Here is a 226,612-nt window from a genome sequence, read left to right on the forward strand (position 1 = left end):
GATCGGCCAGGCGGGTCTCGGTGCAGGTTTCGCTTTTCAGATAGAGCAGCGACAGCTCCTCGCGCTCCAGCGTCTCGATCACGGTGTCCAGCGTTTGCTCGTAGACGTATTCGTCGTCGCCCAGTATCCAGCCGTAGACGCTGTCTACGCGCTCGAAGGACTGGATCACATTGGCGTCCGGGCCGAGATTGCGGTCGTTGCATTGATAGCGCAGCGGCTTGCCGGCCTGGATATAGGCCTGGCAGAGCGCGGCGGTGCCGTCGCTGGACGCGTTGTCCAGGACCAGCAGGCTGACCTTGCTGCGGTGGCGCTCCACCGCGGGCAGCAGAGTGTCCAGCAGCCTTCTTAGATAGGCTTCCCGATTGAAGGTCGGAATGCAGATGGACAGCAGCGTTTCACTCATCCCAGTCTCGCCTCGATGGCTACGTTGCCGGAGACGGGCCGCGCGCATTCGCTCATCGCCTCTATCATGCGGCCGAAGCCGTGTTCGGGGCCGATGCGGGCCTTCCAGCCCAGGCTTTCCAGCCTTTGCACGTCGGGTATCAGGCAATCGAATGCGCTGCTGAGGTAGGACCCGTTCTTGGCCGGATTCTTGTATTCGAGCGACAGGCCTTTTTCCGGATACAGATTGACCAGCAGCTCGGCGAGCTCCCTTATCGTCAGCCGCGCCTGCGGATTGGCGACATTATAGGGTTTGCCGGGCTGTCCCTTCAGCAGCGCGGTAAAGATGCCGGAGATGGCGTCCGAGGCATAGCAGAAGGCCCGCGTGGCCGCGCCGTCGCCATTGATGACGATGTTCTCGTTCCGGATGACGTTGTAGCTGAAGTCGGCGTAGCTGCGTCCATCCTCGGCCCGCAGTCCCGGTCCATAGGTATGGAAGGGGCGGACGATGAAGGCGGGAAGCCTGTACTGCTGATGCCAGGCGACGCACAGGGTCTCGCCCAGCCGTTTGCTTTCCGCGTAGCAGGCGCGCACCGTCGCCGGGTCCTGCGTGCCGTAGTCCAGCTCGCTGAGCGGGCGATTGTGCGTGGAGGAGCCGTATACCTCGCTGCTGCTGATGAAAAGAAAGCCGCGCGGGTCGTCGCAGCTTTGCAGTGCCTGCAGCAGGCCGGCCGTGCCTACGGCATTGGGCAGCAGTGTGCCGACTGGATCGACGCCATAGAAACGCGGGCTGGCCTGGCTGGCGGCGTGCAGCACGTAATGACAATGGCCCAAGGGCGGGATGGCGATGCGGTTCAGATCCCACTCCATCCACTGTAGCCGTCTGTGATTGGCCAGCTTCGGTGGAAGGCGAGACCGGGTGCGGGCGATGTCCCGGACCAGCGCGCGCACGGTCAATGGCCGGGACAGCCGGCCGGAGTCGTTCAGTGCCAGTAGGGTGCGCAGCAGGTAGCCGCCGAGAAAGCCTCCGGCGCCTGTCACGGCGATGGTCATGCCGTCGAATGCCTGCCATGGCAGGTCGTGCGCAAGTATGGCCTGGACATCTTCGGCATAAATGCGTTCCAGCGCGGATGGCGGCATCAGCAACTTTCTCCGATGGTGATTCGAATTTGTCGACGACATGGCCGGGCATGCCGCGCGCGGCAGGCCGACGCTCGCCTTGCATTCATTCAGGCGTCAGGAAGGGGCGGGATGGTTCGGGAAAGAATAATGAATTCGCCTGGGAATTGCAAGCGCCAGTCGAAATATGGGATTTATCTTGCAGCGCCGGCCGATGAGGGGGCGTCGGCTTGCAAAAGGGCCGGCCAGTCGCTGCCGCTGGACTGGCCGGCCCGGGAGCGCTTAGCGGTCCAGCCCGCCCAGCAGCACGTACTTGATCTCCAGATAATCCTCGATGCCGTACTTCGAGCCCTCGCGACCGAGACCGGACTGCTTGACGCCGCCGAACGGCGCCGCCTCGTTGGACAACAGGCCGCTGTTGACGGCCACCATGCCGTATTCCAGGCCTTCGGCGACGCGGAAGATGCGGCCGACGTCGCGGGCGTAGAAGTAGCTGGCCAGGCCGAACTCGGTGTCATTGGCCAGGCGGATCGCCTCGTCCTCGGTCTTGAAGCGGAACAGCGGCGCCAGCGGGCCGAAGGTTTCCTCGCGCGCGACCTTCATGTCGCTGCTGACGTCGGCGATCAGCGTCGGCTCGAAGAAGGTGTGGCCCAGCGCGTGGCGCTTGCCGCCGGCGATCAGGCGGCCGCCCTTGGCCAGCGCGTCGGCGATGTGCTCTTCCACCTTGGCCACCGCGTTCTGGTCGATCAGCGGCCCTTGAGTGGTGCCGGCTTCCAGGCCGTTGCCGACCTTCAGCGTGGCGACGGCGGCGGCGAACTTGTCGGCGAAGGCGTCGTAGACGCCGTCCTGCACGTAGATGCGGTTGGCGCAGACGCAGGTCTGGCCGGCGTTGCGGTATTTGGAGATCAGCGCGCCCTCGACGGCGGCGTCGAGGTCGGCGTCGTCGAAGACGATGAAGGGCGCGTTGCCGCCCAGCTCCATCGATACCTTCTTCACGGTGCCGGCGCATTGGGCGATCAGCTTGCGGCCGACCTCGGTGGAGCCGGTGAACGAGAATTTCTTCACGGTGTCGCTGCCGGTCAGCACCGCGCCGATCTCGCTGGAGCCGCCGGTGATGACGGAGAACACGCCCGGCGGAATGCCGGCGCGCTCGGCCAGTTCGGCCAGCGCCAGCGCCGACAGCGGCGTCTGGCTGGCCGGGCGGACCACCATGGTGCAACCGGCGGCCAGCGCCGGCGCGGCCTTGCGGGTGATCATCGCGCTGGGGAAGTTCCACGGCGTGATGGCGGCGGTGACGCCTATCGGCTCCTTGCTCACCAGCACGCGGCGGTCGCCTGCCGGGCCGGGCACGATGTCGCCGTAGACGCGCTTGGCTTCTTCGGCGTACCACTCGATATAACTGGCGCCGTAGGCGATCTCGCCCTTGGCCTCGGCCAGCGGCTTGCCTTGCTCGGTGGTCAGGATCACCGCCAGGTCCTGCTGGTGGGCCATGATCAGGTCGAACCAGCGGCGCAGGATGACGGCGCGCTCCTTGGCGCTCTTGGCCTTCCAGGCCGGGAAGGCGCGGGCGGCGGCGGCCACCGCGCGTTCGGCTTCGGCGGCGCCCATCTTCGGCACCCGGCCTATGGTCTCGCCAGTGGCCGGGTTGTGCACGGCGATGTGCTGCTCGTTGTCGGCTTCCAGCCATTGGCCGTCCAGATAGCACTGCTGGCGCAGCAGCTTGGGGTCTTGCAGATTCAGCATTGGTTTGGTGTCCTTTGGCGGGTGTGGGCGGCGTCGCCCCCTCTCCCCAACCCCTCTCCCGCGAGGGGAGAGGGGTTGGTAATCAGGCCTTCAGCGCCGCGTCCAGCTTGCCCAGCGCCTCGGCGAAGACGTCGTCTTCGATGGTCAACGGGAACAGGAAGCGGACGACATTGGCGTAGACGCCGCAGGTCAGCAGGATCAGGCCGTTCTCCAGCGCGTGCTGCTGCACTTTTTTGGCGAAGTCGGGATCCGGAGTGTGGCTGCCGGGCTGATTGAATTCGACTGCGATCATCGCGCCGAGGCCGCGGACTTCGGCGATTTGCGGCACGGCCGATTTCAGGCCGTTCAGCTTTTCCTTCAGCGCGTCGCCGAGGCGCACCGCGCGCTCGGACAGCTTTTCGCTGTCGATGATGTCCAGCACCGCGTGGGCTGCGGCCAGCGCCAGCGGGTTGCCGGCGTAGGTGCCGCCGAGGCCGCCCGGCGCCGGCGCGTCCATCACTTCGGCGCGGCCGGTGACGGCGGACAGCGGGAAGCCGCCGGCCAGAGACTTGGCCATGGTGATCAGATCCGGCACCGCGTCGAAATGCTCGCTGGCCAGCAGCTTGCCGGTGCGGGCGAAGCCGGTTTGCACCTCGTCGGCGATCAGCAGGATGCCGTGGCGGTCGCACAGCTCGCGCAGCGCCTTCACCCACTCGGCCGGGGCGGCGTAGAAGCCGCCTTCGCCCTGTACCGGTTCGTAGATGATGGCGGCGACGCGGGCCGGGTCGATGTCGTACTTGAACAGTCTTTCCAGGCCGGCCAGCGAATCCTGCACCGTCACGCCGTGCAGCGCGTTCGGATACGGCGCGTGGTAGACGTCGGACGGGAAGGGGCCGAAGCCCAGCTTGTACGGCGCCACCTTGCCGGTCAGCGCCATGCCCATCAGCGTGCGGCCGTGGAAGGCGCCGCCGAAGGCGATGACGCCGGGGCGGCCGGTGGCGGCGCGGGCGATCTTGACCGCGTTTTCCACCGCTTCGGCGCCGGTGGTGAACAGGGCGGTTTTCTTGGCGTGTTTGCCGGGCGTCAGCCGGTTCAGTTTCTCGGCCAGGCTGATGTAGGATTCGTACGGCACCACCTGGTAGCAGGTGTGGCTGAAGCGGGATAGTTGCTCCGCCACCGCGGTCTCCACTTTCGGGTGCAGGTGGCCGGTGTTGAGCACGCCTATGCCGCCGGCGAAGTCGATATAGCGTCGGCCCTCGGTATCCCAAACCTCGGCGTTCTTCGCGCGTTCGGCGAAGAAGCCGCACATGACACCGACACCGCGGGGGGTGGCGTCGGCCTTGCGTTGCAACAGTTGCTGCTGGCTCATGGAATTCTCCTGGGGCCGGGCGATCGTGGCGCCGCCGCGGCATGGTCGATACGGCGCCGGCGGGAAGCCGGCGCGTCTGCGGATCATTCTATGAGCGTGTTTAGCAAAAAGCTACACGTGCAATAAAAAATTAAACACCTGTGGCGCGACGGGTACAGCGGCGTCAGCGGGCGATCAGCTGGTTGACGTCGCCGAGCACCTGCGGCTCCAGCTGGCCGGCCGATTGCGCCAGCGACAGCCGCGCGGTCAGATAGCTGTACTTGGCGTTGGCCAGCGTGGTCAGCGTGCTGTAATAGGCCTGTTCGGCCTGCAGCAGGTCTATGCTGGTCCGTATGCCGACTTCCTTGCCCAGCCGGGTCGATTCCACCTTGCTCTTCGCCGAGACCAGCAGCTGTTGCTGGGCGCGCACCAGCGCCGCGCCGTTGGTGACGCCGAGAAACGCCTTGCGCACGTCTTCGCGGACCTGGCGGCGGGACGATTCCAGCTGCTCGCGCGCGGCTTCCTCCTGGGCGACCGCTTCGCGCACCTGGGAGCTGATGCCGCCGCCGGAGAACAGCGGCACATTGACGGTGACGCCGATATTACTGCCGCGGGTATGCGGATAGCCGCCGAACTGGTTGCTGACGGTATCGGCGTAGCCGGTGTTGAGGGTGACGGTGGGCAGGTGGTTGCCCTTTTTTTCTATCACCGTCTGGTGCGCCAGATCCAGGTTCTGCCGCGCGCTCTTGATCTTCAGGCTGTTCTGCAGCGCCATGTCGACCCAGGCATCGAGGCCGGCCGGTTTCGGCGCCTCCAGCGGCAGTTGCTCGCGCACCGTCTGGATGCCGGCCGGGTCCAGGCCGGTCAGCCGCTGCAGATTGTGCTGCGCCAGCTCCAGATTGTTGGCGTCGCTGATTTCCTGCGCGACGGCGCCGTCGTAGCCGGCCTGCGCCTCGTTGGTGTCGGTGATGGTGGCGGTGCCGACTTCGAAGGCGGTCTTGGCCTGCAGCAGCAGGTTCTGATAGGTCTTCTTGCTGGCGCGGGTGGCGGCCAGCGTGTCCTGGGCGCGCAACACGTCGAAATAGGCCTGGGAGATGTCGAGGATCAGCTGCTGCTCGGCGGCGTCGAAGGTGGTGTCGGCCAGTTCGGTGCCGAGCTTGCCCTTCTTGTAGCCGGTGTATTTGCCAACGTCGAACAGTGGCTGCTGCAGGTTCAGATTGTAGCCATGGGTCTGGTAGGCGGAGTTGGTGACGACATTGCCGTAGGCGTCCACCGCCTGCGATGGCTGCAGCGGATTGTTGTAAGTGTAGTTGCCGGTGGCGCTGATCTGCGGCAGCAGCTGGCTGCGGCCCTGCACCAACTTTTCCTGGCCGGCGTCGCGCTGGGCGCGCGAGACGGCGAAATCGGCGTTGTAGTTGCGGGCGGCTTGCCAGGCGCCGACGAGGTCGAAGGCGTGGCCGGGCGCGGACAGGCCCAGCATCAGCATGGCGGCGGGCAGGGCGAGGCGAGTGTTCTTCATGTGTTGCTCGTTATTCTTGCTGTTGAATCGGGCGCCGCTGTTCGCCGCGCGCCACGCCGAACCATTGGGCGTACAGCGCGGGCAGGAATAGCAGGGTCAATACGGTGGCCACCAGCAGGCCCCCCATGATGGCCACCGCCATCGGTCCCCAGAAGGTGCTGCGGGTCAGCGGGATCATCGCCAGGATGGCGGCCAATGCCGTCAGCATTATGGGCCTAAAGCGTCGCACAGTGGAACCGATGATGGCCTCGAAGCGGTCTATGCCCTCGCCGATGTCCTGTTCTATCTGGTCCACCAGAATCACCGAATTGCGCATGATCATGCCGGACAGCGCGATCACCCCCAGCATCGCGACGAAGCCGAATGGGGCCTGGAAGGCAATCAGCGTAAGGGTCACGCCTATCATGCCCAGGGGCGCGGTCAGCACCACCATCAACGTGCGCTGGAAGCTGTGCAGCTGCAACATCAGGAGTGTCAGAACTACAACAATCATCAACGGCGCCACCGCGGCGATCGCCCGTTGGGACTTGCCGCTGGATTCCAGCGTGCCGCCGGTTTCGATGTGGTAGCCCAGCGGCAGCGTCTTCTCCAGCGCCTGCATCTGCGGCGCCAGCTGGCTGGAAACGTCGGCGCCCTGGACGCCGTCGGCGACGTCGGCGTTGACGGTGATCGTCGGCAGCCGGTTGCGGCGCCAGATGATGCCTTCCTCCGGCTGGTAGCGGATATGGCCGATCTGCGACACCGGCACGAAGCGGCCGCTGCCGGTCTGTATCATCAGATTGCCGAGGCCGGCGACGTTCTTCTGCTCGGCCGGGTTCAAGCGCGCGACGATGGCGATGCTCTGGTTGTCTTCGCGGTAGGCGCTGACGGCGGAGCCGGAAATCAGCATCTGCAATTGCTGCGACAGTTGCTGCGAGCTGAGGCCCAGCACGCCGGCCTTGTCCTGGTCGATGTCTATCCGCAGCGCCTTCACCTGCTCGCCCCAGTTCTGGTTGACGTGCTGCGTGGCCGGATGCTTGCGCATCAGCGCCTCCACCCGGTCGGCGATCGCGCGCACCTGGCCGTGGTCCGGGCCCATCACGCGGAACTGCACCGGGTAACCGACCGGCGGGCCGTTTTCCAGCCGGGTGACGCGGCCGCGCACCAGCGGGAAGTCGTTGTCGAACAATTTCTCCAGCCGGGCCTTCACTTTCTCGCGCACGTGCTCGTCGCCGGTCATCACCATCAGCTGGGCGTAGTTGATGTGCTGTTGCTGCTGGTCCAGCGGCAGATAGAAGCGCGGACTGCCGCTGCCGACATAGCTGGTGACGCTGACGACGTCGGAATCGGCGCGGGCCAGCCTCTCCATCTTTTCCACCTGTTCCAGCGTGGCGTGGTAGCTGGCGCCGCGCGGCAGCCACATGTCCACCATCAGTTCAGGCCGGTTGGACGAGGGGAAGAACTGCTGGGCGACGAATAGCTTGAACGCCAGCAGCGACAGGACGAAGGCGGCCAGCGTGGCGGCGATCACCGTCTTGCGGCGGTCCAGGCACCATTCCACTGTCCGGCGGAAACGCTGGTAGAACGGCCGCTGGTAGACGTCGTGGTGCTCGCCCTGATGCGCGTGCGCCGGCAGCAGCTTGTAGCCCAGATACGGGGTGAACACCACGGCGACGATCCACGACAGCACCAGCGCGATGCCGACGACGGCGAACAGGCTGAACACGTATTCGCCGGCCATCGACTTGGCCAGTCCCACCGGCAGGAAGGTGGCGGCGGTGATCAGCGTGCCGGTCAGCATCGGGAAGGCGGTGCTGGTATAGGCGTAGGTGGCGGCCTGGAACTTGTTCCAGCCCTGTTCCAGCTTCAGCGCCATCATTTCCACCGCGATGATGGCGTCGTCGACCAACAGGCCCAGCGCGATGATCAGCGAGCCCAGCGAGATGCGCTGCAGATCGATGTTGAAGAAGTACATGGCGAGGAAGGTCATCGCCAGCACCAGCGGGATGGACAGCGCCACCACGATGCCGGTGCGCAGGCCCAGGCTGAAGAAGCTGACGGCGAGCACGATGACCACCGCCTCCACCAGCGAGCGCATGAATTCGCCGACCGCGTCGTGCACCACCTTGGGCTGGTCCGACACCGCGTGGATCTCGACGCCTATCGGCAGCTTGCTCTTGATGGCGGCGATGGAGACGTCCAGATTGGCGCCCAGCTTCAGCACGTCGCCGCCGCTCTTCATGCTGATGGCCAGCGCCAGCACCGGCTTGCCGTTGTAGCGCACGCTGGTCGTCGGCGGGTCGATGTAGCCGCGCGAGACGGCGGCGATGTCGCCGAGGCGGAAGGTCTTGCCGCCGACGGTTACCGGCGTCGCGGCCACCGCCGCCACCGAATCGTATTTGCCGGTGGGCCGCACCCAGATGCGGTCGCTGGCGGTTTCGAAGGTGCCGGCCGGCGTCATCGCGTTCTGTTGTTGCAGCGCCTGCCAGATCGCGCGGCTGTCCAGGCCCAGGCTGGCCAGCTTCGCGCTGGACAGGTCGACGTGTATCTGCTGTTCCTGCCGGCCCAGCACCTGGACCTTGGCCACGTCCGGCACCCGCAGCAGTTCCTGCTTGGCGGCCTCGACGTAGCGGCGCAGCGCTTCGTAGCCGAAGCCGTCGCCGCTGAAGGCGTAGATATTGCCGAAGGTGTCGCCGAACTCGTCGTTGAAGAACGGGCCCTGCGCGCCGGACGGCAGCGTGTAGGCGATGTCGCCGAGCTTCTTGCGCACCTGGTACCACAGCTGCGGCACGTTTTTCGGCGGCACGTCTTCGCGCAGCGACACCACCAGCAGGCTCTCGCCCGGCTTGGTATAGCTTTGCACGTTGTCGATCTCGCCCATCTCCTGCAGCTTCTCTTCCAGCTTGTCGGTGACCTGCCGCTCCATTTCGACGGTGCTGGCGCCGGGCCAGTTGGCCTGCACCAGCATAGACTTGAAGGTGAACTCCGGGTCTTCCTTCTGACCCAGCTGGGTGTAGGCCCAGGTGCCGGCCAGCATCAGCATCACCATCAGGTAGCGCACCAGCGGCTGGTGGCGCAGCGCCCATTCGGACAGATTGAGTTTTTTCATCGTCCGTTCCTCACTGGCCCAGCAGCTTGACGCGCTGGCCCTCGCGCAGCAGATGCACGCCGGCGGTGACCACCTTGTCGCCCGGGCGGATGCCGGAGGCGATGACGGCGCCGTTGTCGTCTATCGACGCCACTTGCACCGGCTTGCGGCTGACGCGCAGGGTTTGGCTGTCTATCGTCCACAGGTATTGCCGGCCCTGCAGGTCCAGCAGGGCGGTAAGCGGCAGCTTGAGCTCGCCGCTGGCGCGGGCGGGAAGGCTGGCGGTGGCGGTCATGCCTAGTTGCAGCGCGCGGCTGTCGCCGCTCAGCGCGATGCGCGCCGGATAGGTGCGGGTGGCCGGATCGGCGTCGGCGGCCAGCTCGCGCAGCCGGCCCTCCAGCGGCGCGCCGCCCTTCCACAGCGTCACCCGGAAGGCGCCGGCCTTGCGCACCGCGTCCAGCGCGTTCTCCGGCACCTGGACGGCGACTTCGCGCGCGCCGTCCTGAGACAGCCGGGCCACCGGCTGGCCGGCGGCGACGACCAGGCCCGGTTCGGCCTGCATCTGGCCGATGACGCCGTCGGCGTCGGCCGTCAGCGTCGCGTAGCCGGTCTGGTTGCGGCTGGACGACAGCGCGGCGCGGGCCTGGTTGACCTTGGCCTGGGCGGCGTTGACGCCGTTCTGCTGCGAGTCCACCTGGGCCTGGCTGACGAATTGCTTGGCCAGCAACTCGCGGTAGCGCTTCAGATTCAGCTGCTGCTGGGCGAGGTCGGAGTCGGCCGCCGCCAGTTGCGCCTGCTTGGCGGCCAGGTCCAGCTGGTAGTCGCCGGGGTCCAGCCGCGCCAGCGCCTGTCCTTTCTTCACGTGCTCGCCGCTGTTGACGAGCTTGGCCACCACCTTGCCGGCCACGCGGAAGGCGAGCTGGGTCTCGTGGCGGGCGCGGATTTCGCCGGCGTAGCTGTCGCCGGCCTGCGTGGCGTCGGCGCCGGCGACGGCGTAGCGCACCGGGCGAATGTCTTCGGGCGCGGCGGCCTTGTCCTGGCAGGCCGACAGGCCAAGGGCGCCGGCGAGCGCGAGGCCGGAGAAAAGGAGGCGTTTCATCATTGCGGGTCCTGGGGAGCGGTCTGGTGCATGCCTTGCAGCATCAGTTGCAGCGAGGTCTTGAGGAATTGCAGCGGGTTCTGGGCGATGCTGTCGCAGCAGCCGGGAACCAGCGCGAACGAGTGGCTGAGTATCATCGTCATCATCATCGGCGAGGTCAGCGTGTCGATCGCGTAATCGAGATGGAGCGGGCGGAATTCGCCGTTGTCCATGCCGCGCTGGATGATGTGGCCCAGCAGCTGGCGCGCCGGCAGGATGGCCTCGTCGTAGTAGAAGCGCGTCAGATCCGGGAAGTTGGTGGCCTCGGCCGCCATCAGCTTGCACAGGCCGGCGGCGCGGGTGGAGCCGATGTGGGTCCACCAGTCCTCCAGCGCCAGCATCAGCAACTGGCTGCTGCTGAAGCCGTGCAGCTGTTCCAGCTGCGCGCTCATCGCATGGACGCGGGCGACGATGGTTTCGCGCACCACCGCCTTGAAGATCTCTTCCTTGTTCTGGAAATACAGATAGGGCGTGCCCTTGGTGACGCCGGCGGCGCGGGCGATGTCTTCCATCTTGGTCGCCAGATAGCCCTTGTCGACGAACAGCGTCAGCGCGGCGTCGAGTATCTCGCCCGGGCGGGCGTCCTTCTTGCGCTGCCAGCGGCTGGAGCCGGTTTCTCCCATGTCGATCTTTCTGAATGCTTGTTCAGTAATGTCGGCACTGTAGGCCTTTGGGCCAGTATCCGGCAATTAATAAATCACAGTTCAGCAACTGCAGTGATTAAAATGCAACACGTAATCCGAAATCGCCGACCAGCCGTTAAGCGTTGGAGAGCCCGCTACAAGGAGAGAAGAAAGTGGCAACAGACGCAGCCGAGAAGGCGAACATCCTGGCCGAGGCGCTGCCTTACATCCGCCAGTTCGCCGGCAAGACCATCGTGATCAAGTACGGCGGCAACGCGATGACCGACGAGGCGCTGAAGGAAGGCTTCGCCAAGGACGTGGTGCTGCTGAAGCTGGTGGGCATGAATCCGGTGGTGGTGCACGGCGGCGGCCCGCAGATCAACGACTTGCTGGCGCGCGTCGGCAAGCAGGGCGAGTTCGTCCAGGGCATGCGCGTCACCGACGCCGAGACCATGGAAGTGGTGGAAATGGTGTTGGGCGGCCTGGTCAACAAGGAGATCGTGTCGCTGATCAACAAGCACGGCGGCAAGGCGGTGGGCCTGACCGGCAAGGACGGCCACTTCATCCGCGCCCGCAAGCTGTTCCTGAAGACCGACGGCGACGAGGCGGTCGATATCGGCCAGGTCGGCGAGATCGAGACGATAGACCCGTCGCTGGTGTCGCTGCTGGACAGCCAGGACTTCATCCCGGTGGTGGCGCCGATCGGCGTCGGCATCGACGGCGAGGCCTACAACATCAACGCCGACCTGGTGGCCGGCAAGCTGGCCGAGACGCTGAAGGCGGAGAAGCTGGTGCTGATGACCAATACGCCGGGCGTGCTGGACAAGCAGGGCCAGCTGCTGACCGGCCTGACCGCGCAGCGCATCGACGAACTGTTCGCCGACGGCACGATTTCCGGCGGCATGCTGCCGAAGATCAGTTCGGCGCTGGACGCCGCGAAGAACGGCGTCAGCTCGGTCCACATCATAGACGGCCGCGTCAAGCACGCGCTGCTGCTGGAAATCCTGACCGCCACCGGCGTCGGCACGATGATACGGGCCTGACCTGGCCCGGCGGCCCCTCTCCCGGCGGCGGCCGTTGTTCTATAGTAACGGCATACCGCGACGGCGGCGCGATGCGCCGCGGTCGCGGTGTCATAGAGCGAAAAAGGGGAGAGGCAGCATGCAGACCGTAAGACAATTGATGGATGGCAAGTCCAACCGCGCGCTGGTGTACGTGACGCCGGACAGCACGGTGTTCCAGGCGCTGCAGGTGATGGCCGAGAACGATATCGGCGCGGTGCTGGTGATGGAGTCCGGCGACATCGTCGGCATCTTCTCCGAACGCGACTACGCGCGCCGCATCGTGCTGCAGGGCCGGACCTCGGCCGGGACCAAGGTGCGCGACATCATGACCAGCCGCGTCGTCTACGTGACGCCGCAGCAGACGCTGGACGAATGCATGTCGCTGATGACCGAGAAGCGCATCCGCCACCTGCCGGTGATGGAGGGGCAGACCGTGCTCGGCATCCTGTCCATCGGCGACCTGGTGCGCGCGACGATAGACGAGCAGGCGCAGGTGATCAATCACCTGGTGCACTACATCCAGTCGGCCTGAGCCGCCGGGTCCAGCGGCCCGCCTTGCGCGGGCCGTCGCGTTGGCGGCGCTAGGCCGGCATCGGCACGATGCGCAGCCGCAGCGCCCGCAAGGCCGGTGCCACCGCCTCCCGCATCGCCGTCTGGTCGAAGGCGAAGGCCGGTCCGCTGGCGTTCAGCGCCATCGCCGGCTGGCCGGGCAGCAGCGCCGGCAGATGGATGCCGACCGCCATCACGTCCGGTTCGTATTCGCCGAACGACGCCGTGTAGCCGCGCAGCCGGTAGTCGGCGCAGGCCTGGCGCAGCCGCGTCTCCAAGGCCGGCCAGTCGGCGCCGTGGCGCGCGGCCAGCAGCGGCAGCAGCGCCTCGCGCTCGGCCTGCGGCAGGCCGGCGAAATAGGCGCGGCCTATCGCCGTGGTGGCCAGCGGCACCCGCGAGCCGGTGCTCAGCTGCACCGACACCCGCGCCTGGCTGCGGCAGGTTTCCAGATACACCATGTCGCTGCCGTCGCATAGCGCCAGGCTGACCGACACATTGTTGGCCAGCGCGAATTCCCGCATCAGCGGCGCCGCTGATGCGCGCACGTCGTAGCCGGCCAGCGCCGCCGTCCCCAGCGCCAGCAGCGCCAGTCCCAGCCGGTATTGGCCGCCGTCCCCGTCCTGCTGCAGATAACCGAGCCGGGTCAGCGTATGGCTCAAGCGGGACACCGTCGATTTCGGCAGGCCGGTGCGTCGCGCCAGTTCCTGATTGGACAGCGTGCCTTCCCCGGGGCGAAACGCCGCCAGCACCTCCAGGCCGCGCGCCAGCGCCGTGATGAATTGCCGATCTTCCTGTTGCATCTCTGTCCTCATTACGGCAACGGTTTTGCCACATGACAGGTAAATCGCTTTACAAGCCGGTGGCAGAGTGTTTAGTCTATTTTGCATAGTGAAATCCAATTCCGCAATGCGGAACTGATTGGGAGAAGGCAAATGGCAGCAAACTCGCAGCGCGCCCGGTTCGCTTGGGAAGATCCGTTGTTGTTGGACGAGGAGTTGACCGAGGAGGAGCGACTGGTGCGGCAGAGCGCGCACGAGTACTGCCAGCAGCGGCTGATGCCGCGGGTGCTGACGGCCAACCGCGAGGAGCGCTTCGATCGCGAGATCATCAGCGAGATGGGCGAGCTGGGCCTGCTCGGCTGCACGATAGAAGGCTACGGCTGCGCCGGCCTGTCCCACGTCGCCTACGGCCTGGTGGCGCGCGAGGTCGAGCGGGTCGATTCCGGCTACCGTTCGGCGATGAGCGTGCAGTCCAGCCTGGTGATGTACCCGATCTGGGCCTATGGCTCCGACGCGCAAAAGGACAAATACCTGCCCAAGCTCGCCAGCGGCGAGTGGCTGGGCTGCTTCGGCCTGACCGAACCGGATTCCGGTTCCGATCCGGCCAGCATGAAGACCCGCGCCCGCAAGGTCGACGGCGGCTATCTGCTGTCCGGCAGCAAGATGTGGATCACCAATAGTCCGGCCGCCGACGTGTTCGTGGTCTGGGCCAAGGACGACGACGACGAGATTCGCGGCTTCGTGCTGGAGAAGGGCATGAAGGGCCTGTCGGCGCCGGCGATACACGGCAAGTTCTCGTTGCGCGCGTCCATCACCGGCGAAATCGTCATGGACGACGTGCTGGTGCCGGAAGAGCAGCTGCTGCCCGGCGTCAAAGGCCTGAAGGGACCATTCGGCTGCCTGAACAAGGCGCGCTACGGCATCGCCTGGGGCGCGATGGGCGCCGCCGAGTTCTGCTGGCACGCCGCGCGCCAGTACACGCTGGACCGCCAGCAGTTCGGCCGGCCGCTGGCCGCCAATCAGCTGATCCAGCTGAAGCTGGCGAATATGCAGACCGAGATCGCGCTGGGCCTGTCGGCCGCGCTGCGCGTCGGCCGGCTGATGGACGAGGGCCGCGCCGCGCCGGAAATGATCTCGCTGATCAAGCGCAACAACTGCGGCAAGGCGTTGGATATCGCCCGCGTCGCCCGCGACATGCATGGCGGCAACGGCATCAGCGACGAATTCCATGTGATCCGCCACGTGATGAATCTGGAGGCGGTCAACACTTATGAGGGCACGCACGATGTGCATGCTCTGATTCTGGGCCGAGCCCAGACCGGTATTCAGGCGTTTGCCTGATAAGCCGGCGCGGCCGGAGGGCCGGTCGCGCCGTTGATTCCTGTCTGTCCTTTGTTGGCCCGGCTTGCCGGGCCGTTTTTTTTATCGCGGCTGAGCCGGGGACGGCTAGGCGGCGACGGGGTCCGCGGCGCGGGAGTCTCGCGCCGGCGGGCGGCATCATCACGGTGGGCTGTGAAGGAGAGCGCGATGGCGGGGGCTTTGGCGGGCATCAAGGTGGTGGATCTGAGCCGGGTGTTGGCGGGGCCGTGGGCTGGCCAGCTGCTGGCCGATCTGGGGGCGGACGTGGTCAAGATAGAAAAGCCCGGCAGCGGCGACGATACCCGGCAATGGGCGCCGCCCAGCCTGCCGGACGGCCGCTCGGCCTACTATCTGTGCGCCAACCGCGGCAAGCGCTCGCTGACGGTGGACATCGCCCAGCCGGCCGGCCAGGAGATCGTCCGCCGGCTGGTGGCCGACGCCGACGTGGTGCTGGAGAACTACAAGGTCGGCGGCCTGAAGAAATACGGCTTGGACTACGACAGCCTGAAGGCCGTCAATCCCCGGCTGGTGTATTGCTCGATCACCGGTTTCGGCCACAGCGGCCCCTATGCCGATTCCGCCGGCTACGACTACATCGTGCAGGGCATGTCCGGGCTGATGAGCATCACCGGCCCGACCGACGGCGAGCCGCACAAGGTCGGCGTCGCGGTGTCCGACCTGTTCACCGGCCTCTACGCCGCCAACGCGGTGCAGGCGGCGCTGATCGCCCGCGAGCGCAGCGGCGTCGGCCAGCATGTCGACATGGCCTTGTTCGACTGCTCGCTGGCGATGCTGGCCAACGTCGCGTCCAACTGGCTGGTCGGGCATAATGTGCCGCCTCGACTGGGCAACGCCCACGCCAATATCGTGCCCTACCAGGTGTTCGCCGCATCGGACGGCCATTTCATCCTGGCCTGCGGCAACGACAAGCAGTTCGCCGAGGTGTGCCGGCTGGTCGGCCAGCCGCAATGGGCGCGCGATCCGCGCTACGCGACCAATCCGCAGCGCGTCGCCCACCGCGTGCAACTGGTGCCGCTGCTGGCCCAGGCCTTCCGCCATCACGGCCGCGACCACTGGTTGGAGACGCTGGACAAGGCCGGCGTGCCCTGCGGACCGATCCACACCGTGGACGAGGCTTTCGCCGATCCGCAAGCGCAGGCCCGCGGCATGGAGATGGTGATCGAGGACGCCGCCGGCCGCCAAGTGCCGATGATAGGGTGTCCGATCAAACTTTCCGGCACGCCGGTCGAGTACAATCTAGCCCCTCCCGATCTGGGAGAACATACTGAGCAGATCTTGCGCGCGTTGGGTTACGTGGATTCGGACATTGTCGCATTGCGCAACAATGGCACCGTTTAAACGCTTGTTTGATTTTGACGACGTGACATCTTCATAGCATGATGTCCGGAAAATCAAACCCGTCCCAGCGGGCGCAAAGGAGAAACGGTGCAACGCGAATACATGGAATACGACGTGGTGATCGTCGGCGGCGGCCCTTCCGGCCTGGCCGCGGCGATTCGTCTGAAACAGCTGGCGGCCGAGCAGGGCCGCGACATCGGCGTCTGTCTGCTGGAGAAGGGGTCCGAGATCGGCGCCCACATCCTGTCCGGCGCGGTGATCGAAACCGGCGCGCTGGCCGAGCTGCTGCCGAACTGGAAGGAGCTGGACGCGCCGTTGAACACGCCGGCGCTGTCGGACCGTTTCCTCTATCTGACCGAGACCGAGTCCATCCAGCTGCCGACGCCGCCGCAGATGCACAACAAGGGCAACTACATCGTCAGCCTGGGCAATTTCTGCCGCTGGCTGGCGCAGCAGGCGGAGAGTCTCGGCGTCGAGATCTATCCGGGCTTCGCGGCCGCCGAAGTGCTGTACCACGAGGACGGCTCGGTCAAGGGCGTGGCCACCGGCAATGTCGGCACCGGCCGGAACGGCGAGCTGGAAGGCGAGCCGGGCATGGAGTTGTGGGCGAAGCAGACCATCTTCGCCGAAGGCTGTAGGGGCTCGCTGACCAAGACGCTGCTGTCGCGCTTCAATCTGACCGACGGCGCCGATCCGCAGACCTTCGGCATCGGCATCAAGGAATTGTGGGAGGTGAAGCCGGAAAATCATCAGCCCGGCCACATCACCCATACCGTCGGCTGGCCGATGGACACCTCCACCTACGGCGGCTCCTTCCTCTACCATCTGGAGGACAATCTGGTCGCGGTCGGCTTCGTCGTCGGCCTCGATTACCAGAATCCCTATCTGTCGCCGTTCGAGGAATTCCAGCGCTTCAAGACCCACCCGGCGATCAAGGGCGTGTTCGACGGCGGCCGCCGCGTGTCCTACGGCGCGCGCGCGCTGAACGAGGGCGGCCTACAGAGCCTGCCCAAGCTGACCTTCCCCGGCGGCGTGCTGGTCGGCGACACCGCCGGCTTCCTCAACGTGCCGAAGATCAAGGGCACCCACACCGCGATGAAGTCGGCGATGCTGGCGGCGGAGGCGGTGTTCGAGTTGCTGGGCGACGAGGCGAGCGCCCAGGGCGGCGAGGCCAAGGCCTACTCGGCCAAGTTCAAGCAGAGCTGGGTCCACGACGAATTGCACAAGGTGCGCAACATCCGCCCGTCGTTCCGCTGGGGCCTGTGGCCGGCGATGATCTATTCGGCGCTGGACACCTTCGTGTTCCGCGGCCGCGCGCCGTGGACGCTGCATCACAAGCATGCCGACAACGAGGCCTTGCGCCCGGCCGACGAGTTCAGTCCGATCGCCTATCCGAAGCCGGACGGCGTGCTGACCTTCGACCGCCTGTCGTCGGTGTTCATCTCCAACGCCAACCACAGCGAAGACCAGCCGGCGCATCTGAAGCTGAAGGACGCGTCGGTGCCGGTCGCCGTCAATCTGGCCAAGTACGACGCGCCGGAGCAGCGCTACTGCCCGGCCGGCGTGTACGAGATCGTCGGCCGCGACGAAGGCCAGCCGCGGCTGCAGATCAACGCGCAGAACTGTGTGCACTGCAAGACCTGCGACATCAAGGATCCGACCCAGAACATCAACTGGGTGACGCCGGAGGGCGGCGGCGGCCCGAATTACCCGAATATGTGATCGGGCGTTCCGCGTCGTCAGGCCGGGTTTTCCGTCGGGAAACCCGGCTTTTTCGTTTTGATCGCCGTCAGGGCTTGCGAAACAATGACTTGACGGCGGCGGCCATCGTTGGCAGCATTGACGGCATGCTCGAACGCACCGTGTTTTTCGCCCATGCCTATTATTGGTACCGCCCTTCCCGGCGGCGCCAGGGATAGGCTCGGCAGCGAGATACGCGAAGCCATCGAGTCATTCCCGACCATGCCGCCGGATTCCGGCGGCATTTGTCTTTTCAGCGTCAAGCAACAAATGATCTCCGGAGAGGCGGCAAGCTTCCATCCAGGAGACAGTGCCATGAACGAAGTCAGCGACGTCCTTATCCTCGCCACCAGCCGCAGCCTGCCGCAAGCGGCGCTGCCGCTGTACCCGGTCGCCCTGGCGACCGACGGCGAGGCGCTGGCTTATCGTCCGGGACCGCCGTCGGCGCTGCCGGACGGCGCCTGCCTGTCGGAGGCGCTGTTGCCGGAAATCCGCCTGCTGGCCTTGCGACTGGCGCTGGCCCGGGGCTGGCCGGAAGGGGCCACGCCGGACCGCGTCGCCGAGGCGGCCGACTGGCTGGCGGCGCGCATCCTGCTGCTGGAGTGGCGGCAGGTGGAACTGGCGCTGGGCGAGCTGGCGCTGCTGGACGAGGCCAACCGCCGCGCGCGGGCGCTGGCCGACGCGCGCGGCCTGGCCTTCGCGCCGGCGCTGCCGGTATTGCTGCCGGCCGGACGCGAGGCGGGAACATGGCGCGGCTGGCGCGCGCATCCGCTGCCGCGAGGCGGCGTGGCCGAGGCCAGCCGGCGCTGTCGTGAACGATTGACGGCGCGTTTTGCCGAACTGTCTGGACAATGAACAGGAGAACCGGCCCATGGAGCTGGAGTTGCACGACGAGAACGAGCGCAAGCTGAACAATCTGACGCTGGTGGTCTACATCCTGCAGGCGGTGAGCCTGCTGGTCGGCGTCACCGCGCTGATCGGCGTCATCATCAACTACGTCAAGCGCGACGATGTGCGCGGCACCTGGTACGAAAGCCATTTCGAGTGGCAGATCCGCACCTTCTGGCTGGCGCTGCTCGGCTATGTCGTCGGTTTCGCCACGCTGTGGCTGCTGGTCGGCGGCGTGGTGCTGTTCGCGGTGTGGGTGTGGTACATCTACCGCGTGGTGAAGGGCTTCCTGTACTTCAACGACCGCAAGACTATGCCGGCGCGCTAGGACGCGCCCCGGGCCGGGGGTTTTGCTGGCGGCCCGACTTTGGCACAATGCCCAACCTCTATCTATACCTGCCATCATGCAAGCTGAAGACCTGCAGTCCCTGACCACCCGCGTGATGCCCTTCGGCAAGCACAAGGGCACGCTGATCTGCGAGTTGCCGGGCAATTATCTGAACTGGTTCGCCCGCGAGGGCTTTCCGCCCGGCGAGATCGGTCGGCTGCTGCAATTGATGCAGGAACTGGACCACAACGGTCTGACTTACCTGCTGGACCCGATTAGAAAGCGTTGAACAATGGCAATCCAATGGTTCCCCGGCCATATGAACAAGGCGCGCAAGGATGTCGCCGAGCGCCTGAAGGATATCGATGTCGTCATCGAGATGCTGGACGCCCGCCTGCCGGCATCCAGCGCCAATCCGATGCTGGCGCGCATGGCCAAGGGCAAGCCCAGGCTGATGCTGCTGAACAAGCAGGACCTGGCCGATCCGGTCGTCACCGAGCAATGGCTGGCTTGGTACCGCGCCCAGAAGCAGACCGAGGCGCTGGGCATGGACGCCGGCGAGCGGGCGCCGGCCCAGCGGCTGATCGCCGCCTGCCGCGCGCTGGCGCCTAATCGCAGCGGGCTGGAAAAGCCGCTGCGCGTGTTGATCTGCGGCATTCCCAATGTCGGCAAATCGACGCTGATCAACAGCATGTCCAGCCGCAAGATCGCCAAGACCGGCAATATGCCGGGCGTCACCAAGAACGAGCAACGCATCATCCTGGCCGACGATTTCGAGCTGTACGACACCCCCGGCATGCTGTGGCCGAAGATCGAGGTGGAGGAGGGCGGCTACAATCTGGCCGCCAGCGGCGCCGTCGGCCGCAACGCGATGGACGAGGAGGAGGTGGCGCTGGAGCTGCTGAAATACCTGCTGGTCCATTACCACGCCGATCTGGCCGCCCGTTACAAGTTGGACGTCGAGGCGCTGGACGGCGCACAGGACTGGCAGGCGCTGGAAATGATAGGCAAGCGGCGCGGCGCGGTGTTGTCCGGCGGCCGCATCAATATGCAGAAGGCCGCCGAGATCGTGCTGACCGATTTTCGCGACGGCCAGGTCGGCCGCATCACGCTGGAACGGCCGGAACAATGGCAGGCGTGGGAGAAGCGCGCCAAGATTCTCGCCGCCGAGCGGGCCATCCTGCGGGAAGAGAAGCTGAAAGAGAAAGAGGGCCGCAAGCAAGGCGGCCGCTGATGTCAAAAAGCCCGGAGCATCCGGGCTTTTTTTATTGGCGGCGGAACAGGCTCCTTGGCGCCGCTAACAAAACCTCGCAGAGAACCTGAGCCAAGGCGCGCCGACGCAGGCAGTACCAGTCGTACGACAAGGAGGCGCAACGCAGGATCAGGGGTTTTGTTAGTGGGTCTTAGGCCATGGTGTCGACGATGCTGCCGTTGGTGCTGTCGGCCACAGCCTCGCCGGCCAGCGCCGGATTGCTCTGCAAGATCGTCGCCCAGTTGCCGTTCAGGCTGGAAGCGGCGCCGCTGCTGCTGGCGCCCAGCATCTGCGACACGATCTGCTGGTCGGTGCTGTCCTGGGCCGACTCGCCGCCGCTGGGGCTCAGCGCGCTGCCTTGCAGCGTGCCGGCGGTGGCGAAGCCGTTCAACAGGCCGGCGGCGTCGTAGGTGCCGACGTCGCTGCCGCTGTCTCCGCCCAAGAGCACGATGGCGCTGGAGTCCTGGGCGAGCTGGGCGGCCTCGCTGGCGAGGGCCGGGGTGGCGTTGCCGTTCTGCACCACCGGCGACGGCACGGTGCCGCCGTTCAGCAGCGCGGCGCTGGCCAGCGAAATCTGCGCGGTTTGGCTGATGCTCATGATGGGCCCTCCGGTGAAACTGCCTTCGATAATCAGTATCGGCAGTTTGCCCTCGGGACTCAATAGCGCTTAATAGCTGCTAACAAAACAAGGACTTAGTCTGGGCTTTATCCGCGCAGAAACAGCGCGACGCCGGCGGCGGCGAACAGCAGCATCAGCAGCTGGCCGGCCCGCACGCTCCAGTGCACGCCGGTTTCCAGGCAGGCCTGAGCGGGTTTGGCGGGATGGTAATGGACCTGCACCGCCGAGCCGGCCGGGTAGCGGCCGACGGTGTCGGCGGCCAGCGTCTGGCTGCCGCCGAAGCCGGCGTCGGGAATGCGAACGTTGCCGGCGCGGTAGGTCTGGCCGTTCGCCTGGTAGCGGTAGACGATGTCGGCGCGGTATTCGCGCTGATCGCCGTTGTCGCCGCCGCGGCGCAGCCGCCATTCGACGGCGCTGCGCTCGACGGTGCCGACGGCGACCGGCCAGTCCTGGGCGGCGTTGGCCAACTGCGCCTGGCGCCACAGCCAGCAGAAGCCGGCGACGCTGGCGGAGATCAGCAGCAAGGCGACGAGTCTGGCCGACATCAGACGGCGGTGCCGGGCTGCTCGAACCAGCCGGCCAGAATGGCCTGGGCGGCGACCTGGTCCAGCGCCGGTTTCTGCTTGCGGCCCTTCTTGACGCCGGCTTCCTCCAGCAGCTGCTCGGCGATCACCGAGGTGTAGCGCTCGTCGACCAGCCATACCGGCAGGCCGAAGCGGCCCTTCAGCCGGTTGGCGAAGCGGCGAGACAGCGCGGACAGCTCATGCTCCTCGCCGTCCGGATGCATGGGCAGGCCGACGACCAGCTGGGCGGGCCGCCATTCCGCTATCAGTTTGGCGATGGCGGCGAAGCGCTCGTCGGTGATCGGCGTGTCTATCGTCGCCAGCGGGTGGGGAATGCCGAGCATGGTGTCGCCGACGGCGACGCCGATGCGGCGCTCGCCGAAATCGAAAGCCAGTGCGCAACCTTCAGGCATGGCCGACATCCGACGACAGCAGCGAGGGGTCGAAGCCCAGCAGCGCCATCGCGGCGTCGTAGCGCGCCTCGCACTGCAGTCCGAAGATGATGGCGGGATCGGCCGGCACCGTCAGCCAGCCGTTTTCGGCGATCTCCTTCTCCAGCTGGCCGGCCGACCAGCCGGCATAGCCGAGCGAGATCAGCAGCTTCTCGGGCTTCTTGCCTTCGGACACCGCCACCAGCACGTCCTTGGACGTGGTCAGCGCGATGTCGTCGGTGACCATCAGGCTGGACTGCCAGCTGCCGGCCGGCTGGTGCAGCACGAAGCCGCGGTCCGGCTGCACCGGGCCGCCGAAGTAGACCAGGCCGGTGCGGGTGTCTTCGTCGTCCAGCGGCAGGTCGATCTGATCGAACAGCTGGGCCATCGCGATGCCGGACGGCTTGTTGATGATCAGGCCCATTGCGCCATGTTCGCCGTGCTCGCACAGATAGACCAGCGATTTGGCGAACAGCGGATCGCCCATGCCCGGCATGGCGATCAGGAAGTGATTGCACAGCGATAAGGATTCCATACGGCCATTATGGCACAACTGCCATGCCGGCTGGCTAGGGCATTTTTCCGCCGGAACGCGACGCCACCGCTGCCGGCGGCGGCCTGATAAAATGAACGATTGCCCCCCCTTCGCAGCGAGGATGTTTTGCGCCTGACCCATATCAAGCTTGCCGGCTTCAAGTCCTTCGTCGATCCGACCAGCATCGCGGTGCCGGGCCAACTGGTGGCGGTGATCGGTCCCAACGGCTGCGGCAAGTCCAATGTGATCGACGCCGTGCGTTGGGTATTGGGCGAGTCGTCCGCCAAGCAGCTGCGCGGCGAATCGATGCAGGACGTGATCTTCAACGGCTCGTCCAGCCGCAAGCCGGTGTCGCGGGCCTCGGTGGAGCTGGTGTTCGACAACGCCGACGGCCAGCTGACCGGCCCGTGGGGCCAGTACGCCGAAGTGGCGATCAAGCGGGTGCTGACGCGGCAGGGCGAATCCAGCTACTACATCAACAGCCAGCAGGTCCGGCGGCGCGACATCACCGACCTGTTCCTCGGCACCGGCGTCGGCGCGCGCGGCTACGCGGTGATCGAGCAGGGCATGATCTCGCGCATCATCGAGGCGCGGCCGGAAGAGCTGCGCGCCTATCTGGAAGAGGCGGCCGGCGTGTCCAAGTACAAGGAGCGCCGTCGCGAGACCGAAAATCGCCTGTCCGACACCCGCGCCAATCTGGAGCGCATCGCCGATTTGCGGCAGGAGCTGGAGCGGCAGGTGGAGCGGCTGTCCGAGCAGGCCGAGGTGGCCGCGCAATACCACGACATGCGCGGCGCGCTGAACCACAAGCAGAACCTGCTGGCGCTGGCGCGGCGCGAGGAGGCCGCCCGCAACGAGGCGCACGCCCGCGGCGAGCTGGCGCGCATCGAGACCGAGGAGGCCGCCTTCGAGGCGGCGGTCACCCATCTGGAAACCGAGCAGGAGACGGTGCGCGAGCAGCACTTCGCCGCCAGCGACGGGGTGCACGAGGCGCAGCAGCGGCTGTTCGAGGCCAACGCCCAGCTGGCCAGGCTGGAGGAGGCGCAACGCCATCGCGAACAGAGCCGGCAGCGGCTGGAGCGCGATCTGGCCGCCGCCGGCAGCGAACGCCAGCAATTGGCCGACAGCCGCCGCCAGGCGGAATCGGAACTGGACGACTGGCTGCCCAGGTTGGAAGAGGCGCAGCTGAGGCAGGAAGAGGCGCAGATGGCGCTGGAGGACGGCGCCGACGAGCTGCCGGGCGCCGAGGCGGCCTTCCGCCAGCTGGACCAGCAGCAATCGCAGCTGATCGCGCAGCAGGCCAATCTGACCCGCGAGCGCGATCTGTCGCGGCAGAAGATAGAGCATTGGCAGCGGGGGGCGCAGCAGCTGGACGGCCGCGACGCGGCGCTGACGCGCGAGTTGTCGGACCTGAACCTGCCCGAGCACCAGGCGCTGGAGGCGGCGCAGCAGGAGGCCGCCAAGGCCAAGGCCGCGCTGGACACGGTGCGGGCGCGGCTGGTGGCCGACGAGGCCAAGCAGGCCGACCTGGCCGCCGAACGGGAAAAACTGGATCAGCAGTTGGCCGGCCTGCGCACCGAGATGGCGCGCGCCGAGGCCGAGGCCGCCGCGCTGGCGGCGCTGCTGCAGCGCGAGGCGGCCGGCGAGCAGCTGGCCGGCTGGCTGGAGGCGCACCAGCTGGCCGACGCGCCGCAGCTGTGGCAATCGCTGCGGATGGACGCGCGCTGGCAGACGGCGCTGGAGGCGGTGCTGGGCGAGCGCCTGTCCGCCCGCGCGGCCGGCCTGCCCGGCGCGCAGCCGCCGGCGGCGCTGGCGGTGGTGGACGGCGCGAACCGCGCCGTCGCCGGCTCGCCGCCAAGAAGCTGGCCGACGCTGTTGGCGCAAGCCCGGGCCGACGCCCCGTTCGACGCCGCGCTGGCCGACTGGCTGGCCGGCGTCTATCTGGCCGATACCCTGGACGAGGCGCTGGCCCGCCGCGGCGAGCTGGCCGCCGGCGAATGCTGGCTGACGCCTGAAGGCCACCGCGTCGACGCCGCCAGCGTGCGCTACCACGCCGAGGCCAGCGGCGACGGCCTGATGGCGCGCAAGCTGCTGCTGGACCAGGCCCGCGCCCGCGCCGAGACGCTGGGGCCGGACATCGAGGCCTTGCAGCGAAAGCGCGACGGCCTGCTGAGCATGGGCAATATGCTGGCCGAGGCGGTGCGCGGCCAGAAGGGTTCGCTGACCCGGCTGGAGGCGGAGCTGAACGCGGCGACGCTGGAGCACGTCAAGCTGGACCAGGCGGCGCGTCAGGGCGCGGCGCGCTTGTCGGCGATCGAGGCCGAGCGCGGCCGCATCGCCGAGGAGAGGCGGCACGCGGCCGAAGGCATTGCCGAGGCCGAGCTGATGGGCGAGGAGGCGGCGCTGACGCTGGAGGAGCTGGCCTTGCAGCTGGAAGAGGTCCGCTTGGCGAGGCTGAACGCCGAGACCCGGCTGGAGCTGGCGCGCAACAAGGCGCGCGACGCCGAGCGCGTGCTGCACGAGATCCGGCTGACCCTGCACAGCGCCGAGCAAAAGGTGGCCGAGCTGTCGCGCCGCGGCCGCGAGTTGGCCGACCGCGACGAGCAGTTGCAGGAAAGGCTGGAAACGCTGGCCGGCGAGGCGGAGACGGTGGACGAGGCGGTGCCGGAGGAGGCGCTGCAGCTGTCGCTGGCCGAACGCGAGACGCGAGAGGGCGAGCTGTCCGCCGCGCGCGACCGGCTGAATCAGCTGACCGAACGGATGCGCGAGATCAGCCAGCGCCAGCACGAGGCCAACGCCGCGCTGCCGGCGCTGCGCGAGGCGCGTTCCGACTGGCTGCTGAAGCACCAGGAGGCCAGGCTGGCGATGGAGCGCTTCGCCGAGGAGCTGGCGCAGGCCGGCGCCGACGAGGCGGTTTTGCTGGCCGATCTGAATGAGGGGGTGAAGCCGAACGCGCTGGCGGCCGAGATCGCCCGGCTGGCGCGCGCGCTGGAGGGGCTGGGCGCGGTCAATCTGGCGGCGTTGCAGGAACTGGACGAGGCGAAGCAGCGCGGCGAGTATCTGCAAAGCCAGTCCGACGACCTGAACCAGGCGATGGCGACGCTGGAGGAGGCCATCGCCAAGATAGACGGCGAGACCCGCGACATGCTGCAAGTGACCTACGACGCGGTCAACGCCAAGATGCGCGAATTCTTCCCGACGCTGTTCGGCGGCGGCCGCGCCGAGCTGGTGCTGACCGGAGAGGACCTGCTGAACGCCGGCGTGCAGATCATCGCCCAGCCGCCGGGCAAGAAGAACAGCACCATCCACCTGCTGTCCGGCGGCGAGAAGGCGCTGACGGCGATGAGCCTGGTGTTCTCGCTGTTCTCGCTGAACCCGGCGCCGTTCTGCCTGCTGGACGAGGTGGACGCGCCGCTGGACGACGCCAATACCAGCCGCTTCTGCGACCTGGTCAAGCAGATGTCGGAGCGCACCCAGTTCCTCTATATTTCACACAACCGGCTGACGATGGAAATGGCCGAGCAACTGGTCGGGGTGACGATGCAGGAGCAGGGCGTCAGCCGCATCGTCGCGGTCGACATCGTCGAGGCGCTGAAGATGCGGGAGACGGCCTGAGAGCCTGTGCGCGATCTTTTTCCGGCATCGGCCGTTTTCTGCCGCTTTCGCCTTCAGCCGTTTTCTCCTTGCCTCGCGAGACTTTGAACAGGCTCCGAGTCCGGTCTTGATCCGGAGCAAACCCCGCTGAACGGCGCGATGGCATACTGCGCCGCCGGCCTGTCGGACTGGAGAGGACAGTCCGGCGGCGCCGTTTCGTCATTGTGGAAACTAGAGTCATGACCGTAAGCATCAAGCGCTGGGAGCCGGAAAATCCCATTTTCTGGCTGAGCCGCGGCCGCGGCATCGCCCGGCGCAATCTGTGGCTGTCGATCTTCTCCCTGCACCTGAACTTCAACATCTGGATGATGTGGAGCATGGTGGTGGTCAATCTGCCGGCGGTCGGCTTCCTGATTTCCAGCCAGCAACAGTTTCTGCTGGTGTCGATTCCGCCGCTGGTCGGCGCGCTGATGCGGCTGATCTATTCCTGGATCTGGAGCTGGGTCGGCGGCGGCCTGTGGCTGGGGCTGTCGACGCTGCTGTTGCTGCTGCCGGCCTGGGGCGTCGGCGCGGTGGTGACCGACATTTCGTCGCCGTTCTGGCAATTGCTGTTGGTCGCCGGGCTTTGCGGCATAGGCGGCGGCGCCAGCGCCTCGCATCTGTCCAATACCAGCTTCTTTTTCCCCAGTTCGGAAAAAGGCCTGGCGATGGGGCTGAACGCCGGCTTCGGCAATCTCGGCGCGTCGGTCGCCCAGCTGCTGATTCCGCTGTGCATCCTGTTCCCCTTGTTCGGCGGCTGGGCCGGCGAGCCGCAGGTGTGGGGCCGCGGCGGCGACGTGCATTTCGTCTGGCTGCAGAACGCCGCTTATCTCTGGCTGCCGGCCATCCTGCTGATCGCGCTGGCCTGCCTGTTGTACGCGCACGACCTGCCCAAGCTGCGGATCACGCCGCGCGACCAGCTGGACGCGATGAAGGATGCGCACACCTGGTATATCTGCCTGCTGTACATGGGCAGCTACGGCACCTTCCTCGGTTTCGCCGCCGCCTTCCCGCTATTGGCGCGCAGCATGTTCCCGCTGGTGGACGCCAGCCCCTATCTGTTCGTCGGGCCGATGGTCTGCGCCTTGTCGCGGCCTCTGGGCGGCTGGATGGGCGATCGCGTCGGCGGCGGCATCGCCACCGTCATCAGCAATCTGGCGATGGCCCTGGGCACCGTCGGGGCGTATCTCAGCCTGCCGGCCTCGGGCGACGGCGGTTCGTTCTGGCTGTTTCTGGCGATGTTCCAGCTGATCTTCTTCGCCGCCGGCGTCGGCAACGGTTCGTCCTACCAGCTGGCGCCCAAGGTATTTCTGATCCTGGCCGGGCGCGAGGCGCAACGGCTGGGCACCGACCCGCGGCTGGCCTATCTGCGCGGCGGCAGGCGCGGCGCGTCGGCGATGAATGTCAGCTCAGTGCTGGCGGCTTTCGGCGGCTTCGTCATCCCGAAGGCCTTCGGTTCTTCATTGAACTGGTTCGGCGGCGTGCTGCCGGCGTTCGCGATGTTCTTCGCCTTCTACCTGCTGTGCACGGCGGTGGCATGGTGGCAATACAGCCGGCCGCAGGCGGCGCTGCGCTGTTAGAACCTGTTCACGATCTTTTGGCAGCGGCCGCTTTCTGCCGGATGCAGGGCGCGAAAAGCGGCCCGCCGCAGTGTCATTCACTGCAAGGGGCGTTTGACAAAGCCAGGTTCTTAGCGCCCGGATAAAATTAAGCCCTCCGTTCCGGCGCCAGTCTCGGGGCCGGTACGGAGGGCGGCGGCGCGGCGGGAGCCGCGCCGGCCCGGGCGGCCTGGGCCGCCCGGCGTTACCGGATCACGCCGGCTCGTTCTCCTGCTGCTCCAGCGCCTGGCTGAAGCTTTGGCGCAGGCGGCCCAGCTCGTTGCAGAAGCCGGACAGGTCCTGTTCGCCGAACTGCTGGAAGGCGTTGTGCATGTAATCCAGATGGGCCGGAAACGCTTGATTGAACAACTGCTGGCCATATGGAGTCAAAGCGACGAAGACGCTGCGGCGGTCGTTGGGTTGCATGCTGCGTGTAACGATGCCCTTGTCTTCGAGGCGGTCGAGCACGCCGGTCAGCGTGCCTTTGGTGATCAGCGTGTGATCGGACAGTTCCTTGCAGTTCATTCCCTGACTGTTACCCAGTGTCGTCACCACGTCGAACTGTGGTGGCGTCAGCCCCAGCCGGCGGATATTGTAGCTGGCGAACTGTTCAAAGGCCTGGTAAGTGCGCGACAATTCGCGTACGACAGGCAGGAAACTGGCTTGATCGGATTTTTTCATCGAAAGAGTCCCCGTGCTGTTCTAAGCAGTGTTGTACAGACTAGTACGGCCCTGTAACAGAGTTATCTCCAATTCTGGCACGCGATTGGGATAAATTCGCCTGTCTGAAATGTCATGTTCATCTTGACGAACTTTCCCGGCTCGGCCAGTCCTGATTGCGCCGAATTTCCCGGGCGACGCGCCGTAAACGCTTGGACCGCATGACGTCTGCTTGGCAGGCGGTTTTGTCAAGCGTTTTTGTATTGCCAAATGGTGCGCGGCAGCGGGCTTTCGTTATAATGAGCGTGGAATGCCCGTGCCGGATGCGGGTTGGCCGCTGGCAGACTGCAGCCGGCCGGCGACAGGATAATAGCGGGAAGCCGCCGCATGATATGGCCCTACCGGACAGGGCGGCTTCGATTATTCGCCTTAATGCGGACTGGCTGATGAGCGAATTGCAGATTGGTGTTTTGATATTGGGCGGCGGCGTGATCGCCCTGGTGGTCGGTTTCAACATGTTTCAGGAATGGCGCTTCCGCAAGCGGACGCACCAAGCCTTCGCGCGTCCGCACGGCGACGTGCTGCTGGACGTGCCGAAGAACAACGTCCGCGACGGCATGCGCGCCGACCGGATGGAGCCGGTGTTGCTGGACGACGAGCCGGACGACGCCGACATGGAGCCGTTCGAGCCGCAGTTGCCGGACGAGCCGCCGCCGGCGCGCCCGTCGCAGGACTTCGCCGCGGTCGCGGCGGCCGGCGTCGAGGTGCCGGTGATGGATGACGAGGAGGAGGCCGAGTTGGCGCTGGACTCCGCCGATCACCAGGCGCTGGTGGTGGCGATGCTCGATCCGTCGCTGGATTTCATCGCCGAGGTGCTGTTCCACGAGCCGCACGAGCTGGCGGCGATGCCGCGCTTCAACGTCGGCAAGCGCACGCAGCTGATAGGCCGCACCGAGCGCGGGCTGTGGAAGGTGGCCGAAGCGCTGCCCGGCACCCGCTACAAGCAGATCAACGTCAGCATGCAGATGGTCGATCGTTCCGGCGCGGTCAGCGAACAGGAACTGGCTGCCTTCTGCCAGCAAGTGTCGCGATTCGCCGAGGATCACGACGCCGCGGTCAGCTTCCCGCAGCGTCAGCAGAAGCTGGTGGCGGCGCGCGAACTGGACCGTTTCTGCGCCGACGTCGACGTGCTGATCGGCATCAACATCGTGCCGAAGTCGTCGATAGAGGGCGCGCGTCTGCGCAGCTTCGCCGAGGCCGCCGGCCTGCAGCTGGAGCCGGACGGCGCCTTCCATTACCTGGCCGATTCCGGCAACACCCTGTATTCGCTGGTGGCGGCCGACCAGATGCCGTTCACCTTCCACACGCTGCTGGACAAGTCCTTCCCGGCTCTGACCTTGCTGTTCGATGTGCCGCGCGTCGCCGGCGGGGTCGACGTGTTCGACCGCGCCGTGTACTTCGCCCACCAACTGGCGCAGGAGTTCGACGCCCAGCTGGTCGACGACAACCGCCGCGCGCTGAGCGATGCCGGCCTGGCCCGCATCCGCGACCAGCTGCTGCACATCTACGGCAGCATGGACGACCGCGGCATCGCCCCGGGCAGCGTGGCCGCCTTGCGATTGTTCGCCTGAGCGATAAATTTATGACTACGGGGCCGGCCTTGCCGGCCCTTTTGCCGTTCGAGAGTTTCCGATGACTGCAAACGAACTGCGCGCAGCCGAGCTGCGCGCGCTGCTGAACCGCTACGGCCACGAATACTACGTGCTGGACGCGCCGACGGTGCCAGACGCCGAATACGACCGCTTGTTCCGCGAATTGCAGGCGCTGGAGGAGGCCGATCCCGGACTGGCCGGCGCCGACTCGCCGACCCGCCGCGTCGGCGGCGCGCCGCTGGCCGAATTCGACGGCGTCGTCCACGCGGTGCCGATGCTGTCGCTGGCCAACGCCTTTTCCGACATGCAGCTGGCCGATCCGGCCGAGCGCCACGCCGAGCTGATCCAGTTCGACGAGCGGGTGCGCAAGGGCCTGGACGCGGCCGAGATCGAGTACGCCACCGAGCCGAAGTTCGACGGCCTGGCCATCTCGCTGCTGTACGAGAACGGCGTGCTGAGCCGCGCCGCCACCCGCGGCGACGGCGTGACCGGCGAGCAGGTGACCGAGAACGTCCGCACGATACGCGCGATCCCGCTGCGGCTGGACGGCGCGAACCCGCCGGCCTTGCTGGAGGTGCGCGGCGAGGTGCTGATGCTGAAGCGCGATTTCGAGCGCCTGAACGCCGAGCAGCTCGAGCGCGGCGACAAGACTTTCGCCAATCCGCGCAACGCCGCCGCCGGCAGCCTGCGCCAGCTCGATTCGCGCATCACCGCGCAGCGGCGGCTGTCCTTTTTCGCCTACGCCATCGCCCGCGTCGACGGCGCCGACTGGCCCGCGACCCACGCCGGCGAGATGAGCTGGCTGGCGGCGCTGGGCTTCCCGGTCGTCGATCAGAGCCTGCGGCCGGTGGTGCGCGGCGTCGACGGCCTGGCCGGCTACTACCAGGACGTGCTGGCGCGCCGCGGCGGCCTGCCGTTCGAGATAGACGGCGTGGTGTACAAGGTGAACCGCCGCGACCAGCAGGACGCGCTGGGCTTCGTGTCGCGCGCGCCGCGCTGGGCCATCGCCCACAAATTCCCGGCCGAGGAGGCGCTGACCGTCGTCGAGGCGATCGAGGAGCAGGTGGGCCGCACCGGCGCCATCACGCCGGTGGCGCGGCTGAAGCCGGTCTTCGTCGGCGGCGTCACCGTCACCAACGCGACGCTGCACAATGAGGACGAGGTCAGGCGCAAGGACGTGCGCGTCGGCGACACCGTCGTCGTGCGCCGCGCCGGCGACGTGATTCCCGAGGTGGTGTCGGTGGTGCTGGCGCAGCGGCCGATGAAGCCGGCCGAAGGCGGCGACCTGTTCAGCGCCGGCGAGGAGCCGCAATATCCGGCCTACAGCCTGCCCGCCGCCTGCCCGGTCTGCGGCAGCCATGTGGTGCGTGAAGAAGGCGAAGCCATCGCCCGCTGTTCCGGCGGCCTGTCCTGCCGCGCCCAGCGCAGCCAGGCGATACAGCATTTCGCCGGCCGGCGGATGATGGACATCGACGGCCTGGGCGAGCGCTATATCGACAAGCTGGTCGAGTACGGCTACGTCAAGAGCGTCGCCGACCTGTACCGGCTGAAGCTGGAGGACCTGCTGGAGATGAAGCGCCGCGCCGACGAGGACGAGGGCGTGACACCGGAGACGGTCAAGGCCGGCAAGGTGGCCAGCAAGTGGGCGGAAAACCTGATCGCGGCGATAGACGCCAGCCGCGCCCCGCCGCTGGCGCGGCTCTTGTTCGCGCTGGGCATACGCCACGTCGGCGAATCGACGGCGAAGACGCTGGCCGACTGGCTGGGGACGATGGCGCTGATACGCCGCAGCCCGGCCGCGCTGTTCGCCGCGCTGCCCGATATCGGCGGCGTGGTGGCGGATTCGCTGGCCGATTTCTTCGCCGAGGACAACAATGAAAAGGCGCTGGACGCGCTGCTTGCCGAGCTGAGCCCGGCCGACGAGCGGGCACCGTCGCCGAGGCTGCGCGAGCGGCTGGACGACGCGGCGCTGTTGGCGCGGCTGGCGATTCCGCGGCTGACCGAGGTGCGCAGCCAGCAGCTGGCGGCGCAGCGCAGCCTGTCCTGGCTGGCGGCGAGCGAGCGGCGCGCGCTGCTGGAGCTGGAGCTGCCGGCCGAGGTGATCAACGCGCTGGCCGACTGGCTGGACGATCCGGCGCGGCGGGCGCTGCTGGCGGCGCTGGCGGCCTTGCGGGACGAGTTGCTGGCCGGCCTGTCGGCCGAGTCCGAGGCGGCGGCGAGGCCGCTGGACGGCAAGACGCTGGTGTTGACCGGCACGCTGCCGACGCTGAGCCGCGACCAGGCCAAGGCGCTGATCGAGGCCGCCGGCGGCAAGGTGTCCGGCAGCGTGTCGAAGAAGACGCATTACGTGGTGGCCGGCGAGGAGGCGGGCAGCAAGCTCGTCAAGGCGCAGGAGCTGGGCGTGGCGGTACTGGACGAGGCCGGCCTGCAGTCGCTGCTGGCCGCAAATTGACGGAGGCCGCATGGCGTTGAAGGCAGTGGTGACGGCGGATTTCGATGAAGGCAACCGCCGGGTGGCGGCCGGGGACTGGCAGGGCGCGATCGCGGCGTTCGACCGCTGCCTGGCGGTCAATCCTAAAGACTGGCAGGCGCTGGCCAACCGGGCGGGCGCCCGGCTGCAGGCGGGCGACAGCGCGCGCGCGCTGGACGATTACATGGCGGCGGCGGCGCTGAATCCGGCCTCGGCCAATATCAAGAGCAATCTGGCGGTGCTGCTGAAGGAGCTCGGCGAGCTGGAGCTGGCCGGCAAGCTGCTGGAGGAGGCGCTGGCGGCGGAGCCCGGCCACGCGGACGCCTGGAGCAATCTGGGCGTGGTGCGCCAGCATCAATTGCGCTACCAGGACGCCATCGCCTGCTTCCTGAAGGCGATAGAGCTGGACGGCCTGACGCCGGCCCGCTGCAACAATCTGGGCAATGTCTGCACCAGCGCCTTGCTGCTGGACGACGCCATCGCGGTGCTGCAGGGCGGACTGGGGCTGGCGCCCGACGACGCCAATCTGCAGTTCAGCCTGTCCATCGCGCTGTTGCTGGCCGGCCGCTACGCCGAAGCCTGGCCGCTGTACGAGGCGCGCTGGCGCAGCATACTCGAACCGCGCCATTCCGGCCGTCTCTGGAACGGCGGGCCGCTGGGCAAGCGCGCGCTGCTGTTGTGGGCCGAGCAGGGCCTGGGCGACAGCCTGCAGATGGCGCGCTTCCTGCCGCGCCTCCGCGCCGAGCATCCGGACGCCAGACTGCTGCTGGCCTGCCCGGAACCGTTTCACCGGCTGTTCGCGCAGTTCGACGGCGTCGAGCTGCTGCCGCCGGACGCGGCCCCGGCCCACGATTGCCAGCTGCCGCTGATGTCGCTGCCGGGCGCGCTGGGCGTGACGCTGGACAATCTGCCGTCGACGCCGTACCTGCGGGCGGTGGCGACCCAGACGCCGCCGTTGCCGGATAGCGGACGGTTGAAGGTGGGCGTGGTGTGGGAAAGCGGCCGCTGGGGCGTCGGCATCGCCGACGCCTGGCGCCAGCACAAGTCTGTGCCGCCGGCGCTGTTCGCCGGCATCTGCCGCGTGCCGGGCATCGATTTCGTCGCGCTGCAGCCGGGCGCGCTGCCGGCCGAGCTGCAAGGCCTGGTCGCGCAGCCGGCCATCGCCGATTTCGCCGACACCGCCGCACTGGTGGCGCAGCTGGATCTGGTGATCTGCGTCGACACCGCCATCCTGCATCTGGCCGGCGCGATGGGCAAGCCGGTCTGGGCGCTGCTGCGCGCCGAGAGCGCGCCGTTCTTCCTCGCGGACGCCGACGTCGCGCCGTGGTATCCGTCAGTGCGGCTGTGGCGGCAGGCGCGGCCGGGCGACTGGCCGCCGGTGCTGGTCGACGTGGCCGCGGCGCTGTCGACTCCACAGACATTTTGAGCGCGGGCGAAGAAGGGCTAGAATGCGGCGCTGTCTATATCGCAAAACACTTTTGTGGCAGAACCAAGATGAAGAAGATCACTAAAGCCGTGTTTCCGGTTGCCGGTCTGGGCACCCGTTTTCTGCCGGCCACCAAGGCCAGTCCGAAGGAAATGCTGCCCATCGTCGACAAGCCGCTGATCCAGTACGCGGTGGAGGAGGCGATCGCGGCCGGCATGACCGAGCTGATCTTCATCACCGGCCGCAACAAGCGCTCGATCGAAGACCATTTCGACAAGGCCTACGAGCTGGAGACCGAGCTCGAGTACAAGAACAAGCAGAAGCTGCTGCAACTGGTGCAGGAAATCATTCCGCCCGGCGTCAGCTGCATCTACATCCGCCAGACCGAGGCGCTGGGCCTGGGCCATGCGGTGCTGTGCGCGCGGCCGGTGGTCGGCGACGAGCCGTTCGCGGTGATTCTGGCCGACGATCTGATCGAGGGCGCGCCGGGCGCGATGGAGCAGATGGTGAAGCTGTTCGACGAGACGCACACCTCGGTGCTCGGCGTCGAGACGGTGGCGCCGGAGGAGACCGGCTCCTACGGCATCGTCAAGACGGCCGGCGACGCCCAGGGCCATCAGCGCGTCGAGCACATCGTCGAGAAGCCGAGGCCGGAAGAGGCGCCGTCGAATTTGGCGGTGGTCGGGCGCTATATCCTGACGCCGCGCATCTTCGACAAGTTGGTCAATACCGCGGCCGGCGCCGGCGGCGAAATCCAGCTGACCGACGGCATCGCCGCGCTGATGAAGAGCGAGGCGGTGCTGGCGCTGCCGTTCAACGGCACCCGCTACGACTGCGGCTCCAAGCTCGGTTATTTGAAGGCCACGGTCAACTATGGCCTGAAGCATCACGAGGTGGCGGACGAATTCGCCGCTTTTCTGCGAGAGCTGAAAATCAGCTGACCGTTTTTTCGATCGCGTCGCCGCTGGCGGCGCAACCTGTTCTGCAAGGAGTCATCATGCCTAGTATTTCCGAAGCCCGCGGCCTGATCAACAGCGCCGACGTGCTGTTCACCGCCGAAGAAGTCAGTGCCGCCGTCGACCGCATGGCGGTGGAGATCACCGAGAAGCTGGGCGAGGAATACCCGCTGGTGCTGTCGGTGATGGGCGGCGCGGTGGTGTTCACCGGCCAGCTGCTGCCGCGTCTGGCATTCCCGCTGGACTTCGACTACGTCCACGTATCCCGCTACGGCGACAAGACCCACGGCGGCGAGCTGGTGTGGAAGCAGGCGCCGAAGGAAGACGTGCGCGACCGCGTGGTGCTGGTGCTGGACGACATCCTGGACGAGGGCCATACGATGGCCGCGATCCGCGACAAGGTGATGGCCATGGGCGCCACGGCCTGCTACAGCGGCGTGTTCGCCAACAAGCTGATCAGCAAGGCCAAGCCGCTGAGCGCCGATTTCGTCGGCCTGGACGTGCCGGACCGCTACGTGTTCGGCTACGGCATGGACGTGCGCGGCGCCTGGCGCAATCTGCCGGCGATCTACGCGCTGAAGTAAGCCGCCGCCAGCGCCTATCCGGCCGCGCCAGGGCTTTGCCCGGCGCGGCTTTTTCATGGTTCAGCCGGGCTGGGCCTGCATCAGCTCGCGCAGCCGCTGCAGCGTGTTCTGCAACTGCCGGTCGGTGCCGGTCTGCATCAGGTCCAGATTGCGTATGGTGTTGCCGAACTGGCTGACCGCCTGGTCCAGCTTGTACTCCTGCTCGTCGGTCAGGCCGAAGCCTATCGCCAGCTGCTGGACGTGGGCGCAGAACTCCAGCATCCGCTCGCTGATTTCGGCGTTGGCGCGGGCATGCTGTGATTCCAGCGCCGCCAGCGCCTCGCTCATTTCGCGGACGCTGACACCCAGCACCTGGGTCTGGCGCTGCAGCAGCACCTCGTTGCGTATGTTCTGCAGGCGGCGCTCGGCGGCGTCGGCGATCAGTGCCAGGTGGTCGCGCAGCCGGCCGATGCGGTCCGGATCGTCCTCCGGCATATTGTGCAGCAGCAGCGTCAGGTTCGGGTAGTTGATGCACATGCGGTTGCGGAAGGTGAAAATGCGCTCCATCGCCTGCATATTGTCGAGGACCGAGCTGGCCAGCGGCGAACAAACCTCGCCGTCGGCGTCGAGGTCCAGCACGCTGTAGTCGGGCCGGCGCAGCCGCAGGCTGCCTATCAGGTCGTAGCCGCCGCGTATGCTTTCCAGCACCTGGCGCGCCAGCATGGCCTCGCTGGCGCAGTCCTGGGTGCGGCGCATGAATTCCAGCACGGTGCCGAGCTCGCCGGCATTGGCCATGATGTCGAAGGCCAGCGTGCGGGCGCTGGCGATCTCGGCGCTCAGCTGCTGTTTCTGCCGGCGCGCGCGCTGGGCCAGCTGCACCTTGTAGCGCAGCACCTCGCCGTCTATCGGCTTGTCGAGGAAATCGTCGCAGCCGGCGTCCAGTCCGGTCAGCTTGGCCTCGTTGCCGGTGTTGGACGACAGGAAGACGATCTGCATCTGGCTGTCGGCTGCGCGCAGTTCGCGGCAGACCGAGAAGCCGTCCATGCCGGGCATGATCACGTCGCACAGCGCCATCTCGGGGCCGCCGCCGTCGTTCAGCGCGGCCAGCGCCTCTTCGCCGGACGCGAACAGCCGCAACGGCCAGTCGCCGCCCAGCTCGTCCTGGATGAACATCCGTTGCAGCGGGTCGTCGTCTATCGCCCAGATGGTGAAATCCGCGTTTTCCATTGCTGTCCCCGTGTCCGGCGGCCGCGCGGGCCGCCCCTTTCAATCTATAGCCCGTTCGCCGGCCGGCAGCCCGACCGCCTGGCCTATCTGCCGCAGGGCCAGCCGCAGCCTGCGCTGCACTTCCTGCTGCAGCTCGGCGGCCTCCGGCGCGCCCGGCCGCTCGCAGGCCTGCTCCAGCAGGCTGGCCGCGTCCGCCAGCGACTCGGCGCCGACGGTGCGGGCGCCGCCCTTCAGCGTGTGGGCATGGCGCAGCAGCGTTCCCCAGTCCTGCCGGCCAAGGCAGGTTTCCAGCGCGGCGCCTTCGCGTTGCCAGTGTTCGGCGAAGTGGCGCAGCATCCGGCCATAACGCTCGCGGTTGTCGCGCATCCGGTCCAGCGCGCCGGCGGTGTCGAATTGCGTCAGCGCCGCCAGGCTGAGTCCGTCGTCGTCGGGCGCGTCGGCAGCGGGCGCGACCGTCGCGGCTTCGGCCGGCGGGCACCATCTGGCCAGCGTCTGCCAGAAGGCGTCCAGGTCGATGGGCTTGCTCAGATAGTCGTCCATGCCGGCGTCCAGCGCCTGCCGCCGGTCCTCGGAGCGGGCGCTGGCGGTCATCGCGACGATGGGCAGGCGCTGGCGGCCGGGCAGCGCGCGGATGCGCCGCGTCGCCTCCAGTCCGTCCATCACCGGCATCTGCATGTCCATCAGCACCAGGTCGTAGTCGCGGCCGGCTGCGGCGTCCAGCGCCTGCTGGCCGTCGGCGGCCTCGTCGATGTCGGCGCCGGCCTCGCTCAGCAGCTCGCGGGCGTATTCGCGGTTGAAGGCGTTGTCCTCCACCAACAGCACGCGGCGGCCGCGCAGCGAGATGTCGCCGACCGCCAGCTGGGGAGGCGGACAGTCCTGCTCCTCGGCCCTGGGCAGCGGCAGGTCTATGGTGAAGACCGAACCCTGGCCGACCTGGCTCTCCACCCGGATGACGCCGCGCATCGCCTCCACCAGCTGGCGGCTGATGGCCAGGCCCAGCCCGGTGCCGCCGAAGCGGCGGGTGGTGGAGGCGTCGGCCTGCATGAACTGGTTGAACAGATTGACCTGGGTCTCCTGGTCCATGCCTATGCCGCTGTCGCGGATGATGAAGCGGCAGACGACGGCCTGTTCCGCGTCCTCCAGGAAACCGGCCTCCAGGCCGACGTAGCCGTTTTCGGTGAACTTCACCGCATTGGACAGCAGATTGGTCAGCACCTGCTTCAGCCGCAGCGCGTCGCCGAGGAAGGCGCCGTGAAAGCCGGATGGCCAGTCTGCGCGCAGTTGCAGCCGCTTTTGCTCGGCCAGCGGCTCGATCAGCGACAGCGTCTGGCGGCAGATGTCGTCGAGGCGGAACGGGTGGACGTCCAGCGTGAAGCGGCCCGAGCGGTATTTGGAGAAGTCCAGGATGTCGTTGATGATGCCGAGCAGCGACCTGGCCGCCTCGTGCACCTTCTGCAGGTAGTCGCGCTGCTGCTCGTCGAGTCCGGTGTGCAGCGCCAGGTCGGCGAAGCCGATGATGGCGTTCATCGGCGTGCGGATCTCATGGCTCATATTGGCGATGAACTCGTCCTTCAGCCGGTCGGCGGAATGGGCCTCGTGCAGCGCGCGCTCCAGGTCGTTGGTCCGCTCGGCCACCAGCTGCGACAGCCGCGCCTGCTGGTCGACCAGGAAGGCCTCGGCCTCTTTCTGCAGGCTGATGTCGGACAGGGTGCCGCGCACTCGGCGGGGCTGTCCGGCGGCGTCGCGCTCTATCACCGCGCTCTTGTTCAGCACCCAGCAGTACAGGCCGTTGCGCTTGCGCACCCGGTAGCGGGTTTCGACGAAGGGCGCCTGATCGGCCAGCAGCGCGCGCAGGCCCTGATTGCGCGAGGCCATGTCGTCGGGGTGGATCAGCGCGTTCCACTGGCTGGCGGAGCCGTTGACCGCCTCGGGCAGATAGCCCAATTGGGCCAGCCAGCCGGGGGAGAGCTGCATCGCGCCGCTTTGCACATCGTATTCGAACACGCCCATGCCGGTCGATTCCAGCGCCTCGCGCCAGCTTTGCTCATTGCTCCGCACCGACTCGGACGCCTCGACCTGGGCGCTGATGTCGTGTTGCTCGGCGACGAAGTGGGTCAGTAGGCCGTGGTGGTCGAATATCGGCGTCAGCGCCAGATTGTTCCAGAAGCGGCTGCCGTCCTTGCGCTGATTGCACAGCAGCGCCGACACCGGCACGGCGTTGGCGATCGCGTGGTCCAGCCGGGCCAGCGTGGCCGCGTCGTTGCCGTCGTCGCTCCAGAAGCGCAGGCCGCGGCGGCGGATCTCTTCCTTGTCGTAGCCGCTGATCCGGCAGAGTCCGTCGTTGACGAAGACGGTGGACAGCTGCCGGTCGCGGGCGTCGGCGATCAGGATGCCGGTCGACATCGACTCGATGCCGCGCAGCAGCAGGCGGACCTGCTCGTCGGCCTCGCGCATCCGGGTGATGTCGTTGAAGATCAGCGCCGTGCAATCGCGGTCGGGGCCTTTCTGCTGCAAGGGCACGCTGGCCAGCTTCAGCCAGATCCGCGCGCCGCCGCGGTGCACCGCCAGCACCACGCCGTCGCGCGCCAGCCTGAGGCGGCCGCTCTGCCTCTCCGGCGCGAACGGCGTGCCGTCCTCCAGCGTGCCGTCCTGCCACAGCGTGGCCACGTCGCGCCCCTCCAGCTCGGCCTGCGGTGTGCCGAGTATCCGCGCCGCCGATGGATTGCAGGCCAGCACCCGGCCGGCGCCGTCATGGATCAGCACGCCCTCGTCCAGCGCGTCGACCACCGAACGGTAGCGCTGCTCGCCGGCGCGCAAGGCCATTTCCATCCGCTGTTGCTCGCTGTTGTCGACGATGACGCCGACGAATTGTCGCTGGCCGTTGGCCTGGAACTCGCTGGTCGACAGGTGCAGCGGAAAGATGTCGCCGTTCTTGCGCAGGCCCTGGGCATGGACTTCGAAACGCTCGGCCGGCGGGCCGCCGCGCCGAAGATAGGCGGCGAGATAGTGTTCGTGCCGGCTGTGGTAAGGCTCGGGCATCAGCACCGCGACCGGCTGGTTCTGCAGCTCGGCGGCGGCGTAGCCGAACATCCGCTCGGCGGCATGGTTGAACAGGCTGATGCGGCCGCGGATGTCGATGGTGATGAAGGCTTCGCCGGCGTTGTCGATGATGCTGGACAGATAGGCCTGCTGCTGGCGCAGCAGGCGCAATTGCCGGCGCTGCTGGACGAGATGCGATGACGCCAGGCCGAGCGCGGCCAGGCCGGTGGCCAGCGTCAGCCACAGCCCGGCGGGAGCGGCCGCGGGGAAGGCCAGATGCAGCGCGGGCAGCGCCAGCGCGGGCGGCAGCGCCGCCGGCAGCAACCAGCGATGTAGAAAAGGCTTCAGCAAGACCCACCTCATGACGAACGGGGAAAATGAGTAGCATGCTGATCTAGTTGTAGTACGAGACAGGCCGCAGGAGGAGGGCGGCGGACTTCCCTCTGGGACAGGCCGGGCCTTGGCGCCTGTTCACGATCTGTCGCCGGCGGAAAACGGCGGCTGCAGGAGAACGACCGTGAGCAGGCTGTCAGGCGGCCAGCGGCGCGTGGTGCTGCAGCCGGACCGGCCAGCGGTAGACCGACAGCAGGCGCTCCGGCGTCAGCGTCTGGCGCGGAGAGCCGCAGGCGATGAGCCGGCCGTCCTGCAGCAGCGCCGCCTGGTCGGCGTATTCGGCCGCCAGCGTCAGATCGTGCAGCACCTGGACCACGGTCTTGCCCTGGGCCGCCAGTTCGCGCAGCAGCAGCTGCAGCTTGTGCTGGTGGCGCAGGTCCAGGTGGTTGGTCGGCTCGTCCAGCAGGATGATGGGCGCCTGCTGCGCCAGCGCGCGGGCGATGGCGGCCCGCTGCCGTTCGCCGCCGGACAGCGAGTCCAGCCGGGAGCGGGCGTGGCCGTCCATTTCCACGACGGCGATGGCGGCTTCCACCGCCTCGCGGTCGCGCGGCGCCGGCCGGCCGAAGGCGCCCAGATACGGCACCCGGCCCAGCGCGACGAACTCGGCCACCGTCAGCGGCAGGTCGGCCGGCAGGTGCTGCGGCACCCAGCCTATCCGCCGGGCGCGTTCGCGCGGCGCCATCCGGCTGACGCACTGTCCGCCCAGGCGCACCGCGCCGGCGCTGGGCGAGGCCAGCCCGGCCAGCAGCCTGAGCAGCGTGGTCTTGCCGGCGCCGTTCGGGCCCAGCAGCGCGCTGACCTGGCCGGCTTCGAGGTCCAGCCGGATGTCCTGCAGCAGCGGCCGGTCGCCGATGCGGTAGCCCAGTTCGCGGACTTTCAGGGTGTGGGATTCAGCCATTGCTCGCGCTCCGTTGTTGGCGGCGGAAAAGCCAGATGAAGAAAGGCGGGCCGGCGAAGGCGGCCATCAGGCCCACCGGCAGGTCCAGCGGCCAGGCGATGTTGCGCGCCAGCGTGTCCACCGCCAGCAGGAACAGCGCGCCGGCCCAGGCCGACAGCAGGATCAGCCGGCGGCGGCAGCCGCCGACCAGCAGCGACAGCGCGTTCGGGATCATCATGCCGACGAAGCCGATGACGCCGGACAGCGCCACGGCGCCGCCGGTGGCCAGCGCGGCGCCTATCGCGGCCAGCCGGCGGGTGCGACGGGTGTCTATGCCCAGCGAGCGCGCGGTCTCCTCGCCCAAGAGCAGGCAGTCGAGATCGCGGCCTATCGCGCACAGCAGCGCGACGCCGAGCCCGGCGACCAGCAGGCAGACCGACAGCCGGCCCGGCAGCGCCGAGCCGAGATTGCCGGCCAGCCAGCTGCTGGCCGAGCGCAGCGTCAGGTCGTCGGACATGAACAGGATCAGGCTGGACACCGCGCCGCAGAAGGCGCCGACGACCAGACCCATCAGCAGCAGGCCGGCCAGCCCGCCGCGGGCCAGCCGCGCCAGCGCGAGGATCAGCCAGGTGGCGACCAGGCCGCCGCCGAAGGCCGCCAGCGGCAGCGACAGGCCGGTCAGGCCCAGCGCCAGCACGGCGATCACCGCCAGCGCGGCGCCGCCCGAGGTGCCGATCAGGCCGGGGTCGGCCAGCGGATTGCGAAACAGCGCCTGCAGCGCGGCGCCGCTGGCGGCCAGCGCCGCGCCGACGCCCAGCGCCGCCGCCACCCGGGGCAGCCTCAGCTCGCTGACCAGCGGATCGGCGAAATCCGGCCAGGCCAGATGGCCGGCCGAGCTGGACAGCGCCAGCAGCGGCAGCGCGACGCTGGCGACGACGAGGATCGGCCACAGCCAGCGGTGGGCGCCGCTCACATCTTCACCATCTGTTCCACGACGGCCGGACTGCCCAGGCCGATCAGCATGCCCTGCTGCGGCGGCAGCTGGTAGACGCGGCCCTGCTTGCCGGCCGGCGTCGCGGCGATTTCCGGCCGGCGCGTGAACGCCTCCTTGCCGCCGTAGACGGCCGAGGTGTGGCTGCCCAGGATGATGACGTCGGGTTTCAAGGCTTGCCAGGCGTCGCGGCCCAGCGGCTTGAAGCCGCTGAGGCCGGCCGCGGCGTTGACGCCGCCGGCGGCGCGGATCAGCGTGTCCGGCGCGGTGTCGCGGCCGGCCACCAGGCTGCCGTCGTAGCTGACCAGGTAGCGGACGGCACGCGTCGGGCGCGGCTGCATGCCCCGCTGCCAGTCGCCGGCCAGCTTGGCGGCGGCGGCGTCGCGGCCCAGCAGGCCGCCTATCTTGCGTATCGCCTCGGCGAAGTCGCGGCCGTCCTCGCGCGCGCTGACCTCCTCGGCGCGCAGCCGCAATTGCTTCAGTTGCGGCCACAGCGTCGGCGGCTGGGCGGCGGCGCTGCCGAGCACCAGGGTCGGCTTCAGCTTGGCGATGGCCTCGGCGTTCAGCGCGCGCGAGAAGCCGACGACCTGGGCGTGGGCCAGCTCGGGTTCGCGGCTGCTGCGGTCGCGGCCGACCACCTCGCCGGCGGCGCCGAGCGCGACGACGATCTCGGCGATGTCCGGCGTCACCACCACCAGCCGTTCGGCGGCGGAGGCGGCCAGCGGCAGCGCGGCCAGCAGCAGGCCGACCAGCAGGGATTTACGCGACATCGGCCTGCTCCAGCGGCGGCAGCTCGCCCAGCAGCTTCACCCATTCGGCGCGTTCCGGACGGCCGGGCTTGCGCTCGCCGAAGAAGGTGGCCAGCGATTCGCCGGCCTCGTCGAACAGTTCCAGCGAGGTGACCACGCCGTTGTCGCCGGGCTTGCGGGTGATCCAGGCCTCGGCGATCAGGTCGGTGCGCAGGTGCAGGTTGAAGTCGGGATCAAGCACGTTCAGCCAGTCGCCGACCACCTGCACATTGCGTACCGGGCCGGTGTGGATCTGGACCATGCCGCGGTTGCCGGCGAACACCATGATGGGCGTTTCGGTGGCGGCGGCGCGGCGCAGCAGTTGCTCGATCGCGTCTTCGCGGACGCGCCAGGCCTGGCCCGCCGGCGCCAGCCGGAAGCCCTGGCGGCGCGACACCTGCCAGCGGCGCAGGAAGGGATGGAAGGCGTGCACGTCGGCGAGGCTCTGCCACTCGGCCTGGAAGGCGTCGCGATCTATGGCCTCGTCCGGCTGCTCGGCCGCCGCGGCGGCGACCGGTTCCAGCGTCAGCGCGGCGGCCGGCGCGGCGAAGCGCGCGACCAGCTCGTCGAAGGCGGCGACGTCGCTGTCGGCGGTCAGGTAGACCTTGTGCACCGCCTCGCCGTGGCGGTCGAAGAATTGCAGGCTGCGCTGGACGCCGCGCGGCGTCTCGCTCCGCAGCGCGAAGCCGTGGCGCCAGTGGAACAGGAAGATGCGCAGGTCGATGACGGGGTTGATGGCGAGGCCGACCTTGCCGTCGATCTCGACATTGGCGTAGTCGCCCTTGGTCTCATGGACGCAGGCGTGGTTGCGCGTCAGCGCCATCACCCGGCCCAACGGGGCCAGCGACGCGAGGATTTCGGGCCACTCGGCCTTGAGCGGCAGGGCGGCCGGATCGGCGGCGAGCAATTCGCATTCGCTGACATCCAGCAGCTCGGCGGCGTCGCGCGCGCGCAGTTTGGGTTGGCTGGCTTTGAGCGTCAGATAGCGGTCCCATAGCTGGCTCATGGTTTTCTCCTGTTGTTGCGGGGGGCGGCACGGCCGCCCGCCCGGGATCGATGATCAGAACTGGTATTCGACGCTGGCGCTGACATTGCGGCCGGGCTGGGTGTAGCGGTCCAGCGTCGGGTCGTTAGCGGCCATGCCGCGCACGTCGGCGGCCTTCCAGTACTTGCGGTCGAAGAGGTTGAACACGCCGGCGCGCACCGTGGTGCCCTTGGCCGGCTTCCAGTAGGCGGTCAGGTCCAGCGTCGCATAGCCCGGCGCGGCGAAGCCGGCGGTCTGCGCGGTGGACGGCGGCGGCAACGCCACCGACGGCGCGCGGTTGTTGCGGGCGGCCGCGCGCAGCAGCGCCTCGCCGCCGAAGCGGGCCTGGTCGTAGCGCAGGCCCAGCACCGCCGACAGCGGCGCGATAGAGTCCAGCGGCGTGTTGCTGTCCAGGTCCTGGCCGTGGGCGTAGGCGACGGAGGCCTGGGTCTGCCAGCCCGGCGCGAAGCGCCAGGCGGCGCGGGCCTCGGCGCCCTTGATGTCGACGCGGCCGATGTTCTGGTACTGATAGGTCAAGAGGCCGCCGACCACGCCCAGGCTCTGCTGCTCGATGAAGTCGCGGTAGCGGTTCTGGTAGGCGGTCAGGCCGAAGTCGAAGCTGTCCCACTGGCCCTTCAGACCCAGTTCGAAGCCGCGGCTGGTTTCCGACTTCAGATTCGGGTTGGAGATCACCTGGTAGCCGTAACCGCGGTTGACGAAGGCCATGTTGGCGTCGTCGAACGGCGGCGCGCGGAAGCCGGACGACAGCTGGGCGAAGCCGGTGTAATGGCTGGCGAACGGGATGCTCAGGCCCAGCTTGGGCGAGAAGGCGCCGTCGCTGAACGACGGCACCGTCTGGCCGCCGCTGTTGGCGTAGGCCTGGTCGGGCTGGGTGTTCATCTTGTAGTGGTCCCAGCGCAGCGACGGCGACAGCGCGATGCCGTTGGCGAACTTCATCTCGTCCTGCACGAACAGGCCGACGCGGTCCGAGGTGCTGTCGGGGAAGGTCTTGCTGGGGAAGGTCTCGCCGCCGACGGTGTTGGTGGTGCTGCCGTTGGCGTTGTACTGCGTCTTCATCCGCGGCCGGCTGGTGTCGGTGCGGGACAGGTCCACGCCCCACAACAGCTGGTGTTCGGCCGACAGCGCGGCGAAGCGCTGCTCGGCGTCCAGGCTCAGGCCGACGATCTTCTGGTAGAAGTTGTAATTGGACTGGACCTGGCTGCGGTCGCTGAACAGGCTGTAGCTGTCGTCGGCATTGTTCAGCTTCTGTTGGTAGAGCTTGACCGCCAACCGGTCCAGCGGGCCCAGCTGGCGCGCTTCCCAGGCCAGCGACACGCGATTGCGCAAGGTGCGGTCGGCGGCGGTCTGGCTCAGCTGCCCCGGCACCGGGCGGCCGCGGGAGACATAGGCCGGATACAGGGTGTTCAGCAGATTGGTGTCGGTGTCGCGGCGATAGTGCTCCAGCGTCAGTTCCAGCCGCTGCTGCTCGGTCAGCTTGTAGCCGAGCTTGGCCAGCACGCTGTCGCTGTTCCAGTCCTGCGGGTTCGGCGTGGTGCGCGAGGTCGTGCTGCTGTCGTTGCCGCCCTGATTGTCGGTCTGGTGGCCGTTGCGGTGGGTATAGATCAGCATCGCGTCGGCGCGCTCGCCCTTGACGCCGAAGCCGGCGCTGCCGCCCCAGCTGTTGTCGGCGCTGGCGCCGAAGCCCTTGACGCTGCCACCGACGCTGTTGTCCTCGGGCACGAAGTCGTCGACGGTCTTGGTGCGGTAGCCGATCACGCCGCCGATGGCGTCCGAGCCGTACAGGCTGGAGGTCGGCCCCTTGACGATGTCGATCGCGCGCAGCGTTTCCAACTCGACGAAGTCGCGGCCTGAGATGGCGCCGTTGCCGTTGCCGCCACCGGCGTAGGCTTCCGGCAGCCGCTCGCCGTCTATCAGCATCAGGATGCGGTTGCCGTCTATGCCGCGTATGGTCCAGCCGGCGTTGCCGCGGCGATTCGGATCGGCCGCCACTTCGACGCCGGGCTCGTATTTGGCCGCGTCGGCGATGTCGCGGACCAGACGGTCGTCCAGCTTGTGGCGCGACACCACGGTGGCGTTGGGCGCGGTCTCCGCCAGCGGCTTCTCCCTGCGATGGGCGGTGACCTGGACCGTGTCCAGCGTCGGCGGTGCGGTGTCGGCGAAGGCCGGCCAGGCGGCGGCCAGGCTCAGCATCAGGGGGGTGGCGCGGAACAGTGCCATGGAAACTCCATTGTCGTTGTCGTTTCCGCTGGCTGGCTGTCGGCTGGCTTGCGGGGTCTTTCTTGTTTGCGAGGGCTACTTAATGCGAGGGCTACTTAATCAGTATCAATTTGCCGTTGCGGGTCAGCTGCAGACGGTACAGCTCTCCCTGGTGCTCGATCAGGATCTCGCGTCCGGCGCCGAACAGCTGGCGGCTGTGCAGCAGCGGAGGGGCGACAGGCTTGTTCGCGACGGGTGGCTTGGTATTCATTTGTTAATGATAACCATTATCATTGACATTCATCAAGAGAATTTCATGCCAATGTATTTGGCATTGCCGGCAGGTGGCATCCACCCCATATGCAACTTCAAGAAAATTAGCCAAGCATGGCTGGCGCGAGGCTGATTTCTTGTCCGCAGCCGCGCGGATTCGGACATAATTCAGAGCGAAAGCGGCGGAATGGTCCAGGCCATCGTCTCGCAATGAGGCCGCGCATAACGACAAGTGGGGGAGACGGACATGTTGGCAATCATCGGGGGGAGCGGACTCGCTCGGCTGTCGGTATTGGAAGTGACCCATCGCCAAGTGGTGCGCACGCCGTACGGCGATCCGTCCTGCGCGCTGACCTTCGGCAAGATCGCCGGTCAGAACGTGGTGTTCATCGCCCGCCACGGCTACGGCCATTCGCTGGCGCCGCATGAAATCAACTACCGGGCCAATCTGTGGGCGCTGCACGACCAGGGCGTCAAGGGCGTGATCGCCATCGGCACCGTCGGCGGCATCCGGCCGGACATGGCGCCGGGCCGGCTGGTCGTGCCACACGACATCATCGACTACAGCTGGGGCCGCAAGCATACCTATTTCGAAGGGCCGGAACGGCCCGTCGTGCACGCCGAATTCTCCAGCCCCTACGACGAGGTCCTGCGCGACAGGCTGATGGCGGCGATCAAGGCCACCGGCATCAGCGGCGTCGACGGCGGCGTCTACGGCTGCACGCAGGGACCGAGGCTGGAGAGCGCCGCCGAGATCGCCAGGATGGAGCGCGACGGCACCGACATCGTCGGCATGACCGGCATGCCGGAGGCCGGACTGGCGCGCGAGCTGGAACTGCCTTACGCCCACCTGTGCCTGGTCAGCAACTGGGCCGCCGGCAAGGGCCATCAGCGCAGCGTCGAGTTCGATCCGGCGGTGGCGGCGAAGAGCGTGCAGGATTTGATGGGCACGCTGCAGGCCGTTTTCAACGACTGAGGGCGCGGGCCGCGCGCGCAAGCGCCGGCGCAACGGCCGGCGCATCGGCGCGGCGGCGGTCCCGCGCTCAAGCTCCCCGCATTTCAGGTCGATAGATAGCGGGCAGGCCGCGGCTTTTGCCCGACGGCCCGCATGCGGGGCAGCCGCCGCCTCGTCCGGCTCGGCCGGCGCGGCGCGAAACCGGCGGCGCGACGTCCAGGCGGGCGCGGCCGGAAGTGGATGAAGTCAATGCTTAGGCCCGGTCGGTGCGGCCGGGCGCGATGAGAAAGAAGATGTATGAAAGCTGTGATTTTGGCCGGAGGCCTTGGCACGCGCATCAGCGAAGAATCCCACCTTCGTCCGAAGCCGATGATAGAGATAGGCGGCAAGCCTATCATATGGCATATCCTGAAGATCTACTCCGCCCACGGCATCAACGATTTCATCATCTGCCTCGGCTACAAGGGCTACGTGATCAAAGAGTATTTCGCCAATTACTTCCTGCACAGTTCCGATGTGACGCTGGACTTGAGCAATAACCAGATGTTCGTCCACGAGCGCCATGCCGAGCCCTGGCGCGTGACCCTGGTCGACACCGGCGAGGACACCCAGACCGGCGGCCGGCTGGGCCGGGTGCGCCGGCATCTGGAAAACGAGCGCGACTTCTGCTTCACCTACGGCGACGGCGTCAGCGATATCGACATCGGCGCCGTCATCGCCCATCACCGCGAGCAGCAGGCCGAGGCGACGGTGACGGCGGTATACCCGCCGGGCCGTTTCGGCGCGCTGGAAATCCGCAATCAGCGCGTCGAGTTTTTCAAGGAAAAGCCGCGCGGCGACGGCGGCATGATCAACGGCGGCTTCTTCGTGCTGAATCCGTCGGTCTTCGACCTGATAGACGGCGACGGCTGCGTGTGGGAGGCCGATCCGCTGGAGGCGCTGGCGCACCGTGGCCAGCTGGCCGCCTATGAGCACCGCGGCTTCTGGCAGCCTATGGACACGCTGCGCGACAAGAATCTGCTGGAAGAGCTGTGGACCAGCGGGGAGGCGCCATGGAAGCAGTGGTGAACGCCGGCTTCTGGCGCGGCCGCCGGGTGTTCCTGACCGGGCACACCGGCTTCAAGGGCGGTTGGCTGAGCCTGTGGCTGCACAGCCTGGGCGCCCGCGTCCACGGCTATTCGCTGCCGCCCGAGGCCGGACCGTCGCTGTTTTGCGCGGCCGACGTCGGCGGCCGGACGGCGACGACGCTGGCCGACGTGCGCGACGCCGCGGCGCTATCGGCGGCGCTGCGCGACTGCGAGCCGTCCATCGTCTTCCATCTGGCGGCGCAGCCGCTGGTCAAGCGCGGCTACGCCGACCCGCTGGAAACCTTCTCGACCAATGTGATGGGCACCGCCAATCTGCTGGAGGCCGTGCGGCAGTGTCCGGGCGTCGAGGCGGTGGTGGCGGTGACCACCGACAAATGCTACGAAAATCATGAATGGCCGTGGGCCTACCGCGAGAGCGACGCGCTCGGCGGCCACGACCCGTACAGCAGCAGCAAGGCCTGCGCCGAGCTGGTGTGCGCCTCCTACCGCCGCTCCTTCCCCGACGCTTGCGCCGCCGTCGCCACCGCGCGCGCCGGCAATGTCATCGGCGGCGGCGACTGGGCGGCCGACCGGCTGGTGCCGGACCTGCTGCGGGCCTTCGACGACGACCGTTCGCTGGCGATACGCAGCCCGGACGCGGTCCGGCCCTGGCAACACGTGCTGGAGCCGCTGGCCGGCTATCTGCGGCTGGCCGAGCGGCTGGCGCAGGGCCGCGGCGCCGCCGCGGCGTGGAATTTCGGCCCCGGCGACGGCAGCGACCGGCCGGTGTCCTGGGTGGCGGACACGCTGGCCCGCCAGTACGGCGCCGGCGCCGGCTGGCACCGGGACGGCGGCGGCCACCCGCACGAGGCCGGCCTGCTGAGGCTGGACAGCGCCAAGGCGCGGACCGAGCTGGGCTGGGCGCCGCGCTGGGATCTGGAGGCGGCGTTGGCGGCGACGCTGGCCTGGCACCAGGCTTGGCGGCGCGGCGAGGACATGCAAGACTTCACCCTCGGCCAGATCGCGGCCTATGCGGGCGTTTAATCGGAGAATCAAGGAATGACAGATACCACCCGCGAGGCCATCCTCGCCCTGGTGCGGGAATACGCCGAAGAGCGCTTCGCCCAGGCCCCGTTCACGCCAGGCCAGACGGCGGTGCCGCCGTCCGGCAAGGTGATAGGCGCCGCCGAAGTGGCCAATATGGTCGACGCGGCTCTGGACGGCTGGTTGACCACCGGGCGCTTCAACGCCGATTTCGAGTCTAGGCTGGCCGCATTCATCGGCCTGCCTCACGTGTTGACCGTCAACTCCGGCTCGTCGGCCAATCTGGTGGCCTTCACCGCGCTGACCTCGCCCAAGCTGGGCGACCGGGCGATCCGGCCGGGCGACGAGGTGATCACCGTGGCGGCGGGTTTCCCGACCACGGTCAATCCCATCATCCAGAACGGCGCGGTGCCGGTCTTCGTCGACGTCCAGCTGCCGACCTACAATATCGACGCCGACCTGTTGGAGGCGGCGCTGTCGCCGCGCACCAAGGCCATCATGATCGCCCACACGCTGGGCAACCCGTTCGATCTGGAGCGCGTCGCGGCCTTCGCCCGCCAGCACGGCCTGTGGCTGATCGAGGACTGCTGCGACGCGCTGGGCGCCACCTTCGGCGGTCGCAAGGTCGGCACTTTCGGCGACATCGGCACGCTGAGCTTCTACCCGGCCCATCACATCACGATGGGCGAGGGCGGCGCGGTGTTCACCCGCGATCCGCAACTGAGGCTGATCATGGAGTCGGTGCGCGACTGGGGCCGCGACTGCTATTGCGCGCCGGGCCGCGACAATACCTGCGGCAAGCGTTTCGGCTGGCAATTGGGTCAGCTGCCCTGTGGCTACGACCACAAGTACACCTATTCCCACATGGGGTACAACCTCAAGATCAGCGATATGCAGGCGGCCTGTGGCCTGGCCCAGATGGACCGGCTGGACGGCTTCATCGCCGCGCGCAAGCGCAACTTCGCCTATCTGAGCGAGCGGCTGCAAAGCTGCGCCGAATTCCTGCTGCTGCCGGAAGCGACGCCGGGTTCCGATCCGTCGTGGTTCGGCTTCCCGCTGACGCTGAGGCCCGAGGCCCAGGTCGGCCGCGTCGAGTTGCTGAACTATCTGGATCAATATCGCATCGGCACCCGGCTGCTGTTCGCCGGCAACCTGACCCGACAGCCGTATATGCAGGGCCGGAACTACCGCTGCGCGACGCCGCTGCCGGTCACCGACCGCATCATGAACGACACCTTCTGGATCGGCCTGTATCCGGGCCTGTCCCAGCAGATGCTGGATTTCACCGCCGGGAAGCTGGAAACCTTCCTCGGCGCCAATTTCGACTGAAAGAGAGGCCCATCATGCGAAAGCCGTTATTCATCTTCGAGATGGCCAACAACCACATGGGCAATGTCGATCACGGCATTGCGCTGATCCGCGCGATACGCGAATCCTGCCAGGGCTTCGATTTCGACTTCGGCTTCAAGCTGCAGTACCGCCATCTGGACACCTTCATCCACTCCAGCTTCCGCGGCCGCGACGACGTCAAATACGTCAAGCGCTTCGAGGAGACCCGGCTGCAGCCGGAACAGATGTTGCGGCTGGTGAGCGAAATGAAGGCGCAGGGCTTCAAGACCGTCTGCACGCCGTTCGACGAGGCCTCGGTGGACCTGATCGAGGAACACGGCATCGAGATCATCAAGATCGCCAGCTGCTCGTTCACCGACTGGCCGCTGCTTGAGCGCATCGCGCGCAGCGACAAGCCGGTGGTGGCCTCCACCGCCGGCGCGCGGCGCGAGGACATCGACAATGTCGTCAGCTTCATGCTGCACCGGGACAAGGACCTGACCGTCATGCACTGCGTGGCCGAGTATCCGACCCCGGACGAGAACCTGCACCTGGCGCGGATCAAGCAGCTGCGCGAGCAGTACGCCGGCGTGCGCATCGGTTATTCGACGCACGAGGACCCGGAGTTGATGGAGCCGGTGATGCTGGCCGTCGCCCAGGGCGCGACGGTGTTCGAAAAGCACGTGGCGCTGCCGACCGAGCAGTACGCCGCCAATAATTACTCGGCGACGCCGGAGCAGATCCGCCGCTGGATACAGGCCGCCGCCCGCGCCTTCGCGATGCTGGGCGACGGCACGTGCGACCCGGCGTCGGCGACCGAGCAGGCCAGCCTGCGCTCCCTGCGCCGCGGCGTGTTCGCCACCCGGCCGATCAAGGCCGGAGAGAGCCTTTCCGCCGACAACGTCACTTTCGCCTTCCCGCCGGTGGAAGGACAGCTGACCGCCAACGAATGGTCGAAGTACACCCATTACACCGCCACCGCCGACATCGCCGTCGACGCGCCGGTGATGGGCGCGCAACTGCAGCCGCAGCATCTGCGCGACAAGGTGATGAAGACGGTGGACGCCGTCAAGGCGCTGTTCAAGACCGCCAACATCGTCGTGCCGGGCCGCTCGGATCTGGAGATATCGCACCATTACGGCCTGGAGCGCTTCGACGAGTTCGGTCTGTCGATGCTGACGGTGATCAACCGCGAGTACTGCAAGAAGCTGATCGTGATGCTGCCGGGCCAGACCCATCCAGAGCAGTACCACCTGAAGAAGGAAGAGACCTTCATCGTGCTGTACGGCGACATCGCCATCTGGCTGGACGGCGAGGAGCGCCAGGCGCGGGCCGGCGACGTGATCACCGTGCAGCGCGGCGTGCGCCACCGCTTCCACACCGCCGGCGGCGTGGTGTTCGAGGAGATTTCGTCCACCCACTTCAAGGACGACTCCTACTACACCGACGAGGCGATCAGCGCCAACAAGGACCGCAAGACCCATTTGACTTACTGGATGTGACGATGACCGCCAAGCTTGTCCGCTTATCGGACTATGTGATGGATTTCCTGGCCGCGCGCGGCGTGCGCCATGTGTTTCTGCTGCCCGGCGGCGGCGCGATGCATCTGAACGATGCCATCGCGCTGCAGCCCGATCTGACCCCCGTTCACTGTCACCACGAGCAGGCCTGCGGCATCGCCGCCGAGGCCTACGGCCGGCAGACCGGCCGGGCCGGCGTCGCGATGGTGACCACCGGTCCCGGCGCCACCAACATCCTGACGCCGGTGGCCGGCGCCTGGATAGAATCGCTGCCGCTGCTGGTGATCTCCGGCCAGGTGAAGCGCGCCGACCTGCTGCAGGGCAGCGGCTTGCGCCAGAAGGGCGTGCAGGAGGTCGACATCGTCGCGATGGCCAGGCCGGTCACCAAGTACGCCGTCACCGTCACCGACCCGCAAGCGATACGCCGGCATCTGGAGGAGGCGCTGCATCTGGCGCATGACGGCCGTCCCGGCCCGGTGTGGCTGGACATCCCGCTGGACGTGCAGGCCGCGACGATAGATCCCGCCGGCCTGGCGGGCTATCAGCCGGAGGCGGAAGCCGCGCCGACCGGTCAAGACTATGTCGCCGCCATCGCCGAGATGCTGCGGCAGGCCGAGCGGCCGCTGATCCTGGCCGGCCACGGCGTGCGCATCGCCGGCGGCGCCGACGCGCTGCGTCGCCTCAGCGAAACGCTGCAAGTGCCGGTGGCCGCCACCTGGAACGCGATGGACCTGGTGCCGTGGGACAGCCCGCTGTGCGCCGGCCGTCCCGGCGTCGTTGCGCTGCGGCCCGGCAATTTCGCGGTGCAGAACTGCGACCTGCTGATCGCCATCGGCAGCCGCCTCGACAACATCCTCACCGCCTACAACCCGAAAGGCTTCGCCCGCGCGGCGCGCAAGGTCGTCGTCGACGTCGACGCCGCCGAGATCGCCAAGCTGGACATGGAGATCGAGCTGCCGCTGGTGATGGACGCCAAACAGTGCCTGGACGGCCTGTTGGCCGCCGCCGACAGCCTGCCGCAGGCGCGGTGGCAGCCGTGGCTGGACCGCTGCGCCGACTGGAAGCGCCGCTATCCGGTGCAGGACGGCGCGCCGTTCCCGACGCGCGGCGAGATCAACCACTACCATTTCGTCGACGCGCTGTCCGACGCCGCGCCGGAGAACACGCTGATCTCCACCGGCAGCTCCGGCCTGGCGGTCGAGGTGTTCTACACCGCCTTCCGCAACAAGCCGGGCCAGCGCGTGTTCCTGACCTCGGGCCTCGGTTCGATGGGCTACGGCCTGCCGGCGGCGATAGGCGCCTGCCTCGGCAACGGTTCCAAGCCGATGATCGCCGTCGAGAGCGACGGCAGCCTGCAGCTGAACCTGCAGGAGCTGGCGACGCTGGCGGCGCTGCGGCTGCCTATCCGGCTGTTCATCATGAACAACAACGGCTACGCGTCGATACGCAATACCCAGCGCAACTACTTCCAGAGCCGCTACGTCGGCACCGGGCCGGAAGCCGGCGTGGTGATCCCCGACGTGCTGGAGCTGGCCGAAGCCTACGGCCTGCCGGCGATGCGCATAGCGGGCGTCGAGGAGCTGGCCGACGGCCTGGCCGCGGCGCTGGCCCACCCGGGCCCGATACTGTGCGACGTCAGGCTGAACGAGAGCGAGACGCTGCAGCCGAAGGCCGCCGCCCTGCCGCAGCCGGACGGCAGCATGCTGTCGATGCCGCTGGAGGACATGTCGCCGTTGCTGCCGCTGGAGACGCTGCGCGCCGAAATGCTGATCCCGTTGTTACCGGCGTCCGAAGCCGCCAAGCGGGGCGCCTGAGCGATGGCCGCCATCGAGCACTGCCGCCTCTGCGCGCAGCCGCTGTTTGCCCGGCCGTTGCTGGTGCAGGACGACATGCCGGCCGCCGCCCAGGGCCTGCCGACCGCCGAGGGGCTGGACGCCGACCGCGGCGTGAGGCTGGCCCTGCGCCAGTGCGGCGGCTGCGGCCTGGCGCAGCTGGACGCCGAACCGGTGCCGTACTGGCGCGACGTGATTCGCGCCGCCGGCATCTCGCCGGAGATGCGCGATTTCCGTCTGCGGCAGTTCCGCGCCTGGCTGGACGGGCACGGCCTGGCCGGCCGCAAGGTGCTGGAGGTCGGCTGCGGCCGCGGCGAATACCTGTCGCTGCTGGCCGAGGCCGGCGCCGACGCCCACGGCGTCGAGCATCTCGAGGCCTCGGTCGACGCCTGTTCCGCGGCCGGGCTGTCGGTGGAGCGCGGCTTCGTCGACGGTCCCGAGACGCGGCTGGCCGCCGGGCCGTTCGACGGCTTCATGATCCTGAACTTCCTCGAGCACATCCCGACCGCCCACCTGACGCTGCAAGGCATCGCCGCCAATCTGGCCGACGGCGCCGTCGGCATGGTGGAAGTGCCCAATTTCGACATGATCGTCGACAAGGGCCTGTTCGCCGAATTCATCCCGGACCATCTGTTCTACTTCACCGAAGGCACGCTGAGGCGTCTGCTGGAGGCCAACGGTTTCGAGGTGCTGGATTGCCGCGCCGAATGGCACGACTACGTGCTGTCGGCCATTGTCAGGAAGCGCGCGCCGCAGGACCTGTCCGGCCTGATCGGCTGCGAGGCGGCGCTGCGCGCGTCCTTCGACGATTTCCTCGGCCGCTTCGAGCCGGGCCGGGTGGCGATCTGGGGCGCCGGCCATCAGGCGCTGGCGCTGATCAGCCTGATGGGCATCGCCGACCGCGTCCGCTATGTGCTCGATTCGGCGCCGTTCAAGCAGGGGCGCTACACGCCGGCCACCCACCTGCCCATCGTGGCGCCGGAGCGGCTGCTGGACGGCGAGGTGGACGCGGTCATCGTTCTGGCGGCAAGCTATTCGGCCGAGGTGGTGCGCCAGATCCAGGCCCGGCACGGCGAGCGCTTCGCCATCGCCAGGCTGGACGACAACCGCCTGCAGACCGTTTCCCCGGAGGCCCGGCCATGTTGAACCATTCGATAGACCGGCAACAGGCCGTGCTCGACGCGATAGACACCTTGCGCCAGGCGGTCGGCTCGGCGCGCGAAGGCCTGCCGGAGGACATCTTCCTGTTCGTCAGCAGCCTGACGCCGCTGATCAACGTCGACCTACTGATACGCGACGAGCAGGGCAGGACGCTGCTGACCTGGCGCGACGACCGCTATTGCGGTCCCGGCTGGCACATACCGGGCGGCATCATCCGTTTCAAGGAGCGTTCGGCCGACCGCATCGCCGCCGTCGCCGCCGACGAGCTGGGCGCCAGCGTCAGTTTCGACACCCGTCCGTTGTGCCGGCACGAGATGCTGACGCCGACGCGCGACGTCCGCGGCCATTTCATCTCGCTGCTGCACGCCTGCCGCCTCAACACGCTGCCCGATCCCGCGCGCCGCTTCGACCCGGCGGCGCCGCGCGCCGGCGACTGGGCATGGCATTCGCATTGCCCGGACAATCTGGTGCCGGTGCAGCGGGTCTACCGCGACTACATCGATGGCGATCCCGGCGCGCAGCAGGCGCCGACGATTCAAGTTTCGGGCGGAAATGCCGAAGACCATTAGTAGAAATGCGCAAACGAATAAGCAGACAGAATCGATATTCTGCACAGCCTCTCTGATACACTCGAAACAGCTGACTGCCATCGCGAACGGCTTGCGGCCATTGTGCCGCCGCGATGGTTAGGAGACACCATAATGAACGCTCCTCTGGAAACCACCAATCTGGCCCTGAGCCAGGCAGAGCAGGCCAAGCGCAACGATCTGGCGCAGCGCAAGCCCTATGTCGCGGCCAAGCTGGCGCGCATCGCCGAAATGGAAGAGCGGGGCGAGATCAGCCCCATCATCCGGCTGGAAAAGAGCTATCTGTGCAATTTCAAATGCACGCACTGCTCGGCCGAATACTATATGGACCGCCACCTGAAGAATGTGATCAAGGTGGTCGATACCCGCAGCAAGATGGAGTACGACGACATCCGCAACCTGTCGCGCCAGGCCGACGAGCTGGGTCTGGCCCGCTTCGTGATCACCGGCGGCGAGCCGCTGGTGATGAAGGACTTCGACCAGGTGATCGAGGCGCTGGATCCGGACAAGCACTACATCATCACCGACAGCAACGGCTGGTTCCTGGACCTGGAGCGCGCCAAGCACCTGAAGGCCATCGGCGTCGAGAAGGTGCAGATCTCGCTGGACAGCTTCGTCGAGAAGGACCATGACAACTTCCGCAACAAGCCCGGCTCGTACAAGCGGGTGCTGCGCGCGGTGGATGCCTGCATGGAAGCCGGCTTGAACCTGATCCTGTCGACGGTGCTGGTCAAGGGCCGGGCCAGGACCGAGGAATTCCGCCAGATGTGCGAATACGTCACCGCGCGCGGCATCGGCCTGTACGTGTCCTACGCCAAGCCGACCGGCTCGTGCACCGAACACCCGGAATTCGTCATCGAGAAAGAGGACGCCGACATCCTGCGCCAGCTGGAGAAGGAGTACAACGTCTTCTCTCACATGACGCCGTCCTATGGTTCGCACAAGGGCTGCATCACCGTCAAGGGCATCATCACCGTGACCTCGACGATGGAAGTGACGCCGTGCCCGTACATCGACTTCTCGATAGGCAATCTGCGCGAGACCTCGTTGAAGGAAGTCTTGGCGCGCGGCATGCGCAATCCGTGGCTGGGGCCCCATCGCCCCGACTGCCTGATCGGCGAAGACCCGAAATTCATCAAGATCCACACGGAAAAGACCGCCGGCGCCAAGTTGCTGCCGCTGCCGTGGGGACAGGGCTTCTCCGACAACGACTCGCTGTACGATTGACGACGGCACGACCTACGGAACCACGGTAAAGGCTTTACCCATGAACGCACCAGACATGATCCAGCCCGGCTCCGCCGCCGCGGGCGACCGCGCGCCGCGCTTCGACCAACACGGCCGATGCCTGCCCCGCGCCGACACCCAGGCCGCCTGTCACAGCCGGACCCGGCGCTACTTTCTGCCGGCGCAGCCGAAGATGGACTACGCGGCGATACACCGCCGCATCGCCGGCCAGCTGGACGGCGCCGCGCCGGACGCCGCCGAATTCGAGCGGTTGGCCCGCGGCGTGCTCGCCGGCCTCGAGGCCGACCCGGCCACCCGCAATCTGCTGAACGGCGTCCACGTGCCCTTCTTCCTGCCGCAAGCCAGCCACGACGACATCGGCGAGGCGCTGGAAAGCCGCTATCTGCCGGCCTTGGAGCGGGTCTACGTCGAGGCCTTGCCGGAATACGGCTTCGTCAACCACCACAAGGCCGGCTTGTCCGGCATGCTGACGCCGGCCGACGGCTCCCGCCATCGGGATCTGATCGCGGCGATGGCCCGCGGCCCGGTCGTCGGCGTCTATTTCCCCTGCCTGCTGGAATACTCGCTGCCGGCGGCGCTCGAACAGATGGCCGACCTGCCCGGCCATTTCCTGCTGGCCGGCGGCTACGACACCGCGGCGGCCTTCATCGGCTCGCCGGACCTGCTGCTGCGCAAGGACGGCTATCCGCCGCTGATGTGGCTGTCCGGGCTGGACAGCGAGAAGGAGGGCGTCGGCTATCACTTCGAAGCCTACGGCTACGACCTGACCTTCAACCGCCGCGTCCACCAGGGCATGGCGGCCGAGTACTGGGCCAGCGGCCTGGTGGTGCTGGCCCAGTAGCCGCGGCATGCCAGCCGTTTGTGACGTTCGCGGCCGGCTGGGCGCGGATCTCGACGCCATCCTGGTCCGCAAGCCCGAGGTATGGGAGGCGTTGCGCGGCGCCTCCCTGTTCGTCAGCGGCGGAACCGGATGGTTCGGCCGCTGGTTGCTGGAGGCCGTCGCCCACGCCAATGCCGCGCTGGGCGCCGATATCACGGTGCTGGCGCTGAGTCGCGATCCCGACGCCTTCGCGCGCCGGGCGCCGCATCTGGCCGCCAATCCGGCGATACGCTTCCATGCCGGCGATGTGCGCGACTTCACGTTTCCCAAGCAACGCTTCAGCCACTTCATCCACGCGGCCACGACATCGGCGCACGAAACCTTCAACGGCGAAGACCCGCTGAACAAGTTCGACACTCTGGTCGCCGGCACCCGGCGCGTGCTCGAGTTCGCCGCCGAGGCCGGCGCCGGGCATTTCCTGTTCACCAGTTCAGGCGCCGCCTACGGTCCGTCGCCGCAGGGCCTGCCGTTGCGGGAGGACGACCCGCTGGCGCCGGACACGATGGACCCGGCCAGCGCGCTGGGCCAGGCCAAGCGGGCGGCGGAATTCCTGTGCGCCGCCTATGCGCAGCGGCACGGCTGGCATCTGAGCGTCGCCCGCTGCTTTTCCTTCGTCGGCCCGTTCATGCCGCTGGACATTCACTATGCCATCGGCAATTTCATGCTGAGCGCGATGCGCAAAGAGCCTATCATCATCAAAGGGGACGGCAGTCCGTTCCGCTCCTACCTGTATATGGGGGATCTGGTGGTCTGGCTGCTGGCGCTGTTGCAGCGGCGGGGCGAGCCGCAGATGTTCAATGTGGGATCGGACGAGGCCGTGACGATAGCCGAGCTGGCGCATCTGGTCCGGGACCGGGTCCATCCGGCGGGCGAGGTCAGGATACTGGGGCGGGCGGAGACCAGCGTCGGCAATCCGGTGCGCAATCTGTACGTGCCGGATATCGGCCGCGCCCGCGAGAGGCTGGGCCTGGCGCCGTGGACGCCGCTCGGCGACGCCGTGCAGTTTTCAGTCGAGGCGTTTCGCGGCGCGTGACGCGGTTTCGCCGGATGGCCAGCCGGCGTCGCGATAGCGGCGCCGGTTTCTCATGCTTGAGAATCAAGAAAGCAAGAAAATATGCAGATCGAAAAAAAATTCTACAATGAGAACCACCAGCCTTATTACATCTGCGCGCCGGGCTATGCCCGGGTCTCCAACGGCATCCGCGCGATGCACCTGCTGTGCCACTACCTGAACAAGCTGGGGGAAGAGGCCTATGTCTTCTCTCCGGAAACCCATCCCGCGCTGCGCACCCCCTATCTGACCCAGGACATCGTCGACCGCCACAAGGCGAGCAAGCGATCGCCCATCGTCGTCTATCCGGAAGTGGTGCACGGCAATCCGCTGAACGGCGGGGCGGTGGTGCGCTACATTCTGAACCACCCCGGCCTGCTCGGCGGCCCGAAGGACTATCCGGCATCGGACATGCTGGTGTTCTGGCAGCACGACTACGTCGACTTCGCCAAATACCCGGACCCGTCCTATATCTTCATCCCGTCGATAGACACGGCGATCTTCAATAACGACGACAATCCGGACGACGGCAAGCGCCATCGGACGCTGATTTATCCGGGGCGCTACAAACAGGCGCAGCAAGATTTCCCCGAGCTGTTCCACGACGCCACCGTCATCACCTACGACTGGCCGGAAAGCCACGAGGCGCTGGCGGCGCTGCTGCGGGAGGGCAAGGTGCTGTACACCTTCGCCAATTCGGCGATCATCTCGGAGGCGCTGCTGTGCGGCTGCCCGGTGGTGATCAAGGAAACCCAGTTCACCAAGAAGCCGGAGGAGCGGGCCGGCGACATGAAGGCGCTGGCGCTGCCGGGCGTCAGCTTCGTCGACGAGCCGGACGCCATCGCCGCCGCGCTGGCGAAAACGCAGGATTACCAGCAGGTCTATCACCAGTACCAGCTCGAGCTGCTGCAACAGCTGGAAGGCTTCATCGCCGCATCGCAGAAGCTGCCGCAGAACGGGCCGAACGAGATCGTCTTCCCGTCGCTGCGGCCGCCGGAGGCGCCGGTCGATCCGGTGCAGGCCGCCTACGACGTCTGGACCAGCCGCCACGAGCTGAAGCCCTTCCATGCGCAGATCCACGCCGAGCGGATGGTGCGCGGCTGGGGCGGGCAGCCGCACTTCATCATCCTGATGCCGCTGAGCGCGGACCAGCAGCCACTGGCGGTGAAGTCGATCAACGCGCTGACGCAGCAGCTGTACAAGCAGTGGCAGCTGATCTTCGTCGCCGATTTCGACGCGCCGAGCGCGGCCTTCATGGGGTCGGACACGCTGGGCTGGCTGCGTATCGACGACGCGAGCGATCCCGGCCAGCTGACGCAGGCCTACGCCGCCGTGCTTGGCGCGCTGCCCTGCGACTGGATCGGCATCCTGCCGGCCGGCGCCGAGCTCGCGGGGCACGCGCTGTTGTCGCTGGGCGACTACGCCGCGCTGCACCCTGAGTGGCTGGCCATCTACAGCGACTGCGATACGCTGGGGCCGGACGGCAAGCGCAGCCGGCCGGCGTTCAAGCCGGACTTCAATCTCGATCATCTGCGCGGCGCCGACTACATCGGCCCGGCGATCTGGTTCAAACGCGACGCGCTGCAGGAGACGGGCGCCTTCGCCGAGGCGCCCGGCGCCGACGGCTACGACGCGGTGTGGCGCTTGCACGACGCCTATGGCGCCGGCGTCGTCGGCCATGTCGCCGACGTGCTGGCGCACCTGCCGGCCGGCGCGCCGTCGCTGGACGACGCCGCCCGCGGCCAGGCGCTGGCCGCGCATCTGGCGCGCCAGCGCTGCGACGCCGAGATCGCGCCGGGACCGGTCGCCGGCAGCCATCGCGTCCGCTATCCGGCGGCGATGGACGCCAAGGTGTCCGTCGTTGTCGTCGATGCCGATGACGGCGTCTGCCTGGCGCCCTGCATCGCGGCCTTGCTGGCCGACGGCGGCGACGCCGTCGTCGAGATACTGGCGGTGGCGTCGGAGGAGGTGGAGTTGCCAGCCGGGACGCGGCTGCTGCGCTGCGACCCGGCATTGAGCCTGCCGGGCCGTTACCAGCTGGGCGCGGAGGCGGCCAGCGGCGACTATCTGCTACTGCTGGACAGTCGCGTTGAAATCGTCGGATCGGACTGGCTGCAGACCTTGCTGGGTCTGGCGTCGCGCGCCGGGGTCGGCGCGGTCGCGCCGCGCTTGCTGCGGCCGGACGGCAAGGCGATCTGGCGCGGACCGCTGCTGCTGGGCGCCGACGACGGCGCCGGCTCGGTCTTCGACGACGCCGACGCGTCGGCGGCCGGCCATCTGGGCCGGCAGCTGGTCGAACACAATCCGGGCGCCGTGCTGCTCGACTACCTGTTGCTGCCGGCCGAGCTGTATCGGCAGGTCGGCGGCATCGACGCCGGGCTGGCCGGTTCGCTGAGCGCCGCCGTCGACCTGAGCCTGAAGATCCGGGCGGCCGGCGGCCTGCTGGTCTGGACGCCGTTCGCCTCGGCGCTGCGGCACCAGGGCGCCGGGGCCGGCGACGCGGACGGTTTCGACGATCAGGCGCTGTACCCGCGCTGGTACGGCCAGCTGTCGCACGACGCGGCCCATAACCGCCATCTCAGCCTCGACAGTCGCCGGGCTTTCGAGATCGAGAACGTGTTCTCGGCCGAATGGGACGGCAGCTTCCACGAGCGCAGCCGGATTCTGGCGCTGCCGGCGTCCGACGTCGGCGCCGCGCGGCTGCGGGCGCCGTTGACGCGGCTGATCGACGACGGCCAGTGTCTGGGCACGCTGCTGCCGTCCGGCGAACGCCTGCCCGGCATCGGCGAGCTCGAGCGGCTCGCGCCCGACGTGCTGGTGCAGGCGGTGCGTTTCGACCCGGCCTTCCTGGCCTGGCAGCGGCGGCACCGCCAACGGCGGCCCGACATCCTGTCGGTGCTGATGCTGGACGCGCTGGACGCCGGTGACGGCGTCAGCCCGGCTTACATGACGGCCCAGCTGCGGGCGTTGGCCCGCGAGGCCGACCGAATCGTCGTGCCGACCGAACCCTTGCGCGAACTCGTCGCGCCGTTCGCGGCCGACGTCCGCCTGGTGCCGGACGCGCTCGACGACGCGCGCTGGGACAATCTGACGGCCTTGCGGCGCATAGGCAAGAAGCCCAGGGTCGGCTGGGTCGGGTCGCGGCAGGAAGCCGGCGATCTGCTGTTGTTGTCCGGACTGATCCTGGCCACCGCCGGCGAGATCGAATGGGTGGTGCTCGGCGATTGTCCGGAGGCGATCCAGCCGTATCTGGAGGAATACCATCCGTTCGACCTGGACGGCGAGCGCTATCCGATCAAACTGGCTAGTCTGTGCCTTGATCTGGCGGTGATGCCCAAGGCCGTCCATTTCGGCAATCAGACGGCGAGTCCGCTGCGGGTGTTCGAATACGGCGCGATCGGCGTGCCGGTGATCTGCACCGCGCTCGACGCCGTGCGCGGCTCGCAGGCGCCGGTGGCGCTGGTCGACAACGATATGGCCAGCTGGGGCCAGGCGCTGATGGCGCGGGCCGGAGATCTGGACGCGACGGGCCGCGAAGGCGACGCGCTGCGTGCCTGGGTCAGGGAAAATTGCATGCTCAGCCAACGCTTGCCCTTATGGCAGGAGGTGTTTGGCCGATAATGTGGTAGACGGCGCGGCGTTCCTGACGGGGCGCCGCGCGGGCGGGTGTCGCTAAGAGCCTGTTTACGATCTTTTTCCGAGCAGCGCAGCCCAGCCAGCAGGCCAGATGCAAGGCGGAGGGCGTAGGCCTTGGTGATTCCAAGGCCTAGCCTGACAACGCGGCAGATGGCCTGCTGGCTGGGCTGCCCTTCGGGGCGGTGTTCTGCCGGCGCATGGCTTTGTCAAACGTCCCTGGCAGTGAACGACACTGCGGCGGGCCGTTTTCCGCGCCCTGCATCCGGCAGAAAACCGCCGATGCCGCAAAAGATCGTAAACAGGCTCTAACAGACCGCCGGCGGGCAGTAGACGCAGACTTTATTCTGGTATTCAAACGATTGCGGATCGCGGACGGCCCGAAGGCGCTGGGCTGGTCGTTGATCGGGGAGGGATGAATGAAGAAAGTGCTGTTTGTCGTACCGATGCATATTTCCTGGGATTCGTTCACCAAGCCCGAGTTCTACAATGTGCAGCTGGCCAAGAGCGATGGCAAGGTCTACAACATCCCGCGCACCGACCTGCCGCTGGGACCGTTGTCGATCTCGGCCTATCTGAAGAAATTCCTGCCGCTGGACGTCAAGCTGATCGACTTCAACGCCGAGGTCAACGCGCTGGACGCGGTGCCCTTCGACTGCTTCGAGGCGCTGTGCCGGCATTTCTTCGAGCAGATCCGGGATTTCCAGCCCGACTTCGTCGGCATTTCCTCGCTGTTCAGTCCGTCCTTCGCCAACTTCATGGACTGTGGGCGGATGGCGCGCGAGGTTTGGCCAAATAGTCTGGTGATAGGCGGCGGCAATATCCCGACCAACAGCTATGAGCAGATCTACCGCGAAATGGGCTGCACCTTCTTCGACGGCCTGTGCTTCGGCGAGGGCGAGAAGCCGATGCTGCACCTGCTGCAGGCCGAGGACCCGCGCGCCTTCCTGGAAACCTCCGACACCTGGATCACGCGCGCCAAGGTGATGGGCGAGATGCTGTTCGCGCCCAAGCACGACTTCATCGACGATCTGGACGAGATTCCGTTCTTCGATTACGACCTGTGCGATATCGACAAGCACGAGATCAACCAGGTCGTCGCCTCCTACCATAATCTGGACAAGACCCGCGGTTTCCACGTGATGACCTCGCGCGGCTGCCCGTTCCTGTGCACCTTTTGCGCCTCGCACCGGACCCACGGCCGTTCGATGCGCTACCATTCGCTGACGCGGGTGAAGGAGGACTTCACCCGCCTGGTCGAGAAGTACAAGGCGGAAACGGTGATCTTCCAGGACGACCACCTGATGGCCGACTCGGACCGGGTGTACAAGATCCTGGACATCGTCAAATCGCTGAATCTGCATTCGGTCTACCAGAACGGCCTGACGCTTTACGCGCTGGACCGTCCGATGCTGGAGGCCTTCTGGGACGCCGGCGTCCGCCACCTGGTGCTGCCGGTCGAGAGCGGCAGCGAGAAGGTGTTGAAGAAGCAGATGAAAAAGCCGCTGAAGATGAAGATCTCCGAGCGGGTGGCCAGGGATTGCCGCGATCTCGGCATCTACACCAATACCAATATCCTGATCGGCATGCCGGGCGAAACCAAGGCCGATCTGGAGGAGGCGCGGCATAATCTGCGCGAGATCGCGTCGAACTGGTTCAACATCGCCTGCGCCAGCCCCATCGTCGGCAGCGAGATCCACGAAATCTCCCGGGACAAGGGCTACATCAAGATCAACGCGCTGGGCTCGGACTACCGCACCGCCGTCATCAACACCGAGGACTTCAGCTCCGACTTCATCCAGGAATACCAGTACTTCATGAACTTGGACCTGAACTTCGTCCACAACTACGACATACGCTGCGGCAATTACGCCTGGGCCGAACGCGGTTTGAAAAACGTGCTGCGCCTGAAGAGCGATCACGCGCTGGCCCATTACTATCTGGCGGTGTGCTATCGGGAGACCGGCAAGCCGGAGTTGGCCGCTCAGCACCACGACAGCTATCTCGAGTCGGTGAAAAATCCGTTCTGGGGGCGCTGGGCCTGGATTTTCGGCCTGGAGGGCGTCAATCCCGACGACTGGTCCGCCGCCGACTACGGCCTGTTGGGCGAGGTTCTGCAGCCGCCGGCCGACGAATATCCGCTGCCGATGGCGGCGCAGGCCTGAGCCGCCGGTCCGGCGCGCGCCCGCTCGCCGGACCGGGCAGAAAATTCGGTTAATAATATCGGCGCCGTCATGGCGGCGGGCTTTCTGTTGTACGCTTACGGAATTGAGGACGGCCCCCCGCCGGCGACAAGCCCGCAGGCCGCCGCCGTCCGCTACACCCGCTCTATTGGCCGCTGCGCCGCCGACTCGCGCGCAGCGGCTTCGATTCATTCATGACCCAGCGAGCCGCAGCCATGAACTCTCAGGAAAACAATGTGGAACCACAAGAAACTCGCAAGCCGCGCATAGGGGTGCTGACCCGCGACCTGCAGGACGCCGCCTGCTACAAGCTCAGGCTGGGCGATCCGCTTGGCCTGATGTCGCCGGTGGTGGACGCCTATCTGTTCCGCAACCAGGCCGAGTTCAGTTTCGAGGCCGTCTACCCGTTCAAGGACGATCGCGAGTTTGTCGACGCGATGGACATGTTCGTCGTGCAGCGGCTGTTCCCGTATCCAGAGTTCCGGCCGGTGCTGGAAATGATAGTCGAGTCCGGCAAGCCCATCGTCTACGAGCTGGATGACTGGCTGCTGAACGTGTCGGAACAGCACGTGATGTACGATCTGTGCTGGCCGGCCTTCGACGGCATAGAGTGGCTGCTGCCGAAATGCTCGCTGGTCACCGTGTCGACCGATGTGCTGGCCGACAAGGTCAGGCCGTACAACGACAAGATATTCGTGTTTCCGAACCAGCTGGCGAAAGAGCGCTTGGTGGAGCCGCTGCCGCACAGCGGCCAGATCACCATAGGCTTCGCCGGCACCAGCACCCACGGCAAGGACGTGGAAATGGTGTCCTCGGCGCTGAAGCGCATCTACAACGAGTACGCCGGCCAGGTGAAGTTCGTGTTCTGGGGCGATGTGCCGCCGGACTTCGTCGGCATCAAGGATGTGCGCAAGGTGCCGGAATTCGTCACCTACAACGAATACCTGGCCGAGCTGGCCAAGCTGAAGATAGACATCGGCATCGCCCCGCTGGTGCGCAGCGACTTCAATGATTACAAGTCCGACCTGAAATGGCTGGAGTACGCGGTGGTCGGCGCGGCGGCGGTGGTGTCCGACGTGCTGCCGTACGCCGAGCTGAAGGACAGCGAGCTGGCGGTGATGGCGGAAAACACCGAGGACGGCTGGGTGACGGCGATCAGCAAGCTGATCGACGATCCCGAGCTGCGGGCCAGCCAGGCCGAGAAGGCGCGGCGCCATGTGCTGGACCATAGGCTGCTGGAGCGGCACATCGGCGATCTGCTGGCCGAATACGCCAAGCTGCTGCCGGCGGCGCTGCGGCCGCAGCCGCTGACCGAGCCCGGCCCTATCATCCCGTACACGCTGGGCGAGAACGACATCGACGGCTCCAAGGCCTATCGCAAGTGGGTGAGGCGCCATCAGCTGCGCGAGGTGCACGCCGAGCAGCTGGCCGAGCGGATGATGCTGGCCTGGAAGCAGGTGCCGCTGTTCAACCTGATCCTGCTGGCGCCGTCAGCCAAGCTGGCGCGGTTGTCGGAGAGCTTCACCGCGATGGAGGACCTGCTGTATCGGAACTGGCGGCTGATCGTGATTTCCGACGCCTCGGAACCGGATCCGGTATTCAGCAGCAGCCCGCAGCTCGGCTGGGTGCAGCTGGACAGCATGGACGACGACTCCCAGGTCGCCACGGTGGTCAACGGCATCATCGCCGACGTGCCGTCCGACTGGGTGATGCTGCTGCCGGCCGGCGCGCGGCTGCAGCCTAACGCGCTGGCGCGGCTGGGCGAGGAAATCCATGCACATCCGGAATACGGCGCCATCTATTGCGACCACGACGTGGTCTCGCCGATGGGCAGGCGCTTCCGTCCGGCCTTCCTGCCCGACTTCTCGCCGGAATACCTGCGCTCGATGGACTACGTCAGCTACGCGGTGGCCTTCAGCCGGGAGACGCTGGCCAAGATAGGCGGCATCCAGCCGTATCCGCGCGCCCATTGCTACGACGCGCTGCTGCGCGTCTACGAGGCCGGAGACCGCGGCGCGATCGGCCACATCGACGACATGCTGGTGTCCCTGCCCTGGGTCGATCCCAAGACCGACAGCCTCGGCAACGCCTCGCGCCGGGTGGCGCTGGAGAGCCATATCGCCCGCTGCGGCCTGCCGGTGACGCTGCTCGACGGCCTGGTGCCCGGCACCTTCTGCTACCAGTACCAGCTGCTGGCTTCGCCGCTGGTGTCGGTGATCATCCCGAACAAGGACAAGCTGGAGTGCCTGGCGCCTTGCCTGAACAGCCTGTTCGGCATCACCGGCTACCAGAATTTCGAGGTGCTGATCGTCGACAACGCCTCCGAGGACCCGGAAACCTTCGAATACTACGAGCAGGTCCAGGCCAGCTATCCGGGCCGGGTGCAGGTGCTCAGCTACGACGCGCCGTTCAATTTCTCGGCCCAGTGCAATATCGGCGCCCGCGCGGCGCGCGGCGAGTATCTGCTGCTGCTGAACAACGACACCGAGGTGGTGTTCCCGCACTGGCTGGAGCGGATGCTGGCGACGGCGCAGCAACCCGGCGTCGGCGCCGTCGGCGCCCGCCTGCTGTATCCGGAGATCGGCCAGGTGCAGCATGCCGGCATCGTGCTGGGCATGCCCGGCGGCATGTATTCGGTGGCCGACCACGTGTTCGAGAGCCTGGACTATCTGTACGCCGGCTATCTGAACCGCAGCTTGACGATGCAGAACTACTCGGCGGTCACCGCCGCCTGCCTGCTGGTGGAGAAGCAGATCTACGACGCGGTCGGTGGCATGGACGAGGAAGCGCTCCAGGTCTGCTTCAACGATGTCGATTTCTGCCTGAAGATACAGGCGGGCGGCCTGCGCAACGTCTACAACCCCTTCGTCGTGCTTTACCACCACCACGCCAAGAGCATAGGCCGGGTGACCACCGACCCGCGGCCGGCGCTGAAGGCGGCGGTGCGCGAGCGGGAAGAGATGGAGGTGATGCTGGAGCGCTGGCTGCCGGTGATCGCCAACGACCCCGGCTTCAACCGCCATCTGTCGCTGCGCACGCGGCGGGTGACGATAGAGTCCGACCGCCTGGTCGCCTGGGACGCCAAGCTGCCCGGACGCAAGCGGGTGCTCGGCATCCCGGTGCCGGGCGGCAGCGGCGAGTACCGGCTGAGCCAGCCGCTGTCGATGCTGCAGGAAAAGGGCAAGCTGGACGGCGAGATCCACCAGCCGTCGGCCGGCATCGCGACCGTGGTCGAGCTGGCGCGCCAGGCGCCGGACACCGTGCTGCTGCACACCGGCATCAGCGATTACATCTACGAGACCGTCGCGGCCTACCGCCGCTACCTGCCCGACCTGCGCATCGTGTTCGGCCTCGACGACCTGGTCGGCGGCGTGCCGGAGAAGAGCAGCTTGTACGACCACTGGTCGCGGCACTATCCGGACGCCAAGCAGCGGCTGCGCCGCGTGCTGAAGCTGTGCGACGCCGCCGTGGTGTCGACGCAGCCTCTGGCCGACTTCATCGAGAAGATGGTCGGCGAGGTGGTGATCGCGCCGAACCGGCTGCGTCGAAGCATCTGGAGCGGCCTGAAGTCGCAGCGGCGCGCCGGCGACAAGCCGCGCGTCGGCTGGGTCGGCGCCGGCCAGCACCGCGGCGACCTGGAGCTGATACACGAGGTGATCCTGGCCACCTACAAGGAGGTGGACTGGGTGTTCATGGGCATGTGCCTGCCGCAATTCCGGCCGTATGTGAAGGAAATGCACCACGCGGTGCGGTTCGACGAGTACGCCGCCAAGGTGGCCAGCCTGAATCTGGACCTGGCGGTGGCGCCGCTGGAGCTCAACCCGTTCAACGAGGCCAAGAGCAATCTGCGGCTGCTGGAATACGGCGTGCTGGGCTGGCCGGTGGTGTGCACCGACATCTACCCGTACCAGACCAACGACGCGCCGGTATGCCGCGTGCCGAACCGGGCCGATGCCTGGATAGAGGCGATACGCGCCCGAGTCAACGATCTGGACGCGCTGGAGAAGGAGGGCGACGCGCTGAGGGCCTGGTTCGACCGCGATTACTGGCTGGAGGACCATTACGAGGACTGGTTCCGCGTTTTGCACGGCTAAGCCGCGCAAACGCCCGCTCACGGCCCCTTCGGGGGCCGTTTTCGTTCAATTCGCGCTGATTTGGCGCGGATTTTTGGTAATAGTGCCATTTTCATAAGTATTCCCCGGCCGCGGCCGATCTTGCTGTCAACAGGCAAGAACTTTCGATGGTCCTCTGGGCCGATAAGGGGAATGAAATGGCAATCACCGTCAATACCAACCTGGCCTCGTTGCAGGCCCAGATCAACCTGAACGGCTCCAGCAACTCGCTGAGCCAATCGCTGCAACGCCTGTCCTCCGGCCTGCGCGTCAACAGCGCCAAGGACGACGCCGCCGGCCTGGCGATTTCCCAGACCCTGACTTCGGCCATCCGCGGCAACAACCAGGCGATCAAGAACGCCAACGACGGCATCTCCGTCGGTCAGACGGCCGAAGGCGCGCTGGGCCAGATCGCCAACAACCTGCAGCGCATCCGCGAAATCGCGGTGCAGGCGTCGAACGGCTCGGTCAGCAACAACAACCGCTCGCAGCTGCAGAACGAAGTCGACCAGCTGACCCAGGAAATCTCGCGTATCGTCCAGACCACCGAGTTCAACGGCACCAAGCTGCTGTCCGGCGGCGCGACGCTGACTTTCCAGGTCGGTTCGTCCGGCTCCACCGACAACCAGGTTTCGGTGTCCTCCACCGACCTGACTTCCGGCAGCACGCTGAAGTCGTACAACTCGGCGCTGACCGCGACCAAGACCATCGACGTCACCACCCAGGGCGGCGCCTCCGGCATCCTGTCCTCGCTGGACGCCGACATCTCGCAGATCTCCAATGTGCGCTCGACCTTCGGCGCGGTGCAGAACCGCTTCGACGCGGTGGTGTCGAACTTGCAGAACTACACCTCCAACCTGACCGCCGCCAACAGCCGCATCATGGATGTCGACTTCGCGTCGGAAACCGCCAACCTGACCAAGAACCAGATTCTGCAACAGGCCGGCAGCTCGATCCTGAAGCAGGCGAACTCGCTGCCGCAGTCGGCGCTGACCCTGCTGCAATAATTCTGGCAAGCGGCCCGGCCGCCGCCGTAGACGGCGGCGCCGGGCCAGGCGGAGCAACGGTTTTGACGATGGAGACGACGATGGGCTGAGGCGTAGCGCGCAAGGAGTGGCGAAAGAAAATGTGAAAATTCACGTTTTCGCCGTAAAGTTCGGAATGTGCCGGCCGATATGCAGTGTAAGCAAGCCTCTTTGCCCACACTGAGTATCAGGAGAGTCATCATGGCCATTACCGTCAATACCAATATTTCGTCGCTGCAAGCGCAGCTGAACCTGAACAATTCGCAGATGTCGCTGTCCCAATCGCTGGCCCGTCTGTCTTCCGGCCTGCGCGTGAACAGCGCCAAGGACGATGCTGCCGGTCTGGCCATTTCGCAGACCCTGACCTCGGCCATCCGCGGTAACAACCAGGCGATCAGTAACGCCAACGACGGTATCTCCGTCGGGCAGACCGCTGAAGGCGCGCTGGGTCAGATCGCGAACAACCTGCAGCGTATCCGTGAAATCGCGGTGCAGTCCGCCAACGCCTCCGTCAGCAACACTAACCGTTCGCAGCTGCAGAACGAAGTGGACCAGCTGACCCAGGAAATCTCGCGTATCGTGCAGACCACCCAGTTCAACGGCACCCAGCTGTTGTCGGGTAGCGCGGTGCTGACTTTCCAGGTCGGTTCGTCCGGCGCCAGCAGCAACCAGGTTTCGATTTCGTCGGTGGACATGACCTCCGCCGGCACGCTGTGTAGCTACAACTCGGCGCTGACCGCGACCGGTACGATCAACATCACCTCCCAGTCCGGCGCCTCGGCCATCCTGTCGTCGCTCGATGCCGACATCGCGGAAATCTCCACGGTGCGTTCGACCTGGGGTTCGGTGCAGAACCGGTTTGACGCCGTAGTCGCCAACCTGCAAAACTACGTGCAAAACCTGACTGCGGCCAATAGCCGGATCGTGGATGTGGACTTTGCTTCGGAAACGGCTAACCTGACTAAGAACCAGATTCTGCAACAGGCCGGCGCGTCGATTCTGAAACAGGCCAATACTCTGCCTCAAGCAGCCTTGACGCTGCTGCAATAGGTGTAAACTGATGGTATAGCCAGTCTGCAGCTCCGGTTGGGCAGCCGGAGCTGTAGCCATTAGGAGCGTGATCATGCAAATCCCTTCCATTTTGTCGCCAGCAACAACCGCTGCAGCCGCTCCTGTGCCTCGTCAGCAGCTGGTTGAATTGGCGCAAGCGCCTTCTAATGACCCGAATCAGCCGGTATTGGCCGATTCGAGCCAGGCTGTCGCCGCGGCTGGGCAGAGCCAGCAGCAACAGTCATCTGCCGATGCGCAGCAAAAGCAGCAAACCGATCCCAAGCAGTTGCAGGACTCGGTCAACCAGCTCAACAGTATGGCGGAGGAACTGAACAACAGCTCCTTGCAGTTTTCCGTCGACAAGGACACCGGGTCCACCGTGGTCAAGGTCGTCGACAAGGACAACAACAAGGTGATCCGCCAGATTCCGTCCGAGGAGGCGTTACGCATCGCGAAGGCGATCGGCGACTTCAAGGGACTCCTGCTGAAGGACAAAGCCTGATCTGATTGTCCCGATGCGGCTAGAAACATGGGGATAACATGACAGCCATTACCAGTTCCGTGGGTGCATTGGATGTACAGGGCATCGTCAGCCAGCTGATGATGATTGAAAGACAACCGCTCAGCGCCAGCATGAAGCGCTCCGACCAGTACAACACGCAGCTCAGTACGGTCGGCAAGCTCAGTTCGTCGTTGTCGGCCTTGCAGACGGCGATGACCTCGCTGGCGTCCGGGCGCTTCTTGCAGGTGTTCAAGGCTTCGGTCAGCGATACGTCGATGGCCGGCGTCTCGACCAGCAGCGGCGGTAATTCGGGCACCTTCCAGGTTTCGGTCGGCAACCTCGCCACCAACCGGCAGCTGGTGTTCGACCAGGTCGGCGGCCAGAACATCACCGATCCGAAGGCTGTGATCAGCGGCGCGCCCGACCAGTTGACCTTCCAGATCAACGGCAAGACGCAGACTGTCAAACTGCGCGACAAGCCGGGCGACCAAGTGACGCTGCAGACGATCAACGACAAGATCAACAGCGCCGGCGTCGGTCTGAACGCGTCCGTGGTCCAGAACGGCAGCCAGTACAAGCTGGTGCTCGCCTCCAGCGAATCGGGCACCGACAACCAGTTCACCATCACTGGCGGCGGAAGCGATTCCGATACCGCCGGATCGACGCTGGCCGGCCTGTCGCAGAGCGCCACCGGCGTTCAGGAGTCGCAGAAGGCGAAGAACGCCAGCCTGACGGTGAACGGCGTCGCGATCTCCGCCGGCAGCAACAAGATCACCAGCGCGGTGCCGGGCGTCGAGCTGGACCTGTACAAGACGGGCAGCTTCACGGTGACGCTGGCGCCGGACAATGTCGGCATCGGCAAGGGCCTGCAAGCCTTCGTCGACGCCTACAACCAGGTGATCAGCGACGTCAAGGACGCGCGCAGCGGCACGATGAAGGGCAACGCGTCGGTGCTGGACATCCAGAGCCGGCTGCAACAGGTGCTGGCGACCGGCATTCCCGGCGCCGATCCGGTCAATTCTGTGGCCTTCCTGTCGCAGGCGGGCATCTCGCTGCAGAAGGACGGCACGTTGAAGCTGGATCAGACCGCGTTCAACGACGCGCTGAAGCGGGACAAGCAGGCGGTGAGCAATCTGTTCGGCAACCCGGCCAATACCGGTTTCGCCCAACGTTTCAACCAGGAGATCAACTCGATGCTGGGGCCCAACGGCGTGATCGAAACCAGCAAGGCTTCGATCAAGAGCCGCGTCAATACCGAAACCCAGCTGCAAAGTTCGCTGCAGGCGCGATTGGACTCCAAACAGACCCAGCTGATTCAGCAATATACCGCGCTGAACAAGACGCTGGCGCAGATGCAGTCCGGCTCCAACAGCCTGTTCAATATGATTTCCAAGTAGAATCGGACGCCGGGCGGCGTGTGCCGCCCGACGGTTCGAGAAAGTGACCCATGCTGAATTCACGAATGCTCAAGCAGTTCAATCAGGCGTACTCCAACGATGCCCTGAAGACTGCGGTTTACGGCGCCAGCCCGGTTGGCATCGTCGTCATGCTGTACGAGGGCGCGGTCAAGGCCTTGAATTCGGCGAGTCTGGCCATCGACGCCGGTCGTTTCGACGAGAAGGCGCGGATGATTTCCAAGACGGTCGATATCCTGGAGGGCCTGCGGGTTTCGCTGGATTTGGACATGGCCTCCGAGGCGGCCGTCAATCTGAACGATCTCTACATCTACATGAAGTTGCGGCTGGCCAAGGCCAGCCTGAAGAACGACAAGGAAATCCTGGCCGAAGTGCGGACGCTGCTGGAGACCATCCTGCCGGCCTGGCAGCAGGTGGACAAGGGCAATGCCGCCAAGCAGGAAGCTGCGGGTGCGCAGCCGGGAGCTTGAGCGCGTATATGGAGCGGCAATTTGCGATGACGACGGCCGGGTTGGCCGAATTGATAGATGCGCTGGAACCGCTGGCGACGCAGTTGCTGGAGGCCGCGCACAAGCAGGAGCGGTCCAGCTTCATCGAGCTGTACCGCCGCCACGAAGGCTATACCCAGCAGTTGCTGAGGCGGCTGGAGGCCGGAGAGCGTCAGCGCTTGAGCGAGCCGCAGCGCGAGACGCTGCGGCGCGTGCTGGCCTTGCGCGGACAGATCCAGCAGCGGATAGCCGGCTGGGCCGAGCAGGTGAAGGGCGAGTTGCGCGCCCTGAGCCAAAGCTCGAAGCTGAATCGCGAGTATAAATGAGCGTTCGGCGGCCGCCGCCCGGCGCCCGCCGGGCCGCGGCCGGAACGCAGGGTTTCAACTTGGGTTGCGCCGTGTTTCGCCATACACTTAAAGTCAATGCGGATGCTCACCCGAGGGGAATTCTCCATGTCCGGCGCCTTCTTCCCTTACCTGATGGCTGTGCTGTGGCTCGCTCTGGCGGCGGCCGGCGTCTACCTGTTCGGCAGGATGCGTCGGCTGGAGGGCAAGCGCGACAGTCTGACGGCGCTCTATCTGGATCAGCAGCAGCAGCAGATCAGCGCCTTGCAGCGCGACATCGCCCGGCTGCAGTCCCGCTTCGAGCATCAGGCGCACGGCGAGCCAGGTCTCAGCCCGTACAATCAGGCCATCGAGATGATACGCCAGGGGCTGACCGCCTCGGAGGTGGCGTCGCGTTGCGGCATTTCCCGCAGCGAGGCCGAATTGATCGTTTCCCTTTACCGTAATAGTCCGACTTCATGATTCCGTCGTTGCCCAATGCCATCGCCGCGTCCACGCAAGGATCGGCGCAGAGCCTCCCCCAGCTTCGAACCGCGATAGACGGCGTCAAGCTGCTGGAGGCGCTCACCCAGCCGGGCAAGATGCCGTCGCTGATGGTGGGAGAATTGCTGACCGCCAAGGTGGCCGATCAGCTCGGCAACAACCAACTGGCGGTCTTGATCAAGAACGCGCTGTTCACGCTGAGCCTGCCCCAGGGCATGACGCTGTCCGGCGATACGCTAAACCTGAAAGTGGCGTCGTTGACGCCGGCGCTGACCTTCGTGTTGCAGGACGGCGGCAAGGACGCGGCGCCGCCGCCGCAGGACGGCTCGGTGGCGGTGAAGCTCAGCCAGGCTTCGCGCTATCTGACGACCTTGCTTGGCTCCGGCGAGCCGGAGGCCGCCAGCAAGCCGCTGCAGCTGGACGCGGCGCAGCAGCCGCCGGTGCAGATCGCCAAGCAGTTGCAGCAGGACGTCAAGCAGAGCGGCCTGTTCTACGAGTCCCATCTGAAGGACTTCAGCAACGGCCTGCATCCGCTGGAGCAGTTGAAACAGGAACCGCAGGCCAAGCTGACGCTGACCTTGCAGGCATTGGACAGCGAGCAGAAGGCCGGCGCGGCGACGACGACGACGGCCGCCAAACCGCAGTCGCAGGCGCAGCTGCAGGAACTGGGCGGCCTGGTCCAGCGCCAGCTGGATGGTCTGGAAAACCGCGCGGTGCAGTTCCAGGGCATGGCCTGGCCGGGCCAGCCGATGCAACTGGTGATCGAGCAGGAAAAGCTGGAAAACGAGCGGCGCGGCAGCGCCGACGAGGACATTCCGACGTGGAACACCAGTCTGGCGCTGGAATTGCCGGCCCTCGGCGGCATGGCGGTCCGGGTGCGCCTGGTCGGGCAGTCGGTGCAGGTGTCGTTCAAGGCCGACGAGGACGACACCGGGCAGATGATACGCCAGCATGCCGCCCGGCTGCAGAGCGGCATGGCGGCCGCCGGCCTGACCTTGGCCGGCCTGACGGTGAGCCAGCATGAGTAGCGCCGGGCAGGACGACGACAAGCGCCGTTCGGCGGTGGCGCTGTCCTATCAGGACGGACAGCGTTCGCCGCGGGTGGTGGCCAAGGGCTATGGCCAGATGGCGCAGCGCATCATCGAGTGCGCGCAGGAGGCCGGCGTCTTCGTTCACGATTCGCCGGAGCTGGTGTCGCTGCTGATGCAGGTCGATCTCGACAAGCATATCCCGCCGGAGCTCTACCGCGCGGTGGCCGAAATCCTGGCCTTCGTCTACTACCTGGAGCGCCGCGCCGGCTCCGAGGACGCCGAATTCGAAGACTGGCTGGCCGGTCGTCAGACCCCGGTCGGCAATCCCTGATCGCTTCCCCCTGGCGCCGCCCGGCGCAATCGCCTATGCTCAGCCGATTGTCGATTGAGGAGGGATGACATGCATATCGGATATATCGGCTTGGGCATCATGGGGCGTCCCTGCGTGCTCAATCTGCTGAAGGCCGGCCATCAGGTCAGCGTGTGGGCGCGGCGGCGGGAAAGCGCCGCCCCGCTGCTGGAAGCGGGCGCCTGCTGGGCGGACAGCCCGGCCGCGCTGGCGGCCGAGGTGGAAGTGCTGGTGAGCAATGTGTCCGACACCGCCGACGTCGAGGCGGTATTGCTGGGCGAGAACGGCGCGGCGCACGGCGCGCGGCCGGGACTGGTCTGCGTCGACATGAGCACCATCGCGCCGAACGGCGCGCGGCGCATCGCCGCCGCGCTGGCCGAGCGCGGCATAGACTTTCTCGATTGTCCGGTGTCCGGCGGCGAAGTCGGCGCCGTCAACGGCACGCTGACCATCATGGTCGGCGGCAGGGCCGAGGCGCTGGAAAAGGCGATGCCGGCGCTGCAGGCGATGGGACAGACCATCACCCGCATCGGCGATAGCGGCGCCGGTCAGGTGGCCAAGGCCTGCAACCAGATCGCGGTGGCGGTCGGGGTGGCGGCGGTGGCGGAAATCGTCAAGCTGGCCCGCGCCTGCGACGTCGATCCGGCGCCGGTGCGCGCCGCGTTGCTGGGCGGCTTCGGCCAGAGCCGGGTGTTGGACGTGCACGGCCAGCGGATGATAGACGACAACTACGCGCCGGGCTTCAAGGCCAAGCTGCACGCCAAGGACATGCATATCGTGCTCGACACCGCGCGCGAGCAGGGCGTCAGCCTGCCGGCGGCCGAGCGCACGATGCGCTTGATAGACCAGCTGGTGGAGCAGGGCGACGGCGAGCTGGACTCGTCGGCCATCGCCAGGCTGATCTGGCAGCAGAACTGAAAGTCGCGCCGCAAAAAACGGGCCGCATTCGATGCGGCCCGTTTTTCATATTCATTGCTTGCGCCGAAATCAGGCGATGCGGTCTTTCAGCTGTTTGCTGGCGACGAAAGCGACTTTGCGCTTGGCGGCGATCTGGATGGTTTCGCCGGTTTTCGGATTGCGGCCGGTACGGGCGGCGCTTTCCTTCACCTTGAATTTGCCGGCCATGATGCTGATCTCGCCGTTGCCGGCCAGCGTGTCCAGCAGCACTTCGTCGAAAGCGCCCAGCACGCGCAATACGTCGGCTTTGTTCAGGCCGGACTTGTCGGAGAGGAGGGCAATCAGTTCGGCTTTGGTCATGTGTGCGTCTTTCGCTTAGGGTAAAACCCCATTTTCTGCGATTTCCTCGCCCGGATAAAGGTAAAAAAGCATAGTTCGCTTATAAATGGTCGGCGAGGTGTTGCGGAGCGGCCGCGCCGGACGGGCCTCGCCGTATTTTCACGGTAGCGAGCGCCGATGCCGCGGCGCTGTCCAGCGGGACCGCGGGCGGCCTAAAATGCCCGTTTGCGCAATTCGAAGGAGAAAACCATGCGTGCAATCGCGATGATGGCGGGCGCCGCCGCCGCGCTGCTGCTGGCGCTGTCCGCGCCGCCGGCCCAGGCTCAACGGGTGACCGGATCGACCAATCTGGTGACCGGCGACGGCGCCGCCGGCCACGGCGACCGGACGGTCCGTGCCAGATCCAAGCCGGCTGGCGCCACGGCGCGCTGCCGGGACGGCAGCTATAGCCATAGCCGCCGCGGCGCTTGCGTCGGCCACCGCGGCGTCGCCAAGCGTTATCGCTAGCGCCATGCAAAAGGCCCGCCGGGAGGCGGGCCGAGGCGCGAGCGTCGCCGGCTCAGGCGCTGGTGTCCAGCAGCGAGCCGACGCTGCCGACGGCGTCCGAGGTGCTGGCCGATGTATTGTCGGCGCCGCCCTGCTGTTCGCCGCCGCCGTGGCGGTGGTGGTGACCGGCATGCTGGCTCTGCATGGTCTGGAACGCCTGCTGGGCGCCTTGCAGATTGCCGCTTTGCAGGGCCTGGCCCAGTTGCGCGAACGGGTTGTTCGAATTGGACGAGGCATTGCCGCCGGGGCTGTTGGCGGTCAGGCTGGCGTAGGCGCTTTGCGCCTGGCTGAGATTGCCGGACTGCAGGGCCGACGCCAGCTGTTGGAAGTTTTGCTGGTTTTGCTGCCGATTGGCGGCGTTGGCGCTGTTTTGCGGTTGCCAAGCGGAGACGCTGCCGCCGAAGCTGCTGATGCTCATGATGATTCCTTTCCTGATGCCCGATCCTGGGGCGATAGCCATCGACTTCGATTGCGAAACCGTTCCGGCGTCTTTGACTGCGACGGTAGGATTTCAGCCTGACTGCATCACGGCTTGAATAGCTTATCGACGGCGGCGGCGGCGTCTGAAGTCACAAACCTTGGTCCCATTGTTAAGCTTTGTCTAAATAATTTTACGTCATATGTTAACAGTCGGCGGCAGGGGGAAGCGCCCGGGCCGCCGGGGATGACTTATTCACAGGAGGGGGGATTTGCCGTAGTTGTCCACAGTTTCCACGCAAGCGCGGTCATCGCGGCGGGGCCGGCGCGCTGGCGGGATGTTGCGGACTGACAAAGCGGCCATGACGGGGCGGAAATCCGCGAGATGGCCTTGGCGCGGGGCAATATCGCTAGATAAGATGCTTTTGGCATTTTAAAAAGGAAAACCATATGCGCCTCGCCATTGTCGCCCTTGCCGCGTTGCTGGCCGTTCAGCCGGTCTTCGCGAAAACTCCAAGCCAGACCGATAACGACACGCCGAACGAGTCCCAGCTGGTCGAGCACGGCAGCTACAGGAATTCGGACGGTCAGGAAGTGCACAGTCCGGCGCACTCCAAGACCGGCAAGGCGCCGGCGGGCGCCTCGGCCAAGTGCCGGGACGGCACCTACAGCTTCAGCACCCACAGGCGCGGCACCTGCTCGCATCACGGCGGCGTGGCCGCCTGGCTGTAGAGATGGCAAAAGCCCCGCCGGCGGGGCTTTTGCGGCTTCGTCGACGAGGCCTCTCCTGCATCGAGAGGGGATGACGCCGACGAGGACTTACCCGGTTTCCGTCGCTCAGGCGCCGCTCACAGCTTGAAGCGGGAGGTGACGTGCTGCAGGCTTTGCGACAGCGAGTTCAACTCGCCGGAGGTGGTGGCCAGCTCTTCCACCGTGGCGCTGTTGGATTCCGCCATCTGCGACACCTGCTCCATGCTTTGCGCCAGGGTCAGGCTGGCGGCGCGTTGCTCCGACAGGCTGGAGGTGATGCTGGCTATCGTGCCGACGATGGACTGGGTGTTGTTCTCGATTTCATGCATCGACATGCTGGCCTCGTTGGCGCTGCCCGACACCGCTTCCACGCTGGTCAGGCTGCCGGCCATGCTGTCCACCACCCGATGGGCGTTCTGTTGGATGGAGCCTATCATCTGGGTGATTTCCTGGGCCGAGCTGGTGGTGCGCTCGGCGAGTTTTCTGACTTCGTCGGCCACCACGGCGAAGCCGCGGCCCATTTCGCCGGCGCGCGCCGCCTCGATCGCCGCGTTCAAGGCCAATAGATTGGTCTGGTCGGCCACATCGCGGATCACGGTGATGATGTTGCCGATGCGCTGAACCTCGTCGGTCAGAGACTGCATCTGTTCCGAGGTGCTGGCGACCGACTGCGACACGGTGCCGATCTGGCCCACCGAGGCCTGCACATTGTGGCCGCCGCGGCTGGCCATCTCTCCGGCGGCGCGGGCCTGGTCGGAAGCCTGGTCGGCGTTGTCGGCCACATGGTTGATGCTGACGGTCAATTGCTCGATGGTGGCGGCGGCCGAGGTGGTGGCCTCGGACTGGCGTTGCGCGCCGTTGGCGACCTCTTTCGACATGCTGGACAACTCGCGCGCGGCGCTGGATACATTGTGCGCGTTCTGCTGGATGCTGGACACCACTTCGCGCAGTCCCTTGCGCATCTCCTGGATGTCGCGGGCGATGATGATGGCCTCGTCGCGGGCGAGCGGCAGCGTCTCGTCGACGCCGGACAGATCCCCCTGCTTGATCTGATGCACCAGTTCCACCGAGTGCTGCAGCGGCGTGGTGATCATCCGGGAGATCAGCCAGGCGGCCATCGCGCCCAGCGCCAGCGCCAGCAGCGTGATCGTGATCATCAGATTGCGGGCCTGGTCATAGCTGTTCTGGCCGTCCTGCACCGCCTCCAGCATCCGGTCGCCCTGGTATTTGGCCAGATCCTTCAGCGCCGTCATGAAGGCGTTGTTGGCCACCGCGAAGTGCTGCTTCAGAAACGCATAGGCGGGCGCGCCCTTGCCGGTGCGGGCCAGTTTGTACATCGGTTCGTATTGCTGCTTGAGCACGGCGCGGGTCTCTTTGACCTTGTCCATCAGCACGCGGCCCTGCGGCGTCGCGATCAGCTTCTCCAGCGCCGCCATGTCCTCTGAGTTGAGCGCGCGCAGTTTTTCGACCTTGTCGATCTCCGCCTCTATCATCTGCGGCTCCGGCGCGATGATGGCGTTGCGCACGCCGCGGCCGATATCCAGCGTGGTCGTCGTGATGCGGTTGACCAGCACCACCTTCGGGTAGCGGTTGCCGGTGATGTCGCGGGTTTTCTGCTGCAGGCTTTCCATCTTGAACATCGCCACGCAGACGACGATCAGCAGCATCGCCAGCAATGCGCCGAATCCGATAAAGAGTTTCTGCCTGACCGTCAGCTGATAAAACATCGCGCGCCTCCACCGTTGTCCTATGGACAAGCTAAATGAATATCCATATTCATATTAGAGCCTGTTTGCGATCTTTCTCGGCGATTGCGCGTTTTTTGCCGCAGATGTTCGATCGCAGGCCGGACGGCGCCCCTCCTGGCCGTGGAAGGTGGCCGAAATACCGGGGGAGGGGGCAGCGTTCCTCTTCACGTTGCGCGCTGTTGGCCGGCGCATTGCCCGATGAAGTGCCAGCGGGTGTAGTCCGCGGTGCCGGCCAGATTGGAGACGCGCCAGGGCCGGTAGCGGGCGCCGCACAGCCCGACGGTGGCATTGCCGCGGTGCGGCGTGCGCAGCCCGACCATCTGGGCCGCGCGCTGGCGCGCGTCGGGCACGGTGGTTTCGCCGCGCCAGTGGCGGCAGCCGATGCAATCGTTGACTCGGCCGGCGCGGCGCTCGGCCTCGGCGCGCGGCAGGCCGCCGTCGTATTCGATGATGGCGGCACGCTCCTCTATGGCCTCCCGGTCGTCGAGGCCGCCGTGGTGGCGGGCGAGATGGGCATCGAGGGCAGCCGCCAGCTCTGCCGCCGGCACGCCGTCGCGCGCGATCTGCGCGCTCAGCATCGCCCGCCACTCGGCGTGGTCGGCGCTGGACCAGCGCTCCAGCCGGCAGATCAGATAGACCCGTTGCCCAAGGTCGGCCGGCAGCGCGGCCGACGCGGGGCCGGCCTCTCCGCGAGGGCAGGGCCGTAGCGTTTTTCGGGGTGCTTGTTTTCCGGTGCCAAGCTGTTGCTGCCTATTCATTTTCTCCCTCCAGTATCGCGCTGCCCGGCACGGCTTGCGGCATCTCGCGTCTTGGTCCGGGTCTTGCGGGCGTGCTGCAGCGTGCGCCGTTCGTTGGGGAAGATGAAGCCGACACTGTTCAGGCAATGGATTCGCGCTTCCGGCGCCGGGGCCTGCGTCGGCGTCTCGGGAGGGAGGATCGATTCCGGCAAATGGCCGGGCCGGAAATGAATAAAGCCCCGACTGGCGGGGCTTTGCGCTTGCGTTGATACGCGGTGGAAGCTTACTCGATGTTCTGGATCTGCTCGCGCATCTGCTCGATCAGCACCTTCAGTTCCACCGAGGCCTGGGTGGTGTCGGTGGAGACCGATTTGGAACCCAGCGTGTTGGCTTCGCGGTTCAGCTCCTGCATCAGGAAGTCCAGCCGCTTGCCGGACTGGCCGCCCGACTTCAGGATGCGGCGCACTTCGGACAGGTGGGTGGTCAGCCGCGACAGTTCCTCGTCGACGTCTATCTTCTGCGCGAACAGCGCGAATTCCTGCTTCAGCCTGTCCTCGTCGACGCTGCCCAGTGCCTCTTGCAGCCGGCCGGACAGCTTGGCCATATAGTTGTCGAGGATTTGCGGCAGCTTGGGCTTGATCGCGGCGACGATGGCTTCCATCGCCTCTATCTTTTCGATCAGCACCGCTTTCAGCTTCTCGCCTTCGCGGCCGCGCGAGGCGTTGAAGTCGGCCAGCGCGGTCTGCAGCGCGTCCAGGCACAGCTGGTGCAGGACCTCGGGCGCCAGTTCGTTGCTTTTCAGCACGCCGGGCCAGCGCATCAGTTCGCCGACCGACAGGCCCTTGCCGTCGCCGCAGCGCTGCTGCACGTCGCGGGAGACTTCCAGCAGACGGTCGAGAAGGGCGTGGTTCAATTCCAGCGTCGGGGCGGCGCTGTCCACCTGATTGAGGCCGACGCGGCATTCCAGTTTGCCGCGGGTGACGCGGGCGGCGATCTGCTCGCGCAGCTGCGGTTCGATGATGCGCAACTCTTCCGGCAGGCGCATCTGCACGTCGAGGTAGCGGTGATTGACCGCTCGGACCTCCAGGCTCAACATGCCACCAGGGAATTCCCGGGTGGCGGCGGCAAAGCCGGTCATGCTCAGTATCATGCGGGGCTCCTATTGCGAATCCAATTTCAAAATGCCGGGCCCGAATTGCTTTGCTAAGCTCAATTCAGGGCCAGTGGACACTATAACAACTGCCATCCGATGACTCAATCCAGCAAGCAGACCGCGCTATCGCCTGGCTATCGCCTGGCGGAGTACACCATTGTGCGCCAGTTGTCGGTTGGCGGCTTCAGCGTCGTCTATCTGGCGCTGGACGATGCCGACCGCAAGTTCGCGATCAAGGAGTACCTGCCGCGCAATCTGGCCGACCGCAATCGCGAGGGCGAGGTGACGGTGCCGCACGAGATGGACCGCGACGCCTTCAATCTGGGGCTGAAGTGTTTTTTCGAGGAGGGGCGGGTGTTGTCCGGGATTGCCCATCCGACCGTGGTGCGGGTCAGCAATTTCTTCCGCGCCAACCAGACGGTGTACATGGTGATGGAGTATGCCGACGGCCGTTCGCTGGGGCGGGAGCTGGAGCTGGCCGGCGGCCGGATGGAGGAGCGGCTGATCCGCAAATGGTTCGCCGCGTTGCTGTCGGGCTTGCGCGAGGTGCACAGCCAGCGGCTGCTGCATCTGGACATCAAGCCGGCCAATATCTATCTGCGCCGCAGCGGCGTGCCGCTGCTGCTGGATTTCGGCGCGGCGCGGCAGACCTTGTCGCGCCGCGACAAGCATTTCGCCGCGATGTACACGCCGGGTTTCGCGGCCCCGGAGCAGTACGAGCGCGATCAGCCGCTGGGACCGTGGACCGACATTTACGGGATAGGCGCCTGCCTGTACGTGTGCATGGGCGGCGCGACGCCGCAAAACGCCAAGGCGCGCCGGGAGAACGACGCGCTGGTGCCGGCGGCCAAGGCTTTCGGCCATTTGTACTCGCGAGAGCTGGTCGAGTTGTGCGACCGTTGCCTGGCGCTGTCGCCGGACGACAGGCCGGCGACGGTGCTGGAAGTCCAGAAGTGCCTGCAGCAGACCGAATACAGCAAGCCGGAGAAGCCGGCGGCGGAAGGCAATCGGCTGGTGGGATGGATCCGCGGCCTGGCTGGTGGCCGGCATCGAGAGGGGACGGAATGAAACTGTCTATTTTCCAGGAAAGCCGGATCGGCGGCCGCAGCTACAATCAGGACCGGCTGACTGTCGCCCATTCGACCGAAACGGTGATGCTGGTGGTGGCCGACGGCATGGGTGGCCACATGCGCGGCGAGGTGGCCGCCCAGATCACCGTCGACCTGCTCAGCGAGTTGTTCTACCAGCAGGCGACGCCGACGCTCAGCTACCCGAACCGTTTTCTGGTCAACGCGATCAGCTCGGTGCACCAGGTGATCCTGGAGTACGCCGCCGATCACCGGCTGCCGGACGTGCCGAGCACCACGGTGGTGGCGGCGATTCTGCAGCATGGGCAGCTGTACTGGTGCCATGTCGGCGATTCGCGGCTGTATCTGCTCGATCAGCGGGGCCTGCGGCTGCGCTCGCGCGATCATTCCCAGGTCCAGCGGATGATAGACCAGGGCACGCTGACCGAGGAGGCGGCCAAGACCCACCCGGAACGCAACAAGATCTACAACTGTCTGGGCGCGTCCAGCGATCCGGACATCGATATCGGCGAGCGCCAGAGCATCGCCGCCGGCAGCACGATTCTGCTGTGCACCGACGGCCTGTGGTCGCAGGTGCAGGACGCCGAGATGGAGAAGGTCTTCGCCGGACGCAACGTCAATCAGGTGCTGCCGGCCTTGATCAATGTCGCCGAACGCCGGGCCGGCGCCGGCGGCGACAATCTGTCGGCGCTGGCGGTGACGCTGCTGGACGACGCGCTGGAGCTGGGCGAGCGCGCCGATGTGCTGGACACCGAGAAGACGCCGCCGCAGAAGGGCGGACGGCTGATCCTGGAGTCGAATCTCGCGACCATGCACCAGGAGATACTGGCCAGCCAGGTGGACAAGGACAGCTGAGTGCGGCGACCCGGCGCAGGCGGAGTATAATCGCCGTCGTTCCCACTTTCCGTCCAAGGCCATTGATGCGACCTTCCCAACGTAATGCCGACGCGCTGCGCGTCGTCCGTCTGACCCGTGGCTACACCCGGCATGCCGAAGGCTCGGTGCTGGTGGAGTTCGGCGACACCAAGGTGATCTGCACCGCCAGCGTCGAGGAGACCGTGCCGTCGTTCCTGAAGGGCAAGGGCCAGGGCTGGGTGACGGCGGAATACGGCATGCTGCCGCGCTCCACCGGCAGCCGGATGCGGCGCGAGGCCGCCAGCGGCAAGCAGTCCGGCCGCACCCAGGAAATCCAGCGCCTGATCGGCCGCTCGCTGCGCGCCGTCACCGACCTCGCCAAACTGGGCGAGCGCCAGATCGTCATCGATTGCGACGTGATCCAGGCAGACGGCGGCACCCGCACCGCCAGCATCACCGGCGCCTATGTGGCGCTGGCCGACGCGATCCAGGGCTTGATGGCCGCCGGCAAGTTGAACGCCAGCCCGCTGCGCGACCAGGTGGCGGCGGTGTCGGTCGGCGTCTACCAGGGCATGCCGGTGCTGGATCTCGATTATCCGGAAGATTCGGCCTGCGAGACCGATATGAATGTGGTGATGACCGGCAGCGGCCGCTTCGTCGAGGTGCAGGGCACCGCCGAGGGCGAGCCGTTCAGCGAGGAGGAGATGAACGCGATGCTGGCGCTGGCGCGCAAGGGCATCGCCGAGTTGCTGGTGCTTCAGCGCGAGGCGCTGGCCGGCTGACGGTCGGTCCGCCGGATGCGAAAGCCGCCCTCGGGCGGCTTTTTCATTTCTTGGCCGGTTTGGCCGATTTGGCGATGAAGACGCGCAGGGCCTGTTCGAACATCGGCGCCGACACGCTCATATTGTCTTCCAGCTTGCGGCGCGAGGCCGGCGGCGCAGAGCTCTGCACCGCGACGATGGTGGCCTGGCCCTTGGCGTCGATGGCGAAGATCGGCGAGCCGCTATTGCCTTCCAGCGTGTCGCAGCGGTGGGTCAGCCGGCCGTCTTCGCGCAAGGCGGTGGCCTTGCAACCGTGGTGGGCGCGCAGATGGCGCTGGTCGTCGACCGGGTAGCCGCCCTGGGTGACGGTCCATTGGCTGCCGGCCAACAGCGTCTTCAGCGCCTTGGCGTCGCCGGAAAACACCGGCACCGTGCCCTGGCTGTTGCCCAGCGGCGTGGCCAGCCGCACGAAGGCGAAGTCGCGCGGCGCGATGCGCGGCGGGATGTACAGGCCGTCGCGCTTGCGGATCAGCCCTTTCAGAAAGGCCTTGTCCACCTGCACTTCCTTGATCCGGCTCCGCGCGGTGTATTCGTCGCCCCACAGGCCGACGGTGAAGCTGACTGCGGGGTCGAAGCGGCCCTTCTCGTCGACGAAGCAGTGGCCGGCGGTCAGCACCACGTCGGGCGCCACCAGCGTGCCGGTGCAGATGGTGCGGGAGCGGGTTTCCAGCTGGCCCACGGTCTGCCAGGGCATGCGGTCGGGTTTCTCCAGCACGCGGTCGTCGCGGCCGAAGAACAGGATCTTGTGCTCCTTGCTGAGCGGAGCGGCGTGTAGAAGAGGGGACAGCAGGGCGAGGCAGAGGGCGAGGCGCTTCATCGGGCGGAGTCCTGAAATGACAACGGGGCGCAGAGCGCCCCGTGAAAGCGATGCCGCGAGCTTTAGGCCGCGGCGCCGATGCCGGAATTACTTGGCAGCGGAAGCGGCTTTCTTGCCAGCGTGCTTGGCGGCCTTCTTAGCCGGAGCGGACGCGTCCTTCTTGGCAGCTTGAGCCTTTTGAGCGGCGGAAGCTTCCTTCTTGGCAGCGTGGTGCTTCTTGGCGTGGTGCTTGTGAGCCTTCTTGGCTACCGGAGCGGAAGCGTCGGCCTTGGCAGCTTGAGCCTTTTGAGCGGCGGAAGCTTCCTTCTTGGCAGCGTGGTGCTTCTTAGCGTGGTGCTTGTGAGCCTTCTTGGCTACCGGAGCGGAAGCGTCGGCCTTAGCAGCTTGAGCCTTTTGAGCGGCGGAAGCTTCTTTCTTGGCGGCGTGGTGCTTCTTGGCGTGGTGCTTGTGAGCCTTCTTGGCTACCGGAGCGGAAGCGTCGGCCTTGGCGGCTTGGGCTTTCTGAGCGGAAGCTTCTTTCTTGGCGGCGTGCTTCTTGGCCTTCTTGGCCTTCGGAGCGGACGCGTCAGCCTTGGCGGCTTGAGCCTTCTGAGCGGAGGCTTCCTTCTTGGCTACGTGCTTCTTGGCCTTCTTGGCCTTCGGAGCGGAAGCGTCGGCCTTGGCGGCTTGAGCTTTTTGAGCAGCGGAAGCTTCCTTCTTGGCGGCGTGCTTCTTGGCTACGTGCTTGTGAGCCTTCTTGGCCTTCGGAGCGGAAGCGTCGGCCTTAGCGGCTTGGGCTTTCTGAGCGGAGGCTTCTTTCTTGCCAGCGTGCTTGTGAGCCTTTTTGGCTTTCGGAGCGGAGGCGTCGGACTTGGCGGCTTGCGCTTTTTGAGCGGAAGCTACTTTTTTCTTTTCAGCTTTCTTGGCCTTGTGGATGGCCGGAGCGGAAGCAGCAGCTTTTTCAGCGGCGAAGCCGTTGGCGGACACCAGGCTGAAAGCAGCGGTCAGGGCGAGCAGAGCCAGCTTTTTCATTTACGAAACTCCTAAGTTTCTTTCGATTGGGGTGAAACGGACCCGTAAAAGTCCTAATTCAGGGCGAGATGCTATCCGTGGCAAGGGGGAGCGTCTAGGGGAGGCGTGTATCTCAATGTTACAAAATGTACATCAGGCTGTCGGCCAACGCAGCAGGAAGCGGGCGCCGCCCATGGGCGAACTCTCCACCTTGATGCTGCCGCGGTGGGCGCGGGCGATGCCGGCGACGATGGCGAGACCCAGGCCGTGGCCGCCGGTCTTGCGGCCGCGGCTCTCGTCCAGCCGGACGAAGGGGTCGAACACCCGTTCGCGGTCCTCCTCGGCGATGCCGGGGCCGTCGTCGTCGACGATGATGCAGCAGTGCTGCTGGTCTATCAGGATGTGGGTGGCGACGACAGCGTTGGCGTGCCGGCGGGCATTGGACAGCAGATTGTCCAGCGCGCGGGTGATCAGGTGCTCGTCGGCGGTGATCTCCAGCGTCTCGCCTACCGGTTCGATCCAGTGGATTTCCTGCGCCAGCGCCGCCTGGCCGGCGATGCGTTCGCGCGCCCACGGCAGCGCGTTGAAGCTGCTCAGCTGCAGCGGCGCCTCGGGCCGGTCCAGCCGGGCGTGGAACAGCAGCTCCTCAACCAGCTTGTCGATGGCGGTCAGATCGCGCTCTATCGCCTGGCGCTCCTTGGACTCCTCGTCGCCTTCCAGCAAGGCCAGCCGGTAGCGCAGCCGCGCTAGCGGCGTGCGCAGCTCGTGGGCGACGGCATTGGTCAGCGTCTTCTTGCTGTTGATCAGCGCGCCGATATTGTCGGCCATGTGGTTGAAGGCGACGCCCAGGTGGTGGACGCCGGAGTGCGGCGGCAGTTCGACGCGGGCCGACAGGTCGCCGTTGGCCAGCTGGCCGGCGGTGCGCTCCAGCGCCACCAGGTCGCGCCAGTGCGGCCGCATCCACAGGAAGACCGGAATCGCCAGCGACAGGCCCAGCAGCCCCAGCAGCGCGTAGTCGAACCATTTGAGCCGGTGCAGGAAGAACAGGTAGCGCAGCGGGCCGGCCACCAATAGATAGTTGCTGTCCTGCAGCTTCTGCAGGAACAGGTATTTGTCCTCCAGCATCACGATCTCGCCGCGGTCGAGCGCCTCCCTCGATTCGTCGTCGAGAATGTAGTTGCTCATTTTCTCGACTTTGACGCGGAAGGTGAAGCCGTAATCGGCGTTGGCCAGCGTCTCGCTCCAGCGGTCTTCCGGCACGCCGCGCAGATCGGCCTCGATCAACGACAGCGTGGTGCGCAGCAGGTCGGCCAGATAGCGTTCGCCGACGTCGTCGACGGCTTGCTTGTACACGACGCCGACCATGACCACCGCGACCAGGAAGCAGGCCATTAGCAGCAGGTAGAACTGGATGAACAGGCGGCGCATCCGCGCTTACTCCCAGCCGGACAGCGAGAACAGATAACCGCGGTTGCGCACGGTCTTGATGCGGAACGGCTCGCTGGGGTTGTCGCCCAGCTTCTTGCGCAGCCGCGAGATGGCCACGTCTATGCTGCGGTCCAGGCCGTCGTAGCTGACGCCGCGCATCTCCTTCAGCAGGATGTCGCGGTTCAGCGTTTCGCCGGCGTGGCTGGCCAACAGCCACAAGAGGTCGAAGTCCGACGTCGACAGCGGGATCTTCTCGCCGGCCAGGATCACGTCGCGGCTGACCGGATCGATGGACAACTGGCCGAACACCGCCTTGCGCGAGCCTTTGGCCGGCTGGGCCTCGGTCGCCGGCTGCGCCGGGCGCAGATTGCGCAGTTGGGCGCGCAGCCGCGCCACCAGCACCGACGGCGGCGTGGTCTTCAGGATGTAGTCGTTGGCGCCCAGCTCCAGGCCGAGGATCTGGTTCATATCGCTGTCCAGCGAGGTCAGCATGATGATGGGGCCGTCGAACTTGGGCCGCAGCTCGCGGCAGATCGACAGGCCGTCCTTGCCCGGCAGCATGATGTCCAGCAATACCATGTCCGGCTTTTCGCGGGCGATGGTGTCCAGCGCGGCGTCGCCGCGCGGCTCGACGGTGACGGCCATCTCGTGGCGGGACAGGAAATCGCCGATCAGTTCGGCCAGGTCGGCGTCGTCCTCGACGAATACGATGCGGTGGGTCATGCGGGGGTCCATAGCATTGATGAGCGGATTGCCGGCAAGTATCGCGCGCCGGGCCCGGCCGCTCAAGTGCGGCGGGGCCCTGTCTGTCGCTTCAGTGCCCGTCCTGCCAGCCGCCGCCCAGCGCTTTGAGCAGGCCGACGCTGGCCGTCTGCTGGCCGCCGCGCAGCTGGACCAGCGCCCGCTGCGCCGCCAACTGGCTCTGTCGGGCGGCCGCCAGCGTCAGCGCGCTGTCCAGGCCTTCGCGGTAGCGCAGCTGGCTGATCGCGTAGGCCCGGTCCTGATGGCGCACCGCCTCGTCCTGCAGGCGGCGAGCCTGCTCCAGCCCGTGCAGCGCGCCCAGCGCGTCCTGGGCTTCCTGCACGGCCTGAAGCACGCTCTGGCGGTAGCTGGCCAGCGCGGCGCGGTAGCCGGCCTCGGCGTAGGCGACGCCGGCGGCGGTCTTGCCGTTGTCGAACAGCGTCTGGGTCGCCTGCAGGCCGATGCCCCAGATCAGCGCCGGCGTGGAGAACAGATTGGCCAGGCCGGTCGATTCGCTGCCCAGATAGGTGGGAGCCAGCGTCAGTTGCGGGAAATAAGCGGCCTTGGCGACGCCGATCTGGGCGTTGGCGGCGGCCATCGCCCGTTCGGCCGACGCGATGTCGGGGCGGCGTTGCAGCAGCGCGCTGGGGGCGCCGGCCGGCACCGCCGGCAGCGCGTCGGGCAACTTGCCCGGCGCCAGTCGGAACGCGGCGGCCGGCGCGCCGCTGAGCGTGGCCAGCAGGTCTTCGCCGGCGCGGCGCTGATTGAGCAGCAGCTCGCGCTGGGCGCGGCTGGCGGCGACGGCCGCGGCCTGCTGCGCCTCGTCGCCGGCCGAGGCGAGGCCCGCCTGGTGGCGGATGCGGGTCAGCTCCAGCACGCGCTGCTGCGCGGCCAGCATGTCGTCCAGCAGTCGGATCTCCTCGTCCTGTTGGCGCAGCTGCAGATAGGCGCCGGCCAGCTGGGCGGTCAGCAGCAGCTCGACATTGGCGCGGTCGGCGGCGGCCTGCTCGGCGCCGGCGCGCGCGCTTTCGATGTCGCGCCGCACCCGGCCCAGCCAGTCTATCTCGTAGCTGACGCTGAGCATCGGCTTCAGATCGCTTTGCACGGTGCTGCTGCCGGCGGTGCCGTAGGCGGACTGCGGCCGGTCGGCCGACAGGCGGCTGCGCGCGGCGGCGGCGCCGACGGAGACCGCCGGCAGCGCGGCGGCGCCGTGGACGCGGCTTTGCGCCTGGGCCTGGTCCAGCCTGGCCAGCGCCAGTTGCAGCGTCGGGCTGCGGGCCAGCGCGTCGGCCTCCAGCCGGTTCAGGTCGGCGTCGCCGAATTGCCGCCACCATTCGCGCTTGGGCTGGGCGTCGGCGGGCGCGGCCGGCAGCCAGCCGGCGTCGCTCTTCCATTGCGCCGGCAGCTCGCTGGCCGGACGCTGGTAATCGGGGCCGACGGCGCAGCCGCTCAGCGCGGCGGCGATCAGCAGGGGAAGCGCGCGCATGGCCTCATTCCCCCTTGGCCGGGGCGACGACGCTGACCGGCTGGCCTTCGTTGATCGAGTCCGGCGGATTGATGATCACCCGGTCGTCCGGCTTCAGGCCGGCGCGGATTTCCACTTCGTGGCCGAAGTCGGTGCCGACGGAGACCGGCTGCAGATGGACCTTGCCGTCGGCGCCGGCCAGCGCGACGCGGCTGCCCTTGGCGCCGAACTGCAGCGTATTGGTCGGCAGCGTCAGGCGCTGGCCGCCGGACAGCTTGAACGAGACGTCGACGTACTGGCCCGGCATCAGGCCGTGGTCGGCGTTGGCCACCGCCACTTCCACCTGCAGCGTGCGGGTCGCGGCGTCGAGCGCGCCGGCGGTGCGCACCACCTTGCCGGCGGCCGGACGGTCCGGCGCTTCCTGGCGCGCGATGCGCACCGTCTCGCCGACGCGGACGTCGGCGGCGCGCGCTTGCGGCACGTAGGCGTACAGGTGCAGCTTGTCGATCTGGGCGGTGGCGAACAGCGCCTGGGCGCTGCCGCCGTTGCCGGCGTTGACCAGGCTGCCGGTGTCGATGTTGCGGCGGGTGACGATGCCGTCGAACGGCGCTACGACGCGGGCGAAGTCCTGCTGGTCGCGCAGCCGCTTCAGCTCGGCCTCGGTCTGCAGGTAGGCGGCCTGCTTTTCGTCGAACTCCTGTTGCGACACCGCGTCCTGCGCGCGCAGCGTCTTCCAGCGCAGGTAGGCGGTCTTGGCCAGCGCGAAATTGGCCTGGGCCTCCTGCACTTGCTTGTCGATGTCGGGGATGTCCAGCTCTGCCAGCAGCTCGCCCTTCTTCACCGGCTGGCCGATATCCTTGTACCAGCGCTTGATGTAGCCGTTGGTGCGGGCGTAGATCTGCGCCTCGGCCATGCCCTGCAGCGTGGCCGGCAGCGTCAGCGAGGCTTCGCCGTGTCCCTGGCGCGGCGTCACCACGCTGACGACGAGCACCGCGCTGCGGGCGGCCTCGCGGCTCAGCGCCTCGGCTTCGGCGTGGCGCACCAGCAGCGTGCGGCCGAGACCGGCCAGCAGCAGCGCGACGGCGACGATGGCGGCGATGCGCGCCTTGCGCACCACCGCGCCGCGGCGGGTGTGGTGCAGATGGAGTTCGGGCAGGCCCTGGCGGGCGTGTCGTGGGTCAGTCATTGCTGGAGTCCTGTGCGGGAGCCGCGGGCGCATCGGCCGCGTCTGTCGCGTGTTGTTTGCGTTGTGCCAGGTAGCGGTGGAAGCTGGCGAACACCACCGGTACGAACAGCAGGGTGGAGACGGTGGCGAACAAGAGGCCGCCGATCACGGCGCGGCCGAGCGGAGCGTTCTGCTCCGAGCCCTCGCCTATGCCTATCGCCATCGGGATCATGCCGATGATCATCGCCAGCGCCGTCATCAAGACCGGCCGCAGCCGGGTGGCGCCGGCTTCCAGCGCTGCCGACAGCGGCGGCAGGCCATCCTGCAGCCTGTGCCGCGCGAACGACACCACCAGGATGCTGTTGGCGGTAGCCACGCCCATGGTCATGATGGCGCCGGTCAGCGCTGGCACCGACAGGTCGGTGGCGGTGACGATCAGCATCCAGGCGATGCCGGCCAGCGCCGCCGGCAGCGCGCTGATGATGATGAACGGGTCCAGCCAGGACTGGAAATTCACCACGATCAGCAGATAGACCAGCACGATGGCGCCGAGAATGCCGACGCCGAGGCCGATGTAGGACGAGCGCATCGTCTCCACCTGGCCGCGCAGGGCGACATGGCTGCCCTTGGGCAGATGGGCCTCTTCCTCGTTGATCACTTTCTGGATGGCGGAGGCCACCGAGCCCAGATCGCGGCCGCGCGCGCTGGCGTAGACGTCTATCGACGGCAGGATGTTGTAGCGGGTGACGATGGCGGCTTCGCGGCCGGGCGCGGTGCTGACCAGATTGCCCAGCGTCTGCTCGCCGGCGCCGCGGCTGCCAGGCGCGTTGACCGGCAGCTGCAGCAACTGGTCTAGCGAGCCGATCTGGTACTGCGGCGTTTGCGCCTGCAGGTTGTAGACGATGCTGTTGGCGGGGTTCAGCCAGAAGGCCGGCTGGGTCTGCTGGCTGCCGGACAGAGGCAACAGCAGGTTCTGCGCGACGTCCAGCGGCGCGATGCCCATGCCCTGCAAGCGGGCGCGGTCCATGTTCAGCTTGATCGCCGGCGCGTCCAGACGCTGGTGGATGTGGACGTCGGCGGCGCCGGGAATCGCCTTGATCCGGGCCTGAAGGCGGCCGGCGAAGGCGGCGTTGCCGGCGGAGTTCTTGCCGAAGATCTGCACGTCGATGGCGGCCGGCGAACCGAAGTTCAGAATCTGGGTGATGATGTCGGCCGGCTGGAAGAAGAATTCCACGCCGGGGAAGCGGCGCTCCAGTCTGGACGGCAGCGCGGCGATGTAATCGGCGCTCGGCTTGTGGCCGGGCTTCAGCGAGATCAGCACATCGGTGTCCAGCGTGCCTATGGTGCCGGAGTTGCTGTACGACAGGTTGATGCCGCTGTACGGCAGGCCGATGTTGTCGATGATGGAGTCCAGGTCCTGCGGCGGGATCACCTTGCGGATCTCGGCGTCCACCTGGTCGGCCAGGATGGCGGTGTTCTCGATGCGGATGCCGGTGGGGGCGCGCACGTGCAGCTTGATCTGGCCGGTGTCGACTTCGGGAAAGAGGTCGCGGCCCAGCAGCAGGTACAGGCCGCAGGAGGCCAGGCAGAAGCCGAGGAAGGCGGCGATGAAGCCCCTGCGGTGCGTCAGCAGGTGGCTGAGCAGGTGCACATACCATTCGCGCAGGCGCTCGAAGCGGGTATTGAAGCCTTCGTGCACGCGGTATATCCAGGCTTCGATGCGGCCGGCCCGATGGCGGTGTCCCATCAGCAGCAGCGCCAGCGTCGGCACCAGCGTCCGCGACAGCACGTAGGAGGCCAGCATCGCGAACACCACCGCCTCGGCCATCGGTACGAACAGATAGCGCGCCACGCCCTCTAGGAAGAACATCGGCACGAAGACGATGCAGATGCACAGCGTGGAGACGAAGGCGGGAACGGCGATTTCGCCGGCGCCGTCCAGGATGGCGGTGTACAGCGGCGAGCCCATGTGCAGGTGGCGCTCGATGTTCTCGATGGTCACCGTCGCGTCGTCCACCAGGATGCCCACTGCCAGCGCCAGGCCGCCCAGCGTCATCACATTGATGGTCTCGCCGACCATGTGCAGCGCGACGATGGACGAGAAGATGGACAGCGGAATCGAGACGGCGATGATGGAGGTGGTGCGCCAGTTGCCGAGGAAGAGCAGCAGCATCACCGCGGTCAGCACCGCGGCCACCAGCGCCTCGTGGATCACGCCCTCCACCGCCGTCTTGACGAAGATGGACTGGTCGGCCAGCAGGCTGACGTGCAGGTCCTTCGGCAGTTGCGGCAGCAGGCCGGGCAGTTTTTCCTTCAGGTGGCCCACCACGTCCAGCGTCGACGCGCCGCCGTTCTTGTAGATGGACATCATCAGGCCGCGCTGGCCGTTCTGCTTGACGATATTGGTCTGCGGCGAGAAGCCGTCGCGCACGTGGGCCACCTCGCGCAGGAAGACGGTAGCGCCGTTGGCGGTCCGCACCGGGATGTTGTTCAGCCCGGCGATGGAGTCCGGCGAGCCGTTCAGCTCGACGTTGTATTCGCTGTCGCCGATCTTGGCGGTGCCGGACGGCAGCGCCAGGTTCTGGCTGTTGACCGCGTTGATCACGTCGGTCGGCGTCAGCCCCTTGGCGGCGATCGCGCGGGTGTCCAGGTCCACCGACAGCAGCCTGACCTTGCCGCCGTAGGGGTAGGGGATGGCGATGCCGGGTATCGTCACCAACTGCGGCCTCAGCGTGTTGATGGCGACGTCGAACACGTCCTGCTCCGACATGGACTTGCTGGCCATGCCTATCTGTATCACCGGCACGCTGGACGCGGTGTACTTGATCACCAGGGGCGGCGTGGCCCCGGGCGGCATCTGCTTGACCACCGCCTGCGACACCGACACCACCTGGGCGATGGCGGTCTGGATGTTGACGTCGGGCTGGAAGAAGATCTTGATGATGGAAATACCGGCCAGCGACTGCGACTCGATGTGTTCGATGTCGTTGACGGTGGTGGTCAGCACCCGCTCGTGGGTCTGCGTGATGCGGTCGGCCATCTGCTGCGGCGCCAGGCCGCCGTAGCCCCAGATCACGCTGATCACCGGAATGTCGATTTCCGGCAGCACGTCGACCGGCGTGCGCATGATCGCCAGCGGGGTGGCCAGCAGGATGATGATGGCCATCACGATGAAGGTATAGGGCCGTTTCAGGGCCGTTTCGACAATCCACATATTGTACGGCTTGCCTCTCTAGCGATTGCGGCGCGCGGGTCTGGGATATCCGGTGGATGTCCGTCGCCCCGGCGATCCGGTGGCGCGCTTATTGCGGTCCGCGCGGCGCCTTGTTGCAGCTTATGCCAGCGGCGGGGCGTTTTGCGGACCGATTGTGCTTGGCGCGGCCGGAGTTTTTGTTAATGAGTGATGCGGCGTCGCCATGGCAGCGCGCTGGCATATCCGCTGGCGTTCAAGCGGGATTAACTGGTCAAGCGGCCATGGCGTTGACACTTTTCGGCGGGGTAATGAAAAAATAATCTACTTTATTATATTCGACAGTAGAAACCCCGCCGCGCACGAGGCGGGGCGGGGTTGGGGACGGCGGCGCGAGCGGATCAGGAAAGTTTGCGCGCGTAGTGGTTCAGCGAGACGACGCGGGTCTTGCCGATGCGGTGGCGATAGATCTCGCGCAGGTAGCACACCGCTTTCTGCACGTGCTCGCGGGTCAGCCGGATGTCGTTGATCGACACGAATTTCTTGCTGTCGCGTATCAGCTCGCGGTATTTCTTCTCGTACATCGGTTTGATCGCGAACCAGTTGGTGTCGAGGATCTTGGCCGGGTTCTCGTTCTCGTTCAGCAGCCGCTCCAGCACCGTCTCGTCGAAATGCTCGGCGGTGATCAGGTCGAGGATGGCCTTGTCCAGGCTGTCGTCGAAACGGTGGTTGCCGTGGGCGAAGCAGCGCTTGATGTAGGCGACGATCAGCGTCAGGAAGTCGTCGCTCAGGCAGGGGCTCTTCGCCACCAGCGTCGTCAGCGACAGATTGGCCGACGCGCCTATCACCAGCGCGTAGCGTTTCAGCGTGGTGCTGGGGAACAGGTCGTTCAGGTGGCGCTTCAGCCGGTTCAGGTCCAGATAGGACAGCTTGTAGCCCTTGGGTAGCGACAGGATGGCCACCACCGACGAGCAGTTCTGGAAGAAGAACAGCTGGTTCAGCTTTTCGGCCGAGTAGCCGGACTGCTTGTAGTCCGCCAGCGCCGCGCGGTAGCTGGCCGATTCTATCGGCAGCAGGCTGATGCCCTCGATCGACTGGGTCTGCTGGTTGAAGTGCGGCAGGTCTATCGAGCGGAAGAACAGGTCGTCGATGTCCAGCTTGTTGACGAAGCCGTCCGAACCCAGCGGATCGGTCACCACCGATTCGGCGTAGGCCACCGCCACCGGACCGGCCAGGCTCATGAACAGATCGTTGGCGTCCAGCCGTATCGTCTCGCCCATGTCGATGCCGGCGCGCAGGAAGTAGTTCTCGTCGTAATCGCTGGTGACGGCCTGGGCGGTCAGGATGTTGAAGATCTGCTGCGAGATGTACTGGTTGGCGTGGCGCTCCATCGCGTTGACGTCCAGATGCTCGATATCGCCGCCCTCGCTTTCCTCGGCGTAGCGCATGATGTCGTTGGAGATCAGCATCATCGCGTTCCACGGCCGGATGCGGCGCATCACGCTTTCGGCGCCGGCCTCCTCGTTGTCGAAGTTGTAGGAGAAGTCCCACTCCTCGGACAGGTATTTGCACAGCAGCCGGCCGGCGTTGATGTGCAGCGCTTCCGAGCCCTCGGCGTGCTGGCCGGAGATATTGGGCAGGATGCAGATGCCGCTGGTGAAGATAGGCTCGAACACGAAGCCGTAGTCGTCCTGGTCGGCCTTGCCGCCTTCGCCGCGGGTCTCGAAGGTCTTGCTCATGTACGCGTACTGCTGCGCCAGACCGAATTCCGACGCCATGCCGGAGCCGGTGCCGCCGCCGGCGCTGAAAATGTAGAAATACAGCCGCGACTGGTTGGCCTTGATGCCGCAGGAGTCGACCAGATAGGAGTGGATCAGCGTCCAGTCCGGATCGGAGAAGCTCAGCGTGTCCTTGTTGAGGATGATCTTGGCCAGGTATTGGCCCAGTATCGGCGCGTTGCCGGCGCCGCCGGCGTGGATCTCAGCCAGATCCATGATCTTCAGCTTGTTGTAGTTGTTGATGAAGTCGCCCTGCTCGCCGCGGCGGGAGAAGCGGATGCGGCCCTTGATGTCTTTGTCCAGGTCGCCCAGCATCACCATCGGCTCGATCAGGAAGGCCGGCTTCGCCGTCTTGTGCTGCGACAGCAGGTTGCGCCGCAACCAGCGTCGCGGCCGCGGTTCCTGTTCCGGCGCGCTCTTGTCGTCCTGGTTGAATTCGTTCAGGTAGAACTTGCGGGCGTTGTAGACCAGCGTCGCCACGTCCAGCGCGATATTGGAACCGCAGCGTCCCAGGCCGATCAGGCAGACCGACGGGAACGGCCGCTCCATGTCTATGCCCTGTCCCTCCTCGGCCTCGCCGGCGAAGGCCATGCCGCGCAGCGTGTCCAGGTGTTGCAGGATGCGGTTGGTGTCGTGCTCGATGAAGTATTGGTACAGGCTGGCCTGGCCGCGCTCGTTCAGCTGGAGCAGATGACGGGGAGAGGGCGGCTGCGGGGAGGCGGCGGCGGTTTCGTCATCGGTGGCAGGGGGATTCGAGGACTGGTCGTACATAGATTGCATGATCATCCATTCTCTCTTCGGGTTGCCCATTGTCGCGGGTGGTTGCGCCTGAACGGGCCTGGCGGTCCGCGGGGGGCGCAGTGCGAGTTTTTTTGGTGTTATTCACACTCCATTGTCAGGCGCAATCCGCTTTTTGACCACTAAATTCTGTACGGGACGTCATGTGTCAACCTTAGATGGCGGACGAGCAGCTAAAAAAAACGCCGCCTGCGGCGGCAGGCGGCGTTTGGGGCGGGGAGGGGGCGCTCAGATGCGGCGCGCCAGCTCCTCGGCCTTGCCCAGATAGTTGGACGGGGTCAACTCCAGCAGGCTGGCCTTGACCGCCTCCGGCAGTTCCAGACTGCGGATGAAGGCGTGCAGCGTCTCGCGGGTGATGCCACCCTTGCCGCGGGTCAGCTCTTTCAGCTGCTCGTACGGATTGGCCACGCCGTAGCGGCGCATCACGGTCTGCACCGGCTCGGCCAGCAGCTCCCAGGCATTGTCCAGTTCGGTGGCGATCAGCTGCGGGTTGATCTCCAGCTTGTTCAGGCCCTTCAGGCAGGATTTCAGGCCCAGGATGGTGTAGCCGAAGCCGACGCCCATATTGCGCAGCACGGTGGAATCGGTCAGGTCGCGCTGCCAGCGGGAGATCGGCAGCTTCTCCGCCAGATGGCCCATGATGGCGTTGGCCATGCCGAGGTTGCCTTCGGCGTTCTCGAAATCGATCGGATTGACCTTGTGCGGCATCGTCGAGCTGCCCACTTCGTCCTTCTTCACCTTCTGCTTGAAGTAGCCCAGCGAGATATAGCCCCAGACGTCGCGGTTCAGGTCGATCAGTATCGTGTTGACGCGCATCGCCACCTGGTACAGCTCGGCCATGTAATCATGCGGCTCGATCTGTATCGTGTACGGATTGAAGGTCAGGCCGAGGCCGGTGACGAAGCGGCCGCACAGGCTTTCCCAGTCGATGTCCGGGTAGGCGGCGAGGTGGGCGTTGTAATTGCCGACGGCGCCGTTGATCTTGCCGAGGATTTCCTGGTGCACCAGCTGCTCGCGCTGGCGTTTCAGCCGGTAGACGGTGTTGGCCAACTCCTTGCCCATCGTCGACGGCGTGGCCGGCTGGCCGTGGGTGCGGCACATCATCGGCACGCTGGCCAGCTCGTGCGACAGCTTCTGCAGCTTGTGGATCACCTCGTCCAGCATCGGCAGCAGCACGGTGTTGCGCGCGGTTTTCAGCATCAGCGCGTGGCTGAGGTTGTTGATGTCTTCGGAGGTGCAGGCGAAGTGGATGAACTCGCTGGCCGCCATCACTTCCGGATTGCCGGACAGGCGTTCCTTCAACCAGTACTCGATCGCCTTGACGTCGTGGTTGGTGCGCACCTCGATCGCCTTGACCTCCTCGCCGTGCTCGACGCTGAAGTTGGCGATCACGTCGTCGATCTCGCGGATGGTGGCGTCGGAGAACGGCCTGACCTCCTCGATGCCGGGCTCGGCGGCCAGCATCTTCAGCCATTCCAGTTCCACCTTGACGCGGCACTTCATCAGACCGAATTCGGAGAACAGGTTGCGCAGGCCTTCCACCTGGGCGGCATAGCGGCCATCCAGCGGGGAGAGGGCGGTCAACGTAGTCAGATTCATGCTGAGTATTTCCAAACGTGATTTGCCAAACTGCGGCGGGTTGCTAGTACAAATTCGTTTCAGACCGCGCTGTCCGTCAGCCGGCGCTTGAGGCCGGCGGCCAGCTGGCCGGCCGCCTCGGGGCGAAAGCGGAAGAACAGCTCGGGCTCTATCATTTCCAGCTCCATGATGGCGAGCCGGCCCGCGTTGTCGCGGATCAGGTCGACGCGCGCGTACAGCACGTCGAACGGCACCGCGCGCACGGCCGCCTCGGCGAAGGCGATCTCCTCGCCGCTGGCCGCGTGCGGATGCACGCTGCCGCCGTAATCGTCCTGCACGCGGAAGTCGCCGGACTTCGGCGTCTTGCGGATCGCGTGGCTGTAGCGGCCGTCGATCACCATCAGCGACAGCTCGCCGTCGTCCAGCACCTGGCGCTGGAACGGCTGCAGCAGCATCGATTCGTTCTGTATCAGTTCGCCGAACACGCATTCCAGGCGGCCGCAGTCGTCGGCGTCGAAACGGTAGGTGTGGCGAGCGTTGCCGGATACCGCCGGCTTCAGGATCCATTCTTTCCAGCCGGCGGCGTCCGTCAGCTGCGCCAGGGTCCGTCGCTCGCCCTTTTCAATGTAGCGGGTGGGTACGCAGGCCACGCCCTTATTTTGCAGTTCGACGAGGTAGCGCTTGTCCAGATTCCAGCGTATCAGTTCGGCGGCGTTGAACAGCCGGCACTGCCGGGACGCGCGCGCCAGCCAGGGCGCGAATTCGCCGAAGCGCTCGAAATAATCCCAGGTGGTGCGAAACAGCAGCGAGCGGGCCTGGCCCCAGTCGAAGCCGGCGTCGTCCCAGGAGAGGCGGCAGACCGTCAGGCCGGCGTCGCGCAGCGCGTCCAGCACCAGACCGTCCTCGTGATGCACCTGGCGGCTGTACCAGTCGTCCGCCCGGAAGGCCAGCTGCCGGCTGTCGGTCAGTACCGCGACGTCAAACAACATGTCTTGATCTCAAAAGAAACGGGCGACTGGCGCCCGTTGTTTCCGCTTACATGCCGGGCATCATGCCCTTCATGCCGCGCATCATCTTCATCATCCCGCCCTTGGACGAGAACTGCTTCATCATCTTCTGCATCTGCTCGAACTGGGCCAGCAGGCGGTTCACCTCCTGAACGGTGACGCCGGAGCCGGTGGCGATGCGGCGCTTGCGGCTGGCCTTGATCAGCTCGGGCTTGCGGCGCTCCTCCATCGTCATCGAATTGATGATGCCTTCGATGCGGCGCATCGATTTTTCCGCTTCGGCGCCCTGTATGCCCTTGGCCATCTGGCCGATCTGGCCCGGCATCTTCTCCAGCAGATTGGACATGCCGCCCATCTTCTTCATCTGCTGCATCTGGGCCTTGAAGTCCTCGAGGTCGAAGCCCTTGCCGGACTTCAGCTTCTTGGCCATTGCCTCGGCTTCTTTGTGGTCTATGCCCTTCTGGACTTCCTCGATCAGCGACAGCACGTCGCCCATGCCGAGGATGCGGCTGGCGATGCGGTCCGGATGGAAGGGCTCGAGGCCGGAAACCTTTTCGCCGACGCCGATGAACTTGATCGGCTTGCCGGTGACGTGGCGCACCGACAGCGCGGCGCCGCCGCGCGAGTCGCCGTCCATCTTGGTCAGCACGACGCCGGTCAGCGGCAGCGCGTCGTTGAAGGCCTTGGCGGTGTTGACCGCGTCCTGGCCCTGCATCGCGTCGACGACGAACAGCGTCTCCACCGGATTGACCGCCGCGTGCAGCGCCTTGATCTCGTCCATCATCGCTTCGTCGATGGCGAGGCGGCCGGCGGTGTCGACCAGCAGCACGTCGAAGAAGTGGCGGCGCGCGTGATCGATCGCGGCGCGAGCGATGTCGACCGGCTTCTGCTTCTCGTCGGACGGGAACCATTCGACGCCGACCTGGGCGGCCAGCAGCTTCAGCTGCTCGATGGCGGCCGGGCGGTATACGTCGGCCGACACCACCAGCACCTTCTTCTTGTGGCCTTCCTTCAGCCGCTTCGCCAGCTTGCCGACGGTGGTGGTCTTGCCGGCGCCCTGCAGGCCGGCCATCAGCACGATGGCAGGCGGCACGGCGGCCAGGTTGAGCTCGTCGTTCTTGTCACCCATCAGCTTGACGAGCTCTTCGTTGACGACGCCGACCAGAGCCTGGCCCGGGGTCAGGCTGCCCATCACGTCCTGGCCCAGCGCGCGTTCCTTCACCTCGGCGATGAAGGTCTTGACGACGGGCAGCGCTACGTCGGCTTCCAATAGCGCCATGCGCACTTCGCGCATCGCGTCCTGGATATTGGATTCGGTCAACCGCGCGTTGCCGCGCAGGGTTTTCATCACGCCGGACAGGCGGTTGGTCAGGTTGTCTAGCATGGTGCTGTCCTTACTCTCTGCCAACGAGCGGCAGCTTGGTGTAGACTCTCAAACTGTCGATTTTACCACGAGCCGCCCGGGCCGCGCCCGGATTTGATCACATACCTTTATATGACCAACCTCCTGCTCGTTCTGTCCCTGTTCCTGATCCTGTCCTACGGGGCCTTTACCTGGCATTACCTGGCCAACTGGAAGGGCGTCGCGCGCTGGCCGCGCAATCCCAGGCTGGAGCACAGCCTGCTGGGGGCGCTGCTGTTGCTGCAGGCGGTGGTGGTGGTGGTGCCGCTGAGCGCCAGCGGCGGCTTGTCGCTGGGCGTCGGCCACGCGCTGGGCGTGATGGTGTGGATCATGCTGCTGATCTACTGGACCTGCAGCTTCTTCTACAAGGTGGAGGGGCTGCAGCTGTTCATGATGCCGCTGGCGATGGCGGCGCTGGCCTTCGCCATCGTCTTCCCGGGGCGCCACATGGTCAGCGACCTGTCCAATCCGGCCTTCGTCATGCATATTCTGGTGTCGATGCTGGCCTACAGCCTGTTCGCGATCGGCGCGCTGATCGCGCTGTTGATGCTGTTGCTGGAGCGGGCGCTGCACCACCGGCGGGTGTCGATGCTGGCCCAGCAGCTGCCGCCGCTTCTGACTTTGGAAAAAATGATGTTCCAGGTGATCGCCGTCGGCTTCCTGCTGCTGACGCTGGCCTTGGTCAGCGGGGTGGCGTTCTCGGAGGAGGTGTTCGGCAAGGCCGCGGCGCTGACCCACAAGACGGTGTTCAGCGTGATTTCCTGGCTGCTGTTCGCCGCGCTGCTGCTGGGACGGCGCTTGAAGGGCTGGCGCGGGCGGGTGGCGATACGCTGGACGCTGGCCGGTTTCCTGTCATTGATGCTGGCATACGTCGGTAGCAAGGTGGTTTTAGAATTGATCCTGCAGCGCGGCTGACCGCGCGCCGCACCGAGCAACCGAATCTTCGCACCCGCCACAAGGAGCTTGCCATGAAGAAGCTGTTCGCCATCCTCGCCGTTCTGCTGCTGTCGTGCAATCTGGCCTGGGCCGCCGTCAATCTGAACACCGCCACTGCCCAGCAACTGGAGTCGCTGAACGGCATCGGGCCGGTCAAGGCCAAGGCCATCGTCGATTACCGCACCAAGAACGGTCCGTTCAAGACCGTCGACGATTTGAAGAAAGTGCCCGGCATCGGGGACAAGACGCTGGACAAGCTGCGCAAGGAGCTGACCGTCGGCGGCGCCGCGCCGGCGGCCAAGCCTCTGGCCAAACCGGCGAAACCGACGGAGAAGCCGGCGCCCGCCGCCAAGTGACGCGCCGCGCCGCCGCGTTCGAAACCGCCATCCGCTAGTCGGCTGGCGGTTTTTTCATGCCCGAAGGATTTTTCGCGTGGTCGGATCGGCGATGGGAGCGCGGCTTTGTTGTTGGCAAAAAGAAACACAATGATGAATGTGTTGTTTTTTGCGCAGTCCAGCCAAGCAGGGGTGGGCGGCTCAATGGCTTTCCAAACAAGGGGATGGCGGTTTTTTGTTGTTTTTTTGAGAATTTCATGCCGCCGGCACGGGCTGATCTTTGTTTTTTTGCAACGCCGGTCTTATATTGCTTTCAGCGATCGACGGAATATACCGTCGGCACATAAATGTCCGGGCTGTCGGGCGACCGGCAAGTCAACAGGACAAAATCAACTGACTTGAAAGGATCTGCAATGAACAAGAAGCTCATCGCTTTGGCGCTGGCCGCCCTGCCTGCAGCAGCCATGGCGGACGTCACCATCTACGGCACGATCAAAGGCGGTATCGAGAGCAACAAGACTTACAGCTCTTCTCTCGGCTTCGACAGCAACGGCAACCCGCGCAGCGGCGTCCAGGTCAACGACTGGATCTCCAGCATCGGCTTCAAGGGCACTGAAGATCTGGGCAGCGGCCTGAAGGCGATCTGGCAAGTGGAAAGCCGCCTGCACATCGACGGCACCAACGGCGCGGCCAACAAGGCCTCGTCCGATGGCTTCGCCACCCGCGACAGCTTCCTCGGCCTGGCCGGCGACAGCTGGGGTAAGTTCCGCTTCGGCCGTCTGTCGAACTACGCCAACTCCGACATGGAGCAAGTGGACCCGGGTAGCTACTTCGGCGGCTACAGCGACGAGAGCGTCGCCGGCCTGGGCATGTTCACCCGCCTGGACGGCCGCGTGAACAACGCGCTGCGCTACGACAGCCCGAACTGGGCAGGCTTCAGCTTCGCCCTGTTGTACGGCACCGACGAGAGCCGCGTGACCGGCACCAATGGTTCCCGCACCAACAACCAGACCTGGAACCTGGGTCTGAGCTACGAGAACTCCGGCTTCTTCGGCAAGTACAACTACGAAAACTGGGGCGACGCCGACCAGCTGGCCAGCACCAAGAGCTGGCACCGCCTGGAAGGCGGCTACAACGCCAACAATCTGTACGTCGCCCTGGGCTACCAGCAGGTTGAAGGCTACGGCTTCGGCTCGTACTACAACAGCGTGCTCGGCGCCGTGGCGAATCTGGCAGTTCTGAATGCCGGCGCGACCCAGGCTCAGATCAACGCTGCCAAGCTGAAGACCAAGGAAGCCGCGTTCACCGTTGGCTACAGCTTCGGTCCGCTGACCCCGTACTTCACCTATGCCAAGGGCTACAACGCCAGCTTGAACGGCACCGACATCAGCAACTCCGGTTACGACCAGTACCTGCTGTCGCTGAACTACGCCATGTCCAAGCGCACCAGCGTCTACACCTCCGCCGGCACCGTGAAGTGGAAGGGCGGCATCTCTTCGGAGAACTCCTTCGGCCTGGGTCTGATTCACAGCTTCTGATCGACGGACCGGATTATTCCGATCGAAAAGGACTGCTTCGGCAGTCCTTTTTTTATTGTCCGCCAGCGCCGGGCACGGTTTAAGTGGCGAAATTCCGGTCAAAACGCTTGCCGAACGGGATTTGTGTCGGATCGGCGGCGGTATTTTGCATATAATATCGTCACAGCCTGTGCCTGATCGCGATTAGAAAGTTCAAAACGGGATCGATTTCGTCTATGGAAGCTTCGGCAGGAATTTCCGGCCTGGGAAGGGCCCTGGTTCAGCACAATATGCTGTTGCAGCAGGACGCCGACGCGATTCAGCGCCAGGCGACCGCGTCCCATATCAGCTTCGTCGAGCAGCTGATTCTCAGCAAGAAGATGAGCGCCCGCGACGTCGCGGTCTTCGCTTCGCGCATTTTCGGCTACCCCTTGCTGGACATGGGGACGCTGGATACCGAGCAACTGCCCAAGGGCCTGGTCGACGAGGATCTGATCGGCAGCCGCCGGCTGTTGCCGCTGCTGAAGCGCGGCAACAAGCTGTATATCGGCACGTCGGATCCGACCCAGACCTCGGCCTATCACGCGATCACCTTCAAGACCGGCCTGACGGTGGAGATCGTCGTGGTCGAGGACGACAAGCTGTCGAAAACGCTGGGGCGCTATCAGGACAATTCCACGTCGGCGCTGAAGGAGCTGGAGAACGAGGATTTCGGCGATCTGGAATTCGCCGATCCGGACGCGCAGATAGATTCCGGCCCGCAGGTCGAGGTCGACGACGCGCCGGTGGTCAAATTCATCCACAAGATGCTGCTGGACGCGATAGGCGGCGGGGCCTCCGACATCCACTTCGAGCCGTACGAAAAGTATTACCGCATCCGCTACCGCGTCGACGGCATGTTGAAGGAGGTGGCGCAGCCGCCCTTGCTGCTGAAGGAAAAGATCGCCTCCCGCATCAAGGTGATCTCCAAGCTCGACATCTCGGAAAAACGCGTGCCGCAGGACGGCCGGATGAAGCTGGTGATTTCGAAGAGCCGGGCGATAGATTTTCGCGTCAGCACGCTGCCGACCTTGTACGGCGAGAAGATCGTGATGCGGATACTGGATTCGTCGGCGGCGTCGCTGGACATCGAGCAGCTCGGCTTCGAGCCGGAGCAGAAGAAATTGCTGCTGAACGCGATCGCCCGGCCGTACGGCATGGTGCTGGTCACCGGGCCGACCGGCAGCGGCAAGACGGTGTCGCTGTACACCTGTCTGAGCATTTTGAACAAGTCCGACACCAATATCTCCACCGCCGAGGATCCGGTGGAAATCAATTTGCCCGGCATCAATCAGGTCAATGTCAACGAGCGGGCCGGCCTCAGCTTCGCTTCGGCGCTGAAGGCTTTTCTGCGGCAGGACCCGGACGTGATCATGGTCGGCGAGATCCGCGACTTCGAAACCGCCGACATCGCGATCAAGGCGGCGCAGACCGGCCACATGGTGTTTTCGACACTGCATACCAATAACGCGCCGGCCACGCTGACGCGGATGCTCAATATGGGGGTGGCGCCGTTCAATATCGCCAGCTCGGTATTGTTGATCATGGCGCAGCGGTTGGCGCGCAAACTGTGCAGCCACTGCAAGCAGCCGGTGGACATTCCGGAAGAGGCGCTGCTGCGGGCCGGCTTCGCCAAGGAGCAGCTGGACGGCAGCTGGCAGGCCTATGGTCCGGTCGGCTGCGAAGAATGCCGCAACACCGGTTACAGGGGGCGTACCGGCCTGTACGAGGTGATGCCGATCAGCGACGCGATGACGCGGCTGATCATGAAGAATGGCACCGCGGTCGACATCGCCGACCTGGCGAAGGAAGAGGGCATGGTCGATCTGCGCCACGCCGGCCTGATGAAGGTCAGGCAGGGTGTCACCTCGCTGGCGGAAATCGAGGCGGTGACCAACGACTGAGCCGGCGGACGGCCGGCAACGGACAGAGAAGGATGGACCGATGGCGACAGCGACGGCGAAAAAGGCAAGTCCCGGTTACATCTGGGAATGGGAAGGCAAGGACAAGTCCGGCAAGATGATACGCGGCGAGTTGCGCGCCGAGTCGGAGACGGTGGCCAAGACCCAGCTGCGGCGGCAGGGCATCAATGTGGTCAAGATCCGCAAGCGCCGCGCCGGTTTCGGCAAGCGGATCACCGAGAAGGACATCGCGCTGTTCACCCGGCAGCTGTCGACAATGATGCGCGCCGGCGTGCCCTTGCTGCAGGCTTTCGACATCGCCGCCAAGGGCCACAGCAATCCGGCGGTGACGCGGATGCTGCTGGAGGTGCGCGCCGACGTCGAAACCGGCCTGTCGCTGGCCGAGGCCTTCCGCAAGCGGCCGCTGTACTTCGACAAGCTGTTCTGCAACATCATCGCCGCCGGCGAGACCGGCGGCGTGCTGGACACGCTGCTGGACAAGCTGGCCACCTACAAGGAAAAGGTGATGGCGATCAAGGCCAAGATCAAGTCGGCGATGATCTATCCGTCGGCCATCGTCGGCACCGCCTTCATCATCACCGCGGTCATCATGATCTACGTGATCCCGGCGTTCAAGGACCTGTTTTCCGGCTTCGGCGCCAACCTGCCGGCGCCGACGCTGTTCGTGATCTGGCTGTCGGACCAGTTCGTCCATTTCTGGTGGCTGATCTTCGGCGTCATCTTCGGCGGCCTGTTCGCGTTTTTCTACGCCTTCAAGCGCACGCCGAAGATGCAGGAGCAGATGGATCGCATCCTGCTGAAGCTGCCGGTGATCGGCGACATCATACGCAAGGCGACCATCGCCCGCTGGGCGCGCACGCTGTCGACGCTGTTCGCCGCCGGCGTGCCGCTGGTGGAGGCGCTGGACTCGGTCGGCGGCGCCGCCGGCAATCAGGTCTACGCCGAGGCCACCCGCCGCATCCAGATGGACGTCAGCACCGGCTCCAGCCTCAACTTCTCGATGCAGCGCACCGATCTGTTCCCGAACATGGTGCTGCAGATGACCTCGATAGGCGAGGAATCGGGTTCGCTGGACCAGATGCTCGACAAAGTGGCCGACTTTTACGAGGAAGAAGTGGATAATGCGGTGGCCGCGCTGTCCAGCCTGCTGGAGCCGGCGATCATGGTGATTCTGGGGGTATTGATCGGCGGTCTGGTGATCGCGATGTATATGCCTATCTTCAAAATGGGTCAGGTGGTGGGGTGATGCTGCAGGACATTTCCTGGTTGCTGGCCACGCATCCGCTGTATCTGGCGGGCGTGTCGCTATTGTTTGGCTTGATGGTGGGCAGCTTTCTGAATGTGGTGATCCACCGCTTGCCCATCATGCTGGAAACCGGTTTCCTGGCCGACAGCGTCGGCTATCTGGTAGACAACGGCCGCTTTCCCGAGCTGAGGCTGGCGGCGCAGGGGGCGGCGACCGCGCTGGAGGGCGACGGCGGCTACAATCTGTGGCGGCCGGGTTCGCACTGTCCGGCCTGCCAGGCGCCGGTCCGGCCCTGGCACAATGTGCCCTTGCTGAGCTTTCTGCTGCTGCGCGGCCGCTGCGGCAGTTGCGGCGTCCGCATCAGCCGGCGCTACCCGCTGGTGGAACTGCTGTGCGGCGCGATGTTCGGCTTCCTGGCCTGGCGCTTCGGCTGGGGCTGGCCGCTGGCCGGCGCGATGCTGCTGTCGGCGACGCTGCTGGCCTTGAGCTTCATCGACCTGGACACCCAGTTGCTGCCGGACAGCGTGACGCTGCCGCTGTTGTGGGCCGGGCTGCTGTTCAATCTTTATACCGGCCTGGTGCCGCTGTCGTCGGCTGTGCTGGGCGCGGTTTGCGGCTATCTGGCGTTGTGGCTGGTGTTTCACGTTTTCAAGCTGGCCACCGGCAAGGACGGGATGGGGCAGGGCGATTTCAAGCTGCTGGCGGCGCTGGGCGCCTGGCTGGGCTGGAGCATGCTGCCGCTGGTGATCCTGCTGTCGTCGCTGGTCGGCGCGGTCGCAGGCTTGTCGCTGATGGCGCTGTCCAGGCTGAGCCGCGGACAGGAAATCCCGTTCGGTCCGTATCTGGCGATGGCCGGATGGATCGCGCTGGTCTGGGGGCCGCAACTGGTGGATGGGTATCTGGCATGGCTGTCCCGGTAGTCGGATTGACCGGCGGCATCGGCTCCGGCAAGAGCGCCGCCGCCGACCGCTTCGCCGAGCTGGGCGCCGAGGTGGTCGACACCGACCGCATCGCCCATCAGCTGACCGGGCCTGGCGGGGCGGCGATGGGCGCCATCGTCGACGCCTTCGGCGCCGGAGTGGCGACCGCCGACGGCGCGCTGGACCGGGCGGCGATGCGGCGGCTGGTATTCGCCGATCCGGGACTGCGCGCGCGGCTGGAGTCCATCCTGCATCCGGCCATCCATGCGGAAAGCGTGCGCAGGCTGCAGGCGGCGCGCGGCGATTACGCTATTCTAGTGGTGCCGCTGCTGTTCGAGAGCGATCGCTACGCGCCGTTGTTGGCGCGCAGCCTGGTGATCGATTGCAGCGAGGCGGTGCAGCGGGAACGGGTGATGCTGCGCAGCGGTCTGAGCGAGAACGAGGTGCGCGCCATCATGGCCGCGCAGTTGCCGCGGGAAGAGCGGCTGCGTCGTGCCGACGATGTCATCGACAATAGCGGCGGCATGGCAGAATTGAGACTTCAAGTTGATGCCAAACACGGTTATTATCTGGCAAATCTTGTCAATGCATTGTTATAAGGCTTGCTGCAAGCCGTGGAGAAGGGCAGATCTGCTGTGATCAGTTTCGAATTCCCTGTCACCGAGCGCACTCGCATTCTGCTTCGCCTGGAGTATCTGTACGGGCGGCTGGCCTACTTCGTCGGCAAGGAGCACGCCTATGACCACCATGCCGCGCTGCTGGTGCTGTTCGAGTTGATGGAAACGGCGTCGCGCGCCGACCTGAAGGCCGATCTGCTGCAGGAGCTGGAACGGCAGAAACAGATGCTGGAAGCGCTGCGCGAGAACCCGAACGTCGCCGAAGAGACGCTGGAGGGCGTGCTGGAGGAGATGGAGCGCGCCTCGGGCAAGCTGTTGGCGTTGACCGGCAAGTACGGGCAGAACCTGCGCGAGAACGAGTGGCTGATGGCGATCAAGCAGCGCGCCGGCATTCCCGGCGGCACCTGCCAGTTCGACCTGCCGTCCTACCATCTGTGGCAGCAGCGCTCGGCCGAGGTCAGGCGCCAGGACCTGCTGCGCTGGGCCGCCCCGCTGATGCCGACCGCCGAGGCGTCCAACATCCTGCTGAGGCTGCTGCGCGACGGCGGCAAGACCCACCATTACGTGGCGCGCCGCGGCGCCTTCCAGCAAATGTCCGGCGGCAAGGTGGTGCAACTGATCCGCGTCGCCTACGACGACAATCTGGAATTGCTGCCGGAGCTGTCCGCCAACAAGTACGCGCTCAACATCCGCTTCATCGGCGCCGTGACCGGCGAGGCCCGTCCGCGCCAGGCCGAGCACGATGTCGAGTTCTATCTGACCAACTGTAAATTCTGATCCATGTCCGAGTCCGTCCGCATTGTCGCCTGTCCGACCTGCCGCGCCGAAGTGCGCTGGGAGCCGCAAAGCCGCTACCGTCCATTCTGCAGCGAGCGCTGCCGCCTGATCGACCTGGGACAGTGGGCCAGCGAGAGCTACCGGGTGCCGGCCGCCGAGGAGTCGCCGCCGGGCGACGAGCCGTCGCAGCACTGAGCATGAAAAAACCGCCGGGCGACCGGCGGTTTTTGCTTGGCGAAGACCGATCGATCTAGACGCGCGCGGCCAGCGCGGCGCCCGAGGCGAAGTAGCGCTTGACGCCGCTGAAGATGGCGTTGGCCATTTGCTGCTGGAATTCGGCGGTGATCAGCCGCTGTTCCTCGTCCGGATTGGAGATGAAGGCGGTCTCCACCAGGATGGACGGGATGTCCGGCGCCTTCAGCACGGCGAAGCCGGCCTGCTCGACCGCGTTCTTGTGCAGCTTGTTCAGGCCGCCCAGCTGGCCGAGCACCGTCTTGCCGAGCTTCAGGCTGTCGTTGATGGTGGCGGTCTGGGTCAGGTCCAGCAGCGTGTGCGCCAGATACTTGTCCTTGCTGCCTATCTTGACGCCGCCGACCAGGTCGGAGTTGTTCTCGGTCTGCGCCAGCGCCTTGGCGAAGGCGCTGGTCGCGCCCTTTTCGGACAGCGCGAACACCGAGGAGCCGCGCGCGGCGCGGTTGGGCGCGGCGTCGGCGTGTATCGAGACGAACAGATCGGCATTCAGCTTGCGCGCCTTGGCCACCCGAACGCCCAGCGGGATGAACACGTCGTCGCTGCGCGTCATGTAGGCGCGCATATTCGGCTCGGCGTCTATCAGCTGCTTCAACTGATGCCCTATCTTCAGCACCACGTCCTTCTCGCGATTGCCCTGCATGCCGATGGCGCCCGGGTCCTCGCCGCCGTGGCCGGGGTCCAGCATCACGATGATCGGGCGATCGGCGTTCTTGGCCTTGGGCTTGACCTGGGCCGGCGGTTGTTCGAGCTTGCCCTTGTTGTAGTCCTGCAAGAGCGCCAGCAGCGGATCGTCGTGCTGGCCGCTGGCCGGATACAGGTCCACAACCAGTCTATTCTTGTATTCTGCCACCGGCGCCAGCGTGAAGGCCTGCGGCTTGACGTCGGTCTTCAGTTCCAGCACCAGCCGCACGGTGTCCGGGTCGAACTGGCCGGCGCGGGCGGTGGCGATATACGGGTCGGCGGCGGCGATCTGGCCGCTGATGTCCTTCAGCACGCCGTTCAGCTGCACGCCGGACAAGTCGATCACCAGCCGGTTCGGATTGGCCAGCGTGAACTGCTTGTACTGGATCGGCTCGCCGGATTCCAGCGTGATGCGGGTATAGGTGGACGAAGGCCAGACGCGCAGGGCGACGATCTGGCTGCCTGCCGCCAGGCCGGTGCGGCTGACGGCGAGCAGGAAGGTGGCGGCGGCCGCGCCTAGCAGCGCGCGGCGGGTCGGGTCGAAAGTCGAAGCAGGCATGACTGTCCGGTTTGGGTCTGAGCGTGAAAGTGATAAGTGCGACCGTCGCCGGCGACGGCGAGTTCCAGCACGATGTCGGCCATCGGCAGCAGGCCGTCGGCCTTGTCGGGCCATTCCACCAGGCACAGGCTGGCGTCGCCGAAATATTCGCTGAAGCCGGCATCGTTCCATTCTTCCGGATCGGCGAAACGGTACAGGTCAAAATGGTGGACACTATATTCCGGCAGCGGGTAGCTTTCCACCAGCGTGTAGGTGGGGCTCTTCACCTTGCCGCGGTGGCCGAGCGCCGCCAGCAGGCCGCGGGTGAACGTGGTCTTGCCGGCGCCGAGGTCGCCGAGCAGATGGACGGTCAGGCCCGGCCGCGCGGCGGCGGCGAAGGCCGCGCCCAGCGCCAGGGTCGCGCTCTCGTCGGGCAGGCTGCCGCTGTGAACGCTGGTATCATCCGTCGCCATGAATGAGACTCCTCCTCAAAAACCGGATTATCCCGAATTGTCGCGCCAAATCAAAGCCTGGGCGCGAGAAGCCGGTTTCGCCGACGCGCGCATCGGCCGCGCGGCGCTGCCGCCTGAGGCGGAACAGCGGCTGCAAGCCTGGCTGGCCGCCGGCCACCACGGCGAGATGGACTATATGGCGCGCCACGGCGCGCTGCGCGTCCGTCCGTCCGAACTGGTGCCGGGCACGCTGTCTGTGATCTCGTTGCGGATGAACTACTGGCCGGCGTCAACGCCGGCCGAGCGGGTGCTGGCCGACCCGTCGCGGGCCTATCTGTCGCGCTACGCGCTGGGGCGCGACTACCACAAAGTGCTGCGCAACCGACTGCAGAGGCTGGCCGAACGCATCGAATCCGCGGTCGGGCCGTTCGGCTACCGGGTGTTCACCGACAGCGCGCCGCTGGCCGAGGTGGCGCTGGCGTCGCAGGCCGGCCTGGGCTGGCGCGGCAAGCATACGCTGCTGCTGACCCGCGGCCAGGGCTCGCTGTTCTTTCTCGGAGAAATCCTGACCGACCTGCCGCTGCCCCCCGACGACGCCGAGGACGGCCACTGCGGTCGTTGCCGTAAATGCCTGGACGTCTGTCCGACCGGGGCCATCATCGAGCCGTATACCGTCGACGCGCGGCGCTGCATTTCCTATCTGACTATAGAATTGAAGGGGCCGATTCCACAGCCGCTGCGGCCGCTGATCGGCAACCGGGTCTACGGTTGCGACGACTGCCAGCTGTTCTGTCCGTGGAACCGCTTCGCCGTCGAGACCGGCGAGACCGACTTTGCGGTACGTCATGGTCTCGACGACGTCAGCCTGGTACAACTGTTCGGCTGGAGCGCCGACGAATTCCGCGAACGGATGGCCGGCAGCCCGATCTACCGCATCGGCTACCACAAATGGCTGTCCAATCTGGCGGTCGGGCTCGGCAACGCGCCGACGTCGGCCGAGGTGGTGGCGGCGCTTTGCGCGCGGCTCGATTTTCCCGACGAACTGGTGGCCGAGCCGGTGCGCTGGGCGCTGGCGCGGCACGGCGTGTCCTGTTGATTCAGCGGCGGGATCGCGTGTTCGCCGGACTCATCCGCGCGACGGCGCGATCACCAGCGATTCGCCCTCGAGCACCACTTTCTCGCCGACGCGGCATTCGGTGGCCAGGCGCACCCGTTTCTTTTCCGGGATCAGCTCTGTCACGGTGACGCGGGCGGTGACGGTCTCGCCTATCCGCACCGGCGACTTGAAACGGGTCGATTGCGACAGGTAGACGGTGCCGTGGCCCGGTAGCTGGCAGCCGATGACGCCGGACAGCAGGCTGGCGGTCAGCATGCCGTGGGCGATGCGGGTTTCGAACGGCGTGGTGGCGGCGTAGGCCTGGTTCAGATGCACCGGATTGTGGTCGCCGCTGACGGCGGAGAACAGCAGCAGATCGGCCTCGGTGATGGTTTTTCCGGTTTCGGCCGTGGTGCCGATGGCGAGGTCTTCGAAGTACACGGTCATGACAGCCTCAATGATTATGACAAGGAAATGCTGCGGTGCACCGTCGCATTGTGACAGCTTCGCCCTGAAATGCAAACCACCGGGAAATGACGTACTATCGACGCCGAGTTGCATTTTCACCACGCGCCATGCGCTGGCGCACAAACCAAACGCTCGTTTGAAATTTGCTTGGGGCATAATCGGGCTTTGCTGGCCGTCGTTGCCTTCCACGTTACGATTAACCCACTGGAAGTTTGCTGGAGGAATATGAAAGTTCTAGTCGCAGTGAAGCGCGTTGTCGATTACAACGTGAAAGTCCGCGTCAAAGCCGACGGCAGCGACGTTGATATCGCCAACGTCAAGATGTCGATGAACCCCTTCGACGAGATCGCCGTGGAAGAAGCCGTGCGCCTGAAGGAAGCCGGCAAGGCCAGCGAGATCGTCGTGGTGTCGATGGGCGTCAAGCAATGCGAGGAAACGCTGCGCACCGCGCTGGCGATGGGCGCCGACCGCGCCATCCACGTCGAGACCGACGTCGAGCTGCAGCCGCTGGCGGTGGCCAAGCTGCTGAAGGCGGTCGCCGACAAGGAGCAGCCGCAACTGCTGATCCTGGGCAAGCAGGCGATCGACGACGATGCGAACCAGACCGGCCAGATGGCCGCCGCGCTGTTGGGCTGGGCCCAGGGCACCTTCGCGTCCAAGGTGGATCTGGCGGCCGAGACCGTCGACGTGGTCCGCGAGATCGACGGCGGTCTGGAAACCGTCAAGCTGCGCCTGCCGGCGGTGGTGACCTCGGACCTGCGCCTGAACGAGCCGCGCTTCATCAAGCTGCCCAACATCATGGCCGCGAAGAAGAAGCCGCTGGACAAGACCACGCCGGCCGAGCTCTCCGTCGACGCCGCGCCGCGCCTGAAGACGCTGAAAGTGGCCGAGCCGGCCAAGCGCTCCGCCGGCATCAAGGTGGCCAACGCCGCCGAACTGGTCGCCAAACTGAAAAACGAAGCAAAGGTGCTGTAAGACATGGCTATTCTCGTTATCGCTGAACACGACAACCAGAGCCTGAAGACAGGCACCCTGAACACCGTCACCGCCGCCGCCAAGCTCGGCGAAGTGCATCTGCTGGTGGCCGGCCACAACGCCGCCGCCGCCGCCGAGGCCGCCAAGGGCGTCGCCGGCGTCGCCAAGGTGCTGCTGGCGGACGCCGCCCATTACGCCCACGGTCTGGCCGAGAGCCTGTCCGCGCTGGTCGTCGGCCTGGCTGGCGGCTACAGCCACGTGCTGGCGCCGGCCTCGTCCTTCGGCAAGAACCTGCTGCCGCGCGTCGCCGCGCTGCTGGATGTCGCCCAGATCTCCGAAATCGTCGCCATCGAGTCGGCCGACACCTTCGTCCGTCCGATCTACGCCGGCAACGTGCTGGCCACCGTGCAGTCGGCCGACCCGGTCAAGGTGATCACCGTGCGCACCACCGCCTTCGACGCGGCGGGCCAGGGCGGTTCCGCCGCGGTGGAAACCATCGCCGCCGGCGCCGACAGCCAGCTGTCCGCCTTCGTCGGCCAGGAGCTGACCAAGTCCGACCGCCCGGAACTGGGCTCGGCCAAGGTCATCGTGTCCGGCGGCCGCGCGCTGGGTTCCGAAGAGCAGTTCAAGGCGGTGATCGAGCCGCTGGCCGACAAGCTGTCCGCCGCCGTCGGCGCCTCGCGCGCCGCCGTGGACGCCGGCTATGCGCCGAACGACTACCAGGTCGGCCAGACCGGCAAGGTGGTGGCGCCGCAGCTGTACTTCGCCGTCGGCATCTCCGGCGCGATCCAGCACCTGGCCGGCATGAAGGACTCCAAGGTGATCGTCGCGATCAACAAGGACGAAGAGGCGCCGATCTTCCAGGTGGCCGACTACGGCATCGTCGGCGACCTGTTCGCCGTGGTGCCGGAGCTGATCGCCGAGCTGTCGAAGTAAGCGGCGAGCGGGAGCGGCCGCAAGCGTTCCCGACCGAGCAGGCAATATAGCCGCCGGAACAAAGCAAAAGCAGCCGGCGCCCCGCATGCGAGCGCCGGCTTTTTCACGGTCCGGTCCGTACCGGCCGACGCGAGGAAAAAACAGAGGAGAAGGCGATGATCTATCACGCACCCGTCAAAGACATCCGTTTTGCATTGAACGAGCTGGCCGATCTGCCGGCGATCTGCGGGCTGCCGGGCTACGGCGAATGCTCGGTGGAGCTGACCGACGCGGTTCTGGAGGAAGGCGCCAAATTCGCCGAGGGCGTGCTGGCGCCGATCAACAAGCAGGGCGACCAGGGCGCCAAGTGGAAGGGCGGCGACGTGACCGCCGCGCCGGGCTTCAAGGACGCCTGGCAGCAGTACGTCGAATCGGGCTGGGTCGGCCTGCGTGCGCCGGAAGCGTTCGGCGGCCAGGGCATGCCGGCGCTGGTGGCGGCGGCGGTCGAGGAAATGTGGTGTTCGTCCAATCTGGCCTTTTCCTTGGCGCCGCTGCTGACCTTGGGCGCCGTCGAGGCCATCCATCATCACGCCTCGGACGAGTTGAAGAACATCTATCTGCCGATGATGGCCGGCGGCCAGTGGACCGGCACGATGAATCTGACCGAGCCGCAGGCCGGCTCCGATCTGGCCCAGGTCCGTTCGCGCGCGGTGCCGGCCGCCGACGGCAGCTACCGCATCAGCGGCCAGAAGATCTTCATCACCTGGGGCGAGCACGACATGGCCGACAATATCGTCCATCTGGTGCTGGCCCGCCTGCCGGACGCGCCGGCCGGGGTCAAGGGCATCTCGCTGTTCATCGTGCCCAAATTCCTGGTGGGCGCCGACGGCTCGCTCGGCGCGCGCAACGACGTGCGCTGCGTGTCGCTGGAGCACAAGCTGGGCATACACGGCAGCCCGACCGCGGTGATGAGCTTCGGCGACAACGACGGAGCGGTCGGTTACCTGGTCGGCGAGCCCAACAAGGGCCTGAACTATATGTTCACCATGATGAACCACGCCCGTCTGGGCGTCGGCATCGAGGGCATGGCGGTGTCCGAGCGCGCCTACCAGAAGGCGGTCGAATACGCCCGCGAGCGGGTGCAGAGCCGCGCGGTCGGTTCGCCCGACGCCGCCGGCGTGCCCATCATCCAGCACCCGGACGTGCGCCGCATGCTGATGACGATGCGCGCCCAGATCGAGGCGCAGCGCGCGCTGACCTTCTACGCCGCCGCCGCGCTGGATCGCGCCGCCCGCCATCCGGTGCCGGCCGAGGCCGCGCGCAACCAGGCGTTGCTGAACTTCCTGATCCCCATCGTCAAGGGCTGGAACACCGAACAGGCCAACGAGATCACCAGCCTGGCGATCCAGGTGCACGGCGGCATGGGCTTCATCGAGGAGACCGGCGTCGCCCAGTACTACCGCGACGCCCGGATCACCGCGATTTACGAAGGCACCACCGGCATCCAGGCGCTGGACCTGATAGGCCGGAAGACGGCTATGGAGGGCGGCGCCACCGCGCGCGCGCTGCTGGCCGAGGCGCAATCGACGGCGAACAAGCTGCAGGCGGCCGGTTTCGATTCCATCGCCGACAGGCTGGCGTCGGCCATCGCCGACGCCGAGCGCTGCGTCGCCTTCGTCGTCGACAGCTTCGGCGAGCGGCCGCGGCAGGCCGCCGCCGGCTCGGTGCCGTTCCTGAAACTGATGGGCATCGTGTTGGGCGGCTGGCAGCTGGGCCGCGCCGCGCTGATCACGAAGGACAAGCTGCAGGACGCCGACGCCGACCACGCCTTCCTGGAGGCCAAGATCGTTACCGCGCGCTTCTTCGCCGAGCATCTGCTGCCGCAGGTCTCCGGTCTCGCCGCCGCCATCGTCGGCGGCGCCGACAGCGCGTTGGCGCTGGACGAGGCCCAGTTCTGAGCGACTGAGCCAGATCAGTCTTTCATGGCGCCACGGCCTTGCCGTGGCGTTTTTTATGCGAAAATGCCAAAAAAATCGTTTTTGGCGATGCCTGAGCCGCGGAAAACGTGCCGGCGGAGCAAGCAGATGGTCGGTCAGCCGTAAATATTAACGATGACTAAAGTTCAGACTGTCATCAAAACTGGCGGTAAGCTATTGCAAAATCGCCCTTTTGCTGCTTAATCTAGCGTGCCTGCAAGGTAATTTGTTCAGCATAATTTTGATAACGAGATGCCGATGGGTTCTGGGGATAAGACAAGATTTGGCCGCCGGCCGGATTTTCGCGGCTGGCAGCGGGCATCCGGCGGGCAATGGCACAAGGCTCTGCCGCTGCTGGCCTTGGGCCTGGCCGCCTTCTGGGGCGGCCGGCAATTGACGGCGCTGTTGTCGCCGTCGGCCCAGGTCTATCGCACCCTGGCGCCGGCCCAGCCGCAGGCCGCGGCCGCCGCGACCGCCCAGGGGCACTGGTTCGGCGAGGCGCCGCTGCAGCAAGTCGCGGCGCCGCCGCCTATCCGGCTGCTGGGCGTGTACGCGCCGAATATGCCGGGCGTGCAAGGTTTCGCGATCGTCGACAGCAACGGCCATCCGCAACCGTTGCTGCAAGGCAAGCAGACCGCCGACGGCTGGGAGCTGGTCAAGATCGCTCCCAACGGCGTCACCGTCCGCTCCGGCGGCAGCGAGCAATTCGTTCCCTTGCAGCCGCGCGGTCCCGGCGGCGCGGCGGGCGATGCCGGCGACGCGCCGCAGGGCGCTCAGCCCCCGATCCAGCCTCAGCCGCCTCAAATGACGCCCGGAGCGGTTCCGGTGCCCGTTCCGGGCCAGAACGCCGTACCCGATGCCCAGCCTCAACCCGCGGTGGATCCCGCCGCGATGATTCGCCAATGAGAGAATGCAATGCGAATTTCCAGACTCGTCGCCGTCCTGGCCCTGGTGTATAGCTGTCAACTGCAGGCCGCGCCTCAGAACGACACGGTGATGCTCAACTTCGTCAACGCGGACATCGAGACCGTGGTCAAGGCGATAGGCGAAATCAGCGGCAAGAACTTCATCATCGACCCGCGCGTCAAGGGCACCGTCAACATCGTTTCCAGCCGGCCGGTGCCGCGCTCGCTGTCCTACCAGGTCTTGCTGTCTTCGTTGCGGTTGCAGGGTTTCGCCGCGGTCGAGGGCAACGGCGTGATCAAGATCGTGCCGGAGGCGGACGCCAAGCTGCACGCCAAGGCCAGCAAGGGCATTCCGCGCGGCGACGGCGACAGGCTGATCACCAAGGTCTTCACGCTGCGCAACAGCAACGCCAACCAGCTGGTGCCGGTGATCCGGCCCATCGTGTCGCCGAACAATACCGTGGCCGCCTATCCGCAGGCCAACGCGCTGATCGTCACCGACTACGCCGACAATATCCAGCGCATCGAATCCATCATCGAATCGGTCGAGTCGGCCGCTTCCGGCGACACCGTGATCATCCCGGTGTTGTTCGGCTCGGCGGTGGAATTGGCCAACACGCTGAACAAGCTGATGCAGGAAGGCGGCGCCGACGGCGGCAAGACCACGATATTGTCCGATCCGCGCTCCAATGTGCTGATGGTGCGCGCCGACACCCCGGGCAAGATAGGCAAGATCAAGAGCCTGCTGAAGGTGCTGGACCAGCCGAGCCAGGCCGGCTCCAATGTGCGCGTCGTCTATCTGAAGAACGCCGAGGCCGGCAAGGTGGCGCAGACGCTGCGCGGCCTGTTGACCGGCGATCCGGGACCGCTGCAGGGCCGAACCGCGGTCACCACCAGCGGCAGCAGCTCGTCCGGTTCCAGCCTGCTGGGTTCCAGCAGCGGCTCGGGCTCCTCGTCTTCCGGCAGCAGCCTGGGCTCGTCCAATGCCGGTTCGGCGGCGGCCGCGGGCGCCAGCAATCCGGTGACGTCCGACGGCGGCTCCTCGTCGTCCTCGTCCGGCGCCGGCGGCGGCGGTTCGATGATACAGGCCGATCCGACCAATAACGCGCTGATCCTCAATGTGCCGGACACGATGTACCAGAACCTGCGCAATGTGATCGATTTGCTGGACAAGCGCCGCGCCCAGGTGCTGGTCGAGGCGCTGGTGGTCGAGGTGTCGGCGCAGCGCGCGCAGGAGCTGGGCGTCCAGTGGCAGGCGCTGGGTGGTTTCAACGGCAACGGCGCCGGCGTGGTCGGCGGCACCAATTTCACCAACGGCAGCGGCGGAACGGGCATCCTGGGCATGGCCCTGCCGTCGACGCCGGGCTCCAATGCGGCCGGCGTCGCCGCGCTGAGCGGCTCGGCCGGTCTCAATATCGGCTGGGTCAAGGGCACGGTCAACATTCCAGGCATAGGCAATGTGCTGAACATGGGCGCGCTGGCCAAGGCGCTGGAGACCCAGGTCGGCGGCAATATCGTGTCCAGCCCGTCGTTGCTGGCGATGGACAACGAGAAGGCGCACATACTGATCGGCCAGGAAGTGCCGATCCTGACCGGCCAGTACGCCAGCACGCCGACCAGCGGCAGCACCACCAATCCGCAGCCGTTCTCCACCTACGACCGCAAGACCATAGGCTTCAATCTGGAGATCACGCCGCAGATTTCAGAAGGCGGCAGCATACGGATGAAGATCGTGCAGGAGGCGTCCAGCATCGCGCCGGGCACCGAGAGCAACGTTCAGGGCCCGACAACCAATCGCCGGCTGCTGGAAACCATCGCCAATGTCGACGACGGCGGCATCCTGGCCATTGGCGGCCTGCTGCAGGACCAGGTCAGCGACAATGAGCAGAAAGTGCCGTTGCTCGGCGATATCCCCTGGCTGGGCGGCCTGTTCCGCTACACCGTCAAGTCGCACAACAAGACCAATCTGATGATCTTCATCAAGCCGACGATATTGCACGACGCCGTCGGCGCGCGGGCCATTGCCGGCGAGCGTTACAAGTACATCCTCGGCGACATCCAGAAGGACCAGCAGGGCAACAAGCTGAAGTTCGACCTGGAGTCCGCGCTGCAATCACTGCCGGAAGGCGGCATCAAATCCAATCTCGAGCAGGATTTGAAGGGCTTGCAAAAATGAACAAGCCGACGCTGACCCCGCTGCTGCCGTTTCCGTTCGCGCGCGCCAACGGCGTGATCCTGCTGGACGGCGAGAGCGGCCGCCAGCTGCTGCTGCGCGAGGGCGGCAGGCCGGCGGCCTGGACCGAGGCGCTGCGGCTGCACGGCGGCCCGCTGTCCGGCGTGGAGACGCTGAGCGGCGCCCAGTTCGAGAAGCGGCTGTCCGAGCACTACGCCAGCCGCGACGGCGCGGCGGCGGAGATGGTGGACGGCATCGGCCAGGACATGGACCTGAACCAGATGGTGGAGTCGCTGCCGACGGTCGAGGACCTGCTAGAAAGCGAGGGCGACGCGCCCATCATCCGGATGATCAACGCGCTGCTGACCCAGGCGCTGCGCGACGGCGCGTCCGACATCCACATCGAGGCCTTCGAGGACCGTTCGGTGGTGCGCTTCCGCCTGGACGGCACGCTGCGCGACGTGGTCAGCCCGCATCGCGCGCTGCACGCGGCGATGGTATCGCGGATCAAGATCATGTCCGGCATGGACATCGCCGAGAAGCGGATACCGCAGGACGGCCGCATCTCGCTGCGGCTCGGCGGCCGGCCGGTCGACGTGCGGGTGTCGACGCTGCCGACCAGCCACGGCGAACGCGTCGTGCTGCGGTTGCTGGACAAGGAGAACGCGCGGCTGGACCTGGCGACGCTGGGCATGGCCGCCGACACGCTGGCCTCGGTCGACAAGCTGATCAATCAGCCGCACGGCATCCTGCTGGTCACCGGCCCGACCGGCTCCGGCAAGACCACGACGCTGTACGCGGCGCTGTCCCGTCTCGATGCCAGCCACACCAATATCATGACGGTGGAAGATCCGGTCGAGTACCACCTGGACGGCGTCGGCCAGACCCAGGTCAACCCGAAGATAGACATGAGCTTCGCCAAGGCGCTGCGCGCGATCCTGCGCCAGGACCCGGACGTGGTGATGATAGGGGAGATCCGCGACCTGGAAACGGCGCAGATCGCCGTGCAGGCGTCGCTGACCGGCCACCTGGTGCTGGCGACGCTGCACACCAACGACGCGGCCAGCGCGGTGACCCGCTTGACCGATATGGGCGTCGAACCGTTCCTGCTGGCCTCGTCGCTGCTGGGCGTGATGGCGCAGCGGCTGGTGCGCCGCGTCTGCCCGCAGTGCAAGGCGCCGCATCCGGTGCCGCTGGACGACGCGCCGGAGGCGGTCCACTACCGTCCGGTCGGCTGCCCGGCCTGCGGCAACTCCGGCTACAAGGGCCGTTACGGCGTCTATGAACTGATGCTGGTCGACGATGCGATGCAGCGGCTGATCCACGACCGCGCGTCCGAGCAGCGGCTGCGCGACCACGCCGCCCGCCACGGCATGCGCAGCCTGCGCGACGACGGCCTGCGCTGGGTCAAGGCCGGCGAGACCAGCGTGGAAGAAATCCTGCGGGTGACGAGAAGCTGATGGCGGCGTTCAAGTACACCGCCTACGACGGCGCGGGCAAGGAACAGAACGGACTGCTGGAGGCCGATTCGGTCCGCGCCGCGCGGGCGCAGCTGCGCGAGCGCGGCCTGCTGCCGGTGGCGGTGGACGGCGTCAACGCCAAGACCGGCGGCGCCGGCAGCAATGTGCTGCGCCGCGGCCTGCCGCGCGCCGAGCTGGTGATGATCACCGAGCAGCTGTCTACGCTGCTGAACGCCGGCCTGACCTTGGAGAAGGCGCTGACCGCCGTCACCGAGCAGTCTGAAAACGCCCGCAGCCGCACCGTGCTGGCTGCGCTCAGAAGCGACATCCTGGAGGGCAAGGGCTTCGCCCAGGCGCTGTCGTCGGCGCCCGGCGTGTTCTCTCCGCTGTACCGTTCGCTGGTACAGGCCGGCGAGCAGTCCGGCCATCTGGACATGGTGATGTCGCGGCTAGCCGAATATCTGGACAAGCGGCAGAACACCCAGCAGAAAGTGACGCTGGCGCTGGCCTATCCGGCGGTGGTCACGCTGGTGGCCATCCTGGTGGTGGGCGGCTTGATGAGTTATGTGGTGCCGCAGGTGGTCAGCGTGTTCGCCCAGACCAAGCAGACGCTACCGTTCCTGACCCGCGCGCTGGTGGCCTGCAGCGACTTCCTGCGCCAATGGGGCGTGGTCCTGCTGATCTCCATCGTCGCCGCCGTCGTCCTGATCATCCGGGCGCTGCGCGCGCCGGCGTTGAAGCGGCGCTTCCACGCCCGGGTGCTGAAGCTGCCGGTGTTCGGCCGGCTGTTCCGCGCGCTGAACACCGCGCGGATGGCCAGCACGATGTCGATCCTGGTCGGCTCCGGCGTGCCGTTGCTGACGGCGCTGGAGACGGCGCGCGGCCTGATGACGATGCTGCCGATGCAGGACGCGGTGGCCGACGCGATGGCCAAGGTGCGCGAGGGCGTGTCGCTGTCGCGGGCGCTGAACGCCACCCGCCAGTTTCCGCCGGTGCTGATACACCTGATTTCCAGCGGCGAGGCCAGCGGCACGCTGTCCCACATGCTGGACCGCGCCGCCCAGCAGCAGGAGCAGGAGGTCGAGCGCAAGCTGGCCACCTTCACCACGCTGATGGAGCCGCTGCTGATCCTGGTGATGGGCGGCATGGTGCTGCTGATCGTGCTGGCCATCATGATGCCGATCATAGATATGAACCAGATGGTGCATTGAGCGTCCGTAATGGACGGGCCCGCCGCGGCGGGCGAGATGATTTGAAAGAAACGCCGGGAAAGATCCGCGGCATGCATTCGGGAGAAAACATGAAAGCTGTTCGTCACGCCGCTCAACGCGGCTTCACCCTGATCGAGATCATGGTTGTGATCGTCATCCTCGGCGTGCTGGCCGCGCTGGTGGTGCCCAAGGTGATGAGCCGGCCGGACGAGGCGCGCATCGTCGCCGCCAAGCAGGACATCGGGGCCATCAGCCAGGCGTTGAAACTGTACCGGCTGGACAACGGCCGCTACCCGAACACCGAGCAGGGTCTGCTGGCGCTGGTGCAGAAGCCGACCGCCGCGCCGGAGCCTAAGAACTGGAAGCCGGGCGGCTACCTGGAGCGCCTGCCGAAAGACCCGTGGGGCAATGCCTACCAGTACGCCAATCCGGGCACCCACGGCGAGATCGACATCTGGAGTTTCGGCGCCGACGGCGAGCCGGGCGGCGAGAACAACGACGCCGACATCGGCAACTGGGACAGCGGCAAGTAAGCGCGGTCCGGGGCGGCAACGGTGCTTTTCGCGGCGCGCGCGCGCGGCTTCACGCTGATCGAGGTGATGGTGGTGATGCTGATCATCGGCGTCCTCGCGACCACCGTCACGCTCAGCCTGCGGCCGGACACCCACAGACAGTTGGGCGACGAGGCCTATCGCTTCGCCCGAGTGCTGGAACAGGCGGGCGACGCCGCGGAGATGGGCGACACGCTGGCGCTCAGCTGGAACGGCAAGGGTTACGCCTTCAGCCGGCTGGACGACGAGGGCCAGTGGCAGCCGGTGACCGAGGAGCTGCTGGCCGCCCACGAGTGGCCGGACGGCATAGCGGGCCAGGGCGCGCTAGAGGACGGCAAGCCGTGGAAGGGCGACCGGCCGCTGCTGTTGTGGCAGGACGGCCGCGCCGCCGCGCTGGCGCTGCGGCTGGACGGCGCGGGCCGCAAGCTGACGGTTTTGCAATCGCCGCTGGGGCGGGTGACGGTGGCGGACGGCTCATGAGGCGGCAGCAAGGTTTCACCCTGTTCGAGGTGCTGGTGGCGCTGGCCATCATCGCGGTGGCGCTGGGCGCGCTGCTGCGCGCCACCGGCCTGGCCGCCGACAACGCCGAAGGCATGGAGCGGCGGATGCAGGCCAATTGGGAGGCGCAGAACCAGATCGCGGTGCTGCAGGCGCTGCGGCAGTTTCCCGAGCCCGGCACGCAGGCCGGCGAAAGCAAGGAGGACGGCGTCGAATGGCGCTGGGAGCGCGAGATCACCGCGACGCCCAATCCCAATTTCCGCAAGGTGGCGGTGCGCATCCTCGCGCCGGGCGCCGGGCGCTACGTCTTGGCCGAAGTCACCGGCTATCTGAGGCTGGTGCCGGGAGGCGGCGGGTGAGCGCGCGCGCCCAGGGCGGCATGACGCTGCTGGAGATTCTGGTGGCGATGAGCCTGCTGGCCATCCTGTCGGTGATGGGCTACAAGGCCTTCGGCTCGCTGCTGATCGCGCGCGAGCGGCTGATGCAGACCGGCGCTCAGTGGGTGGATTCGGCGCGCGCCTTCCGCCGGCTGGAGAGCGATCTGACCGGCCTGCAGCCGCAGCCGTCGGCCGGCGACCAGCAGCAGGGCCTGGTGCTCGGCGCCAGCACGCTGACCTTGCTGCAGGACGGCAACGGCCAGACCCTGGTGTTGGAAATGGTGTCCACCCGCTATCCGGGCGGCATGGAGCGTGTCGTCTACCACTCGGGCGGGGGCGGCACCAGCTGGTCGGCCGGCGATGCCGGCGCCGGCGCGCCGATCGCCTACTCGCTGCTGGGCCAGGACATGCCGGTCGGCTGGCGGATCATGCTCAACGACGGCAGCTGGCAGGATGCCTGGCCGATGGGCGACACCGCCCAGGGGCGGGTGCCGCGCGCGCTGGAAATGCGGATCAAGATGCCCGGCGGCCGGACGGTGCGGCGGATATGGGGCTTGCCATGAGGAAACGCCAGTCGGGCATGGCGGTGATCATGGCGCTGCTGATCGTCGCGCTGGCCACCACGGCGGCCAGTCTGGTGCTGTGGCAGCAGGGCCTGTGGTGGCACCAGCTGGAGAACGACCACAGCCGGGCCCAGTTGCGGCTGGTGGCCGACGCCGGCCTCGGTTGGTCGATGGAGATTCTGCGCTTCAACAACGGCGCGGCCGGCAACGGCGTCGTCGCCTTGTCGCAGCTGTGGGCGCAACCGCTGCCGCAGACCGAGGCGCAGGGCGTCAAGGTCAGCGGCGCGCTGACCGATCTGCAGGGGCGCTTCAACATCAATTCGCTGGTGCTCAACGGCCAGACCAATGCCCGCCAGCTGAAGTTCTACCGGGCGCTGCTGAAGACGCTGGGCCTGCCGACCCGATTGTCCGAGCCGCTGCTGAAGTCGCTGCGCGGCGGCCGCGACGAAGACGACAAGCCGGCGAACGACGCCAACGGCGCGGCGGCGCCGCAGCCCAACCATCCGCTGACGCGGGTGGAAATGCTGCGCTGGCTGCCCGGCTATACGCCGGAAGTGATGGAAAAGCTGGCGCCGCACGTCGCGGCCTTGCCGCCGACGGTGACGCAGATCAACGTCAATACCGCCACCGACATGGTGATGAAGACGCTGCTGCCCGGCATAGGCGACGGCAATCTGCTGGTGCTGATGAAGCAGCGGCAGAACAATTATTTCAAGGACGCGGCCGATTTCAAGGCGCGGCAGCCGCCGCCGGGCATCGTCGCCGACACCGACATCGGCGCCGCGTCCAACTACTTCCTGCTCGACAGCCGGGCCAGCTACGGCAAGGCCAGGCTGTCGATGCGGGCGATGATTTACAGCAATCAGAACGTCGTCAAGATGATGTGGCGACAAGACGGCAACGACGGACGCGGCCTGCTGGCGCGGTCCGCTGGAGACAAACATGACGACGCTGCGACTCTATCTGCGGGCGGGCTGGCCCGATAGCGAGCCGGGGCTGCCCTGGGCGCTGCTGGGCGCCCGCGGCGAGCTGTCGGCCCAGGGCGACAGCGCGCCCGGCGGCTGGCCCAAGGCCGACCAGTGCGAACTGGTGCTGCCGCTCGGCCGCACGCTGTTCACCGACGTGAAGCTGCCGGACGCGGTCAAGCAGCCGGCGCCGGCCATCGTCGGCTTCGCGCTGGAGGAGGGGCTGGCCAACGACCCCGGCGCCAATCTGTACGCGCTGGGCGCGGCCGCCGACGGCCGCCGCGCGGTGGCGGCCACCGAGGCGGTCGGCCTGAGGCGCGCGGTGGCGATGCTGAAGAGCCTGGGCCGCTTGTGCGACCGCATTGTGCCGGAGGAGTGCCTGCTGGCCGAGCCGCCGGCCGCCGGCTGGAGCGTGACGCGCCTGGCGGACCGCTGGCTGGTGCGCGCGGCCTCGCCGTACGCCGCCAGCCTGCCGCGCGGCGGCAGCCAGGTGGAGCAGGCCTTGTTCGCCTCGCTGCTGGCGGTGGCGCCGCCGGAGCGTCTGCTGCTGTGCGGCGTCGACAGCGTCGACGAGGCGCTGAGCCGGCTGCCAGGCTGGTCCGGCGAGACCGTGCGCGGCGAGGCCTATGACTGGCGCAGCGGCCGCCGCCACGGCGGCTTCGATTTCGCCCAGGGCGAGCTGGCGGCCAACCGCCGCTGGCGCGACTGGGGGCCGTCGCTGAAAAAAGCCGCCTGGCTGCTGGGCGGCCTGCTGGCGGCGCAGATCCTGCTGACGCTGGGGCAGTCCGGCTGGTATGCGTGGCAGAAGCACAGTCTGTCGCAGCAGATCCGCGGCGCCGCGACGCCGTTGATAGGCGGACAGGCGCTGCCCGGCAGCAGCGGCTTGCCGATGCTGCGCGCGGTCGACAAGCTCAGGCTGAGCCACGGTCTGCCGGCGCGCGACGACATGGTGGAGCTGATGGGCGCGCTGGCCGCGGTGGCCGGGCGCGAATTGCAGGTGCGCACGCTGGAATACGACGCCGGCCGGTTGAAGCTGCAGGTGGCCGAAGTGCCGGCGGACAGCCTGGCGCGCTGGCGCAAGCAGCTGGCGGCGAAGCAGATCTTGCTGGACGCCGCGAGCAGCCAGCCGGGCAGCAAGCAACTGGTAGTGACGCGGGAGCCGTGACGATGACAGCGTACAAGCAACAGTTTCTCGAATACTGGACGCAGCGCAGCCCGCGCGAGCAGAGGCTGCTGGCGGCGATGGCCGCGGTGCTGGGCGCCACGCTGCTGTATCTGGCGGTGTGGGAGCCGGCGAATGCGTCGCTGCAGCGCAACCGGGCCTCGGTCGCGCGGCTGCAGGCCGAGCTCGGCATGGTGAAGGCGCTGGCGGCGGAGGCCGACAAGCTGAAGCGCCAGCCGGCGCAGACGCCGCTGCCGGCCAAGGAATTGATCCCGCTGCTGCAGCAGACGGCCAAGAGCCAGGGTCTGTCCGTCGCGGCGCTGCAGTTCAACGCCGACGGCGAGTCCGGCGTGGCTATGGAGGGGGTGGTCGGCTTCGACGACTGGGTGCGCTTCGCCGGCGCGCTGTCGCAGCAGCAGCAGGTCCGGGTGGTCAACGTCAAGGCCGAGGCGCAGCCGGTGCCGGGCCAGGTCAAGATCAAGGCGCTGCTGGCGCACGCGGGAGCGGCGGCATGAGGGGGCGCATAGGCGGATACCTGTCGCTGGCGCTGCTGTTGCTCGCCGGCGCGCTGTCGGCGCTGCCGGCCAGCTGGCTGTCGGTGCCGGTCGGGCGCTTGAGCGAGCAGCATTGGGGCGTCAGCGACGCGCGAGGCACCTTGTGGGACGGCAGCGCGCAACTGGTCTACCTGGGGCCGGCCGGCGAGGTTCAGGGCATGAGCCCGCTGGCGTGGCAGTGGCAGCCGAAGGCCTTGCTGTCCGGCCTGCTGGTCTGGCATCTGGACAGCGCCGGCCAGCCCGGCATGCTGCAACTGGCCCTGGGCAAGCAGGAAGTCAGGGGCCTGGCCTTGTCGCTGCCGGTGGCGGCGCTGGCCAATCTGTCCAAGACCTGGCAGGCGGCCAGGCTGGGCGGCGAGCTGCAGCTGAACATTCCGCAGCTGGCGCGCCAGGGCAAGGACATCAGCGGCAGCGCGCAACTGGCCTGGCGCGGCGCGGCCTCGCCGCTGACGACGGTGCTGCCGTTCGGCAGCTACCAGCTGGACGTGGCCGGCACGCCGCAGGGCCTGAACCTGAACCTGAGCACGCTGGAAGGGCCGTTGATGTTGAACGGCCAGGGCGGCTGGCCGGCCGGCGGCGCGTTCACGATGGCCGGCACCGCCGACAGCCCGCCGGACAAGTACGACGCGCTGAAGCCGCTGATGCTGATGCTGGGCCAGCCTGCCGGACCGACCGGCGTCAGCTGGCAGGTGAAGCCGGGAGCGTGATCGATTTTGGCTTAATTTTCGCCGGCCGTATTGTGCAACTGCAATATCCGCGATATTATAGAAAGGTTTAACCAAACGGGACTGGCGCGCGGCGCCTAGTCCCGTTATTCACATAAGAATTTTGAAAATCTCAGGGTGGGCAACGGAACCGGCATAGCCGGTTTTTGTATAAGCGCCCGAGCAATGCAATAGGAGCCAGCCAGTGTCAAACCTCCCCGCAATCCTTGTCTTGGCTGACGGCACGCTTTTCAGAGGTAGTGCTATCGGTGCCGCCGGCCACACGGTCGGCGAGGTGGTGTTCAATACCGCCATCACCGGTTATCAGGAGATCCTGACGGATCCCTCGTACACCAGGCAGATCGTCACACTCACTTATCCGCACATCGGCAATGTCGGCGCGAATTCGGAAGACACCGAATCCCGCGCCGTTTTTGCATCGGGACTGATCATTCGCGATCTGCCGCTGCTGCATAGCAACTTCCGCGCCGAAGACTCGCTGTCCGACTACCTGAAGAAGCACAATGTGGTGGCGATCGCCGACATCGACACCCGCAAGCTGACCCGCATCCTGCGCGAGAAGGGCGCCCAGGCCGGCTGCATCATGGCCGGCGACATCGACGAGGCCCGCGCGCTGGAGTTGGCGCGCGGCTTCGGCAGCATGGCCGGTCAGGATCTGGCAAAGGTCGTCAGCTGCCAGCGGCCCTACGCCTGGACCGAGAAGCAATGGAAGCTGGGCGCCGGCTACCAGGTTCAGGCTTCGACCCGTTTCCACGTCGTCGCCTACGATTTCGGCGTCAAGCACAACATCCTGCGCATGCTGGCCGAGCGCGGCTGTCAGTTGACCATCGTTCCGGCGCAGACGCCGGCCCGTGACGTGCTGGCGCTGAATCCGCACGGCGTCTTCCTGTCCAACGGCCCTGGCGATCCGGAGCCGTGCGACTACGCGATTTCGGCGATCCGCGACATCCTGGAGACCAGGCTGCCGGTGTTCGGCATCTGTCTGGGCCATCAGTTGCTGGGCCTGGCCACCGGCGCCGCCACTTCCAAGATGAAGTTCGGCCACCACGGCGCCAACCACCCGGTGCAGGACCTCGATAGCGGCCGCGTGATGATCACCAGCCAGAACCACGGCTTCCAGGTCGACGAAACCAGCCTGCCGGCCCATGTCCGCGTCACCCACCGTTCGCTGTTCGACGGCACGGTGCAGGGCATCGCGCTGACCGACCGCCCGGCCTTCTCCTTCCAGGGCCACCCGGAAGCGAGCCCGGGACCGGAAGACGTCGCCTACCTGTTCGACCGCTTCATCGCGGCGATGTCGGAACGGCAGTAGGGCGGGGTCGAATCATGTTGGGCATCACCGACCTCACCACCTATCTGATCGGCACGCTGATCGTCATCCTGCTGCCGGGACCGAACGCCATGTACGTGCTGTCGGTGGCGGCGCAGCGCGGCAAGCGCGCCGGCTTCGCGGCCGCCGGCGGCGTGGTCAGCGGCGACTTCATCCTGATGACGCTGGCGGCCACCGGCGCGGCCGGCCTGCTGCAGGCCAACCCGGCGCTGTTCGCGGTGGTCAAGTATATAGGCGGCGGTTATCTGGCCTGGCTGGGCGTCAATATGCTGAAGTCCGGCATCGTCGCCTGGCTCCGTTCGCGCCGGGGCGAGGCGCCGGCCGCGGCGGCGTCGCCGCTGTCCGGCGGTCACCCGTACCGCAAGGCCTTGCTGATCAGCCTGATGAACCCGAAGGCCATATTGTTCTTCGTTTCGTTCTTCGTGCAGTTCGTCGATCCGGCCTACCCGCATCCGGCCGTCACCTTCGCCGCGCTGGGCGCCATCGTCCAGTGTTGCAGCATCGCCAACCTGTCGATGTTGATCTTGCTGGGCGACAAGCTGGCCGCGGCCTTCCGCCGCCGCCGCAAGCTGACGGCGGCGCTGGGCGGCTCGGTCGGCGCGCTCTTCGTCGGATTCGGCGCCAAGCTGGCGGTGGCCAGCCTGTAGGGTCGAGAGTAAACATGCCGCGCCGCCGGGGAGGGGGCGCGGCCGGAAAAATACAAGTCATCAAAGAGTAGAAGCCATGCCAAAGCGTACCGACATCAAAAGCATTCTGATCATTGGCGCCGGCCCGATCGTCATCGGTCAGGCCTGCGAGTTCGACTACTCCGGCGCCCAGGCCTGCAAGGCGCTGCGCGAGGAAGGCTACAAGGTCATCCTGGTCAACTCCAATCCGGCCACCATCATGACCGATCCGGAGATGGCCGACGTCACCTATATCGAGCCGATCAGCTGGCCGGTGGTGGAAAAAATCATCGCCAAGGAGCGCCCGGACGCCATCCTGCCGACGATGGGCGGCCAGACCGCGCTGAACTGCGCGCTGGATCTGGCCCGCAACGGCGTCCTCGAAAAATATAAAGTCGAGCTGATCGGCGCTACCGAAGACGCGATCGACAAGGCTGAGGACCGCGGCCGCTTCAAGGAGGCGATGGCCAAGATCGGCCTGTCCTGCCCGCTGTCCTTCGTCTGCCACACGATGGAGGAATCGCTGGACGCGCAGGCCAAGGTCGGCTTCCCGACGCTGATCCGCCCGTCGTTCACCATGGGCGGCTCCGGCGGCGGCATCGCCTACAACCGGGAAGAATTCCTGGCGATTTGCGAGCGCGGCTTCGAGGCCTCCCCGACGCATGAGCTGCTGATCGAGCAGTCGGTGCTGGGCTGGAAGGAATACGAGATGGAGGTCGTTCGCGACAAGAGCGACAACTGCATCATCATCTGCTCGATCGAGAACTTCGACCCGATGGGCGTACACACTGGCGATTCCATCACCGTCGCGCCGGCCCAGACGCTGACCGACAAGGAATACCAGATCATGCGCAACGCCTCCTTGGCGGTGCTGCGCGAGATCGGCGTCGACACCGGCGGCTCCAATGTGCAGTTCGCCACCAATCCGGCCACCGGCGAGATGATCGTCATCGAGATGAACCCGCGCGTGTCGCGTTCGTCGGCGCTGGCGTCCAAGGCCACCGGCTTCCCGATCGCCAAGATCGCCGCCAAGCTGGCCGTCGGCTTCACGCTGGACGAGTTGAAGAACGACATCACCGGCGGCGCCACCCCGGCTTCGTTCGAGCCGTCCATCGACTACGTGGTCACCAAGATTCCGCGCTTCGCCTTCGAGAAATTCCCGCAGGCCGACGATCGCCTGACCACCCAGATGAAGTCGGTGGGCGAGGTGATGGCGATGGGCCGCACCCTGCAGGAGTCGATGCAGAAGGCTTTGCGCGGCCTGGAAACCGGCCTGGCCGGCTTCGATCCGGTGACCGCCGACGAGGCCGCGATCCGCCACGAGCTGGGCGCGCCGGGACCGGAACGCATCCTCTACGTCGCCGACGGCTTCCGCATCGGCATGAGCCGCGACGATATCCACGCGGTCAGCAAGATCGATCCGTGGTTCCTGGCCCAGATCGAGGACATCGTCGGCGAGGAGCAGGCGCTGGCCGGCCGCAAGATCGAGGACATGGACTACGCCGAACTGCGCCGCCTGAAGCGCAAGGGCTTCTCCGACCGTCGCCTCGGCGAGCTGCTGGGCTCCGATCAGGCCGCCGTGCGCGCCAAGCGCTGGGCGCTGGGCCTGCACCCGGTGTACAAGCGCGTCGACACCTGCGCCGCCGAATTCGCCACCGACACCGCCTATATGTACTCGACTTACGAGGAAGAGTGCGAGTCCAATCCGTCCGACCGCAAGAAGGTGATGGTGCTGGGCGGCGGGCCGAACCGCATCGGCCAGGGCATCGAGTTCGACTACTGCTGCGTGCACGCGGCGCTGAGCCTGCGCGAGTCCGGCTTCGAGACCATCATGGTCAACTGCAACCCGGAAACCGTGTCCACCGACTACGACACCTCCGACCGCCTGTATTTCGAGCCGCTGACGCTGGAGGACGTGCTGGAGATCTGCCGCGTCGAGAAGCCGTTCGGCGTCATCGTCCAGTACGGCGGTCAGACGCCGTTGAAGCTGGCCCGCGCGCTGGAGGCCAACGGCGTGCCCATCATCGGCACCACGCCGGACATGATAGACGCCGCAGAGGACCGCGAGCGCTTCCAGAAACTGCTGAACGAGCTGGGCCTGAAGCAGCCGCCCAACCGCACCGCCCGCGCGCCGGCCGAGGCGATGAAGCTGGCCGAGGAAATCGGCTATCCGCTGGTGGTGCGCCCGTCCTACGTGCTGGGCGGCCGCGCGATGGAAATCGTCCACGAACCGGCCGATCTCGAGCGCTATATGCGCGAGGCGGTCAAGGTGTCGAATGACAGCCCGGTGCTGTTGGACCGCTTCCTCAACGACGCCATCGAGGTCGACGTCGACTGCGTGTCCGACGGTGAGACCGTGGTCATCGGCGGCATCATGCAGCACGTCGAGCAGGCCGGCGTCCACTCCGGCGACTCCGCCTGCTCGTTGCCGGCCTACAGCCTGTTCCCGGCGATGCAGGACGAGATTCGCCGCCAGACCGAGGCGATGGCCCGCGCGCTGAACGTGGTCGGCCTGATGAACGTGCAGTTCGCGATCCAGGGCGAGACCATCTATGTGCTGGAGGTGAATCCGCGCGCATCGCGCACCGTGCCTTTCGTGTCCAAGGTGACCTCGGCGCCGCTGGCCAAGATCGCCGCCCGCGCGATGGCCGGCATCAGCCTCGTCGAGCAAGGCTTCACCAAGGAGGTGATCCCGCCGTTCTACGCGGTGAAGGAGGCGGTGTTCCCCTTCATCAAGTTCCCCGGCGTCGATACCATCCTGGGGCCGGAAATGAAGTCCACCGGCGAGGTGATGGGCGTCGGCAAGACCTTCGCCGAAGCCTACGTCAAGGCGCAGCTGGGCGCCGGCGACCGCCTGCCGAAGACCGGCAAGGTGTTCCTGTCGGTGCGCGACTCTGACAAGAATGGCGTCGTCGATGTGGCGCGCGAGCTGCAGCGGCTGGGCTTCGGCGTCTGCGCGACGCGCGGCACCGCCAAGCATCTGATCGAAGCCGGCCTGATCGTGCAGGTGGTCAACAAGGTCAATGAAGGCCGCCCGCACATCGTCGACATGATCAAGAACGGCGAGGTCGATCTGGTGATCAACACGGTGGACGAGAAACGCACCGCGATCCAGGACAGCCATTCGATCCGCCGCTCCGCGCTGCAGGCGCGCGTGCCGCAGTACACCACGCTGTCCGCCGCCAAGGCGGTGTGTGTGGGCCTGAAGCACGCCGAATCATTCGACGTCTACAGCGTGCAGCAGCTGCACGCGCAGATCGCCGGCTGAGGAGGCATGGCCGCCGGTAGGCTTTGATGCGGAAGCGATTTGCCGTTACAATTCCGCTCAAACCCGCTTGCGCAAGCCGCCGTCCCGTACGGCGGCTTGTGCTTTTGATGAAGGCGGACAACCGCCTGTGGAGAATACTGTAATGATCAAAGTCCCGTTGACTGTACGCGGCGCCGAGCTTCTGAAGGAAGAACTGCAACGCCTGAAGAGCGTGGAGCGTCCGTCGGTGATCGAGGCGATCGCCGAGGCGCGCTCCCACGGCGACCTGTCGGAAAACGCCGAGTACGACGCGGCCAAGGAACGCCAGGCCTTCGTCGAAGGCCGCATCGCCGAGCTGGAAGGCAAGCTGTCCAACGCCGTGATCATCAATCCGGCCGAGCTGGACGCCGACGGCCGCGTGGTGTTCGGCGCGACCGTCGACCTGATGGACCTGGAGACCGAAGAGAACGTCACCTACCAGATCGTCGGCGACGACGAGGCCGACATCAAGGTGTGCAAGGTATCGGTGAACTCGCCGATCTCGCGCGCGCTGATCGGCAAGGAAGCCGGCGACGTGGCCGAGGTGGTGGCGCCGAGCGGCATCCGCGAGTACGAAGTACTCGACGTCAAATACATCTGATCCGGATCGCGCGCGGCCATGGCCGCGCGTTTTTCATCGGCCGCACCTGCTGCCGAGCATGGGGGAGAGAATGGACGGCTTGCGAGCTATTGCCAAGACCTTGTGGATTGGCGGTTTGTGGGTGACGGGCCTGATCGTCGCGCCGGTGCTGTTCAAGTCGCTGGACGCGGTCACCGCCGGCATGGTGGCCGGACGGCTGTTCGCCGCCATCGCCTGGATCGGGCTGGTGTGCGGGGTGATTCTGCTGGTCGATCAGGTATGGCGCAACGGCGTAGCGGGCCTGAAGCAGGGCGCGTTCTGGCTGATCGTCGGCATGCTGGCCTGCACGCTGATCAATCAGTTCGGCGTCGCGCCCATCATCGTCACGCTGAAGCAGCAGATGAACCACGCGGCCGAGGGCTTGTTCGGCGGTGGCTTCGCCACCTGGCACGCGATCTCCAGCCTGATCTACCTGGTGCAGAGCCTGCTGGGCCTCGCATATATCCTGCGCAGCGATTCATGAGGCAATGAAAAAGCGGTGGCCGGGCCACCGCTTTCAGGCTGCGGGCAGCGGGCATTGGGATCGTTTTACAGGACCCGGCGCAGCCGGGCCTCTCCACCGAGGTATTGGATCTGGCAGCCTGTTTGTTGATTCCCAATCCCCCGCCTTGCCCTGCAAGGAGCCTCGCTGCGCTCGAAATAACAAAGCGGTGGCCGGGCCACCGCTTTCAGGCTGCGGGCAGCGGGCATTGGGATCGTTTTACAGGACCCGGCGCAGCCGGGCCTCTCCACCGGGGTGTTGGATTTGGCAGCCTGTTTGTTGATTCCGAATCCCCCGCCTTGCCCTGCAAGGAGCCTCGCTGCGCTCGAAGTAAAAAAGCGGTGGCAAGGCCACCGCTTTTTTTGTCTGCCGGGCGGGAGGACTCAGCCCTTCATCGCCTGCTTGTTCTTCGGCAGCGTGATGCGCGCCTTGTCGCTGGGGCGCCACAGCACCAAGAGCTTGCCGATGTGCTGTACCGGGGCGCAGCCCAGTTCCTCGCAGATCCGCTCGAACATGGCGACGCGGGCGTCGCGGTCGTCGCCCTGCACGCGCACCTTGATCAGTTCGTGGGCGTCCAGGCTGATGGCGATTTCGCGCACGACGGCCTCGGTCAGACCGTGGTTGCCGACCATCACGACCGGGTCGATGCCGTGCGCCAGGCCCTGCAGGTATTTGCGCTGAAACGGCTTGATGTCAATTTTCATGGAAACATGGAATTCTGAAGCAAAACGTGATTCTACTAGAATTTGGCCCCGCATCCCAAGGTCGGGGCCGAAATAACCGAAAAACAACAGGATAGCGCGTTGCCCAGCGCGCGCATCGACTATCCTGACGACTGAGACGACAGAAAGCATCGCCGAGTATGGCAAGAAGCAAGAGCAGCAACGGCTGGTTGCAGGAACATGTCAACGACACTTACGTGCAGATGGCGCAGAAGGACGGTTACCGCGCCCGCGCAGCCTACAAGCTGCTGGAGATCAACGACAAGGACAAACTGATTCGGCCGGGCACCGTGCTGGCGGACCTCGGCTCGACGCCGGGCAGCTGGTCGCAGGTGGCGGCGCGCATCGTCGGCGATGCCGGCAAGGTATTCGCCCTGGATATACTGCCGATGGATCCGGTGCCGGGAGTCGACTTCATTCAGGGCGACTTTCGCGAGGAGGAAGTGCTCAGACAGTTCGAGGCCTTGCTGGACGGCCGCGCGCTCGACCTTGTAATTTCCGATATGGCGCCCAATATGTCAGGCATGAGCGCCATCGATCAGGCCAGGAGCTTCCTGCTGTGCGAGCTGGCGCTGGATTTTGCGCGCGATCATTTGAAACCCGGCGGCCACTTTCTCGTCAAAGTGTTCCAGGGCAGCGATTTCCAGGACTACCTCAAGGCCATGCGCGAGCTGTTCGGCGAGGTGGTCACCCGCAAGCCCAAGGCGTCGCGCGACCGTTCCAGCGAAATCTATCTGCTGGGCAAGGGTCGCCGCTGACATAAAAGGGCGCGGGGCGTTACAATCGTAGCCGTATTAAACAAGCAACCAAAAAGTCAGGGCACAGAGGAGTCCGCTACTCGTGAACAATATCGGCAAAAACATCGCCATCTGGGTGATCATCGGCTTGGTACTGATGACCGTCTTCAATCAGTTCAACAAGCGCCAGGACACCCAGAACCAGCTCGAATATTCGCAGTTCGTCAGCGATGTCGAGTCGGGCAAGGTGCAATCCCTGACCATAGAGGGGCATCCGCTGCGCGGCCAGTGGCTTAAGGGCAAGCTGACCGACGGCACCGCCTTCTCCACCTTCGCGCCGTATGATCCGCAACTGGTCGACGACCTGATCAAGAACAATGTGCGCTTCTCGGCCAAGCCGGAGGAAGAGCCGTCCATGCTGATGAGCATCTTCATCAGCTGGTTCCCGATGCTGCTCTTGATCGGCGTGTGGGTGTTCTTCATGCGCCAGATGCAGGGCGGCGGCAAGGGCGGCGCGTTCTCGTTCGGCAAGAGCAAGGCCCGGATGCTGGACCAGGACGCCAATACCGTGGTGTTCGCCGACGTCGCCGGCTGCGACGAGGCCAAGGAGGAGGTGAAGGAGATCGTCGACTATCTGCGCGACCCTTCCCGCTACCAGAGCCTGGGCGGCCGCATCCCGCGCGGCATCCTGCTGGCAGGCAGCCCGGGTACCGGTAAGACGCTGTTGGCCAAGGCCATCGCCGGCGAGGCCAAGGTGCCGTTCTTCAGCATTTCCGGTTCCGACTTCGTCGAGATGTTTGTCGGCGTCGGCGCGGCCCGCGTGCGCGACATGTTCGAGCAAGCGAAGAAGAATTCCCCGTGCATCATCTTCATCGATGAAATCGACGCGGTCGGCCGCCAGCGCGGCGCCGGTCTCGGCGGCGGCAACGACGAGCGCGAGCAGACGCTGAACCAGTTGCTGGTGGAGATGGACGGTTTCGACACCAACTCCACCGTGATCGTCATCGCCGCGACCAACCGTCCGGACGTGCTGGACCCGGCGCTGCAGCGTCCGGGCCGCTTCGACCGCCAGGTGGTCGTGCCCTTGCCGGACATCCGCGGCCGCGAGCAGATCCTGAACGTGCACATGCGCAAGGTGCCGATCGCCGCCGACGTCAACGCCGAAGTGATCGCGCGTGGCACGCCGGGCTTCTCCGGCGCCGACCTCGCCAACCTGATCAACGAGGCGGCGTTGTTCGCCGCCCGTCGCAACAAGCGGCTGGTCGACATGGAAGATCTGGAATCCGCTAAGGACAAGATCATGATGGGTGCCGAGCGCCGCAGCATGGTGATGACCGAGGAGGAGAAGAAGAACACCGCCTACCACGAGTCCGGCCATGCCGTCGTCGCCAAGCTGCTGCCGAAGTCCGACCCGGTGCACAAGGTCACCATCATCCCGCGCGGCCGCGCGCTGGGCGTGACGATGCAGTTGCCGGAACAGGACCGCTTCGCCTACGACCGCGGCTACCTGATGGACAGGCTGGCCATTCTGTTCGGCGGCCGCATCGCCGAAGAGCTGTTCATGAACCAGATGACCACCGGCGCCAGCAACGACTTCGAGCGTGCGACGCAGATGGCGCGCGACATGGTGACCCGCTACGGCATGTCCGACAAGCTGGGTCCGATGGTGTACGGCGAGAACGAGGGCGAGGTCTTCCTCGGCCGTTCGATCACCACGCACAAGAACCTGTCGGAAGCGACGCTGCAGCAGGTCGACGCCGAAATCCGCCGCATCATCGACGAGCAGTACGCGCTGGCGCGCCGCCTGCTGGAAGAGAACCGCGACAAGGTGGAGGCGATGACCGCTGCGCTGCTGGAGTACGAAACCATCGACGCCGAGCAGATCAACGACATCATGGACGGCAAGCCGCCGCGTCCGCCGAAGCCGGGTTCCGGTTTCGCCGCCAAGGCGGAAGACAAGCCGGCCGAGCCGGAAGAGCCGGCGGCCGCCTCTTCAGCCACGTCCGATCCGGCCCAGGAAATCTGACAGCCGCGCTTCGTTCAACCGGGCAAGCCTTCGCGGGCTTGCCCGGTTTTGCATTCGGCTCCGGCCGTCTAGGCACGGGGCGCCGGGAACGAGAATCAAGATGAAAACCTTGCAATGCGGGCGCTTCGCGCTCGATCTGTCCCGTCCGCTGCTGATGGGCATACTGAACGTCACCCCGGATTCCTTCTCCGACGGCGGCCGCTTCAACCGGCTGGACGACGCGCTTTCGCGCGCCGAGGCAATGCTGGCCGAGGGAGCCGACATCCTGGACATTGGCGGCGAATCGACGCGGCCGGGCGCGCCCTTCGTCAGTCCGGACGAGGAAATGGCGCGGGTGCTGCCGGTGTTGGAGAGACTGCGCGACATCGGCGCGCCGCTGTCGCTGGACACCCGTCGCGCGGCGGTGATGCGCGAGGCGATCCGGCTGGGCGCGGTGGACCTGATCAACGACGTGTCGGCGCTGGAGGACGAGGGCGCTTTGCCGCTGGCCGCCGAGAGCCGCGCGGCGGTCTGTCTGATGCACAAGCAGGGCAATCCGGACACGATGCAGGACAGGCCGGCATACGGCGACGTCGTGGCCGAGGTGGCCGATTATCTGCAGCGCCGAGTCCAGCTGTGCCTGGACGCCGGCATCGTCCGCGAGCGCTTGCTGGTCGATCCCGGCTTCGGTTTCGGCAAGACGCTGGAGCACAATCTGGCGCTGCTCGCGCGGCTGGACGAGGTGGAGCGCATCGCCGGCGTGCCGCAGCTGGTGGGCCTGTCGCGCAAATCGATGCTGGGCGCGATCACCGGCGAAGCGGAGCCGTCCGAGCGATTGGGCGCCAGCGTCGCCGCGGCGCTGGAGTCGGCGCGGCGCGGCGCGGCGGTGATACGCGTCCACGACGTCAAGGCGACGCGGCAGGCGCTGCAATTGTGGCAGGCCTTGCGGAATTGTTGATTTGAAGCTGGTTTTCCACCGCCCGGCGGTGGCAAAATGGCGGGCATTGCGCCTGGCAAGGCATTGAACCGATACAGAGAATATTGAATGAGTCGCAAATATTTCGGCACCGACGGCGTGCGAGGCGAAGTGGGCAAGTTTCCGATCAATCCGGAATTCGTGATGAGGCTGGGCTATGCCGCCGGCCGCGTGCTGGTCAACCACGACAAGGACAGCCGTCCGACCGTGCTGATCGGCAAGGACACCCGGATCTCCGGCTATATGCTGGAGGCCGCGTTGCAGGCCGGCTTCACCGCCGCCGGCGTCAATGTGCTGCTGACCGGTCCGCTGCCGACGCCCGGCATCGCCTATCTGACCCGCGCGCTCAGGCTGGAGGCCGGCGTGGTGATCTCGGCCTCGCACAATCCGTTCCAGGATAACGGCATCAAGTTCTTCGCCGAAGGCGGCAACAAGCTGGACGACGCGCTGGAGCTGGAGATCGAGGCGATGCTGGAGCAGCCGATGGCCACCAATCCGTCGGCCGAGCTCGGGCGCGCCCGCCGCATAGACGGCGCCGCCGAGCGTTATATCGAGTTCTGCAAGAGCACCTTTCCGAACGAGCTGAGCCTGAAGGGTTTGAGGCTGGTCGTCGATTGCGCCAACGGCGCCACCTACCATATCGCGCCCAAGGTCTTTCACGAGCTGGGCGCGGAGCTGGTGCAGATCGGCTGCGAGCCCAACGGCTACAACATCAACGACAAGGTCGGCGCGACCTATCCGAAGACCTTGCAGCAGGAAGTGCTGCGGCATCGCGCCGATTTTGGCATCGCGCTGGACGGCGACGGCGACCGCCTGATCATGGTGGACGCCGATGGCCGCATTTACGACGGCGACCAGCTGATCTACGTGATCGCCAAGGCGCGCGCCGCGCGCGGCGAGCTGAAGGGCGGCGTCGTCGGCACCGTGATGACCAATATGGCGATGGAGCTGGCGCTGCAGCAGCAGGGCGTGCCCTTCGGCCGCGCCAAGGTCGGCGACCGCTATGTGCTGGAAATGCTGAATGCCGACGGCTGGCAGGTCGGCGGCGAGGCGTCCGGCCATATCCTGTGCCTGGACAAGCACAGCACCGGCGACGGCATCATCTCCAGCCTGCAGGTGTTGGCCGCGGTGCAGCAGCTGGAGCAGCCGATGGCGCAGATCTGCGCCGATTGGCAGCCGTTTCCGCAGACGCTGATCAATGTCCGTCACAACGGTTGCGACTGGAAGGCCGCCGCCGCCGCGCCGCTGGCCGAGGCCGAGGCGGCGCTGAACGGCCGCGGGCGCGTGGTATTGCGCCCGTCCGGCACCGAGCCGGTAGTGCGGGTGATGGTGGAGGCCGACGACGAGGCGCTGGCCGAGTCCTGGGCGCGGGCCATCGCCGCGGCGATAGAGAAGATCGTCCGCTGACCGTCGAGGGTCCCCAAGCAAACGATGCCAACCTGTTCGGGTTGGCATTTTTTGTATCAAAAACCACATTTGAAACAATAATAAACTTTTATGTCATCTTGTTGAGGATAGAATCGCCTCACCTCTACTCAGGATGACAAAAAGATGAGAACAATACCCGTATCGACCCTCTCCCGCGCGGTCGCCGCCGCGTCGCTGGCGCTGGCCGGCTTGCAGGCCCACGCCGCCTGCAGCCTGCCCGACACGCGCATCCACCAGATCCAGGGTAACGGCCCGCAGAGCCCGATGCAGGGCAAGACCGTGACGGTGCAGGGCGTGGTCAGCGGCCTGCTGTACGGCAAGGACGGCCCGGCAGGATTTTTCATCCAGGAAGCGCAGCAGAACCAGGATGCCGACCCCGCCACTTCCGAGGGCATCTACGTCTACACCGGCAAGCTGGCGCTGCCGCCGTTGAAGGCCGGCGACGTGGTCGGCGTACGCGGCAAGGTGCTGGAGTTCGGCCGCAAGGGCGACGCCAGCAGCGAGACCCAGCTGCAACCATCGGCGGCCGCCGACGTGCAAGCCTGCGGCTACCAGGGCGAACTCGCGCCGGTGACGCTGCGCCTGCCGCTGAGCGACGCCGCCGCCGCGCAACTGGAGTCGCTGACCGGTATGGCGGTGAAGTTCGAGCAGCCGCTCTTCGTCGTCGACAGCTACAACTATGGCCGCTATGGTGAGCTGACCTTGTCCAGCCAGCCGCGGCAATGGGTGCCGACCCAGCAGCACCGTCCCGGCAGCGCCGAGGCCCAGGCGCTGCGCGCGTCCAATACGCGCGATCGCCTGCTGCTGGACGACGGCAAGACCTGGCAGAACGCCGACGCCTGGCTGCCCGGTCCGGGCGGCCTGTCCGCGGCCAACACGCTGCGGGTCGGAGACCGTCTGGATGGTCTCGTCGGCGTGGTGTCGTTCAGCAACGGCGCCTACCGCGTGCAGCCGCTGTCGCAGCCGCAGGTTGCCGCGTCCAATCCGCGCGCGGCGGCGCCGGCGCGCAAGGCCGGCCAGCTCAGGGTGGCCAGTTTCAACGTGCTCAACTTCTTCAACGGCGACGGCAAGGGCGGCGGCTTTCCGACCGAGCGCGGCGCCAGGACCCGCGACGACTTCCTGCGCCAGAAGGCCAAGATCGTCAGCGCGATCCGTCAGCTGGACGCCGACGTACTGGGTCTGATGGAGCTGGAGAACGACGGCTTCGGCCCGCAATCGGCGGTCAAGGAGCTGGTCGACGCGCTGAACGCCGGCGTGGAGGCCGACAAGCAGTACCGCTTCGTCGATCCGGGCCTGCCCAAGATAGGCACCGATGCCATCACCACCGGCATGTTGTACCGCCCGTCGCGCGTGAAGCCCGACGGCGCCGCCCAGGCGCTGGCGATAGGTGATCCGGGCAAGAACCGTCTCAGCCTGGCGCAGACCTTTGACATCGACGGCAAGAAGCTGACGCTGGTGGTCAACCATCTGAAGTCCAAGGGCAGCAGTTGCGCGCAGGACAAGGTCGGCGGCGTGCCCGATGTCGATACCGGCGACGGCCAGGGCAACTGCAATCTGACCCGGGTGCAGGCCGCGCGGGATCTCGTGAGCTGGGCGAAGCAGCGCGGCGCATCGGCCAAGGAGGGCCTGCTGGTGATCGGCGACATGAACGCCTACGCCAAGGAGGATCCGATCCGGGCCTTCGAGGACGGCGGCCTGTCCAATCTGCTGGCGCGCTTCCGCAAGGACGCTTATTCCTATGTCTACCAGGGCGAGTCCGGTAATCTGGATCACGCGCTGGCCGACGCCACGCTGACGAAGTGGGTGGCCGGCGCCGGCGAGTGGCACATCAACGCCGACGAGCCGACCGCGCTGGAGTACGGCAGCGAGTTCAAGTCGGCCTCGCAGCGGGATAACTACTACGCGCCCGACGCCTACCGCTCGTCCGATCACGACCCGCTGTACGTGGATCTGCAGCCGGTACCGGTGGCCGGCGTCGACGAAGCCGCGCTGGCGATGCTGGGGCTGGCGGGACTGCTGGCCTGGCGTCGCCGCCGTTGAGGCCGCCGCTGGCCAGCCTGCTGCCGGCGTTGCTGCCGCTGTTGACGCCCTGGGGCGAGGCGGCGCGGCGCTGGCGTTTCGATCCCGGCATGGACGGGGAATGGTGGCGGGACTTCACCGGCAGCTGGGTGCACGCCGACTGGCGGCACGCGGCGCTGAACGGCGCGGGCCTGCTGTTGCTGGCCTGGCTGGGCGGTCAGCGCGCGGTCGGGCCGCTGTGCGGGCTGGCGCTGCTGCTGCCGTGGCTGCTGGCCTGGCAGCAGCGTCTGCTGCCGGAACCGCAGCCTTTTCTCGGCGCCTCGGGCATCGTGTACGGCTGGTGGGCGGCGGTCGCCTGGCTGGAGCGGCGGGAGGCCGCCGGCCGCTGGCTGGCGGCCCTGCTGCTGCTGAGGCTGGTCTGGCAGGGCCTGTGGCCGAACCTGGGGTCGGGCGGCGAGCCTGTGCTCTGGTCGGCCCATGTCGGCGGCGCCTTGTCGGCGCCGCTATTGTTGCTGGCGTTCAGCCATGCACGACGCGCGGCACGCGCGGCGCTGCCGCGCACATCAGCTCATAGCCTATGGTGCCGGCCGCGGCGGCCACCCGCTCGATAGGCGCGTTCGGCCCCCATAGCTCGACCCGGCTGCCGACGCCGGCCTGCGGCAGATCGCTGATGTCCACCGTCAGCATGTCCATCGATACCCGGCCGACCAGCGAGCACGGCCTGCCGTCCACCGCCGCCGGCGCGCCGTTGGCGGCGATGCGCGGGTAGCCGTCGGCGTAGCCGCAGGCGACCACGCCTATGCGCATGGACCGGTCGGCGACGAAGCGGCGGCCGTAGCCGACCGCGTCGCCGGCCTGCAGCGTCTGCACGGCGATGATGTCGGCCGACAGCGTCATCGCCGGCGCGAGGCCGAGGTCGGCGCCGGTTTCGTTCTCGAACGGCGAGGCGCCGTACAGCACGATGCCGGGCCGGCCGATGTCGCCGTGGGTGTGCGGATGGCGAAGCAGCGCGGCCGAGTTGGCGGCGCTGACCGGCAGTCCGCTGGCGGCGGCCAGCGGCGCGAAGCGGCCCCATTGTTCGGCGACGCCGTAGTCTTCGTCGGCGGTGGCGAAGTGGGTCATGACGGCGGCCAGCCTCGCCTGCGGCATCGCCTGCAGCCGGGCCTGCGCGGCGGCGGCCTGGTCCGGGCGGAAGCCCAGCCGGTTCATGCCGCTGTTGATCTTCAGCCAGACGTCGACCGGCCGCTGGGCGGAACCTTTGGCCAGCCAGTCCATCTGTTGTTCTGAGTGGACGGCGCCACCGAGCCGGTAGTCGGCCATCGCGGCGGCCTCGGTCGCGTCGAATGGTCCCTCCAGCAGCGCGATGGGCCGGTCTATGCCGGCCTCGCGCAGCAGCACCGCGTCTTCGATATTGAGCAGGGCGAAACCGTCGGCCAGATCGGCCAGGGTCTTTGCCGTGTCCAATACGCCGTGGCCGTAGGCATTGGCCTTGATCACGGCGAACAGGCCGCGGGCTTGCGAACGCTGGCGGATGGACAGGAAATTGTGGCGGATGGCAGGGAGGGAAATCTCCAGCCGGATCGGGCGTGTCATGTCAAGAAAGCGTGTACGTGAGGTGTGCTATTATACACCTCCGTGCATGGACATTAGCCGCCCGGCCGCTTGATTGCGACGATTTGGAACCAAGCCGGCGGACGGAATATTAGATGGATACTCTGCAGATACTTCTCGATTTCTTCACTGGCTACGGATATGTGGCCGTGTTCGCGGTGTTGCTGATTTGCGGTTTCGGGGTGCCGATTCCCGAGGACATCACCCTGGTGGCCGGCGGCGTGATTTCCGGCCTCGGTTACGCCAATGTGCACTATATGTTCGTCGTCGGCATGGCCGGCGTGCTGGTCGGCGACGGCATCATGTTCCTGGCCGGACGCATTTTCGGCCACAAGGTCCTGCGCTTCAAGCCGATCGCCCGCATCCTGACCCAGGAGCGTTTCGAGGCGGTGCAGGAGAAATTCGAGAAATACGGCAATTGGGTGCTGTTCGTTGCCCGCTTTCTGCCCGGCCTGCGCTCGCCGATCTTCATCACCGCCGGCATGACGCGCCGGGTGCCTTATTGGCGCTTCCTGCTGATGGACGGCTTCGCCGCGCTGATCTCGGTGCCGGTCTGGGTTTATCTCGGCTATTACGGCGCCGCCAACCGCGACTGGCTGATGACGATGGTGCATCGCGGCCAGGCGGGGATTCTCGCCGTGGTGGCGGTGTTGCTGCTGGCGGTAGCCTGCGTCTGGCTGAAGCGCCGCCGCGTGTCCTGCGTCAAGAAGTGAGCGTCGCCGGGCGCGAGAAAAAGGCCATCCGTCCGGATGGCCTTTTTGCTGGCGGGAATCAACCTACCTGCAGCAGCTCCACTTCGAACACCAGCGTCGCGTGCGGCGGAATCACGCCGCCGGCGCCGCGCGCGCCGTAGCCCAGCTCCGCCGGAATGGTCAGCTTGCGCTTGCCGCCGACCTTCATCCCCTGCACGCCCTGGTCCCAGCCCTTGATCACGTAGCCGGCGCCCAGCGGGAAGCTGAACGGCTGCATGCGATCCTTGCTGGAGTCGAATTTGCTGCCGTCGGTCAGCCAGCCGGTGTAGTGCACGGTGACTTCCTGGCCGACGACGGCTTCCGCGCCTTCGCCGATGGCCAGTTCTTCAATGATCAGTTCGCTCATGCGTTTTCCTTTCGCCAGTATCGGTTTCCACCGCGCGATTGTAGCAGCCGGACCGCCGCTTTGTGTTTTCCCCTGCGTGGCATATAACTGAATTCAGGACGCTATGTCTTCGATTTTCATGTGAGTCAAGGGGGTGTGCCATGGATGTGACCGATCGCGAAGCGCCGCCGGTACGGCCGGTGGCGCGCAAGGTGGAACTGCTGCAGCCGCTGCAATGGCTGAAAAAGGGTTTCCGCGACTTCCAGAAAGTGCCGGCCGACTGTCTGTTCTATGGCGCGATCTTCGTGCTGATGGGCTATCTGCTCGGCGCCTATGTCGAGCAGGCGCCGGAGCTGGTGATCACTTTCGCCACCGTCTTCCTGCTGGCCGGCCCCTTCCTGGCCATCGGCCTGTACGACATCGCCAAGCAGATGGAGGCCTTCGATGGCCACGGCCGCGTCAAGCTGCTGCACAGCATGGCGGCCTGGCGCGTCAACATGCCCGGCTTCAGCCTGTACGCGGTGTTGCTGGCTGTGCTGGTGTTCGGCTGGTTCCGCGTGTCGCTGCTGATGTTCGCGCTGTTCTACGACACCGCGGCGCTGCCGAATCTGAACGAGATCGTCGCCGACGCGTTCAAGGCCGACAATATCGAGTTCCTGATCGCCTATTTCGCCGTCGGTTTCCTGTTCGCCCAGATGGTGTTCTCGGTCAGCGTGGTGTCTATCCCGATGCTGCTGGACAAGGAAGTGGACACCATCACCGCGATGATCGCCAGCGTGCAGGCGGTGTACCGCAATGTGCTGACGATGGGCTTGTGGGCCGTTATCATTGTGGTGCTGTCGGTGGTCGGATTCGCCACCTACTACCTGGGCCTGATCATCATCATGCCGGTGCTGGCCCTGGCCAGCTGGCATGCCTATCGGGATCTGATCACCTTCGAGAGATGACCGCCGCGCAATGACTCATCACGTCGTATTCCTCGACCGGGACAGCCTGCCTGTCCCGGTTCCCGTTTTTGGCTTCCCCGTTCGTTACCGCGAATATCCGGCGACCGCCGCCGACCAGGTCGTCGCGCACGTGGCCGAGGCCGACATCGTGATCAGCAACAAGGTGCCGCTGTCGCGCGAGACGATCGCGCGGCTCCCGGCGCTCAAGCTGGTCGCCATCGCCGCCACCGGCTACAACCATGTCGACATCGATGCCTGCCGCGAGCGCGGCGTCGCCGTCTGCAACGTCCGCCACTACGGCGACCATACGGTGGCCGAACACGCGCTGACGCTGATGCTGGCGCTGATGAAGAATATGCCGGCCTATCAGCGCGACGTCGCCGCCGGCGTTTGGAGCCAGTCCCGGCAGTTCTGCCATTTCGGCGCGCCGATACGCGAGATGCGCGGCGCGACGCTGGGCATCGTCGGCGGGGGCGGCATAGGCGGTCAGCTGGCCGAAATGGCGAGGGCCTTCGGCATGGAGGTGCTGTTCGCCGAGCGCAAGGGCGAGTCACGGACCCGGGAAGGGCGGCTGCCGTTCGCCGAGGTGCTGGCGCGCGCCGACGTGTTGTCGCTGCATTGTCCGCTGACCGACGGGACGCGCGGCATGATCGCCCAGCCGGAGCTGATGGCGATGAAGCCGGGCGCGATCCTGATCAATACCGCGCGCGGCGGCCTGGTCGACGAGGCCGACCTGGTCGCGGCGTTGAAGTACGGGCAGCTGGGCGGGGCGGGTTTCGACGTGTTGAGCGTCGAGCCGCCGCCGGCGGACAATCCCTTGTTGAAGGCGCGGCTGCCGAACCTGATCGTCACGCCGCATGTCGGCTGGGCCAGCGCGGAGGCGATGAACCGGCTGGCGGCGCAGCTGGCCGCCAATATCGAAGCGCATGTCCGCGGCGAGAGTCTGAATCGATTGATTTAAGCAGAAGCAAGCCATTCAATTGAAAAGCCGGGTCCACAATAGGGGATTCCGGCTTTTTTCTGGGCGATTATGGCGATTTTATCGAAACTATTTAAATAGATTTGCATCTCTTTGATGAATGGACTAACTTGAAATGGCTCGTACGGCTATCGCCGCATCGAGTTGCCCCGCTTGTTCCACCGTGGCCGGTTCTCCGCCACGGTGCTTTTTTTCAGTCGTCCAGATCGTTGGGATTGGCGCGCGGCGCCTCTTCCTCGCCCATGCCCAGCTTGCCGCGGATGCAGGAAATGTAGCGGTTGACGTCCGGACCGCCGCCATAACGCTGCGCGTGCCAGATCATCTCGCCGAGGCATTCCATGATTTCGTGCTGGGCGCGGTGCTCGTCGCCGTGGCGCAGCGCCAGTTGCGCGTACAGCGCGCGGATGCCGAACGGTTGGTCTATCGAGCGCTGTTCGGCGATCGCCACGTGCAGGCCCAGGTGCAGGAAGGGATTGGTCTCGCCCATGTCCGGCGTCCACTCCTGTTCCAGGAAGGCCTGCGGATTTTCCAGGATGGGATGGTACTCAGGGTGGTCTATAAGAATGGATAGGACGATTTGTTCCAGGTCGGACATGGGCTGACCGGACTTGGACTTGCTCCAGGTGTCGAAAAAGAAGCGACGGGCGTCCTGGCGGCTGGGGTTGAACAGCATCGGTATAGACCTCGGCGATAACGGGCGGGACTCGGCGCGGACACGCCGTCCGCATCATCCAACAGCAAGGGGTCAGGGTCGCAGGCGGCTGCCATTCCGGGCTGCGGCATTATACGGGACGGAGCTTGTCATGACCACGCTCTACGATTTTAGCGCGCAGCGGGCCGACGGGGCCTTGCAGGCGTTTTCGGCCTACGAGGGCACGGTGGCGCTGCTGGTGAACACCGCCAGCGAGTGCGGCTATACGCGGCAATATGCCGGCCTGCAGGAGCTGCAGGATTATTTCGCCGGCCAGGCCTTCGCGGTGCTCGGCTTTCCGTGCAATCAGTTCGGCGGCCAGGAACCGGGCAGCGAGCAGGAGATCCTGGCTTTCTGCCAGGGACGCTTCGGCGTGTCCTTCCCGCTGTTCGCCAAGCTGGAGGTCAACGGCGCCGGCGCCGATCCGCTATGGCGCTGGCTGACCCAGGCCGATTCGCCGCATCCGCACCCGGTGAAGTGGAACTTCACCAAATTCCTGATCGACGCGCGCGGCCGGGTGGTGAAGCGCTACGAGCCGGCGGTCGAGCCGCACGAGTTGGTCGAAGACATCAAGGCGCTGCTGGCCGGGTGAGGGCTTGGCTTCCGGTGCGTCGCCCCCGATGGGGGTGACGCACCCTACGGGGCCACCGGGAAGGTGAGGGGGCGAGCGTTATTAATGTGTCGCCGTTGCGGTGCGTCGCCCCTTCGGGGTGACGCACCATACGGGGCTGCTGGGAGGGCGAGGGGGCGAGCGTTGTCGGCGCGGCGCCCGACGGTACATCGCCCAACGGTGCGTCGCCCCGTTGGGGTGACGCACCCTACCGCCGGCGGAAGACCAGGTCCCAGACGCCGTGGCCCAGCTTGATGCCGCGGGCTTCGAACTTGGTCAGCGGGCGGTAGTCAGGGCGCGGCGCGTAGTCGGCGGCGGTGTTTTCCAGATCGGGATCGCCGCTGAGCACTTCCAGGATCTGGATCGCGTAGTCTTCCCAGTCGGTGGCGGCGTGGAAATAGCCGCCCGGCTTCAGTTTCTTGGCCAGCTTGGCCACCAGCGGCGCCTGGATCAGCCGGCGCTTGTTGTGGCGCTTCTTGTGCCAGGGATCGGGGAAGAAGATGTGCACGCCGTCCAGGCTGCCGTCCGGCAGCATATTGTCCAGCACTTCCACCGCGTCGTGGCGCATCAGCCGCAGATTGCTCAATTCCTTCTCGGCGATCAGCTTGCACAGATTGCCGACGCCGGGGCCGTGCACCTCGATGCCCAGATAGTCCTTGTCCGGATTGGCGGCCGCGATTTCGGCGGTGGCGCCGCCCATGCCGAAGCCGATTTCCAGAATCTTGGGCGCGGCGCGGCCGAAGGCCTGCTCAAGGTCGACCGGCTCGGGGCGATAGTCTATGCCCCAGCGCGGCATGCCTTCGTCCATCGCACGCTGTTGACCCGACGACAGATGACCCTGTCGCAGCACAAAGCTTCTGATCGCTCGTTTGAAAGCCGGATTTTCCATTTTGCTGGCCTGCTGAAAACTCAAAAAAACCGCGATGTTACCGAATCTCGGCGTAGCTTGCGAGTATTGCCGCCTTGCGCGCCGGATCGGCGCCGAGCGCCGCCAGGTAGTGCAAGACGTTGGGCCAGAGCAGCGGCATGGCCAGTTCGCGGCGGATGCGCCGATTGTCCAGACGGCGGGATTCGGCCAGGAAGGACCAGCGTTGCGGCGACATCCGCCGGCGGGCCTCGTCGCGCGGCAGCCGCGGCGGGCAGGGCAGGCCCAGCGTGTCGGCGAGCCGCTGATACCATTCGCCGACCGGCAGCGGCCGGTCGTCGCAGGCGTTGTAGACGCGAATGCCGCCGCTTCGACGGGCAAGGGCGGCCACGCACAATCGCGCCAGGTCGTCGGCATGAATATGGTTGCTCCAGCTGTCCTCGGCCGCGTCGATCAGCGGTTCGCCGGAGGCGAAGCGCGCCAGCGGCAGCCGCTCGTCGGCGTAGATGCCGGGCGCGCGGAGTATCGTCAGTGCCGCGCCGCGGGCGGCGGCGAAGCGGCGCAGCGTCGCCTCGGCGTCGACTCGGCGCAGCGCGCGCTCGCTCTGTGGCTTCAGCGCCGCGGTTTCGTCGAGCAGCATGCTACTTGCATCTCCATAGACCCCGCTGCTGCTGATATAGACCAGTTGCTGTGGTATGCTGTGACCTTTTGCCAGCGCGTACAATAACTTGCGCATCCTGGGGTCGTTCCGGCCCTGTCCGGGCGGCGGCGCGGTGAGCAGCACGGCATCGGCCAGGCCGGCCAGCCGTTCCAGGCTGTCGGGGCGGTCCAGGTCGGCCGGCACCGGCGTGGCGCCGAGCGCGCGCCAGCGCGAGGCGGCCTGATCGGAACGGCACAGCGCCAGCACTCGCCAGCGGGATTGCAGCAACGGCAATGCACGGCGGGCGACATCGCCGGCGCCGACAACAAGTAGGGTACGCATGGTGTGCATTTTAGCCAGAATTCGGGATTGAGAAACGACATGACTTGCCAGGTGAAGGTGCTCCCCAGTGGGCATGCATTCGGTGTGGAAGCGCACGAAACCATTCTTGAAGCCGCGCTGCGTCAGGGCATAGGCCTGCCCTACGGTTGCCGCGACGGCGCCTGCGGCGCCTGCAAGGGCAAGGTGGTGGACGGCGAAGTCAGCCAGGACGGTTTCCAGGAAAAGGCGTTGACGCCGGCCGAGCAGGCGCAGGGCATGGCCCTGTTCTGCTGTGCGCGGCCGCAGGGCGATGTCAGCATCGAGGTGCGCGAAGTCACCGGCGCCGGCGACATGCAGATCAAGACGCTGCCGTGCCGCGTCGAAAAGATCGAGAAGATTCACGATGTGGCGGTGCTGAAGTTGAAGCTGCCGGTGTCGGAGCGGCTGCAGTTCCGCTCCGGCCAGTATATCGACATCCTGATGAAGGACGGCAAGAAGCGCAGCTTCTCGATCGCCAACGCGCCGCATGACGACGCCTTCCTGGAGTTACACATCCGCCATCAGCCGGGCGGCTCCTTCTCCGAATACGTGTTCCAGCAGATGAAGGAGCGCGAAATCATGCGCTTCAAGGGGCCGCTCGGCTCCTTCTTCCTGCGGGAGGACTCGGACAAGCCCATCATTCTGATCGCCAGCGGCACCGGCTTCGCGCCGGTGAAGGGCATCATCGAGCACGCCATCCATCACGGCATCACCCGGCCGATGGTCTTCTATTGGGGCGCCCGCAGCAAGGCCGACCTGTATATGGCCGACCTGGCCGAAGGCTGGGCCGCCGTGCATCCGCACATCCGCTATGTTCCGGTGTTGTCCGAGGCGCTGCCGGAGGACGGCTGGACCGGCCGCGCCGGCTTTGTGCACCAGGCGGTGCTGGAGGATTTCGCCGACCTGTCCGGCCATCAGGTCTACGCCTGCGGCGCGCCGGTGATGGTCGAGGCGGCGCACGGCACCTTCACCCGCGAGCGGGGCTTGCCGAACGATGAATTCTTCTCCGACGCCTTCTTCCTGGCCAAGGACATGAACAGCGGCGCCAAGTAGACAAGGTTCTGATTTGTATACATAAAGCCCCCGGCTAGCAGCCGGGGGCTTTTTATTTGCGCAGCATCAAACGGGGCGGGGCCGCGGTTTGACATGGGTCAATATCATTAATGGCGGGATGGTTATTATGTCATCGGCAATCAAACGGGCCACAGGCCCAAAAGGAGGAGACCATGGAGTTGTTGACCCTGCTGTTGTCCGACGACGTGGGCCGCCTGAGCCTATTGACGATCGTGGTGACCACTGTGGTGGTGCTGGGTGCGTTGTGGGTGATCTTCAGGAATATCAACCGGCCCGGCAAGTGACAGTCGTCGTTTGAGTTTTCGCATTTCCTCTTGATGTGTGTGTTGGCGGGTACGGTGGTGGGCCGTATCCGCCTCTTTTTTTGCCGCGCCGGCGGCGAACTTCCACGGTGTTCGTCGGGTCCCTCAATAATGCCATTGAACTGGGCAATGCCAAGCAACTTTGTCCCTGTACTGGCCGATGCGCATCGTCATCTTGTTAAGCCTTTGATTCTAATATTCATTTAATCCTTTCTTGCCGTAAGTCATGGTGTCGCCGATGCCACCGGTCGGTTGACGCTATAGCACCTATGCTGAACCTGGCGCCGAGGCCGACGCCACGGTATGACGCCTTGCTGCAAGCCTTGGTCGCATTTCCCGCTAGTGGGCGTTTTGTCCCGCTTGCCCGCTTGACGCAAATCAATCTCGCCCGCGACAGCTGTGGAACGGCCGTTTTAATCGCGTATACCATTATTTCAGATGATAAGAATTTAATAATAAACAGAGAAAAAGCACGGTTCACATCCCTCGATTGGAGAATGAAAATGTCCACTGAAACTGCAAGCCAGGCCGGCCTAGTAGAAGGCGCCGCGCCCAGGCTGAAGCTGGGCGCGCTGACGGCGCTGGTCGTCGGCTCGATGATAGGCGGCGGCATCTTTTCGCTGCCGCAGAACATGGCGGCCGGCGCCAGCGCCGGCGCCATCCTGATCGGCTGGGCCATCACCTTCGTCGGCATGCTGGCGCTGGCCTTCGTGTTCCAGATGCTGGCCTCGCGAAAGCCGGAAGTCTCCGGCGGCGTCTATGGCTACGCCAGGGCCGGCTTCGGCGACTATATGGGCTTCAACTCGGCCTGGGGCTACTGGATTTCAGCCTGGATCGGCAACGTCTCCTACTTTGTGGTGATGTTCTCGGCGCTGGCCTTCTGGGTGCCGGCCTTCGGCGACGGCAACACGCCGATCGCCATCGCCTGCGCCTCGGTGCTGCTGTGGAGCCTGCACTTCCTGGTGCTGCGAGGCGTGCATGGCGCGGCCTTCATCAACACCATCACCACCGTCGCCAAGCTGGTGCCGCTGGCGCTGTTCATCGGCCTGATCGTGTTCGCCTTCAAGGTCGATACCTTCAGCCTGGACTTCTGGGGCAACGCCAAGCTCGGCTCCGTCGTCGACCAGGTCAAGAGCACGATGCTGGTGACGGTCTGGGTCTTCATCGGCATCGAGGGCGCCTCGATGTTCTCCGGCCGCGCCGAGAGCATGCGGGATGTCGGCAAGGCGACGGTGATCGGCTTCCTGCTGACCATCGCGCTGTTGGTCGCCGTGTCGGTGCTGTCGCTGGGCGTGATGAGCCAGGCGGAACTGGCCGCGCTGAAGAACCCGTCCACCGCCTATGTGCTGCAAAAGGCCTTCGGCCCGGTTGGCGCCAACCTGATGAACGCCGGTCTGGTGATCTCGGTCGGCGGCGCGCTCTTGGCCTGGACGCTGCTGGCCGCCGAGGCGCCCTACCTCGCAGGCAAGGACGGCGTGATGCCCAAGGTGTTCGGCACCGTCAACGCCAACGACACGCCGGCGGCCTCGCTGTGGCTGACCAACGGCCTGATCCAGCTGTTCCTGCTGATCACGCTGAAGAGTTCGGCCGGCTACCTGGCGCTGCTGTCGCTGGCCACCTCGATGATCTTGATCCCCTACCTGTTGTGCGCCGGCTACTCCTGGCTGGTGGCCAGCCGAGGCGAGGGCTATGCCGCCGGCGAGAGCCGGGCCAAGGAGTTCTGGACCGCGGTGCTGGCCACCGTCTACGGCGGTTGGCTGATCTACGCCGCCGGTCCCAAATACCTGTTCCTGTCCATGGTGCTGTACGCCCCGGGCCTGTTGTTCTACCTGTGGGCCAAGAAAGAGCAGGGCCAGAAGCCGTTCAATTTGATCGAGGCCGTGCTGGCCGCCATCGTGGTGGTGCTGGCGCTGATCGCGGTCTACATGCTGAGCGCCGGCCAGATCGGCCTGTAGGCGAAAGATTTCGAATCCAGTCATGGGGGCGGTTCGCCCGCCCCTGCAGTCCAACAAGAATCAAGGAGTATCGTCATGACCAAATTTGGTGTCCATTCCGAATGCGGCAAGCTGCGAACCGTGATGGTGTGCCGTCCCGGCCTCGCCCACAAGCGGCTGACCCCCGACAACTGCCACGATCTGCTGTTCGACGACGTGATCTGGGTGGAGCGCGCGCAGAAGGACCATGCCTATATGGTCGAGCAGATGCGCGCCCGCGGCATCGAAGTGATCGAGGTGCACGAAGCCCTGGCCAAGGTGCTGGACGACAAGGCCGCCCGCGACTGGGTGCTGGACCGCAAGGTCAAGGCCGACAACGTCGGCATCGGCATGCTGCAGGACCTGCGCAGCTGGCTGAAGGAAATGCCGTCGACCCAGCTGGCCGAGCACCTGGTCGGCGGCATCGCCAAGTTCGAGCTGCCCTTCGACCCGAAAGGCCTGTTCGGCGGCTATCTGGACCGTTCCGACTTCGTGCTGCCGCCGGTGCCCAACAGCCTGTTCCAGCGCGATCCGTCGTGCTGGATTTACGAGGGCGTGACGCTGAACCCGATGTATTGGCCGGCGCGCCGTCAGGAAACGCTGCTGCTGCAGGCGATCTACCAGTTCCATCCCTACTTCGCCGGCAAGGTCAACATCTGGTGGGGCGGCTGCGATTCCGATCACGGCCCGGCCACGCTGGAGGGCGGCGACGTGATGCCGATAGGCAACGGCGTCGTGCTGATCGGCATGGGCGAGCGCACCAGCCCGCAGGCGGTGGTGCAGGTGGCCAAGCGCGTATTGCACCGCGAAGGCGGCGCCCGTCGCGTCATCGCCTGCCAGATGCCGAAATCGCGCGCGGCGATGCATCTGGACACCGTGTTCAGCTTCCTCGACATCGATCTGCTGTCGGTGTTCCCGGATGTGGTCGACGACATCAGCTGCACCAGCATGTACGCCGGCGACCGCGAGGGCGAGGTGCGTTTCGAGCGCCACGAGGGCATGAAGCTGGTGGACGTGGTGCGCGAGGCGCTGGGCCTTCGCGAGATCCGCGTGATCCAGACCGGCGGCGACGCCTATCAGCGCGAACGCGAGCAGTGGGACGACGGCAACAACGTGGTGGCGCTGGATCGCCGCGTGGTGGTGGCCTACGACCGCAACACCTACACCAACCGCCTGATGCGCGAGCACGGCGTCGAAGTGATCGAGATTCCGGCCTCCGAGCTGGGCCGCGGTCGCGGCGGCGGCCACTGCATGACCTGCCCGATCATCCGCGACGAAGTGAAGCTGTAAGGCTGTTTCGCCCGGCCGGCGCGACCGGCCGGGATACAAGAACCGTTTCATCCAGGACTGGGCCGCCGGCTCCCGCGGGAGCGACGGCGAGCCTGCCCGGACACACATCAGGAGCAATACCATGGCTTTCAATCTGCGCAACCGCAACTTCCTGAAAATGCTGGATTTCACCCCGCGCGAAATCCGCTACCTGCTGGACCTGTCGCGCGACCTGAAGCGCGCCAAGTACACCGGCACCGAGCAGCAGCACCTGAAGGGCAAGAATGTCGCCCTGATCTTCGAAAAGACCTCGACCCGCACCCGCTGCGCCTTCGAAGTGGCTTGCTTCGACCAGGGCGCCAATGTGTCCTATCTCGGGCCGTCCGGCTCGCAGATCGGCCACAAGGAGTCGATGAAGGACACCGCCCGCGTGCTGGGCCGGATGTACGACGCGATCGAATACCGCGGCTACAGCCAGGACATGGTCGAGCACGAGCTGGCCGCCTACGCCGGCGTGCCGGTATACAACGGCCTGACCGACGAATACCACCCGACCCAGATGCTGGCCGACGTGCTGACGATGTGGGAGCACAGCGACAAGCCGATCTCGCAGATCCGCTACACCTATCTCGGCGACGCCCGCAACAATATGGGTAATTCGCTGCTGGTGATCGGCTCCAAACTGGGCATGGACGTGCGCATCGGCGCGCCCAAGCATCTGTGGCCGACCGACGAACTGGTGGCCGAGTGCCGCGAGATCGCCAAGCGCACCGGTGCCCGCATCACCCTGACCGAGGACCCGAAGGAAGCAGTCAAGGGCACTGATTTCGTCCATACCGACGTCTGGGTGTCGATGGGCGAGCCGGCCGAGGTCTGGGCCGAGCGCATCAAGCTGCTGAAACCCTATCAGGTCAACCGCGAGCTGATGGCCGCCTCCGGCAATCCGCGCGTGATGTTCATGCACTGCCTGCCGGCCTTCCACAACAGCGAGACCAAGGTCGGCAAGGAAATCGCCGCCCAGTATCCGGAGTTGGCGAACGGCATCGAAGTGACCGAGGAAGTGTTCGAGTCCGAGGCCTGCATCGCCTTCGAGCAGGCGGAGAACCGCATGCACACCATCAAGGCCATCCTGGTGTCCACGCTGGGCGATTGACGGTTCAGACCGGTCGGCGGCCGGCGCGAGCCGGCCGCATCGAGCATCGACCGGCCGAGGCCTGCCGACTGGAAGCCTTGGCCGGTGTCGTTGGAAGAATGAGGAAGGAAGAATGATGAGAGTCGTCGTAGCTTTGGGCGGCAACGCCCTGCAACGCCGTGGCGAGGCCATGACCGCCGACAACCAGCGCGCCAACGTCAAGGTGGCCGCCGAGCAGTTGGCCGCCGTGACCCGGCTCGGCCACAATTTGGTGATGTGCCACGGCAACGGGCCGCAGGTCGGCCTGTTGGGTCTGCAGAACGACGCCTACGCGCGCCATGTCGACGGCAAGGTGACGCCGTATCCGCTGGACGTGCTCGGCGCGCAGACCGAGGGCATGATCGGCTACATGATCGAGCAGGAGCTCGGCAATGTGCTGCCGTTCGAGGTGCCGCTCGCCACCATCCTGACCCAGACCGAAGTCGACGCCGGCGATCCGGCGTTCAAGAATCCGACCAAGTTCGTCGGTCCGGTGTACGCCAGGGAGGAGGCCGAGACGCTGGCCGCCGCCAACGGCTGGACGGTCAAGGCCGACGGCGAGTACTACCGTCGCGTGGTGCCGAGTCCGAAGCCGAAGCGCATCTTCGAGATGCGGCCGATCAAGTGGCTGATCGAGAAGGGCGCGGTGGTGATCGCCGCCGGCGGCGGCGGCATTCCGACGATGTATCAGGGCGACAAGCTGGTCGGCGTCGAGGCGGTGATAGACAAGGACCTGGCCTCGGCGCTGCTGGCGCGCGAGGTCGAGGCCGACTATTTCGTCATCGCCACCGACGTCAAGACCGTGTTTGTCGGCTGGGGCACGCCGGAGGCCAGGGCGATACGCCGCGCCCACCCGGACGAGATGGACAAGCTCGGCTTCGCCGCCGGTTCGATGGGGCCCAAGGTCGAGGCCGCCTGCGAGTTCGCCCGCCTGACCGGCAAGAAGGCGGTGATAGGCGCGCTGGAGGATATCGAGCGCATCGTCAAGGGCGAGGCCGGCACGGTGATCTCCACCGAGCAGCCGGGCATAGACTGGTATTGATCGCGTCGGTTTCAAACGCAAAAGGGCTGTCCTGGGACAGCCCTTTTTTGCGGCCGGGGCTATTCCGATTTCAGCGGGCGGATCAGCATCCCCAGTTCGGCCGAATCGCGCTTGGCCAGGATGCCGGCCGCCGGCGTGTTCAGCCCGGTGCCGTACAGTTGCATCACGCCCTGATTGCTCGCGGCCTGGGCCAGCGCGTCCTGCCGTTGCTGGGCGGCGACGGCGTTCTCGAACAGTATGCCGGTGGAGTGGGTCATGGTCTGGTAGATCGATCCCATCGCCATCGCGGGCGACTCGCCTATCACCTTGACATTGCTCTGGGTGACGGCGTCGGTGATCTGGTTGTTCACTGCGGTGGGGAAGGCCATGGCGTTCTCCTGAGGACGGCGGACGATATCCAGCGTAGTCGCAGGTGGGGCCTGCGCATATCGTTGCAACTACGCAGTCCGGGCCGGCGCCAGTCCCAGCTCGCGCGCGTGGCGGCGGCAGAAGTCGACGCCGGACTGATGGCCGGCCTGATACAGCCGCGCCAGATTCGAATACGACCAGTCCAGTTCGTTGAGGCGTTCGGCCTGGCCGAGGTGGGCGTCGAAATCGATCTTCAACACCTCGGTGCGCGGCCGGCCTTGCTCGTCGCGGTTGTGCAGCGCCTCGAACAGCCGCAGGTCGTCGCGGGCGACGGCCGTCAGCGGCGCGATGATGGATTGCACCCAGGCGTCGTACAGATCGCGCGGCGGATGCAGCAGCTGGCCGCTGCCCAGCACGTCGAACACCACGGTGTAGTCGATGCGCGGGTGCAGCTCGAACAGGCGCTTGAAATTGAGGGTGTCTATCGCGGCGCCCTCGATGTATTCGCCGTCGTCCAGCGGATACGGCGGATAGATGAAGGGAAAGGACAGCGCGGCCAGGAAGTGCTGGTGGGTGATCTCGCGCTTGTCCCAGCAACGCATGCTGCCGGCGGTGAGGTTGTAGGCGTTCAGGTAGAACTCGGGGCGGATGTCGGGCAAGCGGCCGAAATCGACGATCTCCTCGATGAAGGGCACGTGGGCGCACAAGCCCTGGCTGGCGCTGCCGAGGCTGCTGGGGCATAGCGTCGCCAGCATCAGCGCGGTCCAGTCCGCCAGCAGCCGCTGGGCCGGGCCGGCGTCGGCCTGCTGCTGTATCGCCTGCAACAGCGGATTGCGCGCCGCCATCGCGCGCCAGGCGTCGGCCAGCGCGCCGGGCTTGTTGAACACCTTGTAGTTGACCGGGAACAGCTGGTAGATCGCGTCGGACACGCCCATGTCGGCGAGCTGCGATAGCGCCGAGACAGCGTCCCCATGCCGCGGCACGGCATACAGCAGGCCGACGATGGCTCCGGCGCCGGAGGCGGAGATGATGTCGAATTCGACGCCGGCCTCGGCCAGCGCCACCAGCGCGCCGGCCATCAGCGTGGCATTGGGGGCGCCGCCGCCCAGCACCAGCGCGATCGACGGTTTTGCGGATCGGGCCATATCGAGCCTCCGTGCTTGCGTTGCCGGCGCAAGGTCAATGGCATGGCTGAAGTATGACTTCGGCGTCCGCTTTTGCAATAGCACGAGAGGGCAGTGCGCTGTGGCGGAAAAACCGCAGTTTCGCCGCCGGTCTCCTCCGCAATGAAAGATACCTTGCGATACAAGGTATCTTGCCATACAGTTCAGTCAGACATCCGGATGCAGCAGTCCAACGATGTTCCTTGTAATGCAAGGTATCGTGCATTGCCAGTCGGTGAGGAAAGTAAACAATGAAGACGCAATTGAAAAAAGGCACGCTGGACATGTGCGTGTTGGCGGTGCTGGCGCAGGCCGACAGCTACGCCTACGAACTGGTCAGCAAATTGTCGCAGGGCATGGATATCAGCGAAGGCACCATCTATCCGCTGATGCGCAGGCTGCAAAACGAATCGTGGGTCAGCACCTATCTGGTCGAGTCGTCGTCCGGTCCGTCGCGCAAGTACTACAAGCTGACCGACGCCGGCCGCCGCGAGCTGGAGACGATGCGCCGGGAGTGGCAGGAATTCGTGGTGGAAGTGGAAAACGTGCTGCGGGGCAGCCCCGAGGAGACAGGACAATGACACGCAAGGATTTTTTACGGCAGCTGGAGCAGGGCCTGTCCGGGCTGAAGCCGGAGATGGTGCGCGAGATACTCGCCGACTACGACGAGTATTTCAACGACGCGCAGGCCGACGGCCGCGACGAGGCCGAGGTGGTGGCCGCGCTGGGCAGCCCGCAGAAGCTGGCGCGCGAACTGAAGGCGCAGAGCCACTACCGCCAATGGCAGGAGCACCGCTCCTTCGCCAATCTGTCGCGGGTGGTGGCGTCGATCGCCGGCCTCGGCGTGCTGAACTTCTTCCTGGCCATTCCGTTCCTGGCCTATCTGCTGCTGCTGACCACCGGCTACATCGTCTCGGTCAGCTTCCTGATCGCCGGCCTGGTGGTGGTGGCGAGCTGGGGCAGCCACAGTCTGTTCGGCTGGCCGCAGTTCACCAGCGACGGCTCGGGCTGGTATATCGGCCGCTACGGCGACAACGGCGCCGAAATGGCCTGGCGCAGCGAGGCGGGCGACCACGCCGGGCAGGTGTGGATAAACGACGGCTTGCTGATGCTGAGTCCGGACGACGGCGACCGTTTCGAGTTGAAGACCCGGCAAGGGCAGTCGCTGCTGGTGTCCAAGTCGGACGACAAGCTGCTGGTGGACGCCAGCCAGCCGGCGGTGCGTCAGCTGGTCAGCATCCGCGACGGCGAAGTCAGTATCCGCGGCGAAGCGATCCGGGAGCTGAAGCTGAAAGAAGAGAGCGGCGACGTGTTCACCGCCAGGATAGACGACGGCGACCGTCTGGTGCGGATGGACGCGTCCTCCGCCGGCGGGACCGTGCTGAAGCTGGTGGCCAGCGGCCCGAACGGCAATATCTCGCTGAAGGACGGCGACAGCACGCTGGAGATTTCCGAACGCAGCATCGCGCTGAAGGACGGCATGGATCATATCCAGATCGATGCGCTGCCGGGCCTGTCGGTCGGCATGAGCGCGCTGGTGGTCGGTTTGCTGCTGCTGCTCGGCGGCGCGCTGGGGCTGGTGTTCTCCGTCTGGCTGACGCGGCTGACCTGGCGCGCGCTGGTGGCTTACGTGAAGTATCAGATCGAACTGGTATCCGGCAACAGCGGCGACAGCGCCGCGGCCTGACCCTAAATCTGCGATGGGAGTATGGATCATGAAGAACGATGCCTGCCTGCAACAACTGCAACTGACCCTGGTCGAACTGCCTGAGGCCGAACTGCGCAAGATTCTCCGCGATTACCGCGGCTATATCCGCGGCGCGGTGGCCGACCGCGCCAGCGAAAGCCGCCTGCTGGCGGTCCTGGCCGATACCCGCCAGCTGGCCGCCGGCCTTTCCCGTCGACCCAGCCCGGCCCGGCTGGCCGCCCATGGCCTGGCGCTGGCCGCCGCGCTGGCGGCCACCTTGGCCGGCTACTGGCTGTTCCTGAACTGAGACGGATGAAAGGAGAACCGCGAATGAATATCGTCAAGATGGCCTGCGGCCTGCTGTTGCTGGCCACGGCGGCCGCGCGGGCCGAGGACGTGGGCGGCATCGACAGGCTGAACTTCAACGGCGACGCGCTGACGCTGGAATTGAAAACCGACGCCGCCAAGCCTTACAAGCTGAATTTGGAGAAGCGCAACTGGTCGGACGCCGATTGCAAGCTGACGGTCACCCGCCGCGGGCGGGACCTGGCCTTCCAGGTGGATCTGAACAAGCCGGCCGGCGATCGTTGCAAGCTGGTGGTCAGCGGCAACGTCAAGCCCGGCAAGCAGGTGGGCGTCAACGTCAAGGCTTTCGACGGCGATCTGAACGGACGATTCGCCGCGGTGCAGATGCGCGGGCAGGCCTTGAAGGTCGAGTTGAAGGGCGCCTACGGCGCGGTGACGCTGGATGGCGACGCGATCAAGGCCGAGTTGAACGCCAGCGTCGACGAATTGAAGGCGAGAGGCCAGGCGCTGAACCTGGAATTCGACGGCAGCGCCCGAGGCGTGGCGCTGGACGGGCAGGCGGTGAAGGCCGAGCTCAGGCTGCGCGGCGCCCAGCCGGTGGCCAGCGTCGATGTCAAGGGGCAGATGGTGAACCTCGATCTGCGCGCCGCCTCCCAGGCCAAGCTGGATTATCAGGTGAATGGCGACGCCCGCAAGGTCAGCGGCGACTGGATCAGCACGCCGGGCGCGCCGCTGAAGCTCAGGGTCAATGGCTCGGCGGTGAAGGTGTCGCTGGACCGCGATTGAGTATGGTATGACTCCGTGTCCCTTGCCCGGCTGCTAGCCGGGCTTTTTTTCGTCGCGGCATGAAAAAACGGAGCCGGGGCTCCGTTTTTGGCATGGCGGGCCGCGAAGTCCTCGCTCAATGGCCTTCGTAGCTGCAGACGGTGAACAGATCGAGGCCGCCGTTGCGCACCAGCTGGCCGCCGCCCAGTTCCGGCAGTTCGATGATGGCCGCCGCTTCCAGCACGTCGGCGCCCATGCGCTTCAACAGTTTGTAGCCGGCCATCATCGTGCCGCCGGTGGCCACCAGGTCGTCGATCAGGATCACGCGGTCGCCAGGCTTGCAGGCGTCGGTATGCATTTCCACCGCGGCGTTGCCGTATTCCAGCTCGTATTCTTCCTCTACCGTGGTGAACGGCAGCTTGCCCTTCTTGCGGATCGGCACGAAGCCGACGTTCAGCTCGTAGGCCAGCACCGAGCCGATGATGAAGCCGCGCGCGTCCAGGCCGGCCACCAGGTCGACCTTCTCCATCATGTAGCGATGGACATAGATGTCGATCAGCATGCGGAAGGTCTTCGGGTTCTGCAGCAGCGGCGTGATGTCGCGGAACATCACCCCCTGTTGCGGCCAGTTCGGCACGGTGCGGATCCAGCCCTTCAGATAGCTGGAGTAGTCGAGATTGCTGAGGTTTTCCATGGCGCTATTGTACTTCGAAATCAAGAGACTGTGCCGACTGGCGTCGTTCAGGAAAAACGGCCCGCCGCAAGCGGCAGGCCGTCGGATGAGCCGATTATTGTGCGTTCAGTGGAAGAAAGCCAGCTTGAAGATCCACAGCGCCGCGATCACCAGCACCGCCGGTTTCAGGTCGGCGAAGCGGCCGGCCAGGATCTTGATCACGGCGTAGCTGATGAAGCCGAAGGCGATGCCGTCGGCGATCGAGAAGGTGAACGGCATCGCCAGCGCGGTCATCACCGCCGGCGCCGACTCGGTCAGGTCGTTCCACTCGATCTCGGCCAGGCCGCGCGCCATCAGCACCGCGACGTAGCACAGCGCCGGCGCGGTGGCGTAGGCCGGCACGGTGGCGGCCAGCGGCGACAGCCACAGCGCGGCCAGGAACAGCAGCGCCACCACCACGGCGGTCAGGCCGGTGCGGCCGCCGACGGCGGTGCCGGCCGCCGATTCGATATAGGCGGTGGTCGACGAGGTGCCCATCACCGCGCCGGCGGTGATGGCGATGGAGTCGGCCATCAACGCGCGCTTCAGCCTGGGCAGCTTGCCGTCCTTGTCCAACAGGCCGGCGCGGTGAGACACGCCGACCAGGGTGCCGGTGGTGTCGAACAGGTCGACGAAGAAGAACACGAAGATCACGCCTATCAGGCCGGCGTTGAGCGCGCCCTGTATGTCCATCGCCATGAAGGTCGGCGCCATGCTGGGCACCGGGGCGACGATGCCCTTGAACGGCGACAGGCCGAGCGCGATCGACAGCACCGTCACCACCAGGATGCCGATGATGATGGAGCCGGGCACCTTGCGGTATTCCAGCGCGACGATCAGGAAGAAGCCGAAGATGGCCAGCAGCGCCGTCGGCTTGTGGATGTCGCCCAGCGTCAGATAGGTTTCCGGATGCGGCGCGATCACGCCGGCGTTCTTCAGCGCGATGATGGCGAGGAACATGCCGACGCCGGCCGAGATGGCGAATTTCAGCGACTGCGGAATCGCGTTGACGATGGCTTCGCGCACCTTGAACAGGCTGACCACCAGGAAGACGATGCCGGAGATGAACACCGCGCCGAGCGCGGTTTCCCACGACAGGCCCATGCCCTTGACCACGCTGAAGGTGAAGTAGGCGTTCAGGCCCATGCCGGGCGCCAGCGCGATCGGGTAATTGGCCACCAGGCCCATGATGGCGGTGCCGAGCGCGGCGGCCAGGCAGGTGGCGACGAAGACCGCGTTCAGGTCCATGCCGGTCGACGACAGGATCAGCGGGTTGACCAGCACGATATAGGCCATGGTCAGGAAGGTGGTGAATCCGGCGATGACTTCGGTCCGGACCGTCGTGCCGTGTTCCTTGAGCTTGAACAAGCTTTCCAGCAGTTGCATGAAGGAGCGCTCCAGGCGGTTACATTGATGAAAACCGCGGCATTATCGGCCCACGGGTGTCCAAACGCCTAAATCTTGACGTGAAAATATGTCATCGCTTAACAATGGCAGCCCCGCTGTGCTATCCTGAAAAATTACTCTTTGGCAAACGTTTGTTCTATGAGCCAGCCCATCGGTAATATCTACATCGTGGTGGCGCCGTCAGGCGCCGGCAAGACTTCGCTGGTGGCGGCGCTGTTGCAGGCCGAGCCCAGCGTCGAGTTGTCGGTCTCGTACAGCACCCGCGCGGCGCGCAAGGGCGAGGTCGACGGCCAGCATTATCATTTCGTCGAGCGCGCCGTCTTCGACGAGATGGTCGCTCGTGGCGATTTTCTCGAGCACGCCGAGGTGTACGGCAATTGCTACGGCACCAGCGCGCCGTGGATACAAGGCCGGCTGGACGCCGGTCGCGACATCCTGCTGGAAATCGACTGGCAGGGCGCCGAGCAGGTGCGCGAGGTGTTTCCGGACGCCATCGGCATCTTCATCGCGCCGCCGTCGATCGAGGAGTTGGAGCGCCGCCTGCGCGGCCGCGACACCGACACCGAAGACGTGATCCTGCGCCGGCTGGCTTCGGCGCGCGCCGAGATCGACAAGGTGGCCGAGTACGATTACATCGTCGTCAATGACGACTTCGAGCGCGCCCGGCTGGACCTGATCAGCATCGTCCGCGCCCAGCGTCTGAAGAGCGGCCCGCAGTGCCGCCGCCTGGTCGACATGTTCCGCCGCATGGGCACGTCCGGCGCGCAGTAAAAATAGTTCCGCCCCGGCTGTCTTGCCAAGGCGAAAATTCGATATAGTGAACGCTGTAACCGTCATTTAGCAGAGGAAACCATGGCCCGCATTACCGTTGACGACTGCCTGGATCGCATCCAGAACCGTTTTGACCTGACTCTGGCCGCCGCCTACCGCGCGCGCCAAGTGGCATCCGGCGCCAGCTCCTTTGTCGAGCCGGGCCGCCACAAGCCGACCGTGGTCGCCTTGCGTGAAATCGCCGCCGGCCATGTCGGCAAGGAAATCCTCAACCGCGGCAAGGCCTGATTGCCGGACGGAGCAAGACGATGGGCACCGGCATTGAGACAGGCATAGACTACAACGCCCTGATCGAGTCCGAGGCGGCTGCGTTTTTCGACAGCGCCGCGCGCTACCTCAAGCCGGAAGACATCGAAATGCTTAGGCTGGCCTTTCAGGTCAGCCGCGAGGCGCACGAAGGCCAGACCCGAAAGAGCGGCGAGCCCTACATCACGCACCCGTTGTCGGTGGCGACGATGTTGTGCGAATGGCGGCTGGACGTGCAGGGCCTGGCCGCCGCGCTGCTGCACGACGTGCTGGAGGACACCGGCGTCACCAAGCCGACGCTGATGGAGAAGTTCGGCAAGATCGTCGCCGATCTGGTCGACGGCCTGTCCAAGCTGGAACGTCTGGAATACCAGACCAAGGAAGCGGCCCAGGCCGAGAGCTTCCGCAAGATGGTGCTGGCGATGGCGCGCGACATCCGCGTCATCATCGTCAAGCTGGCCGACCGGCTGCACAATATGCGCACGCTGGACTCGATGCGCGAGGACAAGCGCCGCCGCATCGCGCTGGAAACGCTGGAAATCTACGCGCCGATCGCCAATCGCATCGGCCTGAACAAGGTCTACCGCGAACTGCAGGACCTGGCGTTCAAGCATCTGCATCCGCATCGATACGGCGTGCTGTCCAAGGCGGTGCGCGCCGCGCGCGGCAACCGCCGCGAAGTGGTCAACAAGATATTGCAGGCGGTCAGCCAGCGGCTGGTGCAGAGCAATATCGAGGCCACGATCAAGGGCCGCGAGAAGAATCTCTACAGCATCTACAAGAAGATGCAGGAAAAGCACCTGTCCTTCTCCGAGGTGCTGGACATCTACGGCTTCCGCGTCGTCGTCAACGACATCCCGGCCTGCTATCTGGCGCTGGGCGCGCTGCACAGCCTGTACAAGCCGATTCCCGGCAAATTCAAGGATTACATCGCCATTCCCAAGGGCAATGGCTACCAGAGTCTGCACACCACGCTGTTCGGCCCTTACGGCACGCCGGTGGAGATGCAGATCCGCACCCGCGAGATGCACAATGTCGCCGAGGCCGGCGTCGCCTCGCACTGGATGTACAAGAGCGGCGAGGGCGTCAACACCGCGCAGCAGCGCACCCACCAGTGGTTGCAGAAACTGTTGGACATGCAGGAGGAGAGCGACGACGCCGTCGAGTTCCTCGAGCACATCAAGATCGACCTGTTCCCGGACGAGGTCTATGTGTTCACGCCGAAGGGCAAGATCATGGTGATGCCGCAGGGCGCGACCCCGGTCGACTTCGCCTACGCGGTGCACACCGACATCGGCCATCGCTGCATCGCCGCCCGCGTCAACCACGCGCTGGTGCCGTTGCGCACCGTGCTGCGCAATGGCGACACGGTGGAGATCATCACGTCGACCCAGGCCAAGCCCAATCCGTCGTGGCTGGCCTTCGTGCAGAGCGGCCGCGCCCGTTCCGGCATACGCAACTATCTGAAGAGCCTGCAGCGCGAGGAGGCGGTGGCGCTGGGTGAGAAGCTGCTCAGGCAGGCGGTCGGCGCGCTGGCGTCGACGCCGCTGGCGGTCAGCGACGAATTGCGCGCCGAGTACTTGTCCAGCTACGGCGAGAAGCTGTCCGGCTTCGACGACGTGCTGGCCGAGATCGGCACCGGCAAGCTGCTGCCCATCGTCGTCGCGCGGCGGATGCTGGAGCTGGCCGGCGAGCGGCTGGGCGAGGGCGTGCGCGTCGGTCCGATCACGATACGCGGCAACGAGACCGGCATGGTGCAGCTGTCCAGCTGCTGCAATCCGCTGCCCGGCGACGACATACTCGGCGTCATCACAAAGGGCCAGGGCCTGGTGATACACCGCGTCGACTGTCCGAACGCCCGCCGCGCCGACCACGACAAGCTGCTGGAAGTGAACTGGGAGGCGCAGCGCGACCGGATGTTCGGCGTCACCGTCGGCGTGCTGTCGCGCAACGAGCGCGGCGCGCTGGCCGACATCGCCACCGCGATCTCGCAGGCCTCGGCCAATATCGAGAGCGCCGACACCCAGGACAGCAGCCGCGACGGCGACAGTCTGTTCAATATCCACTTCCGCCTGCAGGTGGAGGGCGTGGAACACCTGGAACGCGTGCTCGCCGCCGTCCGCCAGTTGGCGGTGGTGCAGCGCGTGGAGAGAAGATGAGCCAACTGAATCTGCGTATCAACGGCGAGGACAGAAGCTTCGCCGGCATCGTCACGTTCGCCGAGCTGGTCGAGGCCTTGCAGCTGGGCGGCAAGCGCATCGCGATCGAGCGCAACGGCGAGATCGTGTCGCGCAGCCGCTACGCCGAGGCGAAGCTGGCCGACGGCGATCAACTGGAAATCGTGGTGGCCGTCGGCGGCGGTTAGCGCGCCGCCCGGGTCACGCAGGGAACGGATCAAGCAAGGGGAGCGCAGGTGAACGATCAATTGGTGATAGCCGGCAGGGCGTACGACTCGCGACTGCTGGTGGGGACCGGGAAGTACCGGGATTTCGAGCAGACCGCGGCGGCGCTGGACGCCTCCGGCGCGCAAATCGTCACGGCGGCGATACGTCGGATCAATCTGGGTCAGAACGCTAAGGAACCGAATTTACTGGACTTTTTGCCGAAAGACCGGTATAAACTCCTCCCCAATACGGCGGGATGCTATTCCGCCGACGATGCGATCCGCACGCTGCGGCTCGCGCGGGAGCTTCTGGACGACCATCGTTTCGTGAAGCTGGAAGTGCTCGGAGACCCGAACAGCCTGTATCCCAATGTCAGGGAAACGCTGAAGGCCGCCGAGGTGCTGGTGGCCGAGGGCTTCGAAGTCCTGGTCTACACCTCGGACGATCCCATCGTCGCGCGCGAGCTGGAGCAGATAGGCTGCTGCGCGATCATGCCGCTGGCCAGCCTGATAGGCTCCGGCATGGGCATCCTGAATCCGTGGAACCTGCAACTGATCATCGAGCAGTCCAATGTTCCGGTGATCGTCGACGCCGGCGTGGGCACGGCGTCCGACGCCGCCATCGCGATGGAGTTGGGTTGCGACGGTGTATTGATGAATACCGCGATCGCCGCCGCCCGTGAACCGGTGCGGATGGCGCACGCAATGAAACTGGCCGTGGAAGCTGGCCGCGCCGCCTATCTGGCCGGCCGGATGCCGAAGCGTTTTTATAGTGCAACGCCAAGTTCTCCTAGTGAGGGGGTGATTTCTTCCGTCAAGCCGTGACGTTTTTTCGGCCCTCTGAGAGGGCGCGCCGCAGGCGCGAAACGCCACAAGATGGCCTGACGAGGCTTTTAGACTTTTACAAATGCGTCAACATTGCTAAAATGCTGTTTTTACAGGCAGCGGCCCCGGTCGCGCCCTAAAGAAATCTAAGGACCCTTAAGTAAATGCCGAATATTCGCGTTAAAGAGAACGAACCGTTTGAAGTTGCTCTGCGTCGCTTCAAGCGCGCTGTGGAAAAGACTGGTCTGCTGACCGAACTGCGCGCTCGCGAGTTCTACGAAAAGCCGACCACCGAGCGCAAGCGCAAGCACGCTGCCGCCGTGAAGCGCCACTACAAGCGCATCCGCAGCCAAATGCTGCCGCCGAAACTCTACTAAGCGTTTCCCCGGCACCAAGCAGGACCGCAGGCCATGCCTGCGGTTTTGCCATTTGTACTTCCCGAATTCCTCCCCCGCTGCCGCCGGCAGTGCCCGTATCCCTAGAGAGCCCGACATGAGTCTCAAAGCCCGTATCACCGACGACATGAAGTCCGCCATGAAAGCCAGGGAGACCGGCCGTCTGGCCGCTATCCGCCTGCTGCTGGCCGGCGTCAAGCAGAAGGAAGTGGACGAGCGCATCGAGCTGGACGACGCCGGCGTCACCGCCGTCATCGACAAGATGATCAAGCAGCGTCGCGACTCGATCGCCCAGTACCAGGCTGCGCAACGCCAGGATCTGGTCGACAAGGAGCAGGCCGAGATGGAAGTGCTGATCGGCTATATGCCGCAGCAGTTGTCCCAGGCCGAGATCGAGGCGCTGATCGTGAAGACGGTGGCCGATACCGGCGCCGCCGGCATGCAGGACATGGGCAAGGTGATGGGCGCGCTGCGGCCGCAGCTGGCCGGCCGCGCCGACATGGCGCAGGTTTCGGCGCTGATCAAGGCCAAGTTGGGCGCCTGACGCTGGGTAGCCGGATTTGATCCCGCAGGATTTCATCGACCAGTTGTTGTCCCGCGTCGACATCATCGACGTGGTGGACCGCTACGTCCCGCTGAAACGGGGCGGCCAGAACTATATGGCCTGCTGCCCCTTTCACAAGGAAAAGTCGCCCTCATTTACGGTAAGTCCGAGCAAGCAGTTTTACCACTGCTTCGGCTGCGGCGCGCACGGCTCGGCCATCGGCTTCGTGATGGAGTACCAGGGCATCGGCTTCATCGATGCCGTCAAGATGCTGGCCGAAGGCATAGGCATGCAGGTGCCGAACGAGCGCAGCGCCAACCCGGAAGCCAGCCGCAAGGCGCGCGAGAAGCAAGTGTCGCTGGAGCAGCTGATGCAGCAGGCCAGCGATTTCTACCGTCGCGAGCTGAAGGGCGCGGCCAACGCCGTCGCCTACTGCAAGGGGCGGGGCCTGTCCGGCGAGGTCGCCGCGCGCTTCGGCCTCGGTTATTCGCCGGATGGCTGGCAGAATCTGGAGGCGGCGGTCGAGAACTACCAGGACGACAAGCTGGTCGAGGCGGGTCTGGTGATCGTCGCCGAGGACAGCGGCCGTCGCTACGACCGCTTCCGCGATCGCCTGATGTTTCCGATCCGCAACCAGCGCGGCGCCATCGTCGGTTTCGGCGGGCGGGTGCTGGGCAAGGGCGAGCCGAAATATCTGAACTCGCCGGAAACGCCGTTGTTCGAGAAGGGCCGGGAATTGTACGGCCTGTACGAGGCAAGGCAGGCGATACGGGAGAAAAACCGCGTTCTGGTGGTCGAAGGCTATATGGACGTGGTGGCGCTGGCGCAGTACGGCGTCGGCTACGCGGTGGCCACGCTGGGCACCGCCACCACCGGCGAGCATGTGCGCAAGCTGCTGAAGCACACCGACCAGGTCTATTTCTGCTTCGACGGCGACGCCGCCGGCCAGAAGGCGGCCTGGCGGGCGCTGGAGAACAGCTTGCCGCAGTTGGTGGACGGCAAGGCGCTGAGTTTTCTGTTCCTGCCGACCGAGCACGATCCGGACAGTTATGTGCGCGAATTCGGCTCTGATGCGTTTGAGGAGTTGTTGACCCGGGAAAGCCTGCCCTTGTCGACCTATTTCACCCGCGAGCTGTGCCGCGGCGTCAATCTCGCCACGCCCGAGGGCAAGGCCGACCTGATTCGTCAGGCGACGCCGCTATTGGCGCAGATCGCCGCTCCGGCGCTTGGCTACATGATGCGCAAGCGGCTGGCCGAAGTGGCCGGCATGGAAGTCGACGAGCTGGACATGCTGACCGGCGGCAAGCCGCAAAGGTCGGAGCGCAAGGGCGGCGGTCGCCGCGACTACAAGCTGCCGGCCGAGTCGCAGCGCCAGATCAACACCACGATGATCAAGAAGCTGATCAAGTGGCTGCTGATGAATCCGAGCTGGGCCGGCGATGTCGGCTTGCCGGACAGCCTGGCGCTGTCGGACGAGCTGGCCTGCTTCGCGATGCTGGCGGAACGGGCGCAGGAGCACGGCGAGTCGCCGAACACCGCTCAATTGATCGAGGGTTTGCGCGGCACGCCGTACGAGGGCCTGATCGACAGCGTGCTGCAGCAGGCGATGCAGGATCCGGACGAGTTCGCCGACCCCAGCGCCGACGACAGGCAGCTGTTCCAGGACGGCAACGCCAGACTGCTGAAAATGCTGCATGCGGCGCAGTTGGAGCGGCTAAAACTGAAGGACCGGAGCGAAGGACTGACGTCCGAGGAGAAAGTGCTGATGGGTCGGTTGTTGCAGGAAATGTTCTCGCCGCCGAACTAGCGGGTTCGGCGGAATAATCCAAGTAGTTGTGTTATAATCAACTGTTTTTTTCGGCTTTTTTTCAAGCAGGAAGCGAAATGGCGGCCTCTCCCGAAAACCAGAAAGATGTGCAGGATAGCCAGCAGGAAGTGATGAGCCTGGAAGAGCAGCGGAAACGCCTGCGCCAGCTGATCGCCCTTGGCAAGGAGCGTGGGTATCTGACCTACGCCGAAATCAACGACCACCTGCCGGAAGACGTATCCGACGCCGAGCAGATCGAGAACATCGTCACGATGATCTCCGGTCTCGGCATTCAGGTATATGAAGAAGCGCCGGACGCCGAAACCTTGCTGATGTCCGACGCCACCCCGTCGGTGGCGGACGAGGATGCCGTGGAGGAGGCCGAAGCGGCCCTGTCCTCGGTGGACTCCGAATTCGGCCGCACCACCGACCCGGTGCGCATGTATATGCGCGAAATGGGCTCGGTCGAGCTGCTGACCCGCGAGGGCGAGATCGAAATCGCCAAGCGGATCGAGGACGGCCTCAAGTACATGATCCAGGCCATCTCCGCCTGCCCCGGCACCATCGCCGAGGTGCTGGAGCTGATGGAGCGCGTGGCGCGTGAAGAAATCCGCGTCGACGAAGTCGTCGACGGCTTCATCGACCTGAACGCCCCGACCGAGGACGACGGCCAATTCGCCGAACCGGAAGACAGCGACGACCTGCTGGACGAAGAGGACGAAGAGGATGAGGACGAGGAAGCGGCCGTCGACGCCGACGCCGATGCCGCCGCCAACCTGGCGGAGTTGAAGCAGCAGGCGCTGGAGCACTTCGCCGGCGTGCGCCTCTTGTTCGACAAGATGGTCAAGGCGCTGAACGCCAAGGGTTCACAGAGCAAGGAATACCTGGAACTGCAGGACGCGATCACCACCGAGTTCATGCTGGTGCGCTTCGCCACCCGTCAGGTCGAGAGCCTGTGCGAGTCGCTGCGCGGCCGCGTCAACGAGATCCGTACCTACGAGCGCGACATCCAGGACATCTGCGTCAGCCGCGTGCGGATGGACCGTGCCCACTTCATCAAGGTGTTCCCGGGCAACGAGACCAATCTCGGCTGGGTTGAGAACGAGATCGACTCCGGCAAGGGCTGGAGCGAGGCGCTGACCCGCTTCAAGCACGCGATCATCGAGAAGCAGACCCGTTTGTCCGATTTGCAGGACAGGGCGATGCTGACAATCAAGGCGCTGAAGGAAATCAATCGCCAGATGTCGGCGGGCGAGTCCAAGGCGCGCCGCGCCAAGAAGGAAATGATCGAGGCCAACCTGCGTCTGGTGATCTCGATCGCGAAGAAGTACACCAACCGCGGCTTGCAATTCCTCGACCTGATCCAGGAAGGCAACATCGGCCTGATGAAGGCGGTGGACAAGTTCGAATACCGTCGCGGCTACAAGTTCTCGACCTATGCCACCTGGTGGATTCGTCAGGCGATCACGCGCTCGATCGCCGACCAGGCGCGGACCATCCGCATCCCGGTGCACATGATCGAGACGATCAACAAGATGAACCGCATCTCGCGTCAAATCCTGCAGGAAACCGGCCGCGAGCCGGATCCGGCGGAGCTGGCCGAGAAGATGGAGATGCCGGAAGAGAAGATCCGCAAGATCATGAAGATCTCGAAGGAGCCTATCTCGATGGAAACGCCGATCGGCGACGACGACGACTCCCATCTCGGCGACTTCATCGAGGACCAGAACAACCTGGCTCCGTCCGACGCGGCGATGTACTCCAGCCTGAAGGACGCGACCAAGGAAGTGCTGGACACGCTGACGCCGCGCGAGGCGAAAGTTCTGCGGATGCGCTTCGGCATCGACATGAACACCGACCACACGCTGGAAGAGGTCGGCAAGCAATTCGACGTGACCCGCGAGCGTATCCGTCAGATCGAGGCCAAGGCGCTGCGCAAGCTGCGTCATCCGACCCGTTCCGAGCGGCTGCGCAGCTTCCTGGACAATGAGCCGGGCGGCCAGTAAGCACCACGATTGAACGGCTGGGAATCCCCAAGCGCCTTGAATAAAGGGCTTGGGGATTTTTGTTTTTCTCGCTATAATTGCCCACTCTTTCAGGGCCTCTAGCTCATGCTTGGTTAGAGCAGCGGACTCATAATCCGTTGGTGCGGGGTTCGACTCCCCGGGGGCCCACCAAATAAAACAACGACTTACAGCAACCGCTGTAAGTCGTTTTTCTTTGTGCTTGTTGAGTTGTAGGGCTACTGTAGGGCACAGCAGGGGTTCTCGCTTCTACTTTGGGTCCTGATGACAGAGCCTGACTTGAGATGCGTCGATCTGATGTATGGTGCGGATGGTAAAATCAGTACAAGGATGGCGGTGTGTACAGCCAGAGTGCGCATGCCCCGCTGTTCTTGTCGTTCCTAAAATACCACATGTCACTGGTGAGGCGTCAGCCTTGCCTATCGAATGCTGATCAATAATGAAATTCATTTCCATTTTTCAACTTCTTGACGCTTTCAGTCGTCGTATCGATTTGCCAGGTAATTGGGATAGTTTGATTGCCATACCAGAAACCGATCCCAGCCTTTCATTTTTCAAAGGGGAGAGACTGCAAGCACTGGTATCTTTAAATTACAGTGTAGAGCGTAGCTTAGCATTGAATTTTTTTGTTAGGGCGTATAAGCAGTCTGTTGCCGCTCGTGGGCTGGATATGGTGTTGGTCAACCATGCAGAAATATGCCCAGCATGGTACGACATAAAAGATACGGGGGCTCCAAAGAAAAATTCTGAAGCGGCATCTATTGTGGGGCCTATATTGGTGCACTTGGCAAATAGCTTCGATTATCTATTGGATTTTCATCGTCGCAATGGATTTGATCACAGAAATCCTAGCGCGCCTAAAGGTTACGCCCAGCCTGAGGATGCAAAACGGTTGGATGAAATTGGATTCTTTTATGAAGATCTGCAGATATTTTTCAAGGCAATCGATATTGATGACCCTTTTGAAGAGCCTGTGGATGAGTCTGCCGTAATTTCGGATGCTTCTACCTGCCAGTCGCTAGGCAAGACAATTAATCGCCTGCCAGATCAGACTAGCCGGAAGCACCCGCTATACGAGCTTATTAATCAGGCAAAGGCCTCAGCTGCAGATCCACTTGACTATAAAGAAGTTTGGCTTAAGTTGATTGAAATAGCGCTTTCTGGTAAGCCGCCGTTGCCAATGATGTATTACGAAGAAGGTAAAGGCATAAAGTACATTGCTGGGGATGGAATGAAACACTATACAGAAGGTGCGCTGCGTCAGTATTTCTCACGATTGGCAAAAAAATGCTAAGCAGTACAATGTCTTGATTAACACGTTTTTTAGTTGTGAATCTTTTCTAATTTTGAACAAAAATGATTGGTGCTTTATATAGGCGCAGGTGATTGATCAGTCTGCCAATCATGTATTGGCAGCTGATTGATTTGCTGCGTTGGCTTTTGAGAGAAGTATCTGGTGGGTGGGTTTTCTGATTATCGGAGTATCTTACTATAGTGGATTAATGCTGCGTTTTCTTGGATATTGCCATGGTTTATGAATCATCTTGGCAATGGTCAAACAGTGCGTTCGTACCATGGCTTGGTCGCATTGACGATGCGTACCACCAGCAGCATCACCGGCACCTCGATCAGCACGCCCACCACAGTGGCTAGCGCGGCGCCAGATTGGAAGCCGAACAGGCTGATCGCGGCCGCGACGGCCAGCTCGAAGAAGTTGGAGGCGCCGATCAGCGCCGACGGGCAGGCGATGGCGTGTTTTTCCCCTACCTGGCGGTTGAGCCAATAGGCCAGCGCCGAGTTGAAGAACACCTGGATCAGGATGGGCACTGCCAGCAGCGCGATCACCAGCGGCTGCTGAAGGATGGCCTTGCCCTGGAAGGCGAACAGCAGCACCAGGGTTAGCAGCAACGCGGCAATCGACCACGGTTGTATCTGGTGCATGGCGGTATCGAACACCGCTTGGCCCTTGTCCAGCAGCGTCTTGCGGATGGCCTGCGCGATCAGCACCGGTACCACGATATACAGCCCCACCGAAGTCAGCAGCGTGGCCCACGGCACGGAGATGCTGGAAACACCCAGCAGCAGGCCGACCAGCGGCGCGAAGGCGAACACCATGATCAAGTCGTTCAGCGCGACCTGGGACAGCGTGAAATACGGGTCGCCGCCGGTCAGCCGGCTCCAGACGAACACCATGGCGGTGCACGGCGCGGCCGCCAGTAGGATCAGGCCCGCGATGTAACTGTCCAGCTGCGCTGCCGGCAACAGTGGCGCAAACCACACCCGGATGAACAGCCAAGCCAGAAAGGCCATTGAGAACGGCTTGACCAGCCAGTTGATGAACAGGGTGACGCCGATGCCCTTGATATTTGCCTTGACCTGATGCAGTGCGCCGAAATCGATTTTCAGCAGCATCGGGATGATCATCACCCAAATCAGCAGGCCGACCGGTAGGTTGACCTGGGCGATTTCCAAACCGCCGATCGCGTGGAACAGGCCGGGGAAGACCTGCCCCAAGCCGATGCCGGCCATAATGCAGAGGGCGACCCAGGCGGTCAGGTAGCGCTCGAATAGGCTCAGCGAGGCACCGGCGGCGCAGGGATGGGCGGCTTCAGATGGGGAGGACATGCCATTCTCCGTGGGGTGGGGCGATTCTGCGCGCTGCGGTGAGGGCAGTGTCAAGGGAGCAGCGTACCGATGCGATCCAACTCTACTTTGAGCAGGGGGCGGTCCTGGCGCAGCAGGTCCAGCGGTAGGGCCAGGAACGCCTCGATCCGAGCCCTCAAGATGCGATAGGCTGTCAGGAAGGCTGCGTCGATCTCCTGATCACTGCCCGCCGCATGGGCAGGATCCTCTACACCCCAGTGGCTGCGTAGCACCGGGCCTAGATACGCCGGGCAGGTTTCGCCGGCGGCGCTGGCGCACACCGTAATCACGATGTCCGGCGTAGCCGGCAGATGATCCCAAGACTTGCTGTGATAGCCGTCGGTGGCGATCCCTTCTCGCGCCAGCAGCGTCAGCGAGCGCGGGGGCACCTGCCCGGTTGGCTGGCTGCCGGCGCTCATTGCATGCCAGTCGGCCGGCGCCAGGTGATTGAATACCGCTTCAGCCAAGATGGATCGACAGGAATTGCCGGTACACAGGAACAGCACATTGACCGTGGCTTGGTTCATGGCAGGTTTCCTTTGGCGCTCAGCAGCAGCCGCTGCCGGGCGCACAGGTGTTCTTGGGTGTGATCTTGACCGTGGAGGTCTTCGGCGCACAGCAAGCGCTGGCTGGTTCGCCGGGGGCAGATTCTCCGCCGTTGAAGGTCGGGATCGACGCCAGCGTCTGATAGCTCTCCCAGGCAAGGCCGGAAGGGTCGGTCACCCAGTGCTTGTTCGACTCGGCGTAGCAGCAGGCGGTGCCGGTCTGCGTCACCATGCTGATATCGGCGGCCTGCAGTTGGTGCTGCAGTTGTGCCAGCTCTTCCTCGCTGTCCACCTGAAAGCCCAGATGATCGACGCCAGCGGCGGCGCCGCGGCTGGAGATCGCAAAGTTGAGGCGCGGATCCTCCAACATCCACTTGGCGTAATCGGTCTTCTGCACCGTGGGCTGCGCGTTAAACAGCGCCGAGTAGAAGCGGATGCTGTCTTCCAGGTTGGCTACCGCGACGTGTACGTGAAAGCGTTTCATGATCGAACTCCCGTGCGAATCGTTACTGGCACGCGCCATCGCAAGGCGCGATGCTGCTCGCCGGCGTGCAGGCCTCGCCGCGGCAGCAGTTCTCGGTCAGAAAGCCCAACAGGCCATTCATCTGCTCGTAGTTGGCCGAGTAGTAGATGAAGCGTCCCTCCTGGCGGGCCAGGACCAGCCCGGCGTGAGACAGCTCTTTCAGGTGGAAGGACAGGGTGGCGTTGGCCACGGCGAGCCGCTCGCCGATCTGGCCAACTGCCAGACCTTCGGGGCCTTGCTGGACCAGCAGTCGGTAGATCGCCAGGCGCGTGTCCTGCGCCAGGGCAGCCAAGAGGGTGACAGCGGTTTTGGTTTCCATATTTCTATATTTATGGAAATAATGATTGGAGTCAAGTAGTGTCACGTAGCTGACCAACAGATAGTCAGATGTCAATTTTCCCAAAAGATCCCAAAAAAATTCAAGATACCAGGCTTTGCTCGGGTAGTTTGCAAGGTTTGTTTTCAATCCATTTAGCTGCTCATTTCTGTTTGAAGCTGATCATTTCTGCTTATTCCTGCTCATATCTGCTCGCCCGCTCATCCGCTTAGCGGCTTCAATTATTGTTCCCTCCAAGCGATTCACATGGAGTCAGCGGTCAGGAAGGCGCAATGCATTCTCGATCCTCCAGGTGATGGCTGATCTTGTTTTCAACTACTTGGAGTCAATATGAGCAGTACCCAAATTCACTTTCCGCAAACTTGTGTGATGCTGACCACGAATGCGTTGGCTGAGCAGCTTGGCATGCGAGCGCAGTCTTTGCGCAAGCGTTTCGCCGCTACAGGCAGCTACTTTGGCGTTCGGCCGGTCAAGCTGCCGAATGGCCAATTGCGCTGGCCTACAGATGCTGTCGAACGTTTGATGAAAGGGCGCGCTGCATGAAGCCTCACAATTCTTCCCTTCCGCGCCAAAGCTACTTTCCTATGCTGACCTTGCCGAAGAAGCTCCAGAGTGCGGTTTGTGCTACGCAAGCACTGATTCAAGCACCGGACTCGATGGTGGCCACGCTGGGCATCGCCGTCATGTCCGAAGCCGTGCAAGGCCTGGGCAGCGTGCAGATCCCGAATGGGCCGCTTTGCCCTCTGTCTAACTGGGGGTTGATCATTGCCGACACGGGCGTGGGGAAAACGCCTTCTTTGAATATGATGCGCAAGCCGCTGGTTGAATTTGAAAATGCAAGGCATCGGCAGTATGAGCAAGCGATGGCAGACTTCCAAGCAGAACATCGTGCATGGGATCTGGAACGGGCCGAGTACGAGCAGGCCTTGCGCAAGGTGGTTCGGAAAGGAGGGGACACGCATGCCTGCAAGCAGCGCTTGACCCAGCATATGGCGGAAGAGCCGAAGCGTCCACGCAAGACCATGCTGACTTATCAAGATGCCACGCCTGAGGCCTTCTGCCAGGGGCTGTGCGATCACTGGCCGAATGCGAGCTTGGTAAACGATGAAGCTGCCAGTTACTTCAACGGCCATATGGGACAGGCGATGGCGATGCTCAATCAGCGCTGGGAGATTCAATCGCTGTCCATTGAGCGGGTTTCGCGGGACAAGCCCATGTTCGTGCAAGATCCCCGCGTGGCACTGATTCTGGCGATTCAACCCGGCCCCTTTGAGCGATACATGGAGCGCAGTGGACAGGAAGCGCGCGAACTGGGAGCGATGTCTCGCTTTCTGGTATGCCGTCCGGACAACAATCAAGGCAACCGTTATGTGGGGCCGCTCGAAATCGATCCGCAAGAGCTGAGCGGTTTTCATGATCGTGTGACGCAGTGCTTGCAAGACAGCATAACTACCGATGGCGAGCCCTTGCCGGAAAAACGCGTCTTGACCTTTAGCCCGGAAGCGGCCCGGCGTTACCATCAGATACGCGAGCAAATTGAGGTTGCCATGCGTCCTGGCCAGAGCTTGGCGAATGTGAAGGATTACGCGGCCAAGGCGCCGCGCCACTTGGCTAGATTGGCAGGCGTGTTCGAGTATTTCGAAACCGGTCATACCATCATCAGCTTGGACATGCTGGAGCGAGCCTATGCCGTGATGACCTGGTACATCAACGAGTACATCCGAATCTTTGTGCCGCCGCCGGAGCGCTCTCAGGAACAACAGGACGCGGATCGACTGCAATCTTGGTTGCATCAGTTCGCCCACAAACGATGCAACCGCTACTTGATTAAGAACGACATCCGCAAGCATGTACTGAGCGAGCTGCGCGACAAAGCACGTTTGCAGCGGGCTCTTGGGGTGTTGCAGCAGCGAGGCTGGATCATGGAGTGGTTGGTAGGGAAGGTGGGTGTGATCGATATGTTGCCTAATCACTTCAGGGACCACGTAGCGCTGAACGCCGCACTGCAGACTTATCGCGCCTCCCGCTGTAAGCCTGGCTTCTAACCCTGCTCGATTGCGCCAGCTGCGGTCGGGCCGCAGCGGCGCAGATGGCGCTAGCAGATCTCAACCGGTGACCTTTATGGTTGCCGGTTTTTTTTGCCTTAAACCAGATTCGAACGCACGTTACTTTAAATCCAAACTCTTAATCCTGTTATTTCTTTGTGTGTGGATTTTGCAACAGAGAACGAGGGAAATCCTTCGTTGACTTACGGTGCTTTATTTTGATTCGCAGGCATCTTATTCCGGAGTTGAATTTTAAGAGTTGACGTTATCGGTGGTTAACTGGCTTACTAGTCGAAACTTATTGAGTGGATGGGGAGGATTCGCTAAGTGGTCTTGCTATTTTTCTTTGTAATGGATGGAAAGGAGAACAATAACTCTGTATGTCAATGTGATTTATAAATCATGCGTAATCGGTGCATTTTTGACATCAACGTGCCGGTGTGCCTTGTATTTTTGATGCTATTGCATTCTGGTATATGTTTATTATTAAAATGTTCTTTTCTTTTAATAAGAAGGAGAAGGTTTATTTAGATAGTCCTGTTAAGGCTGCATTGTTGATATTGCATATCCATGACTCGTAAGGGAGCGAGCCAGGCATCTCATTTGCAATGATTAAATTATTGCCAGTTAACCTTATTCATTGAGAGGCTAAAGGAGTTTTCATGAATTCTTCTTTTCAACCTGATTATGCATTTTCAACTGATAATTGTCAGAGTGCTATCAATTTAATCCTGAGCTGTAAGCATAATGGCTACAAAAGGATTATGGGGGTACGTGTAGATTTTCTGATTAAAGAAGAATTTCAGCAGAGCATGTCTTTTTTTGAAATTCAGGATTATAAGACAAGGCTATGGAATAATCGTCGCGGGAAGACTAGTATATTTGAGCACTGTCTGGGTTGGGTATGGGCTTTGGAATATACGGAAAAAGCTGGCTATCACTACCACTGCTTGTTTGTGTTTGATGCCGATAAGGTTCACGCGGATGCGTACTATGGTGACCAGATAGGTGAGTATTGGATGGCCATATCACAAGGGAAGGGGTGCTACAACAACTGCAATCGGAATAAGCAACAGTACTATCACCTTGGTGTTGGGAGGATACACTTGGACAGTGAAAAGGAGCTGAGCAATCTTTGTAATGCCGTTATCCCATATCTTGCCAAGAACGATGATCAAGTGCGATCTGCGATTGATTGTGATGCGATGGCAATGGGTGTATTGCCTATGAGAGTCCGGACCTTTGGCTGTAGTAATAACTTAAAGCTTTGGTAGATTGCCCTACAGATAGTGATGTGTTGGTGGGGAAATAGTCCAGTGTTTTGCTACAAACTTTGCAGATAGACTGCCAGGTTGTTCAAATCATCCTCATCGAGTCCATGAATAATGGCTTGCATTGCCACCGCGGAGGGGCGTTGGCTGGTAGAGAAAACATGCAGTTGCTTGAGTAGGTAGGCAGCATGCTGGCCCGCTAGACGGGGAGCCTGCTCGGTCCCCTCTGCTTGATTACCATGACAGGCAAAGCAGGCAGGTACGGCATCACCTTTCCATGCAGGAAAATTTCTTTTCCTGCCGCAATTTTCGCAGCCTCACCACCGGCCGCGTTGGGCTTAGGCTTCTGTCCTGCGAAATAGGCGGCCACACCTGCGATTTCCGCATCGTTAAGTCCTCCGGCGACACCCCACATGGGCGCTGTTGCACAAATCCTTCTCCACCGCAGCTTGGTAGGATAGCGGCATGACCAAGCCCGCTCCAAAACGCTATCGAACGACCAACTGGAACGCCTACAACCAAGCCCTGATCCAACGCGGCTCTCTGTCCGTTTGGCTGGACACGAGCATGTCATGGCAGGCCGCTCCTCGTGGCAAACGCGGACGGGCGCAGACCTATAGCGATGTGGCTATTCATTCTGTTTGACTATCAAGAACCTGTTTGGACTGCCTTTGCGGCAGACCATCGGTTTCATCCAAAGGGCACCTCGAAAAACCCCGGGGTGCCCTCAGCTGGTAAAATTATACCGTCCAGACTCTTGCCGAGCTTGAGCCCGATGAAACCACGCAACGCCATCAAGAAAGACCTGTTCGCCGCCGACCACCACCGGCAGAAGATCGACCACCTGGGCGACCCTCTGGTCGAGATCGAGAAGCACATCAACTTTGCCGCCTTGGCGGCCGAGGTCGATCGGGTCGCGCCTCGGCCAGTCAGCCAGCAGGGCGGCCGCCCGCCGTTTCCGACCGAAACGATGGTGCGGATTCTGGTCCTCAAGCGGCTGTACAACCTGTCCGATGAACAAATGGAGTATCAACTGCTCGACCGGATGAGTTATCAGCGTTTCTGTGGGCTGGGCCAGGCGGTCAACATCCCTGACCGCACCACGATTTGGACCTTCGAGAATCGGATCGGCGAAACCGGGGCCCGTGCACTGTTCGATGGCGTGTCAGCACAATTGCTCAAGCAAGGCTATATCGCGCGCGGCGGCCAAATCATCGACGCGACGTTGGTGCCAGCGCCGAAGCAGCACAACAGCAGCGACGAGAAGATGCTGCTCGATCAGGGCGCAACGCCGGCCGATTGGAAACCCGCGAAGCGGCGCCAGAAGGACCAGGATGCCAGCTGGACCAAAAAGCACGGCAAATCCTACTTTGGCTACAAACTGTCGGTGAACGTCGACAACAAATACAAGCTGATCCGCAAGTTCAAAACTGATACGGCCAGTACGCATGACAGCCAGCATTTCGACAACGTCTTCGATACCAGCAATACAAGCCGGGATGTTTACGCCGACCGAGGCTATCCGTCCGAGGCCCGTGGAGCGCAGCTTGCCCAAGACAGATTTCGGAATCGGATTCAGCGAAAGGGGCACGCCAACAAGCCGCTGTCCGAGTGCCAGCAGCAGCGCAACCACCGCATCGCCAAGGTTCGTGCCCGTGTCGAACACGTGTTCGCCATGATTGATCAGATGGGAGGCAAGTTGGTCCGCACAATTGGCCAACCGCGCGCGAACTTTGCGCTGACGATGATGGCGACCTGTTACAACCTAAAGCGCTTGGTGTTCCTCCGGAAAGCCGGAATCGTGGCCTTCTGACGCCCGAAATGGGCTGAATCGCTGCGTTGAGCGGTGATCCGTTGCAGAAAACGATCCGAATATGGCCGCAAGCGTCATGCTGTTGTTAGGCTTGCTGAAAAGCTTGGGTTATTCGAGATGCCCCAAAGTCTGCTCAAGCTGGCCGGCTTAGGCTGGGGCGCCCCCGACTACAGCACGTTGTCCAGACGGCAGCAGACGCTGCAGGTCAGAATTCCCTATCAGAAAAGTTCAGGCGCGCTGCATCTGCTGGTGGATAGCACCGGCATCAAGATGCTGGGCGAAGGTGAGTGGAAAACCAAGAAGCATGGCGCGGAATATCGCCGGCAGTGGCGCAAGGTGCATCTGGGCATCGATGCGGAAACCCTGCAGATCCGCGCCATCGAGGTGACAGATAACCGCCAGGGCGATGCGCAAATGCTGCCTTCGCTCTTGGCACAAATCCCCGCAGATGAGCCGATAGCCTGTGTGAGCGGCGATGGGGCTTTCGATACCAAGGCATGCCACGAGGCGATTGCCGCGCGGGGCGCGATCGGGTGCATTCCGACCCGCAAGAATGCGAAACCATGGAAAGGAAACTCGCTGGGTGTGCTGGCTCGCAACGAGATCCTGCGGGCGACCAAACGACTAGGCCGGGCGATCTGGAAGCGTTGGAGCGGCTACCATCGCTGCAGCCTGGTGGAAACCAAGATGCATTGCTTCAAACGGTTGGGTGAAAGGGTGACGGCCCGTCGCTTCGATAGCCAAGTGGCAGAGCTGCAAGTACGCGCTGCCATCTTGAACCGTTTCAGCATGCTGGGCCGTCCATACACGGTGGCGGTGGCATAAGTCCGCTTGGGAAAAGGGGAAACTCGCCCTGTTCAGGATTTATGCAACAGCGCCTCTGGGATGCAACAGCTAGCTTGCTCCCTGATTTGCTTACGGGTTATTGAGAAATTTTGTTATCGGCTCTAAATGGGTGTTGAGATTCCGATAGCGCGGTAGCTATATGGTGCTACTCGAATTAGGCTTCTTTCCATCCCGTCGAAATATCTAGAATGGCATGCGCTTTGGCAACGTCGGCTTCTCCACCGTGTATCACCAGCACATATTTATCGGCTTTCAGCGCGGTTTCGTATTTCACTGCCTGTTCGGCGTTAATGCCAACTCGGGTCAGCGCAGCGCCTAATGCGGATACCCCGCCCACAATCGCCGCGCCTTCCAGGGCACCGACCAGTGCTGCAACAACCGGGCCGGCCATGGCAACCATTCCCACGCCAGGCAAAAAGAAAACCGCGGGAGCAAGCAGTAATCCCCATAAACCACCCCAAAATGCGCCTATGCCTCCCCAGGCTTTCATTTTGTCGCCTACGGTATAAAAACCGACCGGGTTTTCCTCGCTGTGGTAGCCTTTCCCAATGACAGATAGTTTTTTTACGTCGAAACCACCTTTGCTTAGCAGGCGGATGGCATCCTCCGCTTCTTGATGGGTGTTGTAAACATAAACTGGGGATTGTGCTGAGCTCATGATATTTCCTTTAAGGATGCATGATTTAAAATGCCTTTGTCATATTGATCTAGATTACTACCTTGATTCTATTGATCACCTGATGTACGCCCGGCATGCCCCAGGCGGCATGATCGGCTAATTCGCGTTCAGACCAGCTATGCACTGAACCATTCAGAATCACATCTGATCCCTGAATGGTTACGGAAATGCTGTCCATATCGGCTATGGCCCGGCGGCGAAGCGCATTTTCCACACCACCCTTCACCTCGTTCATGGATAGTTTGGGGCGGATGGCGATATTGTCGCTCACGCCGGTGACACCCAGTAAATGTCGTACCATCCGTGTAGCGATTTGGCGCTGATAATCCCATTCCACCGTTCCAGATAGCGTGACCCAACCCTTTTCCACCATGACTTGCAAACCTTCTTTAGGTATTTCAGCCATTTGTTGCAGTAGATTGGCGACTGATCGGGATATATCGGCATCGTCACGCCGGTCTGCATTCGGTAATTGGACATCCATTTCAATGGCCAGCGCTTTGACGCCGGCTACGCGCAGCGCCGCGCGCTCCGCTGCCCATTTTTCGGCATAACTGCTGACATGTCCGGTTAGCGTTACCGCGCCATCACTAGCAGATACGCCTACATGGGTGGCATTGATAGATGGGTCCCAATTAAGTTCCGCTATTACATCCTGTTGTAATTGCATATCGTTTTTCATCGCGTGATCTCCAGGCAGCCATTAAGAATCTGTAGATTGGCATTCGGTTTTTGGATGGTCTGTTCGATAACGTACATAGGGGAAAATCAGGTTGGTGACGTCGATTGGGGGATGACTAAGCAGATATTGATCTGAAGAGGTTGGATACTAGCAGTATGCTGAATGCGAAGAATGGGCCGGCCGGGTAGCGTTTTTGTGCAGCGCCTCGCGTGGGTTGTCCTATTTCCGGCGATTATATTGCGCGAGGCGGCACCGAATTCCGATCAGGAATAATTAGTGGGTGGTCGATGTGGTCTATCAAACAGCGTTTCAAATACCGGACTTTATTTCAATGCGGTGGATTCGACCGGGTTGGCGTGGTTGGCGGAGGCGTGGGGCGTGGCCTGTCGCTTGGAGGCGCGGCTTGTGCCAGCGGCGACCATTGGATTCAGGCTGTCCACCATGGTGCTCGGGATCAGAATGGTGGTGCCGCGCTCCTTGGTGGTTTCGTAGATGATGTTCATTGCCCGCAATTGCAGCGCGGCCGGGTGGTCGGCATAGACATTGGCCGCCTCGACGAACTTGTTGGCGATTTCGGCTTCGGCGGACCCCAAGATGATGCGGGCCTGCTTTTCTCGTTCGGCCTGCGCCTGACGCGACATCGAGTCCTGCAACGCCACTGGTATGGCAACGTCGCGGATTTCCACTGAGCGCACCGTAATGCCCCATTCCGCGGTCTTTTCGCCTATCTTGCGGCACAGTTCCTGGTCGGTGCTGCGGCGGTCGCTCAGCAGCACGCCCAGCATCGATGAGCCTATCATTTCACGCAGCGAGGTCTGCGCCACGCGGTCTATAGCCTGGCGATAATCAGTGATGGCCAGCGCCGCCTTTTGCGCGTCATGGACATGCCAGAAGATGATGGCATCCACGTTCACTGGCACCGTGTCGCGGGTCAAGGCCTGTTCGGCATTAAAGGCGGTGGTCTGGATTCTTTCGTCTATGGTTGCCACCACGTTGTCTACCACCGGGATGATCAAGAACAGGCCCGGTCCGCTGACTCCGCGCAATTTGCCGGCGCGCAACGCCGTCGCAATCCACCATCGCTCCCCTCCTGCATCGCCGCTGATGGGAGTGATGCCATGACAGACACCTCGTCCTCCGCGCCAAGCGCTGTCGACCACAGCCTTTCGCCGCAACAACTGATGGCGTTGGAAGCCGAACTATTGCAGGCGCGCGATGCCTTGCTGCGCGCCAGCCGGGAAACGGAGCGCCATCTGCAAAGCTTCCTTGCGATCTCCGACGCAGACGAACGCGGCCAACAGGCAGAGGAGCATAGGATGGACTTGACGGTTCAAGAGAGGGAAAAACTGCAATTGCAGCGGATAGATCAAGCCTTGCAACGCATACGCGACGGCAGTTACGGCTACTGCGCAGTCAGCGGCGAGCCCATCGGAATAGACCGCCTTAAGGCTCAACCCACCGCTACGCTATCGCGCGCTGCTCAGGAAAAACTGGAAGCCTGGCAAAAACGGAGCTAGCTATTCTGCTATGGCAGCGGCCCGGACAGGCGTTGATACTCCTTCTTCACCACTTCGTAGCATTCGCAGGTGCGCTGCTCCAGCCCAAAACGATCGAGAATGGTGATATGCCCCCGCACATAGCGGATCAAACCGGCCTTCTGCAACTTCAGGGCGGCTTCGGTCACGCCCTCGCGGCGGACGCCCAGCATATTGGCGATCAACTCCTGGGTCATGACCAACTCGTCCCCGGCCAAGCGATCCAGGCTCAACAGCAGCCAGCGGCACAATTGCTGATCCAGCGAATGGTGGCGATTGCAGACCGCGGTTTGTCCCATCTGGGTGATCAAGGCCTGGGTATAGCGCAGCAGCAGATGCATCATCGGCCCCGCGCGATTGAACTCGTCTTTCAAAGCCTGCGCTTTCAAGCGATAGCCATAGCCGGCGCTTTGCACCACGGCGCGGCTGGGCGTGGTCTCCCCGCCCATGAACAGGGCGATGCCGACAATCCCCTCCCAGCCCACCACCGCGATTTCCGCCGAAGCCCCATCCTCCATCACATACAGCAGCGACACGATCGCTGTCGTTGGAAAGTAAACATGGCTCAGCGCGCAGTCCGGCTCATACAGCACCTTGCCCAAGGGCATTTCTACCGGCTCCAGATGCGGGCGCAGCCGCAACCACTCAGCCTCCGGCAATCCGGCCAGCAAACCATTCCGCCTAGGATTATCGTCGATGGTCATCATCCCTCCCGAGTGAGCGCGCGCTGGGCCGGCTCGCATGAATCGGCAATTATCCAGCATATGCAATGCCGTTAATCTTTACTATGGCTGCCAATCATTGCGCGCTATGTGTGACAGCGTACAGATCAATCGCGGGAAAAGCGCCAATTCTTAAGCACTGTCACAAGCTGTTTACGATCCGTGTCCGTCTGCGGCCGGTGTCTGCCGGATGGAACGCGCCGCCAGGAGCATCGCCATGAACCCCATCACCTTATTCATTATCACCACCTTGTTCCTACTAGGCGCGCTGGCCAATTTCCAGGGCTATCTAGCGCCGGCCATTGTGCTATGGGTGGCCGCCGCCATCGTGTCGCAATCCTTACGCATGGCCAATACCTGGCAAAAATGTGTGGTGTGGCGGCAGCCTCTTGCCCATTGCTCTCCCTTTCCAGCCGCATGGCTTCAGACTCCGCCATCTCGTACAAGGGATAGATATGCGAAGGCGGAGGATGCTGGGCATTGTGGACAGACCAGCCAACAAAATGTCCCGCGGTGTTGCGTTCGGTTTTGATGTGGTATCTGGGCATGGGAGACTCCTTCACGCGTGATTCGTACTCGGCTTCAAGGTTGAGCGCCTGCGATGGAACAGAGTTCAGTACTGCCGAGCGTGCGGCAAGGATGGGTAGCGGTCTGTGCGTTGGAGCGCACATGCCAAATCATTTGGCCTGGCGCCGCATGGTTTCTGGAGCCGGCGCGCCGCCCTTGGCCGTGCCGATGGTACGACGAGGCGGCGCAAGGCGGCATCAGATTGGGATGGGCTTAACGCTTGATGAGCGAAATCTTGGTGCCTTCTATGCTCAGGCTGGCCATCAGGCCTTCCTGGTCGAAGATGAAGGCATAGGCGTCGTTGCGCAATGTCGTCGAGCTCAAGTTTTTCGCCGTGCCGGCATCAACCACGACTACGCTGGGGCCGGTGCCGATTTCCCAACCCATGGACTTTTTCAGATAGCGGACGGCTTTCTGATTCATCAGAAATACTACATAGCCATAGGATTCCGCGCCTGCCTGCCATCCCCAGGATGCGGTGACTGAGTTGTAGTAGCCGTTGGGTTGGCCTCCTTCCAGCAGCACGCCTTCGCCGTATGCGCCGCCAAAGATCAGCCCGGCTTTGACAATCTTGGGAAACACCAGGATGGCGGAGGCCTTGTGGGAGAGACTTTCCGCCGCAGGGCTCGTTTGATACAGCATGTGCAGCGATTGCAGGGCGGCCTCATCCAGATCGCGCGCCGATTCGGCCAGGGTATAGGCGCTAGCCAGACACAGCATCAGCCCGGTGGCGGCCAGCAATAGGGCTTTCTGTAGATTGTGTAGGGGATTGATCATGGTGGAACTCCTTGAAAGGGGTCTGAGACTCTCCTCGAATGCTATGGCGTAAAGTTAGGGTGCTTTGTTTCGTAAGCCATGGACATGGTGAGTTTCAGTGCCCATCATATTCGGCAGCGGTGGCGGCCACTGTTCGCCAGCGAACATAACCGACTGTCAATAACGACAGTTGCTATGTGCGTAAGCGCACATATCAATCGCACCCTATCGGGTTATTTTGCCACAGCCTATGCTGCGTCCCGCGCGCCAGCGCGCACGGGACCATGCCGATATGCATGCGCAGGGCAATCTTGGTTTCTTCATCAAAGGAGGCCGGATCATGGCTTGGCAGAATGATATGGAGCAATGGGCGCAACAGATACGACAGCGCAATCCGTTTGCGGCGAGATTGGTTTGGGATGACAGGCAGATCGATTTTGGCGCTTTCGAGCGGCCATTGGTGACGCTGTACGTCAGGGAAGCCTCCGCGCTGCGTTACTTGTTGTCGCCTAGCCTGGATGGTTTGGGCGAAGCTTATGTGCGTGGGGTTTTCGATGTGGAGGGCGCGCTGGATGACATCATAGACTTGGCCTATTCCTTGTCCCGTGGCAGCGACAGCCGCCTTAAGGAGATTGCCAGCTATTTCCGCCACTCGCGCAAGGCGGATCGGCAGGCCATCCAGTACCACTATGATGTGTCTGATACGTTCTACACCCTATGGCTGGACCCGCTGATGGTGTATTCCTGCGCTTATTTCGAAACCGGCGAGGAGTGCCTTGCCGAGGCGCAAGTCAAGAAAATGGATCATATCCTGACCAAGTTGAAGCTGACGCCGGGACAGACCCTGCTCGACATCGGCTGCGGCTGGGGCGGGCTGGTGATGCGGGCGGCGCAACGCTTTGGCGCGCATTGCCTGGGCATCACGCTGTCGCAGAATCAATATGAAACGGCGACAGCCAGGGTGCGCGCCGCGGGCCTGCAAGACCGCATCGAGATCCGCTTGCAGGATTATCGGGACACCCAAGGCCAATTCGATCGCATCGCCAGCGTGGGGATGTGCGAGCATGTTGGTCTCAAGGGCTTGCCGGATTACTTCAGCCGGATCCACAGCCTGCTGCGCGATGACGGGATGGCGCTGAATCACGGCATCACCCTATCCAGCGCGGATAGCCTGGAGGTGCCGTTCGGTGCTGGCCGCTTCATTGAGAAATATGTCTTCCCCGGCGGGGAGCTGCCACATATCGGAGAGGTGCTGCGCACCATGCAGCAGGGCGGGCTAGAGGCGCTGGATGTGGAAAATCTGCGCCGCCACTATGCCAAGACCTTGTCGTGCTGGACAATGAATTTTGAAAACCAGAGCGTTCGCATCCGCCAGGAAGTGGGCGAGGAGAAGTATCGTATCTGGCGGGTATATCTTTCCGGCTGCGCCTACGCTTTCCGCCATGATGTGGTGAGCATCTACCAAGTGCTCTGTCATAAGGCTGGCCGTCATGCCGATGGTTTGCCGTGGTCGCGCCAGTATATGTATGCGCATGGCGATGCAGAGGCAGCAACCATGCCCTCCCCAAACGGATGAGGCAGGATCGGTCGGGGTGGGACGGATTATTGCGAGTCGTGAACTCGCATGTAGTTGATGATGACCCGGACCTCCTTGACGCCCAGCGTCAGATCTCAGACCCGGTCAACCTCGGCCTGGGTATCCACCTGCCCGCTCAGCATGACTCGACCGTTATCGGTTTCCACTCGTATTTCGTACGAGGTCAGATCAGGATCGCGGAACAGCTCGGCTTTGACTTTGCCAGCAATCATGGCGTCCGAGACATAGCTGCTCACCTCGGTGCCTTCGGCATAGGTATCGCCCATGGTTTGCGTCGAGGCGGGCGGGTTGTCCGGCATGGTGCTGACGGTATTGCCGCGGGCGCCTGCAGAAACGGTGATCAGCGCGGCGTAGGCAAGAAACAGAGTAAAGCGGCTTGCGCGTTGCATGGATGGGGTAAGCATGATCGACTTCTTTTGCTCAACCGTAGATCGCCCCGCCTAGGGCGGAGCGATCGCTGTGTCTGATTCGCGGCCAGACAGTCAACCATTGCGGGAGCCAGTGGCGCGCTACCCTGATCCGGGATCAGCGCTCAAGCCGGCTGTCGGCGCTGAGGTTTGCTGTGACTGCGCGTTCAGGCCTTGGGTGGGGTATAGCCAGGAGGGCTTTCGTGAGCCAGCCCGGTTTGGCCGCCAGCCTGCTTGGTAGGAGCGCGCGGAGCGGCGTCGCTGGCAGGATGCTGTTGGCCGGTGGTTTGGGTGGGGCCGACGCCTGGCTTGGCGCTGTCAGCGCACGGCTTTGGGGCCGCGGCGGCATCCTTGGGGGAGGCATTCTGCTGCTTGTGCTTGTCCATGGTGACCTCTTTAGCTATCCAACTTCCCGCAGGATTGCGAGGCGTTGGCAGGCTGACTTTGGGGCTTAAGCGGGCAGATGTCGGTGCGTTATCCAACATAGATAGTAAGCCGGCTCGAAAAAACCGGTTTTGCGAATCATGGCGGCGCTGGATTGCGCTTAGGCGCGGAAGATGTCGAATGTTTCAATCTTGAGCACTCGGCGGATGGCGAAATATCTGGAGATGGCGGCGATGATCCCCACCATGCCAAAGGCCAGCGCCAGGTTCCAGAAGGTGATAATGGTCGCGTAGTTGGGCAGCTGCGAGCGGGCGAGGGTGATCAGCCGCGTGATCAGCCCTATGCCCAGGCCAAAGCCGGTGACCGCGGTGAAAGTAGCCATGAACAGAATCATCACCACCAGCTCGCCTCCTTTTTTGGCACCGATGGCCTTGAGGGTGCCGCATTTCTCCAGATTCTCCAGGATGAAGCTGTAAAACGTCTGGCCGGAGATCGACAGCCCGACGATGAGGCTGATCACCGTCATCAGGTATTGCTTGCGCTGATTGTCGATGGCGTAGTTCCAGGCGCTGGCGCGGACAGTGGTAAGTGACAAGCCTGCGTGGGTTAGCGAACAGACTGCCCTGCCACCCTCGCTCAGGATATAGCAAGGCGAGCCGGTTCTGCTGTCCGGCCGGGCAAGGAATTCAGTGCCTCCGGTTTTTTACGGCGAAGCAGCAAGTTGCCTTCGATGTTCCTGAATGGTTGCCAGCCCGCTCGTTTAGATGGGCTGAGCTGGGCACGGCGGGGCTTCGCTATGGAGACGATCATGAACTATGCAGAGCGCGATATTTACGGGGTGTACCGAGTGAAAGTCCATACGCAGTTAGCGGAGCAGGTGGAGCTGATGGCGGTGAATGAGCTGATCGGCAGCGACGTTTACAACCAGCGCAATGTGTTTCTGGGCGATATCAAGGAAATCATGCTGAACGTGAAAACGGGCTGCATCGCGTATGTGCAATTGTCGATTCGCGGATTGCTGGACCTTGACGGCAAAAGGGTGGCCGTGCCGTGGAGCGCCTTCATGTTTGATGCCGCGAATAATCGCTTGGTGGTGAGTGTGGATCGTTTGCATTTGTGGCAGGTCCCTGACATTGAAGTGCACAAGTGGCTGCATGTGAACCAGCCAACGCCTTTGCCCGACAAGGCGGCCGACTATGGCCGCGGACTCGACTAAATAATCCGGATGTGGCCCTGGCTCCCTTGCTGCAGGTTTTACAGCTTGTGGCAGCGCTGTCACGAAGAGGCGTCTGGGCTGCAATCCTATTGCCATGTCGCGCGCATTGGCCAGCCACGAGTAAGCCATACGCATCCCCACTTAGTTGGATAGCGCACAGACAGTCTGCTACCTAACATTCATGGTAAGGATGCCGACCTCTTGCAATGTCGCGGGCGGTTTGCTTCATAGGAGCATGATCATGGACCCGCTTGTTCAACACGATAGCGATGGCGACATGTTCTGGTTGCCTGAAGAAGATATCAAGTCGCTACCCGAAACCTGGTTACCGACGCGGAAGATACTGCCGGGCTCCACCGAGTACTTCAGTTTCACCACCGAGATCTACGACCCGTTTGACGAGGTGATTCTGCACGATTTGGACCAGTACGAAACGGTTGACGGCGATTGGCCGATGGATGACTGAATCAGCAGCCGGCGAGTTTGGCGCGCAACTCTAACGTTACATCCCGCGGCGGTCGGTCGCTGCCACAGTGGGTTGCGCGACAGGCGATGCCAGAACGCTTGGGCGGTTTGACCGTGCGCCACAATTCCTTTGATGGCAGGCGTAATGTGGACTGCGTTTATCTTCCAGTTTCGACGGGTGTCCGGGAGAATGCCATGTTTGAAATTGTCATTGTCACCTTGCTGATCTTGTGGGCCTTGGGTTTGTTGACGGCTTTCACAATGGGAGGCTTCATCCATATTCTTTTGTTGTTGGCAGTCGTGGCTATACTGGTGCGTTTTATCCAAGGTCGGCCGTTATAAGTGCCAAATAATGGAGTTGATCATGCCGCGCGGCGTGTCGCTTAGCCAGGCAATCATGAGACGATGGGTCCGCAGCCTGAGCGCGCAGCCATGAAGTTCCACGACTATTACGAAACGCTGGGCATTGCGCGCACCGCCACGCAGGATGAGGTCAAGCAGGCATATCGCAAGCTGGCGCGGAAATTCCATCCGGACGTCAGCAAAGAGGCCGATGCGGAGACGCGATTCAAGGAACTCGGCGAGGCCTACGCGGTATTGAAGAACCCTGAGAGGCGCGTCGCCTATGATTTGATGGGCGGCGATCTGAAAAGCGGACAGGACTTCCAGCCGCCGCCTGACTGGGACAGCGGCTTCGAGTTTCATGGCCGCGATTTCGGCGGCGGCACGGCCGATCAGGACGATTTCTTCGAGTCCTTGTTTGGCCGGCGCGCGCGCGGCGGCGGGCACCGTCATGCCCATGGTGTCGGTCGGGATCATCACGCCAAAGTGCAGATTGATCTGGAAGATGCCTACCATGGCTGCCAACGTAGCGTGGAGTTGCGCATGCCGACCCAGACTGCCGACGGCCATGTGGTGCTGCAGACGCGCACCTTGTCGGTGGCCATCCCCAAAGGCATACGGGCGGGGCAACATCTGCGCCTAGCCGGGCAGGGAGGCGCGGCGCCCGGCGGCGGGCCGGCCGGCGACTTGTATCTGGAAATCGAATTCAAGCGCCATCGGCTGTTTCGTGTCGAAGGGAGCGATGTGTTCTTGGATCTGCCGGTGTCGCCGTGGGAGGCGGCGCTTGGCGCATCCGTAGAAGCGCCCACGCCTGATGGTCCGGTTCAGCTCAAGATACCGCCGGGATCCCAGGCCGGGAAACAATTGCGCCTGAAGGGGCGAGGCATTCCCGGCGCCGTGCCGGGCGATTTATATGTGGCGCTGACGATAGTCTTGCCACCGGTGGCGGGCGAGCGGGAGCGCGCTGCCTACCAGGCCATGGCTCATGCCTTTGACTTCAATCCGCGCAGCGCGTTGAAAGGATAGCCATCATGAATCAGAACCAGCCGGCAGTGACTCAGGGCGTGGTGGTGGAGGAGCAACTGGAGCTGACGCTGCTTGAACTGTGCCAGGCCAGCCATGCCGAAGAGGCCTTTGTTATCCGCTGGGTACGGGAGGGCGCGCTGGAGCCGCAGGGCGAGTCGCCGCAGAATTGGCGTTTCCGTGGCGATGCCTTGCGGCGCGCGCGGGTGGCCTGGCGCTTGTCGTGCGATCTAGAGATCAATCCCTCTGGCGTGGCGCTGGTGCTGGATCTGCTGGACGAGCTGCAGGCCTTGCGGGCGCGTCTGGATCGGACTGGCAAGCACTAGCCAGGCATCAGCATGCGCACCACCGCGGCCCCCATCACCAGCGTTGCGATCCAAACCAGAATGGTCATAGGCCGGCTGGCGGTGTATGCCCCCATCACCGATTTTTTGGAAACCAATATGATGATCACCACCATCAAAGGCACGGCGACGACACCGTTGATGACTGCGCTCCAAAACAGCGCCTTCATCGGGCTGATCGGCGAGTACTGGATGCCGAGCCCCAGCAGCATGCTGACGGCGATGATGCTGTAAAAACCGCGAGCGTCGCGCACCTTGCGCTCCAGCCCTTCTTTCCAGCCCATCACCTCCGAGGCCGCATACGCTCCCGCGCCGGCCAGGACCGGCACGCCGATCAGGCCGACCCCAATAATGCCCAAGGCAAACAACAGGTAGGCGGCATTGCCCGCCAGCGGGCGCAATGCGCTGGCGGCTTGCGCGGCAGTGGTGATGTCGGTGATGCCCGCGCTATGCAGCGTGACCGCGGTGGCCAGGATGATGAAGAAAGCGGTGATGTCCGAATAGAACATGCCGCTCCAGGTGTCCCAGCGTATGCGGCGCAACTCCGACGCCGCGACGCGCTTATCCAAGATCAGCGCGCGGCTACCCTTGATGGCCAGCATGTCCTCGACTTCTTCCGATGCCTGCCAGAAAAACAGATAGGGGCTGATGGTGGTGCCAAATACGCCTACTACCACGGCGGCGGCATTGGCATTGGGCGTGAAGCGAGGCCAGACCGTACGCAGAGCGACTTCTGACCATGGCACATGCACGGTGAAAAGAACCGCGGTGTAGGCCAGCAGGGTGAGGGTCAGCCATTTGAGAAAGAACACATAGCGATGATAAGGGACGACACCAGACCCGCTGGACCGGATTCGACAACAAAGTCATCTCGCTTTACGCCCGGGGGATGACTGTTCGGGAAATTCAGGCCCATCTGGAAGAAATGTATGGCACAGAGGTCTCACCCAGCCTGATCTCCTCCATCACGGATTCCGTCACCGAAGAGGTCAAAGCTTGGCAGGCTCGCCCTCTCGATTCGGTTTAGGTGAGTTTGAGGCCAAGTGGGATGATGAGTATTTGCCGATTGGTCAGTCCTGGCGGCGCAACTGGGCTCGGTTAACGCCATTCTTCGACTACCCGCCGGAGATCAGGAAAGTGATCTACACCACCAATGCCATCGAGTCGGTGAATATGAGTCTGCGAAAGCTGACCAAGAATCGGGGCTCGTTCCCGAGTGATGAGGCGTTGCTGAAACTGTTCTATCTGGCGCTGAGGAACATCAGTCAGAAGTGGACCATGCCGATTCGGGATTGGAAGGCAGCGCTGACTCGCTTTACCATTCAGTTCGAGGAACGCATTCCACAGGCGTAACCCAAACCCCGTTTACACAAAAATTCGGACAGGCTTGATCGGAGCAAGCGGGCGGAGGACCGCGTTTTTTCCGCTGGTGGCTGATCAGACAGGTGGGCGCGCCGCGCCGCGGTGCTATGCTGGTCCCGCCGCAGATATTTGCGGCCAGGATTATCCGCCAACCCATCCAGGGAGCCTGCATCATGTCGCCAGCCGAAGCCCGCAGCATCGTGGAAGCCCTTGCCAATGGAATCGACCCGCACAGCGGTCAGCCGCTGCCGCCGCACGCCGCGCTGAGCCGTCCCGAGGTGATCCAGGCGCTGTTTCTCGCCAGCCGGGCCTTGGAAGGGGCCGAGCGGTGCCTGCCGTCGGACAAGATCGGCCGCGGCTGGTCGGCGCCGGAAGAGGCGAGGCTGCTGCAGGCTTTCGACGCCGGCGTGGCCTTGAAGCAGATCGCTATCGCGCACGGGCGCAGCCGCGGCGCGATCGCCGCCAGGCTGTCGCGGCTGGGCCGGCTGGCCGAGGCGGCCTGAGGCCAGATTGAAAAACGGGGCCGTCGGCCCCGTTTCCTTCGTCGGCAAAGCGCTTAAAGCGCGGACGCCGGCGTCACGCCCTTGGGCAGCAGCAACCACATGCTGCCCTGCTGCTTCATCCGGCCGGCGTACATGCCGGCCTCGGTGCCATAGCCCCAGAACAGATCGGCGCGCAGCGCGCCCTTGATCGCGCTGCCGGTGTCCTGGGCGTTGACCAGTCGCGTCAGCGGCTCGCTGGCGTTTGGCCAGGTGGTGGCCAGGTAGATCGGCGCGCCGAGCGGGATGTAGCGCGGGTCTACCGCGATGCTGTAGCCGCCGGTCAGCGGCACGCCCAGCGCGCCTATCGGTCCGCCGTCGTCGCCGGACAGCGGCTTGAAGAAGATGTAGCTGGGGTTGGCGGCCAACAGTTCGTCGCGGCGCTGCGGATTCTTCGCCAGCCAGTCCTTGATCCCCTGCATCGACGCGTCGCCGAGCGTCATCTCGCCGCGGTCGACCAGCCATTTGCCTATCGACTGATACGGATAGCCGTTCTGGTCGGCGAAGCCGACGTGCAGGAAGCTGCCGTCGTCCAGCTGGATGCGGCCCGAGCCCTGAACCTGCAGGAAGAACAGCTCGACGGCGTCCTCTACCCAGGCGATCACCGGCGCGCTGCCGGCGATGCCGCCCTGGTTGATCTGGCCGCGGTTGAAATAGGGCAGCAGCCGCGAGCCGGACAGCCGGCCTTTCAGCCGGATGCCGCGGGGATCGTTGGGGAAGTCGGCCGGATTGAGCTCGATGTCGCCGCCGGCCGCCAGCGCCAGCCGGCCCGGCGCCACCTGCCTGGCGCGCAGCGCGCCGCGACCGCGCTGGCTCATCGGCACATCGACGCTGACCAGGTCGCGCGGCACGCCGTACACCGGCCACGGCGTGCGTTCGGAACGGCTGCGGCTGCCGTTCAGCAACGGTTCGTAATAACCGGTGATCAGACCGCTGTCGCGGCCGCCGTCGCGCAGCTTCCAGGCGGTGAAGCGATTTTCGAAGAAACGGCGCACGGCGTCGGCGTCGTTGGCGGCGAGGACGCCGGCTTCGCGGCAGACGCCGTTCCAGGCCGGCTTCTTCTGCAGCGCGCGACAGCTCTGGCGCAGGCCCTGCAACGAATCGCCGAGCGCCTGGCCGTTCCAGGCCGGCAGCGCGGCGGGGCTGGCGCTGTCGGCGCCGGAGAACGAGGGGCGGGATGGCGAAGGGCCGGTCGGCGGCGTGGTGGTGCAGCCGGCCAGCGCCAGCAGGGCCAGCCATGGCAGCCAGCCTGTCTTCAGTGATTTCAGCTTCATGCTTTACGGCCGGATGGCCTTTCTTTGACGGTGGCTCGGATTGTAACCCGCCAAGCGTCGAGACGGCGGCGTGGCGGACGGCTACAGTGTGATGTCATGGAGCTGCAACAAAACGGAAAAGTTTCCTAGTTAACATGACTCTGTTCCGTGTATGGCATCGGGCCTAGAGCGAGAAATCTGGAGAAAACGATGAAACGAGTTGCAGGGCAAACCTTGTTGCTGGCCGCGCTGGCCCTTTCCGGCGGCTTCGCCGCCCAAGCCCACGCTGATGGCCAGGTGGCCCAGAGCGTCGCCGCCCCGACCGACGCCGAGCTGGCTGCCGGCGTCAAGCAGGCGCTGGACGCCGATCCGGAGCTGAAGGCATTGAATCTGCAGGTCAGCAGCGCCAAAGGCGAGGTGACGATAGCGGGCGAGATGACCGAGGACCAACAGATGTTCAAGGCCGGTCAGATCGCCGAGAAGGTGCCGGGCGTCAAGTTCGTCATCAACAAGATGGAACAGAAGGGCTGATCATCCGCTTCGGGTGACGGAATGTGCGAAAAGCCGGGCCTTGCCCGGCTTTGTCGCGTCTGGCGTCAGCTTTCCAGCGCCAGCAGTTCGGCCATGGTCTGGCGGCGGCGGATCAGCCGGGTGGCGCCGCCGTCTATCAGCACTTCCGCCAGCAGCGGCCGGCTGTTGTAGTTCGACGACATCGTCGCGCCATAGGCGCCGGCGTTGTGGAAGACCATCAGGTCGCCGATTTGCGCCGGCGGCAGCGGCCTCGTCTCCACGGTGCCGCCTTCGCGCTGGGTGAACACGTCGCCGGATTCGCACAGCGGGCCAGCCACCACGGTGTCGATTTGGCCCGCCTTCGCGCCGCCGTCGGCGTCCAGCAGCGTGATGTGGTGGTAGCTGCCGTACAGCGACGGCCGCATCAGGTCGTTGAAGCCGGCGTCCACCAGCACGAAGTGGCGGCGCCCCATGTCCTTGACCGCGCGGACCTCGGCCAGCAGCGCGCCGGCCTCGGCCACCAGGAAGCGGCCCGGCTCGATCTCCAGCCGCACCGGATGGCCCAGCTTGTCGGCGATGCGCCGTCTGGCCGCGTCCCACAGCTGGAAGTAGTGATCGGTGTCGATGCGGGCGTCGCCGTCGCGGTAGGGGACGGACAGGCCGCCGCCGGCGGAGATCGCCTCCAGGTCGCAGCCCAGCGCCGCCACGGTGTCGACCATCGCGCCGCAGACCCGCTCCAGGTGGCCGTAGTCGACGCCGGAGCCGATGTGCATGTGCACGCCGACCAGCCGCAGGCCGTGCCGCCGCACCGCGGCCAGCGCCTCGGCGAGTTCGCCGTGCCAGATGCCGTGCTTGCTGTTCTCGCCGCCGGTATTGGTCTTCTGGCTGTGTCCGTGGCCGAAGCCGGGATTGATGCGCAGCCAGACCGGATGGCCGGGCGCGACCTCGCCCAGCTGATGCAGCATGTCGATGGAGCCGGCGTTGACCGGAATGCGCTCGGCGACGACCTTGGCCAGCGTCGGGCGGTCCAGCAGGTCGGCGGTGAAGACGATGTCGGCCTGTTCGCCGCCGCGGTAGCCGGCGGCCAGCGCCCGCTCGATCTCGCCGAGCGACACCGCGTCCACCTTGACGCCCTGTTCGCGCATCAGCCGCAGGATGTGGGTGTTGGAGTTGGCCTTCTGCGCGTAGCGTATGGTGTCGAACGCCTTCAGCTCGGCGATGCGTTCGCGGATGGTGTCGGCGTGGTAGACCCACAGCGGCGCGCCGTACTGGCGGGCGATGCTGGCGAGCTGGCGGCTGTCGAAGGCGTGCATGGCGGTGTTTCCGTTTCAGAAGTCCTCCATCATGGTCCAGTCAGGTACAAAAATAAAATAGCAATTTGTCGGTATGGCTTTCATTTATGATATGGATTTGCCATCGAGGGCGGTCGGCCATGTCCATCAATCTGCGCCATGTCGAGGTGTTCCGGGCGGTGATGACCACCGGCAGCGTCAGCGGCGCCGCGAGGCTGCTGCATACCTCGCAGCCGACGGTCAGCCGGGAGCTGGCGCGCTGCGAGCAGCTGCTGGACCTTGTCCTGTTCGAGCGGGGCCGCGGCCGTCTGCGGCCGACCCAGCAGGCCCTGCTGTTGTTCGCCGAGGTGGAGCGCAGCTTCGTCGGCTTGCAGCGCATCGCCGGCAGCGCGGCGGCGATACGCCAGTTCGCCGGCGGCCAGCTGTCCATCGCCTGCCTGCCGGTGTTCGCCCAGGCTCTGCTGCCGTTGGCCTGCGCCGATTTCATCGCCGCCTTCCCCGATGTCGGCGTCGACATCAGTCCGCAGGAGTCGCCGTGGCTGGAGGAGTGGCTGGCGGCGCAACGCTGCGACCTGGGGCTGAGCGAGCAGCAACAGGCGCCGGCCGGCTGTCTGGCGACGCCGCTGTGGCAGGGGGACGAGTTGTGCGTGCTGCCGGCCGGCCATCCGCTGGCGGGCAAGTCCAGGCTGGAGGCGCGCGATTTCGCCGGCCTGTCCTTCATCAGCCTGGCCGCCAGCGACAGCTATCGCCAGCAGGTGGACGCCTGGTTTGCCGGCGCCGGCGTGTCGCGCCGGCTGCAGCTGGCCAGCCAGCACGCGGCCTCGGTTTGCGCGATGGTCAGGCTGGGCCTGGGCGTCGCCATCGTCAATCCGCTGACCGCATTGGCAGAGAGCGATCGGGGCCTGGTGGCGCGGCCGCTGGCGGTGTCGATACCGTTTCGCGTGCAGCTGGTGCTGCCGCAATTCCGGCCGGCCTCGCCGCTGCCGCAGCGCTTTGCAGAGGCGCTGGAGCGGCAGGTGGCGGGACTGGACGCGCGGCTGGCGGCCTTGTCCACCTAGCCCTGGAACGCCAAAGCCCACGCCCTGCTGCGCGCCGCACTGCTTGAAAAAGATGTTGAACGGACGCTAAGGCTTCAGCGTGGCCCAGGACTTGGGATTGTCGGATGCCGCCGGCGGGCCGTTCGGGCAGTCGGACGCGAACAGACAGCACCATTGCGGCTTGACCGGACACATCTGCGCCACCTGGTCCCAGGTTCGGGCCGGATCCGGCCGCTCGGCACGGAAGTTGTCGTAGTTCTGGCTGACGATGGGCGCGTTCGGCTCCGGGCTGGGATCGCCGGAGAAGTAGAACGATTGCGGGTGGCGGTACGGCGGGACGCCGGGCTGGCCGGCGTCCCGCGTCGCTTTCTTGTTGAAGGCGTAGCCGAACAGGATGTTCTGCGGGCCGACCAGCCGCGAATAGGCTTGCAGGCTGTTGTCCAGATGGCTGCTTTCCGCCTTGTTGTACGGCAGGTGGCGGATGAAGTCCTGCCGCGGCGGATGGTTGTTCAGCGAGAACTGGCAGCACTGCGGCATGCCGGGCAGGCGGTCGTCGTAGGTCAGGAAATAGGCTTTGTTGCCCAGCGAGACGAAGCTGCAGCTGTAATGGTTGCTGCCGGGGAATATCGGCAGGCAGCGCTTGTCGTAATGCTCCATCATCGCGCCGCTGCCGTCGCCGTCGGGCGGAACGTAGCTGGCGTCGTAGTAGCTGGCGCCGTGGGACACCTCGTAGTCGTCCGGCGTCAGGCCCTTCGGCGGCGAGGCGTACGGCGGCGGATATTTGTCGTAGCCGCTGAATACCCGGTACATGGTCCATTCGCTGACCCACCACTTGGGGTAGCGCGGGTTGCTGGGTTGGCCGGACTGGCGCGGGTAGCTGCAGTTGAACGGCGGCAGACAGCCCTTGTCGTTGTGTACGCCGCCGGTGTAGTAGGTGTGGCGCAGACGGGCCGCCAGTTCCTGCCAGGGCAGCGGCGGGGTGGCGAGAGGCTCGGCCGCCGCGGCGTACAGCGGCAGCAACAGCAGCAGCGGGGCCAGACGGTGCGATATCGACATGGGGGTTTCCTCCGACGGGTGGCGATATTGCAGGGATAGCCGGCCGGCCGCGTGGAGGAACCTGTCCTTTGTATATGTTTTTTAAGATTAATCTTGCTGAGCTGTCGATTTCACGATAGGCGACGGCATTTTGCAATGATGTTGCAAATATTAACAATTATGAAAATTAAAATTTCATTATTTAGCCGGCATGACGGTTTGACACGCGACGAAGCGGCCGCAGCCGTGGATTCGTGTCATCTCGTTTGACATATTTTGCCATCGGCGAGGCATGTCCGATTGACAGCGATGGCGGCTTGCTTCATCAATAGTCCCTGAATGCTATCTTTATGCCGGCAAGTCGAATTTATTTGGCATTTTCAGTAGATGGCAGAAATTTAGCCCAACTTTCAGTAGTGCCCACTGTCTGTCTCACCCTGCGTGACCGGCGTTGGCCGGCGCCGGGAGCGTCGTTGTCATCCGCCGGCGGGAGATCGTCCCGGAGGCGGCAGTTCCAGCATGACAAGGAACCGATTATGACGTCGACCGCGCTCAATCCGCTGCGGCAACCGAAGCCGTTTTACCTGATCTTCTCGATCGAATTCTGGGAGCGTTTCGGCTTCTACGGCCTGCAGGGCATCCTGGCGGTCTACCTGGTGAAGGCCCTGGGCCTGCACGAGGCCGAATCGTTCACGCTGTTCTCCTCCTTCATCGCGCTGGTGTTCGGCCTGATCGCCGTCGGCGGCTGGCTGGGCGACAAGGTGCTGGGCACCAAGCGCACCATTCTGCTGGGCGCGCTGGTGCTGACCGCCGGCTACGCGATGGTGACCGCGTCGGCGGACAATATCGGCCTGCTCTATCTGGGCATGGGCACCATCGCCGTCGGCAACGGCCTGTTCAAGGCCAATCCGTCGTCGCTGCTGTCCAAGTGCTACGAGGAGAACGACCCGCGGCTCGACGGCGCCTTCACGATGTACTACATGGCGATCAATATCGGCTCGCTGCTGTCGATGCTGGCCACGCCGTGGCTGGCCGACCGTTTCGGCTACGCCCACGCCTTCGCGCTGTCGGTGGTCGGCATGCTGATCACCGTCGTCAACTTCGTCTTCATGCGGGGCTGGGTGAAGGATTACGGCTCCGACGCGGACTTCCGCACGCCTAAGCTGTCCACCTGGCTGGCGGTGCTGGCCGGCGTCGCCGCCGCCTGCGTCGCCGCCGCGCTGCTGTTGAAGCACGAGATCATCGCCAATGTGGTGCTGGCCGTGCTGTCCATCGGCGTGACGGGCCTGTACGTCAAGGAGACGCTGCTGCTGAAGGGCGCCGAGCGCAAGAAGATGATAGTCGCCGCCATCCTGATGCTGCAGGCGACGGTGTTCTTCGTGTTGTACAACCAGATGCCGCTGTCGCTGAATTTCTTCGCCATCCACAATACCGAGCACACGCTGTTCGGCATCCCGGTGCAGCCGGAGCAGTTCCAGTCGCTGAACCCGTTCTGGATCATGCTGGCCAGCCCGCTGCTGGCGGTCTGCTACAACAAGCTGGGCAACCGCCTGCCGATGCCGCACAAGTTCGCGATCGGCATGGTGCTGTGCGCCGCCGCCTTCCTGGTGTTGCCGCTGGGCGCCAAGTACGCGAACGCCCAGGGTCTGGTGTCGTCGAACTGGATGGTGCTGAGCTATCTGCTGCAGAGCGTCGGCGAGCTGCTGATCTCCGGTCTGGGGCTGGCGATGGTGGCGCAACTGGTGCCGCAGCGGCTGATGGGTTTCATCATGGGCGCCTGGTTCCTGACTTCGGCCGCGTCGTCGGTGATCGCCGGCTGGGTGGCCGGACTGACCGCCGCGCCGGGCAAGGTCGCCAGTCCGCTGGTCACGCTGGAGATCTACAGCCGCGTGTTCACCCAGATCGGCGTGGTGACCGGCGTGATCGCGATCGTGACCATCATCATCGCGCCGTGGCTGCACCGGATGACGCTGGACGAGCCGAGCAAGCCGGAACACGAGATGGCGCTGGACGCGCGCTGAGCCGCCGGCCATCGATGAAAAAAAACGGGAGCGATGCTCCCGTTTTTGTTTAATCCGCCAGCTCGACGACGACCCGCTTGTTGCGGGCGCCCTTGCTTTCTATCTTCTTCACCCGCACCCGGCCGATCTCGCCGGTGCGTGCCACATGGGTGCCGCCGCATGGCTGCAGGTCGACGCCGGCCACCTCGATCAAGCGTATTTCCGGCAGATGCAACGGCGGCGTCACCGACATGGTCTTGATCAATTCCGGCTGCGCCTTCAAGGCTTCGCCGCTGGTCATCCTCACCGTGACCGCCAGATCGGCCGCCACCAGCCGGTTCAGTTCGACCTCGATGTGCTCCTTGTCCAGCTCCATGCCTTCGGGCAGGTCGAAATCCAGCCGGCCGGATTCGGCGGTGAGGTTGCCGCCGGTGACGCCGGCCGGGATCACCACGCTCAGCAGGTGCAGACAGGTATGCACCCGCATGTGGCGGTGGCGGCGTTCCCAGTCCAGCTCCAACGTCACTTCCGTTCCGGGCGCGAGTCTGGCGTCGCCGTCGGTCTGGTGCAGGATGGCGCGGCTTTCGCGGTCGCGACGGGTGTCGGCGACGCGCAGCGCGGTTCCGTCGGCCAGCGTCAGCGTGGCGCTGTCGCCGGGCTGGCCGCCGCCCAGCGGGTAGCACAGCGTGTTTTCAAGCACCAGGCCGGCGTCGTCGTGACGCAGCACGCGGGTGGCGAGGCGGGTCTGGTACGGGTGCTGATAGAACTGTTCTGCCATGGTGCGTCCCTGTTTGTTGGTTATCAGAACAGATTGATGGCGGGAGCAGGCGATTTCAAGTGACAGCGGTGGAGACTATCGATGGTAACAGCTTGTCGGCCAAGGCTTTAGCGCCGATAATCGCCGCCAATCGTTTATTTGGACCGCAGTGGATGCAACGACATAATCTGGAACATTACAACCCGCCGCCGGACGCCGGCCTGGCCGTGGTCTACGTCGACGACTGTCTGCTGGTGCTGGACAAGCCCAGCGGCCTGTTGTCGGTGCCGGGGCGCGGCGAGGACAAGGCGGACTGTCTGATCAGTCGCGCGCAGAAGGTCTATCCGGACGCGCTGACCGTGCATCGCCTGGACATGGCCACGTCCGGCCTGGTGGTGATGGGGCGGGGGCCCGAGATGCAGCGCGCCTTGTCGATCGCCTTCATGGACCGCAAGGTGAAGAAGCGCTATCTCGCGGTGGTCGACGGCATCGTCGACAGCAATAGCGGCATGATAGACCTGCCGTTGATCATAGACTGGCCGAACCGGCCGCGGCAGAAGGTCGACTTCGACGCGGGCAAGGAGGCGATCACCCATTACCGCGTGATCAGCCGCGACACCGTGCGCAATATCAGCCGGGTGGAGCTGGACCCGCAGACCGGCCGCGCCCATCAGTTGAGGATGCACATGCTGCATCTGGGATCCGGCCATCCGATACTGGGCGACGACATTTACGCGCCGCCGGAGACGCTGGCCAAGGCGGACCGGCTGCTGTTGCATGCGTCGAGGCTGGTCTTGCGCCATCCGGTGACCTTCGAAGAGATGGATTTCGAGGCGCCGGCGCCGTTCTGAATTCGGCCCGATCATGAAAAAAGGGATGCCATCGCGGCATCCCTTTTGTTTTGGCGCGCTTACTGCCGCGCCGTGCGCGCATTGTCGACCGGCGCCGTGTCCGCATTGCTGCGCCACGGATTGATGTCCAGGCCGCCGCGGCGGGTGTAGCGGGCGTAGACGGTCAAGGTCTGCGGCGCGCAGGCGCGCAGCACGTCGACGAAGATGCGCTCGACGCATTGCTCGTGGAACTCGTTGTGCTGGCGGAAGCCGATCAGATATCTCAGCAACGCCTCGCGGTCTATCCTGGGCCCGGTGTAGCGGATGGACACGCTGCCCCAGTCCGGCTGGCCGGTGACCAGGCAGTTGGACTTCAATAGATTGCTGCACAGCGTCTCGCTGACGATGGCGGACGGATCGGCTGTCAGCGCTTCCGGGCACGGCGCGTAGTTGTCCACTTCGATATCGATGTCGTCGATATATTCGCCGGCCATCTCGGCGATCCGCTCGGCGGCGAAGGCCTGCGGCAGCGCGATGGCGACCGAGACGTCGGCGCCGGCGGCGGCGGACAGGTCGCGGGCCAGTTGGACGGAGAGGGCGTCGACGCCGTCGATACGCGTCTGGTTATAGCTGTTCAGGTAGAGCTTGAACGACTTGGACTCGATCAGCCGGGGGCTGTCGGCCGGGATGCGGAAGGTGGCGATGCCGACCTGCGGCTTGCCGCGGGCGTTCAGCCAGGACAGCTCGAAACCGGTCCAGATGTCGACACCGGTAAACGGCAGCGCGGACGCGGCCACGCCGATCTCGTCGCGCTTGGTCTGGCGGGCGATCGGGAACAGCAGTTCCGGCGCGTAATGGTCCTGGTACTGGACGGTCTTGCCCAGCGGCGAATGTTCGGGTGTCAGATGGCTCATGCTTGCGACTTTCTGGCCGGTAATGGTGGGATCATGGGCTGGCGCTCAGAGCTCGCGGCGCATGAACTGGCGCGGGCGGAAGCCCTGCGCGAACAAGGCGGCGAAGTAGACCGCGGCGCCGACGCCGACCAGCAGCAGCAGCCATGCCGCGCGCTGCCAGGCGTGGCCGTGCCAGTCTATCGGCAGCCAGTGCTGGCAGGCCAGCAAGGCGGCCGCCATCGCCGCGATGGCGACGATGAGCTTGGCGAGGAAGGCTTTCCAGCCGGCTTCCGGCTGGTAGATGCCGCGCTTTCGCAGCGTGTACAGCAACAGGCCGGCGTTGATGCAGGAGGCCAGGCCGATGGACAGCGCGAGACCGGCGTGCTTCAGCGGAAACACGAAGGCCAGGTTCATCACCTGGGTGGTGATCAGCGTGGTCACCGCGATGCGCACCGGCGTCTTGATGTCCTGGCGCGCGTAGAAGCCCGGCGCCAGCACCTTGACCAGGATCAGGCCGAGCAGGCCGAAGGAGTAGGCGATCACCGCCTGCTGAGACATCAGCGCGTCGTGCGGCGTGAACTTGCCGTACATGAACATGGTGTACAGCAGCGGGCCGGACAGCAGGCCCAGGCCGACGGTGGCCGGCACGGCCAGCAGCAGCGACAGCCGTATGCCCCAGTCCAGAAGCACGCTGAATTCGGCGTCGGACTTGCTGGCGGCGTGCTTGGACAGCGACGGCAGCAGGATGGTGCCGAGCGCGACGCCCAGGACGCCGGACGGGAATTCCATCAGCCGGTCGGCGTAATACATCCACGACACGCTGCCGGTTGGTAGGAAGGAGGCGAAGGTGGAGTTGATCAACAAGGAAATCTGCGCGACCGACACGCCGAAGATCGCCGGCCCCATCTGTTTGATCACCCGCCACACCTCCGGGTCGCGGAAGGCCAGGATGGGCGTGGCCAGCATGCCGATCCGCCTGAGGAACGGCAACTGCCACACCAGCTGGATCAGGCCGCCGACGAACACCGCCCAGGCCATCGCCATGATGGGCGGATGGAAATAGTGGGTGAAGCCCAGCGCGAACACGATGAAGCTGAGGTTCAGGAAGGTCGGAGTGAAGGCCGGGATCGAGAATCTGCCCCAGCTGTTCAGTATGCTGCCGGTCATCGACGACAGCGAGATGAAGAAGATGTACGGGAACGATACCCTGAGGATGTCGGCGAACAGCGCGGCCTTGGCCGGCTCGCGGTAGAAGCCGGGCGCCGAAATCCACATGATGGCCGGCGCGGCCAGCATGCCCAGCGCGGTCACCAGCAGCAGCACCGAGCCGAGCACGCCGGTGACCTTGGCGACGAACTCGCGCGTCTCCTCGTGCGTCCTGTTCTGCTTGTACTCGCCGAGTATCGGCACGAAGGCCTGCGAGAACGCGCCTTCGGCGAACAGCCGGCGCAGCATATTGGGAATCTTGAAGGCGGCGTTGAAGGCGTCGGCGGCCATGCCGGCGCCGAAAATGCGGGCGACCAGGGTGTCGCGCACCAGGCCGAGAACGCGGGATACCATGGTCATGCTGCTGACTGCAGCCAGGGCCTTTAGCAGGTTCATTTGGGTTTGACGGCCAACGCAGGGCGGATTGAGCAAGCCCGCTAGTTTACGCTGGCGGGTTTATTGTTGCAAAACCTGAGTTTAGGGCTTAGAATCGCGGGTTTCAGATTCCGCTATCAGGAGAAAGATTCATGGCTAACAGCGCACAAGCTCGCAAGCGTGCACGCACAGCCCTCAAGCAGCGCGCGCATAACGCCAGCCTGCGTACTGCGTTCCGTACCGCAGTGAAGAAAGTGCTCAAGGCAATCGAAGCCGGCGACAAGGCCGCCGCTCGCGTGGTGTTCCAGGCTTCCGAGAAGATCATCGACCGTATCGCCGACAAGGGCGTGTTCCACAAGAACAAGGCCGCTCGTCACAAGAGCCGTCTGTCCGCTCAGATCAAGGCCATGGCCTGATCTAGTCAGCCCAGGCTGCAAGAATACGCAAAGGCTCCGCATCGCGGGGCCTTTTGTGTTTCCGGCGTCGGCGCCCGCTCTCCCGACGAATGGTTCGGGACGGCAAGTCTTCCATGCGGCCAGTTGCCGCCTAGCCGGCCAGGCATTGAAATCACGAAGTCCCGCGTCTGCCGTCCGGTATCCGACCGGTCCGACCGCGCTGCTTCAGAAGACTTTGAACAGGCTCTTGCCATGGAGAACGAATGAAATCGGTTTTCCTGTTGTTGCCGCTGTCCATCGCGCCGGTCCTGGCGCAGGCGGCGGAAGAGGGGGCGCTGGCGCCGCTGCGCCAGTGCCGCGAGATCGCCGCCGCGGATGCCAGGCTGGCTTGTTTCGACGCCTTGTCGGCCAAGCTGGCCGCCGAGGAGGCGGGGGCCGGGGCGGCGGACGCGCAGACGGCCAAGGCGCTGGTGGCCGAGGCGGCATCGGCCGCGCCGGCCGCCGTCGCCGCGCCGGTTCCTGCACCGTCGACGCCGCTGGCCCAGGATTGGGATCTGGACCGCGACGACAAGCGCGGCACCTTCATACTGCGCGGCTACCGCTCCAATTATGTGCTGCCCGCCTGGTACCAGCATGATCCCAATGCGACGCCCAGCTCGCCCAGCCGCGGAACGACGACGCTGTTCGGCGGCGATCTGCAGCATACCGAGGCCAAGTTCCAGCTGTCGTTCAAGACCAAGGTGTGGGAAAACGTCGGCGGCACGCCGCTGGACGTGTGGGCGGGGTATACCCAGCTGTCGCACTGGCAGGCGTACAACAAGGGCCAGTCGGCGCCGTTCCGCGAGACCGACTACGAGCCGGAGTTGATGGCGACGCTGCCTTTGGGCTGGCATTGGGGCGACTGGCGGCTGCGCATGGCCGGCCTGGGCCTGGTCCATCAGTCCAACGGCCAGTCCGACCCGCTGTCGCGCAGCTGGAACCGGGTGTACGCGATGGCGGCGCTGGAGAACGGCAATCTTACGCTGAGCGCCCGGCTATGGCGGCGCCTGAGCGAAAAGGCCGCCGACGACGACAATCCCGACATTCTCGATTACATGGGCCACGGCGATCTGCGCGCCAGCTATCGCTTGGGCCAGCAGCAGTTCTCGGTGCTGGGGCGGTGGAATCCGTCCACCGGCAAGGGGGCGGCCCAGCTGGACTGGACCTTCCCGCTTGCCGGCCGGCTGCGCGGCTATGTGCAGGCCTTCGACGGCTACGGCGAGAGCCTGATCGACTACAACTACCGCAGCCGCGGCATCGGCATCGGCCTGATGTTGAACGACTGGCTGGGCTTCTAGCTCAGCAAGGCCCCGGCCTGGCGCGCCATCTCGCCCTCCTCGTCGGTGGCCAGCACATAGGCCGGCAGCCGGCTGCCGGCGGTGGTCAGCCGGCGGGCGTGGGCCAGATTGGCCGCGTGGTCCGGCTCGAAACCGAGCCAGGCCAGCTGCTGCAAGACCCGCGCCCTGACCTCGGCCGAGCGTTCGCCGATGCCGGCGGTGAACACCAGGCCGTCCAGGCCGCGCATCGCCGCGGCCAGGCTGGCCGCTTCGCGCGCGACGCGGTAGCAGAACAGCTCCACCGCCTCGCGCGCCGCCGGCAGCTCGCTGGCCAGCAGCTCGCGCATATCGGCCGAGATGCCGGACACGCCGAGCAGGCCGGAGTTCTTGTACAGCTCGCGCCTGACGTCCTTGACCCCCATGCCCTCGTGCTCCTGCCAGTACAGCACCACCTCCGGGTCCAGCGCGCCGGGGCGCGTGCCCATCATCAGCCCGTCCACCGCCGAGAAACCCATGGTGGACGCGACGCTGCGGCCGGATTCGATCGCGCAGGCGCTGGCGCCGCTGCCCAGGTGGCAGACCACCACCTTGCCGTGGGCCAGGCCGATCTCGGGCAGCCGCCGCGCGATCGCGGCGTAGGACAGGCCGTGGAAGCCGTAACGGCGCACGCCCTCGTCGTGCCAGTGGCGGGCGATGCCGAAGCGGGTGGCCACCTCGGGCTGGCCGGCGTGGAAGGCGGTGTCGAAGCAGGCGATCTGCGGCAGCCGCGGATCGAGCCGGGCGAAGGCGTCCATCACTTCCAGACTGACTGGCTGATGCAGCGGCGCCAGCGCGATGTAGTCGTCCAGCGCCGCGCGCACCTCGGCGTCGATGCGCACCGGCTCGCTGAAACGGCTGCCGCCGTGCACCACGCGGTGGACCAGCGCCTGGGTCTGCAGCCCCTGGTCGGCCAGGCCGTTCAGCATCGCCGCCAGCGCGGTGGCGTGCTCGGCGTCGTCCAGGCCGCGTTCGGCCAGCCGCCGGCCCTGGGCGTCGTCCAGCCGCAGTCGGGCGTCGCGGCTGCCGAAGCGATCGACGATGCCGCGCGCCAAGAGCGTGCCGCCGTCGGGCGAGAAGGCGCGGAACTTCAGCGTGGCCGAACCGGCGTTGACGGCCAGCAGGCATTGGCTCATGTCCGGACTCCGGTTTGCCGGCGCTGGTGCGCCAGCAGATTGGCGATGGCGCTGGAGGCCAGGCGGCCGCTGGCGTCGTCGGCGCGGCTGGTCAGCACCATCGGCACCCTGGCGCCCATCACGATGCCGGCCGAGGCGGCGTGGGCGAGGTAGGTCAGCTGCTTGCCCAGCATATTGCCTGCTTCCAGGTCCGGCACCAGCAGGATGTCGGGATCGCCGGCCACCGGCGAGACGATGCCCTTGCTCTCGGCCGCCTCGCGCGAAATGGCGTTGTCGAAGGCCAGCGGGCCGTCGAGGATGGCGCCGGTGATCTGGCCGCGGTCGGCCATCTTGCACAGCGCGGCGGCGTCCAGCGTCGAGCGCATCGACGGATTGATGGTTTCCACCGCCGCCAGGATCGCCACCTTGGGTTGGGCGATGCCGAGCGCGTGGGTCAGGTCTATCGCGTTCTGGCAGATGTCGCGCTTGGTGGTCAGATCGGGCTCGATGTTGACGGCGGCGTCGGTGATGAACAGATAGCGGGGATAGCTTTCCACCTTCATCACCCAGATGTGGCTGATGCGGCGGTCGGTGCGGATGCCGGTCTCGCGCGCCAGCGCCGCGCTCATGAACTCGTCGGTGTGCAGGCTGCCCTTCATCAGGATGTCGGCGTAGCCGTCGCGCGCCAGCTGAACCGCGTGTTCGGCGGCGGCGTGGCTGTGCTCGACGTCTATGCATTCGAAGCGCTTCAGGTCGATTTCCAGCTCGTCGGCCAGCTTCTGCAGCCTGGCCAGCGGCGCCACCAGTATCGGCGTGGCGATGCGGTTGTCGGCGGCCTCGACCGCGCCCAGCAGCGATTCGCGGCTGCACGGGTGGGCCACCGCCATCGGCAGCGCGCCCAGCGCGCGCGCCTGTTGCAGGATGTCGTCGAAGGCGTGTTCGTCGTGGGTCATCTCGCTCTCCTCAGGCCTTGATGTGGTGGCCGCCGTCGACATAGATGGTCTGGCCGGTCAGGCCGCTGGCGGCGTTGGAAATCAGGAAGGCGCAGGCGGTGCCGACCTCCTCGATGTCGACCAGCCGGTTCTGCGGCGCGCGGGCGATGGCGTCCTCGATCAGCTGGTCGAAATGGGCGATGCCGGAGGCGGCGCGCGTCTTCAGCGGGCCGGGCGACACCGCGTGCACGCGTATGCCCTTTGGGCCGAGCTCGTTGGCCAGGTAGCGGCTGACGCTTTCCAGCGCCGCCTTGACCGGACCCATGATGTTGTAGTTTTCCACCACCTTGTCGGCGCCGTAATAGCTCATCGTGATCAGGCTGCCGCCGCGCGTCATCAGCGGCTCGGCCAGCCTGGCCATCTCGATGAAGGAGTAGCACGACACCCGCATCGCCTGCTGGAAGCCGGCTAGCGAACAATCGACGACCCGGCCGTGCAGGTCTTCGACCGGGCAGTAGGCGATAGAGTGGATGATGAAGTCGAGCTGCCCCCACAATCTGCCGATCTCGGCGAACACGTGTTCCAGCTGTCCCGGCGCCTCCACGTCCAGCGGCAGCACCAGCGGCGCCTGCAAAGCTTCGGCCAGCGGCCGCACATGCGGTTCCGCCTTGGCGTTCAGGTAGGTGACCGCGCATTCCGCGCCCAGCTGGCGCAGCACGCTGGCGCAGCCGTAGGCGATGCTGTTCTCGTTGGCGATGCCGACGATCAGTCCCTTCTTGCCGGCGAGGATGTTGCGAATGCTTTCCATCTGACCTTCTTGGTAAACCATTTGGACCTCCGGAGATAGCGTTGCGGAACGGGGCCGCGGACAGCGGTGTAAATTTGTATTGCCGTTTCAGTCGGATATAATGAGGGGTTTGCGAGTCCGGCCACTTGAGTTTGAAACCTGGCGGCCGCATCTGTACAGTCAAGATTGCACGGCGCCGTTTGCGCGTGGTGCAGTGCAGCACGTATTATGCCATCGTGGTCAATTGGCGGGAAATAAAGCTATGCCGATCTATGAATATCGTTGCGGCGCCTGCGGCGTCGCCAAGGAACATCTGCAGAAACTGAGCGACGCTCCGGTGGCCGCCTGTCCGGAGTGCGGCAGCGCCGACTACCGCAAGCAGCTGTCCGCCGCCGGCTTCCAGTTGAAGGGCTCGGGCTGGTACGCGACCGACTTCAAGGGCGGCGCGTCCTCGTCGTCTTCGTCCTCGTCGGGCGACTCCGCTTCTTCCGGCGGCCATAGCTGCGGCACCGGCTGCGGTTGCAACTGATGTCGGTTTCCCCGCAGATCAAGATGACCTTGAAGGGCTATTTGATTGCCGGCCTGCTGATCTGGCTGCCGCTGGCCATCACCCTGTGGGTGCTGAACCTGATCATCGGCTCGCTGGACCAGACGCTGACGCTGCTGCCGCGCGAGCTGCGTCCGGAGGCGCTGTTCGGCGTGCACATCCCCGGCCTCGGCGTGGTGTTCGCCGTGCTGGTGGTGATGGGCACCGGCATGCTGGCCGCCAATGTGCTGGGCCGGCGGCTGGTGGAGTTCTGGCACGGCCTGCTGTCGCGCACGCCGGTGGTCAATTCCATCTACAACAGCGTCAAGCAGGTCAGCGACACCTTGCTGTCCGATTCCGGCAACGCGTTCAAGAACGCGCTCTTGGTGCGCTGGCCGCACCAGAACGCCTGGACCGTCGCCTTCCAGACCGGCACGCCGGCGCAGGACATCCAGCGCCACGCCGAGGACGGCGAGGAACTGGTCAGCGTCTACGTGCCGACGACGCCGAACCCGACCTCGGGCTACTTCATCGTGGTGCCGCGCAGCGACACCCGCCCACTGAACATGAGCGTGGATGAAGCGCTCAAGTACGTCATCTCGATGGGGGTGGTGGTGCCCAATCCGCCGCCGGAGGCGCAACGCCCGCGCCTCAATGACGAACATAATCGGCAGGGCTAGACCGCCACCCTGTCTAGCCCCTAAACGCCTACTCCCGATCCGGGAGCTTCACGAATTCAATAAAAAGGTTTACCTAATGCGTACCGATTACTGCGGACTTATCGACAAGAAATACCTCGGCCAGACCGTGACCGTCAAAGGCTGGGCCCACCGTCGTCGCGACCACGGCGGCGTGATCTTCATCGACCTGCGCGACCGCGAAGGCCTGGTGCAGGTGGTGATCGATCCGGACACCCCGGAAGCGTTCAAGCTGGCCGACAGCAGCCGCGGCGAGTACGTGCTGTCCATCAGCGGAATCGTGCGCGAGCGCCCGGCCGGCACCGCCAACAGCAAGATGATCTCCGGCGAAATCGAGATCCTGGCCAAGGAGATCGAGATCCTGAACGCCGCGGCCACGCCGCCGTTCCAGATCGACGACGAGAACCTGTCGGAAAACGTCCGCCTGACCAACCGCGTGATCGACCTGCGCCGCCCGGCGATGCAGAAGAACCTGCGCCTGCGCTACAAGGTGGCGATGGGCGTGCGCAACCATCTGGACAAGCAGGGCTTCATCGATATCGAAACCCCGATGCTGACCCGCTCGACGCCGGAAGGCGCCCGCGACTACCTGGTGCCGTCCCGCGTGCATCCGGGCGAGTTCTTCGCGCTGCCGCAATCGCCGCAGCTGTTCAAGCAGCTGCTGATGGTGGCCGGCTTCGACCGCTACTACCAGATAACCAAGTGTTTCCGCGACGAAGACCTGCGCGCCGACCGCCAACCTGAATTCACCCAGATCGATATCGAGACCTCGTTCCTGAACGAGGACCAGATCATGGACATCACCGAGACCATGACCCGTGAGATCTTCAGCGACGTGCTGGACGTGACGCTGCCGACCTTCCCGCGCATGACCTACGGCGACGCCATGTTCTACTACGGTTCCGACAAGCCGGACATGCGCGTTTCGCTGAAATTCACCGAACTGACCGACGTGATGAAGTCGGAAGAGTTCAAGGTGTTCCGCGGCGCCGCCGACATGGCGAACGGCCGCGTCGTCGCGCTGCGCGTGCCGAACGGCGCGTCGTTCAGCCGCAAGGAAATCGACGATTATACCCAGTTCGTCGCCATCTACGGCGCCAAGGGCCTGGCCTACATCAAGGTCAACGACGTGACCAAGCTGAACGAAGAGGGCCTGCAGTCCCCGATCGTCAAGTTCCTGTCCGCCGACGGCCTGAAGGCAATCATCGAGCGCACCGGCGCGCAGAACGGCGACATCGTCTTCTTTGGCGCCGACAAGGCCAAGGTGGTCAACGAGGCGATCGGCGCGCTGCGCATCAAGATCGGCCACGAGCACGGCCTGGACAGCGGCTACTTCGTCAAGGAATGGCGCCCGCTGTGGGTGGTGGACTTCCCGATGTTCGAACACGACGAGGAAGCCGACCGCTGGACCGCCTGCCACCATCCGTTCACCAGCCCGAAGCCGGGCCACGAGGACCTGATGGAGACCAATCCGGGCGCCTGCCTGGCCCGCGCCTACGACATGGTGCTGAACGGCTGGGAAATCGGCGGCGGCTCGATCCGTATCCACCGCGCCGAGATCCAGGAGAAGGTGTTCGGCGCGCTGAAGATCAGCCCGGACGAGCAGCAGAACAAGTTCGGCTTCCTCTTGGACAACCTGAAGTTCGGCGCGCCGCCGCACGGCGGCCTGGCCTTCGGCCTGGACCGTCTGGTGACGCTGATGTGCGGCGCGGAATCGATCCGCGACGTGATCGCCTTCCCGAAGACCCAGCGCGCCCAGTGCCTGCTGACCAACGCGCCGAACGCGGTCGACGACAAGCAGCTGCGCGAGCTGAACCTGCGCCTGCGCCAGAAGGCCGAGCCCAGCGCCTGATCGTTGTGGATCGCCTGAAAGAAACGGACAGCTCGCTGTCCGTTTTTTTTGCGCGGATGTCGCTGGCGGCGCATCCGCTTGAAACTTCGGCGTTTCATCCCCATCTTCATCGGCAGTCCCCGCTTGACCGGGGCGGGTCCCGGGCTTCGCTATTGCAAAACTTTATCGCAACGATATCGATTTACAATTTGCCGGGTCCGGACGCAGTGCTTTATAAAGCTCCGCAATCCACGGCGTTTTCCGATGCCCGATCAGGGAAGCGTTGTCATATCAAGACCTTTAAGGAGATCCAAATGGCCGTACTCGTTGGCAAGCAAGCCCCGTTCTTCGCTGGTGAAAAGACTTTCTCCGCCGTGCTGGGCAATGGCGAGATCGTAGACAACTACTCCTTCAAGCAAGCCACTGCCGGCAAGTACGCCGTGGTGTTCTTCTACCCGCTGGACTTCACCTTCGTCTGCCCGTCCGAACTGATCGCTTTCGACCACCGTCTGGAAGAGTTCAAGAAGCGCAACGTTGAAGTGATCGGCGTGTCGATCGACAGCCAGTTCTCCCACGCTGCATGGCGCAACACCCCGGTGGACAAGGGCGGCATCGGCCAAGTCGGCTACACCCTGGTCGCCGACATTCAGCACGAACTGTGCAAGTCCTACGACGTCGAAGCCGACGGCGGCGTCGCTTTCCGCGGCTCCTTCCTGATCGACCGTTCCGGCGTGGTGCAGCACCAGGTTGTCAACAACCTGCCGCTGGGCCGCAACATCGACGAAATGATCCGCATGGTCGACGCGCTGCAGTTCACCGAAGAGCACGGTGAAGTGTGCCCGGCCGGCTGGAACAAGGGCAAGAAGGGCATGAAGCCGTCCGCCGAAGGCGTGGCTTCCTACCTGTCCGAGAACGCCCAGCAGCTGTAATCCGCCCGCGCGGATCGCCGCTGTAAGCACCCCGCCCGCTTCGCGCCGGCGGGGTGTTGTTTTATCTGCCGCGCCCTATAAAGAACAGACGGTTAAGCCAGGCGTAAGGGGTGGGGGGTGCATACGAGTAGATGGTGGATGGTGGAGCGGGAGTCCCGGCTGCTGGTGATGCGGGCCACCGGCGAATGCCTGCCCTATGCCTTTCCCGGCGTGCTGGTGCTGATGATATTGCAATGGGGCCATGCGCCGTCGGCGGGGCTGTTGTGCTGGGGGCTGCTGATCTACCTGCTGTTGGCGCTGGAGTCCCTGATCACCCTGCTGGCCCGCCGCTGCGGCGATGACGACGATGGCCGCATCGACATCCTGTATCGCGCCTTCGTGCTCTGCTTGCTGGCGACGGGTCTGGGCTGGGGCAGTTCGGCCTGGCTGATGATGCGCGACGGCGATCTCACCTACGCTCTGGTGCTGATGTTGTGGATGCTGGCGATCAGCTCCGTGCAGGGGGCCTTGCTGGTCGGGCGGCGCGGCCTGTTCTACCTGTTCGAGGGCGTGCTGTGGCTGTTGCTGCTGTCGCGGCTGTTCGCGTCCAGCGACAGCCTGCTGCACTGGGTCGGCGGATCGACGCTGCTGTTCATCGGCGTGCTCACCCAATATACCGCCAAGCTGCATCGCTTTCTGGCGGAGTCGATCAAGGGCCGCGTCGACAAGCAGCTGTTGTCGCGGCGGCTGAGCGAGGAAAGCGCCAAGCTGGACGACTGGAACGCTCAGCTGGAAACGCAGAACGCCGAGTTGGACGCCACCTTGTTGAGGATACGGGAGCTGGCGGTGCGCGATCCGCTGACCGGCGTGTTCAATATGCGGGCGCTGATGTCGGAGCTGGAAGGCTTGCGGCAGCGCGCCGAGCAGCAGGGCGCGCCGTTCGCCCTGTCCATCATCGACCTCGATTATTTCAAGCGCATCAACGATCAATGCGGCCATCCGACCGGCGACGAGGTGTTGCAGCAGCTGTGCCGGATAATCGATGCGACGCTGAGGCCGGGCGAGGTGTTCGGCCGCTACGGCGGCGAGGAGTTTCTGCTGGTGGCGTCGGACTGCAGCGGACGCGAGCATTTCCAGCGGATGAACACGCTGTGCGCCGCGATCGCCGGTTTCGACTGGACGCCGGTGACCGGTTCGCTGCCGGTGACGATATCCTGCGGCGTGGCCAGCTGGCGCCCGGGCACCGATCTGAAGCTGATATTGCAGCGGGCGGACCAGGCGCTGTATCAGGCCAAGGCGCAGGGGCGCAACCGGGTATGCCCGGAAACGGAGGCGGCATGAGCTGGCTGGCGCGCGAACCCATCGTCTTCGGCCGCCAGGAAGCCGAGCTGGCGCGGGAGACGGTGGCGATGCTGAGGCAGTCGGTCAGGGACGCCTTCATCGTCATTCCCTTTTTCGCGTATCTGATGTATCCGCATGTGCCGTGGCAGCGCGGCCTGGTCTGGACCTTGTGCTTCCTGGCCGAGGAGTTGTGGCTGGGCAGACTGTGCGCGCGTTTCGGCCGCGAGGTGCTGCCGGTGATGGAGACCTGGGGCCGCTATCTGGAAGTGCGCGACATTCTGCTGGCGAGCAGCATGGCGTGGCCGACCATCATGTGGCTGATGCTGCCGGATCAGGAGGGACCGTACCGCATGGTGGTCCTGCTGTGGTTGGTGGGCGCGTTCGCGCTGGCCTGTTTGCTGCTGGCGCCGTGCCAGGACCTGTTGCGCGGCTATATCGTCGGTTACTGGGCCTATCCCTTGTACCGGCTGTACCACGAGGGTGGCAACCTGTACCTGGCCATTCTGATCGGCAGCGTCATCTATATGCTGGTGCAGTGGGAGTTCCTGCAGAACTTCCACCGTCAGTTGCAGGATACCGCCGAGCTCAGCGAGCGCAACGAGGGCATGCTGGCCTCGGTTAAGGCCTTGCATCGCGAGAGCATGGCCAAGAAAACCTTGCTCGAGCAAAAGCAGCGGCAGCTGCAAAGCGCGCTGGGGCAAATGAAGAAGCTGGCGGAAAGCGACTCGCTGACCGGTTGCTACAATCAGCGCGCGCTGCGCGAGCGGCTGGACCGCTGCGCGGAGGATAGTCTAGCCAGCGGACGCGGCTGGGCGCTGGCCATGCTGGACCTGGACCACTTCAAGAAGGTGAACGACACTTTCGGCCATCAGGTCGGGGACAGCCTGCTGTGCCAGACGGCGCGGCTGATCGAGAGCCGCCTGCCGGACGGTGCCGTGTTGGCGCGTTACGGCGGCGAGGAGTTCGCGGTGTTGCTGCCGGAGCGGGACGGCTTCGAATTGCTGAGCCTGATGGAGGAGATCCGGGCCTTGCTCGACGCCTCCCGCCTGGAGGGCCTGTCGGAGGGGTGGGTGCAGACCATGTCGGTCGGCGTGGCCGGCTGCCTGCCGGGCGATCCGGTGCGGCAATGCCTGAAACGCGCCGACGTGGCCCTGTACCAGGCCAAGGAGGGCGGCCGCAACCGGGTCTGTCTGGCCGCCGACGAAGGCTAGCGCGCCGGCTGCGTCGGCGTCAGCATGGTCTTCAAGGCGCCGTGCTGAATGGCCACGGCCAAGCAGGCGGCCAGCGCGCACAGCCACCACAGCGCCGCGCCGCCCAGGCGGCCGTACAGCGCGGTGCCCAGCGCCGGCGCCACCAGCGTGCGGCCGTTCCAGGCGGCGTTGTACAGGCCCAGATAGCTGCCGCGCAGCCGGCCTTCCGAACGGTGCATCACCAGCTGGGCGTAGCAGGGCGACAGTAGCAGCTCGCCCAGGGTCAGCGTCGCCATCATCAGCACCGCCGACGGGATGCCATATCCTGTGTTCAGCCACAAGAAGGAACAGCCGGTCAGCAACGCGCCCAGCTGCGTGCTGCGCGCCAGGCCCCAGCGCAGGATGCGGCGGCTGACCGGTATCTGCAGCGCGACCACCATCAGGCCGTTCAGCGTGAACAGATAGCCGATCCATTGCGGCCCCAGTTGGTAGCGCTCGCGCAGGAACAGCGCCAGCGTCACGTACATCTGGTCGAAGGCCAGGGTGACCAGGATCAAGGCGGCGATGCTGCGCAGAAAACTGAGGTCGCGCCAGGGGCCGGCCAGCGAGCCGTCGTCGCCGGACCGGCGTCGCTGCGGCCGGGTGTCCTCCAGTCGCCGGCTGTAGGACCAGGCCATCCAGGCCGCGCCCAGCAGCGTGCCGGCGGCGTTGGCGGCGTAGATCCACTGGTAGCCGTAGACGGCGAGGAAGCCGCTGGTGACGCCGGCGATGGCCACGCCCAGGTTGAACGCCACCCGCATCATGCCCTGGGCCACCGGCCGCTGCCGCGCGGTGCAGGGTTCCAGCGCCAGCCGCTGGTTGATCGGCCGGAAGCCGCCGTCGGCGATGCCGGACAGCACCAGCAACGGCATGAACAGCGCGACCGGCAGCCGCAGCGCCAGCAGCAGCATGCACAGGCCGGACAGCGACAACGCCGCCACCGCCAGCGCGCGGCTGTCGAAACGGTCGCTGAGGCTGCCGCCCTTCAGCGAGCCGGCCAGCATGCCGGCGCCGTAGAAAGCCATCAGCATGCCGATCTGCTGGTAAGGCAGATGGTAGCTCTCGCGCAGGTATAGCGGCAGGAACAGCTTCGAGATGCCGCCGACATTGTTGATGAAGCTGCACAGCACCTGGATGTAGACGCTGGGTGGCAGTCCGCGATAGGGATGGGACAGGCGCCGGAACAGGGGGGCGAGGTTTGCTGACATGGCTGAATGGACAGTGCGGCGTTCCGGCGGCGCTGCGCTCGGACGCCGATGGCGGTATGATTATGCGACCGGGGTATTCTTCTATCCCGCACCCGATGCGTCAAATAAATTGTTCGATTATTTCACTGGCAGTTTCGCCTTGACCGTGCGCATCATGGTGTCCTGCTTCTCGGCGCGCGGATGCAGCCCGTCGGGCTGGAAGGCCGACAGGTCGCCGGCGAAGCCCTGCACCAGCAGCGGCACGTAGGGCAGGCGGTTGGCGCGGGCGAGATCGTCGTAGACGGCGCGGAACTCGGCGCCGTAACGGGGGCCATAGTTGGGTGGCAGCGCCATGCCCACCAGCAGCACCGTGATCCGGCGCGCGCGGGCCAGGTCGACCATGTGCTGCAGGTTGCGGCGCATTTCGACCATCGGCAGGCCGCGCAGGCCGTCGTTGGCGCCCAGTTCCAGCACCAGCACGTCGGGCTTGTGGCGGGCCAGCGCGTCGGGCAGCCGCGCGAGGCCGCCGGCGCTGGTCTCGCCGGACTGGCTGGCGTTGACCACGCGGTGGCGCGGCGCCAGATCGCGCGCGAGCAGCGCCACCCAGCCCTGGTTCGGCGCCAGGCCGTAGCCGGCCGACAGGCTGTCGCCGAACACCAGGATGGTGGCGGCGCAGGCGGGCAGCTGCCACAGCAGCAACAAGGGGACGAGCATTTTGCAGACGATAGAGCGCATGAACGATCCAGTGAAGAAGGCGGCGGTGCTGGCCGCCAGCGAGTTGGCGAAACAAGTCCATTTCCGCGGCGATGTGCTGCACATTCTGCGCAGCGCCTCGCTGACGCTATATCCCGGCGAAAGCGTCGCCATCGTCGGGACTTCCGGTTCGGGCAAGTCGACGCTGCTGTCGCTGCTGGCCGGCCTCGACCATCCCAGCGACGGCGAGGTGGCGTTGTTCGGCAAGCCGCTGTCGCGGCTCAGCGAGGACGCGCGCGCGCTGTTGCGGCGGGACCGCGTCGGCTTCGTGTTCCAGAATTTCCAGCTGCTGCCGCAATTGACCGCGCTGGAAAACGTCATGCTGCCATTGGAGCTGGCCGGGCGCAACGATGCGCGCGAGGCGGCGGAGCAGATGCTGGCGCGCGTCGGCCTGGCCGCGCGTCTCGGCCATTATCCGCGCCACCTGTCAGGCGGCGAACAGCAGCGGGTGGCGCTGGCGCGCGCCTTCGTCATCCATCCGGGATTGTTGTTCGCCGACGAACCCACCGGCAATCTCGACCCGCACACCGGCCGGCAGATCATAGATCTGCTGTTCCAACTGAACGCAGAGCAGCGCACGGCCCTGGTGCTGGTTACCCACGACAATGAACTGGCCAGCCGCTGCGACGCCATCTACCGACTGGTCGACGGCAAGCTGAACGGAGCGCGCGCCGGATGACGCTGACCGGACGGTTGACCCTGGTGCTGCGCTTCATCCGCCGCGAGCTGGTGTCCGGGGAGCTGACGATACTCGGCCTGGCCCTGCTGGTGGCGGTGGCGGCGATGAGCAGCGTGGCCTTTTTTTCCGACCGGGTGGAAAAGGCGCTGACCACCCAGGCCACCCAGCTGCTGGCCGCCGACCTGGTGCTCAGCGGCAACGAGCCGGCGCCGGAGGCGATACGCGCCGAGGCGCGTCGCCGCGGCCTGGCGATGGCCGACAACATCACCTTCCCGTCGATGGTGTTTGCCGGCGGCCAGGCGACGCTGGCGCAATACAAGGCGGTCAGCGCCGGCTATCCGTTGCGGGGCGAGACCTCGGCGCGCTTGGCCGACGGCAGCGAGCCCAGCGGCCGCTTGCAGCCGGCGCCGGGCAGCGCCTGGGCCGACGCGCGGCTGATCAGCCGGCTCAAGTTGAAGCTCGGCGACAGCATCAGCGTCGGCGACATCAGCCTGAAGCTGAGCGGCGTCATCCTGCGCGAGCCGGACGGCAGCATGGACATCTACAATTTCGTGCCGCGGCTGATGTTCAACAGCGCCGATTTGCCGGCCACCGGTCTGGTGCAGCAGGGCAGCCGCATACGCTGGCGGCTGCTGTTCGCCGGCGAGGACCGGCAGCTGGCCGATTTCCGCAGCTGGCTGAGCCGGCACAAGCCGCCAGGCGCCAGGCTGGAAAACGTCGAGGAGATGCGGCCGGAGATCCGCACCGGCCTGGAGCGGGCGCGGCGCTTCCTCGGGCTGTCGGCGATGCTGACGGTGGCGCTGGCGGCGTCGGCGGTGGCGCTGGTGGTCAGGCGCTATCTGCAGCGCCACTGGCAGCAGGTGGCGGTGTTGCGTTGCCTGGGCCTGGGTTCCGGCGAGGTATGGGGCCTGTTCGTCAGCCTGTTCCTGCTGCTGGGCCTGCTGGCCGGCCTGTTCGGCACGCTGGCCGGCTTCGGCGTGCAGCTGGGCCTGATGCGGCTGTTCAGCGGCTACGTCGGCGAGATGCTGCCCGATCCGGGCGCGCTGCCGTGGCTGATCGGCCCGCTGGCGGCCTTGCTGCTGCTGGCCGGGCTGGCGCTGCCGCCGTTGATGGGCATACGCGACGTGTCGCCGGCGGCGGTGCTGCGCAACGAGCTGCCGCCGACGCGCCAGGGCGTGATCGCGCCGGTGCTGGCGCTGGCGACGCTGCTGGGACTGGCGTCGTGGCAGGTCGGCGAGTTCTCGCTGGCCGGTTGGCTGCTGCTGGCGATGCTGGCCTTTCTCGCCGTGTCCGGGGCCTTGGCGCTGGGCCTGGTGTGGGCGCTGCGGCGGCTGCCGCGCGGCGGCCGGGTCGGCTGGCGCTTCGGCATCGCCAATCTGGCGCGGCGGCGTTGGCTGGCGGTGCTGCAGATCGCCTCGCTGTCGGTCGGGCTGATGGCGTTGTTGACGCTGACCGTGGTGCGCGACGATCTGATCGGCGCCTGGCAGCGCAGCGTGCCGGCCGACGCGCCGAACAAATTCGTCATCAATATCCAGGCCGGCCAGCTGGACGCCTTCCGCGACGCGTTCGCGGCCCAGGGGCGGCCGGTGCCCGAACTGGCGCCGATGGCGCGGGCGCGGCTGATCGCGATCAACGAGCAGCCGGTGCGGCCGGCCGCTTACGACAGCGAGCAGGCGCGGCGGCTGGCCGAGCGCGAATTCAACCTGTCCTGGCGCGCCGATCTGCCGCCGGGCAACCAGGTGGTGGCGGGCCGTTGGTGGGACGAGGGCAAGCGGGTGAAGCCGCAGTTCTCGGTCGAGCGCGGCCTGGCCGACAAGCTGGGCATACGGCTGGGCGACACGCTGGCCTTCGACCTGGCCGGCACCACCTACCGCGCGAAGGTCAGCAGCCTGCGCGAGGTGCCGTGGGACAGCTTCCGCGTCAACTTCTTCGTCATCGGCACGCCGGGCCAGTTTCGCCAGCAGCCGGCCAGCTGGATCACCAGCTTCCGGCTGGAGCCGGCCGACGAGGCCTTCGCCAACGGGCTGGTCGAGCGTTTCCCCAATCTGACGGTGATCGACGTCGGCAGCATCCTGGCCGAGGTCAGGGCGATGGTCGACAAGCTGACGCGCGGCATCGAGGCGATGTTTCTGCTGGCGCTGGCGGCCGGCGTGCTGGTGTTGTGGGCGTCGCTGACCGCGACGCGGGACGAGAGGCTGGCCGATGTCGGCCTGATGCGGGCGCTGGGCGCCTCGACCCGCCAGGTGCGCAGCGTGGTGCTGGCCGAGCTGGTGTGGCTGGGCGCGGTGTCCGGCTTGCTGGCGGCGCTGGGGGCGATGGGCATAGGCGTGCTGGCGTCGGTGAAACTGTTTTCCTTGCCGGTGCTGCTGAACGGGTGGCTGCTACCGCTGGGCATGGCCGGCGGCGTGCTGGTGGTGACGCTGGCCGGCTGGCCGCTGGTGGGCAAGGTGACGCGGACGCCGCCGCTGACGGTGCTGAGGGCGGTTTCCTAGCCGCTCGATAAGGAATAAGCGGGGCACACCCGCGGGAGAAAAATGCAGATGGACGCGATGGTGTTGGCCGCGATGGCCAAATGGCCGAATGTGCCGGCGGTGTTCGGCTGGCTCAGGCTGGACGCGCGCGGGCAGTGGTGGATCAAGGACCAGCGGCTGCGCCACGAGGCGATGGCCGATTTCTTCAATCGCAACTACAGCCGCGACGGCCAGGGCCGCTGCTATGTGCAGAACGGGCCGCAGAAGGTGTATGTCGAACTGGACGCGGTGCCGCTGGCGGCGCGGCGCACGCCCGGCGGCTGGCGTACGCTGCCCTGCGACGACGGCGCCGCGCCGCGCGCCGCCTGGCTGACGCCGGACGGCATGCTGCTGCTGGAGATCGGCGGCGAACTGGCGGCGCTGGACGACCGCGATCTGCCGGCCCTGCTCGAGGAGGCGCTGCCGGGGTGGGACGGCGACATGGCGGCCTTGCCGCCGGCGCTGCGGCTGGACGAGGCCGCCTTGCCGCTGGTCTGCGAGACGCTGCCGGCGCTGCTGGCGCGTTACGGCATCGTCGCCCGTCCCAGATGAACGAAGCCCGCCGGTCGGCGGGCTGAAGTCAGACGGGCTGGGCCTGGACGCCGACCAGCCGTTTGCGGCCGGCCAGCATGCCGATGCAGAAGGCGGTGGCGGCGATCAGGCAGAACAGTATCGCCAGCGGCCAGGCGGCGTGGCTGTGGCCGCGGATCAGGCCGACGGCGAACGGGCCCATGGACGCCAGCATATAGCCTATGCCCTGCGCCATGCCGGACAGGCTGGCCGCCACGTGCTGGTCGGCCGAGCGGTGGGCCAGCAGGCTCAGCGCGGTGCTGAACAGGCCGCCCTGGCCGAAGCCGAGCAGCGCCGCCCAGATGATCAGCCCATCGGTCGGCGCGTACAGCATGCCCAACAGGCCGGCGATCACCATCAGCAGCGTGGCGGCGATGGGCGGCCGCTGGTCGCGGCAGCGATGGGCCAGCATCGGCACCAGCAGCGACGCCGGCACCTGCACCATCGTCGACAGCGACAGCATCAGCCCGCCCTGCATCGGCGTCAGGCCGCGGTCCATCAATATCGACGGCAGCCAGCCGAACACGATGTAGGCCAGCGACGATTGCAGGCCCATGAACAGCGTCACCTGCCAGGCCAGCGGGTCGCGCAGCAGACCTTCCACCCGCCAGCGGCCCTGGGCAGCGGCGTGGCGGGTGGCCAGCTGCGGCCACCAGACCGCCAGCGCCAGCACCGCAGGCAGCGCCCACAGCGCCAGCGCCGGACGCCAGTCGTGGCCGAAGGCTTCCGCCGTCGGCACCGTCAGGCCGGCGGCCAGCGCCGCGCCCAGGCACAGTGCCATCGTGTACACGCCGGTCATCAGGCCGGCGCGGCTGGCGAAGTCCCGCTTGACGATGCCGGGCAGCAGCACGCCGATCACGCCTATGGCGGCGCCGGCCAGCGCCGAACCGGCGAACAGGCCGAACTGGCCCAGCTGGGTGCGCAGCAGGATGCCGGCGGCCAGCGCCAGCAGCACCACGGCGATGGTCTTTTCGCTGCCGAGGCGGCGCGCCAGTCGCGGCGCCAGCGGTCCGAAGATGCCCAGGCAGGCCACCGGCAGCGTGGTCAGCAGGCCGGCCAGCGCCGGACTCAGGCCGACGTCGCGGCTGACCATGGACAGCACCGGCGCCAGGCTGGACAGCGCCGGGCGCAGATTCAGGCCGACCAGCACCAGGCCCAGCAGCAACAGCAGCGTGCGGGCGCGGCCGCCGGTCAGCGAGGCGGCCGGGGTCTCGTCGTCGATCAATAGTTCGTCGGCTATCGGCTTGGACCGATTTTCTTCCATCGTGCTTCCTTCTTATCGTTGCGTGTCCAGCAAGCGGGCCAGCATGGCCAGCAGCGGACGGGTAATCGCGGCGGCGGCGGCGCCGGCCTCGTCGGGACGGCGCGTGCGTATCGCGTCGAAGATGGCGGCGTGGGCCGCGAAGTCCGGATCGGGCAGGGCCTCGTCGCGTATCGAGTCCTGCACGCTTTGGCGCACCGCGTGCGAAAAGTAGCGGTACAGGCTGGACAGCGCCTGATTGCCGCAGGCGTCGGCGATCGCGACATGGAAGGCCAGGTCGCGCTCGGCGTAGCTTTCCGGCGTCTCGTCGGCCGGCGGGCGGCCGAGGCGGTCCAGCGCCGCGGCGATGCGCGCGAGCTCGGCGTCGCCGGCGCGCTCGGCGGCCAGCCGGGCCGCGCTTTCCTCCAGCAGGCAGCGCACTTCCAGATGCTCGCGCAGGCTGGCGCGGCTGATCGCGCGCATCGCCTCGCCGGGATTGACGACGGCGCGCACATAGGTGCCGTCGCCCTGGCGCACTTCCAGCAAGCCGGCGTACAGCAGCACGCGCACCGCCTCGCGGACGGTGTTGCGGCTGATGCCCAGCTCCTCGGCCAGTTCCGGCTCGGTCGGCATGCGGCTACCGACCGGCCAGCGTCCGTCGGCCAGTTGGGCACCCAGGCTTTCCAGCGCGATGTCGACCAGCGAGCGTTTCGCGGCGGCGGGATTCATCGTTCGACTCCGAAACATCCAATCATCCGATGAATTTTACCGGCAAACGCCGGGAAGGGCAAAAAACAGGAAAATGGTTCAGGCGGTGGCGGAGAAACCGGTGCTGGACAGCCCGAGGCCCTGGCCGACCAGGAGCGCGTTCAACGCGTAAGGCGCGCCGATCGAGTAGACCAGCGCGTACATCGCGAGGCCACTGATCTGCTGGGCCGACAGCAGGCTGTTGCCGGACGGGTAGCTGAGCAGGTTCTGCAGATTGAACGGAAAGGTGTTGGGCGTATCGGGCGTGTTGATCACCAGTTGCTGGTTGCGCTGCTGCGCCTGCAGCGCGCGGGTCTCGTTGATCAGCGAGCCGCTGCCCTGCGAGGTGTAGCTGTTGGCCAGCGCGTTCAGCGACTGGGCCGCCGTGTACAGCAGGTTGGCCGTGCCGCTGGAGTCGCTGTTGTATGCCGCTTGCAGCGAATTGACGTTCAGGTTCAGCGTGCCGCCCAGCCCGTACTGCGCCGGACTCTGATAGCTGAGGCCGACCTGGCTCAACATGGTCAGCAGCGAACTGCCGTTGCTGTAGCTGTTTTCCGCCTGCTGGTTCAGCATCTGCGGCAGCATGGCGGCGATCGGGTCGTTGCCGGGCTGCACCTGGTTGCCGAGCAGGCTGTTGATCGATCCCTGGGCGGTGTTGAAGGCGCTGGCCAGCGACTGGGCGTTGCTGTTCAGCAGACCGAAGTCTATGTTGACGGCGATGGTGCTGCTGCCGGTCGCCAGCAGATTGGCCGACACGCCGCTGCCCAGCTGGATGCCCGAGTTGACGGCGCTGGAGCCGGACGCGCCGTTGACGGTGTAGCTGGCGTTCAGCGCCGCCTGGGTCTGGGTCAGGTTCTGGCCGCTGCCGACCGCCTGCGTCTGGTCGAAAGCCAGCCGCGACAGGCCGCTCTGATCGGTGTTGTTGCCGTCGTTGTCGCTGACGGTGATCTTGAAATTGTTGCTGGCGCCGGTGCTGGCCTGGCTGATCTGCAATTGATAGGCGCCGGATGAATTCTGCACCACATTGGCGACGACGCCGGCGCCGGCGCCGTTGATCGCGCTGGCGATGCCGGACAGCGTGCCGTTGCTGATGCTGATGGTCACCGGCGTGTCGTTGGCGGTGAAGCTGCTGGCCGAGGTGGAGCTGGTGTAGGCGTAGCTGCCGGTGGTGATGGTCAGGCTGCCGGTGCCGACCGAGGTGCTGCCGCTATCGGGCAGCGTGAAGCTGGTGGCGGCGCTCTGGGCCTGCGCCAGTTGCGACACCGACAATTGGTAGCTGGCGGTCTGCGCGCCGCTCGAGGTGCTGACGCTGGCCACCGCCGGATTGCTGCTGGTGGCGGTGCCGCCGCCGTACTGGTTGGACGGCGAGTAGATCTGCTGCAGGCTGCTCTGGAAGGTGCCGAGTATGGACATCAGCTGGCCGAGATTGGACAGCTCCACCTGGATCGGGTCGGTCGGCGTCGCGCTGGAGGCGCTGGAAGCGCTGCCGGTGGAGCCCAGCAGCAATCCGCTGGACAACAAACTGCTCAAGTTCGGCAGCAAGCTGTCGAAAGACGAAAGACTGGAGTTGTATCCGGACAGCGAGTTCATTGCCAACACTCACAAGCCACATCTTGTTCAAGTGTAGTTCAGGCAATGACAGTCATGGCTTGTTCAGCGTTTT

At 65.2% G+C, this 226,612-nt stretch carries 210 protein-coding genes, 1 tRNA gene and 4 pseudogenes (1 of these 215 running past the window's edge); 136 read left to right on the forward strand and 79 right to left on the reverse strand.

The window, feature by feature from the left end:
• The 8 genes from CXB49_RS01700 to CXB49_RS01735 all read right to left on the reverse strand — a co-directional run.
• On the reverse strand, positions 1-403 hold the 5' end (the start) of the coding sequence (locus CXB49_RS01700) for a glycosyltransferase family 2 protein (RefSeq protein ID WP_158300582.1). It extends 566 nt beyond the left edge of the window; 403 of the gene's 969 nt are visible here — the first part of the coding sequence; the start codon lies at positions 401-403; its stop codon lies beyond the left edge, outside the window.
• Positions 400-1,521 (reverse strand): NAD-dependent epimerase/dehydratase family protein, encoded by a 1,122-nt coding sequence (locus CXB49_RS01705; protein WP_158300583.1) that lies wholly within the window; start codon positions 1,519-1,521, stop codon positions 400-402. Before CXB49_RS01705 ends, CXB49_RS01700 begins: the two co-directional genes overlap by 4 nt.
• Before the next feature lie 261 nt (positions 1,522-1,782).
• A complete protein-coding gene (gene gabD / locus CXB49_RS01710; protein WP_101706797.1) occupies positions 1,783-3,243 on the reverse strand; it encodes an NADP-dependent succinate-semialdehyde dehydrogenase in 1,461 nt (486 codons plus the stop codon).
• An 82-nt stretch (positions 3,244-3,325) separates the two neighbouring features.
• Positions 3,326-4,591 carry a 4-aminobutyrate--2-oxoglutarate transaminase gene (gene gabT, locus CXB49_RS01715; RefSeq protein WP_101706798.1) on the reverse strand — a complete coding sequence of 422 codons (1,266 nt, stop codon included), beginning with the start codon at positions 4,589-4,591 and terminating at the stop codon, positions 3,326-3,328.
• Between the two features lie 163 nt (positions 4,592-4,754).
• Positions 4,755-6,089, reverse strand: coding sequence for a TolC family outer membrane protein (locus tag CXB49_RS01720; RefSeq protein WP_101706799.1), 1,335 nt, complete (start codon positions 6,087-6,089; stop codon positions 4,755-4,757).
• A gap of 10 nt (positions 6,090-6,099) precedes the next feature.
• Positions 6,100-9,177, reverse strand: coding sequence for an efflux RND transporter permease subunit (locus CXB49_RS01725; protein ID WP_101706800.1), 3,078 nt, complete (start codon positions 9,175-9,177; stop codon positions 6,100-6,102).
• 10 nt (positions 9,178-9,187) lie between these two features.
• Positions 9,188-10,255: an efflux RND transporter periplasmic adaptor subunit gene (locus CXB49_RS01730; protein ID WP_101706801.1), complete on the reverse strand. Its 1,068-nt coding sequence runs from the start codon at positions 10,253-10,255 to the stop codon at positions 9,188-9,190.
• The gene (locus tag CXB49_RS01735; protein ID WP_233492914.1) at positions 10,255-10,917 is read right to left on the reverse strand and encodes a TetR/AcrR family transcriptional regulator; all 663 of its coding nucleotides are present in this window, start codon (positions 10,915-10,917) and stop codon (positions 10,255-10,257) included. Before CXB49_RS01735 ends, CXB49_RS01730 begins: the two co-directional genes overlap by 1 nt.
• A gap of 173 nt (positions 10,918-11,090) precedes the next feature.
• Between CXB49_RS01735 and argB the strand changes: the two genes are divergently transcribed.
• Both argB and CXB49_RS01745 read left to right on the forward strand, forming a co-directional pair.
• The gene (gene argB, locus CXB49_RS01740; protein ID WP_101706803.1) at positions 11,091-11,960 is read left to right on the forward strand and encodes an acetylglutamate kinase; all 870 of its coding nucleotides are present in this window, start codon (positions 11,091-11,093) and stop codon (positions 11,958-11,960) included.
• Between the two features lie 118 nt (positions 11,961-12,078).
• Positions 12,079-12,513 (forward strand): CBS domain-containing protein, encoded by a 435-nt coding sequence (locus tag CXB49_RS01745; RefSeq protein ID WP_101706804.1) that lies wholly within the window; start codon positions 12,079-12,081, stop codon positions 12,511-12,513.
• A 49-nt stretch (positions 12,514-12,562) separates the two neighbouring features.
• Here the strand turns inward: CXB49_RS01745 and CXB49_RS01750 are convergent, their stop codons facing one another.
• A complete protein-coding gene (locus CXB49_RS01750; protein WP_101706805.1) occupies positions 12,563-13,330 on the reverse strand; it encodes an IclR family transcriptional regulator in 768 nt (255 codons plus the stop codon).
• Between the two features lie 132 nt (positions 13,331-13,462).
• On the opposite strand from CXB49_RS01750, the gene CXB49_RS01755 reads away from it, so the two are divergent.
• The 3 genes from CXB49_RS01755 (at position 13,463) to CXB49_RS01765 (ending at position 17,749) form a co-directional block, all read left to right on the forward strand.
• Entirely contained in the window at positions 13,463-14,650 is a 1,188-nt protein-coding gene (locus CXB49_RS01755) for an acyl-CoA dehydrogenase (RefSeq protein ID WP_101706806.1), read from the forward strand.
• 186 nt (positions 14,651-14,836) lie between these two features.
• Entirely contained in the window at positions 14,837-16,027 is a 1,191-nt protein-coding gene (locus tag CXB49_RS01760) for a CaiB/BaiF CoA-transferase family protein (RefSeq protein ID WP_101706807.1), read from the forward strand.
• 102 nt (positions 16,028-16,129) lie between these two features.
• Positions 16,130-17,749: an electron transfer flavoprotein-ubiquinone oxidoreductase gene (locus CXB49_RS01765; RefSeq protein ID WP_101710567.1), complete on the forward strand. Its 1,620-nt coding sequence runs from the start codon at positions 16,130-16,132 to the stop codon at positions 17,747-17,749.
• Positions 17,750-17,766: 17 nt separating this feature from the next.
• Here CXB49_RS01765 and CXB49_RS23210 read toward each other — a convergent pair whose 3' ends face one another.
• Positions 17,767-18,084 (reverse strand): hypothetical protein, encoded by a 318-nt coding sequence (locus CXB49_RS23210; protein WP_158300584.1) that lies wholly within the window; start codon positions 18,082-18,084, stop codon positions 17,767-17,769.
• Between CXB49_RS23210 and CXB49_RS01770 the strand changes: the two genes are divergently transcribed.
• The 4 genes from CXB49_RS01770 (at position 18,083) to ylqF (ending at position 20,217) form a co-directional block, all read left to right on the forward strand.
• Positions 18,083-18,622 (forward strand): hypothetical protein, encoded by a 540-nt coding sequence (locus CXB49_RS01770; RefSeq protein ID WP_101706808.1) that lies wholly within the window; start codon positions 18,083-18,085, stop codon positions 18,620-18,622. The two genes, CXB49_RS23210 and CXB49_RS01770, sit on opposite strands and share 2 nt — an antisense overlap.
• 16 nt (positions 18,623-18,638) lie before the next feature.
• Positions 18,639-18,983: a hypothetical protein gene (locus CXB49_RS01775; protein ID WP_101706809.1), complete on the forward strand. Its 345-nt coding sequence runs from the start codon at positions 18,639-18,641 to the stop codon at positions 18,981-18,983.
• 76 nt (positions 18,984-19,059) lie between these two features.
• Positions 19,060-19,272, forward strand: a complete 213-nt coding sequence (locus CXB49_RS01780) for a DUF3820 family protein (RefSeq protein ID WP_101706810.1) — start codon at positions 19,060-19,062, stop codon at positions 19,270-19,272.
• A gap of 3 nt (positions 19,273-19,275) precedes the next feature.
• Positions 19,276-20,217, forward strand: coding sequence for a ribosome biogenesis GTPase YlqF (gene ylqF / locus CXB49_RS01785; RefSeq protein ID WP_101706811.1), 942 nt, complete (start codon positions 19,276-19,278; stop codon positions 20,215-20,217).
• 169 nt (positions 20,218-20,386) lie between these two features.
• On the opposite strand, the gene CXB49_RS01790 is transcribed toward ylqF, so the two are convergent.
• The 4 genes from CXB49_RS01790 to CXB49_RS01805 form a co-directional block, all read right to left on the reverse strand.
• Positions 20,387-20,833 (reverse strand): hypothetical protein, encoded by a 447-nt coding sequence (locus tag CXB49_RS01790; protein WP_101706812.1) that lies wholly within the window; start codon positions 20,831-20,833, stop codon positions 20,387-20,389.
• Positions 20,834-20,940: 107 nt separating this feature from the next.
• Complete coding sequence (locus tag CXB49_RS01795; protein WP_101706813.1) at positions 20,941-21,399, reverse strand: DUF3592 domain-containing protein; 459 nt, start codon at positions 21,397-21,399, stop codon at positions 20,941-20,943.
• Positions 21,399-21,839, reverse strand: a complete 441-nt coding sequence (ruvX, locus tag CXB49_RS01800; RefSeq protein WP_101706814.1) for a Holliday junction resolvase RuvX — start codon at positions 21,837-21,839, stop codon at positions 21,399-21,401. The genes CXB49_RS01795 and ruvX overlap by 1 nt, the downstream gene beginning before the upstream one ends.
• Positions 21,823-22,383, reverse strand: a complete 561-nt coding sequence (locus tag CXB49_RS01805) for a YqgE/AlgH family protein (RefSeq protein ID WP_101706815.1) — start codon at positions 22,381-22,383, stop codon at positions 21,823-21,825. Before CXB49_RS01805 ends, ruvX begins: the two co-directional genes overlap by 17 nt.
• Before the next feature lie 126 nt (positions 22,384-22,509).
• On the opposite strand from CXB49_RS01805, the gene smc reads away from it, so the two are divergent.
• Both smc and CXB49_RS01815 read left to right on the forward strand, forming a co-directional pair.
• Positions 22,510-25,998 carry a chromosome segregation protein SMC gene (smc, locus tag CXB49_RS01810; protein ID WP_101706816.1) on the forward strand — a complete coding sequence of 1,163 codons (3,489 nt, stop codon included), beginning with the start codon at positions 22,510-22,512 and terminating at the stop codon, positions 25,996-25,998.
• Between the two features lie 218 nt (positions 25,999-26,216).
• Positions 26,217-27,596, forward strand: a complete 1,380-nt coding sequence (locus tag CXB49_RS01815) for an MFS transporter (RefSeq protein WP_101706817.1) — start codon at positions 26,217-26,219, stop codon at positions 27,594-27,596.
• Between the two features lie 231 nt (positions 27,597-27,827).
• Here the strand turns inward: CXB49_RS01815 and CXB49_RS01820 are convergent, their stop codons facing one another.
• Positions 27,828-28,295 (reverse strand): MarR family winged helix-turn-helix transcriptional regulator, encoded by a 468-nt coding sequence (locus CXB49_RS01820; protein WP_101706818.1) that lies wholly within the window; start codon positions 28,293-28,295, stop codon positions 27,828-27,830.
• 425 nt (positions 28,296-28,720) lie between these two features.
• Here CXB49_RS01820 and CXB49_RS01825 point away from each other — a divergent pair, with 425 nt between their 5' ends.
• From CXB49_RS01825 to CXB49_RS01845, 5 genes are all read left to right on the forward strand, one after another.
• Positions 28,721-29,905: a cell division protein ZipA C-terminal FtsZ-binding domain-containing protein gene (locus CXB49_RS01825; RefSeq protein ID WP_101706819.1), complete on the forward strand. Its 1,185-nt coding sequence runs from the start codon at positions 28,721-28,723 to the stop codon at positions 29,903-29,905.
• 61 nt (positions 29,906-29,966) lie between these two features.
• Positions 29,967-32,378, forward strand: a complete 2,412-nt coding sequence (ligA, locus tag CXB49_RS01830) for an NAD-dependent DNA ligase LigA (protein ID WP_101706820.1) — start codon at positions 29,967-29,969, stop codon at positions 32,376-32,378.
• 10 nt (positions 32,379-32,388) lie between these two features.
• Positions 32,389-33,822, forward strand: coding sequence for a tetratricopeptide repeat protein (locus CXB49_RS01835; RefSeq protein WP_101706821.1), 1,434 nt, complete (start codon positions 32,389-32,391; stop codon positions 33,820-33,822).
• Between the two features lie 68 nt (positions 33,823-33,890).
• Complete coding sequence (gene galU / locus CXB49_RS01840; RefSeq protein WP_101706822.1) at positions 33,891-34,763, forward strand: UTP--glucose-1-phosphate uridylyltransferase GalU; 873 nt, start codon at positions 33,891-33,893, stop codon at positions 34,761-34,763.
• A gap of 56 nt (positions 34,764-34,819) precedes the next feature.
• A complete protein-coding gene (locus CXB49_RS01845) occupies positions 34,820-35,362 on the forward strand; it encodes a hypoxanthine-guanine phosphoribosyltransferase (protein WP_101706823.1) in 543 nt (180 codons plus the stop codon).
• A 60-nt stretch (positions 35,363-35,422) separates the two neighbouring features.
• Here the strand turns inward: CXB49_RS01845 and CXB49_RS01850 are convergent, their stop codons facing one another.
• From CXB49_RS01850 to hemP, 8 genes are all read right to left on the reverse strand, one after another.
• Positions 35,423-36,568: a response regulator transcription factor gene (locus CXB49_RS01850; RefSeq protein ID WP_101706824.1), complete on the reverse strand. Its 1,146-nt coding sequence runs from the start codon at positions 36,566-36,568 to the stop codon at positions 35,423-35,425.
• Between the two features lie 39 nt (positions 36,569-36,607).
• Positions 36,608-39,958 carry a PAS domain S-box protein gene (locus CXB49_RS01855; protein ID WP_158300585.1) on the reverse strand — a complete coding sequence of 1,117 codons (3,351 nt, stop codon included), beginning with the start codon at positions 39,956-39,958 and terminating at the stop codon, positions 36,608-36,610.
• A gap of 178 nt (positions 39,959-40,136) precedes the next feature.
• The gene (locus tag CXB49_RS01860; RefSeq protein ID WP_101706826.1) at positions 40,137-40,898 is read right to left on the reverse strand and encodes an ABC transporter ATP-binding protein; all 762 of its coding nucleotides are present in this window, start codon (positions 40,896-40,898) and stop codon (positions 40,137-40,139) included.
• The gene (locus tag CXB49_RS01865; RefSeq protein WP_101710568.1) at positions 40,891-41,829 is read right to left on the reverse strand and encodes an iron ABC transporter permease; all 939 of its coding nucleotides are present in this window, start codon (positions 41,827-41,829) and stop codon (positions 40,891-40,893) included. The genes CXB49_RS01860 and CXB49_RS01865 overlap by 8 nt, the downstream gene beginning before the upstream one ends.
• A gap of 17 nt (positions 41,830-41,846) precedes the next feature.
• Positions 41,847-42,638, reverse strand: a complete 792-nt coding sequence (locus CXB49_RS01870; RefSeq protein WP_101706827.1) for a hemin ABC transporter substrate-binding protein — start codon at positions 42,636-42,638, stop codon at positions 41,847-41,849.
• Positions 42,628-43,662, reverse strand: a complete 1,035-nt coding sequence (locus tag CXB49_RS01875; protein WP_101706828.1) for a hemin-degrading factor — start codon at positions 43,660-43,662, stop codon at positions 42,628-42,630. The genes CXB49_RS01870 and CXB49_RS01875 overlap by 11 nt, the downstream gene beginning before the upstream one ends.
• A gap of 54 nt (positions 43,663-43,716) precedes the next feature.
• Complete coding sequence (locus CXB49_RS01880; protein WP_101706829.1) at positions 43,717-45,918, reverse strand: TonB-dependent hemoglobin/transferrin/lactoferrin family receptor; 2,202 nt, start codon at positions 45,916-45,918, stop codon at positions 43,717-43,719.
• Positions 45,919-46,009: 91 nt separating this feature from the next.
• On the reverse strand, positions 46,010-46,168 hold the full coding sequence (gene hemP / locus CXB49_RS01885) for a hemin uptake protein HemP (protein ID WP_101706830.1): 159 nt from the start codon (positions 46,166-46,168) through the stop codon (positions 46,010-46,012).
• 249 nt (positions 46,169-46,417) lie between these two features.
• Between hemP and CXB49_RS01890 the strand changes: the two genes are divergently transcribed.
• From CXB49_RS01890 to CXB49_RS02005, 24 genes are all read left to right on the forward strand, one after another.
• Positions 46,418-47,146, forward strand: coding sequence for an S-methyl-5'-thioinosine phosphorylase (locus CXB49_RS01890; protein ID WP_101706831.1), 729 nt, complete (start codon positions 46,418-46,420; stop codon positions 47,144-47,146).
• A 276-nt stretch (positions 47,147-47,422) separates the two neighbouring features.
• Positions 47,423-48,193 carry a glucose-1-phosphate cytidylyltransferase gene (rfbF, locus tag CXB49_RS01895; RefSeq protein WP_101706832.1) on the forward strand — a complete coding sequence of 257 codons (771 nt, stop codon included), beginning with the start codon at positions 47,423-47,425 and terminating at the stop codon, positions 48,191-48,193.
• The gene (gene rfbG / locus CXB49_RS01900) at positions 48,178-49,236 is read left to right on the forward strand and encodes a CDP-glucose 4,6-dehydratase (protein WP_101706833.1); all 1,059 of its coding nucleotides are present in this window, start codon (positions 48,178-48,180) and stop codon (positions 49,234-49,236) included. The genes rfbF and rfbG overlap by 16 nt, the downstream gene beginning before the upstream one ends.
• Before the next feature lie 15 nt (positions 49,237-49,251).
• Complete coding sequence (rfbH, locus tag CXB49_RS01905; protein WP_101706834.1) at positions 49,252-50,565, forward strand: lipopolysaccharide biosynthesis protein RfbH; 1,314 nt, start codon at positions 49,252-49,254, stop codon at positions 50,563-50,565.
• 14 nt (positions 50,566-50,579) lie between these two features.
• On the forward strand, positions 50,580-52,067 hold the full coding sequence (locus CXB49_RS01910; protein WP_101706835.1) for an N-acetylneuraminate synthase family protein: 1,488 nt from the start codon (positions 50,580-50,582) through the stop codon (positions 52,065-52,067).
• Between the two features lie 2 nt (positions 52,068-52,069).
• Positions 52,070-53,899, forward strand: a complete 1,830-nt coding sequence (locus tag CXB49_RS01915) for a thiamine pyrophosphate-binding protein (RefSeq protein ID WP_101706836.1) — start codon at positions 52,070-52,072, stop codon at positions 53,897-53,899.
• Positions 53,900-53,902: 3 nt separating this feature from the next.
• On the forward strand, positions 53,903-55,063 hold the full coding sequence (locus CXB49_RS01920; RefSeq protein ID WP_101706837.1) for a class I SAM-dependent methyltransferase: 1,161 nt from the start codon (positions 53,903-53,905) through the stop codon (positions 55,061-55,063).
• Positions 55,057-55,647, forward strand: a complete 591-nt coding sequence (locus CXB49_RS01925; protein WP_199406764.1) for an NUDIX hydrolase — start codon at positions 55,057-55,059, stop codon at positions 55,645-55,647. Before CXB49_RS01920 ends, CXB49_RS01925 begins: the two co-directional genes overlap by 7 nt.
• A gap of 132 nt (positions 55,648-55,779) precedes the next feature.
• Entirely contained in the window at positions 55,780-56,892 is a 1,113-nt protein-coding gene (locus CXB49_RS01930) for a radical SAM/SPASM domain-containing protein (protein ID WP_101706838.1), read from the forward strand.
• 40 nt (positions 56,893-56,932) lie between these two features.
• On the forward strand, positions 56,933-57,754 hold the full coding sequence (locus CXB49_RS01935; protein WP_101706839.1) for a hypothetical protein: 822 nt from the start codon (positions 56,933-56,935) through the stop codon (positions 57,752-57,754).
• Between the two features lie 7 nt (positions 57,755-57,761).
• Positions 57,762-58,826, forward strand: a complete 1,065-nt coding sequence (locus CXB49_RS01940) for an NAD(P)-dependent oxidoreductase (protein ID WP_101706840.1) — start codon at positions 57,762-57,764, stop codon at positions 58,824-58,826.
• An 81-nt stretch (positions 58,827-58,907) separates the two neighbouring features.
• Positions 58,908-62,465 (forward strand): hypothetical protein, encoded by a 3,558-nt coding sequence (locus CXB49_RS01945; protein WP_101706841.1) that lies wholly within the window; start codon positions 58,908-58,910, stop codon positions 62,463-62,465.
• A gap of 431 nt (positions 62,466-62,896) precedes the next feature.
• The gene (locus CXB49_RS01950) at positions 62,897-64,642 is read left to right on the forward strand and encodes a radical SAM protein (protein WP_233492916.1); all 1,746 of its coding nucleotides are present in this window, start codon (positions 62,897-62,899) and stop codon (positions 64,640-64,642) included.
• Between the two features lie 254 nt (positions 64,643-64,896).
• Positions 64,897-68,754: a glycosyltransferase gene (locus tag CXB49_RS01955; protein ID WP_233492917.1), complete on the forward strand. Its 3,858-nt coding sequence runs from the start codon at positions 64,897-64,899 to the stop codon at positions 68,752-68,754.
• Positions 68,755-68,930: 176 nt separating this feature from the next.
• Positions 68,931-69,779: a flagellin gene (locus CXB49_RS01960; protein WP_101706842.1), complete on the forward strand. Its 849-nt coding sequence runs from the start codon at positions 68,931-68,933 to the stop codon at positions 69,777-69,779.
• Positions 69,780-69,998: 219 nt separating this feature from the next.
• A complete protein-coding gene (locus CXB49_RS01965; RefSeq protein ID WP_101706843.1) occupies positions 69,999-70,847 on the forward strand; it encodes a flagellin in 849 nt (282 codons plus the stop codon).
• 73 nt (positions 70,848-70,920) lie between these two features.
• On the forward strand, positions 70,921-71,349 hold the full coding sequence (locus tag CXB49_RS01970; RefSeq protein WP_101706844.1) for a flagellar protein FlaG: 429 nt from the start codon (positions 70,921-70,923) through the stop codon (positions 71,347-71,349).
• 59 nt (positions 71,350-71,408) lie between these two features.
• Entirely contained in the window at positions 71,409-72,746 is a 1,338-nt protein-coding gene (fliD, locus tag CXB49_RS01975) for a flagellar filament capping protein FliD (protein ID WP_233492918.1), read from the forward strand.
• A 50-nt stretch (positions 72,747-72,796) separates the two neighbouring features.
• The gene (gene fliS / locus CXB49_RS01980; protein ID WP_101706846.1) at positions 72,797-73,234 is read left to right on the forward strand and encodes a flagellar export chaperone FliS; all 438 of its coding nucleotides are present in this window, start codon (positions 72,797-72,799) and stop codon (positions 73,232-73,234) included.
• 8 nt (positions 73,235-73,242) lie between these two features.
• The gene (locus CXB49_RS01985; protein ID WP_101706847.1) at positions 73,243-73,578 is read left to right on the forward strand and encodes a hypothetical protein; all 336 of its coding nucleotides are present in this window, start codon (positions 73,243-73,245) and stop codon (positions 73,576-73,578) included.
• Positions 73,579-73,704: 126 nt separating this feature from the next.
• Positions 73,705-74,058: a DUF2802 domain-containing protein gene (locus CXB49_RS01990; protein ID WP_158300586.1), complete on the forward strand. Its 354-nt coding sequence runs from the start codon at positions 73,705-73,707 to the stop codon at positions 74,056-74,058.
• Positions 74,055-75,107, forward strand: a complete 1,053-nt coding sequence (locus tag CXB49_RS01995) for a flagellar hook-length control protein FliK (RefSeq protein ID WP_101706849.1) — start codon at positions 74,055-74,057, stop codon at positions 75,105-75,107. Before CXB49_RS01990 ends, CXB49_RS01995 begins: the two co-directional genes overlap by 4 nt.
• Positions 75,100-75,441, forward strand: a complete 342-nt coding sequence (locus CXB49_RS02000; protein WP_101706850.1) for an EscU/YscU/HrcU family type III secretion system export apparatus switch protein — start codon at positions 75,100-75,102, stop codon at positions 75,439-75,441. The genes CXB49_RS01995 and CXB49_RS02000 overlap by 8 nt, the downstream gene beginning before the upstream one ends.
• A gap of 69 nt (positions 75,442-75,510) precedes the next feature.
• Positions 75,511-76,377 (forward strand): NAD(P)-dependent oxidoreductase, encoded by an 867-nt coding sequence (locus CXB49_RS02005; protein WP_101706851.1) that lies wholly within the window; start codon positions 75,511-75,513, stop codon positions 76,375-76,377.
• A gap of 69 nt (positions 76,378-76,446) precedes the next feature.
• On the opposite strand, the gene CXB49_RS02010 is transcribed toward CXB49_RS02005, so the two are convergent.
• Positions 76,447-76,716, reverse strand: coding sequence for an HU family DNA-binding protein (locus tag CXB49_RS02010; protein WP_101706852.1), 270 nt, complete (start codon positions 76,714-76,716; stop codon positions 76,447-76,449).
• 228 nt (positions 76,717-76,944) lie between these two features.
• Between CXB49_RS02010 and CXB49_RS02015 the strand changes: the two genes are divergently transcribed.
• Entirely contained in the window at positions 76,945-77,202 is a 258-nt protein-coding gene (locus tag CXB49_RS02015; protein WP_101706853.1) for a DUF3761 domain-containing protein, read from the forward strand.
• 52 nt (positions 77,203-77,254) lie between these two features.
• On the opposite strand, the gene CXB49_RS02020 is transcribed toward CXB49_RS02015, so the two are convergent.
• Positions 77,255-77,659 carry a hypothetical protein gene (locus tag CXB49_RS02020; protein ID WP_101706854.1) on the reverse strand — a complete coding sequence of 135 codons (405 nt, stop codon included), beginning with the start codon at positions 77,657-77,659 and terminating at the stop codon, positions 77,255-77,257.
• Positions 77,660-78,108: 449 nt separating this feature from the next.
• On the opposite strand from CXB49_RS02020, the gene CXB49_RS02025 reads away from it, so the two are divergent.
• Positions 78,109-78,390, forward strand: coding sequence for a DUF3761 domain-containing protein (locus CXB49_RS02025; protein WP_101706855.1), 282 nt, complete (start codon positions 78,109-78,111; stop codon positions 78,388-78,390).
• 116 nt (positions 78,391-78,506) lie between these two features.
• Here CXB49_RS02025 and CXB49_RS02030 read toward each other — a convergent pair whose 3' ends face one another.
• The 3 genes from CXB49_RS02030 to CXB49_RS02040 all read right to left on the reverse strand — a co-directional run bounded on the left by CXB49_RS02030 (position 78,507) and on the right by CXB49_RS02040 (position 82,043).
• Positions 78,507-80,135 (reverse strand): methyl-accepting chemotaxis protein, encoded by a 1,629-nt coding sequence (locus CXB49_RS02030; protein WP_101706856.1) that lies wholly within the window; start codon positions 80,133-80,135, stop codon positions 78,507-78,509.
• Between the two features lie 185 nt (positions 80,136-80,320).
• Entirely contained in the window at positions 80,321-80,914 is a 594-nt protein-coding gene (locus CXB49_RS02035) for a hypothetical protein (RefSeq protein ID WP_158300587.1), read from the reverse strand.
• A gap of 262 nt (positions 80,915-81,176) precedes the next feature.
• Positions 81,177-82,043 carry a YicC/YloC family endoribonuclease gene (locus CXB49_RS02040; RefSeq protein ID WP_101706858.1) on the reverse strand — a complete coding sequence of 289 codons (867 nt, stop codon included), beginning with the start codon at positions 82,041-82,043 and terminating at the stop codon, positions 81,177-81,179.
• Positions 82,044-82,142: 99 nt separating this feature from the next.
• Between CXB49_RS02040 and CXB49_RS02045 the strand changes: the two genes are divergently transcribed.
• The 3 genes from CXB49_RS02045 (at position 82,143) to rph (ending at position 84,771) form a co-directional block, all read left to right on the forward strand.
• Positions 82,143-83,114: a serine/threonine-protein kinase gene (locus CXB49_RS02045; RefSeq protein WP_101706859.1), complete on the forward strand. Its 972-nt coding sequence runs from the start codon at positions 82,143-82,145 to the stop codon at positions 83,112-83,114.
• The gene (locus CXB49_RS02050) at positions 83,111-83,989 is read left to right on the forward strand and encodes a PP2C family serine/threonine-protein phosphatase (RefSeq protein ID WP_101706860.1); all 879 of its coding nucleotides are present in this window, start codon (positions 83,111-83,113) and stop codon (positions 83,987-83,989) included. Before CXB49_RS02045 ends, CXB49_RS02050 begins: the two co-directional genes overlap by 4 nt.
• A 65-nt stretch (positions 83,990-84,054) precedes the next feature.
• On the forward strand, positions 84,055-84,771 hold the full coding sequence (gene rph, locus CXB49_RS02055) for a ribonuclease PH (RefSeq protein WP_101706861.1): 717 nt from the start codon (positions 84,055-84,057) through the stop codon (positions 84,769-84,771).
• Between the two features lie 43 nt (positions 84,772-84,814).
• Here rph and CXB49_RS02060 read toward each other — a convergent pair whose 3' ends face one another.
• From CXB49_RS02060 to ffh, 11 genes are all read right to left on the reverse strand, one after another.
• Complete coding sequence (locus CXB49_RS02060) at positions 84,815-85,627, reverse strand: serine protease (RefSeq protein WP_101706862.1); 813 nt, start codon at positions 85,625-85,627, stop codon at positions 84,815-84,817.
• A gap of 87 nt (positions 85,628-85,714) precedes the next feature.
• Entirely contained in the window at positions 85,715-86,638 is a 924-nt protein-coding gene (locus CXB49_RS02065; protein WP_101706863.1) for a hypothetical protein, read from the reverse strand.
• 132 nt (positions 86,639-86,770) lie between these two features.
• Positions 86,771-88,045 (reverse strand): two-component system sensor histidine kinase RstB, encoded by a 1,275-nt coding sequence (rstB, locus tag CXB49_RS02070; protein ID WP_233492919.1) that lies wholly within the window; start codon positions 88,043-88,045, stop codon positions 86,771-86,773.
• Positions 88,046-88,051: 6 nt separating this feature from the next.
• Complete coding sequence (gene rstA / locus CXB49_RS02075; RefSeq protein ID WP_101706864.1) at positions 88,052-88,768, reverse strand: two-component system response regulator RstA; 717 nt, start codon at positions 88,766-88,768, stop codon at positions 88,052-88,054.
• Positions 88,769-88,859: 91 nt separating this feature from the next.
• A complete protein-coding gene (locus CXB49_RS02080) occupies positions 88,860-90,272 on the reverse strand; it encodes an efflux transporter outer membrane subunit (protein ID WP_101706865.1) in 1,413 nt (470 codons plus the stop codon).
• A 4-nt stretch (positions 90,273-90,276) separates the two neighbouring features.
• Positions 90,277-91,437 carry an efflux RND transporter periplasmic adaptor subunit gene (locus tag CXB49_RS02085; RefSeq protein ID WP_158300588.1) on the reverse strand — a complete coding sequence of 387 codons (1,161 nt, stop codon included), beginning with the start codon at positions 91,435-91,437 and terminating at the stop codon, positions 90,277-90,279.
• The gene (locus CXB49_RS02090) at positions 91,430-94,630 is read right to left on the reverse strand and encodes an efflux RND transporter permease subunit (protein ID WP_101706867.1); all 3,201 of its coding nucleotides are present in this window, start codon (positions 94,628-94,630) and stop codon (positions 91,430-91,432) included. Before CXB49_RS02090 ends, CXB49_RS02085 begins: the two co-directional genes overlap by 8 nt.
• A 377-nt stretch (positions 94,631-95,007) precedes the next feature.
• Positions 95,008-97,170 (reverse strand): hypothetical protein, encoded by a 2,163-nt coding sequence (locus CXB49_RS02095; RefSeq protein WP_101706868.1) that lies wholly within the window; start codon positions 97,168-97,170, stop codon positions 95,008-95,010.
• A 240-nt stretch (positions 97,171-97,410) separates the two neighbouring features.
• A complete protein-coding gene (gene purB / locus CXB49_RS02100; protein WP_101706869.1) occupies positions 97,411-98,781 on the reverse strand; it encodes an adenylosuccinate lyase in 1,371 nt (456 codons plus the stop codon).
• Positions 98,782-98,840: 59 nt separating this feature from the next.
• Positions 98,841-99,749 (reverse strand): RimK family alpha-L-glutamate ligase, encoded by a 909-nt coding sequence (locus tag CXB49_RS02105; RefSeq protein ID WP_101706870.1) that lies wholly within the window; start codon positions 99,747-99,749, stop codon positions 98,841-98,843.
• A 46-nt stretch (positions 99,750-99,795) separates the two neighbouring features.
• Positions 99,796-101,151, reverse strand: coding sequence for a signal recognition particle protein (ffh, locus tag CXB49_RS02110; protein WP_101706871.1), 1,356 nt, complete (start codon positions 101,149-101,151; stop codon positions 99,796-99,798).
• A 111-nt stretch (positions 101,152-101,262) separates the two neighbouring features.
• On the opposite strand from ffh, the gene CXB49_RS02115 reads away from it, so the two are divergent.
• The 9 genes from CXB49_RS02115 to yacG all read left to right on the forward strand — a co-directional run bounded on the left by CXB49_RS02115 (position 101,263) and on the right by yacG (position 109,673).
• On the forward strand, positions 101,263-102,084 hold the full coding sequence (locus CXB49_RS02115; RefSeq protein WP_101706872.1) for an inner membrane protein YpjD: 822 nt from the start codon (positions 101,263-101,265) through the stop codon (positions 102,082-102,084).
• 53 nt (positions 102,085-102,137) lie between these two features.
• A complete protein-coding gene (locus CXB49_RS02120) occupies positions 102,138-102,461 on the forward strand; it encodes a ComEA family DNA-binding protein (protein WP_101706873.1) in 324 nt (107 codons plus the stop codon).
• A gap of 392 nt (positions 102,462-102,853) precedes the next feature.
• Positions 102,854-103,978 carry a porin gene (locus CXB49_RS02125; RefSeq protein WP_101706874.1) on the forward strand — a complete coding sequence of 375 codons (1,125 nt, stop codon included), beginning with the start codon at positions 102,854-102,856 and terminating at the stop codon, positions 103,976-103,978.
• 215 nt (positions 103,979-104,193) lie between these two features.
• The gene (pilB, locus tag CXB49_RS02130) at positions 104,194-105,900 is read left to right on the forward strand and encodes a type IV-A pilus assembly ATPase PilB (protein ID WP_101706875.1); all 1,707 of its coding nucleotides are present in this window, start codon (positions 104,194-104,196) and stop codon (positions 105,898-105,900) included.
• Between the two features lie 40 nt (positions 105,901-105,940).
• The gene (locus tag CXB49_RS02135) at positions 105,941-107,164 is read left to right on the forward strand and encodes a type II secretion system F family protein (RefSeq protein ID WP_101706876.1); all 1,224 of its coding nucleotides are present in this window, start codon (positions 105,941-105,943) and stop codon (positions 107,162-107,164) included.
• The gene (locus CXB49_RS02140; protein WP_101706877.1) at positions 107,164-108,084 is read left to right on the forward strand and encodes an A24 family peptidase; all 921 of its coding nucleotides are present in this window, start codon (positions 107,164-107,166) and stop codon (positions 108,082-108,084) included. Before CXB49_RS02135 ends, CXB49_RS02140 begins: the two co-directional genes overlap by 1 nt.
• Complete coding sequence (coaE, locus tag CXB49_RS02145) at positions 108,069-108,683, forward strand: dephospho-CoA kinase (protein WP_101706878.1); 615 nt, start codon at positions 108,069-108,071, stop codon at positions 108,681-108,683. The genes CXB49_RS02140 and coaE overlap by 16 nt, the downstream gene beginning before the upstream one ends.
• A 36-nt stretch (positions 108,684-108,719) precedes the next feature.
• Positions 108,720-109,478: a cell division protein ZapD gene (zapD, locus tag CXB49_RS02150; RefSeq protein ID WP_101706879.1), complete on the forward strand. Its 759-nt coding sequence runs from the start codon at positions 108,720-108,722 to the stop codon at positions 109,476-109,478.
• A 3-nt stretch (positions 109,479-109,481) separates the two neighbouring features.
• A complete protein-coding gene (gene yacG / locus CXB49_RS02155; protein WP_101706880.1) occupies positions 109,482-109,673 on the forward strand; it encodes a DNA gyrase inhibitor YacG in 192 nt (63 codons plus the stop codon).
• Between the two features lie 55 nt (positions 109,674-109,728).
• Here the strand turns inward: yacG and CXB49_RS02160 are convergent, their stop codons facing one another.
• Positions 109,729-110,970 carry an N-acetylmuramoyl-L-alanine amidase gene (locus CXB49_RS02160; RefSeq protein WP_101706881.1) on the reverse strand — a complete coding sequence of 414 codons (1,242 nt, stop codon included), beginning with the start codon at positions 110,968-110,970 and terminating at the stop codon, positions 109,729-109,731.
• Entirely contained in the window at positions 110,928-111,422 is a 495-nt protein-coding gene (gene tsaE, locus CXB49_RS02165; RefSeq protein ID WP_101706882.1) for a tRNA (adenosine(37)-N6)-threonylcarbamoyltransferase complex ATPase subunit type 1 TsaE, read from the reverse strand. Before tsaE ends, CXB49_RS02160 begins: the two co-directional genes overlap by 43 nt.
• 37 nt (positions 111,423-111,459) lie before the next feature.
• Here tsaE and queG point away from each other — a divergent pair, with 37 nt between their 5' ends.
• Positions 111,460-112,497: a tRNA epoxyqueuosine(34) reductase QueG gene (gene queG / locus CXB49_RS02170; protein WP_369826533.1), complete on the forward strand. Its 1,038-nt coding sequence runs from the start codon at positions 111,460-111,462 to the stop codon at positions 112,495-112,497.
• A gap of 30 nt (positions 112,498-112,527) precedes the next feature.
• Here the strand turns inward: queG and CXB49_RS02175 are convergent, their stop codons facing one another.
• Entirely contained in the window at positions 112,528-112,944 is a 417-nt protein-coding gene (locus tag CXB49_RS02175) for a MaoC family dehydratase (RefSeq protein WP_101706884.1), read from the reverse strand.
• Positions 112,945-113,190: 246 nt separating this feature from the next.
• Between CXB49_RS02175 and CXB49_RS02180 the strand changes: the two genes are divergently transcribed.
• The 20 genes from CXB49_RS02180 to CXB49_RS02275 all read left to right on the forward strand — a co-directional run bounded on the left by CXB49_RS02180 (position 113,191) and on the right by CXB49_RS02275 (position 134,359).
• Positions 113,191-113,940 carry an electron transfer flavoprotein subunit beta/FixA family protein gene (locus tag CXB49_RS02180; protein ID WP_101706885.1) on the forward strand — a complete coding sequence of 250 codons (750 nt, stop codon included), beginning with the start codon at positions 113,191-113,193 and terminating at the stop codon, positions 113,938-113,940.
• Between the two features lie 3 nt (positions 113,941-113,943).
• Positions 113,944-114,876, forward strand: coding sequence for an electron transfer flavoprotein subunit alpha/FixB family protein (locus CXB49_RS02185; RefSeq protein ID WP_101706886.1), 933 nt, complete (start codon positions 113,944-113,946; stop codon positions 114,874-114,876).
• Between the two features lie 155 nt (positions 114,877-115,031).
• Positions 115,032-116,813, forward strand: a complete 1,782-nt coding sequence (locus CXB49_RS02190; RefSeq protein ID WP_101706887.1) for an acyl-CoA dehydrogenase — start codon at positions 115,032-115,034, stop codon at positions 116,811-116,813.
• A gap of 276 nt (positions 116,814-117,089) precedes the next feature.
• The gene (locus CXB49_RS02195; RefSeq protein ID WP_158300589.1) at positions 117,090-117,737 is read left to right on the forward strand and encodes a hypothetical protein; all 648 of its coding nucleotides are present in this window, start codon (positions 117,090-117,092) and stop codon (positions 117,735-117,737) included.
• Between the two features lie 9 nt (positions 117,738-117,746).
• Positions 117,747-119,912, forward strand: coding sequence for a type II secretion system secretin GspD (gspD, locus tag CXB49_RS02200; RefSeq protein ID WP_101706889.1), 2,166 nt, complete (start codon positions 117,747-117,749; stop codon positions 119,910-119,912).
• Entirely contained in the window at positions 119,909-121,369 is a 1,461-nt protein-coding gene (gene gspE / locus CXB49_RS02205) for a type II secretion system ATPase GspE (protein WP_101706890.1), read from the forward strand. Before gspD ends, gspE begins: the two co-directional genes overlap by 4 nt.
• On the forward strand, positions 121,369-122,580 hold the full coding sequence (gene gspF, locus CXB49_RS02210; protein ID WP_101706891.1) for a type II secretion system inner membrane protein GspF: 1,212 nt from the start codon (positions 121,369-121,371) through the stop codon (positions 122,578-122,580). Before gspE ends, gspF begins: the two co-directional genes overlap by 1 nt.
• An 89-nt stretch (positions 122,581-122,669) precedes the next feature.
• Complete coding sequence (gspG, locus tag CXB49_RS02215) at positions 122,670-123,113, forward strand: type II secretion system major pseudopilin GspG (protein ID WP_158300590.1); 444 nt, start codon at positions 122,670-122,672, stop codon at positions 123,111-123,113.
• Positions 123,114-123,134: 21 nt separating this feature from the next.
• Positions 123,135-123,611, forward strand: a complete 477-nt coding sequence (locus tag CXB49_RS02220) for a prepilin-type N-terminal cleavage/methylation domain-containing protein (RefSeq protein WP_101706893.1) — start codon at positions 123,135-123,137, stop codon at positions 123,609-123,611.
• Positions 123,608-123,988, forward strand: coding sequence for a type II secretion system minor pseudopilin GspI (gene gspI, locus CXB49_RS02225; RefSeq protein ID WP_101706894.1), 381 nt, complete (start codon positions 123,608-123,610; stop codon positions 123,986-123,988). Before CXB49_RS02220 ends, gspI begins: the two co-directional genes overlap by 4 nt.
• On the forward strand, positions 123,985-124,569 hold the full coding sequence (locus CXB49_RS02230) for a type II secretion system protein GspJ (RefSeq protein WP_101706895.1): 585 nt from the start codon (positions 123,985-123,987) through the stop codon (positions 124,567-124,569). Before gspI ends, CXB49_RS02230 begins: the two co-directional genes overlap by 4 nt.
• A complete protein-coding gene (gene gspK / locus CXB49_RS02235) occupies positions 124,566-125,555 on the forward strand; it encodes a type II secretion system minor pseudopilin GspK (protein ID WP_158300591.1) in 990 nt (329 codons plus the stop codon). The genes CXB49_RS02230 and gspK overlap by 4 nt, the downstream gene beginning before the upstream one ends.
• On the forward strand, positions 125,512-126,699 hold the full coding sequence (gene gspL, locus CXB49_RS02240) for a type II secretion system protein GspL (RefSeq protein ID WP_101706897.1): 1,188 nt from the start codon (positions 125,512-125,514) through the stop codon (positions 126,697-126,699). The genes gspK and gspL overlap by 44 nt, the downstream gene beginning before the upstream one ends.
• Before the next feature lie 2 nt (positions 126,700-126,701).
• Positions 126,702-127,211 (forward strand): type II secretion system protein GspM, encoded by a 510-nt coding sequence (gene gspM, locus CXB49_RS02245; RefSeq protein ID WP_101706898.1) that lies wholly within the window; start codon positions 126,702-126,704, stop codon positions 127,209-127,211.
• Positions 127,208-127,957 carry a type II secretion system protein N gene (locus CXB49_RS02250; protein WP_101706899.1) on the forward strand — a complete coding sequence of 250 codons (750 nt, stop codon included), beginning with the start codon at positions 127,208-127,210 and terminating at the stop codon, positions 127,955-127,957. Before gspM ends, CXB49_RS02250 begins: the two co-directional genes overlap by 4 nt.
• 202 nt (positions 127,958-128,159) lie before the next feature.
• A complete protein-coding gene (carA, locus tag CXB49_RS02255) occupies positions 128,160-129,287 on the forward strand; it encodes a glutamine-hydrolyzing carbamoyl-phosphate synthase small subunit (RefSeq protein ID WP_101706900.1) in 1,128 nt (375 codons plus the stop codon).
• 14 nt (positions 129,288-129,301) lie between these two features.
• On the forward strand, positions 129,302-129,952 hold the full coding sequence (gene leuE, locus CXB49_RS02260) for a leucine efflux protein LeuE (protein ID WP_101706901.1): 651 nt from the start codon (positions 129,302-129,304) through the stop codon (positions 129,950-129,952).
• Positions 129,953-130,028: 76 nt separating this feature from the next.
• Complete coding sequence (carB, locus tag CXB49_RS02265) at positions 130,029-133,238, forward strand: carbamoyl-phosphate synthase large subunit (protein WP_101706902.1); 3,210 nt, start codon at positions 130,029-130,031, stop codon at positions 133,236-133,238.
• A gap of 142 nt (positions 133,239-133,380) precedes the next feature.
• Complete coding sequence (greA, locus tag CXB49_RS02270; protein WP_101706903.1) at positions 133,381-133,857, forward strand: transcription elongation factor GreA; 477 nt, start codon at positions 133,381-133,383, stop codon at positions 133,855-133,857.
• 70 nt (positions 133,858-133,927) lie between these two features.
• Positions 133,928-134,359: a DUF4149 domain-containing protein gene (locus tag CXB49_RS02275; RefSeq protein ID WP_101706904.1), complete on the forward strand. Its 432-nt coding sequence runs from the start codon at positions 133,928-133,930 to the stop codon at positions 134,357-134,359.
• A gap of 401 nt (positions 134,360-134,760) precedes the next feature.
• Here CXB49_RS02275 and CXB49_RS02280 read toward each other — a convergent pair whose 3' ends face one another.
• Entirely contained in the window at positions 134,761-135,081 is a 321-nt protein-coding gene (locus CXB49_RS02280) for a YhbY family RNA-binding protein (RefSeq protein WP_101706905.1), read from the reverse strand.
• 158 nt (positions 135,082-135,239) lie between these two features.
• Between CXB49_RS02280 and rlmE the strand changes: the two genes are divergently transcribed.
• From rlmE to CXB49_RS02310, 6 genes are all read left to right on the forward strand, one after another.
• On the forward strand, positions 135,240-135,857 hold the full coding sequence (gene rlmE, locus CXB49_RS02285) for a 23S rRNA (uridine(2552)-2'-O)-methyltransferase RlmE (protein WP_101706906.1): 618 nt from the start codon (positions 135,240-135,242) through the stop codon (positions 135,855-135,857).
• Positions 135,858-135,939: 82 nt separating this feature from the next.
• The gene (ftsH, locus tag CXB49_RS02290) at positions 135,940-137,862 is read left to right on the forward strand and encodes an ATP-dependent zinc metalloprotease FtsH (protein ID WP_101706907.1); all 1,923 of its coding nucleotides are present in this window, start codon (positions 135,940-135,942) and stop codon (positions 137,860-137,862) included.
• Positions 137,863-137,962: 100 nt separating this feature from the next.
• Positions 137,963-138,799, forward strand: coding sequence for a dihydropteroate synthase (folP, locus tag CXB49_RS02295; protein WP_101706908.1), 837 nt, complete (start codon positions 137,963-137,965; stop codon positions 138,797-138,799).
• Positions 138,800-138,886: 87 nt separating this feature from the next.
• A complete protein-coding gene (glmM, locus tag CXB49_RS02300) occupies positions 138,887-140,224 on the forward strand; it encodes a phosphoglucosamine mutase (protein ID WP_101706909.1) in 1,338 nt (445 codons plus the stop codon).
• 144 nt (positions 140,225-140,368) lie between these two features.
• Positions 140,369-142,285 carry an ExeM/NucH family extracellular endonuclease gene (locus CXB49_RS02305; protein ID WP_101706910.1) on the forward strand — a complete coding sequence of 639 codons (1,917 nt, stop codon included), beginning with the start codon at positions 140,369-140,371 and terminating at the stop codon, positions 142,283-142,285.
• A complete protein-coding gene (locus CXB49_RS02310; RefSeq protein ID WP_101706911.1) occupies positions 142,282-142,875 on the forward strand; it encodes a rhomboid family intramembrane serine protease in 594 nt (197 codons plus the stop codon). The genes CXB49_RS02305 and CXB49_RS02310 overlap by 4 nt, the downstream gene beginning before the upstream one ends.
• On the opposite strand, the gene alr is transcribed toward CXB49_RS02310, so the two are convergent.
• Positions 142,784-143,857, reverse strand: coding sequence for an alanine racemase (gene alr, locus CXB49_RS02315; RefSeq protein ID WP_101706912.1), 1,074 nt, complete (start codon positions 143,855-143,857; stop codon positions 142,784-142,786). The genes CXB49_RS02310 and alr overlap by 92 nt on opposite strands.
• A 113-nt stretch (positions 143,858-143,970) precedes the next feature.
• Between alr and CXB49_RS02320 the strand changes: the two genes are divergently transcribed.
• Positions 143,971-144,588 (forward strand): DedA family protein, encoded by a 618-nt coding sequence (locus tag CXB49_RS02320; RefSeq protein ID WP_101706913.1) that lies wholly within the window; start codon positions 143,971-143,973, stop codon positions 144,586-144,588.
• A 58-nt stretch (positions 144,589-144,646) separates the two neighbouring features.
• Here CXB49_RS02320 and CXB49_RS02325 read toward each other — a convergent pair whose 3' ends face one another.
• A complete protein-coding gene (locus CXB49_RS02325) occupies positions 144,647-144,973 on the reverse strand; it encodes an FKBP-type peptidyl-prolyl cis-trans isomerase (protein WP_101706914.1) in 327 nt (108 codons plus the stop codon).
• A 140-nt stretch (positions 144,974-145,113) separates the two neighbouring features.
• On the opposite strand from CXB49_RS02325, the gene CXB49_RS02330 reads away from it, so the two are divergent.
• On the forward strand, positions 145,114-145,899 hold the full coding sequence (locus tag CXB49_RS02330) for a DUF2189 domain-containing protein (RefSeq protein WP_101706915.1): 786 nt from the start codon (positions 145,114-145,116) through the stop codon (positions 145,897-145,899).
• Positions 145,900-145,909: 10 nt separating this feature from the next.
• On the forward strand, positions 145,910-146,860 hold the full coding sequence (locus tag CXB49_RS02335; protein ID WP_101706916.1) for a D-2-hydroxyacid dehydrogenase: 951 nt from the start codon (positions 145,910-145,912) through the stop codon (positions 146,858-146,860).
• A gap of 211 nt (positions 146,861-147,071) precedes the next feature.
• Here CXB49_RS02335 and CXB49_RS02340 read toward each other — a convergent pair whose 3' ends face one another.
• Entirely contained in the window at positions 147,072-147,551 is a 480-nt protein-coding gene (locus tag CXB49_RS02340) for a DUF1841 family protein (RefSeq protein WP_199406765.1), read from the reverse strand.
• 130 nt (positions 147,552-147,681) lie between these two features.
• Between CXB49_RS02340 and CXB49_RS02345 the strand changes: the two genes are divergently transcribed.
• Positions 147,682-148,161, forward strand: coding sequence for a glutathione peroxidase (locus CXB49_RS02345; protein WP_101706917.1), 480 nt, complete (start codon positions 147,682-147,684; stop codon positions 148,159-148,161).
• A gap of 226 nt (positions 148,162-148,387) precedes the next feature.
• Here CXB49_RS02345 and trmB read toward each other — a convergent pair whose 3' ends face one another.
• Both trmB and CXB49_RS02355 read right to left on the reverse strand, forming a co-directional pair.
• On the reverse strand, positions 148,388-149,068 hold the full coding sequence (trmB, locus tag CXB49_RS02350) for a tRNA (guanosine(46)-N7)-methyltransferase TrmB (protein ID WP_101706918.1): 681 nt from the start codon (positions 149,066-149,068) through the stop codon (positions 148,388-148,390).
• Positions 149,069-149,105: 37 nt separating this feature from the next.
• The gene (locus tag CXB49_RS02355) at positions 149,106-150,026 is read right to left on the reverse strand and encodes an SDR family oxidoreductase (RefSeq protein ID WP_101710572.1); all 921 of its coding nucleotides are present in this window, start codon (positions 150,024-150,026) and stop codon (positions 149,106-149,108) included.
• A 39-nt stretch (positions 150,027-150,065) separates the two neighbouring features.
• On the opposite strand from CXB49_RS02355, the gene CXB49_RS02360 reads away from it, so the two are divergent.
• The 6 genes from CXB49_RS02360 to arcC all read left to right on the forward strand — a co-directional run bounded on the left by CXB49_RS02360 (position 150,066) and on the right by arcC (position 156,875).
• Positions 150,066-151,097, forward strand: coding sequence for a CDP-6-deoxy-delta-3,4-glucoseen reductase (locus tag CXB49_RS02360; protein WP_101706919.1), 1,032 nt, complete (start codon positions 150,066-150,068; stop codon positions 151,095-151,097).
• Positions 151,098-151,270: 173 nt separating this feature from the next.
• Positions 151,271-151,402 carry a DUF3149 domain-containing protein gene (locus tag CXB49_RS02365; RefSeq protein ID WP_158300592.1) on the forward strand — a complete coding sequence of 44 codons (132 nt, stop codon included), beginning with the start codon at positions 151,271-151,273 and terminating at the stop codon, positions 151,400-151,402.
• A 521-nt stretch (positions 151,403-151,923) separates the two neighbouring features.
• On the forward strand, positions 151,924-153,375 hold the full coding sequence (gene arcD, locus CXB49_RS02370; protein WP_101706921.1) for an arginine-ornithine antiporter: 1,452 nt from the start codon (positions 151,924-151,926) through the stop codon (positions 153,373-153,375).
• Between the two features lie 75 nt (positions 153,376-153,450).
• Positions 153,451-154,683, forward strand: coding sequence for an arginine deiminase (locus CXB49_RS02375; RefSeq protein WP_101706922.1), 1,233 nt, complete (start codon positions 153,451-153,453; stop codon positions 154,681-154,683).
• Between the two features lie 121 nt (positions 154,684-154,804).
• The gene (locus CXB49_RS02380) at positions 154,805-155,815 is read left to right on the forward strand and encodes an ornithine carbamoyltransferase (RefSeq protein ID WP_101706923.1); all 1,011 of its coding nucleotides are present in this window, start codon (positions 154,805-154,807) and stop codon (positions 155,813-155,815) included.
• Positions 155,816-155,930: 115 nt separating this feature from the next.
• Positions 155,931-156,875: a carbamate kinase gene (gene arcC / locus CXB49_RS02385; RefSeq protein WP_101710573.1), complete on the forward strand. Its 945-nt coding sequence runs from the start codon at positions 155,931-155,933 to the stop codon at positions 156,873-156,875.
• A gap of 59 nt (positions 156,876-156,934) precedes the next feature.
• Here arcC and CXB49_RS02390 read toward each other — a convergent pair whose 3' ends face one another.
• Positions 156,935-157,243, reverse strand: coding sequence for a RebB family R body protein (locus tag CXB49_RS02390; RefSeq protein ID WP_101706924.1), 309 nt, complete (start codon positions 157,241-157,243; stop codon positions 156,935-156,937).
• A 69-nt stretch (positions 157,244-157,312) separates the two neighbouring features.
• Entirely contained in the window at positions 157,313-158,368 is a 1,056-nt protein-coding gene (locus CXB49_RS02395; protein WP_101706925.1) for a patatin-like phospholipase family protein, read from the reverse strand.
• A 269-nt stretch (positions 158,369-158,637) separates the two neighbouring features.
• Between CXB49_RS02395 and CXB49_RS02400 the strand changes: the two genes are divergently transcribed.
• Genes CXB49_RS02400 through CXB49_RS02415 form a run of 4 tightly spaced genes read left to right on the forward strand, consistent with a single transcriptional unit; the run spans position 158,638 to position 161,165 of the window.
• Positions 158,638-158,967: a PadR family transcriptional regulator gene (locus CXB49_RS02400; protein WP_101706926.1), complete on the forward strand. Its 330-nt coding sequence runs from the start codon at positions 158,638-158,640 to the stop codon at positions 158,965-158,967.
• Positions 158,964-160,073, forward strand: a complete 1,110-nt coding sequence (locus tag CXB49_RS02405) for a DUF1700 domain-containing protein (protein ID WP_101706927.1) — start codon at positions 158,964-158,966, stop codon at positions 160,071-160,073. The genes CXB49_RS02400 and CXB49_RS02405 overlap by 4 nt, the downstream gene beginning before the upstream one ends.
• A gap of 28 nt (positions 160,074-160,101) precedes the next feature.
• On the forward strand, positions 160,102-160,380 hold the full coding sequence (locus tag CXB49_RS02410) for a hypothetical protein (RefSeq protein ID WP_101706928.1): 279 nt from the start codon (positions 160,102-160,104) through the stop codon (positions 160,378-160,380).
• A gap of 23 nt (positions 160,381-160,403) precedes the next feature.
• Positions 160,404-161,165: a hypothetical protein gene (locus CXB49_RS02415; protein WP_101706929.1), complete on the forward strand. Its 762-nt coding sequence runs from the start codon at positions 160,404-160,406 to the stop codon at positions 161,163-161,165.
• 115 nt (positions 161,166-161,280) lie between these two features.
• Here the strand turns inward: CXB49_RS02415 and CXB49_RS02420 are convergent, their stop codons facing one another.
• Entirely contained in the window at positions 161,281-161,838 is a 558-nt protein-coding gene (locus CXB49_RS02420) for an adenine phosphoribosyltransferase (protein ID WP_101706930.1), read from the reverse strand.
• 105 nt (positions 161,839-161,943) lie between these two features.
• Positions 161,944-163,257 carry an NCS2 family permease gene (locus CXB49_RS02425; protein WP_369826568.1) on the reverse strand — a complete coding sequence of 438 codons (1,314 nt, stop codon included), beginning with the start codon at positions 163,255-163,257 and terminating at the stop codon, positions 161,944-161,946.
• 144 nt (positions 163,258-163,401) lie between these two features.
• Here CXB49_RS02425 and gmk point away from each other — a divergent pair, with 144 nt between their 5' ends.
• The 11 genes from gmk to CXB49_RS23215 all read left to right on the forward strand — a co-directional run bounded on the left by gmk (position 163,402) and on the right by CXB49_RS23215 (position 173,612).
• Complete coding sequence (gmk, locus tag CXB49_RS02430; protein ID WP_101706932.1) at positions 163,402-164,034, forward strand: guanylate kinase; 633 nt, start codon at positions 163,402-163,404, stop codon at positions 164,032-164,034.
• Between the two features lie 81 nt (positions 164,035-164,115).
• The gene (gene rpoZ, locus CXB49_RS02435; RefSeq protein WP_101706933.1) at positions 164,116-164,322 is read left to right on the forward strand and encodes a DNA-directed RNA polymerase subunit omega; all 207 of its coding nucleotides are present in this window, start codon (positions 164,116-164,118) and stop codon (positions 164,320-164,322) included.
• Positions 164,323-164,342: 20 nt separating this feature from the next.
• Positions 164,343-166,499 (forward strand): bifunctional (p)ppGpp synthetase/guanosine-3',5'-bis(diphosphate) 3'-pyrophosphohydrolase, encoded by a 2,157-nt coding sequence (locus tag CXB49_RS02440; RefSeq protein WP_101706934.1) that lies wholly within the window; start codon positions 164,343-164,345, stop codon positions 166,497-166,499.
• Entirely contained in the window at positions 166,496-166,705 is a 210-nt protein-coding gene (gene thiS / locus CXB49_RS02445; RefSeq protein ID WP_101706935.1) for a sulfur carrier protein ThiS, read from the forward strand. The genes CXB49_RS02440 and thiS overlap by 4 nt, the downstream gene beginning before the upstream one ends.
• 48 nt (positions 166,706-166,753) lie before the next feature.
• A complete protein-coding gene (locus tag CXB49_RS02450; protein ID WP_101706936.1) occupies positions 166,754-167,548 on the forward strand; it encodes a thiazole synthase in 795 nt (264 codons plus the stop codon).
• Positions 167,549-167,712: 164 nt separating this feature from the next.
• Complete coding sequence (rpsU, locus tag CXB49_RS02455) at positions 167,713-167,925, forward strand: 30S ribosomal protein S21 (RefSeq protein ID WP_043578765.1); 213 nt, start codon at positions 167,713-167,715, stop codon at positions 167,923-167,925.
• 115 nt (positions 167,926-168,040) lie between these two features.
• Positions 168,041-168,487: a GatB/YqeY domain-containing protein gene (locus CXB49_RS02460; protein WP_101706937.1), complete on the forward strand. Its 447-nt coding sequence runs from the start codon at positions 168,041-168,043 to the stop codon at positions 168,485-168,487.
• A 16-nt stretch (positions 168,488-168,503) separates the two neighbouring features.
• Positions 168,504-170,294: a DNA primase gene (gene dnaG, locus CXB49_RS02465; RefSeq protein WP_101706938.1), complete on the forward strand. Its 1,791-nt coding sequence runs from the start codon at positions 168,504-168,506 to the stop codon at positions 170,292-170,294.
• A 77-nt stretch (positions 170,295-170,371) separates the two neighbouring features.
• Complete coding sequence (gene rpoD / locus CXB49_RS02470; protein WP_101706939.1) at positions 170,372-172,300, forward strand: RNA polymerase sigma factor RpoD; 1,929 nt, start codon at positions 170,372-170,374, stop codon at positions 172,298-172,300.
• A 92-nt stretch (positions 172,301-172,392) separates the two neighbouring features.
• Positions 172,393-172,471, forward strand: a tRNA-Ile gene (locus tag CXB49_RS02475).
• Between the two features lie 286 nt (positions 172,472-172,757).
• Complete coding sequence (locus CXB49_RS23215) at positions 172,758-173,612, forward strand: hypothetical protein (RefSeq protein ID WP_158300593.1); 855 nt, start codon at positions 172,758-172,760, stop codon at positions 173,610-173,612.
• A 260-nt stretch (positions 173,613-173,872) separates the two neighbouring features.
• On the opposite strand, the gene arsB is transcribed toward CXB49_RS23215, so the two are convergent.
• From arsB to CXB49_RS02500, 4 genes are read right to left on the reverse strand one after another with little or no spacing between them, the layout of a single operon-like run.
• A complete protein-coding gene (gene arsB, locus CXB49_RS02485; RefSeq protein WP_101706941.1) occupies positions 173,873-174,943 on the reverse strand; it encodes an ACR3 family arsenite efflux transporter in 1,071 nt (356 codons plus the stop codon).
• Positions 174,944-174,993: 50 nt separating this feature from the next.
• On the reverse strand, positions 174,994-175,488 hold the full coding sequence (locus CXB49_RS02490; protein WP_101706942.1) for an arsenate reductase ArsC: 495 nt from the start codon (positions 175,486-175,488) through the stop codon (positions 174,994-174,996).
• A gap of 19 nt (positions 175,489-175,507) precedes the next feature.
• Complete coding sequence (locus CXB49_RS02495) at positions 175,508-175,990, reverse strand: ArsI/CadI family heavy metal resistance metalloenzyme (RefSeq protein ID WP_101706943.1); 483 nt, start codon at positions 175,988-175,990, stop codon at positions 175,508-175,510.
• 22 nt (positions 175,991-176,012) lie between these two features.
• Entirely contained in the window at positions 176,013-176,348 is a 336-nt protein-coding gene (locus CXB49_RS02500; protein ID WP_101706944.1) for a helix-turn-helix transcriptional regulator, read from the reverse strand.
• Positions 176,349-176,696: 348 nt separating this feature from the next.
• Here CXB49_RS02500 and CXB49_RS02505 point away from each other — a divergent pair, with 348 nt between their 5' ends.
• From CXB49_RS02505 to CXB49_RS02515, 3 genes are all read left to right on the forward strand, one after another.
• Entirely contained in the window at positions 176,697-176,909 is a 213-nt protein-coding gene (locus CXB49_RS02505) for a DNA-binding protein (protein WP_101706945.1), read from the forward strand.
• Positions 176,910-176,950: 41 nt separating this feature from the next.
• Positions 176,951-178,411, forward strand: coding sequence for a YfjI family protein (locus CXB49_RS02510; RefSeq protein WP_158300594.1), 1,461 nt, complete (start codon positions 176,951-176,953; stop codon positions 178,409-178,411).
• Between the two features lie 662 nt (positions 178,412-179,073).
• Positions 179,074-179,685: an inovirus-type Gp2 protein gene (locus CXB49_RS02515; RefSeq protein WP_101706947.1), complete on the forward strand. Its 612-nt coding sequence runs from the start codon at positions 179,074-179,076 to the stop codon at positions 179,683-179,685.
• A gap of 50 nt (positions 179,686-179,735) precedes the next feature.
• Here CXB49_RS02515 and CXB49_RS24395 read toward each other — a convergent pair.
• Positions 179,736-179,927: pseudogene (locus CXB49_RS24395) on the reverse strand (cytochrome c); the annotation flags it as partial.
• A 220-nt stretch (positions 179,928-180,147) separates the two neighbouring features.
• On the opposite strand from CXB49_RS24395, the pseudogene CXB49_RS02530 reads away from it, so the two are divergent.
• From CXB49_RS02530 to CXB49_RS02540, 3 genes and pseudogenes are all read left to right on the forward strand, one after another.
• Positions 180,148-180,380: pseudogene (locus tag CXB49_RS02530) on the forward strand (transposase); the annotation flags it as partial.
• Positions 180,381-180,457: 77 nt separating this feature from the next.
• Positions 180,458-181,495 carry an IS5 family transposase gene (locus tag CXB49_RS02535; RefSeq protein ID WP_101706533.1) on the forward strand — a complete coding sequence of 346 codons (1,038 nt, stop codon included), beginning with the start codon at positions 180,458-180,460 and terminating at the stop codon, positions 181,493-181,495.
• 105 nt (positions 181,496-181,600) lie between these two features.
• Positions 181,601-182,320, forward strand: a pseudogene (locus CXB49_RS02540) (IS5 family transposase); the annotation flags it as partial.
• Between the two features lie 175 nt (positions 182,321-182,495).
• Here CXB49_RS02540 and CXB49_RS02545 read toward each other — a convergent pair.
• From CXB49_RS02545 to CXB49_RS02555, 3 genes are all read right to left on the reverse strand, one after another.
• On the reverse strand, positions 182,496-182,999 hold the full coding sequence (locus tag CXB49_RS02545) for a DUF1269 domain-containing protein (RefSeq protein ID WP_043581279.1): 504 nt from the start codon (positions 182,997-182,999) through the stop codon (positions 182,496-182,498).
• A 49-nt stretch (positions 183,000-183,048) separates the two neighbouring features.
• Positions 183,049-183,702, reverse strand: coding sequence for a BON domain-containing protein (locus tag CXB49_RS02550; protein WP_101706949.1), 654 nt, complete (start codon positions 183,700-183,702; stop codon positions 183,049-183,051).
• A 323-nt stretch (positions 183,703-184,025) separates the two neighbouring features.
• On the reverse strand, positions 184,026-184,763 hold the full coding sequence (locus tag CXB49_RS02555; RefSeq protein WP_233492920.1) for a slipin family protein: 738 nt from the start codon (positions 184,761-184,763) through the stop codon (positions 184,026-184,028).
• Between the two features lie 57 nt (positions 184,764-184,820).
• On the opposite strand from CXB49_RS02555, the gene CXB49_RS02560 reads away from it, so the two are divergent.
• A complete protein-coding gene (locus tag CXB49_RS02560) occupies positions 184,821-185,219 on the forward strand; it encodes a TraR/DksA family transcriptional regulator (protein WP_053006844.1) in 399 nt (132 codons plus the stop codon).
• 8 nt (positions 185,220-185,227) lie between these two features.
• Here the strand turns inward: CXB49_RS02560 and CXB49_RS02565 are convergent, their stop codons facing one another.
• On the reverse strand, positions 185,228-185,941 hold the full coding sequence (locus CXB49_RS02565) for a Crp/Fnr family transcriptional regulator (protein ID WP_076098042.1): 714 nt from the start codon (positions 185,939-185,941) through the stop codon (positions 185,228-185,230).
• 798 nt (positions 185,942-186,739) lie between these two features.
• Complete coding sequence (locus CXB49_RS02570; RefSeq protein ID WP_047238264.1) at positions 186,740-187,303, reverse strand: YSC84-related protein; 564 nt, start codon at positions 187,301-187,303, stop codon at positions 186,740-186,742.
• Between the two features lie 271 nt (positions 187,304-187,574).
• Between CXB49_RS02570 and CXB49_RS02575 the strand changes: the two genes are divergently transcribed.
• On the forward strand, positions 187,575-188,858 hold the full coding sequence (locus CXB49_RS02575) for a cyclopropane-fatty-acyl-phospholipid synthase family protein (RefSeq protein ID WP_233492921.1): 1,284 nt from the start codon (positions 187,575-187,577) through the stop codon (positions 188,856-188,858).
• A 95-nt stretch (positions 188,859-188,953) separates the two neighbouring features.
• Here the strand turns inward: CXB49_RS02575 and CXB49_RS02580 are convergent, their stop codons facing one another.
• Both CXB49_RS02580 and CXB49_RS02585 read right to left on the reverse strand, forming a co-directional pair.
• On the reverse strand, positions 188,954-189,283 hold the full coding sequence (locus CXB49_RS02580) for a BON domain-containing protein (RefSeq protein ID WP_101706951.1): 330 nt from the start codon (positions 189,281-189,283) through the stop codon (positions 188,954-188,956).
• 547 nt (positions 189,284-189,830) lie between these two features.
• Complete coding sequence (locus CXB49_RS02585; RefSeq protein ID WP_199406766.1) at positions 189,831-190,196, reverse strand: FtsX-like permease family protein; 366 nt, start codon at positions 190,194-190,196, stop codon at positions 189,831-189,833.
• Positions 190,197-190,478: 282 nt separating this feature from the next.
• On the opposite strand from CXB49_RS02585, the gene CXB49_RS02590 reads away from it, so the two are divergent.
• The 5 genes from CXB49_RS02590 (at position 190,479) to CXB49_RS02605 (ending at position 193,042) form a co-directional block, all read left to right on the forward strand.
• On the forward strand, positions 190,479-190,886 hold the full coding sequence (locus CXB49_RS02590; RefSeq protein WP_158300595.1) for a PRC-barrel domain-containing protein: 408 nt from the start codon (positions 190,479-190,481) through the stop codon (positions 190,884-190,886).
• 241 nt (positions 190,887-191,127) lie between these two features.
• A complete protein-coding gene (locus CXB49_RS02595) occupies positions 191,128-191,352 on the forward strand; it encodes a hypothetical protein (protein ID WP_145964015.1) in 225 nt (74 codons plus the stop codon).
• An 86-nt stretch (positions 191,353-191,438) separates the two neighbouring features.
• The gene (locus CXB49_RS24035) at positions 191,439-191,693 is read left to right on the forward strand and encodes a lmo0937 family membrane protein (RefSeq protein ID WP_233492922.1); all 255 of its coding nucleotides are present in this window, start codon (positions 191,439-191,441) and stop codon (positions 191,691-191,693) included.
• Positions 191,694-191,783: 90 nt separating this feature from the next.
• Positions 191,784-192,719 (forward strand): DnaJ C-terminal domain-containing protein, encoded by a 936-nt coding sequence (locus CXB49_RS02600; protein ID WP_047238269.1) that lies wholly within the window; start codon positions 191,784-191,786, stop codon positions 192,717-192,719.
• Positions 192,720-192,724: 5 nt separating this feature from the next.
• On the forward strand, positions 192,725-193,042 hold the full coding sequence (locus tag CXB49_RS02605) for a chaperone modulator CbpM (protein ID WP_047238270.1): 318 nt from the start codon (positions 192,725-192,727) through the stop codon (positions 193,040-193,042).
• Here the strand turns inward: CXB49_RS02605 and CXB49_RS02610 are convergent.
• Positions 193,039-193,872, reverse strand: a complete 834-nt coding sequence (locus CXB49_RS02610; protein WP_199406767.1) for an NRAMP family divalent metal transporter — start codon at positions 193,870-193,872, stop codon at positions 193,039-193,041. The two genes, CXB49_RS02605 and CXB49_RS02610, sit on opposite strands and share 4 nt — an antisense overlap.
• Positions 193,873-193,889: 17 nt before the next feature.
• Here CXB49_RS02610 and CXB49_RS02615 point away from each other — a divergent pair.
• Both CXB49_RS02615 and CXB49_RS02620 read left to right on the forward strand, forming a co-directional pair.
• Positions 193,890-194,413 (forward strand): annotated as a pseudogene (locus CXB49_RS02615) (transposase); the annotation flags it as partial.
• Between the two features lie 182 nt (positions 194,414-194,595).
• Complete coding sequence (locus CXB49_RS02620; protein ID WP_158300596.1) at positions 194,596-194,925, forward strand: hypothetical protein; 330 nt, start codon at positions 194,596-194,598, stop codon at positions 194,923-194,925.
• A 53-nt stretch (positions 194,926-194,978) separates the two neighbouring features.
• On the opposite strand, the gene CXB49_RS02625 is transcribed toward CXB49_RS02620, so the two are convergent.
• Positions 194,979-196,235, reverse strand: coding sequence for a murein transglycosylase A (locus CXB49_RS02625; RefSeq protein ID WP_101706955.1), 1,257 nt, complete (start codon positions 196,233-196,235; stop codon positions 194,979-194,981).
• A 189-nt stretch (positions 196,236-196,424) separates the two neighbouring features.
• Here CXB49_RS02625 and CXB49_RS02630 point away from each other — a divergent pair, with 189 nt between their 5' ends.
• Positions 196,425-196,745 carry a BON domain-containing protein gene (locus tag CXB49_RS02630; protein ID WP_101706956.1) on the forward strand — a complete coding sequence of 107 codons (321 nt, stop codon included), beginning with the start codon at positions 196,425-196,427 and terminating at the stop codon, positions 196,743-196,745.
• Positions 196,746-196,810: 65 nt separating this feature from the next.
• Here CXB49_RS02630 and lysA read toward each other — a convergent pair whose 3' ends face one another.
• Positions 196,811-198,037, reverse strand: coding sequence for a diaminopimelate decarboxylase (lysA, locus tag CXB49_RS02635; RefSeq protein WP_101706957.1), 1,227 nt, complete (start codon positions 198,035-198,037; stop codon positions 196,811-196,813).
• Positions 198,038-198,156: 119 nt separating this feature from the next.
• On the opposite strand from lysA, the gene CXB49_RS02640 reads away from it, so the two are divergent.
• Positions 198,157-199,074: a LysR family transcriptional regulator gene (locus CXB49_RS02640; RefSeq protein ID WP_101706958.1), complete on the forward strand. Its 918-nt coding sequence runs from the start codon at positions 198,157-198,159 to the stop codon at positions 199,072-199,074.
• Positions 199,075-199,140: 66 nt separating this feature from the next.
• Here the strand turns inward: CXB49_RS02640 and CXB49_RS02645 are convergent, their stop codons facing one another.
• Positions 199,141-200,109: a hypothetical protein gene (locus CXB49_RS02645; RefSeq protein ID WP_101706959.1), complete on the reverse strand. Its 969-nt coding sequence runs from the start codon at positions 200,107-200,109 to the stop codon at positions 199,141-199,143.
• Between the two features lie 515 nt (positions 200,110-200,624).
• Here CXB49_RS02645 and dtpA point away from each other — a divergent pair.
• Positions 200,625-202,109 (forward strand): dipeptide/tripeptide permease DtpA, encoded by a 1,485-nt coding sequence (gene dtpA / locus CXB49_RS02650; protein ID WP_101706960.1) that lies wholly within the window; start codon positions 200,625-200,627, stop codon positions 202,107-202,109.
• Positions 202,110-202,158: 49 nt separating this feature from the next.
• On the opposite strand, the gene CXB49_RS02655 is transcribed toward dtpA, so the two are convergent.
• Positions 202,159-202,866: an alanyl-tRNA editing protein gene (locus CXB49_RS02655; RefSeq protein WP_101706961.1), complete on the reverse strand. Its 708-nt coding sequence runs from the start codon at positions 202,864-202,866 to the stop codon at positions 202,159-202,161.
• A gap of 152 nt (positions 202,867-203,018) precedes the next feature.
• On the opposite strand from CXB49_RS02655, the gene CXB49_RS02660 reads away from it, so the two are divergent.
• A complete protein-coding gene (locus tag CXB49_RS02660; RefSeq protein ID WP_101706962.1) occupies positions 203,019-203,696 on the forward strand; it encodes a pseudouridine synthase in 678 nt (225 codons plus the stop codon).
• A gap of 59 nt (positions 203,697-203,755) precedes the next feature.
• Here CXB49_RS02660 and queF read toward each other — a convergent pair whose 3' ends face one another.
• Both queF and murJ read right to left on the reverse strand, forming a co-directional pair.
• Positions 203,756-204,589, reverse strand: a complete 834-nt coding sequence (gene queF / locus CXB49_RS02665) for an NADPH-dependent 7-cyano-7-deazaguanine reductase QueF (protein ID WP_101706963.1) — start codon at positions 204,587-204,589, stop codon at positions 203,756-203,758.
• 45 nt (positions 204,590-204,634) lie between these two features.
• Positions 204,635-206,170 (reverse strand): murein biosynthesis integral membrane protein MurJ, encoded by a 1,536-nt coding sequence (gene murJ, locus CXB49_RS02670; RefSeq protein ID WP_101706964.1) that lies wholly within the window; start codon positions 206,168-206,170, stop codon positions 204,635-204,637.
• A 131-nt stretch (positions 206,171-206,301) separates the two neighbouring features.
• Between murJ and rpsT the strand changes: the two genes are divergently transcribed.
• Positions 206,302-206,565: a 30S ribosomal protein S20 gene (gene rpsT, locus CXB49_RS02675; protein WP_101706965.1), complete on the forward strand. Its 264-nt coding sequence runs from the start codon at positions 206,302-206,304 to the stop codon at positions 206,563-206,565.
• A 242-nt stretch (positions 206,566-206,807) separates the two neighbouring features.
• Positions 206,808-207,881, forward strand: a complete 1,074-nt coding sequence (locus CXB49_RS02680) for a phospholipase A (protein WP_101706966.1) — start codon at positions 206,808-206,810, stop codon at positions 207,879-207,881.
• Here the strand turns inward: CXB49_RS02680 and CXB49_RS02685 are convergent.
• Genes CXB49_RS02685 through fabI form a run of 3 tightly spaced genes read right to left on the reverse strand, consistent with a single transcriptional unit; the run spans position 207,878 to position 210,772 of the window.
• On the reverse strand, positions 207,878-209,032 hold the full coding sequence (locus tag CXB49_RS02685; protein ID WP_101706967.1) for an acetate/propionate family kinase: 1,155 nt from the start codon (positions 209,030-209,032) through the stop codon (positions 207,878-207,880). The two genes, CXB49_RS02680 and CXB49_RS02685, sit on opposite strands and share 4 nt — an antisense overlap.
• On the reverse strand, positions 209,029-209,964 hold the full coding sequence (locus CXB49_RS02690; protein WP_101706968.1) for a phosphate acetyltransferase: 936 nt from the start codon (positions 209,962-209,964) through the stop codon (positions 209,029-209,031). Before CXB49_RS02690 ends, CXB49_RS02685 begins: the two co-directional genes overlap by 4 nt.
• Positions 209,965-209,974: 10 nt before the next feature.
• Positions 209,975-210,772, reverse strand: coding sequence for an enoyl-ACP reductase FabI (fabI, locus tag CXB49_RS02695; protein ID WP_233492923.1), 798 nt, complete (start codon positions 210,770-210,772; stop codon positions 209,975-209,977).
• 220 nt (positions 210,773-210,992) lie between these two features.
• Between fabI and CXB49_RS02700 the strand changes: the two genes are divergently transcribed.
• The 6 genes from CXB49_RS02700 (at position 210,993) to CXB49_RS02725 (ending at position 217,245) form a co-directional block, all read left to right on the forward strand.
• Positions 210,993-211,259, forward strand: a complete 267-nt coding sequence (locus CXB49_RS02700; protein WP_101706969.1) for an FmdB family zinc ribbon protein — start codon at positions 210,993-210,995, stop codon at positions 211,257-211,259.
• Positions 211,259-211,936, forward strand: coding sequence for a DUF502 domain-containing protein (locus CXB49_RS02705; protein ID WP_101706970.1), 678 nt, complete (start codon positions 211,259-211,261; stop codon positions 211,934-211,936). Before CXB49_RS02700 ends, CXB49_RS02705 begins: the two co-directional genes overlap by 1 nt.
• Before the next feature lie 76 nt (positions 211,937-212,012).
• Positions 212,013-213,806 (forward strand): aspartate--tRNA ligase, encoded by a 1,794-nt coding sequence (gene aspS, locus CXB49_RS02710; protein ID WP_101706971.1) that lies wholly within the window; start codon positions 212,013-212,015, stop codon positions 213,804-213,806.
• A gap of 293 nt (positions 213,807-214,099) precedes the next feature.
• Positions 214,100-214,714, forward strand: coding sequence for a peroxiredoxin (locus CXB49_RS02715; protein ID WP_101706972.1), 615 nt, complete (start codon positions 214,100-214,102; stop codon positions 214,712-214,714).
• A 117-nt stretch (positions 214,715-214,831) separates the two neighbouring features.
• A complete protein-coding gene (locus CXB49_RS02720) occupies positions 214,832-216,034 on the forward strand; it encodes a GGDEF domain-containing protein (RefSeq protein WP_158300597.1) in 1,203 nt (400 codons plus the stop codon).
• Positions 216,031-217,245: a diguanylate cyclase gene (locus tag CXB49_RS02725; protein ID WP_158300598.1), complete on the forward strand. Its 1,215-nt coding sequence runs from the start codon at positions 216,031-216,033 to the stop codon at positions 217,243-217,245. The genes CXB49_RS02720 and CXB49_RS02725 overlap by 4 nt, the downstream gene beginning before the upstream one ends.
• On the opposite strand, the gene CXB49_RS02730 is transcribed toward CXB49_RS02725, so the two are convergent.
• Both CXB49_RS02730 and CXB49_RS02735 read right to left on the reverse strand, forming a co-directional pair.
• Positions 217,242-218,471 carry an MFS transporter gene (locus CXB49_RS02730; protein WP_101706975.1) on the reverse strand — a complete coding sequence of 410 codons (1,230 nt, stop codon included), beginning with the start codon at positions 218,469-218,471 and terminating at the stop codon, positions 217,242-217,244. The genes CXB49_RS02725 and CXB49_RS02730 overlap by 4 nt on opposite strands.
• Positions 218,472-218,588: 117 nt before the next feature.
• Positions 218,589-219,185, reverse strand: a complete 597-nt coding sequence (locus CXB49_RS02735) for an arylesterase (RefSeq protein ID WP_101706976.1) — start codon at positions 219,183-219,185, stop codon at positions 218,589-218,591.
• On the opposite strand from CXB49_RS02735, the gene CXB49_RS02740 reads away from it, so the two are divergent.
• Genes CXB49_RS02740 through CXB49_RS02750 form a run of 3 tightly spaced genes read left to right on the forward strand, consistent with a single transcriptional unit; the run spans position 219,184 to position 222,944 of the window.
• On the forward strand, positions 219,184-219,882 hold the full coding sequence (locus CXB49_RS02740) for an ABC transporter ATP-binding protein (protein WP_101706977.1): 699 nt from the start codon (positions 219,184-219,186) through the stop codon (positions 219,880-219,882). The two genes, CXB49_RS02735 and CXB49_RS02740, sit on opposite strands and share 2 nt — an antisense overlap.
• Positions 219,879-222,374 carry an ABC transporter permease gene (locus CXB49_RS02745; protein WP_101706978.1) on the forward strand — a complete coding sequence of 832 codons (2,496 nt, stop codon included), beginning with the start codon at positions 219,879-219,881 and terminating at the stop codon, positions 222,372-222,374. Before CXB49_RS02740 ends, CXB49_RS02745 begins: the two co-directional genes overlap by 4 nt.
• Before the next feature lie 42 nt (positions 222,375-222,416).
• Positions 222,417-222,944, forward strand: coding sequence for a DUF2946 family protein (locus CXB49_RS02750; RefSeq protein ID WP_233492924.1), 528 nt, complete (start codon positions 222,417-222,419; stop codon positions 222,942-222,944).
• A 28-nt stretch (positions 222,945-222,972) separates the two neighbouring features.
• Here CXB49_RS02750 and CXB49_RS02755 read toward each other — a convergent pair whose 3' ends face one another.
• From CXB49_RS02755 to fliD (CXB49_RS02765), 3 genes are all read right to left on the reverse strand, one after another.
• Complete coding sequence (locus CXB49_RS02755) at positions 222,973-224,226, reverse strand: MFS transporter (RefSeq protein ID WP_101706979.1); 1,254 nt, start codon at positions 224,224-224,226, stop codon at positions 222,973-222,975.
• A gap of 12 nt (positions 224,227-224,238) precedes the next feature.
• Entirely contained in the window at positions 224,239-224,931 is a 693-nt protein-coding gene (locus CXB49_RS02760; RefSeq protein WP_101706980.1) for a FadR/GntR family transcriptional regulator, read from the reverse strand.
• Positions 224,932-225,009: 78 nt separating this feature from the next.
• Positions 225,010-226,539 (reverse strand): flagellar filament capping protein FliD, encoded by a 1,530-nt coding sequence (fliD, locus tag CXB49_RS02765; RefSeq protein WP_101706981.1) that lies wholly within the window; start codon positions 226,537-226,539, stop codon positions 225,010-225,012.
• Positions 226,540-226,612 lie beyond the last annotated feature (73 nt).

The sequence above is a fragment of the Chromobacterium sp. ATCC 53434 genome, from assembly GCF_002848345.1.
Lineage (GTDB): Bacteria > Pseudomonadota > Gammaproteobacteria > Burkholderiales > Chromobacteriaceae > Chromobacterium.

Coding starts and splice junctions, on each gene's coding strand:
- CXB49_RS01705 (WP_158300583.1), bottom strand. CDS start 1,521: ATGCCGCCATCCGCGCTGGAACGCATTTATGCCGAAGATGTCCAGGCC.
- gabD (WP_101706797.1), bottom strand. CDS start 3,243: ATGCTGAATCTGCAAGACCCCAAGCTGCTGCGCCAGCAGTGCTATCTG.
- gabT (WP_101706798.1), bottom strand. CDS start 4,591: ATGAGCCAGCAGCAACTGTTGCAACGCAAGGCCGACGCCACCCCCCGC.
- CXB49_RS01720 (WP_101706799.1), bottom strand. CDS start 6,089: ATGAAGAACACTCGCCTCGCCCTGCCCGCCGCCATGCTGATGCTGGGC.
- CXB49_RS01725 (WP_101706800.1), bottom strand. CDS start 9,177: ATGAAAAAACTCAATCTGTCCGAATGGGCGCTGCGCCACCAGCCGCTG.
- CXB49_RS01730 (WP_101706801.1), bottom strand. CDS start 10,255: ATGAAACGCCTCCTTTTCTCCGGCCTCGCGCTCGCCGGCGCCCTTGGC.
- CXB49_RS01735 (WP_233492914.1), bottom strand. CDS start 10,917: ATGGGAGAAACCGGCTCCAGCCGCTGGCAGCGCAAGAAGGACGCCCGC.
- CXB49_RS01745 (WP_101706804.1), top strand. CDS start 12,079: ATGCAGACCGTAAGACAATTGATGGATGGCAAGTCCAACCGCGCGCTG.
- CXB49_RS01750 (WP_101706805.1), bottom strand. CDS start 13,330: ATGCAACAGGAAGATCGGCAATTCATCACGGCGCTGGCGCGCGGCCTG.
- CXB49_RS01755 (WP_101706806.1), top strand. CDS start 13,463: ATGGCAGCAAACTCGCAGCGCGCCCGGTTCGCTTGGGAAGATCCGTTG.
- CXB49_RS01760 (WP_101706807.1), top strand. CDS start 14,837: ATGGCGGGGGCTTTGGCGGGCATCAAGGTGGTGGATCTGAGCCGGGTG.
- CXB49_RS01765 (WP_101710567.1), top strand. CDS start 16,130: ATGGAATACGACGTGGTGATCGTCGGCGGCGGCCCTTCCGGCCTGGCC.
- CXB49_RS01770 (WP_101706808.1), top strand. CDS start 18,083: ATGAACGAAGTCAGCGACGTCCTTATCCTCGCCACCAGCCGCAGCCTG.
- CXB49_RS23210 (WP_158300584.1), bottom strand. CDS start 18,084: ATGGCACTGTCTCCTGGATGGAAGCTTGCCGCCTCTCCGGAGATCATT.
- CXB49_RS01775 (WP_101706809.1), top strand. CDS start 18,639: ATGGAGCTGGAGTTGCACGACGAGAACGAGCGCAAGCTGAACAATCTG.
- CXB49_RS01780 (WP_101706810.1), top strand. CDS start 19,060: ATGCAAGCTGAAGACCTGCAGTCCCTGACCACCCGCGTGATGCCCTTC.
- ylqF (WP_101706811.1), top strand. CDS start 19,276: ATGGCAATCCAATGGTTCCCCGGCCATATGAACAAGGCGCGCAAGGAT.
- CXB49_RS01790 (WP_101706812.1), bottom strand. CDS start 20,833: ATGAGCATCAGCCAAACCGCGCAGATTTCGCTGGCCAGCGCCGCGCTG.
- CXB49_RS01795 (WP_101706813.1), bottom strand. CDS start 21,399: ATGTCGGCCAGACTCGTCGCCTTGCTGCTGATCTCCGCCAGCGTCGCC.
- ruvX (WP_101706814.1), bottom strand. CDS start 21,839: ATGTCGGCCATGCCTGAAGGTTGCGCACTGGCTTTCGATTTCGGCGAG.
- CXB49_RS01805 (WP_101706815.1), bottom strand. CDS start 22,383: ATGGAATCCTTATCGCTGTGCAATCACTTCCTGATCGCCATGCCGGGC.
- CXB49_RS01815 (WP_101706817.1), top strand. CDS start 26,217: ATGACCGTAAGCATCAAGCGCTGGGAGCCGGAAAATCCCATTTTCTGG.
- CXB49_RS01820 (WP_101706818.1), bottom strand. CDS start 28,295: ATGAAAAAATCCGATCAAGCCAGTTTCCTGCCTGTCGTACGCGAATTG.
- CXB49_RS01825 (WP_101706819.1), top strand. CDS start 28,721: ATGAGCGAATTGCAGATTGGTGTTTTGATATTGGGCGGCGGCGTGATC.
- ligA (WP_101706820.1), top strand. CDS start 29,967: ATGACTGCAAACGAACTGCGCGCAGCCGAGCTGCGCGCGCTGCTGAAC.
- CXB49_RS01835 (WP_101706821.1), top strand. CDS start 32,389: ATGGCGTTGAAGGCAGTGGTGACGGCGGATTTCGATGAAGGCAACCGC.
- galU (WP_101706822.1), top strand. CDS start 33,891: ATGAAGAAGATCACTAAAGCCGTGTTTCCGGTTGCCGGTCTGGGCACC.
- CXB49_RS01845 (WP_101706823.1), top strand. CDS start 34,820: ATGCCTAGTATTTCCGAAGCCCGCGGCCTGATCAACAGCGCCGACGTG.
- CXB49_RS01850 (WP_101706824.1), bottom strand. CDS start 36,568: ATGGAAAACGCGGATTTCACCATCTGGGCGATAGACGACGACCCGCTG.
- CXB49_RS01860 (WP_101706826.1), bottom strand. CDS start 40,898: ATGGCTGAATCCCACACCCTGAAAGTCCGCGAACTGGGCTACCGCATC.
- CXB49_RS01870 (WP_101706827.1), bottom strand. CDS start 42,638: ATGTCGCGTAAATCCCTGCTGGTCGGCCTGCTGCTGGCCGCGCTGCCG.
- CXB49_RS01875 (WP_101706828.1), bottom strand. CDS start 43,662: ATGAGCCAGCTATGGGACCGCTATCTGACGCTCAAAGCCAGCCAACCC.
- CXB49_RS01880 (WP_101706829.1), bottom strand. CDS start 45,918: ATGGCACTGTTCCGCGCCACCCCCCTGATGCTGAGCCTGGCCGCCGCC.
- hemP (WP_101706830.1), bottom strand. CDS start 46,168: ATGAATACCAAGCCACCCGTCGCGAACAAGCCTGTCGCCCCTCCGCTG.
- CXB49_RS01890 (WP_101706831.1), top strand. CDS start 46,418: ATGTTGGCAATCATCGGGGGGAGCGGACTCGCTCGGCTGTCGGTATTG.
- rfbF (WP_101706832.1), top strand. CDS start 47,423: ATGAAAGCTGTGATTTTGGCCGGAGGCCTTGGCACGCGCATCAGCGAA.
- rfbG (WP_101706833.1), top strand. CDS start 48,178: ATGGAAGCAGTGGTGAACGCCGGCTTCTGGCGCGGCCGCCGGGTGTTC.
- rfbH (WP_101706834.1), top strand. CDS start 49,252: ATGACAGATACCACCCGCGAGGCCATCCTCGCCCTGGTGCGGGAATAC.
- CXB49_RS01910 (WP_101706835.1), top strand. CDS start 50,580: ATGCGAAAGCCGTTATTCATCTTCGAGATGGCCAACAACCACATGGGC.
- CXB49_RS01915 (WP_101706836.1), top strand. CDS start 52,070: ATGACCGCCAAGCTTGTCCGCTTATCGGACTATGTGATGGATTTCCTG.
- CXB49_RS01920 (WP_101706837.1), top strand. CDS start 53,903: ATGGCCGCCATCGAGCACTGCCGCCTCTGCGCGCAGCCGCTGTTTGCC.
- CXB49_RS01925 (WP_199406764.1), top strand. CDS start 55,057: ATGTTGAACCATTCGATAGACCGGCAACAGGCCGTGCTCGACGCGATA.
- CXB49_RS01930 (WP_101706838.1), top strand. CDS start 55,780: ATGAACGCTCCTCTGGAAACCACCAATCTGGCCCTGAGCCAGGCAGAG.
- CXB49_RS01935 (WP_101706839.1), top strand. CDS start 56,933: ATGAACGCACCAGACATGATCCAGCCCGGCTCCGCCGCCGCGGGCGAC.
- CXB49_RS01940 (WP_101706840.1), top strand. CDS start 57,762: ATGCCAGCCGTTTGTGACGTTCGCGGCCGGCTGGGCGCGGATCTCGAC.
- CXB49_RS01945 (WP_101706841.1), top strand. CDS start 58,908: ATGCAGATCGAAAAAAAATTCTACAATGAGAACCACCAGCCTTATTAC.
- CXB49_RS01950 (WP_233492916.1), top strand. CDS start 62,897: ATGAAGAAAGTGCTGTTTGTCGTACCGATGCATATTTCCTGGGATTCG.
- CXB49_RS01960 (WP_101706842.1), top strand. CDS start 68,931: ATGGCAATCACCGTCAATACCAACCTGGCCTCGTTGCAGGCCCAGATC.
- CXB49_RS01965 (WP_101706843.1), top strand. CDS start 69,999: ATGGCCATTACCGTCAATACCAATATTTCGTCGCTGCAAGCGCAGCTG.
- CXB49_RS01970 (WP_101706844.1), top strand. CDS start 70,921: ATGCAAATCCCTTCCATTTTGTCGCCAGCAACAACCGCTGCAGCCGCT.
- fliS (WP_101706846.1), top strand. CDS start 72,797: ATGCTGAATTCACGAATGCTCAAGCAGTTCAATCAGGCGTACTCCAAC.
- CXB49_RS01985 (WP_101706847.1), top strand. CDS start 73,243: ATGGAGCGGCAATTTGCGATGACGACGGCCGGGTTGGCCGAATTGATA.
- CXB49_RS01990 (WP_158300586.1), top strand. CDS start 73,705: ATGTCCGGCGCCTTCTTCCCTTACCTGATGGCTGTGCTGTGGCTCGCT.
- CXB49_RS01995 (WP_101706849.1), top strand. CDS start 74,055: ATGATTCCGTCGTTGCCCAATGCCATCGCCGCGTCCACGCAAGGATCG.
- CXB49_RS02000 (WP_101706850.1), top strand. CDS start 75,100: ATGAGTAGCGCCGGGCAGGACGACGACAAGCGCCGTTCGGCGGTGGCG.
- CXB49_RS02005 (WP_101706851.1), top strand. CDS start 75,511: ATGCATATCGGATATATCGGCTTGGGCATCATGGGGCGTCCCTGCGTG.
- CXB49_RS02010 (WP_101706852.1), bottom strand. CDS start 76,716: ATGACCAAAGCCGAACTGATTGCCCTCCTCTCCGACAAGTCCGGCCTG.
- CXB49_RS02015 (WP_101706853.1), top strand. CDS start 76,945: ATGCGTGCAATCGCGATGATGGCGGGCGCCGCCGCCGCGCTGCTGCTG.
- CXB49_RS02020 (WP_101706854.1), bottom strand. CDS start 77,659: ATGAGCATCAGCAGCTTCGGCGGCAGCGTCTCCGCTTGGCAACCGCAA.
- CXB49_RS02025 (WP_101706855.1), top strand. CDS start 78,109: ATGCGCCTCGCCATTGTCGCCCTTGCCGCGTTGCTGGCCGTTCAGCCG.
- CXB49_RS02030 (WP_101706856.1), bottom strand. CDS start 80,135: ATGTTTTATCAGCTGACGGTCAGGCAGAAACTCTTTATCGGATTCGGC.
- CXB49_RS02035 (WP_158300587.1), bottom strand. CDS start 80,914: ATGAATAGGCAGCAACAGCTTGGCACCGGAAAACAAGCACCCCGAAAA.
- CXB49_RS02040 (WP_101706858.1), bottom strand. CDS start 82,043: ATGATACTGAGCATGACCGGCTTTGCCGCCGCCACCCGGGAATTCCCT.
- CXB49_RS02045 (WP_101706859.1), top strand. CDS start 82,143: ATGACTCAATCCAGCAAGCAGACCGCGCTATCGCCTGGCTATCGCCTG.
- CXB49_RS02050 (WP_101706860.1), top strand. CDS start 83,111: ATGAAACTGTCTATTTTCCAGGAAAGCCGGATCGGCGGCCGCAGCTAC.
- rph (WP_101706861.1), top strand. CDS start 84,055: ATGCGACCTTCCCAACGTAATGCCGACGCGCTGCGCGTCGTCCGTCTG.
- CXB49_RS02060 (WP_101706862.1), bottom strand. CDS start 85,627: ATGAAGCGCCTCGCCCTCTGCCTCGCCCTGCTGTCCCCTCTTCTACAC.
- CXB49_RS02065 (WP_101706863.1), bottom strand. CDS start 86,638: ATGAAAAAGCTGGCTCTGCTCGCCCTGACCGCTGCTTTCAGCCTGGTG.
- rstB (WP_233492919.1), bottom strand. CDS start 88,045: ATGCGCCGCCTGTTCATCCAGTTCTACCTGCTGCTAATGGCCTGCTTC.
- rstA (WP_101706864.1), bottom strand. CDS start 88,768: ATGACCCACCGCATCGTATTCGTCGAGGACGACGCCGACCTGGCCGAA.
- CXB49_RS02080 (WP_101706865.1), bottom strand. CDS start 90,272: ATGCGCGCGCTTCCCCTGCTGATCGCCGCCGCGCTGAGCGGCTGCGCC.
- CXB49_RS02085 (WP_158300588.1), bottom strand. CDS start 91,437: ATGACTGACCCACGACACGCCCGCCAGGGCCTGCCCGAACTCCATCTG.
- CXB49_RS02090 (WP_101706867.1), bottom strand. CDS start 94,630: ATGTGGATTGTCGAAACGGCCCTGAAACGGCCCTATACCTTCATCGTG.
- CXB49_RS02095 (WP_101706868.1), bottom strand. CDS start 97,170: ATGATCATGCAATCTATGTACGACCAGTCCTCGAATCCCCCTGCCACC.
- purB (WP_101706869.1), bottom strand. CDS start 98,781: ATGAATCTGACTACGTTGACCGCCCTCTCCCCGCTGGATGGCCGCTAT.
- CXB49_RS02105 (WP_101706870.1), bottom strand. CDS start 99,749: ATGTTGTTTGACGTCGCGGTACTGACCGACAGCCGGCAGCTGGCCTTC.
- ffh (WP_101706871.1), bottom strand. CDS start 101,151: ATGCTAGACAACCTGACCAACCGCCTGTCCGGCGTGATGAAAACCCTG.
- CXB49_RS02115 (WP_101706872.1), top strand. CDS start 101,263: ATGACCAACCTCCTGCTCGTTCTGTCCCTGTTCCTGATCCTGTCCTAC.
- CXB49_RS02120 (WP_101706873.1), top strand. CDS start 102,138: ATGAAGAAGCTGTTCGCCATCCTCGCCGTTCTGCTGCTGTCGTGCAAT.
- CXB49_RS02125 (WP_101706874.1), top strand. CDS start 102,854: ATGAACAAGAAGCTCATCGCTTTGGCGCTGGCCGCCCTGCCTGCAGCA.
- pilB (WP_101706875.1), top strand. CDS start 104,194: ATGGAAGCTTCGGCAGGAATTTCCGGCCTGGGAAGGGCCCTGGTTCAG.
- CXB49_RS02135 (WP_101706876.1), top strand. CDS start 105,941: ATGGCGACAGCGACGGCGAAAAAGGCAAGTCCCGGTTACATCTGGGAA.
- CXB49_RS02140 (WP_101706877.1), top strand. CDS start 107,164: ATGCTGCAGGACATTTCCTGGTTGCTGGCCACGCATCCGCTGTATCTG.
- coaE (WP_101706878.1), top strand. CDS start 108,069: ATGGCTGTCCCGGTAGTCGGATTGACCGGCGGCATCGGCTCCGGCAAG.
- yacG (WP_101706880.1), top strand. CDS start 109,482: ATGTCCGAGTCCGTCCGCATTGTCGCCTGTCCGACCTGCCGCGCCGAA.
- CXB49_RS02160 (WP_101706881.1), bottom strand. CDS start 110,970: ATGCCTGCTTCGACTTTCGACCCGACCCGCCGCGCGCTGCTAGGCGCG.
- tsaE (WP_101706882.1), bottom strand. CDS start 111,422: ATGGCGACGGATGATACCAGCGTTCACAGCGGCAGCCTGCCCGACGAG.
- CXB49_RS02175 (WP_101706884.1), bottom strand. CDS start 112,944: ATGACCGTGTACTTCGAAGACCTCGCCATCGGCACCACGGCCGAAACC.
- CXB49_RS02180 (WP_101706885.1), top strand. CDS start 113,191: ATGAAAGTTCTAGTCGCAGTGAAGCGCGTTGTCGATTACAACGTGAAA.
- CXB49_RS02185 (WP_101706886.1), top strand. CDS start 113,944: ATGGCTATTCTCGTTATCGCTGAACACGACAACCAGAGCCTGAAGACA.
- CXB49_RS02190 (WP_101706887.1), top strand. CDS start 115,032: ATGATCTATCACGCACCCGTCAAAGACATCCGTTTTGCATTGAACGAG.
- CXB49_RS02195 (WP_158300589.1), top strand. CDS start 117,090: ATGGGTTCTGGGGATAAGACAAGATTTGGCCGCCGGCCGGATTTTCGC.
- gspD (WP_101706889.1), top strand. CDS start 117,747: ATGCGAATTTCCAGACTCGTCGCCGTCCTGGCCCTGGTGTATAGCTGT.
- gspE (WP_101706890.1), top strand. CDS start 119,909: ATGAACAAGCCGACGCTGACCCCGCTGCTGCCGTTTCCGTTCGCGCGC.
- gspF (WP_101706891.1), top strand. CDS start 121,369: ATGGCGGCGTTCAAGTACACCGCCTACGACGGCGCGGGCAAGGAACAG.
- gspG (WP_158300590.1), top strand. CDS start 122,670: ATGAAAGCTGTTCGTCACGCCGCTCAACGCGGCTTCACCCTGATCGAG.
- gspI (WP_101706894.1), top strand. CDS start 123,608: ATGAGGCGGCAGCAAGGTTTCACCCTGTTCGAGGTGCTGGTGGCGCTG.
- gspK (WP_158300591.1), top strand. CDS start 124,566: ATGAGGAAACGCCAGTCGGGCATGGCGGTGATCATGGCGCTGCTGATC.
- gspL (WP_101706897.1), top strand. CDS start 125,512: ATGACGACGCTGCGACTCTATCTGCGGGCGGGCTGGCCCGATAGCGAG.
- gspM (WP_101706898.1), top strand. CDS start 126,702: ATGACAGCGTACAAGCAACAGTTTCTCGAATACTGGACGCAGCGCAGC.
- CXB49_RS02250 (WP_101706899.1), top strand. CDS start 127,208: ATGAGGGGGCGCATAGGCGGATACCTGTCGCTGGCGCTGCTGTTGCTC.
- leuE (WP_101706901.1), top strand. CDS start 129,302: ATGTTGGGCATCACCGACCTCACCACCTATCTGATCGGCACGCTGATC.
- carB (WP_101706902.1), top strand. CDS start 130,029: ATGCCAAAGCGTACCGACATCAAAAGCATTCTGATCATTGGCGCCGGC.
- greA (WP_101706903.1), top strand. CDS start 133,381: ATGATCAAAGTCCCGTTGACTGTACGCGGCGCCGAGCTTCTGAAGGAA.
- CXB49_RS02275 (WP_101706904.1), top strand. CDS start 133,928: ATGGACGGCTTGCGAGCTATTGCCAAGACCTTGTGGATTGGCGGTTTG.
- CXB49_RS02280 (WP_101706905.1), bottom strand. CDS start 135,081: ATGAAAATTGACATCAAGCCGTTTCAGCGCAAATACCTGCAGGGCCTG.
- rlmE (WP_101706906.1), top strand. CDS start 135,240: ATGGCAAGAAGCAAGAGCAGCAACGGCTGGTTGCAGGAACATGTCAAC.
- folP (WP_101706908.1), top strand. CDS start 137,963: ATGAAAACCTTGCAATGCGGGCGCTTCGCGCTCGATCTGTCCCGTCCG.
- glmM (WP_101706909.1), top strand. CDS start 138,887: ATGAGTCGCAAATATTTCGGCACCGACGGCGTGCGAGGCGAAGTGGGC.
- CXB49_RS02305 (WP_101706910.1), top strand. CDS start 140,369: ATGAGAACAATACCCGTATCGACCCTCTCCCGCGCGGTCGCCGCCGCG.
- alr (WP_101706912.1), bottom strand. CDS start 143,857: ATGACACGCCCGATCCGGCTGGAGATTTCCCTCCCTGCCATCCGCCAC.
- CXB49_RS02320 (WP_101706913.1), top strand. CDS start 143,971: ATGGATACTCTGCAGATACTTCTCGATTTCTTCACTGGCTACGGATAT.
- CXB49_RS02325 (WP_101706914.1), bottom strand. CDS start 144,973: ATGAGCGAACTGATCATTGAAGAACTGGCCATCGGCGAAGGCGCGGAA.
- CXB49_RS02330 (WP_101706915.1), top strand. CDS start 145,114: ATGGATGTGACCGATCGCGAAGCGCCGCCGGTACGGCCGGTGGCGCGC.
- CXB49_RS02335 (WP_101706916.1), top strand. CDS start 145,910: ATGACTCATCACGTCGTATTCCTCGACCGGGACAGCCTGCCTGTCCCG.
- CXB49_RS02340 (WP_199406765.1), bottom strand. CDS start 147,551: ATGCTGTTCAACCCCAGCCGCCAGGACGCCCGTCGCTTCTTTTTCGAC.
- CXB49_RS02345 (WP_101706917.1), top strand. CDS start 147,682: ATGACCACGCTCTACGATTTTAGCGCGCAGCGGGCCGACGGGGCCTTG.
- trmB (WP_101706918.1), bottom strand. CDS start 149,068: ATGGAAAATCCGGCTTTCAAACGAGCGATCAGAAGCTTTGTGCTGCGA.
- CXB49_RS02355 (WP_101710572.1), bottom strand. CDS start 150,026: ATGCGTACCCTACTTGTTGTCGGCGCCGGCGATGTCGCCCGCCGTGCA.
- CXB49_RS02360 (WP_101706919.1), top strand. CDS start 150,066: ATGACTTGCCAGGTGAAGGTGCTCCCCAGTGGGCATGCATTCGGTGTG.
- CXB49_RS02365 (WP_158300592.1), top strand. CDS start 151,271: ATGGAGTTGTTGACCCTGCTGTTGTCCGACGACGTGGGCCGCCTGAGC.
- arcD (WP_101706921.1), top strand. CDS start 151,924: ATGTCCACTGAAACTGCAAGCCAGGCCGGCCTAGTAGAAGGCGCCGCG.
- CXB49_RS02375 (WP_101706922.1), top strand. CDS start 153,451: ATGACCAAATTTGGTGTCCATTCCGAATGCGGCAAGCTGCGAACCGTG.
- CXB49_RS02380 (WP_101706923.1), top strand. CDS start 154,805: ATGGCTTTCAATCTGCGCAACCGCAACTTCCTGAAAATGCTGGATTTC.
- arcC (WP_101710573.1), top strand. CDS start 155,931: ATGAGAGTCGTCGTAGCTTTGGGCGGCAACGCCCTGCAACGCCGTGGC.
- CXB49_RS02390 (WP_101706924.1), bottom strand. CDS start 157,243: ATGGCCTTCCCCACCGCAGTGAACAACCAGATCACCGACGCCGTCACC.
- CXB49_RS02395 (WP_101706925.1), bottom strand. CDS start 158,368: ATGGCCCGATCCGCAAAACCGTCGATCGCGCTGGTGCTGGGCGGCGGC.
- CXB49_RS02400 (WP_101706926.1), top strand. CDS start 158,638: ATGAAGACGCAATTGAAAAAAGGCACGCTGGACATGTGCGTGTTGGCG.
- CXB49_RS02405 (WP_101706927.1), top strand. CDS start 158,964: ATGACACGCAAGGATTTTTTACGGCAGCTGGAGCAGGGCCTGTCCGGG.
- CXB49_RS02410 (WP_101706928.1), top strand. CDS start 160,102: ATGAAGAACGATGCCTGCCTGCAACAACTGCAACTGACCCTGGTCGAA.
- CXB49_RS02415 (WP_101706929.1), top strand. CDS start 160,404: ATGAATATCGTCAAGATGGCCTGCGGCCTGCTGTTGCTGGCCACGGCG.
- CXB49_RS02420 (WP_101706930.1), bottom strand. CDS start 161,838: ATGGAAAACCTCAGCAATCTCGACTACTCCAGCTATCTGAAGGGCTGG.
- gmk (WP_101706932.1), top strand. CDS start 163,402: ATGAGCCAGCCCATCGGTAATATCTACATCGTGGTGGCGCCGTCAGGC.
- rpoZ (WP_101706933.1), top strand. CDS start 164,116: ATGGCCCGCATTACCGTTGACGACTGCCTGGATCGCATCCAGAACCGT.
- CXB49_RS02440 (WP_101706934.1), top strand. CDS start 164,343: ATGGGCACCGGCATTGAGACAGGCATAGACTACAACGCCCTGATCGAG.
- thiS (WP_101706935.1), top strand. CDS start 166,496: ATGAGCCAACTGAATCTGCGTATCAACGGCGAGGACAGAAGCTTCGCC.
- rpsU (WP_043578765.1), top strand. CDS start 167,713: ATGCCGAATATTCGCGTTAAAGAGAACGAACCGTTTGAAGTTGCTCTG.
- CXB49_RS02460 (WP_101706937.1), top strand. CDS start 168,041: ATGAGTCTCAAAGCCCGTATCACCGACGACATGAAGTCCGCCATGAAA.
- rpoD (WP_101706939.1), top strand. CDS start 170,372: ATGGCGGCCTCTCCCGAAAACCAGAAAGATGTGCAGGATAGCCAGCAG.
- CXB49_RS23215 (WP_158300593.1), top strand. CDS start 172,758: ATGAAATTCATTTCCATTTTTCAACTTCTTGACGCTTTCAGTCGTCGT.
- arsB (WP_101706941.1), bottom strand. CDS start 174,943: ATGTCCTCCCCATCTGAAGCCGCCCATCCCTGCGCCGCCGGTGCCTCG.
- CXB49_RS02490 (WP_101706942.1), bottom strand. CDS start 175,488: ATGAACCAAGCCACGGTCAATGTGCTGTTCCTGTGTACCGGCAATTCC.
- CXB49_RS02495 (WP_101706943.1), bottom strand. CDS start 175,990: ATGAAACGCTTTCACGTACACGTCGCGGTAGCCAACCTGGAAGACAGC.
- CXB49_RS02500 (WP_101706944.1), bottom strand. CDS start 176,348: ATGGAAACCAAAACCGCTGTCACCCTCTTGGCTGCCCTGGCGCAGGAC.
- CXB49_RS02505 (WP_101706945.1), top strand. CDS start 176,697: ATGAGCAGTACCCAAATTCACTTTCCGCAAACTTGTGTGATGCTGACC.
- CXB49_RS02510 (WP_158300594.1), top strand. CDS start 176,951: ATGCTGACCTTGCCGAAGAAGCTCCAGAGTGCGGTTTGTGCTACGCAA.
- CXB49_RS02515 (WP_101706947.1), top strand. CDS start 179,074: ATGAATTCTTCTTTTCAACCTGATTATGCATTTTCAACTGATAATTGT.
- CXB49_RS02535 (WP_101706533.1), top strand. CDS start 180,458: ATGAAACCACGCAACGCCATCAAGAAAGACCTGTTCGCCGCCGACCAC.
- CXB49_RS02545 (WP_043581279.1), bottom strand. CDS start 182,999: ATGAGCTCAGCACAATCCCCAGTTTATGTTTACAACACCCATCAAGAA.
- CXB49_RS02550 (WP_101706949.1), bottom strand. CDS start 183,702: ATGAAAAACGATATGCAATTACAACAGGATGTAATAGCGGAACTTAAT.
- CXB49_RS02560 (WP_053006844.1), top strand. CDS start 184,821: ATGACAGACACCTCGTCCTCCGCGCCAAGCGCTGTCGACCACAGCCTT.
- CXB49_RS02565 (WP_076098042.1), bottom strand. CDS start 185,941: ATGACCATCGACGATAATCCTAGGCGGAATGGTTTGCTGGCCGGATTG.
- CXB49_RS02570 (WP_047238264.1), bottom strand. CDS start 187,303: ATGATCAATCCCCTACACAATCTACAGAAAGCCCTATTGCTGGCCGCC.
- CXB49_RS02575 (WP_233492921.1), top strand. CDS start 187,575: ATGCATGCGCAGGGCAATCTTGGTTTCTTCATCAAAGGAGGCCGGATC.
- CXB49_RS02580 (WP_101706951.1), bottom strand. CDS start 189,283: ATGCTTACCCCATCCATGCAACGCGCAAGCCGCTTTACTCTGTTTCTT.
- CXB49_RS02585 (WP_199406766.1), bottom strand. CDS start 190,196: ATGACGGTGATCAGCCTCATCGTCGGGCTGTCGATCTCCGGCCAGACG.
- CXB49_RS02590 (WP_158300595.1), top strand. CDS start 190,479: ATGAACTATGCAGAGCGCGATATTTACGGGGTGTACCGAGTGAAAGTC.
- CXB49_RS02595 (WP_145964015.1), top strand. CDS start 191,128: ATGGACCCGCTTGTTCAACACGATAGCGATGGCGACATGTTCTGGTTG.
- CXB49_RS24035 (WP_233492922.1), top strand. CDS start 191,439: ATGCCAGAACGCTTGGGCGGTTTGACCGTGCGCCACAATTCCTTTGAT.
- CXB49_RS02600 (WP_047238269.1), top strand. CDS start 191,784: ATGAAGTTCCACGACTATTACGAAACGCTGGGCATTGCGCGCACCGCC.
- CXB49_RS02605 (WP_047238270.1), top strand. CDS start 192,725: ATGAATCAGAACCAGCCGGCAGTGACTCAGGGCGTGGTGGTGGAGGAG.
- CXB49_RS02620 (WP_158300596.1), top strand. CDS start 194,596: ATGTCGCCAGCCGAAGCCCGCAGCATCGTGGAAGCCCTTGCCAATGGA.
- CXB49_RS02625 (WP_101706955.1), bottom strand. CDS start 196,235: ATGAAGCTGAAATCACTGAAGACAGGCTGGCTGCCATGGCTGGCCCTG.
- CXB49_RS02630 (WP_101706956.1), top strand. CDS start 196,425: ATGAAACGAGTTGCAGGGCAAACCTTGTTGCTGGCCGCGCTGGCCCTT.
- lysA (WP_101706957.1), bottom strand. CDS start 198,037: ATGCACGCCTTCGACAGCCGCCAGCTCGCCAGCATCGCCCGCCAGTAC.
- CXB49_RS02640 (WP_101706958.1), top strand. CDS start 198,157: ATGTCCATCAATCTGCGCCATGTCGAGGTGTTCCGGGCGGTGATGACC.
- CXB49_RS02645 (WP_101706959.1), bottom strand. CDS start 200,109: ATGTCGATATCGCACCGTCTGGCCCCGCTGCTGCTGTTGCTGCCGCTG.
- dtpA (WP_101706960.1), top strand. CDS start 200,625: ATGACGTCGACCGCGCTCAATCCGCTGCGGCAACCGAAGCCGTTTTAC.
- CXB49_RS02655 (WP_101706961.1), bottom strand. CDS start 202,866: ATGGCAGAACAGTTCTATCAGCACCCGTACCAGACCCGCCTCGCCACC.
- CXB49_RS02660 (WP_101706962.1), top strand. CDS start 203,019: ATGCAACGACATAATCTGGAACATTACAACCCGCCGCCGGACGCCGGC.
- queF (WP_101706963.1), bottom strand. CDS start 204,589: ATGAGCCATCTGACACCCGAACATTCGCCGCTGGGCAAGACCGTCCAG.
- murJ (WP_101706964.1), bottom strand. CDS start 206,170: ATGAACCTGCTAAAGGCCCTGGCTGCAGTCAGCAGCATGACCATGGTA.
- rpsT (WP_101706965.1), top strand. CDS start 206,302: ATGGCTAACAGCGCACAAGCTCGCAAGCGTGCACGCACAGCCCTCAAG.
- CXB49_RS02680 (WP_101706966.1), top strand. CDS start 206,808: ATGAAATCGGTTTTCCTGTTGTTGCCGCTGTCCATCGCGCCGGTCCTG.
- CXB49_RS02685 (WP_101706967.1), bottom strand. CDS start 209,032: ATGAGCCAATGCCTGCTGGCCGTCAACGCCGGTTCGGCCACGCTGAAG.
- CXB49_RS02690 (WP_101706968.1), bottom strand. CDS start 209,964: ATGACCCACGACGAACACGCCTTCGACGACATCCTGCAACAGGCGCGC.
- fabI (WP_233492923.1), bottom strand. CDS start 210,772: ATGGTTTACCAAGAAGGTCAGATGGAAAGCATTCGCAACATCCTCGCC.
- CXB49_RS02700 (WP_101706969.1), top strand. CDS start 210,993: ATGCCGATCTATGAATATCGTTGCGGCGCCTGCGGCGTCGCCAAGGAA.
- CXB49_RS02705 (WP_101706970.1), top strand. CDS start 211,259: ATGTCGGTTTCCCCGCAGATCAAGATGACCTTGAAGGGCTATTTGATT.
- aspS (WP_101706971.1), top strand. CDS start 212,013: ATGCGTACCGATTACTGCGGACTTATCGACAAGAAATACCTCGGCCAG.
- CXB49_RS02715 (WP_101706972.1), top strand. CDS start 214,100: ATGGCCGTACTCGTTGGCAAGCAAGCCCCGTTCTTCGCTGGTGAAAAG.
- CXB49_RS02725 (WP_158300598.1), top strand. CDS start 216,031: ATGAGCTGGCTGGCGCGCGAACCCATCGTCTTCGGCCGCCAGGAAGCC.
- CXB49_RS02730 (WP_101706975.1), bottom strand. CDS start 218,471: ATGTCAGCAAACCTCGCCCCCCTGTTCCGGCGCCTGTCCCATCCCTAT.
- CXB49_RS02740 (WP_101706977.1), top strand. CDS start 219,184: ATGAACGATCCAGTGAAGAAGGCGGCGGTGCTGGCCGCCAGCGAGTTG.
- CXB49_RS02735 (WP_101706976.1), bottom strand. CDS start 219,185: ATGCGCTCTATCGTCTGCAAAATGCTCGTCCCCTTGTTGCTGCTGTGG.
- CXB49_RS02745 (WP_101706978.1), top strand. CDS start 219,879: ATGACGCTGACCGGACGGTTGACCCTGGTGCTGCGCTTCATCCGCCGC.
- CXB49_RS02750 (WP_233492924.1), top strand. CDS start 222,417: ATGCAGATGGACGCGATGGTGTTGGCCGCGATGGCCAAATGGCCGAAT.
- CXB49_RS02755 (WP_101706979.1), bottom strand. CDS start 224,226: ATGGAAGAAAATCGGTCCAAGCCGATAGCCGACGAACTATTGATCGAC.
- CXB49_RS02760 (WP_101706980.1), bottom strand. CDS start 224,931: ATGAATCCCGCCGCCGCGAAACGCTCGCTGGTCGACATCGCGCTGGAA.
- fliD (WP_101706981.1), bottom strand. CDS start 226,539: ATGAACTCGCTGTCCGGATACAACTCCAGTCTTTCGTCTTTCGACAGC.